208 protein-coding genes and 8 pseudogenes (2 of these 216 only partly in view) are annotated in these 230,686 nt (G+C 66.2%); 112 read left to right on the top strand and 104 right to left on the bottom strand.

Features of this window, described 5'->3' with window-relative positions; genetic code table 11:
* Positions 1-205 carry the 5' end (the start) of a sigma-70 family RNA polymerase sigma factor gene (locus G6N43_RS01580; protein ID WP_083151877.1) on the bottom strand. It extends 425 nt beyond the left edge of the window, so the window shows 205 of its 630 coding nt (coding positions 1-205); its start codon is at positions 203-205; its stop codon lies off the left edge, out of view.
* A gap of 91 nt (positions 206-296) precedes the next feature.
* Here G6N43_RS01580 and G6N43_RS01575 point away from each other — a divergent pair, with 91 nt between their 5' ends.
* Entirely contained in the window at positions 297-899 is a 603-nt protein-coding gene (locus G6N43_RS01575; protein WP_234810094.1) for a YdcF family protein, read from the top strand.
* A 4-nt stretch (positions 900-903) separates the two neighbouring features.
* Here G6N43_RS01575 and G6N43_RS01570 read toward each other — a convergent pair whose 3' ends face one another.
* From G6N43_RS01570 to G6N43_RS01560, 3 genes are all read right to left on the bottom strand, one after another.
* A complete protein-coding gene (locus G6N43_RS01570) occupies positions 904-3,063 on the bottom strand; it encodes an elongation factor G-like protein EF-G2 (protein ID WP_083151880.1) in 2,160 nt (719 codons plus the stop codon).
* Between the two features lie 147 nt (positions 3,064-3,210).
* Positions 3,211-3,630 (bottom strand): TIGR03668 family PPOX class F420-dependent oxidoreductase, encoded by a 420-nt coding sequence (locus tag G6N43_RS01565; protein WP_083151883.1) that lies wholly within the window; start codon positions 3,628-3,630, stop codon positions 3,211-3,213.
* Between the two features lie 10 nt (positions 3,631-3,640).
* Positions 3,641-4,099, bottom strand: coding sequence for a MarR family winged helix-turn-helix transcriptional regulator (locus tag G6N43_RS01560; protein ID WP_197745400.1), 459 nt, complete (start codon positions 4,097-4,099; stop codon positions 3,641-3,643).
* An 83-nt stretch (positions 4,100-4,182) separates the two neighbouring features.
* On the opposite strand from G6N43_RS01560, the gene G6N43_RS01555 reads away from it, so the two are divergent.
* The 3 genes from G6N43_RS01555 to G6N43_RS01545 all read left to right on the top strand — a co-directional run bounded on the left by G6N43_RS01555 (position 4,183) and on the right by G6N43_RS01545 (position 5,875).
* Positions 4,183-4,830 (top strand): FMN-dependent NADH-azoreductase, encoded by a 648-nt coding sequence (locus G6N43_RS01555; protein WP_083152042.1) that lies wholly within the window; start codon positions 4,183-4,185, stop codon positions 4,828-4,830.
* Positions 4,831-4,904: 74 nt separating this feature from the next.
* Positions 4,905-5,510 carry a TetR/AcrR family transcriptional regulator gene (locus tag G6N43_RS01550; RefSeq protein WP_234810095.1) on the top strand — a complete coding sequence of 202 codons (606 nt, stop codon included), beginning with the start codon at positions 4,905-4,907 and terminating at the stop codon, positions 5,508-5,510.
* 107 nt (positions 5,511-5,617) lie between these two features.
* Positions 5,618-5,875, top strand: coding sequence for a hypothetical protein (locus G6N43_RS01545; RefSeq protein WP_083151889.1), 258 nt, complete (start codon positions 5,618-5,620; stop codon positions 5,873-5,875).
* A gap of 50 nt (positions 5,876-5,925) precedes the next feature.
* Here G6N43_RS01545 and G6N43_RS01540 read toward each other — a convergent pair whose 3' ends face one another.
* A complete protein-coding gene (locus G6N43_RS01540; protein ID WP_234810096.1) occupies positions 5,926-6,516 on the bottom strand; it encodes a hypothetical protein in 591 nt (196 codons plus the stop codon).
* Positions 6,517-6,698: 182 nt separating this feature from the next.
* Between G6N43_RS01540 and G6N43_RS01535 the strand changes: the two genes are divergently transcribed.
* The 4 genes from G6N43_RS01535 to G6N43_RS01520 are packed head-to-tail and all read left to right on the top strand — an operon-like array spanning position 6,699 to position 10,510.
* Positions 6,699-7,829 carry an ABC transporter substrate-binding protein gene (locus G6N43_RS01535; protein ID WP_083151895.1) on the top strand — a complete coding sequence of 377 codons (1,131 nt, stop codon included), beginning with the start codon at positions 6,699-6,701 and terminating at the stop codon, positions 7,827-7,829.
* Between the two features lies 1 nt (position 7,830).
* On the top strand, positions 7,831-8,694 hold the full coding sequence (locus G6N43_RS01530) for an ABC transporter permease (protein ID WP_083151898.1): 864 nt from the start codon (positions 7,831-7,833) through the stop codon (positions 8,692-8,694).
* On the top strand, positions 8,691-9,464 hold the full coding sequence (locus G6N43_RS01525) for an ABC transporter permease (protein WP_083151901.1): 774 nt from the start codon (positions 8,691-8,693) through the stop codon (positions 9,462-9,464). Before G6N43_RS01530 ends, G6N43_RS01525 begins: the two co-directional genes overlap by 4 nt.
* The gene (locus G6N43_RS01520) at positions 9,461-10,510 is read left to right on the top strand and encodes an ABC transporter ATP-binding protein (protein ID WP_083151904.1); all 1,050 of its coding nucleotides are present in this window, start codon (positions 9,461-9,463) and stop codon (positions 10,508-10,510) included. The genes G6N43_RS01525 and G6N43_RS01520 overlap by 4 nt, the downstream gene beginning before the upstream one ends.
* A gap of 7 nt (positions 10,511-10,517) precedes the next feature.
* Here G6N43_RS01520 and pyrE read toward each other — a convergent pair whose 3' ends face one another.
* The 7 genes from pyrE to G6N43_RS01485 all read right to left on the bottom strand — a co-directional run bounded on the left by pyrE (position 10,518) and on the right by G6N43_RS01485 (position 16,928).
* The gene (gene pyrE / locus G6N43_RS01515) at positions 10,518-11,096 is read right to left on the bottom strand and encodes an orotate phosphoribosyltransferase (RefSeq protein ID WP_083151907.1); all 579 of its coding nucleotides are present in this window, start codon (positions 11,094-11,096) and stop codon (positions 10,518-10,520) included.
* Positions 11,097-11,110: 14 nt separating this feature from the next.
* Entirely contained in the window at positions 11,111-11,911 is an 801-nt protein-coding gene (locus tag G6N43_RS01510) for a HugZ family pyridoxamine 5'-phosphate oxidase (protein ID WP_083151910.1), read from the bottom strand.
* Positions 11,912-11,924: 13 nt separating this feature from the next.
* Positions 11,925-12,269: a YbaB/EbfC family nucleoid-associated protein gene (locus tag G6N43_RS01505; protein ID WP_110810384.1), complete on the bottom strand. Its 345-nt coding sequence runs from the start codon at positions 12,267-12,269 to the stop codon at positions 11,925-11,927.
* Positions 12,266-13,789: a PPE domain-containing protein gene (locus G6N43_RS01500; RefSeq protein WP_234810097.1), complete on the bottom strand. Its 1,524-nt coding sequence runs from the start codon at positions 13,787-13,789 to the stop codon at positions 12,266-12,268. The genes G6N43_RS01505 and G6N43_RS01500 overlap by 4 nt, the downstream gene beginning before the upstream one ends.
* Before the next feature lie 2 nt (positions 13,790-13,791).
* The gene (gene eccE, locus G6N43_RS01495) at positions 13,792-15,189 is read right to left on the bottom strand and encodes a type VII secretion protein EccE (protein WP_083151912.1); all 1,398 of its coding nucleotides are present in this window, start codon (positions 15,187-15,189) and stop codon (positions 13,792-13,794) included.
* The gene (gene mycP, locus G6N43_RS01490; protein WP_083151915.1) at positions 15,186-16,532 is read right to left on the bottom strand and encodes a type VII secretion-associated serine protease mycosin; all 1,347 of its coding nucleotides are present in this window, start codon (positions 16,530-16,532) and stop codon (positions 15,186-15,188) included. The genes eccE and mycP overlap by 4 nt, the downstream gene beginning before the upstream one ends.
* Before the next feature lie 138 nt (positions 16,533-16,670).
* The gene (locus G6N43_RS01485; protein WP_083151918.1) at positions 16,671-16,928 is read right to left on the bottom strand and encodes an HPr family phosphocarrier protein; all 258 of its coding nucleotides are present in this window, start codon (positions 16,926-16,928) and stop codon (positions 16,671-16,673) included.
* Between the two features lie 97 nt (positions 16,929-17,025).
* On the opposite strand from G6N43_RS01485, the gene G6N43_RS01480 reads away from it, so the two are divergent.
* On the top strand, positions 17,026-18,708 hold the full coding sequence (locus G6N43_RS01480; RefSeq protein ID WP_234810098.1) for a phosphoenolpyruvate--protein phosphotransferase: 1,683 nt from the start codon (positions 17,026-17,028) through the stop codon (positions 18,706-18,708).
* A 91-nt stretch (positions 18,709-18,799) separates the two neighbouring features.
* Complete coding sequence (locus G6N43_RS01475; protein WP_083151923.1) at positions 18,800-19,768, top strand: pirin family protein; 969 nt, start codon at positions 18,800-18,802, stop codon at positions 19,766-19,768.
* On the opposite strand, the gene G6N43_RS01470 is transcribed toward G6N43_RS01475, so the two are convergent.
* From G6N43_RS01470 to G6N43_RS01460, 3 genes are read right to left on the bottom strand one after another with little or no spacing between them, the layout of a single operon-like run.
* A complete protein-coding gene (locus tag G6N43_RS01470; RefSeq protein ID WP_083151926.1) occupies positions 19,749-21,914 on the bottom strand; it encodes an FUSC family protein in 2,166 nt (721 codons plus the stop codon). The two genes, G6N43_RS01475 and G6N43_RS01470, sit on opposite strands and share 20 nt — an antisense overlap.
* Before the next feature lies 1 nt (position 21,915).
* On the bottom strand, positions 21,916-22,440 hold the full coding sequence (locus G6N43_RS01465; RefSeq protein WP_083151928.1) for a hypothetical protein: 525 nt from the start codon (positions 22,438-22,440) through the stop codon (positions 21,916-21,918).
* Positions 22,433-22,999: a TetR/AcrR family transcriptional regulator gene (locus G6N43_RS01460; RefSeq protein WP_083151931.1), complete on the bottom strand. Its 567-nt coding sequence runs from the start codon at positions 22,997-22,999 to the stop codon at positions 22,433-22,435. Before G6N43_RS01460 ends, G6N43_RS01465 begins: the two co-directional genes overlap by 8 nt.
* A gap of 145 nt (positions 23,000-23,144) precedes the next feature.
* Between G6N43_RS01460 and G6N43_RS01455 the strand changes: the two genes are divergently transcribed.
* The 8 genes from G6N43_RS01455 (at position 23,145) to G6N43_RS01420 (ending at position 30,207) form a co-directional block, all read left to right on the top strand.
* Positions 23,145-23,783, top strand: coding sequence for a TetR/AcrR family transcriptional regulator (locus tag G6N43_RS01455; RefSeq protein WP_234810099.1), 639 nt, complete (start codon positions 23,145-23,147; stop codon positions 23,781-23,783).
* 85 nt (positions 23,784-23,868) lie between these two features.
* On the top strand, positions 23,869-24,807 hold the full coding sequence (locus tag G6N43_RS01450) for an SAM-dependent methyltransferase (protein WP_083151937.1): 939 nt from the start codon (positions 23,869-23,871) through the stop codon (positions 24,805-24,807).
* 103 nt (positions 24,808-24,910) lie between these two features.
* A complete protein-coding gene (locus G6N43_RS01445; RefSeq protein ID WP_083151940.1) occupies positions 24,911-26,323 on the top strand; it encodes an aldehyde dehydrogenase family protein in 1,413 nt (470 codons plus the stop codon).
* A gap of 76 nt (positions 26,324-26,399) precedes the next feature.
* The gene (locus G6N43_RS01440; protein ID WP_083151943.1) at positions 26,400-27,263 is read left to right on the top strand and encodes an SDR family NAD(P)-dependent oxidoreductase; all 864 of its coding nucleotides are present in this window, start codon (positions 26,400-26,402) and stop codon (positions 27,261-27,263) included.
* Positions 27,264-27,268: 5 nt separating this feature from the next.
* Positions 27,269-28,237 carry an NADPH:quinone oxidoreductase family protein gene (locus tag G6N43_RS01435; protein WP_083151945.1) on the top strand — a complete coding sequence of 323 codons (969 nt, stop codon included), beginning with the start codon at positions 27,269-27,271 and terminating at the stop codon, positions 28,235-28,237.
* Positions 28,237-28,941, top strand: coding sequence for a haloacid dehalogenase type II (locus tag G6N43_RS01430; RefSeq protein WP_083151948.1), 705 nt, complete (start codon positions 28,237-28,239; stop codon positions 28,939-28,941). The genes G6N43_RS01435 and G6N43_RS01430 overlap by 1 nt, the downstream gene beginning before the upstream one ends.
* Before the next feature lie 22 nt (positions 28,942-28,963).
* Complete coding sequence (locus G6N43_RS01425; RefSeq protein ID WP_083151951.1) at positions 28,964-29,704, top strand: methyltransferase domain-containing protein; 741 nt, start codon at positions 28,964-28,966, stop codon at positions 29,702-29,704.
* A gap of 17 nt (positions 29,705-29,721) precedes the next feature.
* Positions 29,722-30,207: a DUF456 domain-containing protein gene (locus G6N43_RS01420; RefSeq protein ID WP_083151954.1), complete on the top strand. Its 486-nt coding sequence runs from the start codon at positions 29,722-29,724 to the stop codon at positions 30,205-30,207.
* A gap of 3 nt (positions 30,208-30,210) precedes the next feature.
* Here the strand turns inward: G6N43_RS01420 and G6N43_RS01415 are convergent, their stop codons facing one another.
* Positions 30,211-31,008 carry a tyrosine-protein phosphatase gene (locus tag G6N43_RS01415; RefSeq protein ID WP_083151957.1) on the bottom strand — a complete coding sequence of 266 codons (798 nt, stop codon included), beginning with the start codon at positions 31,006-31,008 and terminating at the stop codon, positions 30,211-30,213.
* Positions 31,005-32,249, bottom strand: a complete 1,245-nt coding sequence (locus G6N43_RS01410) for an acyl-CoA dehydrogenase family protein (RefSeq protein ID WP_110810385.1) — start codon at positions 32,247-32,249, stop codon at positions 31,005-31,007. The genes G6N43_RS01415 and G6N43_RS01410 overlap by 4 nt, the downstream gene beginning before the upstream one ends.
* Before the next feature lie 65 nt (positions 32,250-32,314).
* Between G6N43_RS01410 and G6N43_RS01405 the strand changes: the two genes are divergently transcribed.
* Positions 32,315-32,776, top strand: a complete 462-nt coding sequence (locus tag G6N43_RS01405) for a nuclear transport factor 2 family protein (protein WP_083151963.1) — start codon at positions 32,315-32,317, stop codon at positions 32,774-32,776.
* 3 nt (positions 32,777-32,779) lie between these two features.
* Here G6N43_RS01405 and G6N43_RS01400 read toward each other — a convergent pair whose 3' ends face one another.
* Positions 32,780-33,028, bottom strand: a complete 249-nt coding sequence (locus G6N43_RS01400) for a hypothetical protein (RefSeq protein WP_083151966.1) — start codon at positions 33,026-33,028, stop codon at positions 32,780-32,782.
* 147 nt (positions 33,029-33,175) lie between these two features.
* A complete protein-coding gene (locus G6N43_RS01395) occupies positions 33,176-33,421 on the bottom strand; it encodes a hypothetical protein (RefSeq protein ID WP_083151969.1) in 246 nt (81 codons plus the stop codon).
* A gap of 198 nt (positions 33,422-33,619) precedes the next feature.
* On the opposite strand from G6N43_RS01395, the gene G6N43_RS01390 reads away from it, so the two are divergent.
* The 4 genes from G6N43_RS01390 (at position 33,620) to G6N43_RS01375 (ending at position 37,091) form a co-directional block, all read left to right on the top strand.
* Entirely contained in the window at positions 33,620-34,171 is a 552-nt protein-coding gene (locus G6N43_RS01390; RefSeq protein ID WP_083152050.1) for a YaeQ family protein, read from the top strand.
* 186 nt (positions 34,172-34,357) lie between these two features.
* Positions 34,358-34,954 (top strand): response regulator, encoded by a 597-nt coding sequence (locus G6N43_RS01385; RefSeq protein WP_234810103.1) that lies wholly within the window; start codon positions 34,358-34,360, stop codon positions 34,952-34,954.
* A 2-nt stretch (positions 34,955-34,956) separates the two neighbouring features.
* Positions 34,957-36,141 (top strand): sensor histidine kinase, encoded by a 1,185-nt coding sequence (locus G6N43_RS01380; protein ID WP_083151975.1) that lies wholly within the window; start codon positions 34,957-34,959, stop codon positions 36,139-36,141.
* Between the two features lie 50 nt (positions 36,142-36,191).
* A complete protein-coding gene (locus G6N43_RS01375; protein WP_083151978.1) occupies positions 36,192-37,091 on the top strand; it encodes an alpha/beta fold hydrolase in 900 nt (299 codons plus the stop codon).
* Positions 37,092-37,175: 84 nt separating this feature from the next.
* On the opposite strand, the gene G6N43_RS01370 is transcribed toward G6N43_RS01375, so the two are convergent.
* From G6N43_RS01370 to G6N43_RS01330, 9 genes are all read right to left on the bottom strand, one after another.
* A complete protein-coding gene (locus G6N43_RS01370) occupies positions 37,176-38,318 on the bottom strand; it encodes an acyl-CoA dehydrogenase family protein (protein ID WP_083151981.1) in 1,143 nt (380 codons plus the stop codon).
* Positions 38,319-38,400: 82 nt separating this feature from the next.
* Positions 38,401-39,294, bottom strand: coding sequence for a DUF4436 domain-containing protein (locus tag G6N43_RS01365; RefSeq protein WP_179967951.1), 894 nt, complete (start codon positions 39,292-39,294; stop codon positions 38,401-38,403).
* A gap of 91 nt (positions 39,295-39,385) precedes the next feature.
* On the bottom strand, positions 39,386-40,984 hold the full coding sequence (locus tag G6N43_RS01360) for a benzoate-CoA ligase family protein (RefSeq protein WP_083151984.1): 1,599 nt from the start codon (positions 40,982-40,984) through the stop codon (positions 39,386-39,388).
* Positions 40,985-41,221: 237 nt separating this feature from the next.
* Positions 41,222-42,643, bottom strand: a complete 1,422-nt coding sequence (gene boxB, locus G6N43_RS01355; protein WP_083151987.1) for a benzoyl-CoA 2,3-epoxidase subunit BoxB — start codon at positions 42,641-42,643, stop codon at positions 41,222-41,224.
* A gap of 5 nt (positions 42,644-42,648) precedes the next feature.
* Complete coding sequence (boxC, locus tag G6N43_RS01350) at positions 42,649-44,370, bottom strand: 2,3-epoxybenzoyl-CoA dihydrolase (RefSeq protein ID WP_083152056.1); 1,722 nt, start codon at positions 44,368-44,370, stop codon at positions 42,649-42,651.
* A 212-nt stretch (positions 44,371-44,582) separates the two neighbouring features.
* Positions 44,583-45,407, bottom strand: coding sequence for a PaaX family transcriptional regulator (locus G6N43_RS01345; protein ID WP_220100598.1), 825 nt, complete (start codon positions 45,405-45,407; stop codon positions 44,583-44,585).
* Positions 45,408-45,554: 147 nt separating this feature from the next.
* Complete coding sequence (locus G6N43_RS01340; RefSeq protein WP_133056555.1) at positions 45,555-45,743, bottom strand: hypothetical protein; 189 nt, start codon at positions 45,741-45,743, stop codon at positions 45,555-45,557.
* 69 nt (positions 45,744-45,812) lie between these two features.
* A complete protein-coding gene (gene pntB, locus G6N43_RS01335) occupies positions 45,813-47,252 on the bottom strand; it encodes a Re/Si-specific NAD(P)(+) transhydrogenase subunit beta (RefSeq protein ID WP_083151990.1) in 1,440 nt (479 codons plus the stop codon).
* A gap of 3 nt (positions 47,253-47,255) precedes the next feature.
* The gene (locus G6N43_RS01330) at positions 47,256-48,776 is read right to left on the bottom strand and encodes a Re/Si-specific NAD(P)(+) transhydrogenase subunit alpha (RefSeq protein ID WP_083151993.1); all 1,521 of its coding nucleotides are present in this window, start codon (positions 48,774-48,776) and stop codon (positions 47,256-47,258) included.
* A gap of 104 nt (positions 48,777-48,880) precedes the next feature.
* On the opposite strand from G6N43_RS01330, the gene G6N43_RS01325 reads away from it, so the two are divergent.
* The gene (locus G6N43_RS01325) at positions 48,881-49,597 is read left to right on the top strand and encodes a DUF3159 domain-containing protein (RefSeq protein ID WP_308206452.1); all 717 of its coding nucleotides are present in this window, start codon (positions 48,881-48,883) and stop codon (positions 49,595-49,597) included.
* Here G6N43_RS01325 and G6N43_RS30475 read toward each other — a convergent pair.
* A pseudogene (locus tag G6N43_RS30475) lies at positions 49,582-49,692 on the bottom strand (CAP domain-containing protein); the annotation flags it as partial. The gene G6N43_RS01325 and the pseudogene G6N43_RS30475 overlap by 16 nt on opposite strands.
* A gap of 141 nt (positions 49,693-49,833) precedes the next feature.
* Between G6N43_RS30475 and G6N43_RS01320 the strand changes: the two are divergent.
* The 3 genes from G6N43_RS01320 to G6N43_RS01310 all read left to right on the top strand — a co-directional run bounded on the left by G6N43_RS01320 (position 49,834) and on the right by G6N43_RS01310 (position 53,213).
* Positions 49,834-50,493 (top strand): TetR/AcrR family transcriptional regulator, encoded by a 660-nt coding sequence (locus tag G6N43_RS01320; protein ID WP_083151996.1) that lies wholly within the window; start codon positions 49,834-49,836, stop codon positions 50,491-50,493.
* A 33-nt stretch (positions 50,494-50,526) separates the two neighbouring features.
* Entirely contained in the window at positions 50,527-52,293 is a 1,767-nt protein-coding gene (locus G6N43_RS01315) for an acyl-CoA dehydrogenase (RefSeq protein ID WP_083151999.1), read from the top strand.
* A gap of 65 nt (positions 52,294-52,358) precedes the next feature.
* On the top strand, positions 52,359-53,213 hold the full coding sequence (locus G6N43_RS01310; RefSeq protein ID WP_083152001.1) for a mechanosensitive ion channel family protein: 855 nt from the start codon (positions 52,359-52,361) through the stop codon (positions 53,211-53,213).
* Here the strand turns inward: G6N43_RS01310 and G6N43_RS01305 are convergent.
* Positions 53,200-54,309 carry an alcohol dehydrogenase catalytic domain-containing protein gene (locus G6N43_RS01305; protein WP_179967950.1) on the bottom strand — a complete coding sequence of 370 codons (1,110 nt, stop codon included), beginning with the start codon at positions 54,307-54,309 and terminating at the stop codon, positions 53,200-53,202. The two genes, G6N43_RS01310 and G6N43_RS01305, sit on opposite strands and share 14 nt — an antisense overlap.
* Positions 54,310-54,363: 54 nt before the next feature.
* On the opposite strand from G6N43_RS01305, the gene G6N43_RS01300 reads away from it, so the two are divergent.
* The 4 genes from G6N43_RS01300 (at position 54,364) to G6N43_RS01285 (ending at position 57,118) form a co-directional block, all read left to right on the top strand.
* The gene (locus G6N43_RS01300; protein ID WP_083153129.1) at positions 54,364-55,404 is read left to right on the top strand and encodes an alpha/beta fold hydrolase; all 1,041 of its coding nucleotides are present in this window, start codon (positions 54,364-54,366) and stop codon (positions 55,402-55,404) included.
* An 80-nt stretch (positions 55,405-55,484) separates the two neighbouring features.
* Complete coding sequence (locus G6N43_RS01295; RefSeq protein ID WP_234810132.1) at positions 55,485-56,177, top strand: class I SAM-dependent methyltransferase; 693 nt, start codon at positions 55,485-55,487, stop codon at positions 56,175-56,177.
* Positions 56,178-56,199: 22 nt separating this feature from the next.
* Entirely contained in the window at positions 56,200-56,655 is a 456-nt protein-coding gene (locus tag G6N43_RS01290; protein ID WP_083153124.1) for an acyl-CoA thioesterase, read from the top strand.
* A 16-nt stretch (positions 56,656-56,671) separates the two neighbouring features.
* Positions 56,672-57,118: an SRPBCC family protein gene (locus tag G6N43_RS01285; RefSeq protein WP_083153121.1), complete on the top strand. Its 447-nt coding sequence runs from the start codon at positions 56,672-56,674 to the stop codon at positions 57,116-57,118.
* A gap of 2 nt (positions 57,119-57,120) precedes the next feature.
* Here G6N43_RS01285 and G6N43_RS01280 read toward each other — a convergent pair whose 3' ends face one another.
* Positions 57,121-57,813 carry a GntR family transcriptional regulator gene (locus G6N43_RS01280; protein ID WP_083153119.1) on the bottom strand — a complete coding sequence of 231 codons (693 nt, stop codon included), beginning with the start codon at positions 57,811-57,813 and terminating at the stop codon, positions 57,121-57,123.
* Between the two features lie 128 nt (positions 57,814-57,941).
* On the opposite strand from G6N43_RS01280, the gene fadD5 reads away from it, so the two are divergent.
* From fadD5 to G6N43_RS01195, 17 genes are all read left to right on the top strand, one after another.
* Positions 57,942-59,585, top strand: a complete 1,644-nt coding sequence (gene fadD5, locus G6N43_RS01275) for a fatty-acid--CoA ligase FadD5 (protein WP_083153116.1) — start codon at positions 57,942-57,944, stop codon at positions 59,583-59,585.
* Positions 59,586-59,797: 212 nt separating this feature from the next.
* Positions 59,798-60,595, top strand: a complete 798-nt coding sequence (locus G6N43_RS01270) for an MlaE family ABC transporter permease (protein ID WP_083153113.1) — start codon at positions 59,798-59,800, stop codon at positions 60,593-60,595.
* A 1-nt stretch (position 60,596) separates the two neighbouring features.
* Entirely contained in the window at positions 60,597-61,466 is an 870-nt protein-coding gene (locus G6N43_RS01265) for an MlaE family ABC transporter permease (RefSeq protein WP_083153110.1), read from the top strand.
* 4 nt (positions 61,467-61,470) lie between these two features.
* Positions 61,471-62,682 (top strand): MCE family protein, encoded by a 1,212-nt coding sequence (locus tag G6N43_RS01260; RefSeq protein WP_083153108.1) that lies wholly within the window; start codon positions 61,471-61,473, stop codon positions 62,680-62,682.
* The gene (locus G6N43_RS01255; protein ID WP_083153105.1) at positions 62,679-63,710 is read left to right on the top strand and encodes a virulence factor Mce family protein; all 1,032 of its coding nucleotides are present in this window, start codon (positions 62,679-62,681) and stop codon (positions 63,708-63,710) included. The genes G6N43_RS01260 and G6N43_RS01255 overlap by 4 nt, the downstream gene beginning before the upstream one ends.
* On the top strand, positions 63,707-65,278 hold the full coding sequence (locus tag G6N43_RS01250; protein WP_083153103.1) for a virulence factor Mce family protein: 1,572 nt from the start codon (positions 63,707-63,709) through the stop codon (positions 65,276-65,278). Before G6N43_RS01255 ends, G6N43_RS01250 begins: the two co-directional genes overlap by 4 nt.
* A gap of 13 nt (positions 65,279-65,291) precedes the next feature.
* A complete protein-coding gene (locus G6N43_RS01245) occupies positions 65,292-66,941 on the top strand; it encodes a virulence factor Mce family protein (RefSeq protein ID WP_083153101.1) in 1,650 nt (549 codons plus the stop codon).
* Positions 66,941-68,101, top strand: a complete 1,161-nt coding sequence (locus G6N43_RS01240; protein WP_083153098.1) for a virulence factor Mce family protein — start codon at positions 66,941-66,943, stop codon at positions 68,099-68,101. Before G6N43_RS01245 ends, G6N43_RS01240 begins: the two co-directional genes overlap by 1 nt.
* A gap of 3 nt (positions 68,102-68,104) precedes the next feature.
* Positions 68,105-69,670 carry an MCE family protein gene (locus G6N43_RS01235; protein ID WP_083153095.1) on the top strand — a complete coding sequence of 522 codons (1,566 nt, stop codon included), beginning with the start codon at positions 68,105-68,107 and terminating at the stop codon, positions 69,668-69,670.
* A complete protein-coding gene (locus G6N43_RS01230) occupies positions 69,640-70,284 on the top strand; it encodes an Rv1363c family protein (RefSeq protein ID WP_083153093.1) in 645 nt (214 codons plus the stop codon). Before G6N43_RS01235 ends, G6N43_RS01230 begins: the two co-directional genes overlap by 31 nt.
* A complete protein-coding gene (locus G6N43_RS01225; RefSeq protein WP_083153091.1) occupies positions 70,281-71,255 on the top strand; it encodes an RDD family protein in 975 nt (324 codons plus the stop codon). The genes G6N43_RS01230 and G6N43_RS01225 overlap by 4 nt, the downstream gene beginning before the upstream one ends.
* The gene (locus G6N43_RS01220; protein WP_083153089.1) at positions 71,252-71,803 is read left to right on the top strand and encodes an Rv1363c family protein; all 552 of its coding nucleotides are present in this window, start codon (positions 71,252-71,254) and stop codon (positions 71,801-71,803) included. The genes G6N43_RS01225 and G6N43_RS01220 overlap by 4 nt, the downstream gene beginning before the upstream one ends.
* Positions 71,770-72,651: a mammalian cell entry protein gene (locus G6N43_RS01215; protein WP_083153087.1), complete on the top strand. Its 882-nt coding sequence runs from the start codon at positions 71,770-71,772 to the stop codon at positions 72,649-72,651. Before G6N43_RS01220 ends, G6N43_RS01215 begins: the two co-directional genes overlap by 34 nt.
* 19 nt (positions 72,652-72,670) lie before the next feature.
* Positions 72,671-73,351 carry a YoaK family protein gene (locus tag G6N43_RS01210; RefSeq protein WP_083153085.1) on the top strand — a complete coding sequence of 227 codons (681 nt, stop codon included), beginning with the start codon at positions 72,671-72,673 and terminating at the stop codon, positions 73,349-73,351.
* A gap of 9 nt (positions 73,352-73,360) precedes the next feature.
* Positions 73,361-74,191 carry an SDR family oxidoreductase gene (locus tag G6N43_RS01205; protein WP_083153082.1) on the top strand — a complete coding sequence of 277 codons (831 nt, stop codon included), beginning with the start codon at positions 73,361-73,363 and terminating at the stop codon, positions 74,189-74,191.
* A 1-nt stretch (position 74,192) separates the two neighbouring features.
* On the top strand, positions 74,193-74,966 hold the full coding sequence (locus G6N43_RS01200) for a fructosamine kinase family protein (protein WP_083153079.1): 774 nt from the start codon (positions 74,193-74,195) through the stop codon (positions 74,964-74,966).
* A 229-nt stretch (positions 74,967-75,195) separates the two neighbouring features.
* The gene (locus G6N43_RS01195) at positions 75,196-77,646 is read left to right on the top strand and encodes a PE-PPE domain-containing protein (protein WP_083153076.1); all 2,451 of its coding nucleotides are present in this window, start codon (positions 75,196-75,198) and stop codon (positions 77,644-77,646) included.
* Here G6N43_RS01195 and G6N43_RS01190 read toward each other — a convergent pair.
* Positions 77,643-78,722 (bottom strand): phosphodiester glycosidase family protein, encoded by a 1,080-nt coding sequence (locus tag G6N43_RS01190; RefSeq protein ID WP_083153073.1) that lies wholly within the window; start codon positions 78,720-78,722, stop codon positions 77,643-77,645. The genes G6N43_RS01195 and G6N43_RS01190 overlap by 4 nt on opposite strands.
* Positions 78,723-78,888: 166 nt before the next feature.
* Between G6N43_RS01190 and G6N43_RS01185 the strand changes: the two genes are divergently transcribed.
* Together G6N43_RS01185 and G6N43_RS01180 are read left to right on the top strand one after the other, a co-directional pair.
* The gene (locus tag G6N43_RS01185) at positions 78,889-79,338 is read left to right on the top strand and encodes an SRPBCC family protein (protein WP_083153071.1); all 450 of its coding nucleotides are present in this window, start codon (positions 78,889-78,891) and stop codon (positions 79,336-79,338) included.
* Positions 79,335-79,613, top strand: a complete 279-nt coding sequence (locus G6N43_RS01180; protein ID WP_083153068.1) for a GlsB/YeaQ/YmgE family stress response membrane protein — start codon at positions 79,335-79,337, stop codon at positions 79,611-79,613. The genes G6N43_RS01185 and G6N43_RS01180 overlap by 4 nt, the downstream gene beginning before the upstream one ends.
* A gap of 56 nt (positions 79,614-79,669) precedes the next feature.
* Here the strand turns inward: G6N43_RS01180 and G6N43_RS01175 are convergent, their stop codons facing one another.
* On the bottom strand, positions 79,670-80,431 hold the full coding sequence (locus tag G6N43_RS01175; RefSeq protein WP_083153065.1) for a pirin family protein: 762 nt from the start codon (positions 80,429-80,431) through the stop codon (positions 79,670-79,672).
* A gap of 67 nt (positions 80,432-80,498) precedes the next feature.
* On the opposite strand from G6N43_RS01175, the gene G6N43_RS01170 reads away from it, so the two are divergent.
* Positions 80,499-80,942, top strand: coding sequence for a MarR family winged helix-turn-helix transcriptional regulator (locus G6N43_RS01170; RefSeq protein ID WP_083153063.1), 444 nt, complete (start codon positions 80,499-80,501; stop codon positions 80,940-80,942).
* Positions 80,943-80,955: 13 nt separating this feature from the next.
* Here the strand turns inward: G6N43_RS01170 and G6N43_RS01165 are convergent, their stop codons facing one another.
* Entirely contained in the window at positions 80,956-81,951 is a 996-nt protein-coding gene (locus G6N43_RS01165; RefSeq protein WP_407664864.1) for a sigma-70 family RNA polymerase sigma factor, read from the bottom strand.
* 71 nt (positions 81,952-82,022) lie between these two features.
* On the opposite strand from G6N43_RS01165, the gene G6N43_RS01160 reads away from it, so the two are divergent.
* Genes G6N43_RS01160 through G6N43_RS01140 form a run of 5 tightly spaced genes read left to right on the top strand, consistent with a single transcriptional unit; the run spans position 82,023 to position 85,800 of the window.
* Positions 82,023-82,862, top strand: coding sequence for an alpha/beta hydrolase (locus G6N43_RS01160; protein ID WP_083153061.1), 840 nt, complete (start codon positions 82,023-82,025; stop codon positions 82,860-82,862).
* A 26-nt stretch (positions 82,863-82,888) separates the two neighbouring features.
* Positions 82,889-83,848 carry an alpha/beta hydrolase family protein gene (locus G6N43_RS01155; RefSeq protein WP_407664863.1) on the top strand — a complete coding sequence of 320 codons (960 nt, stop codon included), beginning with the start codon at positions 82,889-82,891 and terminating at the stop codon, positions 83,846-83,848.
* Between the two features lie 38 nt (positions 83,849-83,886).
* Positions 83,887-84,636, top strand: a complete 750-nt coding sequence (locus G6N43_RS01150; RefSeq protein ID WP_083153059.1) for a DUF2786 domain-containing protein — start codon at positions 83,887-83,889, stop codon at positions 84,634-84,636.
* Positions 84,633-85,127 (top strand): TIGR04338 family metallohydrolase, encoded by a 495-nt coding sequence (locus G6N43_RS01145; protein WP_083153058.1) that lies wholly within the window; start codon positions 84,633-84,635, stop codon positions 85,125-85,127. Before G6N43_RS01150 ends, G6N43_RS01145 begins: the two co-directional genes overlap by 4 nt.
* A complete protein-coding gene (locus tag G6N43_RS01140; protein WP_110810433.1) occupies positions 85,105-85,800 on the top strand; it encodes an O-methyltransferase in 696 nt (231 codons plus the stop codon). Before G6N43_RS01145 ends, G6N43_RS01140 begins: the two co-directional genes overlap by 23 nt.
* Here G6N43_RS01140 and G6N43_RS01135 read toward each other — a convergent pair.
* Positions 85,793-86,470 carry an IclR family transcriptional regulator gene (locus G6N43_RS01135; RefSeq protein ID WP_083153056.1) on the bottom strand — a complete coding sequence of 226 codons (678 nt, stop codon included), beginning with the start codon at positions 86,468-86,470 and terminating at the stop codon, positions 85,793-85,795. The two genes, G6N43_RS01140 and G6N43_RS01135, sit on opposite strands and share 8 nt — an antisense overlap.
* Before the next feature lie 65 nt (positions 86,471-86,535).
* Between G6N43_RS01135 and G6N43_RS01130 the strand changes: the two genes are divergently transcribed.
* Positions 86,536-87,873 carry an FAD-binding oxidoreductase gene (locus G6N43_RS01130; protein ID WP_083153055.1) on the top strand — a complete coding sequence of 446 codons (1,338 nt, stop codon included), beginning with the start codon at positions 86,536-86,538 and terminating at the stop codon, positions 87,871-87,873.
* Positions 87,873-88,652: a DAPG hydrolase family protein gene (locus G6N43_RS01125; protein WP_083153054.1), complete on the top strand. Its 780-nt coding sequence runs from the start codon at positions 87,873-87,875 to the stop codon at positions 88,650-88,652. Before G6N43_RS01130 ends, G6N43_RS01125 begins: the two co-directional genes overlap by 1 nt.
* A gap of 7 nt (positions 88,653-88,659) precedes the next feature.
* Here the strand turns inward: G6N43_RS01125 and ilvD are convergent, their stop codons facing one another.
* On the bottom strand, positions 88,660-90,366 hold the full coding sequence (gene ilvD, locus G6N43_RS01120) for a dihydroxy-acid dehydratase (RefSeq protein ID WP_083153053.1): 1,707 nt from the start codon (positions 90,364-90,366) through the stop codon (positions 88,660-88,662).
* Positions 90,367-90,446: 80 nt separating this feature from the next.
* On the opposite strand from ilvD, the gene G6N43_RS01115 reads away from it, so the two are divergent.
* The 3 genes from G6N43_RS01115 to G6N43_RS01105 all read left to right on the top strand — a co-directional run bounded on the left by G6N43_RS01115 (position 90,447) and on the right by G6N43_RS01105 (position 92,584).
* Positions 90,447-91,100 (top strand): DUF305 domain-containing protein, encoded by a 654-nt coding sequence (locus tag G6N43_RS01115; protein ID WP_083153052.1) that lies wholly within the window; start codon positions 90,447-90,449, stop codon positions 91,098-91,100.
* Positions 91,100-91,399 (top strand): copper-sensing transcriptional repressor RicR, encoded by a 300-nt coding sequence (ricR, locus tag G6N43_RS01110; RefSeq protein WP_083153051.1) that lies wholly within the window; start codon positions 91,100-91,102, stop codon positions 91,397-91,399. The genes G6N43_RS01115 and ricR overlap by 1 nt, the downstream gene beginning before the upstream one ends.
* 150 nt (positions 91,400-91,549) lie before the next feature.
* Complete coding sequence (locus G6N43_RS01105; protein ID WP_083153050.1) at positions 91,550-92,584, top strand: L,D-transpeptidase; 1,035 nt, start codon at positions 91,550-91,552, stop codon at positions 92,582-92,584.
* 61 nt (positions 92,585-92,645) lie between these two features.
* Here the strand turns inward: G6N43_RS01105 and G6N43_RS01100 are convergent, their stop codons facing one another.
* The gene (locus G6N43_RS01100) at positions 92,646-94,661 is read right to left on the bottom strand and encodes a M13 family metallopeptidase (RefSeq protein ID WP_083153049.1); all 2,016 of its coding nucleotides are present in this window, start codon (positions 94,659-94,661) and stop codon (positions 92,646-92,648) included.
* A gap of 65 nt (positions 94,662-94,726) precedes the next feature.
* Here G6N43_RS01100 and G6N43_RS01095 point away from each other — a divergent pair, with 65 nt between their 5' ends.
* Positions 94,727-95,320 carry a hypothetical protein gene (locus tag G6N43_RS01095; protein ID WP_083153174.1) on the top strand — a complete coding sequence of 198 codons (594 nt, stop codon included), beginning with the start codon at positions 94,727-94,729 and terminating at the stop codon, positions 95,318-95,320.
* Positions 95,317-96,006, top strand: a complete 690-nt coding sequence (locus tag G6N43_RS01090; protein ID WP_083153048.1) for a hypothetical protein — start codon at positions 95,317-95,319, stop codon at positions 96,004-96,006. The genes G6N43_RS01095 and G6N43_RS01090 overlap by 4 nt, the downstream gene beginning before the upstream one ends.
* Positions 96,007-96,061: 55 nt before the next feature.
* Here the strand turns inward: G6N43_RS01090 and G6N43_RS01085 are convergent, their stop codons facing one another.
* Genes G6N43_RS01085 through G6N43_RS01070 form a run of 4 tightly spaced genes read right to left on the bottom strand, consistent with a single transcriptional unit; the run spans position 96,062 to position 100,229 of the window.
* Positions 96,062-96,460 carry a CoA-binding protein gene (locus G6N43_RS01085; RefSeq protein WP_083153047.1) on the bottom strand — a complete coding sequence of 133 codons (399 nt, stop codon included), beginning with the start codon at positions 96,458-96,460 and terminating at the stop codon, positions 96,062-96,064.
* Positions 96,461-96,466: 6 nt separating this feature from the next.
* On the bottom strand, positions 96,467-96,835 hold the full coding sequence (locus G6N43_RS01080) for a DsrE family protein (RefSeq protein ID WP_083153046.1): 369 nt from the start codon (positions 96,833-96,835) through the stop codon (positions 96,467-96,469).
* 17 nt (positions 96,836-96,852) lie between these two features.
* Positions 96,853-97,335, bottom strand: coding sequence for a helix-turn-helix domain-containing protein (locus G6N43_RS01075; RefSeq protein WP_083153045.1), 483 nt, complete (start codon positions 97,333-97,335; stop codon positions 96,853-96,855).
* A complete protein-coding gene (locus G6N43_RS01070) occupies positions 97,332-100,229 on the bottom strand; it encodes an MMPL family transporter (RefSeq protein WP_083153044.1) in 2,898 nt (965 codons plus the stop codon). Before G6N43_RS01070 ends, G6N43_RS01075 begins: the two co-directional genes overlap by 4 nt.
* Before the next feature lie 332 nt (positions 100,230-100,561).
* On the opposite strand from G6N43_RS01070, the gene G6N43_RS01065 reads away from it, so the two are divergent.
* The 4 genes from G6N43_RS01065 to G6N43_RS01050 all read left to right on the top strand — a co-directional run bounded on the left by G6N43_RS01065 (position 100,562) and on the right by G6N43_RS01050 (position 103,736).
* Positions 100,562-101,089, top strand: a complete 528-nt coding sequence (locus tag G6N43_RS01065) for a hemophore (protein WP_083153043.1) — start codon at positions 100,562-100,564, stop codon at positions 101,087-101,089.
* Positions 101,090-101,258: 169 nt separating this feature from the next.
* Positions 101,259-101,639 (top strand): heme-binding protein, encoded by a 381-nt coding sequence (locus G6N43_RS01060; protein WP_083153042.1) that lies wholly within the window; start codon positions 101,259-101,261, stop codon positions 101,637-101,639.
* Positions 101,640-101,670: 31 nt separating this feature from the next.
* Positions 101,671-102,369 (top strand): response regulator transcription factor, encoded by a 699-nt coding sequence (locus G6N43_RS01055; protein WP_083153041.1) that lies wholly within the window; start codon positions 101,671-101,673, stop codon positions 102,367-102,369.
* Positions 102,370-102,392: 23 nt separating this feature from the next.
* Positions 102,393-103,736: a HAMP domain-containing sensor histidine kinase gene (locus tag G6N43_RS01050; RefSeq protein WP_083153040.1), complete on the top strand. Its 1,344-nt coding sequence runs from the start codon at positions 102,393-102,395 to the stop codon at positions 103,734-103,736.
* Here the strand turns inward: G6N43_RS01050 and G6N43_RS01045 are convergent.
* From G6N43_RS01045 to G6N43_RS01035, 3 genes are read right to left on the bottom strand one after another with little or no spacing between them, the layout of a single operon-like run.
* A complete protein-coding gene (locus G6N43_RS01045; protein WP_083153039.1) occupies positions 103,692-104,057 on the bottom strand; it encodes a DUF3054 domain-containing protein in 366 nt (121 codons plus the stop codon). The genes G6N43_RS01050 and G6N43_RS01045 overlap by 45 nt on opposite strands.
* On the bottom strand, positions 104,047-105,288 hold the full coding sequence (locus tag G6N43_RS01040; RefSeq protein WP_083153038.1) for a M23 family metallopeptidase: 1,242 nt from the start codon (positions 105,286-105,288) through the stop codon (positions 104,047-104,049). Before G6N43_RS01040 ends, G6N43_RS01045 begins: the two co-directional genes overlap by 11 nt.
* 18 nt (positions 105,289-105,306) lie before the next feature.
* Positions 105,307-106,416, bottom strand: coding sequence for a lysylphosphatidylglycerol synthase transmembrane domain-containing protein (locus G6N43_RS01035; protein ID WP_083153037.1), 1,110 nt, complete (start codon positions 106,414-106,416; stop codon positions 105,307-105,309).
* A gap of 76 nt (positions 106,417-106,492) precedes the next feature.
* Between G6N43_RS01035 and G6N43_RS01030 the strand changes: the two genes are divergently transcribed.
* Complete coding sequence (locus G6N43_RS01030; RefSeq protein WP_083153036.1) at positions 106,493-107,635, top strand: AI-2E family transporter; 1,143 nt, start codon at positions 106,493-106,495, stop codon at positions 107,633-107,635.
* 93 nt (positions 107,636-107,728) lie between these two features.
* A complete protein-coding gene (locus G6N43_RS01025) occupies positions 107,729-108,571 on the top strand; it encodes a type IV toxin-antitoxin system AbiEi family antitoxin (protein WP_083153171.1) in 843 nt (280 codons plus the stop codon).
* A 63-nt stretch (positions 108,572-108,634) separates the two neighbouring features.
* Here the strand turns inward: G6N43_RS01025 and G6N43_RS01020 are convergent, their stop codons facing one another.
* The 3 genes from G6N43_RS01020 to trmB are packed head-to-tail and all read right to left on the bottom strand — an operon-like array spanning position 108,635 to position 113,425.
* Positions 108,635-111,937, bottom strand: coding sequence for an MMPL family transporter (locus G6N43_RS01020; RefSeq protein WP_083153035.1), 3,303 nt, complete (start codon positions 111,935-111,937; stop codon positions 108,635-108,637).
* A gap of 40 nt (positions 111,938-111,977) precedes the next feature.
* Positions 111,978-112,652 (bottom strand): NYN domain-containing protein, encoded by a 675-nt coding sequence (locus tag G6N43_RS01015; protein WP_234810136.1) that lies wholly within the window; start codon positions 112,650-112,652, stop codon positions 111,978-111,980.
* 26 nt (positions 112,653-112,678) lie between these two features.
* Complete coding sequence (gene trmB / locus G6N43_RS01010; protein ID WP_083153033.1) at positions 112,679-113,425, bottom strand: tRNA (guanosine(46)-N7)-methyltransferase TrmB; 747 nt, start codon at positions 113,423-113,425, stop codon at positions 112,679-112,681.
* 131 nt (positions 113,426-113,556) lie between these two features.
* Here trmB and G6N43_RS01005 point away from each other — a divergent pair, with 131 nt between their 5' ends.
* The 5 genes from G6N43_RS01005 (at position 113,557) to G6N43_RS00985 (ending at position 120,521) form a co-directional block, all read left to right on the top strand.
* Positions 113,557-114,543: a hypothetical protein gene (locus G6N43_RS01005; RefSeq protein WP_234810131.1), complete on the top strand. Its 987-nt coding sequence runs from the start codon at positions 113,557-113,559 to the stop codon at positions 114,541-114,543.
* A complete protein-coding gene (locus G6N43_RS01000; RefSeq protein ID WP_234810130.1) occupies positions 114,540-115,964 on the top strand; it encodes a hypothetical protein in 1,425 nt (474 codons plus the stop codon). Before G6N43_RS01005 ends, G6N43_RS01000 begins: the two co-directional genes overlap by 4 nt.
* A 188-nt stretch (positions 115,965-116,152) precedes the next feature.
* A complete protein-coding gene (locus tag G6N43_RS00995; RefSeq protein WP_083153031.1) occupies positions 116,153-117,976 on the top strand; it encodes a phosphoenolpyruvate carboxykinase (GTP) in 1,824 nt (607 codons plus the stop codon).
* Between the two features lie 140 nt (positions 117,977-118,116).
* Positions 118,117-119,637, top strand: a complete 1,521-nt coding sequence (gene fadD4 / locus G6N43_RS00990) for a fatty-acid--CoA ligase FadD4 (protein WP_083153030.1) — start codon at positions 118,117-118,119, stop codon at positions 119,635-119,637.
* Complete coding sequence (locus tag G6N43_RS00985; RefSeq protein ID WP_083153029.1) at positions 119,634-120,521, top strand: enoyl-CoA hydratase/isomerase family protein; 888 nt, start codon at positions 119,634-119,636, stop codon at positions 120,519-120,521. Before fadD4 ends, G6N43_RS00985 begins: the two co-directional genes overlap by 4 nt.
* A gap of 53 nt (positions 120,522-120,574) precedes the next feature.
* On the opposite strand, the gene G6N43_RS00980 is transcribed toward G6N43_RS00985, so the two are convergent.
* On the bottom strand, positions 120,575-121,300 hold the full coding sequence (locus G6N43_RS00980) for a GntR family transcriptional regulator (protein WP_083153028.1): 726 nt from the start codon (positions 121,298-121,300) through the stop codon (positions 120,575-120,577).
* The gene (locus G6N43_RS00975) at positions 121,300-122,490 is read right to left on the bottom strand and encodes an acyl-CoA dehydrogenase family protein (RefSeq protein ID WP_083153027.1); all 1,191 of its coding nucleotides are present in this window, start codon (positions 122,488-122,490) and stop codon (positions 121,300-121,302) included. Before G6N43_RS00975 ends, G6N43_RS00980 begins: the two co-directional genes overlap by 1 nt.
* A 38-nt stretch (positions 122,491-122,528) precedes the next feature.
* On the opposite strand from G6N43_RS00975, the gene G6N43_RS00970 reads away from it, so the two are divergent.
* From G6N43_RS00970 to G6N43_RS00960, 3 genes are read left to right on the top strand one after another with little or no spacing between them, the layout of a single operon-like run.
* On the top strand, positions 122,529-123,503 hold the full coding sequence (locus tag G6N43_RS00970) for a MaoC family dehydratase (RefSeq protein WP_083153165.1): 975 nt from the start codon (positions 122,529-122,531) through the stop codon (positions 123,501-123,503).
* 13 nt (positions 123,504-123,516) lie between these two features.
* Positions 123,517-124,632, top strand: coding sequence for a CoA transferase (locus tag G6N43_RS00965; protein WP_083153026.1), 1,116 nt, complete (start codon positions 123,517-123,519; stop codon positions 124,630-124,632).
* A complete protein-coding gene (locus G6N43_RS00960; RefSeq protein WP_083153025.1) occupies positions 124,626-125,927 on the top strand; it encodes an amidohydrolase family protein in 1,302 nt (433 codons plus the stop codon). Before G6N43_RS00965 ends, G6N43_RS00960 begins: the two co-directional genes overlap by 7 nt.
* Here G6N43_RS00960 and G6N43_RS00955 read toward each other — a convergent pair.
* The 3 genes from G6N43_RS00955 to G6N43_RS00945 all read right to left on the bottom strand — a co-directional run bounded on the left by G6N43_RS00955 (position 125,924) and on the right by G6N43_RS00945 (position 129,586).
* Complete coding sequence (locus tag G6N43_RS00955) at positions 125,924-126,835, bottom strand: alpha/beta hydrolase (RefSeq protein ID WP_083153024.1); 912 nt, start codon at positions 126,833-126,835, stop codon at positions 125,924-125,926. The two genes, G6N43_RS00960 and G6N43_RS00955, sit on opposite strands and share 4 nt — an antisense overlap.
* Before the next feature lie 28 nt (positions 126,836-126,863).
* Positions 126,864-127,355, bottom strand: a complete 492-nt coding sequence (locus G6N43_RS00950; RefSeq protein ID WP_083153023.1) for an Rv2253/PknI dimerization domain-containing protein — start codon at positions 127,353-127,355, stop codon at positions 126,864-126,866.
* Positions 127,356-127,417: 62 nt separating this feature from the next.
* Positions 127,418-129,586, bottom strand: coding sequence for an acyl-CoA dehydrogenase family protein (locus G6N43_RS00945; RefSeq protein ID WP_083153022.1), 2,169 nt, complete (start codon positions 129,584-129,586; stop codon positions 127,418-127,420).
* A 176-nt stretch (positions 129,587-129,762) separates the two neighbouring features.
* On the opposite strand from G6N43_RS00945, the gene G6N43_RS00940 reads away from it, so the two are divergent.
* Positions 129,763-130,986, top strand: a complete 1,224-nt coding sequence (locus tag G6N43_RS00940; protein WP_083153021.1) for an alpha/beta hydrolase — start codon at positions 129,763-129,765, stop codon at positions 130,984-130,986.
* Positions 130,987-131,011: 25 nt separating this feature from the next.
* Positions 131,012-132,430 (top strand): WS/DGAT/MGAT family O-acyltransferase, encoded by a 1,419-nt coding sequence (locus tag G6N43_RS00935; protein WP_083153020.1) that lies wholly within the window; start codon positions 131,012-131,014, stop codon positions 132,428-132,430.
* A gap of 52 nt (positions 132,431-132,482) precedes the next feature.
* On the opposite strand, the gene G6N43_RS00930 is transcribed toward G6N43_RS00935, so the two are convergent.
* Positions 132,483-133,754: an alpha/beta hydrolase gene (locus tag G6N43_RS00930; RefSeq protein ID WP_083153162.1), complete on the bottom strand. Its 1,272-nt coding sequence runs from the start codon at positions 133,752-133,754 to the stop codon at positions 132,483-132,485.
* 43 nt (positions 133,755-133,797) lie between these two features.
* A complete protein-coding gene (locus G6N43_RS00925; protein ID WP_234810135.1) occupies positions 133,798-134,541 on the bottom strand; it encodes a lysophospholipid acyltransferase family protein in 744 nt (247 codons plus the stop codon).
* A 169-nt stretch (positions 134,542-134,710) separates the two neighbouring features.
* Here G6N43_RS00925 and G6N43_RS00920 point away from each other — a divergent pair, with 169 nt between their 5' ends.
* Together G6N43_RS00920 and G6N43_RS00915 are read left to right on the top strand one after the other, a co-directional pair.
* Positions 134,711-135,916 (top strand): serine/threonine-protein kinase, encoded by a 1,206-nt coding sequence (locus G6N43_RS00920; RefSeq protein WP_083153018.1) that lies wholly within the window; start codon positions 134,711-134,713, stop codon positions 135,914-135,916.
* 35 nt (positions 135,917-135,951) lie between these two features.
* On the top strand, positions 135,952-136,734 hold the full coding sequence (locus G6N43_RS00915; RefSeq protein ID WP_083153017.1) for a crotonase/enoyl-CoA hydratase family protein: 783 nt from the start codon (positions 135,952-135,954) through the stop codon (positions 136,732-136,734).
* Between the two features lie 86 nt (positions 136,735-136,820).
* On the opposite strand, the gene G6N43_RS00910 is transcribed toward G6N43_RS00915, so the two are convergent.
* Positions 136,821-137,834 carry an acyl-CoA dehydrogenase family protein gene (locus G6N43_RS00910; RefSeq protein WP_083153016.1) on the bottom strand — a complete coding sequence of 338 codons (1,014 nt, stop codon included), beginning with the start codon at positions 137,832-137,834 and terminating at the stop codon, positions 136,821-136,823.
* The gene (locus tag G6N43_RS00905) at positions 137,831-138,985 is read right to left on the bottom strand and encodes an acyl-CoA dehydrogenase family protein (RefSeq protein ID WP_083153015.1); all 1,155 of its coding nucleotides are present in this window, start codon (positions 138,983-138,985) and stop codon (positions 137,831-137,833) included. Before G6N43_RS00905 ends, G6N43_RS00910 begins: the two co-directional genes overlap by 4 nt.
* A gap of 126 nt (positions 138,986-139,111) precedes the next feature.
* Between G6N43_RS00905 and G6N43_RS00900 the strand changes: the two genes are divergently transcribed.
* On the top strand, positions 139,112-139,648 hold the full coding sequence (locus G6N43_RS00900; protein ID WP_083153014.1) for a dihydrofolate reductase family protein: 537 nt from the start codon (positions 139,112-139,114) through the stop codon (positions 139,646-139,648).
* On the opposite strand, the gene G6N43_RS00895 is transcribed toward G6N43_RS00900, so the two are convergent.
* The 3 genes from G6N43_RS00895 to G6N43_RS00885 form a co-directional block, all read right to left on the bottom strand.
* Complete coding sequence (locus tag G6N43_RS00895; protein ID WP_083153159.1) at positions 139,630-140,217, bottom strand: TetR/AcrR family transcriptional regulator; 588 nt, start codon at positions 140,215-140,217, stop codon at positions 139,630-139,632. The two genes, G6N43_RS00900 and G6N43_RS00895, sit on opposite strands and share 19 nt — an antisense overlap.
* Positions 140,218-140,598: 381 nt before the next feature.
* Positions 140,599-142,074, bottom strand: coding sequence for an aldehyde dehydrogenase (locus tag G6N43_RS00890; protein ID WP_083153013.1), 1,476 nt, complete (start codon positions 142,072-142,074; stop codon positions 140,599-140,601).
* Positions 142,075-142,088: 14 nt separating this feature from the next.
* Positions 142,089-142,883, bottom strand: coding sequence for a class I SAM-dependent methyltransferase (locus tag G6N43_RS00885; protein WP_083153012.1), 795 nt, complete (start codon positions 142,881-142,883; stop codon positions 142,089-142,091).
* A 34-nt stretch (positions 142,884-142,917) separates the two neighbouring features.
* Between G6N43_RS00885 and G6N43_RS00880 the strand changes: the two genes are divergently transcribed.
* Complete coding sequence (locus G6N43_RS00880) at positions 142,918-144,078, top strand: glycosyltransferase family 4 protein (RefSeq protein WP_083153156.1); 1,161 nt, start codon at positions 142,918-142,920, stop codon at positions 144,076-144,078.
* Here G6N43_RS00880 and G6N43_RS00875 read toward each other — a convergent pair.
* Together G6N43_RS00875 and G6N43_RS00870 are read right to left on the bottom strand one after the other, a co-directional pair.
* Entirely contained in the window at positions 144,062-145,693 is a 1,632-nt protein-coding gene (locus G6N43_RS00875) for an MmpA family trehalose lipid delivery protein (RefSeq protein ID WP_083153011.1), read from the bottom strand. The two genes, G6N43_RS00880 and G6N43_RS00875, sit on opposite strands and share 17 nt — an antisense overlap.
* Before the next feature lie 32 nt (positions 145,694-145,725).
* Positions 145,726-146,922, bottom strand: a complete 1,197-nt coding sequence (locus G6N43_RS00870) for a cell envelope lipid trafficking protein PgfA (protein ID WP_083153010.1) — start codon at positions 146,920-146,922, stop codon at positions 145,726-145,728.
* A 230-nt stretch (positions 146,923-147,152) separates the two neighbouring features.
* Here G6N43_RS00870 and G6N43_RS00865 point away from each other — a divergent pair, with 230 nt between their 5' ends.
* Positions 147,153-148,274: an acyltransferase family protein gene (locus G6N43_RS00865; protein ID WP_234810134.1), complete on the top strand. Its 1,122-nt coding sequence runs from the start codon at positions 147,153-147,155 to the stop codon at positions 148,272-148,274.
* Here the strand turns inward: G6N43_RS00865 and G6N43_RS00860 are convergent.
* Genes G6N43_RS00860 through G6N43_RS00845 form a run of 4 tightly spaced genes read right to left on the bottom strand, consistent with a single transcriptional unit; the run spans position 148,271 to position 155,179 of the window.
* Positions 148,271-149,743: an AMP-binding protein gene (locus G6N43_RS00860; RefSeq protein ID WP_083153008.1), complete on the bottom strand. Its 1,473-nt coding sequence runs from the start codon at positions 149,741-149,743 to the stop codon at positions 148,271-148,273. The genes G6N43_RS00865 and G6N43_RS00860 overlap by 4 nt on opposite strands.
* 1 nt (position 149,744) lies before the next feature.
* On the bottom strand, positions 149,745-150,716 hold the full coding sequence (locus G6N43_RS00855) for a phosphotriesterase family protein (RefSeq protein ID WP_083153007.1): 972 nt from the start codon (positions 150,714-150,716) through the stop codon (positions 149,745-149,747).
* Positions 150,717-150,726: 10 nt separating this feature from the next.
* A complete protein-coding gene (locus G6N43_RS00850; RefSeq protein ID WP_163657926.1) occupies positions 150,727-154,962 on the bottom strand; it encodes an alpha-(1->3)-arabinofuranosyltransferase in 4,236 nt (1,411 codons plus the stop codon).
* A 43-nt stretch (positions 154,963-155,005) separates the two neighbouring features.
* Complete coding sequence (locus G6N43_RS00845) at positions 155,006-155,179, bottom strand: DUF2613 domain-containing protein (protein ID WP_066810839.1); 174 nt, start codon at positions 155,177-155,179, stop codon at positions 155,006-155,008.
* Positions 155,180-155,207: 28 nt separating this feature from the next.
* Here G6N43_RS00845 and G6N43_RS00840 point away from each other — a divergent pair, with 28 nt between their 5' ends.
* The 3 genes from G6N43_RS00840 to G6N43_RS00830 are packed head-to-tail and all read left to right on the top strand — an operon-like array spanning position 155,208 to position 157,361.
* On the top strand, positions 155,208-155,501 hold the full coding sequence (locus tag G6N43_RS00840; RefSeq protein WP_083153005.1) for a hypothetical protein: 294 nt from the start codon (positions 155,208-155,210) through the stop codon (positions 155,499-155,501).
* Positions 155,502-155,512: 11 nt separating this feature from the next.
* Complete coding sequence (locus tag G6N43_RS00835; protein WP_083153004.1) at positions 155,513-156,688, top strand: glycoside hydrolase family 3 N-terminal domain-containing protein; 1,176 nt, start codon at positions 155,513-155,515, stop codon at positions 156,686-156,688.
* A 52-nt stretch (positions 156,689-156,740) separates the two neighbouring features.
* Positions 156,741-157,361 (top strand): TetR/AcrR family transcriptional regulator, encoded by a 621-nt coding sequence (locus G6N43_RS00830; protein WP_083153003.1) that lies wholly within the window; start codon positions 156,741-156,743, stop codon positions 157,359-157,361.
* Here G6N43_RS00830 and G6N43_RS00825 read toward each other — a convergent pair.
* Both G6N43_RS00825 and G6N43_RS00820 read right to left on the bottom strand, forming a co-directional pair.
* Positions 157,358-158,200, bottom strand: a complete 843-nt coding sequence (locus G6N43_RS00825) for a MaoC/PaaZ C-terminal domain-containing protein (protein ID WP_179967949.1) — start codon at positions 158,198-158,200, stop codon at positions 157,358-157,360. The genes G6N43_RS00830 and G6N43_RS00825 overlap by 4 nt on opposite strands.
* A 1-nt stretch (position 158,201) precedes the next feature.
* Positions 158,202-159,557: a 3-oxoacyl-ACP reductase gene (locus G6N43_RS00820; RefSeq protein WP_083153001.1), complete on the bottom strand. Its 1,356-nt coding sequence runs from the start codon at positions 159,555-159,557 to the stop codon at positions 158,202-158,204.
* Between the two features lie 47 nt (positions 159,558-159,604).
* On the opposite strand from G6N43_RS00820, the gene G6N43_RS00815 reads away from it, so the two are divergent.
* Entirely contained in the window at positions 159,605-160,903 is a 1,299-nt protein-coding gene (locus G6N43_RS00815) for an acetyl-CoA C-acetyltransferase (RefSeq protein ID WP_083153153.1), read from the top strand.
* 217 nt (positions 160,904-161,120) lie between these two features.
* On the opposite strand, the gene G6N43_RS00810 is transcribed toward G6N43_RS00815, so the two are convergent.
* On the bottom strand, positions 161,121-162,239 hold the full coding sequence (locus G6N43_RS00810; RefSeq protein ID WP_083153000.1) for a TDT family transporter: 1,119 nt from the start codon (positions 162,237-162,239) through the stop codon (positions 161,121-161,123).
* A gap of 498 nt (positions 162,240-162,737) precedes the next feature.
* Here G6N43_RS00810 and G6N43_RS00805 point away from each other — a divergent pair, with 498 nt between their 5' ends.
* Positions 162,738-163,013 carry a DUF2510 domain-containing protein gene (locus G6N43_RS00805; protein WP_083153150.1) on the top strand — a complete coding sequence of 92 codons (276 nt, stop codon included), beginning with the start codon at positions 162,738-162,740 and terminating at the stop codon, positions 163,011-163,013.
* Between the two features lie 62 nt (positions 163,014-163,075).
* Here G6N43_RS00805 and G6N43_RS00800 read toward each other — a convergent pair whose 3' ends face one another.
* Positions 163,076-164,911, bottom strand: coding sequence for an acyl-CoA dehydrogenase (locus G6N43_RS00800; protein WP_083152999.1), 1,836 nt, complete (start codon positions 164,909-164,911; stop codon positions 163,076-163,078).
* A 271-nt stretch (positions 164,912-165,182) separates the two neighbouring features.
* Here G6N43_RS00800 and G6N43_RS00795 point away from each other — a divergent pair, with 271 nt between their 5' ends.
* Together G6N43_RS00795 and G6N43_RS00790 are read left to right on the top strand one after the other, a co-directional pair.
* Positions 165,183-166,232, top strand: coding sequence for an NAD(P)H-dependent amine dehydrogenase family protein (locus tag G6N43_RS00795; protein WP_234810128.1), 1,050 nt, complete (start codon positions 165,183-165,185; stop codon positions 166,230-166,232).
* A 38-nt stretch (positions 166,233-166,270) separates the two neighbouring features.
* Positions 166,271-166,756, top strand: coding sequence for a flavin reductase family protein (locus tag G6N43_RS00790; protein WP_083153147.1), 486 nt, complete (start codon positions 166,271-166,273; stop codon positions 166,754-166,756).
* A 12-nt stretch (positions 166,757-166,768) separates the two neighbouring features.
* Here the strand turns inward: G6N43_RS00790 and G6N43_RS30360 are convergent, their stop codons facing one another.
* From G6N43_RS30360 to G6N43_RS00770, 5 genes are all read right to left on the bottom strand, one after another.
* Positions 166,769-166,930, bottom strand: coding sequence for a hypothetical protein (locus G6N43_RS30360; protein WP_110810432.1), 162 nt, complete (start codon positions 166,928-166,930; stop codon positions 166,769-166,771).
* A 90-nt stretch (positions 166,931-167,020) separates the two neighbouring features.
* Positions 167,021-167,770 (bottom strand): succinate dehydrogenase/fumarate reductase iron-sulfur subunit, encoded by a 750-nt coding sequence (locus G6N43_RS00785; protein ID WP_083152997.1) that lies wholly within the window; start codon positions 167,768-167,770, stop codon positions 167,021-167,023.
* Positions 167,771-167,779: 9 nt separating this feature from the next.
* Positions 167,780-169,693 (bottom strand): fumarate reductase/succinate dehydrogenase flavoprotein subunit, encoded by a 1,914-nt coding sequence (locus G6N43_RS00780; protein WP_083152996.1) that lies wholly within the window; start codon positions 169,691-169,693, stop codon positions 167,780-167,782.
* A gap of 32 nt (positions 169,694-169,725) precedes the next feature.
* Positions 169,726-170,565 (bottom strand): succinate dehydrogenase subunit SdhC, encoded by an 840-nt coding sequence (locus G6N43_RS00775; protein WP_083152995.1) that lies wholly within the window; start codon positions 170,563-170,565, stop codon positions 169,726-169,728.
* 46 nt (positions 170,566-170,611) lie between these two features.
* Positions 170,612-170,905: an Rv0250c family protein gene (locus G6N43_RS00770; protein ID WP_083152994.1), complete on the bottom strand. Its 294-nt coding sequence runs from the start codon at positions 170,903-170,905 to the stop codon at positions 170,612-170,614.
* Positions 170,906-171,014: 109 nt separating this feature from the next.
* Here G6N43_RS00770 and G6N43_RS00765 point away from each other — a divergent pair, with 109 nt between their 5' ends.
* Positions 171,015-171,773 (top strand): isocitrate lyase/PEP mutase family protein, encoded by a 759-nt coding sequence (locus G6N43_RS00765; RefSeq protein WP_083152993.1) that lies wholly within the window; start codon positions 171,015-171,017, stop codon positions 171,771-171,773.
* 342 nt (positions 171,774-172,115) lie between these two features.
* On the opposite strand, the gene G6N43_RS00760 is transcribed toward G6N43_RS00765, so the two are convergent.
* On the bottom strand, positions 172,116-172,523 hold the full coding sequence (locus G6N43_RS00760; RefSeq protein WP_083153144.1) for an Hsp20/alpha crystallin family protein: 408 nt from the start codon (positions 172,521-172,523) through the stop codon (positions 172,116-172,118).
* Between the two features lie 204 nt (positions 172,524-172,727).
* Between G6N43_RS00760 and nirB the strand changes: the two genes are divergently transcribed.
* Both nirB and nirD read left to right on the top strand, forming a co-directional pair.
* Complete coding sequence (gene nirB / locus G6N43_RS00755; protein ID WP_083153142.1) at positions 172,728-175,277, top strand: nitrite reductase large subunit NirB; 2,550 nt, start codon at positions 172,728-172,730, stop codon at positions 175,275-175,277.
* Positions 175,274-175,618: a nitrite reductase small subunit NirD gene (nirD, locus tag G6N43_RS00750; RefSeq protein ID WP_083152992.1), complete on the top strand. Its 345-nt coding sequence runs from the start codon at positions 175,274-175,276 to the stop codon at positions 175,616-175,618. The genes nirB and nirD overlap by 4 nt, the downstream gene beginning before the upstream one ends.
* Before the next feature lie 11 nt (positions 175,619-175,629).
* Here the strand turns inward: nirD and G6N43_RS00745 are convergent, their stop codons facing one another.
* The 13 genes from G6N43_RS00745 to lysE all read right to left on the bottom strand — a co-directional run bounded on the left by G6N43_RS00745 (position 175,630) and on the right by lysE (position 186,066).
* On the bottom strand, positions 175,630-176,412 hold the full coding sequence (locus G6N43_RS00745) for a superoxide dismutase family protein (protein ID WP_165761879.1): 783 nt from the start codon (positions 176,410-176,412) through the stop codon (positions 175,630-175,632).
* Between the two features lie 156 nt (positions 176,413-176,568).
* Entirely contained in the window at positions 176,569-177,261 is a 693-nt protein-coding gene (locus G6N43_RS00740) for a sirohydrochlorin chelatase (protein ID WP_083152991.1), read from the bottom strand.
* Complete coding sequence (locus tag G6N43_RS00735) at positions 177,258-178,406, bottom strand: uroporphyrinogen-III synthase (protein WP_083152990.1); 1,149 nt, start codon at positions 178,404-178,406, stop codon at positions 177,258-177,260. Before G6N43_RS00735 ends, G6N43_RS00740 begins: the two co-directional genes overlap by 4 nt.
* Positions 178,407-178,592: 186 nt before the next feature.
* Positions 178,593-179,159, bottom strand: a complete 567-nt coding sequence (locus G6N43_RS00730) for a GNAT family N-acetyltransferase (RefSeq protein ID WP_083152989.1) — start codon at positions 179,157-179,159, stop codon at positions 178,593-178,595.
* A 51-nt stretch (positions 179,160-179,210) separates the two neighbouring features.
* Entirely contained in the window at positions 179,211-180,122 is a 912-nt protein-coding gene (locus G6N43_RS00725) for a 5-oxoprolinase/urea amidolyase family protein (RefSeq protein WP_083152988.1), read from the bottom strand.
* Positions 180,119-180,805 carry a 5-oxoprolinase subunit B family protein gene (locus tag G6N43_RS00720; protein ID WP_083152987.1) on the bottom strand — a complete coding sequence of 229 codons (687 nt, stop codon included), beginning with the start codon at positions 180,803-180,805 and terminating at the stop codon, positions 180,119-180,121. Before G6N43_RS00720 ends, G6N43_RS00725 begins: the two co-directional genes overlap by 4 nt.
* Before the next feature lie 85 nt (positions 180,806-180,890).
* Positions 180,891-181,595, bottom strand: a complete 705-nt coding sequence (locus G6N43_RS00715; RefSeq protein WP_083152986.1) for a queuosine precursor transporter — start codon at positions 181,593-181,595, stop codon at positions 180,891-180,893.
* A gap of 12 nt (positions 181,596-181,607) precedes the next feature.
* Positions 181,608-182,507 (bottom strand): ABC transporter substrate-binding protein, encoded by a 900-nt coding sequence (locus tag G6N43_RS00710; protein WP_083152985.1) that lies wholly within the window; start codon positions 182,505-182,507, stop codon positions 181,608-181,610.
* 13 nt (positions 182,508-182,520) lie between these two features.
* Complete coding sequence (locus G6N43_RS00705) at positions 182,521-183,636, bottom strand: YeiH family protein (protein ID WP_083152984.1); 1,116 nt, start codon at positions 183,634-183,636, stop codon at positions 182,521-182,523.
* Between the two features lie 140 nt (positions 183,637-183,776).
* The gene (locus G6N43_RS00700; RefSeq protein ID WP_083152983.1) at positions 183,777-184,076 is read right to left on the bottom strand and encodes an EF-Tu/IF-2/RF-3 family GTPase; all 300 of its coding nucleotides are present in this window, start codon (positions 184,074-184,076) and stop codon (positions 183,777-183,779) included.
* On the bottom strand, positions 184,076-184,870 hold the full coding sequence (locus G6N43_RS00695; RefSeq protein ID WP_083152982.1) for an SDR family oxidoreductase: 795 nt from the start codon (positions 184,868-184,870) through the stop codon (positions 184,076-184,078). Before G6N43_RS00695 ends, G6N43_RS00700 begins: the two co-directional genes overlap by 1 nt.
* A complete protein-coding gene (locus G6N43_RS00690; RefSeq protein WP_083152981.1) occupies positions 184,867-185,454 on the bottom strand; it encodes an acyl-CoA-like ligand-binding transcription factor in 588 nt (195 codons plus the stop codon). Before G6N43_RS00690 ends, G6N43_RS00695 begins: the two co-directional genes overlap by 4 nt.
* 12 nt (positions 185,455-185,466) lie before the next feature.
* Positions 185,467-186,066 (bottom strand): L-lysine exporter, encoded by a 600-nt coding sequence (gene lysE / locus G6N43_RS00685; protein WP_083152980.1) that lies wholly within the window; start codon positions 186,064-186,066, stop codon positions 185,467-185,469.
* Between the two features lie 347 nt (positions 186,067-186,413).
* On the opposite strand from lysE, the gene G6N43_RS00680 reads away from it, so the two are divergent.
* Genes G6N43_RS00680 through G6N43_RS00665 form a run of 4 tightly spaced genes read left to right on the top strand, consistent with a single transcriptional unit; the run spans position 186,414 to position 191,729 of the window.
* Positions 186,414-187,190, top strand: coding sequence for a TnsA-like heteromeric transposase endonuclease subunit (locus tag G6N43_RS00680; RefSeq protein ID WP_234810127.1), 777 nt, complete (start codon positions 186,414-186,416; stop codon positions 187,188-187,190).
* The gene (locus G6N43_RS00675) at positions 187,187-189,355 is read left to right on the top strand and encodes a TnsB C-terminal domain-containing protein (protein ID WP_083152979.1); all 2,169 of its coding nucleotides are present in this window, start codon (positions 187,187-187,189) and stop codon (positions 189,353-189,355) included. Before G6N43_RS00680 ends, G6N43_RS00675 begins: the two co-directional genes overlap by 4 nt.
* Entirely contained in the window at positions 189,352-190,530 is a 1,179-nt protein-coding gene (locus G6N43_RS00670) for an ATP-binding protein (RefSeq protein WP_083152978.1), read from the top strand. The genes G6N43_RS00675 and G6N43_RS00670 overlap by 4 nt, the downstream gene beginning before the upstream one ends.
* Entirely contained in the window at positions 190,527-191,729 is a 1,203-nt protein-coding gene (locus G6N43_RS00665) for a TniQ family protein (protein WP_083152977.1), read from the top strand. The genes G6N43_RS00670 and G6N43_RS00665 overlap by 4 nt, the downstream gene beginning before the upstream one ends.
* Positions 191,730-192,201: 472 nt before the next feature.
* On the opposite strand, the gene G6N43_RS00660 is transcribed toward G6N43_RS00665, so the two are convergent.
* The 3 genes from G6N43_RS00660 to G6N43_RS00650 all read right to left on the bottom strand — a co-directional run bounded on the left by G6N43_RS00660 (position 192,202) and on the right by G6N43_RS00650 (position 193,864).
* Positions 192,202-192,741, bottom strand: coding sequence for a TetR/AcrR family transcriptional regulator (locus G6N43_RS00660; RefSeq protein ID WP_083153134.1), 540 nt, complete (start codon positions 192,739-192,741; stop codon positions 192,202-192,204).
* 155 nt (positions 192,742-192,896) lie between these two features.
* Positions 192,897-193,514 carry a spirocyclase AveC family protein gene (locus G6N43_RS00655; RefSeq protein WP_083152976.1) on the bottom strand — a complete coding sequence of 206 codons (618 nt, stop codon included), beginning with the start codon at positions 193,512-193,514 and terminating at the stop codon, positions 192,897-192,899.
* Positions 193,481-193,864: a hypothetical protein gene (locus G6N43_RS00650; protein WP_163657923.1), complete on the bottom strand. Its 384-nt coding sequence runs from the start codon at positions 193,862-193,864 to the stop codon at positions 193,481-193,483. Before G6N43_RS00650 ends, G6N43_RS00655 begins: the two co-directional genes overlap by 34 nt.
* A 492-nt stretch (positions 193,865-194,356) precedes the next feature.
* Between G6N43_RS00650 and G6N43_RS00645 the strand changes: the two genes are divergently transcribed.
* Together G6N43_RS00645 and G6N43_RS00640 are read left to right on the top strand one after the other, a co-directional pair.
* Positions 194,357-195,364: an Lrp/AsnC family transcriptional regulator gene (locus tag G6N43_RS00645; protein WP_083152975.1), complete on the top strand. Its 1,008-nt coding sequence runs from the start codon at positions 194,357-194,359 to the stop codon at positions 195,362-195,364.
* A 385-nt stretch (positions 195,365-195,749) separates the two neighbouring features.
* Complete coding sequence (locus tag G6N43_RS00640) at positions 195,750-197,372, top strand: phytoene desaturase family protein (RefSeq protein ID WP_163657921.1); 1,623 nt, start codon at positions 195,750-195,752, stop codon at positions 197,370-197,372.
* 423 nt (positions 197,373-197,795) lie between these two features.
* On the opposite strand, the gene G6N43_RS00635 is transcribed toward G6N43_RS00640, so the two are convergent.
* The 6 genes from G6N43_RS00635 to G6N43_RS00610 all read right to left on the bottom strand — a co-directional run bounded on the left by G6N43_RS00635 (position 197,796) and on the right by G6N43_RS00610 (position 205,039).
* Positions 197,796-198,992, bottom strand: a complete 1,197-nt coding sequence (locus tag G6N43_RS00635) for a cytochrome P450 (RefSeq protein ID WP_163657920.1) — start codon at positions 198,990-198,992, stop codon at positions 197,796-197,798.
* Between the two features lie 41 nt (positions 198,993-199,033).
* On the bottom strand, positions 199,034-200,722 hold the full coding sequence (locus tag G6N43_RS00630) for an acyl-CoA synthetase (RefSeq protein ID WP_083152972.1): 1,689 nt from the start codon (positions 200,720-200,722) through the stop codon (positions 199,034-199,036).
* Complete coding sequence (locus G6N43_RS00625) at positions 200,719-201,570, bottom strand: SDR family NAD(P)-dependent oxidoreductase (RefSeq protein WP_083152971.1); 852 nt, start codon at positions 201,568-201,570, stop codon at positions 200,719-200,721. The genes G6N43_RS00630 and G6N43_RS00625 overlap by 4 nt, the downstream gene beginning before the upstream one ends.
* A gap of 387 nt (positions 201,571-201,957) precedes the next feature.
* Positions 201,958-203,073 (bottom strand): acyl-CoA dehydrogenase family protein, encoded by a 1,116-nt coding sequence (locus G6N43_RS00620; RefSeq protein WP_083152970.1) that lies wholly within the window; start codon positions 203,071-203,073, stop codon positions 201,958-201,960.
* 9 nt (positions 203,074-203,082) lie between these two features.
* A complete protein-coding gene (locus G6N43_RS00615) occupies positions 203,083-204,333 on the bottom strand; it encodes an acyl-CoA dehydrogenase family protein (RefSeq protein ID WP_083153131.1) in 1,251 nt (416 codons plus the stop codon).
* A complete protein-coding gene (locus tag G6N43_RS00610) occupies positions 204,269-205,039 on the bottom strand; it encodes an enoyl-CoA hydratase/isomerase family protein (protein WP_083152969.1) in 771 nt (256 codons plus the stop codon). The genes G6N43_RS00615 and G6N43_RS00610 overlap by 65 nt, the downstream gene beginning before the upstream one ends.
* Before the next feature lie 458 nt (positions 205,040-205,497).
* On the opposite strand from G6N43_RS00610, the gene G6N43_RS00605 reads away from it, so the two are divergent.
* Positions 205,498-206,562 carry a thiolase family protein gene (locus G6N43_RS00605; protein WP_456094029.1) on the top strand — a complete coding sequence of 355 codons (1,065 nt, stop codon included), beginning with the start codon at positions 205,498-205,500 and terminating at the stop codon, positions 206,560-206,562.
* Entirely contained in the window at positions 206,559-206,981 is a 423-nt protein-coding gene (locus G6N43_RS00600; RefSeq protein ID WP_083152967.1) for a Zn-ribbon domain-containing OB-fold protein, read from the top strand. Before G6N43_RS00605 ends, G6N43_RS00600 begins: the two co-directional genes overlap by 4 nt.
* Positions 206,982-206,985: 4 nt before the next feature.
* Here the strand turns inward: G6N43_RS00600 and G6N43_RS00595 are convergent, their stop codons facing one another.
* Entirely contained in the window at positions 206,986-207,783 is a 798-nt protein-coding gene (locus tag G6N43_RS00595; RefSeq protein WP_197745399.1) for an SDR family NAD(P)-dependent oxidoreductase, read from the bottom strand.
* Positions 207,784-208,044: 261 nt separating this feature from the next.
* On the opposite strand from G6N43_RS00595, the gene G6N43_RS00590 reads away from it, so the two are divergent.
* Positions 208,045-209,034, top strand: a complete 990-nt coding sequence (locus G6N43_RS00590) for an Lrp/AsnC family transcriptional regulator (RefSeq protein WP_083152965.1) — start codon at positions 208,045-208,047, stop codon at positions 209,032-209,034.
* Here the strand turns inward: G6N43_RS00590 and G6N43_RS00585 are convergent.
* On the bottom strand, positions 209,010-210,668 hold the full coding sequence (locus tag G6N43_RS00585; RefSeq protein WP_207569319.1) for an AMP-binding protein: 1,659 nt from the start codon (positions 210,666-210,668) through the stop codon (positions 209,010-209,012). The two genes, G6N43_RS00590 and G6N43_RS00585, sit on opposite strands and share 25 nt — an antisense overlap.
* 352 nt (positions 210,669-211,020) lie before the next feature.
* On the opposite strand from G6N43_RS00585, the gene G6N43_RS00580 reads away from it, so the two are divergent.
* The 7 genes and pseudogenes from G6N43_RS00580 to G6N43_RS00550 all read left to right on the top strand — a co-directional run bounded on the left by G6N43_RS00580 (position 211,021) and on the right by G6N43_RS00550 (position 219,837).
* Positions 211,021-212,106, top strand: a complete 1,086-nt coding sequence (locus G6N43_RS00580) for an aminoglycoside phosphotransferase family protein (RefSeq protein WP_165761878.1) — start codon at positions 211,021-211,023, stop codon at positions 212,104-212,106.
* A 142-nt stretch (positions 212,107-212,248) separates the two neighbouring features.
* Positions 212,249-213,688: an aldehyde dehydrogenase gene (locus G6N43_RS00575; protein WP_083152962.1), complete on the top strand. Its 1,440-nt coding sequence runs from the start codon at positions 212,249-212,251 to the stop codon at positions 213,686-213,688.
* Positions 213,689-214,168: 480 nt separating this feature from the next.
* Positions 214,169-215,519: pseudogene (locus G6N43_RS00570) on the top strand (IS21/IS408/IS1162 family transposase).
* Positions 215,516-216,369 (top strand): annotated as a pseudogene (gene istB / locus G6N43_RS00565) (IS21-like element helper ATPase IstB). The pseudogenes G6N43_RS00570 and istB (G6N43_RS00565) overlap by 4 nt, the downstream one beginning before the upstream one ends.
* Positions 216,370-216,571: 202 nt before the next feature.
* Positions 216,572-217,870 carry a cytochrome P450 gene (locus tag G6N43_RS00560; RefSeq protein WP_220100597.1) on the top strand — a complete coding sequence of 433 codons (1,299 nt, stop codon included), beginning with the start codon at positions 216,572-216,574 and terminating at the stop codon, positions 217,868-217,870.
* Positions 217,870-218,079, top strand: coding sequence for a ferredoxin (locus G6N43_RS00555; RefSeq protein WP_083157875.1), 210 nt, complete (start codon positions 217,870-217,872; stop codon positions 218,077-218,079). Before G6N43_RS00560 ends, G6N43_RS00555 begins: the two co-directional genes overlap by 1 nt.
* A 24-nt stretch (positions 218,080-218,103) precedes the next feature.
* A complete protein-coding gene (locus tag G6N43_RS00550) occupies positions 218,104-219,837 on the top strand; it encodes an N-acyl-D-amino-acid deacylase family protein (RefSeq protein WP_110810592.1) in 1,734 nt (577 codons plus the stop codon).
* A gap of 835 nt (positions 219,838-220,672) precedes the next feature.
* Here the strand turns inward: G6N43_RS00550 and istB (G6N43_RS00545) are convergent.
* The 5 genes and pseudogenes from istB (G6N43_RS00545) to G6N43_RS30990 form a co-directional block, all read right to left on the bottom strand.
* Positions 220,673-221,484 (bottom strand): annotated as a pseudogene (gene istB / locus G6N43_RS00545) (IS21-like element helper ATPase IstB).
* A pseudogene (gene istA / locus G6N43_RS00540) lies at positions 221,481-222,996 on the bottom strand (IS21 family transposase). The pseudogenes istB (G6N43_RS00545) and istA overlap by 4 nt, the downstream one beginning before the upstream one ends.
* 163 nt (positions 222,997-223,159) lie before the next feature.
* Positions 223,160-223,285 (bottom strand): annotated as a pseudogene (locus tag G6N43_RS00535) (helix-turn-helix domain-containing protein); the annotation flags it as partial.
* 59 nt (positions 223,286-223,344) lie between these two features.
* A complete protein-coding gene (locus tag G6N43_RS00530; RefSeq protein WP_234810354.1) occupies positions 223,345-225,261 on the bottom strand; it encodes a 3'-5' exonuclease in 1,917 nt (638 codons plus the stop codon).
* A gap of 153 nt (positions 225,262-225,414) precedes the next feature.
* Positions 225,415-225,510: pseudogene (locus tag G6N43_RS30990) on the bottom strand (DUF4236 domain-containing protein); the annotation flags it as partial.
* Between the two features lie 1,222 nt (positions 225,511-226,732).
* On the opposite strand from G6N43_RS30990, the gene G6N43_RS00525 reads away from it, so the two are divergent.
* Entirely contained in the window at positions 226,733-229,318 is a 2,586-nt protein-coding gene (locus G6N43_RS00525) for an AAA family ATPase (RefSeq protein WP_234810355.1), read from the top strand.
* 440 nt (positions 229,319-229,758) lie between these two features.
* Positions 229,759-230,686: pseudogene (locus G6N43_RS00520) on the top strand (IS256 family transposase) (it continues 302 nt past the right edge of the window).

Here is a 230,686-nt window from a genome sequence, read left to right as displayed (position 1 = left end):
GGAAACCGGCGTACGCCTTCGCCGCCGTCTCCTGCAACAGGTCCTCGGCGTCGGCGTGATCGTGGGTCAGCTTCAGCGCGTGGCGATAGAACTCGTTAATCAGTGGAATCGCGTCCCGCTCGAAGCGGGCGGTGAGCAACGCATCGTTTTCAGGCACGTATGGGACTTTTCCGTTCCGGCCGTGCGATGTCTGCACCGGTGGCATCCATCTCGGGTACCGGCAACCGAGGTATCGACTACCGGCTAGCCCCCATAAATCAGCGTCAGACCAGCATCAGCGCTGGCATCATGATGGCGTGGCCGCGCGCCATCGGTGGGGCCGCCTGGCCCGAGGCACCGTGATTGTCCTGGCGGTACTGCTGGCCATTGTCATCGGCCTGGCCGCCGACATCGTCGCGTTCAGCCGTCAGTCCGACGCCGCTCATGCGGACGCCGCCGTCGTCCTCGGCGCGGCCGTCGCCGACGGTGGGCCGACGCCGGTGTTCGCGGAGCGACTGAGGCACGCCGCCGGGCTGTTCAAAGCCGGACAGGTCGATTGGATCGTCGTGACGGGCGGTGTCGGACACGGCGATTCGGTCGCCGAAGCCGACGCCGGCCGCGACTGGTTGATCAGAGCCGGTGTCCCCGCGGACCGAATCCTCGTCGAGTCACGGTCGCGCACCACGCGGCAGAACCTGCTCTTCACCCAGCCGGTGCTCGCCGAACACGGCCTGGGCCGAGTGCTGATCGTCAGCGATCCGCTGCACATGCGTCGCGCCATGCGGATGGCCGCGGATCTAGGGCTGGACGCGCACCCGTCGCCGACGCGAACCAGCGGCTTCAAAACCCTGGGCACGCAGGTGCCGATGCTGCTGCGCGAGCTGTATTTCAGCCTGCAGTACCACCTGACGCTCCAGTAGTCCGCTATACGAGGGCGCGCACCTTGGCTGCGGCCTGTTCGGGCATCGGCTCGTAGCGGGCGAAGTGCCGGGTGAAGGATCCCGCGCCATGTGCCAGCGAGCGCAGGTCGATCGCGTAGCGGGTCAGTTCCACCTCGGGAATCTCGGCGTGCACGACCGTGCGGTCCTCGCCGACCTTGTCGGTGCCGAGCACGCGGCCACGCCTGCCCGCGAGGTCGCTCATCACCGCTCCGACGAAATCGTCGGGCACGACGACCTGGACGTCGTCGACGGGTTCCAACAGGGTGATCTTGGTCGCCGCCGCCGCCTCGCGTAGCGCCAACCCGCCGGCCATCTGGAACGCGAAGTCGGACGAGTCGACGCTGTGCGCCTTGCCGTCGAACAGTGTCACCCGGATGTTGACCACCGGATAACCCGCGGCGACGCCCTTCTCCATCTGCGCGCGGACGCCCTTCTCGACGCTGGGGATGAAGTTGCGTGGGACCGCGCCGCCGACCACCTTGTCGACGAACTCGAATCCGGCGCCTTCCGGCAGCGGTTCGACCTCGATATCGCACACCGCGAACTGTCCGTGTCCGCCCGACTGCTTGACGTGTCGCCCATGGCCTTTGGCCTTGCCCGCGAACGTCTCTCGCAGTGGCACCCGCAGTTCGACAGCGTCGACGGAAACGCCGTAGCGCCGCGACAGGGCATCGAGCACCACACCGGCGTGGGCCTCACCCATGGTCCACAGCACGATCTGATGCGTCTCGGGATTCTGCTCGATGCGCAGCGTCGGGTCCTCTGCCGCGAGCCGCTGTAGGCCGACCGCGAGCTTGTCCTCGTCGGTCTTGGCGTGCGGTTCCACCGCCATCGGCAGCAGCGGTTCGGGCATCGTCCACGGCTTGAGCACCAGCGGTTGCGACTTGTCGGACAGGGTGTCGCCGGTCTCCGCGCGCGACAACCGGCCGATGGCGCAGATGTCACCCGCCACCACCGACGGCGCCGGCCGCTGTTGCTTGCCGAGCGGGAACGACAGGGTGCCGATGCGCTCGTCCTCGTCATGATCGGCGTGGACCGCCGCGTTGCCGTCGCCGTTGGATCCGAAGAACGACGAGAAGTGGCCGGACACATGGACCGTCGCGTCTGGCGTGATGGTCCCGGAGAACACCCGCACCAGGCTGACACGCCCCACGTACGGGTCCGACGTGGTCTTGACGACCTCGGCGAGCAGCGGTCCGGACGCATCGCACGGCAGGCTCTCCCGGGACTTGCCCTGCTGGGTGAACACCTCGGGGAGTGGGTGTTCGGGAGGTGACGGGAACGCGCTGGTGATGATCTCCAGCAGTTCGAGGGTGCCGACGCCGGTCGTGCTGCACACCGGGATCACCGGGAAGAACGATGCGCGTGCGACGGCCTTCTCGAGGTCGTCGATCAGCACCGACTGGTCGATCTCCTCACCGCCGAGGTAGCGCTCCATCAGCGTCTCGTCCTCGGACTCCTCGATGATTCCCTCGATCAGGCTGCCCCGCATCTCCTCGATCGTGTCCGCGTAGGACGCGTCGGGCTCGTGGGATCCGGTGCGCTTGCCGTTGGCGTACTCGTAGTGGGTCTGGGAGAGCAGGCCGATGAGTCCGGTGCATGGTGAGTCGGCGGGCAGGTACAGCGGCAGCACCTTGTCGCCGAACGCCTGCTGCGCCGCGGCCAACGCGTTCTCGTAGTTTGCGCGGGCGTGGTCGAGCTTGGTGATCAGCACCGCGCGGGGCATGCCGACCTGGCTGCACTCCAGCCATAGCGACTTGGTCGGCTCGTCGACCTCCTCATTGGCCGCGACGACGAACAGTGCGCAGTCGGCGGCGCGCAGCCCGGCCCGGAGTTCGCCGACGAAATCGGCGTAGCCGGGCGTATCGATCAGGTTGACCTTGACCCCGTCGTGTTGAAGCGACGCGAGCGCGAGGCCGACCGAGCGCTGCTGCGCGATCTCCGCCTCGTCGCAATCGCAGACGGTGGTCCCGTCGACGACCGATCCCGGTCTGTTGAGAACTCCGGCGGCGACCAGCAGCGCCTCGACGAGTGTGGTTTTGCCGCCACCCGATGGGCCCACCAGCACCACGTTGCGGATGGCGGCCGGACTGTCCGCGGTGGGGGCGGCTCCGGCCTGGGAAGTTGTCGTCTTGTCAGCCATGACGGTTCCCTCTCCCGGGAAGCGACGGTGCTTCCCATCGGATCTGCTAATCCACAATTCTCCGAACGAACACCGAGCACAAGGGATTCGCACAATCCGCGAAACTTACGGCCGGATCAATGCGCCTGGACGTTTAAGCAGCCGACGTCAGGCCTGCCAGGACGCCCACCGGTCCACCGTGACGGTGACGACCGGTCCGTCGAGCGCAATGCGTTGGTACTGAACGTATTTGCTGCGCAGCAGTGCGTAGCCGGCGGCCATCTCGTCACCGCTGTAGTGGATCTGCGCCACGCCGTCGGCGCGCACCCACCACAGCTGGGTCCAGTCGTCCTCGTAGTGGTCGACGAGCATGCTCACCCGCGGGTTGGCCTCGATGTTGGCCAGCCGCTGCAGCCGTTGGGTGGTCTTACGTTTGGCGTCGACAGCGGTGTATACGACGGGCTGTTCGCGGTTGGTGTTCACCGCGAACACCACGGGCACGACGTGCGGTGCACCATCGGGCCCGACCGTGGCGAGCATCGCGATGCGCGATTGCGCGAACGCGGCCGCGGCGTCGGAGTCGGCCATGAATCCGAGACTAATCCGGCGTCTCGAGGCACTGCTGCGCGGCGGGCAGCGCCTCGGTGCAGCTGCCCCCGCTCGCGCGGGCGAGCAGGAGGTAGAGCTCATGCTGCTCGGCCTCGGTCAGCGGCGCCAGCACGCGCGCTTCCACAACCGACAGCACCTTCTCGACCTCGGCCAGCTTGCGGGTGCCCGCGCGTGTGAGGGCGACCGTGTGCCTGCGCCGGTCTTCGGCTGAGCGCCTGCGCTCGACGAGGCCGTCGGCTTCGAGTTCGTTCAGCAGTGCGACGACGTTCGTCGGGTCGACCCCCAGCATGGCGGGCAGGTCGGACTGATTCTGCTCGCCGTGGTCCCGCAACAGCGTCAGGGCGACGATGTGCCGCGCGCGCAGACCGAACGAATCGAGCTCCGGCTCGGCCTCGAGCTTCATCCGTCGCGCCAGGTGGACCAGCAGCGGGGCGGACAGTTCGGGCACCTGTTCAGCCTACGGGAATACACCAACGACTAGTTTGGTATAGATAGTTTGTACTACGCAAATTATCTATGGGAGAAGAACTGATGGCACACCTGCTCCACATCGACTCTTCGTTTCTGGGTGACCAGTCGGTGAGCCGCCGCCTCACCGCCCGCGCTGTTGAGCGGTGGCGCAACGCTCATCCCGGCGGCACCGTCACCTATCGAGACCTGGCGACCGAACCGATCCCGCATCTCGACGGCGTCACGGGCATGGCGCGGGTGTTGCCCGCCAAGGCGCTCTCGCCGGCCCAGCGGGACTCGATGGCGTTGACGGTCCAGCTGATCGACGAGATCAAGCAGGCCGACACGATCGTGCTGGGTCTGCCGCTCTACAACTTCGGCCCGCCGAGCACAGTAAAGGCATGGGTGGACCACATCGTTGCGCCCGGCCTCTCGTTCGACGTCGAATCCGAGACCGGCCTACTCGGCAACAGCGAGTTCATCGTGCTCGAAAGCCGCGGCGGCGGCTACGGCCCCGGGACGCCCCGCGAGGGTTGGGATCATGCCGAATCATGGCTGCCTCATGCCGTGTCGATGACAGGGCTGTCGCCGCGCTTCATCATCGCCGAGCTGACGATGGCGAACTCCAAACCGGCCATGGCGGAACTCAAACCCCTTGCGGCGGAGAGCCTCAGCCGTGCGCTCGCGGCCATCGACGCGCTCTGGGCCGCGGACGAGAACGCTGCCTGAACACCTGGTTGGTATGCGCTGAGAAAAGTACGTTCGTGCGTGTGACGGCCCGCGGGTGGCCGATAGTGATACGCGTGAGTCCGAGCACGGCCGCGGGTGCGCAGCGCAGCCCAGGGCGTCCGCGCAGCGAGCAGTCGCGCGTCGCGGTGCTGCGCGCCACCTCCCAGCTGTTGCAGGAGGTGGGCCTGCGTGCGATGACGACCGAGCAGATCTCGCACCGTAGCGGCGCCAGCAAGGCGACCATCTACAAGTGGTGGCCCAACAAATACGCGGTCGCCGGCGAAGCATTCCTGACCGAGATGATGGCGGAGGCGCCCGATCCGAACACCGGCTCGGCGGCCGAGGATTTCCGCCGGGTGATCCGTGGTCTCGCGCACTTCTATACCGGCGCTAGCGGCCGGGTCTTCGCGCAACTGGTCGGCGAGGCGCAAAGTGATTCGCAGCTCAAGAAGGAGCTGTACCAGCACCTGGCCGAGCCGCGTCGAACGCTGATGAAGACGATCTGGGCGCGCGGAGTGGAACGTGGCGAATTGCGCCCCGACCTCGACCAGGACGCCGCGCTCGACCAGCTGATCGGCCCGATGCTCTACCGCCTCCTGCTTGGCCATGCCCCGCTCGACGACGCATCGGCCGTTGCCCTCGTGGACGGTGCGATGCGCGGGTTCGCCGTGGATGACTGACCGCTTGTGACACAACGCACCGCCGGGTCGTGGACTGATTCGGCCGGGTCGCCGCGTTCCACTCATTGAAACTGAACGTTCAGTTTCGAAATGTGGAGGAGGATGCAATGAAGAGTCGTTTCATTGCGACGGCGGCTCTGGCCGCTGCTGCGAGTGCAATCGGGCTCGCCCCGATCGCCGCGGCCGCACCGATGGGCCCCCAGACGGTCAACACCGGTGGTGCGACGGTCGTCCAATCGCCGGGTAACGCGCAGGTGACTGTCGCGCCGAGCGACGCCGCACTACAGGCCGGGCAGCTTCAATACCCGTTCTTCGGATACGGGCTACCGGCGCTCGCGTTTCATCACGGCGGCCATGGTCGCTGACCATCGAAGTGCTGAGGCGGGAGGCGAAAGTCTCCCGCCTCTCGCGTATATCAGCGCGGCCGCGGCGCGACGCTGATGGGCGAGCGCGTCACCGGAGTTCGCGTGACCCCGATCTCGGGCTCCTTTGTGGTACGCGTCGACGGAGTCTGCGGCCGCAGGGTCTGCGCCGGAGGCGGCGCGATCGGTTCGGCCGATTCCTCCGGCGGCGGCGGTGGGGGCGGTGGCGGCTCCGACGGCGACGGCGACGGCCGACGGCTGGTCGCGGGTTCGGTGGACGCCGCAGACGTCGGCGCCGTCGAGTCAACCGACGTCGTCTCCTCCTCTGCGCTCACCGGAGCGCGGACGATCAACACAACCGCCGAGACCACCAGCGCCGCCGCGGCGGTGCCCGCAGCGACCCAGGCGATCAGCGCCTGCCTACGCCGATACCACGGCGGCGGGGCGGGTTCGAAGTACCAGGTGCTCGAGTCGAACGCGTCGAAGGCTCCGTTGCGGACCGGCGGTGCCGCGCCGCTATCGTCGGGCGCTTCCGGTTCCAGCAGCGCGCCGTCCCCCAAATCCGTCTCAGCTGTTTGCGCCGGGGCTTCGGGCAGGTCGCCGATCAGGTAGTCGAAGTCCCCCGGGGCTTCGCGTTCGGCCACATCCCGATGTTATCGCTGTTAGCTGCGTGTATGCGCGTTGATCAAAGTCCCGCGAACATGCACCCGCCGGCGGCGCGACCACGGTAGGGTCGAGCGCCGCGTATGCAAACGTTTCCCGCTACGACGCAGAGCCGTCACCATCGCGCCACTGCGCCGCCAATTGCCCATCGGAAGGTTCGGCAATGAAGTCCTCACGTCTTGTGGCGGCCGCGGCCGCGTCGGTCCTGCTGTTCGCCGGCCTCATCGGTTGTGCACCTCCGGAGAAAGACAAGCCCGAAGAGCAGACGCAGTCCGGTGTCAACGCCCGTGAGGCGACCTCAGCGGAGGACTTCGGCGGCCTGTCCGGACTCGAGGAGGCGGCCAAGAAAGAGGGCGAGCTGAATGTCATTGCCCTGCCACCGGATTGGGCCAACTACGGCGCGATCATCAAGGCATTCGAGGACAAGTACGGCATCAAGGTGAATTCGGCGCAGCCCGATGCCGCGAGCCAGGATGAGATCAACGCCGCGAACCAACAGCGGGGCCGCAGCTCCGCGCCAGACGTCTTCGACCTCGGTCAGTCGGTCGCGCTCGCCAACACCGCGATGTTCGCGCCCTACAAGGTGGCGGTGTGGGACGACATCCCGGCGGCGTACAAGGACTCGAACGGCGCCTGGGTCAACGACTACGGCGGCTACATGTCGATCGGCTTCGACTCCGCCAAGGTGCCACCCGTCACCTCGGTCGACGATCTGCTCAAGCCCGAGTACAAGGGCAAGGTGGCGCTCAACGGCGATCCGACCCAGGCCGGTGCGGCGTTCTCCGGAGTGTTGATGGTCGCGCTGTCGCAGGGCGGGTCCGCCGACGACATCGCGCCGGGGGTGGAGTTCTTCCGCAAGCTCAGCGAGGCGGGCAACTTCCTGCCGGTCGACCCGACCCCGGCGACCATCGAGTCCGGCCAGACCCCGGTGGTCATCGACTGGAACTACCTCAACGCGGCCGAGACCAAGAAGCTGCCGTCGTGGCAGGTGCTGGTTCCGCCGGATCACGCGGTCGCGGGTTATTACTACCAGGCGATCAACAAGGACGCGCCCCATCCGGCCGCCGCGCGGCTGTGGGAGGAGTTCCTGTTCAGCGACGAGGGCCAGAACCTGTACGCCGCGGGCGGTGTGCGCCCGGTGCGCGCCGACAACATGCTGGCCGACGGCAAGCTCGACAAATCCGTCGCGTCCGCGATTCCGGTCATCGACGGTCCGGCCACGGTGCCCAGCCCCGAGCAGACCGAAAAGGCGACCGCGTACCTCGCGGACCACTGGGCCGAAGCGATCGGCTGACGTGCCGGGCGGAACCCTTCGACCCAAACGACTCACAGAAGCTCTGCCGCTGCTGCCGTTCCTCGCTGTCGTCACGGTGTTTCTCGTGATTCCGACGGTGACGGTGATCGTCAACGCGTTCTTCGTCGACGGCGCGTTCTCGCTCGAACGCATCGGCGCGCTCTTCTCGTCCACCGCGCTGTCGGCACTGGGCTCCAGCGTCGTGCTCTCGGCGAGCACCGCGGTCATCGGCGCGGTGCTCGGCGCTGTGCTGGGGTGGCTGATCGTGAGCAGTTCACCGACCTCGATGGTGCGTCGGGCAGTGATCTCGCTGTGCAGCGTGCTGGCCCAGTTCGGCGGTGTGGCACTGGCATTCGCGTTCCTGGCGACCGTGGGCCTCAACGGCGTGCTGACGCTGTGGGTGCAGCAGGCGTTCGGCTGGAACCTGGCCGGCTCGGGCTGGCTCTACAGCCTGACCGGCCTGATCGTCGTATACACATACTTCCAGATCCCTCTGATGGTGATCGTGTTCGTGCCGGCGTTGGAAGGTCTGCGTGCGCAGTGGCGCGAGGCGGCGATCAGCCTCGGCGCATCCCGGTGGCAGTACTTCCGCGAGGTGGCGGTGCCGCTGTTGACGCCTGCGTTCCTCGGGTCGGCACTGTTGTTGTTCGCCAATGCGTTCGCCGCGTACGCGACGGCCGCGGCGTTGGTGAGCCAGGGCAGCCCGATCGTCCCGCTGCTGATCCGGTCGGCTTTGACCAGTGAGGTCGTTCTCGGCCAGTCGGGCTTCGCGTATGCGCTCGCGCTCGAGATGATCGTCATCGTCGCCGTGGTGATGATCGCCTACAACCTGTTGGTTCGTCGCACCGCAAGGTGGTTGCGATGAAACGTGCGGTGCGCGGGGCGCTTTGGGTGATCTTCGGGTTGTTCTTCCTGTTCCCGCTGTACGCGATGGCCGACTTCTCGACCCGCAACCTCATCGCCGGTGGCCGCACGTGGCAGGCGTGGGCCAACCTCGTCACCGACGACGCCCTGTATCAGGCGATCGTCATCTCACTGCTACTCGCCGTGCTCACGGTCGTCGCGATGTTGGTGATACTGGTGCCGACGATGATCTGGGTGCGGCTGCGCGCGCCGTGGGCGAAGGGTGCTGTGGAGTTCTTGTGCCTGCTGCCGTTGACGATTCCGGCGTTGGTGATCGTCGTCGGCCTGCGCAACGTGTATCTCTGGGTGACGTACTTTCTCGGCGAGTCCGCGCTGACGCTGACGTTCGTCTACGTGGTGCTGGTGTTGCCCTTCGCATATCGCGCACTCGACGCGGCCCTGTCGTCCATCGACCTGCAGACCCTCACCGAAGCAGCGCGCTCGCTGGGTGCCGGTTGGACGACGACGATTCTGCGAATCGTGGTGCCCAACATCTGGTCTGGGATTCTCTCTGCGGCGTTCATCTCGATCGCGGTGGTGCTCGGCGAGTACACGATCGCGTCGCTGTCCGGATACGAGACGCTGCAGGTGCAGATCGTGGCGATCGGTAAGACTGACGGCCCCACGTCGGTGGCCGCCTCGTTGGCGGTGTTGTTGTTCGGTTTCGCCCTGCTCCTCGTGCTGTCGCTCGTGACGCGAGGGCGCAGGCGCGTCCAAGGAGTGACTGCATGAACGCGAGCGCCCAAGACACGTCCGTCGACCTGACCGAACTCACCCGCGTCTATGGCGACGTCAAAGCCCTCGATGGCCTCACCCTGCACATCGATGCGGGCGAACTCGTTGCGCTGCTTGGACCGTCGGGTTGCGGGAAGACCACCGCGCTGCGCATTCTCGCGGGTCTGGACGAGGCCACATCGGGCACGGTGTCGGTCGGCGGGCGTGACGTCAGCCGGGTACCCGCCAACAAGCGCGATATGGGCATGGTGTTCCAGGCCTACAGCCTCTTTCCGCATCTGACCGTGCTCGACAACGTCGCATTCGGGCTCAAAATGCGCGGTAAAGCCAAGCGGGAGAGGACTTCTCGGGCCGCTGAGATGCTGGACCTGGTCGGACTGGCGGCGCACAAGGACAAGTACGCCAACGAGCTCTCCGGCGGTCAGCAGCAGCGGGTCGCGCTGGCGCGCGCGCTGGCCATCCAGCCGCGGGTGCTGCTGCTCGACGAGCCGCTCTCGGCGTTGGACGCGAAGGTGCGCGCACAACTGCGCGACGAGATCCGCCGCGTACAACTCGAAGTCGGCATCACGACGCTGTTCGTCACCCACGATCAGGAGGAGGCGCTTGCCGTCGCCGACCGGGTCGGTGTGATGAACCAGGGCCGGCTGGAACAGCTGGCGGCGCCCGCAGATCTGTACGCCAACCCGGCGACTCCGTTCGTAGCGGAATTCGTCGGACTGAACAACAAAGTGCCCGTTGAGGTTTCGGGAGGTCGCGCGCAGCTGCTCGGCACTGCGGTGCCGACCCTGCCCGGGTCCATCCCGTCGGGCCGGGGCCTGGCGATGGTGCGCCCCGAGGCCGTCACCGTCACCGCCGACCCCACGGGCACAGCAACGGTCAGCTCGATCGCGTTCCTGGGCCCGATCTCGCGGGTCTACGTCACCATGCCCGACGGTTCGGTGCTCAGCGCACAGCTGTCCGGTTCGGCGGCCAGAGCGTTGGCCCCGGGCGATCGCGTCACCGTCGGTGTGGAGCCGGGCGAGGTCCTGGTGGTCGCCGCCTGAACGAGGGTCAGACGTCCTTGACGGGTTCGATGCCGAGATCGCGGTAGGTGACCAGGGCGGCGAACGGCACGTTGCGCTTCGCGAAGCGCTTGGCGGCCGCATCGCCGCGGTCGACCATCGGGATCACGCCGACGACCTCGGCACCCGCGGCCACCACGCGCTCGAAGGCGATCTCGGTGGAGCCGCCGGTGCTGATCACATCGTCGACCAGCATCACGCGGGTGCCGGGCTGCAAGCGCGTGCCTTCGATCCATTGCTCGCGTCCGCGCTGCTTCTGTTCCTTGCGCACGGAGAACCAGGCCTTGCCGGTCACCATCGCGACTCCGATGGCGATCGAATCGGCGCCCATGGTGAGTCCGCCGACCGCGTCGAACTCGATTCCTTTCGCGGCGGCGAGATCGGCGATCGCGCGGCTGACGATCGTCAGGCGTTCGCCGTTGTCGATGGCGTACTTGCCGTCGATGTAGTCGTGGCTGAGCTGACCGCTGGCCAGCTTGAACGGTTCGGCGCGATGCTCGTAGCCGCGGCCACGGATCAGCTCGAAGGCCTTCTGCCAGGTTTCCGGGCGCTCGTTCGCATCTGCCATACCGCGATGGTATTTCAGCCCTGCCGCGCCCGATGCGCCAGCTCGACCGTGGCCGAACGCAATTGGTCGATCGAGTCGATCGGGGCGGCGTAACCGATCCGGGTGTAGGCGATACCACGGTCGGTCACGACCCGCAGATCCAGTCCGTAGCGGTCGGCGCCGGTGCACGTCGCCGCCGTGGTGTCGGGGTACCCGCCGAGTACCTTGGCCATCGCGGTGAGCGAGTCCGCGTGGTCGGCGTTCAGATGGGCGATCGCCGTCGCCGCATGCGGTGTCACGGGATCCGGCGACGCGGCGGAGTACGCCTCGCCGGTGGTGGACTCCATGCGGCCATAGCCGCCGACCCAGCGCACGCGCTGAACCCGCAGCACCCACAGGGTGAAGTCGCTGTAGTCGATGTAGTACTTGGCGGCCGCGACCGCGTTCAGGTGCGCTTCGCGGGCGGCGGCGAGTTCGTCGCCCGAGGGCGCTTCCACCACGCCGGCGAGGGTGACGCGACCACTGGCCAGCGGATCGGACTCCGAGCTCGGGGCGACGATCGCGATGCTGGCCCTCGGATCGTGTGCGAGGTTCCGACCGTGCTCGGCCAGATTGGACACGCACAGCACCGGTGCGCCGCCGAGCAGACCGTAGGTCACGAACGACGCCCACGGGTCTCCTGCGTCGGTCAGCGTGGCGAGGGTGCCGGTGTTGGTGGAGTGCGCGATCGTGCGGGCTTCCTCCGCCGCCGACGGGCGGGAGGCGTTGGCTATCGGTGACAGTGGGGGAGGGACCGAGGGGGCATCGCCCGGGTCCCCGTGATCGCGGGACGGCACGCTCGAACGATACTCACGCCGATTCGTCGGACTCGAGGTCCGCGGTGATATCCGCGACGGCGGCGTCGATGCGTTCCTTGTCGAGTTCGCTCGACTCGTTCGCGGCGGCCGTCGCGTTCTGCAGGGCCTCATTGAGGCGATGTTCGACGGTCGCCGCACCCAGCCGCAGCAGACCGTCCTCGATGAACGCCCCCGTCAGGTGCTGATGCCCGTCGAGGGTCACCTCGACCGTCTCGTCTTCGTCGGTGGCCGGGAACGTGTCGCTGGCCATCTTGTGCAACTGCTCGTCCATCAGCGACTGCAGCCGCGCGGCCTGCTGCAGTACAGCGGCCACGTCGGGATGCATGTCGTCGGTCACGAGGGATCCTTGCCGCCCTGCCCGCCGTGGACGTCCTTGCGGCGCCGATTGCCGACGACGGCCTCGGTCCACGGCCGGTCCTCGGTGTAGAGATCCTCATCGGGGGACAGGCGCGGATCGCGTCGCTTCTCCTTGCCCTGGACTCCGCCCTGGGCGCTGTGCATGGGTGCCATACCGCCGCCCATCATCGCACCGCCTGCCGCCCCGCCCGCGCTTACGGGTGCAGGACCGGCCCTGACCGGTACGGGTGGGCCGGGTGCGACTGTCTCGGCGGTGACCGCGGCAGACAGCGGCGCCGCCCCCATTCCGCCGCCTCCGGTCCCGCCACGCACCCCGCCACCGGCGGCTGCTGGGCGCAGCCTCGGATCGGTGGGTGCCTTCGGTAGCGCCGTTGGGGGCCCTTTCGGTGGCCCACCGTTTGGGGAGGGCGCACCGCCACCTGATGGCGATCCCGCGCCCGAGGGGGAGCCACCGCCGGACGGGGATCCGCCGCCGCCCTGCCCGGAACCCGGCCGCGACTGTGAAGGTGGGGTCGGGGTCCCCAGCGATTCGGCCATCTTCTGGGCCATCGCCGCGGGATCTCCCGTGGGGGCGTTCCCGTTGCCACCGCCGCGCACGGTCGTCGGTCCGCCATATTCCGTGACCGGGGGGTCGGCGGGGCGCACCGGTGCGAACGTCGCGCTGCCCGCGTAATCCTGGCGCACCTCGTCGGATTGGGTCTGCAGCTGCTGCATCCGCTCGCGGATCTTCTCGATCTCTTTCTGCACCCGGACGCCGCCGTGGGGCCCGGTCACGCTGGCGAGCTGCATCATCCGCTGTTCCAGTGCGACGTACTCCTGGTGGATCGGATCGTGTGTGCTCTTCGCCTTGTCGTGCGCCGCAACAATTTTCGCGGCTGCTTCGGCAAGGTCGTACCACGCCTCGGACAGCTGGGTCAGCCAGCCGCCGAACGCGGTCATCCGCGCATACGCGGCGTCGGCGGCGTCGCCTTCCCAGTTACCCGGCGGTGGCTTCGGCGTGTTGTCCTCGACGCGTTTGGATGCGACGCCCCAGTGCAGCATCGCGGTCTTCAACGAGGTTCCACTGTCGGGTGCGCTGAGGTCGGCCTGCGTCTGGTTGACGTTGCTGTATCCGCCGGCATCCAGCAGACGCATCGTGCTGACCGGACCGGGAAGCTGCGGCGGCGGCGTGGAGGGGTTGGGGATGGTGATGGCGTCGACGGCCGCGACGCGATCGGGATTCGCGATCGCCCTGCCGTAGTCGTCGTCGATCTTCTGGTAAGCGGCCGCGGCGATTTCGAGCATTTCCGCGATACGCCGGTTCTCGATCTCGGCCCACCGCTCGAACTCCGTCAGCGACCGCGCGTTGTCGTTGAGGTTGGCGACCGCGTCTTTCGTGGCAGGCAGGGCATCGGGCGGTGTCACCGTGATTTCGGAGGGCGCGTGCCAGTTCTGGCCCTTCATCTCGGTGGCCTGGCCGGTGAGCGCACCGGGTTCGACCCGTTGTACGTCGCCCGCCACCGCTACACCGCCAGCGCCATCTGATAGCGGCTTTCCTCCCGCGGGTTGATCAACCGGATCGGCAGCTGTCGGTGTCGTGGCGTGTCGATGTAGTTGTCGCGCAACACGACTCGTCCGATGCCGGGATGCGGACCGAGGTAGGTGGTCGCGTTCGGCCATGCGACCTTGGCCTCCGGCCCGACCTGAGCGTTGACGGCGCCGGCGAACTCGGCGAACTGCGGCAGCAGGGTGACGACCGCGCCCGCGGCCGCCGATCGGGCAACGAACTGGGTGAACAACCGCGCGTCGCCGAGGTTGATGCTCACATCGACGTCGTCGAACGGCATGTACACCGGATAACGGTCCGCGGTCTCGCCGACCAGGACCCCCGCGGATCCGATCGGCAGTTCGTAGTGCCGGTCGCTGACGGGACTGATGCCGTGCAACGCCGCCCGCTGACCGCCGAACAGGCAGGAAAACCCGCGCGGCGTCGAGGGATTCGCGAGCGTGGTCAACAACACGGTCGTGGTCGGGGCCTCGCCCGGCCGAATGCGAACCCGGGTGATGGTGTGGTCGGCGCGCGCCGACCACCACACGTCGGGCCCGCCCGGAGCGGTGTAGGCCGCGGTGAAGGTGCTGCGCCCCTTGATCGCCGACCACGTCTCACGCTCGAAGCTGATCTCGGTGGCCCTGTCGAAGTCGTCGAAGCTGCGGACGGGCCTGGCGTCAACACCGTTGCCGGCCAACTGATCTGCCATGCGGGTCGTGGATGCGACCAGATACCGGGCCAGTCCCGAGACGCCCGACTCGCGTCGCTGCGCGGACTTGCGGGTCTGCTCGGGGTCGGCCCTGACGACGACCCAGGTCCGCCGGTTGGCAGGCGCAGGATACGGCCCGACCACCTGCTCGTAGAGCGCCACCAGGCTCGCGGGCGCGGTCTTGCCCACCCGATAACCCGCCGAGACCACGTCGCACTCGAGATCCGAACAGTGTGCGGCCACCAGACGCTCGACGAGTTTGGTATCGACGACGTCGTCGGTGAAGGCCGCGCCGTTGACGATGACCGTCGGCGTGAACGGTCGCGGTACGAGCTCCATGGCCGCGACCAGATAACCGTCCTGCCAGCGGACGGCGACGTGATCCCCCGGCATGACCGTGGCACCGACGGCGGGTTCGGACGGCCGGTCGGGTGCGCTGCGGTGGCGTCGCCGCCAGCCGAACACCGCCGCCACCCACCCGGTGAGCCGTCGACCGCGAATGGTCAGCACCGCGGTCAGGGCGATGGTCACGGCCAGGGTGATGCCCAGCCAGAGCAGATCGAGCTCGATGAACAGCAGGAGGGTTGCGGGGATCAGCGCGGCCGCCCATACGGCGTGGCCGGTGGTGAAGCGCAACCCGAACAGCGACGTGATGCGGCTCATCGGCGCCTCAGGGCGCGACCGGCCAAGGCGCCGAGCCCGAGGGCCAGCGCCAGGGCGGCCCCGCTGACGACGACCGCGGTGATCGGTCCCCGGTCCGGGGGCGGAATGTACACCGGCGGCGGAACTTCCTTGACCTGATAGGGAACTCGCTCCGGTCCGTCGGGCACATCCCACGTCAGCGCCGCCACCGGATCGATGACTCCGGCACCGACGTAGTTGTCGACGCCACCGCCGGGATGCCGCGCGGTGGCGGTGATCCGGTTGATGAGCTGGGCGGGCGTCAACTGGGGGAAGCGCTGTTTGAGCAGTGCAGCAAGCCCGGACACGTAGGCGGCTGCGAACGAGGTGCCACTGATCGGGATCGGACCGTCCTGACCCTGCAGCGCGTTGACCGGTTTCCCGTCGTAGCCGAGCGCCACCATGTTCTCCGCAGGCGCCGCGGCCCCGACCCACGGTCCGGACATCGAGAAGGTGCTCGGCTGGCCGTTGGGCGCGATCCCGCCGACGGTCAGCACCAGTGGGGAGTACCAGGCCGGGCTGACGATCGTCTGTACCTGCTGCCAGCCCCTCGGGTCGGCGGGTATCGCCGGGTCGGGCGGCGGGTTCTGGGAGCAGTCCTGGCCGGTGTTGCCCGCCGCGACGATGACGACGGCGCCCTTGACGTTGACCGCGTAATTGATCGCGGCGCCGAGGCCCGATTCGTTGATCGGCCGGGTCACCTTGTAGCAGGCGGCCTCGCTGATGTTGATGACCTGCGCGCCGAGGTTGGCGGCGTGCACGACCGCGCGGGCCAGGCTGCGCAGTGACCCCGCGGTCTGCGTCGAGTTGGGGTCGTTGGGATCGGTGCGGGCGCCGACCGGTTGGAAGGCCTCCGACGTCTGCCGCAACGACAGGATGCGGGCGTCGGGCGCCACCCCGATGAAGCCGTCCGTCGGCGCGGGCCGCCCCGCGATGATCGACGCGGTCAGCGTGCCGTGAGAGTCGCAGTCGGACATGCCGTTTCCGGCTTGGTCGACGAAATCGCCGCCCGGTTCGGCCGGCACCCGCGGTGAGCCGTTGACCCCGGTGTCGATGACGGCGACGGTGATCCCCGCACCCGTCGCGAACGTCTGTGCCTCAGCGAGTTGCAGGTAGCCGTTCGCCCAGGGCTTGTCGGCGAAGTTCGCGTCGGGAAACGCCGTCGGCGTCGAGCAGACGCGGCGCTGTTCGGTGGGTTGATCGGGTCCGGTCTCGTCCGGCGGCATGGCCACCGGGTCGATCGCCGGCGGCTCGACAGCCGCTGCTGGAGGCGCGCTGAACACCGCCAGCAACAACACGACCAGCAGCACACCAGGGCGGTGCACTCGCTATGCACCTCCCCCGATAGTCGCCGGGGCCGCGATGGACAGATATGCCCACAGCAAACCCCCGGCGTTCCCCCACATCCAGCCAATCCTAAGGGGGGTGCGAGGGGGTCAGGTCCGCAATTTGCCGGACCCGGCCTAGGCGTCGAGGTCCTGCGCGACCAATCCGGCCACGGTGGCCAGCACGTTGGCGTCGTCGCAGGTGACGGTCACTTCTGCCCCGTTCTCCGCGCCCAGCGTCATGATCATCAGGGCCGAGCCTGCGTCGACGGGCTCACCGCCGTCGAGGGAAAGCGTGACGGGGACGCCGGCCTTCACCACCTCCTCGGCGATGATGGCCGCGGGGCGGGCGTGCAGACCGATGGCGGAGCCGACGATGACGGTCTTGGTGGGCATGGTGCTCCTGGGTCGTGGGATCGCCAATACGAACCTTATGGCGGAATCCTCTCGACATTGCCCGCCCAATTGGCCGTTTGGGCGAAAGATTCAGTGCATGAGCACTGTGCTGCGCGGTGTGCCGGTCGTCCCCGGTGTCGCATACGCACCGGTGATACGGCCCGGTCGGCTGCCCTCGCTCGAGGACGAGTGGACGGGTGAGGTGCCCGAATCTGACCGCGCAGCCGAGGTCGCCCGGTTCACGGCGGCCGCGGCCGCGGTCGCGTCACGGTTGCGGCACCGCGCGGGTCTCGCGTCGGGCGCTGCCGCGGAGGTGCTGTCGGCCACCGCGACCCTCGCGCAGGACCGCGCCTGGCTCGGCGCCGCGGAGAAGCGGATCAACGCGGGTGCTCCCGCCGTCCGCGCGGTGGTCGGCGCGGTCGAACAGTTCGCCGACATGTTCACCCAGATGGGCGGGCTGATGGCTGAACGCGTGACCGACCTCAACGACATCCGCGACCGGGTGCTCGCCGAACTCCTGGGGCTGCCCGAACCCGGTGTCCCGGCGCCCGACGTGCCATCGATCCTGTGCGCCGACGACCTCGCCCCCGCCGACACCGCCGGACTCGACCCGACGCGTGTCGTCGCGCTGGCCACGACGATCGGCGGACCCACCAGCCACACCGCGATCATCGCGCGCCAGCTCGGTATCCCGTGTGTGGTCGCCGTCGAGGGGCTCGACGCCGTCGGCGCCGAAACGATGGTGCTCGTCGACGGCACGGCCGGAACCGTCGCCGTCACCCCCGATCCCGTGGCTGCAGGTGAGGCGGTCGCCGCGGCGAAGCGCGATGCCGAGCGTGCCGCGCGCTGGACCGGTCCCGGCGCAACGTCCGACGGGCATGCGGTCGCGATCCTCGCCAACGTGGCCGACGGTGCCGCCGCTCGGTCCGCGCGCCAGACGGCGGCGGAGGGCGTCGGCCTGTTCCGCACCGAACTGTGCTTCCTGAACCGCGACACCGAACCTGGCATCGAGGAACAGGCCGATGTCTACGCCGAGGTGCTCGAGGCCTTCGCCGGGCGCAAGGTGGTCATCAGGACACTCGACGCGGGGTCGGACAAACCGCTGAAGTTCGCGGGGCATGCCGAGGAGGCCAACCCCGCGCTCGGGGTGCGAGGCATTCGCATCGCGGTGGGCAACCCGGGGTTGTTGAGCAGACAGCTGGAGGGCATCGCGGCCGCGGGCGAGCGGACCGGCAACCCGCCGTGGGTGATGGCGCCGATGATCGCGACGGCTGAGGAAGCCGAACACTTTGCGGCACAGGCGCGTTCGTACGGACTGACGCCGGGGGTGATGATCGAGGTGCCTGCGGCGGCGCTGCGTGCCGAGCAGATCCTGCGGCATGTCGACTTCCTGTCGATTGGCACCAATGATCTCGCCCAGTACACGATGGCCGCCGATCGCATGTCGGCCGACCTCGCCGCGCTCACCGACCCGTGGCAGCCGGCAGTGCTGTCGTTGGTGGCGATGACGGCGTGCGCGGGCGCCGCCGCGGGTAAGCCGGTCGGCGTCTGCGGTGAGGCCGCGGCGGACCCGCTGTTGGCATGCGTGCTCGTAGGGCTCGGCGTGACGTCGTTGTCGGCGGCGGCCGCTGCCGTGCAGGGTGTCGGCGCGCGGCTTGCGGAGGTGTCGCTGGCGCGGTGCCGTGAGGCGGCCGACGCCGTGCTCGCCGCGGGCACTGCGGCGGACGCGCGGTCCGCGGCCCTGGCCATTCTTTCGGCGAGCAGACGCGTGCACCCCTAGAAATGCCGCAATTTGGGGGTTTTCACGTCTGTTCGCGGTATCGAAGCAGCATCGTGGAAATAAATCGGACTGCGGTCCGGTTATCCGTGGCATGCCTGCTATCAGCGCCAACACCCTGACACTGCCGCGAATCGCCGCGGCCGACCCCGCCGACACCGAGCGACCGGTCCGCTCCATCACCACCGGCCCGCGCGGCTATGAAGGTGAGGGCTTTCCCGTCGTGCGTGCGTTCGCCGGAGTCAGCACCGCCGACCTCGACCCGTTCATCCACATGGACCAGATGGGCGAGGTCGAATACGAACCCGGCGAGCCGAGGGGCACCGACTGGCATCCCCACCGTGGCTTCGAGACCGTCACGTACATGCTCGACGGGCGCTTCGCCCACCAGGACTCCCACGGTGGCGGCGGCTTGATCACCGACGGCGCCACACAGTGGATGACGGCGGGATCGGGGATCCTGCACATCGAGACGCCGCCCGCCGAACTGGTCGAGAGCGGCGGGCTGTTCCACGGGATCCAGCTCTGGGTGAACTTGCCGCGCAAGGACAAGTTCGCGACCCCGCGATACCAGGCCATCGAGGGTGAGCAGGTCAAGCTGCTGTCCTCCGACGACGGTGGGTCGCTGGTCCGGCTGATCGCCGGCGGCGTCGCCGGGCATCGAGGCCCGGGCGCCACGCACACGCCGATCACCTTGGCGCACGCGACGATTGAGCCCGATGCCCGGCTGAATCTGCCATGGAACCGCGACTTCAACGCGCTCGTCTACGTGTTGTCCGGGCGCGGGACGGTCGGCCCCGTCGGCCACCCGATTCACCAGGGACAGTTGGCAGTGCTCGGCCCCGGCGACCGGATCACCGTCAGCGCAGACGCATCACAGGATTCACACCGGCGAGCGCTCGACGTTCTGTTGTTGGGCGGTAAGCCCATCCGCGAGCCCGTGGTTCACTACGGACCGTTCGTGATGAACACGAAAGCCGAACTGATCCAGGCCCTGGAGGACTACAACGCAGGCAAGTTCGGCGCGATCCCGCCCGATGCTCTCATGCCCCACCGCGTTTGACGGCGACATCGTACTCGTGCCTGGAATCGCTTCTCGGATAGAGCAATTCCAGTTCGCCGATGTGGGCCGCGGCTGTGACCAACGGCAGGGCCGCCGCGACGGCCAACCCGTCGTCCGTGGCCTCGGCGCGCAACGCGATCGTGAAGTCATCGCTGATCGGTTGCAAGGCGAGCACCCGCGAGCGTCCAGCAAGGACCTCACACACCGCCTGGGTATGTGCCTCCAGCACAGCGCGGGTCCGTACGTAGACGCCGTGTGGCGGCGGGACGACATCGGCGATCTGTTCGGCCGCGGCGCGTAGGCGGGCTGCCCGGTTGGCCCGCCGGACCACGGGCGCCCGGACGTCGGCGGCGCCGCTGCTCTCCGAAAGATATTGGCGCACAGCATCATCGACTGTGCGTGACGCTTCCAGGGTGTCGTGGCTGAGTGCGATCACCCGGTTGGTGGCCTCCTCGGAGGCCCCTCGCGTGACGCGTAGGACCGCGGCGGTGAGAAATTCGGCGCCGACGGCGAAGGCGTCGTCGATGACCTTCGACAGCCGCGTGCGCACCCCGCGCGGCCACAGCAGCAGTGACACCACGACGGCGACGAGCGCGCCGATGATGACGTCCTGTATGCGGATCAGCCCCACGCTCCAACCGGTCGGGGCGATGAGGTTGAAGATGATCAGCACCATCATCGTGAACGCGACCTGGCCGGCGATGAACGACGCGACCTCCGGCACGAACGCCGAACCGAACGCCACCAGCGGCAGCAGCATCCACATGACGACCGGATCGACGCCGACGAGCTCGATGACGACGACACCGAGCAGGAAGCCGATCGCGGTACCCGCGACCGCGCGCAGCACCCGCGTCCCGGTCGTAAGCGCGCTGCTGCGTAGCACGGACATCGCACCGAGCACCACCCAGAAACCGTTCTGCAGCGGGAAAAGGTGGGTGACGGCGACGGCCGCCGCCAGCCCGAGCCCGGTACGCACGCTGTTGCGTAACACCACCGCTCTGGTGGCCAGCAGCCCCTTGGTGATCGTCGCGACCGCGGTCGTTTCCGGCATCACCCAATCGGCGACCCCGGTAGGCGGCAGCCGTCGACCGAGGACGCGGGCCCACACCGGACGCGCGTCGGCCTCGGCCGCGTTGCGGATGATGCGGCCTGTCACGCCGACCGTGGCCGAAAAGGTGCGGCGCCCCAATAACTTCCGTGCGACCTCCACCGCCGCGGCATCGTGCGGTGCCTCGAGTATCTCGACGATGTCCTCGCGGTAGCGACCCTGCGCGATGGATCTCAGTTCGGCCAGTGCCGAGTTGAGGTCCGCTCCGCGGGAGGCCCGTGCCGACGGCTCGGGGATGCTGAGCACCGCAGCGCAATCCCGCAGCACCCGGATCAGCGGAGTCTTCAGGTCGCCCAGCATGTGCCCGGTGTCGTCGGTGATCCGGTCAGAAAGGAAGCCGAGGTCGTCGACCACCCGCACGAGCGCCCGGCTGCCCGCGGTGAGCGCGACCGGGCGGTAGTCGGCGCCGAGGAAGCTCTCCCACAGCGCATTCATCGCACGCGTCGCGTCCTTGGCGGTTCCCGTGCCGTCGAGCGCGTCGGCCAGCCGCGTGCACACCTGCGTCGCCTGCCGGCGCAGTTCGTCGTGATGGCGTGGCGGAAAGAGGAACAACGCCGCGGGCACGCACACCGCCAACGCGATCGCCCAGCCGAGCAGCCGCTCGGAGATCGGCCCGACCGGTGTGCAGGCAGGCAGCACGAATGTCAGCAGAGTGGCGCGCTGGCCGGAGGCGATGATCTCGCTGAACACGCCCGAGAACGTCACCACCACACCGAGGACGAACATCACCGCGACGCTGATTGCGGGGTGGGGCGACACCAGCGTGCCGAGGGTGATCAGCACCGCGCCGTTGATCCCCAGGCCGCAGTAGGCGAGCGCGCGGGAGGCGCGGTTTCCCGGGAAGTCCACCAGGATCAGCAGGGACACGGAGCCGAAGATCGCCAAAAGTGGTGTCTGCGAACCACTTCCGACAGCGAACCCGACTGCGGCCGCGACGGGAACCACTATCGCCGCTCGGGCGGCGCGCCGCAGCGCGTCGAACTCGGGATCGCGCTTGCGGAGCAGGTCAACCACGCGGCGCCGCAAGCTCGTCATGTCAGTGCGCGATCATCTTGATGACGACGACTATCAACCCCACTCCCACGAGTCCGGCGACCGCGAGCACCCGCTGCCACCACGGTAACCGAGTCTTGCGCACCGCCAGCACTGCGATGAGGCCGAGTTCACCGATCAGCGTCCAGATCGCGATCCACATCGCGGTGTCGGTGTCGAGGATGCCGAACACCGCGACCACCAACACGATCAGCGGGGGAACGGCCGCCGCCACGATCTGGCCTGACGTCTGCACGATCCGCACGGCTTCGCGCCGTTGTGGTGCCTTGCCGAACACCGCGAGGTGGGCCACCCAGTGCGAGAGTAGGCTCGCCGCCCACAGACCGCCGGTGGCTACGGCGATGTCGAGAATCCGTGCCCACGCGCTGGTGTCCTCGTCGCTGTAGCGCGCCAGTATCGCCAAGGTCGCCAGACAGGAGATCGCCCCGTAGAGACGCTCGCGTAGCAGCGCGACAACGTGGTGGACCTCGTCTGGTGAATCGTCGACTGCGTTGCCTGCGTCAGTCACTGCCGGGCACCGAGGCAAACCCGTCCGTGTCGAGCGCGACCCCCAGCCGTTCGGCGATCCACTGCAACGCCACGGTGTCGTGGGGCAGCGTCGACTGCTCGTAACCGACCAGGAGGTACACCGCCCATCGTGCGAAGACCTCGGCTCGCCGCGTGTTCTGCAGAATCTCGTGTGCCGACTCGTAGACGATGTCGAAGCGTTGTTGGTCCACGGCGGCCTGGATGGCGTGAACCTGCGGATCTACCGAACTCCACACCCGGATCGCCGCCTCGGCGCCGTGCGGAAGCCGCAATCCCTCGTAAACCAGGATGTCTATGCGGCGGCGTGGATCCGGCTCGCTGCGCACCGCCTCAACCATCTGCACGGTCCGCTCCTGCACCCAGTAATCGACCAGGTCCTTGGTGTAGGCGGGCCAATTGGTGAAGTAGTGATAGAAGGAACCGGTGGTGACACCGAGGCGGTTACACACCTCGGCGAGTTTGAGCCCCCCATAGCCGAGATCGGACAGCACATCGAGCCCAGTCTCGAAGTAGGCCTCTCGAGAAACGACGCTGGCCATGGCACGGGACAGTACTTCGGACCCCCTCGAATCTCTACGTCGCGTCCGTCTGGCATATGGCCGAAAATTTGCTGGCAGGCCGCGTGGAGGTACCGGACAGGTGATACCCCTTAGGCCCACAAGTGGGCTGTGGCACAATTTGACCGTGCCGCAACATATCGCGAGTAGGGGTCCGGGTCGCCCACCCGCAGCTAAGGCAGCGGAAACGCGGGAGCGCATCATACGAGCCGCGAGAGAAGTCTTCAGCGAACTCGGATACGACGCGGCGACGTTTCAGGCGATCGCCATCCGCGCCGGTCTGACACGTCCGGCGATCAACCACTACTTCGCAAGTAAGCGGGTGTTGTGGGGCCAGGTCGTCGAACAAATCGACGCGCAGGTAGTTAGCGCCGGCAAAGCGCGCGCGGAGGAAGTGACGGGGCTGCTCGACCGGCTGGGGGCGTTCTTCAGCGCGGCGATGCAGACCAATTCCGAAGACCGTTCGGCGGCAGCATTTCTCGTCACCTCGGTCCTGGAGTCTCAGCGCCACCCCGAACTGATCAGCGACGAGCACGATTCGCTGCGGACGTCACGCGAGTTCATCACCTGGGCGGTCAACGAGGCGATCGCGAACGGCGAACTCACCACCGACACGAACGTCACCGAGCTCGTGGAGCTGCTCGTGGCGATGATCTGGGGAATGGGTTTCTACGCCGGTTTCGTCGGCGGTCACGAAGACCTCGCCGGGGTGGTCCACAACTTCCAGAAGCTGCTGGCGTCCACACTCTGGAACCTGCGCCCCTAGCCGACAACCGTCGTCGCATAGCTCGCCTAAGCGAAATCGCTAGCATGGCGATCGGTATGACCGATCGGAACGAGGGGGCTCACCAATGAGCTCATTGCGTACGCATGACGACAGCTGGGACATCGCGACCAGCGTCGGCTCGACGGCCGTCATGGTGGCCGCGGCCCGCGCCGCCGAGACCGCCAAGCCCGACCCGCTGATCCGCGATCCGTATGCCGAGGTGCTGGTCGCCGGCGTCGGGCCGGGAATCTGGGATTTCGTGCGCAGCGACGAGTTCGCCGCCAAAGTCGCCGAGGCCGACGCCGAGGTCGCCGCAGTCCTCGCGCACATGGGCAACTACCAGGCCGTGCGGACCCACTTCTTCGACGCCTTCTTCGCCGACGCGATGGCGGCGGGCATCCGGCAGGTCGTGATCCTCGCGTCCGGCCTCGATTCACGCGCGTACCGCCTGCCGTGGACTGAGGGGACCGTCGTCTACGAGATCGACCAGCCCAAGGTGCTCGAATACAAGGCGGAAAGGATGGCCGAGCACGGTGCGCAACCGTCGGCCGAGCGCCACGCCGTGGCCATCGACCTCCGCCAGGACTGGCCCGCCGCCCTGCGTGCCGGCGGCTTCGACGCCGACAAGCCGACCGCGTGGCTGGCCGAGGGGCTGTTGATGTATCTGCCCGCCGAGGCCCAGGACAGGTTGTTCGAACACATCACCGCGCTGAGCGCCCCCGGTAGTCGGGTGGCGGCCGAGGCCGTCGGCACGCGGTCCGACGAGAGACGTGCGGAGTTCCGGAAGAAGTTCGTGCGCATCGCCGCGCAGTTCGGCATCGAGAATGCGCCCGATGTCGCTGATCTGATGTACAACGATCCGGACCGGGCCGACGTCGCGCAGTGGCTCAACGAGCATGGCTGGCAGTCGTCGGCGGTCAGCTCTGCCGACGAGATGCGCAGGCTCGACCGCTGGGTGCTGCCGCCGGAGGATTCCGACCGTGACCAGTTCTCGGCGTTCGTCACCGCCGAGAAGTCGGACTGACCGCCCGAACGGGCGAGTAGAGGGGCAGGAAGTTGCCCCTTCAGGACGGGCCAACCGGTTGGTTAGGATCGGGTAATCCTCGGGTCAGGAAGGACACCCACCCATGACCACAGAATCCGTCGCGCCCGAAACCACCGCGGCAAACACCCCAGACATCCCCGGCACTGTGCGCAGGCTGCGCGAGACGTTCGCGTCCGGCCGCACGCGCAGCGTCGAATGGCGTAAACAACAGCTCCAAGCCATCGCGAGGCTGATGAGCGAGAACGAGGGCGCCATCATGGAGGCCCTCGACAAGGACCTCGGGCGCAGCCCGTTCGAGGCGTACCTCGCTGACATCGCCAGCACCGTGGGTGAGGCGAAGGACGCCGCCAAGAACGTCAAGAAGTGGATGCGTCGCCGCTACCGGCTGCTGGAGATGTCGCAGCTGCCCGGCCGCGGCTGGGTCGAGTACGAGCCGTACGGCACCGTGCTGATCATCGGCGCGTGGAACTTCCCGTTTGTGCTGACGCTCGGTCCCGCCGTCGGCGCCATCGCGGCGGGCAACACCGTCGTGCTCAAGCCGTCCGAGGTGTGCCCGGCATCGTCGGCCCTGATGGCCGAGCTCGTGCCGCGCTATCTCGACAACGATGCGATCGCCGTGATCGAGGGCGACGGCGCAGTCAGCCAGGAGCTCATCGCCCAGGGCTTCGACCACATCTGCTTCACCGGCGGCACCGAGATCGGCCGCAAGGTGTACGAGGCGGCTGCACCGCATCTGACGCCGGTCACCCTCGAACTGGGCGGCAAGAGCCCGGTCATCGTGGCCGCGGATGCGGACATCGAGGTGGCTGCCAAGCGCATCGCGTGGACCAAGCTGATCAACTCCGGCCAGATCTGCATCGCGCCCGACTACGTGCTCGCCGACGCCAAGATCCGCGACCAGCTCGTCGATGGGATCAAGAAGGCCGTGACGACTTTCGAGGCCGAGAACAAGATCGGCGGAAAGCGCATCGTCAACGAGCGCCACTTCGCCCGACTCACCGGGTCGCTGGCCGCGACCAAGGGCAACGTCGTCGTCGGCGGTGGTTCCGATGCCTCCAACATCACGATCGAGCCCACCGTCGTGGTGGACCCCGATCCGGCTGAGCCGCTGATGACCGATGAGATCTTCGGCCCGATCCTGCCGGTGATGACGGTCCAATCCCTCGACGACGCAATCAGTTTCGTCAACTCGCGACCCAAGCCGCTGGCCGCCTACCTGTTCACCAAGACCAAGAGCATCCGCGAGCGGGTCATCAAGGAGGTCACGGCGGGCGGCATGGTGGTCAACCATCTGCTCTTCCAGTTCTCGACGAACAAGCTGCCGTTCGGCGGGGTCGGTCCTTCGGGTACGGGCGCCTATCACGGCAAGTACGGCTTCGAGCAGTTCAGCCACAAGAAGACCGTGATGACCAAGCCGACCCGACCCGACTTGGGCGCCATGATCTACCCCCCGTATACAGAGAAGGCTCTCAAGCTCGCCAAGCGGCTCTTTTAATTTCGATTTCGGCGTGATTGGTAACGCTCAGCGTGACTGAACACGCCGAAATCCCAACTGTCTAGGAAGGAAACCCATGCCAGGAGTGCAGGACCGCGTCGTCGTCGTCACCGGGGCCGGAGGCGGACTCGGACGCGAGTACGCGTTGACGCTCGCCAAGGAGGGCGCCAGCGTCGTCGTCAACGACCTCGGTGGGGCCCGTGACGGCACCGGCGCCGGCCACAACATGGCCGACGAGGTGGTCAAGGAGATCAAGGACGCCGGTGGCCGCGCGGTCGCCAACTATGACTCGGTCGCGGAGCCCGAGGGCGCCGAGAACATCATCAAGACCGCCATCGACGAGTTCGGCAAGGTCGACGGCGTCGTGAGCAACGCGGGCATCCTGCGCGACGGCACCTTCCACAAGATGACGTTCGAGAACTGGGATGCCGTGCTCAAGGTTCACCTGTACGGCGGCTACAACGTGATCCGCGCGGCCTGGCCGCACTTCCGCGAGAACAGCTTCGGCCGCGTCGTGGTGGCCACCTCGACCAGCGGCCTGTTCGGCAACTTCGGTCAGGCCAACTACGGCGCCGCGAAGCTCGGTCTGGTCGGCCTGATCAACACGCTCGCCCAGGAGGGCGCGAAGTACAACATCAAGACCAACGCCGTCGCACCCGTCGCGGCCACCCGGATGACGCAGGACATCCTGCCGCCGGAGGTCTTCGAGAAGCTGACGCCGGAATACGTTGCGCCGGTGGTGACCTACCTGATGACCGAGGAAGTGCCGGACACCGCGTCGGTGTTCATCGTCGGCGGCGGCAAGGTGCAGCGCACCGCGCTGTTCCAGAACGAGGGCATCACGTTCACCGACGTGCCTTCGGTCGAGGATATCGCCGCCAAGTGGGGCGAGATCACCGATCTGTCCGCGGCGAAGCGCGCCACGTTCTCGCTCGGCTGACACGAGTGAAAGCGCTTGTCGCGCAGGAGCTTTCCGGACCAGCTGGGTTGGCTTACACCGACGTCGATGACGTCGTCGGCAATGACGATGTAGTCATCGTCGACGTTCGCGCCGCCGGTGTGAGCTTCCCGGACCTGCTGCTTTTGCGGGGTGAATACCAGCTGCGGTTGGAGCCACCGTTCATCCCCGGCATGGAGGCCGCGGGGGTGGTGGTGTCGGCGCCGTACGAATCGGAGTTCAAGCCGGGCCAGCGCGTCACCGCGCTGACGATGATGGGTGGCTGGGCGGAGCGCGTTGCGGTGCCGCCCGCCAACCTTCGATCGACGCCTTACGAACTCGACGACGCGGAAGCCGTCGCGCTGCTCGGCAACTACCAGACGATGTACTTCGCGCTCGCCCGCCGCGCCGCGCTGCGGGCCGGTGAGACCGTCCTCGTCCTCGGCTCGGCGGGTGGCGTCGGCACCGCGGCCATTCAGATTGCGAAGGCGTTGGGCGCCACCGTGATTGCGATGGTGCACCGTCCGCAGGGCACCGAGTTCGTGAAGTCGCTGGGCGCCGACGTTGTCCTCCCGCTGACCGACGGCTGGCTGCAGGCCGTCAAGGACCACACCGGCGGGCGCGGTGTGGACGTGGTCGTCGATCCCGTCGGCGGCGACGTGTTCGACGACGCGATCCGCGCGCTGGCGACCGAGGGACGGCTGCTCGTCCTCGGCTTCGCGTCCGGTGGCGGCATCCCGAACGTGAAGGTGAACAGGCTGCTGCTGCGCAATGTCTCGGTCATCGGGGTGGGCTACGGCGAGTTCATCAACCGCACTCCCGGCGCTCAGTCGCTCTTCGAATTCGGTGTCGGTGAACTGGTGAAGGCCGGCCTGCGTCCGCCTCCGCCGATGCGCTTCCCCCTGTCGAAGGGCGCCGAGGCGCTGCAGACCCTGGCCGACGGCGGCGTGTTCGGCAAGGTAGTGCTGGAGCCGTAATGGGTGCGCGAGCGCTGGCGTTCGACGTGTTCGGCACCGTCGTCGACTGGCGCTCGAGCGTCATCGCCGAACTCGAGGCCTTCGGCAAAAGCCATGGGGTAGAACAGGATTGGGCGACATTCGCCGACAACTGGCGCAAGGGCTACCTGCCTGCGATGGACCGGGTGCGTCGCGGTGAGCTGCCGTGGACGAGGATCGACGACCTGCACCGCATGATCCTCGAGGAGCTGCTGCGCGACGCGGGCATCACGGAGGTCAGCGATGCGGACGTCGACCGGTTGAACCGTGCCTGGCATCGACTCGACCCGTGGCCGGACACCGTCGAGGGGCTCACCCGACTCAAGGAACGGTTCGTCATCACGACGCTGTCGAACGGCAACGTCTCGCTGCTGACGAACATGGCCAAGCGGGCGGGGCTGCCGTGGGACTGCGTGATCTCGGCCGAGCTGTTCCGCCACTACAAGCCCGACCCGGAGGCCTACCTTGGGTGCGCGGACCTGCTCGGCGTGCGACCCGACGAGCTGATGCTCGTCGCGGCCCATCCCGGCGACCTGCGCGCCGCGCAACACGTCGGTCTGATGGCTGCCTACGTCGCCCGCCCGCTGGAGTACGGACCCAATCAGCGAGCGCATCAGGTCACCGACGGTGAATTCGACGTAACAGCAACGGATTTTCTGGATCTCGCCGACCAGCTCGGCGTTTGATGACCCGGCGTAGCGTGGGATCGTGACCGATCAACACCTCCCGCCGGCCCTGCGCCGGGCCCTGGACCTGCTCGCCGATCCGCCGGCGAATCCCGACGTCAGCATGGGGTATCTGGATCTGCTGGGCGACCGGCCGACCACCGACGACGACCCGCCGCGCAACACCGGATTCATCCAGGCGGTGTGGGCGTCGGGTCCCGGGTCGTTCTTCTACGACAACGCGCAGGCCTTGGCGCGCAGATTCATGGGCGCATGGCAGCTGCCCGTCGAATGGTTGAGCATTCCGCCCGGCGGCGTGGCTCTGGACGTCGGCAGCGGCCCGGGAAACATCACCGCACAATTGGCGCGTGCCGCGGGGCCCGACGGCCTCGGGCTGGGCGTCGACATCTCCGAACCGATGCTGGCCCGCGCGGTCGCGGCCCAGGCGGGACCGAATGTCGGCTTCCTGCGCGCCGACGCGCAACAGCTGCCGCTTCGCGACGAGACCGTCGACGCGGCGGTCTCGCTGGCCGTGCTGCAGTTGATCCCGAATCCGGCGCAGACCCTGTCCGAGATCGTGCGGGTGCTGCGGCCGGGCGGGCGGATGGCCGTCATGGTGCCGACCGCGGGCGTGGCCAGCCCGCTGTTCCGGGCGCTGCCCGCCACCGGGGCGCGCGTCTTCGCCGAGGACGAGATCGGCGACATCCTCGAGGACCTCGGCATGGCCGGCGTCAGGGCGAAGACCGTCGGCACCTTCCAATGGGTGCGGGCGCGGCGGCCGTGACCCACTAACCTCGTGTGGTGGGTACCGCCGGCATCATCTCAGTGGCGCTCGCCATCGCCGTCGGCATCGTCGGCATCGTGGTGCCCTTGCTGCCGGGCACACTGCTGGTGTTCGCCGCGATCGCGGTGTGGGCGGTCGTCGAGAACAACGTCACCGGCTGGGTGACGCTGGGGGTCGTGGCCGCGCTGCTCGGCGTGACCGCCTTGATCAAGTACACCTGGCCGGTGAAACGGATGCGGGCCGCCGATGTGCGCCCGCTGAGCCTGGTGGCGGGCGGGGCGCTCGGCATCATCGGTTTCTTCGTGATCCCGGTCGTCGGCCTGGTGATCGGCTTTGTGCTGGGCGTCTATCTGGCCGAGGTGGCCACCCGCGGGGACCAGCGACAGGCCTGGGCGTCGACCAAGCACGCCGTGAAGGGTGTGGCGCTGTCGATGGGTGTCGAGCTGGCCGGCGCGCTGCTTGCGACCGTCGCGTGGATAGTCGGGGTGTATCTGACCCCGTAGTGGTTAGGCCAACAGCGCGTCACGCAGTCGCGTGACGTCTTCGGGGGTCACCCCCGCCGCTTCGAGGTAGGGCTGGATGCCGCCGTAGGTGTCGACGATGGTCCGCCGCGACGCCTCCAGATACTCGGGCTGCACCCCGAGTACCGCGTCGGTCAGCCGGGCCTCGACGAAGGTGACCTCCTCGTCGGTCTCGATGCGTTCGCGGACCGACTTGAGGATCTGCTCCCGCAGCCGCGGCACCGCCGCATTGCTGCGCAGGAAGTCGGCGGTCACCACATCGGGATCGACGCCGACGGCCTCGAGGACCGTCGCGACGGTGAACCCCGTCCTGTCTTTACCGGCGAAGCAGTGCGTGATCACCGGGCGGCCCGCCCCGATCAGCGAAATGACTTGCCGCACTGCACGTTGCGCGCCGGCCAGCGTCGGGAACCGCTGGTACTCCTCGGTCATGAACCGCGACGCGGCCTCGGTGATGTCCTCGTTGTCGGGCTTCTCGGTCATCATCTTCTGGAACGCCGTCTCGTGCGGAGCGGCGCCGTTGACGGTGGTGACCTCGTGGAAATGCAGGTGGTGCACCTCGACGCCGGCGGGTATGGCGCCCGTGCCGTGACGCTCCACCTCGCGAGCTGACCGCAGGTCGGCCACGTCGGTGATGCCGAGGTCCAGCAGCGCGGTCCGCCCCGCGTCGTCCAACCCGCTCAACTCACTGGAGCGGAAGAACCGGCCTGGCCGGATGCCGGTCTCCTCAGCGATGTCGCGGAAGTTCCACGCCCCCGACAGGGCATCCGGATTCGGGGTCACAGAGCGGACCTTGGCGTCACCGCCGCGGCGAAAGCGCCTTTCTCGCGGCCCAGTTCGGCGCGCGCGATGGTTCGCATGTGTACCTCGTCCGGGCCGTCGAACAGGCGCATCGCGCGGTGCCAGCCGTACATCCGGGCCAGGATGGTGTCATCGCTGACGCCGGCGCCGCCGTGCACCTGGATCGCGCGGTCGATGACGTTGCACGCCATCTGTGGTGCGACCGACTTGATCTGGGCGACCAGCACCTGGGCTTCCTTGCTCTTGTTGCCGTGCTGGTCGATCACCCACGCCGCCTTGTGACACAGCAACCGGGCCTGCTCGATCTCGTTGCGGGACTGCGCAACCTGCTGCTGCACCACGCCCTGGTCGGCCAACGGCTTGCCAAACGCGATGCGGGTGTTGACACGTTCGATCATCAACGCCAACGCACGCTCGGCCACGCCGATGGCACGCATGCAGTGGTGGATGCGGCCAGGTCCGAGGCGGGCCTGCGCGATCGCGAACCCGCTGCCCTCCTCGTGCAACAGGTTCGTGACGGGCACCCGCACGTTGTCGAAGACGATCTCGCAGTGCCCGTGCTGGTCCTGCCAACCGAACACCGGCAGCGAACGCTGGATGTCGACGCCAGGGGTGTCAACGGGCACCAGGATCATCGACTGCTGCTGGTGGCTGGCCGCATCCGGGTTGGTGCGGCCCATCACGATGAGGATCTTGCAGCGGGGGTCGGCGGCGCCGGTGATCCACCACTTGCGGCCGTTGATGACGTACTCGCCGCCGTCGCGCAGCATGGTCGTCTGGATGTTGCGAGCGTCGCTGGAGGCCACCGCGGGCTCCGTCATGGCGAACGCGCTGCGGATCTCACCGTTGAGCAGCGGTTCGAGCCACTGCTTGCGCTGCTCCTCGTTCGCGAACAGATGCAACGTCTCCATGTTGCCGGTGTCGGGTGCCGCGCAGTTGGTCACCTCGGGCGCGATCTCCATGCTCCAGCCGGTCAGCTCGGCCAGCGGGGCGTACTCGAGGTTGGTCAGGCCCGACTCGGCGGGCAGGAAGAGGTTCCACAGGCCCCGCTCCTTGGCCAGCTTCTTGAGGTCTTCGATGACCGGCGGGACGGTGTGGTCGTCGGGACCCTTCTCCTGCCGGTAAGCGTGGTACTCGTGCTCGGCCGGGAAGACGAATTCGATCATGAATTCGGAGAGCCGCTTGTGGTAGTCCTGACCCTTGGCCGACATCGCGAAGTCCATGGCAGTCACGATATGACACCCGTAAAAACGGGAATCGCGGCAGTCCATGACACGTATAACTGGGCATGACCGAAAGCCGCCCGCCGTACCCGCCGTTCACCGCCGAGACAGCCATCCAGAAGGTCCAAGCCGCCGAAGATGCGTGGAACACCCGCGACCCCGAGCGCGTCAGCCTGGCGTACACAGTGGATTCGCAATGGCGCAACCGTGACGTACACGTCGTGGGCCGAGCGCAGATCGTCGCGTTCCTGACGCAGAAGTGGCAGCGCGAGTTGGACTACGTGCTGCGCAAGAGCCTGTGGGATTTCCACGACAACCGCATCGCCGTGCGGTTCCAGTACGAATGCCACGACGCCGACGGCCAGTGGTACCGCAGCTATGGCAACGAGTTGTGGGAGTTCAACGCCGAGGGCCTGATGTCGCGGCGGGAGGCGAGCATCAACGACGTGAAAATCGAAGCGTCACAGCGGCGGTACTTCGGGCCGCGGCCGGAGTCGGAATACGGGGTGGAGATTCCTCTTTGGTGAAGGCTATTCGCCGGTCCCCAGGTCGATGATGAACCCGGTGCCGGCGTTGTAGCCGCGGTGGCGGGGGATCACGATGACGGGGGGATGGGCGATGGTGTTCGGGGTGGCGACCAGGCCCGGCCGAGGCTCGGGCTGATAGGAGTAGGTGCCTGCATTGGCCATCCCCGCCAGGCCCAGCGCGGCTCCGCCGAGAATGCCCGCGGTGACGGCGGGGAGTGCGATGTAGCGGGCGAAGCTGCGGCTGATGGTCATCTGAGCGTTCCTGTCGTTTAGGTCTTATGTGTTTTGGCGTTGAACCAACTATCGCCTGCGGTGGCGGCGAAGTCTGTCGGCTGATCGCTCTCTGACCTGGGGGATTCCGCTGTCCCCCGATCAGGGGACAGCGGAATCCCGGGGCGGTCAGCGGAGTTGGCCCGGCTCGAGCATGATCACGCGCTCGATGCCGTCGTGGTGCATGCCGGCCACGGCCGACGGGGCGGGGTGAGCCTTCACAACCGGTGGGGCAGGAATCGACGGACGCGGTGGCGTGTAGGTCCCCGCGCTCGCGGTGCCGGCCAACCCGAGCGCGGCTCCGCCGATGATCCCGGCCGAGACGACGGGCAGCGCGAAGAAGCGCGCGACGCGGCGAGTGGTGATGCTGTTCATCTGAATTCTCCTGTGTCACTTGATGTTTGGTACTTCTTGCCGGAGGTTTCCGGCGATGACACAAGCCTGCGACGTCGGCGCCGTGCTGTCTGTCGCGCAAAAGAACGGCACGCCGGATGAATCGCGTGTAGTCCATTCGGATGAAGGATCTCGACGCTTTACGTAGCTGTGGGCACGGCCGACCAGGGATACTGTGTCGTGGCTCTTTCGGCGACGGTCTTCAAGGTTGAACTCGGCGTCTCCGATGTCGACCACGGTTACTACGCCGATCACATGTTGACTGTGGCCCGTCATCCCAGTGAGACCGATGAGCGGATGGTGGTGCGGCTGTTGGCGTTTGGGCTGCGCGCGCATCGACTCGACGACGTCGACGGTGAGTTGGCGTTCGGGCCGGGACTGTCCACCCCCGGCGTACCGGACCTGCGCCTGGCTGACTACACGGGCCGGATCCTGGAGTGGATCACCGTCGGCCAGCCCGATGCACGCGTCCTGGGCAAGGCGGTCAGCCAGGCTGACCGGGTGCTGCTGTACCCCTTCTCATCCGGAGTGGCCACGTGGTGGCGCAACGCGGGACCCAGACTGGCGGGGCTGCCGAATTTGTCTGTGCTGCAGATTCCGCACCTGCCGGTGCAGCGGCTGGCCCAGGCGGTCGACCGGCGGGTCGCGGCACGGGTGATGGTGATGGAGGGTCAGGTCACGATGGGCCTGGGCGACGTCGACGTCAGCTTCACACCCGAGCCGCTGAAGTGAACACAGGAGCCGGAGAGGCGGTCAAAGCCGACCGTCGATCCGCTCCGGGGTCACCCGCACCACCGTCATTTCGGAGTGTCGAGGCGCTTTCGGCGGCATCCGCCAGGCTGCTGTGCGAAGCTTTGAGCTGTGTCGACAGGCCTGACCAGGGACAAAGTCCGGGTAGTGGTCGGCGATGATCACCCGATGTTTCGCGACGGTGTGGTGCGCGCGCTCGTTTCCAGCGGGTCGATCGAGGTGGTTGCCGAGGCCGATGACGGATTGTCGGCACTCGAGGCCATCCGCACGCATCTGCCAGAGGTAGCCCTTCTCGACTACCGAATGCCGGGCATGGACGGCGCCGAGGTCGCTGCGGCCGTCCAGCGCGATGAACTGCCGACGCGAGTGCTCCTGGTGTCCGCGCACGACGAGTCGGCGATCGTCTTCCGCGCGCTACAGGAGGGTGCCGCGGGATTCCTGCCCAAGGAGTCGAGCCGCTCTGAACTCGTGAACGCTGTCCTGGACTGCGCCAAGGGCCGCGATGTCGTGGCGCCCAGTCTGGCCGCGGGGCTGGCCGGCGAGATCCGCAAGCGTGCCGAACCCGAAGGCCCGGCGCTGAGCCCGCGTGAACGCGAGGTGCTGAAGCTGATCGCCGCGGGCAGCAGCATCCCCGCGATGGCCAAGGAGCTGTTTCTTGCGCCGTCCACCGTCAAGACCCACGTGCAACGCCTCTACGAGAAACTCGGCGTGAACGACCGGGCCGCCGCGGTTGCCGAAGCGATGCGCCGCAAGCTGCTGGACTAGCCGTGCTGGACCGCGTCGCCGGCTATTTCGCGAGGGAGCCTGTCCGCGTCACCGCGTTTCTGCGGCTGCCGCTCATCGCTCTGATCGCGCTGCTGGTGTGGACGTGGGAGGTCGACCACTGGCTGCCGGGCGTCTACGAAGTGGTGCTGGGCTTCTACGGCGCAGCCGCCGTGGTGTGGCTGATCGTCGTGTTGCAGGGCCCCGTGCCACGCTGGGCGGACTGGACCTCGACCGCCATCGACGTCCTGGTCGTGGTGGTGTTGTGTCTGGTGTCCGGCGGGGCGACCGCAGCGTTGCTGCCGGTGTTCTTCCTGCTGCCGATCGCGGTGGCCTTCCAGGACCGACCCATGCTCACCGCGATCCTGGGCACCGGCACCGCCCTCGGCTATCTAGCGGTGTGGATCGTGTACTCCAAGCGCGATGACCACGTCGGTCTGCCCGACATCGTCTACACGCACGTCGGCTTCCTGCTGTGGGCCGCAGCCGCCACCACCGCGCTGTGTCTGGTGCTGGTATGGCGGCGCGCGCGCGTCGCCAAGCTCCAGCACATCCGCCTGCAACTGGTGTCCGAGGCGATGCAGGCCGACGAGCGGCACAACCGGGAAGTCGCCGAGCACTTGCACGACGGACCGCTGCAGACCCTGCTGGCGGCGCGCCTCGACCTTGACGAGATCCGCGAACGCAATGACGATCCAGCACTCGAAGCGGTGCATGCCGCACTGCAGGAGACCGCCGCGCAGTTGCGCTCGACGGTCACCGAACTGCATCCTCAGGTGCTCGCCCAGCTCGGTCTTACGCCGGCGGTGCGAGAACTACTGCGGCAGTTCGAGGCTCGCGGCGACTACACGGTGGAGGCTGACCTCGAGGACGTCGGCAAGGTCGAGTCCCAGCAGCTGATGTACCGGGCCGCCAGGGAATTACTGGCCAACATCCACAAGCACGCGCGCGCGACGACTGTGCGGATGGGTCTGTCGCGGCGGGGCAACCGGATCGTGTTGACCGTCAGCGACAACGGGAAAGGCTTCGACCCGGCGAACGTCGAGGGTTATGTCGCCGACGGGCACATCGGCCTGGGGTCGTTGCTGGCGCGGTTCGATGGGCTGGGCGGATCGATGGAGATCAACTCCGTGCCCGGTCACGGAACGCAGGTGACAGCAACCTCGCCCCCGGAGCCGGTCAGCGAGTGAGGGTGAAAAATCATTGAGGACAACGGGGTAGAGGGAGTAGCGTCCGGCCGATGAAGTGGCGGATGATCATGATCGCCACTGTCATCGTCGTCGCGGCGCTGGCAGTGAACGCGTTCGTGGTTACGAGAGCCACGCGTTCGGCGGAGGCGTTCGACGGTGGCCGGGTGCTCCAGCTCGACGGCCCGGACCTGAACGTCAAGGAGTATGGCCCTCCCGGTGACCGCGCCGTCGTGCTGCTGCACGGGTATTCGGCCTCGGTGGAGTGGTGGAACCGCGTCACCGCGGCCCTGCTCGATCGCCGGGTCATCGCGATCGACCTCGTCGGGCACGGTGGTTCGGAGGCCCCCGCGGATGCCGCGCAGTACGGCATCGACGGGCAGGCGGAAGCGGTGCGACGGGCGCTGGATGCGCTCGGCGTCGAACATGCGATTCTGGTGGGCCATTCGATGGGCGGGCTGGTGGCGATCGCGCTCGCCGAACTGGATCCAGAACATGTTGAGCGTGTGGCGGTTTCCGACACTCCCGCCGCTGAGGACCTGGTGGACAAGCCCGCGCTCGCGGGTCTGGCGTGCGCTCCGCTCATCGGGCCTGCTGTGGACTTATTGCGGTCGTTGGATCCGGTCACCGACAGCTCGCTGCAGACGGGATTCGCCGATGACTACCCGGTGCCGGCGTTTGCGCATCGATCGCTGAAACAGCTGACGCACAAAGGCGTTTGCGAGTCGGGCAACCAGGGCGAGGAGCGCGATGCGGCCGACCGACTGGCGGGTCTCGGGAAGCCGGTGCTCGTCGTGTGGGGTGAGCGCGACGTGCTGGCACCGACCGCCGCCAACGTCGAGCGTTACCGCAGGGCGGGCCTGACCCCGAAGGTCATCCCCGGCTCGGGGCACAGCCCGATGGTCGAGGCGCCGGGCGCGTTCATCAACGCCATCACGGAATTCATCCAATAGTTTTTCCGGCGAGCAGACGCCAACACCCCCATTTTGGGGCCGATTTGGGGGTTTTCACGCCTGCTCGCGGGAGGGGTGAGCGGGTTAAGAGGTGACCAATCCGCGCGCGATGACCAGACGCTGAATCTGGTTGGTGCCCTCGAAGATCTGCATTATCTTCGCCTCGCGCATGTAGCGCTCGACACGGAAGTCACGTGTATAACCGACACCACCGAACACCTGCACGGCGTCGGTGGTGACCTTCATCGCGGCGTCCGTCGCCACCAGCTTGGCGACGCTGGCCTGCTCGGAGTAAGGCCGGCCCGCATCGCGGCGGCGTGCGGCATCGAGGTACGTCGCACGCGCGGTGGTCACGGCCGCGGCCATGTCGGCCAGCAGGAAGCCGAGCCCCTGATGGTCGATGATCTTGCGGCCGAACGTCGTTCGTTCGTTGGCGTAGCGGACGGCCTCGTCCAGTGCGGCCTGCGCCAACCCGGTGGCGACTGCGGCGATACCGAGCCGGCCGGAATCCAAAGCGCTGAAGGCGATCTGCAACCCCTGCCCCTCATCGCCGATGCGGCGATCGGATCCGATGCGGGCGTTGTCGTAGAACGCCGCCGTGGTCGGTACGGCGTGCAACCCCATCTTCTCCTCGGGCTTGCCGAAGCTCAGCCCCGGCAGATCGCCGGGCACCAGGAAGCAACTGATACCCCGCGAGCCCTCACCGGTGCGGGCGAACAAGGTGTAGAAGTCGGCGACACCGCCGTGGGTGATCCACGATTTCGACCCGTTCAGCACGTAATCGTCGCCCTCGGGTTTCGCCGCACACCTCAGCGCCGCGGCGTCCGAGCCCGCCTGCGGCTCCGAAAGGCTGTAGGCCCCGATCTGCTCGCCAGAGAGCATGCCGGGCAGCCACCGTTTGCGCTGTTCGTCGGTGCCGAACATCAGCAGCGGGTGTGACGACAGGCTGTGCACGCTGACCGCGACCGCCACGGCCGCCCACCGCGCCGCGATCTCCTCGAGCACCTGCAGGTAGACCTCGAAGGGCTGACCGCCCCCGCCCCACTCCTCGGGTTGCGGCAGACTCAAAAGACCGGCTGCGCCGAGCGCGGGGAACACGCCGTCCGGGTATGTTTCGGCCTTTTCGTGTGCGTCGACGACCGGGTCGAGCACCTTGTCGGCGATCTCCCGGGTCAGCGCGATCAGGTTTTCGGCGTCCTCGCTGGGCAGCAGCCGATCGACAGCCATCCGATGCCTCCCATGGTTGTGCGGATCGAAGTAACCATAGGCTTGGCCCGCATGGACCAGACGGGCGGTTCGACTGTGCCAGTCAGTTGCACCGGCGGTGCCAGGCGACGAAATACACGACCATGGCTGCGGTCAGCGCGACGAGGACCCACAACACGAGGATCTGATCGATCCACGCGCCGGGTGGGGGAGCGCCGGGCATGAAGCTCCGTATCGGAATGATCGCGAACAACGATGCGGCATACCACGTCCCGAACGGCGGCATGAACTGCTTCCGCCCGCGAATCATCTCGATCGACAGGAAGAGCGCGATCGCGGGCAGGGTTACCAGCACCAGGCACAAGCCGACATCGAAGGCGAGCGGGCCACGCGCGCGGCTCAAATGGATTGTCTGGTAATCGCCTTCACCGGAGGACTGGGTGGACGGTCCGCTGCGCGTGGTGCTGATGTCCCAGCTGTTGAGGTTGCCGGTCACTTCCACCCGGGCGGGTTGGAACTTGCGATCGTCACCGGAACCGACGATCACATCCGCCCGCACCGGACCGATTGTGTAGTCGTCGAAGGGCCAACTCTCGGGGTCACCGTAGGTTTCGAGTGTCGTGCTGATCTCTTGGGGCAAGCTCCCCGCGGGCGTTTCGAGGTCGCCGCCGATGCTGACCTCATCCACGAACAGGCGCACCGCGACGTTGGTGTTCACCACGTTGAGAGCCGGGTTCATGTATTTGTCGGCGGGGTAGACCATGACGTCCACGTCCAACTGGGTTTCCACCGTGCGGAGTTCTTCGAGGTCGACGACCACGACCGTGTCACCGCTCTCGCCGATGTCCGGTGGGGGTAACGACTCGGCCGGACCGGCGACGTAGTGGTAGCCGGCCAGCGCCGCGGCGTACACGACGATGATGATGAGCACCGTGCCGAAACTGGCCAGCCGTCCCCGCACGTCAGAGTTTGGCTTCGGCGGGGCGTCTACCGGCACGCTGGGGATCGTAATTCGATACTGCGCCCAAATCGGGGCGGCGTGCCGATACGAAATGCCCAGTGTGAGGGGAGGCCGTCGCCATGGTCCGCTAGGCCGTGACCACGTCTTCTTTCAAGACGTCGACGACCTGTTCGCGGAGCACATTGCGGCGAATCTTGCCGGTCGCGGTCTTGGGTAACTCCTCCATGACGACCACCGCACGTGGGCGCTTGAAGGCCGCGAGTTCTTCGCGACACCAGTCGACCAACTCGTCGGCCACCACGGACTGACCTGGCTGCGGGACCACGCATGCGACCGGTTTCTCGAGTCCTGCGGCGTCGGGCGCGGCAACCACGACCGCCTCCGCAACGTCAGGATGCTTCAGCAACCGCTCCTCGACCTCGGCTGGTGACACCCACATGCCGCCTGCCTTGAGAATGTCACCCGTACGTCCCAGACAGCTATATGAGCCGTCGTGGTTGCGAACGTAGGCGTCACCGGTTCGTAGCCATTCACCCTGAAACACTTGACGTGTCGTCGATGCGCGGCACCAGTAGCCGGTTGCGATGGAGGATCCGCGGAGGAACAGGGTGCCCGGTTGCCCGGGTGCATCGATAACGACGCCGTCTTCGTCACGCAGGTCGACGTGATACCCGGGCACAGGCACACCTGACGAGCCGGGGACAACCTTGCCGGGTCTGTTCGACAAATAGATGTGCAGTGCCTCCGTCGACCCGATTCCATCGAGGACCTCGAGTCCGAAGCGCCGGAGCAGGCGTTCGTAGAGCGGTGCCGGGAGCGCTTCACCCGCTGAAATACCTTGGCGCACAGTGGAGAAGGTGTCGTCAGGAATGTCGGACGACAACATCGACGAGTAAAAGGTGGGCACAGCGAAGAACAACGTTGGCCGTGCGGCTCGGATGCGCTCGGCGATGCCGGCCGGCGTGGGCCGTCCGCGCTCGAGAATGGTGGTCGCCCCCACCGACAGCGGGAAGAAGCAGGAATTGCCGATTCCGTATGCAAAGAACAGTTTCGCCACGGACAGGAACCGGTCCTGAGGCTGAATGCCGAGCACACCGACTCCGTAGCTTTCGGCAACCAACCGAATGCTTTCGTGACGATGCATCGCCGCCTTCGGCGTGCCCGTCGTGCCGGAGGTGTACAGCCACAGTGCTGGTGAGTCAGGCCAGGTGTCATAGGGCTTCGATGTCGGTCCGGCGCTGGTGAGCACATCCCATTGGTGTACGGCGACGCCTTGCGGCATATCAGAAGATGCGATCCCGTCGAACACGACGTCGGTGATCTCTGGCGCGGACGCTACGGCTGCCGACACCGCTGTGGCGAATTCCGTCGATGCGCACAGCACTTTCGCGCGCGAATCCACGAGCAGCTTGCCGAGTTCGACGCCCGTCAGCATCGTCGATACCGGCGCAGGCACGGCGCCCAGATACATGGCCGCGAGGATCGCGGTGAGCAGTTCGATGTCGTCGGCCATACACAGCACGACCCGCTCTTCGGGGCGCACACCCAGCCGCTGCAGACCGCCTGCGACATGGTGCACCGCGTCCGCGAGCTCTTCGTAAGTGAGGGTTCGCTTCGACGCGACAACCGCCGTCTGGGCGCCATGGCCTTGCCGTACATGGCGATCGACCAGGTAGTCCGCCGCGTTGAATAGAGCGTTCGATGGTGGCACCGACGATGTGTCCATCAATAACTCCCATCGGTTGCGCAACAGAACCGATCGCCGTCGATTGCGCACCGAGCACCGCTGCGGCGTAGAGGTCGGCTGGCAACGGACCTGGCGGTGGGCGCTGAAGCTTGTGCCGGGTAGCTGTTCAGCACCAGGAATATACTACGCAGCCCTCAATTACGTACAGATTTTTGTCAAATATTTACCTCGGGTGATAGCGACTGCGACGCACACTTCCGTGGCCGTTCTCGGGTGTCAGGTCAGGTAGACGTATTCGTAGTCGAAGGCCTTGCCGTTGATTCCCTGGACAGGCGGCGCCATCCAACTGGCGATCTTGCCGGGCTCGTAGACAGGCTGCATCAGCGATCGCACGAACGTCAGGTCGTTTTCGGTGGGCAGCCACTTGGCCTCGCGCTGCTTCCAGGTCTCCGCGTCGAGGATGTCGCCTGTCGGGCTGATGTGGCTGTCGGAATAGATCCCGACCGCGCGATTGAATCCGACATAGGGAAGCGTGAATTGGTAGTCGATCTCATTGTCGCCCAGGATCTTGTTCCACCGCTTGACCCCGCTTTGGCAGTCTCCGATGTATTCGCTTCGCAGGTCGAGGTTCAGTGCCAGCAGCGCAGAGAGCTGTTCTCTACTCGAGGTGCCGTCGGCGTTAGGGGATTCCAGGATTGCGGTGTCATTGACCAGTTGGTGGTCGTCGTTGCGCCGCTCCTCCTGCCAGCGGCCCTTCAGGCCCGCCGTGAAGTAATTCGCGGCGTTGGTGGAGGTTTCGCTGCCGAACAGATCGAGGGACACGCTGTAGTGGAAGTTGATGTACTTCTGGATGATCTCCAACGGAATACCGCCGTAGGCAGCGATGTCGAGCGTGTCATGCTCGCGAATCAGTTCGGCGCTGCGGGTTACGACGCGATCGATTCCGGTGGTGCCCACCATCATGTGGTGGGCTTCTTCTTTGAGCATGAACTCGCAGGTGCGTGACAGCGGATCGAACGCACTTTCCTTCAGTGTGCCCAGCTGATACTTACCGTCGCGGTCGGTGAAGTAGGTGAACATGTAGAACGCGAGCCAGTCGGCGGTCTTCTCGTTGAAGGCGCCGAGGATGCGCGGGGAGTCCGGGCTCCCAGAGTTGCGGTACAGCAAAGCCTCTGCCTCGTCGCGACCTTCCTTGCCGAAGTAGGCGTGCAGCAGGTACACCATCGCCCATAGGTGGCGTCCCTCTTCGACGTTGACCTGGAACAGGTTTCGCAGGTCATACAGGGATGGGGCAGTGAGGCCCAGTAGCCGCTGCTGCTCGACGGAGGCCGGTTCGGTGTCGCCCTGCACGACGATGAGTCGCTGCAGATCGGCACGGTGCTCGCCCGGAACCTGCTGCCATACCGGCTCGCCCTTGTTCTCGCCGAAGGCGATGCGTCGGTCAGGTTTGGGTTCGGCCAGGAAGATGCCCCAGCGATAATCGGGGACGTTGACGTGGTCGAAGTGCGCCCATCCCTCGCGGCCGACGGTGACCGCCGTGCGCAGGTACACGCCATGCGTTTTCAGAGTTGGGCCCATCTCGCCCCACCAGTTCAGGAACTTCGGCTGCCACCCCTCGAGCGCGCGCTGCAGCCGACGATCCGAGGAAAGGTCGACGTTGTTGGGGATCTTGTCCTCGTAGTTGATCGATATCGCCATGGCGCTCAGACCCGCTTCCTGTCGAAGTTCGCCGATTTACCGGTACCGTATCGCCGTAACGCTCCTTCTTCTCCGGATGCGTTGGGGCGGACGAAGATCCAGTTCTGCCAGGCAGACAGCCGGCCGAAGATCTTGGTCTCGACGGTCTCTGGTCCGACGAAGCGATGATTGGCCTCCATGCCGGTGCATGCGTCCGGCGACAACGCCGCGCGACCCTCGATCACAAGGCGGATCTCGTCCTCCCAGTCGATGTCGTCGGGCGCATCGGTGACCAGACCCAATTCGTCGGCCTGAGAAGGAGTCAGCAGGTCGCTGACCTCGTTGTCCCGTAACCGGTTCAAGTGATCGTCGTGTCCGTAGAACCGTGACTCCAGGCGCGAGATGCCGTTGCCCATCGGGAACAGGCCGAAGTTGGCGGCCGTCAGTCGCAGCTGCGCCCGCTCGTCGCTGTCCTCATCGTCCAGCGGAGGCCCATCGAGGATGTACTGCCGATCACAGGCCAATGCCAGTTCAGTCAGCATCCCGGAAAAGCAGCTGCCAGGCAGGATCTCGGCGATCAGGCTTCGACTGGTCACGTCCAGACGCTTGAGGACCCGCTTGTAGTACAGCAGGATCTCGTTGGCCAGCCAGTGCTCATCGGCATTGTCCAGCAGCAAGCGCTCGTAGCCGTCGACCACGGCGAGATCGCCTGCCGTGCGGATGATCCAGGTGCCGACGGCGGTCTCGTTGGTACGCAGACGAAGAATCAGGTCGTCGAGTTCACGGGTCACCGCCAGCGGCCAGAAGTCGGCACCCTGCGCGGCCGCCGCGTCCATGTCGGCCGGTGCCGGAGCCTGCGGCGCGTGCACGGTGATCGTCACCGCCGCGTTCGCACGGTCGAACTCGGCCGTCACAAAGTCATAGGCGATGCCGTCGGCGCTGATACTGCGCTTCAGCGGCGTCAGCTCGACGCCCTGGCCGTTCGACGGGCGCGACGAGCGGGAAGCCAACTCGGCGGCGCGCAGACGCGCAGACTGCTCGAACTGCCGCGGCGCAGCGAGCTCGTCAACCAACCCCCACTCCAGCGCGGTCTTGCCACGCAAACCGTCGGAGCGGGTCGCGAACACGTCCGCGCGATCCTTGCGCACCCACCGCTTGTCGACGACCCTCGTCAATCCGCCCGTGCCGGGCAGCACGCCAAGCAGCGGCACCTCGGGCAGCGAAACGGCCGATGAGTTGTCGTCGACAAGCAGAATGTGGTCGCAGGCCAACGCCAACTCATATCCGCCACCGGCACAGGAGCCGTTGACCGCCGCGAGGTAGATCTGGCCGGAATGCGCTGAGGCGTCCTCCATTCCGTTGCGGGTCTCGTTGGTGAACTTGCAGAAGTTCACCTTCCACGCATGCGAAGAAGCGGCCAGCATACGAATGTTCGCGCCCGCGCAGAACACCTTCTCCTTACCGCTGGTGACCACGACCGCCTTGATCTCCGGGTGCTCGAATCGCAGCCGCTGAGTGGCGTCATACAACTCGATGTCAACGCCCAGGTCGTAGGAATTCAGTTTCAGCTCGTAGCCGGGGACCATTCCGCCGTCCTCGGCGACGTCGAGAACCAGCCAGGCCACCTCACCGTCGAGGCGAAGCCTCCAGTGCCGGTACTGGTCGGGGTGGGTGTCGAACGACACCTCGGGCGACGAGGAGGTATCGGCGGGACCGGCCTCTGTCCTGACGGCGGTAGCGACTGACATGGATTCCTCCTCGGGGATCAGCAGCAGCGGGCCCACCGAAAAAGTACTACATATTGATAACGAAACACAATATTAGTGTCAAATATGTGGTGATGTGAAAGCTGCCGGGTGGTTGAGGAGTTCACCGTCAAAACCGCATCGGCCACTGTCCGCCGGCAGCCAGTCCGGCACCGTTGGCTGACCGCCGCGATCGTGCGTCGTTGGGCCCCCGGTTAATCCGCGTCAGCGGCGAGCTGACTCCATCTGCGCCGCGCCGGTTCCTGCCAGGCGGTGTGTTTGGATTCGAACAGCGATTTCGCCGCGGTCCCGCTCCAGTGCGGGGGCAGCAGCAACCGCGGCAACTGTGGATCCAGAAAAGGGAACCGACGCCATTCATGAACCAGGCGCAACTGGGCAACCAAGACGTCGTCGGCCGATCGTGGCTCCAAGTCAGAGAATTCCTCGATGAAGTCCTCGTAATGGCGCTCGACGTCCGCAAGGTCCCACGCCGCGGACACCATGTCGTTTTGGCTACCCAGGGCGCCGTACTCGGCCACGAACGACAATGCCTTGTCACCCAACTCGAGACCCTCGAAGATTGCCTTGGCCGCGGCCGCGGCGGATGTGTGTGGCGAGATCCACACGCCAGGCAATGGTGATCCAAATCCTGCCCAGCTCAACTGCGTTCGCACCTTGTGGCGTAGGGCGCGCATCGACTCAGGGATGGAGATCAAGACCACCAGCCATCGGCCGTCCCACGACGCTCCTTCGGACCCGAACGAATAGATTCGGTGCGCGCCCTCCTCCAGCAGCCCGCGACCGGCGTCGGTCAGTGACCACCGCACGCGCCTTCCGATGCGATCGGACGTCAACCATCCTTCTGCGGCGGTTCGCGCCAGCGCCTGGCGGGCCGATCCCTCTTCAATTCCCACCAGCCCGAGCGCACGTACCAGTGTCGATGTCCAGACCCGCTGACCGAACGGCAAGACGAATTCACCGAGGGTGGTCATCAGCAGCGAACGTGCACTGCCCTCCGCCACCTCGCGACGCCTGCTCACCGCAGGTTTTGCTCCCTGCGGCTCGCCGCCATTGCCCGGCGCTTTCGCCACGTTGCGCCTCCGCTCATCTTCGCCCGCTCAGTACATCGAGTGTCTCATCAACCGCCGGCGCTACGTCTCGCTCATCCGCTGGCGGTTCGTACGCGCTCATGGGTTCGACTTTCCCGCGTCCTCGAACAGCACCGCCGGGGCGAGAAGATCGACCCGCGGATGGGCTGACCTAGGCCCGTTGAGGGCGATCTTGGGGAGCCGCAACGCCTTTGACGAACTGGCGAGCATTCCATCGACTACACCGTCGACGGTCGATGAAGGCGCCGCGAGGTCGGTGACGGCCAAGACCGCACCGTAACGCAGGGCGCCCGGCCAAGCCTGCGAGAGTCCAGCCGAAGACCGCTCGCTAGTTATCTAGTGCGAGACCGTTTCGGAGAGCGCGGCGTTGATCGCGTCCACCCGGTCCTTCGCGTCACCGAACAGCATCTGGGTGTTCTGACGGAAGAACAACGGGTTCTGCACACCGGCGTAACCCGACGCCATGGACCGCTTGAACACGATGACATTGTTCGCGTTCCACACCGTGAGCACGGGCATGCCCGCGATCGGGCTGCCGGGGTCCTCGGAGGCCGCCGGGTTGACGGTGTCGTTGGCGCCGATGACGAGTACGACGTCGGTGTCGTCGAAGTCGTCGTTGATCTCGTCCATCTCCAGCACGATGTCGTAGGGCACCTTCGCCTCGGCCAGCAGCACGTTCATGTGGCCGGGCAGGCGTCCCGCGACGGGGTGGATGCCGAACCGGACGTTGACGCCGCGCTCGCGCAGCTTGCGCGTCAGGTCGGCGACACCGTACTGGGCCTGCGCGACGGCCATGCCGTAGCCCGGCGTGATGATCACCGAACTGGCCGACTCGAGCAGTTCGGCCGCCCCGTCGGCGGTGATCTCGCGGTGCTCGCCGTAGTCCTTGTCATCGGCGGGCCCGGCCTCGATCCCGAAGCCGCCTGCGATCACCGAGATGAACGAGCGGTTCATCGCCTTGCACATGATGTAGGACAGGTACGCACCCGACGAGCCGACGAGCGCGCCGGTGACGATGAGCAGGTCGTTGGACAGCAGGAAGCCCGAAGCCGCTGCGGCCCAACCGGAATAGCTGTTGAGCATCGACACCACCACCGGCATGTCGCCGCCGCCGATCGAGGCGACCAGGTGCCAGCCCAGCAGCAGCGCCAGCCCGGTGACCACCGCAAGCAGCCACAGCTGCGGGTCGATCACGAACCAGACGGTGAGCGCGGCGAAAACGACGAGCGCGCCGACGTTGAGGAAGTTCTTGCCGGGCAGCATCATCGGCGCGGACTTGATGCGGGCCGACAGCTTCAGGTTGGCGACGATCGAACCGGTGAACGTCACCGCACCGATGAACACGCCGATGACGACCTCGGCCGAATGGATGCCGAGCATGCCCTCCTGCGCGAGCTGCGCGGCCTCTGCTCCGGCCAGTTCGCCCTCCACATGCAGATAGCCGTTCCAGCCGACCAGCACGGCGGCCAGGCCGACGAAGCTGTGCAGCAGCGCGATCAGCTCGGGCATCCCGGTCATCTCGACGACCTTGGCCCGCCAGAGACCTATCGCGGCCCCGACGACCATGGCGCCGATGAGCAGCGCGAGACCAAGCGGTTCGATGTGGCGCGCCAAGGCAAGCGCGATCGTCGCGAGCAGCGCAACGGTCATCCCGGCGATACCGAAGGTGTTTCCGGCCCTTGATGTCTCGTGCTTGGACAGGCCGGCGAGCGCCAGGATGAACAGCATCGCCGCGACGACGTAGGCGGCGGTGGCGACGGTGGTGACGGAGAACATGATCTAGCTCCTCGTGAACATCGCCAGCATGCGGCGGGTCACCGCGAAGCCACCGAAGACGTTGATGCTGGCGAGCAGGATCGCCGCCGTTGCCAGCGCGGTGATGGCGGCATTCCCGTGGCCGATCTGCAACAGCGCGCCGACGACGATGATGCCGGAGATCGCGTTGGTCACCGACATCAACGGGGTGTGCAGCGCGTGGTGCACGTTGCCGATCACGTAGTAACCGATCACGATCGCCAACGCGAACACGGTCAGGTGGACCTGCAGTGCGGCGGGCGAGAGGGCGATGAGCGCGAACAGCACCGCTGCGGCGGTGAAGGTCAGTCCCAGTCGGCGCCCGATGGTCATCGGTTGTTTCGCCGGCTTGACCTCGACCGGCGCGGCAGCGGCCGCGGGCGCCGCGGACACCTGCACCGGTGGCGGCGGCCACGTGGTCTCGCCGTCGCGGACGACGGTCACCGACCGCTGGACGACGTCGTCGAAGTCCAGGGTCAGCTGCCCGTCCTTCTCCGGGGTGAGCAGCTTGAGCAGGTTGACCAGGTTGGTGCCGTAGAGCTGCGAGGCGGTGGCGGGCAGGCGCCCCGCCAGATCGGTGTAGCCGATGATCGTCACCCCGTTGGCGGTCACGACCGCCTCGTCCTTGACCGTGCCCTCGACGTTGCCGCCGTTGGCGGCGGCCATGTCGACGATCACGCTGCCCGGCTTCATCGACGCGACCATCTCGGCGGTGATGATCCGCGGTGCGGGCTTACCCGGGATCAGCGCCGTCGTGATGATGATGTCGACGTCCTTGCACTGGTCGGCGTACAGCTGTGCCTCGCGGGCCTTGTAGTCCTCGCCCATCTCCTTGGCGTAACCGGTCGCCGACACCTCTGCCGCGGCCGGATCCACCGCCAGGTACTCACCGCCGAGCGACGCGACCTGATCGGCGACCTCCGGCCGCGGGTCGGTGGCTTTCACGATCGCGCCGAGGCTGCCCGCCGCGCCGATGGCGGCCAACCCGGCCACCCCCGCGCCGACCACCAGCACCTTGGCCGGGGGCACCTTGCCCGCCGCGGTCACCTGCCCGGTGAAGAACCGGCCGAAGCTGTGTGCGGCCTCGACGACCGCCCGGTATCCGGCGATGTTCGCCATCGACGACAGCACGTCCAGCGACTGCGCGCGCGAGATCCGCGGAACGGCGTCCATCGCCAGCGCAGTGATGGGGCGGGCGGACAGCTTTTCCAGCAGCTCCGGATTCAGCGCCGGGGAGATCAGGCTGATCAGCGTCGCGCCGTCCTTGAGAAGTGCGATCTCTGCGTCGGTGGGTGCGTTGACCTTGAGGACGATGTCGGCGGACCAGGCATCACCGATCTCCGCCCCTGCGTCTTCGTAGGCGGTGTCGGCGAAACTGGAGGCAGCGCCTGCACCCGACTCGATGACGACGGTGTAGCCCAGTTTCAGGAGCGCACCGACGGTCTGCGGGGTGGCGGCCACCCGCGTTTCACCCGCCTGGGATTCGCGCGGTATCCCGATGATCATCCGGAAAGTCTCCCATCCACCTCTTCACGTCCGGCGTGCCCCTCCGGCGGTAAGCGATGCGCTTACCCCCGCATCCAGCCGCCCGCCCGAGGCGGGGCCCACCAATGGAAACGTCTTCGACCCCGCCGATGCTTGCCTCGCACCCCGGCCTCGACGCCCTGTTACACGTAAAGTACGACGGAATGAAGGCGATGGCCGAATCTCGTGCGCCGGGAGCGGGGCTCTTGGTTCGCGCCGGTGGGGTGCGCGGTCTGGTGTACACGGCGGCGCCGGTGACCACCTTCGCGGTGACGAACTCGTTTGCCGGCCTCAGCCCGGCGATCATCGCCGCCGTCGGCGTCGCATCTGTCATCCTGGCGTGGCAGCTGCTGCGCCGAGAGTCCGCCCGGCCCTCGCTGTTCGGGTTCGCCGGGGTGACGTTGTGCGCGGCGTTCGCTTTTATCACCGGCAGGGCCAAGGACTTCTATCTGCCGGGGATCTGGATGTACCTCGGGCTGGCGATCGCCTTCACCGTGTCGCTGGTGATCCGCAGGCCGCTCGTCGGTGTGGTGTGGGCGTGGTTGACGGGCCGCGACGGCAGCTGGCGTCGCATGCCGCGGGTGCGGTCGGCGTTCGACATCGCCACAGCCGTGATGGCCACGGCGTCCTGGGCGCGGTTTCTGGTGCAGAACTACCTGTACGGTACGGATCAGGAGGGATTGCTCGCGACGGCACGCATCGCGATGGGCTGGCCGATCTTTCTCGTCACCTCATCGGTGATCTACGTCGCCGTCCGAGTGGCGATCAGGGCGCTACCGCGCGTGGCTCACACCGGGGGATAGGCGGGCGGCGGATAGACACCGCGAAGAATCCAGGCGAACCAGTTGATGCCGTATTCCAGCTCGTCGCTCGCGTCATAATCCGGGTTGGGATCCACGTCATCACCTCTCGCGTCGCGGCTGGTTCCTGCCGAGTCTAGACCCGCCGACCCGGTGGCAACAGCCTCACCGCATAAACTAGCCAACCAGTTGATTGATACCCCCCGGACGCGCTCCGGGCCTGCACAGAGTGAGCCGCCATGAACGCCTCGTCACCGGGAGCACCCAGCAATGGGATGTCGCGGCGCGAAGAGCTGCTGGCCGTCGCCACCAAGCTGTTCGCCGCCAGGGGTTATCACGGCACCCGCATGGATGACGTCGCCGACGCCGTCGGCCTGAACAAGGCCACCGTCTATCACTACTACGCAAGTAAGTCGCTGATCCTCTACGACATCTACAAGGGTGCCGCCGACTTCACGGTGGACGCGCTGCACGACGATCCGACGGCGTCTGCCCGGGAGACCATCTACCACTTCACCCGCCGGCTGCTGGTGGGCATCGCCAGCGATATCGAGCGCGCGGCGGTGTACTTCCAGGAGGGCCCGTACATCACGGAGTGGTTCACCGAGGAGCAGGTCGCCTACATCCGGGAGAAAGAGGCCCAGGTCTACGAGCATGTGCGCGACGTGATCGACCGCGGTATCGCCAGCGGGGAGTTCTACGACTGCGACAGCCATGTGCTCGCGCTCGGCTACATCGGGATGACGCTGGGTTCCTACCGCTGGCTGCGGCCGCACGGTCGGCGCACCGCGGAGGAGATCGCCGTCGAGTTCAGCACCGCGCTGTTGCGCGGGCTGATCAAGGACGAAGCGGTGCGCGAATCGCAGCCGTTGGGCGTCAACATCAGCGTGGTCAACTAACCGCCAGGGCACCGTCTCGGCGAGGATGGGTGAATGAAGTCCAATCTGCTGTCGCGCCAAGATCTCGACTTCCTGCTCTACGAATGGCTGCGGGTCGACGAGCTCACGAAGCGGGATCGCTTCTCCGAGCATTCCCGCGAGACGTTCGACGACGTACTTGACCTGTGCGAGCAACTCGCGACGCGGTACTTCGCACCGCACAACAAGAAGAGCGACGCCAACGAGCCCACCTTCGACGGTGAGAGGGTCACCGTCATCGGTGAGGTGAAGGAGGCGTTGGACGCCTTTGCCGAGGCCGATCTGCTCGGTATGTCGATGGACGCCGAGTTCGGCGGGGCCCAGCTACCCGTGACCGTCTCGCAGGCCGGGTTCGCGTGGTTCTACGCCGCCAACATCGCGACATCGGGATACGCGATGTTGACCGTCGCCAACGCGAATCTGATCTCGAAGTTCGGCACCGCCGAACAGGTCGACAAGTTTCTGCGGCCGATGCTGGCGGGCCGGTTCTCGGGGACCATGGCGCTGTCGGAGACGCAGGCCGGATCGTCGTTGGCGGACATCCTCACCCGGGCCGAACCGCAGCCGGACGGGACGTACCGGCTGTTCGGCTCCAAGATGTGGATCTCCGGTGCCGAACACGAACTCACCGAGAACATCGTCAACCTCGTGCTGGCCAAGATCCCCGGCGGACCGCCGGGCACCAAGGGCATCTCGTTGTTCATCGTGCCCAAATACCTTGTCAACGACGACGGTTCGCTCGGCGAGCGGAACAAGGTCGCCATCGCCGGGCTGAATCACAAGATGGGCCAGCGCGGAATCACCAATACCGTGCTGAACTTCGACGGCGCCGTCGGTTATCTCGTCGGCGAACCGCATCAGGGCATCAGGTACATGTTCACGATGATGAACGAGGCGCGCCTCGGCGTCGGCATGGGTGCGGTGGCGCTGGGTTACACCGGATACCTCAAGTCGTTGCAGTACGCACGCGAACGGCCGCAGGGCCGTCCACTCACGGCGAAGGATCCGACCACACCGCAGGTGCCGATCATCGAGCACGCCGACGTCAAGCGAATGCTGTTGGCGCAGAAGGCGTATGTCGAGGGTGGCTTGGGGCTGCTGCTGTACTGCGCCAAACTCGTCGACCTGCAGCACAGCGCGGAGAGCGACGAAGAGCGCGACGCGGTGACGCTGTTGCTCGACATCCTGACACCGATCGGCAAGAGCTGGCCGTCGCAATGGTGTACGGAGGCCAACAGCCTGGCCATCCAGGTCCACGGCGGCTACGGCTACACCCGGGAATACGACGTCGAACAGCACTACCGGGACAACCGGCTCAACCCCATCCACGAAGGCACCCACGGCATTCAGAGCCTGGATCTGTTGGGCCGCAAGGTGACCCAGCGTGGCGGCGTGAGCCTGGCGGCGCTGGGTGCGGCCATTGCGGCGACGGTCGAAGCCGCGACGGCCGAGGGCGGTGACGCCGCCGAACTGGCCGAAAGTCTCAGCGCGACATGGCAACGGCTGGTCGACGTGACGACCGCGATGTTCGCGTCCGGCGACATCGAGGCCGCGCTCGCCAACAGCGTGGTGTACCTCGAGGCGTTCGGCCACATCGTCGTCGCGTGGATCTGGCTGGAGCAGGTGGTGGCTTGCACCGGTCGCACCGGAGATTTCTACGACGGCAAACGCCAGGCGGCGCGGTACTTCTTCCGCAGCGAACTGCCCAAGACCGGACCGCAGCTCGATCTGCTGGCGGCGCTGGACCGCACGACGCTGGAAATGCGCGACGCCTGGTTCTGAGCCACCGTGCGCCGGTTCACATACGTGTTTGATCATGCGGGGCGAACGGGAAGCCGGTCCCCGTTATGCCTCCAACACTTGAATCTCTCACGGACTGGCTGCTGACCAAGGGCGTGCACATTGCCGCTGTGCTGCTCTTCGCAATGATCGCCACCAGGCTGATCCGGTTCATCGCGCGTCGCCTCAGCAAGCGACTCGACCGCGGGGACACCAACGATGCGGTGCTGCGTCCGGAAAGTGTGAAACACCGGCGAGCCGTCGCCTCAGTGATTTCGTCGGTGGCGATCGCGGTGCTGTACATCGTGGTCGGCATCGACATCGCCAACCAGCTCGGCCTGCCGATCGGGTCGCTGGTCGCGCCCGCCGCCGTACTCGGTGCCGCGTTCGGTTTCGGCGCCCAGCGCATCGTGCAGGACCTGCTCAGCGGCTTCTTCCTCATCACCGAGAAGCAGTACGGATTCGGTGACCTCGTCGCACTGACCGTCACCGCGGGCGGCGAGGCACGTGGCACGGTGGAGGACGTCACCCTGCGCGTCACCAAACTGCGGACCAGCGACGGTGAGGTGTTCACCGTGCCCAACGGACAGATCGTCAAATCGCTCAACCTGTCCAAGGATTGGGCCCGCGCGGTGGTCGACGTCCCCGTGCCCACCTCGACGGACCTCAACGTCGCGAACGACGCATTGCGCGAGGTGTCGACGGCCGCCATGCGCGACCACCGCCTTGCCGATCTGCTGCTCGACGAGCCGCAGCTGATGGGTGTCGAAAGCATCGAGAAGGACACCGTGAACCTGCGGGTGGTGGCGCGCACGCTGCCCGGTAAGCAGTTCGAGGTGAGCCGTCGGCTGCGTGCGCTCATCGTCTCGGCGCTGCGGCGCGCGGGCGTCGCGAACGCCGAAGCCGCGGCTAGTCGAAACTGATGATCTGACGCACGGCCTTGCCGTCGGCGAGCTGATCCATACCGGTGTTGATGTCATCGAGCCCGATCGTCGACGACACCAGCGACTCGACCGGCAGCCGGCCCGCGCGCCACAGGCCGACGAAGTGCGGGATCTCCCGCGACGGCACGGCTGAGCCGAGGTAGCTGCCGATCAGCGAACGGCCCTCAGCCACAAACCCCAACGGCGACAGGTTGATTCGCGCGTCGGGCCGGGGGAGCCCGACGCAGACGGTACGGCCGCCCGCGGCGGTCAGGTCGACGGCCGTCTCCACCGCCTTCGGATGGCCGACGGCCTCGATCACGACGGCTGCCTTGATCCCGGCCTCACGCGCCTCGTCCGGGGTGTAGGCCGCATGCGCACCCATGGTGCGCGCCAGCTCGAGTTTGGTAGTCAGCTGGTCGACGCCGATGACACGGACGTCGTCCCGCGCGAGAGCGGTGAGCACCGCCGCCATGCCGACGCCGCCGAGTCCGACGACGATCACGGTGTCGCCTTGACGCGGTCGTCCCGCGTTGATCACCGCACCGCCGCCGGTCAGCACGGCGCATCCGAGCAGCGCCGCGACCTGGGCAGGCACGTCGGCGGGTACCGGAACGACCGAGCGCCGGTCGACGACGGTGTGGGTGGCGAAACCCGAGACGCCGAGGTGGTGATGGATCGGCTGTCCGTCGCGCGAGAGTCGGCGATCACCGCCCATCAGCGTGCCCGCCGCATTGGCAGCGCTGCCGGCGACGCAGGGCGTCAGCCCGTTGGTCGCGCACGCCTCGCACTGGCCGCACCTGGGCAGGAAGGTCATCACCAGTCGCTGACCGGGGTGTACGTCGGAGACCCCGGGTCCGGCCTCCTCGACGACCCCTGCCGCTTCGTGCCCGAGCAGCATCGGCACCGGACGGACACGGCTGCCGTCGACGACCGACAGGTCGGAATGACACATGCCTGCCGCCTCGATCCGGACGAGGAGTTCATTCGCGCCGGGTGGTGCCAGGTCGAGGTCGTCCACGGCGATCGGCCGCGATTCGCCGTATGGGCGGTCCAGTCCGATCTGTTCGAGTACGGCGCCGCGGATTCTCATCACTACAGCCTGCCCGTTACCATGCCGAAGCCGACAGTCCCCACTTACGCTGCGGAGATGCTGGCTCGCTCCGAGATCCGGTTTCTGCCCGTCGGTGGACGCCGGGTGGCCTACGAGGTGCGCGGTAGCGGTCCGCCGTTGGTGGCTCCGGCGTGGTGGGTGAGTCATCTCGAACTCGACTGGCAGGACGCCGACTTTCGGCGCTTCTGGGAGGGCATCGCCGACGGATACACCTTGATCCGGTACGACCGGCTCGGGGTCGGCATGTCGGACCGCACGCTGCACGATTCCGATCTGACGCTCGACAGCGAGGTCGCGGTGCTGCGCGCGCTCATCGACGAACTCGGGCTCGAGCGCGTTTCGCTCATCGGCGGCTCGTCGGGGAGTTGCACCGCAGTCGCGTTCGCCGCAGCGTTCCCCGAACGCGTCCAACGGATTGTCCTCTACGGGTCGTATGCAGATGGAACGGTACTGACGCCGCCCGGAGTGGGCGACGCGATATTGGCTGCGATACAAGCACATTGGGGCCTGGGGGCCCGTCTTCTCGGGGATATCTTCCTCGGCGGGGCTACCGCCGACGAGCAGGAGCGGTTCGGCCGGTTGCAGCGTGAGTCGGCGACGGCCAACACCGCCGCGGCGGTGTTGGCTCTCGTCTATCGGCTCGACGTTCGTGATCAGCTGCCGCTCGTCCGCTCGCCAACCTTGGTGGTGCACCGGCGCGAAGATCGTGCCGTGCCCTACCGGCTCGGACGCGAGGTCGCGGCCGCGATTCCGGGCGCGACATTCATCCCGCTGACGGGAAGCGCGCACTTCCCGTGGCACGGTGACGCCGATGCCGTCGTCCGCGCGTGCCGCGAGATGCTGGCACCGGGACAGGCGCCACCGCAGCAGGTGGGCGACGACGAGCAGGTCCTGTCGGTCCGTGAGCGCGAAATTCTGGCGTGCATCGCGCGCGGTCTCAACGATCGCGAGATCGCCGAGCAGCTGGTGCTCAGCCCGCACACCGTGCACCGCCACGTCGCCAACATCCGCCGCAAGCTGGGGCGCACCTCGCGAACCGCCGCCGTAGCAGAGGCTGCGCGGCTCGGACTGCTGTGAGATAGCCGAAAGCGGCCATCGGCAGAAAATGGCCGTATTCGGCGATGCGGGCGCGACGTCGTCACTCCTACGTTTGCGCCATGACTGAAATCGCTGACATCAAGCCGGGTGTCGAATTGCCGAAGCCACCGTCCGCCGCGTGGTTGCAGGTTTTCGCCGCCGTCTATGACCCCCTGCTGTGGCTGGGTGAACTCCGGGGTATGCGCCGCCGGCGCAGAGAGTTGCTTGCCGACGCCTACGGCCGCGTCGTCGAGATCGGGGCCGGCACGGGGCTGAACCTCGCGCACTATCCGGAGGCGGTCACCGATTTGCTGCTCACCGAACCCGAGCCGGGGATGCGCAAGAAGCTGTCGCGCCGACTGCATCGAAACAGTTGTCTCACAGGCGTTGTCGACGCTCAGGCCGAACGGCTGCCGTTCGCGGCCGAGTCCGTGGACACCGTCGTGTCGACGCTTTGCCTATGCACGGTGGACGATCCCGATCGTGCGTTGCGTGAAATCGCCCGCCTACTTCGACCCGGCGGGCAGTTGCTGTTCATCGAGCACGTGCGTGCGAACTCGCGTCGACTGGCGGCGTTTCAGGACAAACTCGCCGAACCGTGGCGCCACTTCGCGGGCGGCTGCCGCTGCAACCGCGACACCGTCGAGCGCATGCGCGCCCACGGTTTCACCGTCGAGGTCCGCGAGGCCGTGTGGCGTGGCATGCCCTCCGTCGTCCACCCACTCGTCATCGGGCGTGCGACAAGAGGGGAGAGCGTGAACGCAGACTGCTAGGTGGGACTGCCAGACTGCTCGCATGAGCAGTAGCGAGCGATCGCTCACCAGCGCCGACTTTCCCGTGCACTGGCCGGTGACCACCCGATGGACCGACAACGACATGTTCGGCCACCTCAACAACGCGGTGTACTACGAGCTGTTCGACACCGCGATCAACGGGTGGATCAACACCACATGCGACATCGACCCGCTCACCGTGCCGTGGCTTGGCGTTGTCGCGGAGTCGGGGTGCCGGTACTTCGCCGAACTGCGTTTCCCTGCAACGCTTTTCGTTGGTGTGGCGGTCACCCGGTTGGGCAACAGCAGCGTGACGTACCGGTTGGGGTTGTGGCAGGACGCTGCGGCCGGTAAGGCCGATGCACCGGCGGCCGCGGTCGGACACTGGGTGCACGTGTACGTCGACCGGGTCGGCCGCAGACCGGTGCCGGTACCGGAGGTGATCCGCTCCCTGCTCGAAAAGGCGCGTGTCGAGTAGCCGATATGCTCGGGCGATGCCGTTCGTCAGCAAGACCGTCGAGGTCGCCGCCCCCGCCGAGGCGATCATGGGGATCGTCGCCGACTTCGAGTCGTATCCGCTGTGGAACGAGGAGATCAAGGGCAGCTGGGTGCTGGCGCGCTACGACGACGGCCGGCCCAGCCAACTGCGTCTCGATGTCGTCGTCCAGGGGCAGTCGGGGACGTTCATCACCGCGGTGTACTACCCCGGCGAGAACCAGATCCAGACGGTGCTACAGCAGGGCGACTTCTTCGAGAAGCAGGAGCAGAAGTTCTCGGTGGTCCCGATCGGGGCGACGTCGCTGCTCACCGTCGACTTGGACGTCGAGACCAAGCTGTCGATCCCGAGCCAGCTGGTCAAGAAGGCGATCGGTGACACGCTCGACTATCTGGCGGGCAATCTGAAGGCCCGCGCCGAGGAACTCTCAACCGGCGAATCCTGACGTCAGCCCCACAGCTTCGTCTCATTGAGCAGGGCGATCAGCCGCTGCGCGCCATCGGTGAACTCGCCACCGGTCAGCCTGACGACGGTGTCCACATCGCCGCGGCGCAGCGCAGCGATCGTCTCGCGGTGCGCGGCCACGGCGGCGACGCCCCACTCAGGATTCGCCGCATAGATCTGTCCCGGCAGGTAGCGCGCGACATGCAACAGGAAAAACGCGAGCTTGATGCGGCCCGTGGACCTGTTGAACGCCCGGTGGAATGCGAACTCCGCCACGGCGATCTCTTCGGGGTCGTGCCGTTCGACCGCGGCGGCCAGCTCCTCGTTGAGCCTCTCCAGCTCGTCGATCTCCGCCTCGGTGATCCGCTCGGCGGCGCTGGCCGCCAACTCCTGGGCGATGGTGGCCTGCAACCAGAAGATGTCGTCGATGTCGTCACGGGTCAGCGGGAGGACCAGGTGCCCCCGATGGGGTTCGAGCGCCACCATGCCCTCGCCGCGCAGGGTGCGCAGTGCCTCGCGGACCGGCGTGATGCTGACGCCGAGGGCCGCGGCGGTCTCGTCCAACCGGATGAACGTGCCGGGCCGCAGGACACCGGTCATGATGTCGGCGCGCAGCCGCGCAGCCACCTCGTCGGACAGCTGTTCGCGCCGCACCGCGCGCCGGGGCCGGGGCCGGGGTCTGGAGGGTGCGTTCACGGGATTCTCCGGTCATTTTGGCGTGGGGTTGTACCCGAGCCGCCGAGGCCATACTGTGACCGGGGCAACACAATGTTTGATCAAATATCAATTTCACGCAACCCAAGGATCAGAAGGAGTCGTCGCCGTTGGCTTCCCCGTTAGCGCCGGACCCGACTGAGCAGCCGTATCTCGCACGCCGACAGAACTGGACCAACCAGCTCGCCCGGCACTCGCTGATGCAGCCCAACGACACGGCGTTGCGATTCCTCGGCCACACCACGACCTGGCGTGAACTCGATGACCGCGTCAGCGTCCTTGCCGGTGCACTGAGCCGACGCGGGGTCGCCTTCGGCGACCGCGTCCTGATCCTGATGCTCAACCGCACCGAGTTCATCGAGTCGTTCCTGGCCGTCAACAAGCTCGGGGCCATCGCCGTGCCGGTCAACTTCCGGATGACCCCACCCGAGATCGCCTTCCTGGTCAGCGACTGTCAGGCGAAGGTCGTCATCACCGAAGCGGTGCTCGCCAACGTGGCGGCCGCGGTGCGCGACATCGATGCGACGCTGACAACCGTCATCGTCGCCGGCGGCACCACCGACGACGCCTTCGTCGGTTACGACGACCTGATCGCCGAGGAGGGCGTTCCGGCCCCGCTCGTGGACATCCCCAACGAGTCGCCCGCGCTGATCATGTACACGTCGGGGACCACCGGTAGGCCCAAGGGGGCGGTGCTCACCCACACCAACCTCACCGGCCAGACGATGACGATGCTGTTCAGCAACGGCGCCGACCTGAACAACGACGTCGGCTTCATCGGCGTGCCGCTCTTCCACATTGCCGGCATCGGCGGCATGCTGCCCGGACTGATGCTCGGCCGCCCGACGGTCCTCTATCCGTTGGGGGCGTTCGACCCCGCTGAGTTGCTCGACGTCCTCGAGACCGAAGGGGTGACGGGCATCTTCCTGGTGCCCGCGCAGTGGCAGGCGGTGGTCGCCGAGCAGCGCGCGCGTCCGCGGAACCTGAAGTTGCGCATGTTGTCCTGGGGTGCCGCACCGGCCTCAGATACGTTGCTGCGCAGCATGTCTGAGACGTTCCCCGGCGCGCAGATCCTCGCCGCCTTCGGCCAGACGGAGATGTCTCCGGTGACGTGCATGCTGTTGGGTGACGACGCGATCCGCAAACTCGGTTCGGTCGGCAGGGTGATTCCCACGGTGGCCGCGCGCGTCGTCGACGAGAACATGAACGACGTCGAGATCGGCCAGGTCGGTGAAATCGTCTATCGCGCGCCGACGCTGATGGCCGGCTACTGGAACAACGCCGAAGCCACCGCGGAGGCCTTCGCAGGCGGCTGGTTCCACTCCGGCGACCTCGTTCGTCAGGACGAGGACGGCTACATCTGGGTGGTCGACCGCAAGAAGGACATGATCATCTCCGGCGGCGAGAACATCTACTGCGCGGAGGTCGAGAACGTCCTTGCCGCACACCCCGCGATCGCCGAGGTGGCGGTGATCGGCCGGCCGGACGACAAGTGGGGAGAAGTGCCGGTGGCGGTGGTTGCGGTGGGCGCCGACCACAAAATCGAACTCGCCGATCTCGATGAATTCCTCACCGAACGCCTTGCGCGGTACAAGCATCCGAAGGCTCTCGAGGTCGTCGATGCGCTACCCCGTAACCCCGCTGGCAAAGTCCTCAAAACCGAGTTGCGGGTGCGCTTCGGGGGCGGCAAGACGGTTGACGCGGGCGAAAGCACCACCCCACCGACGGTTTCTGCTGGCGCACAAGAGATTTAGGGAATCGGGGTGGGTTTGCTAACGGTTGAGGGCTCAATCTCTCGGATGCGGTCCATTGCGGCGTTTGCATCGGGTACAGTCCTGTGGTCTGTCTTACTACCGACGAGTAGGGAGACGCTGGTCACAGTCAGCGGGTTGGGGCAAGGAGGCCGCGTGCGACAGGGGCAGCCGTCGCGCCACCATGGCCGCGGTTTCGTCGTGGGAGCGCACCGATGACGACGTCGACCGACATCGTCGGCTATGTACGCGACCAGGTGCGGCCAGGGCTCACCGCGGTCGGCGGATTCGTGCGGATGTGCGTCCTCACGGGCAAAGCTCTCTTCAAGCCGCCGTTCCAGTGGCGCGAGTTCATTCTGCAGAGCTGGTTCTTGATGCGGGTGGCGTTCCTGCCGACGCTGGCGGTGTCGATCCCGCTGACCGTGCTCCTCATCTTCACGCTGAACATCCTTCTCACCGAGTTCGGCGCGGCCGACATCTCCGGTGCCGGTGCCGCACTGGGCGCCGTCACTCAGCTCGGCCCCCTGGTGACCGTGTTGGTGGTGGCCGGCGCGGGCTCCACCGCAATCTGCGCCGACCTGGGTGCCCGCACCATCCGTGAGGAGATCGACGCGCTCGAGGTGCTCGGCATCGACCCGATCCAGCGTCTGGTCGTCCCCCGCGTGGTCGCCTCCACGTTCGTCGCACTGTTGCTCAACGGCGCGGTGATCACCATCGGCCTCGTCGGCGGCTTCATCTTCGGCGTCTACCTCCAGAACGTCTCCGCAGGCGCCTACGTCGCCACCCTCACCCTCGTCACCGGGCTGCCCGAAGTGCTGATCTCGGTCGTGAAGGCCATGACCTTCGGCCTGATCGCCGGGCTGGTCGGCTGCTATCGCGGGCTCACGGTCGCGGGCGGTGCGAAAGGCGTCGGCACCGCGGTCAACGAGACCCTGGTGCTGTGCGTGATTGCCCTGTTCGCGGTCAACGTGGTGCTGACCACGATCGGTGTCCGATTCGGAACGGGGAGCTGACGTGAGCACGACCCAGGTCCTGCGTTCTCGGTTTCCGCGGGGGTTCTCCCGCGGGGCGGATGTCATCACCGCTCCGGCCCGGTTCCTCGACAGCGTCGGCCACGTCGCGTGGTTCGTCGTCACCGCGATCGGGTCCATCGGTCACGCGCTGCGCTACTACCGCAGGGAAACCCTGCGGCTGATCGCCGAGATCGGCATGGGCACCGGTGCGATGGCTGTCATCGGCGGCACCGTGGCGATCGTCGGTTTCGTGACGCTGTCCGGTTCATCCCTCGTCGCCATCCAGGGCTTCGCATCGCTGGGCAACATCGGCGTCGAGGCGTTCACCGGATTCTTCGCCGCGCTGATCAACGTGCGCATCGCTGCACCCGTCGTCGCGGGACAGGCGCTGGCCGCCACCGTCGGCGCCGGTGCCACCGCAGAGTTGGGCGCCATGCGGATCAGCGAGGAGATCGACGCGCTGGAGGTAATGGGCATCAAGTCCATCTCCTACCTGGTGTCCACCCGCATCATGGCCGGCTTCATCGTGATCATCCCGCTGTACGCGATGGCGATCATCATGAGCTTCCTGTCGGCCCAGGTCACCACGACGTTCTTCTACGGACAGTCGATCGGCACCTACGAGCACTACTTCCGCACGTTCCTGCGCCCCGATGACGTCATGTGGTCGTTCGTTCAGGCGATCATCATCTCGGTCATCGTGATGCTCAACCATTGCTATTACGGCTATTTCGCCAGCGGCGGACCGGTGGGCGTCGGCGAGGCCGTCGGCCGGTCGATGCGCGCATCCCTTGTCGCGATCGTGTGTGTGGTCCTGTTCGCGTCGTTGGCGCTCTATGGCGTCGACCCGAACTTCAACTTGACGGTGTAGCGCCATGACCGCGCCGCTGAACTCGCCCCGCACCCCGCCGTACAAGCTGGCGGGACTGGTGTTGTCGCTCTTGACGATCGCCGCACTGGTGCTGGTGTATTTCCAGTTCCGCGGGGACTTCATGCCGCGCGAACAGCTGACGATGATGTCGGCGCGGGCGGGCCTGTCGATGGATCCCGGCGCGAAAGTCACCTTCAACGGCGTGGAGATCGGCCGGGTGGCCACGATCAACGCGGTGGATGTCGACGGTGAGCCGCGGGCGAAGATCGTCCTCGACGTAGATCCCAAATACATCAAGCTGATTCCGAAGAACGTGCAGGCCGACATCAGTGCGACGACGGTGTTCGGCAACAAGTACATCTCGTTCACCTCGCCGAAAGATCCATCACCGCAGCGGATTACACCATCCGACGTGATCGACGTGACATCGGTGACCACCGAGTTCAACACCCTGTTCGAGACGGTGGTGTCGCTGGCGCAGCAGGTGGATCCGATCAAGCTGAATCAGACGCTGTCCGCCACTGCCGAGGCGCTCGACGGCCTGGGTGACCGTTTCGGCCAGTCGATCATCAACGGCAACGAGATCCTGTCCGACATCAATCCGCGGATGCCCCAGATCCGGCGCGACAACCAGTTGCTCGCCGATCTCGGTGACGTGTACGCCGACGCCTCACCGGATCTGTTCGACGGCCTACAGAACGCGGTGACCACCGCCCGCACGCTCAACCAGCAGCAGGGCAACATCGACCAGGCGCTGATGGCCGCGGTCGGCTTCGGCAACACCGGCGCCGACGTCTTCGAGCGCGGCGGTCCGTATCTGGTTCGCGGCGCCGCGGATCTGATCCGCCCGTCGGAGATCCTCGACGAGTACAGCCCGGCGCTGTTCTGCACGATCCGCAACTTCCACGACGTCGAACCGAAGGTGGCCGCCTCGCTCGGCGGCAACGGTTACTCGCTGCGGACGCTGACGGGACTCATGGGCGCGGGCAACCCCTACGTCTACCCGGACAACCTGCCGCGGGTGAACGCCAGGGGCGGTCCCGAGGGCAAGCCCGGTTGCTGGCAGCCGATCACGCGTGACCTGTGGCCGGCCCCCTACCTCGTGATGGATACCGGCGTCTCGATCGCGCCGTACAACCACTTCGAGTTGGGCCAGCCGATCCTGATCGAGTACGTCTGGGGTCGCCAGGTGGGGGAGAACACGATCAACCCATGAAAATCACCGGTACAGCCATCAAGCTCGGCGCCTTCTCCCTGGTGCTGTTGCTGTTCACCGCGATCATCATCGTGGTGTTCGGCCAGGTGCGTTTCGACCGCACCACCGGGTACTCCGCGGTGTTCTCGAACGCCAGCGGGCTTAGGGAAGGGCAGTTCGTCCGCGCGTCGGGTGTGGAAGTGGGCAAGGTCTCCAAGGTCGAGCTCATCAACAACGGATCGCAGGTCCGGGTCGACTTCAACGTCGACCGCTCGCTGCCGCTCTATGAGGGCACCACCGCGTCGATCCGCTACCTCAACCTCATCGGCGATCGGTATATGGAGCTCAAGCGGGGCGAGAGCGACCGGCGGCTGCCCGCCGGCGGCACCATCCCGATCGACCGCACCGAGCCCGCACTGGATCTCGACGCGCTGATCGGCGGATTCCGCCCGGTGTTCCGGGCCCTCGATCCGGACAAGGTCAACACCATCGCCCAGTCGATCATCACGGTGTTCCAGGGGCAGGGCGGCACGATCAACGACATCCTCGACCAGACCGCGTCACTGACGTCGGCGCTGGCGGACCGCGACCAGGCGATCGGAGAGGTGATCAAGAACCTCAACACCGTGCTCGATACGACGGTCAAGCATCAGCAGCAGTTCGACGAGACGGTGCAGGACTTCCAGGCGCTGATCACGGGGCTGAACGACCGCCGCGATCCCATCGCCACGTCGGTGGCCGAAATCAGCGATGCCGCAGGGACAATCGCGGATCTGCTGGCGGACAACCGCCCGGTGCTGCAGAGCACGGTCAGCAATCTCGAGGCCGTTCAGCAGCCGCTGGTCGACCAGAAGGACAAGCTCAACGACATCCTCACCAGGCTCCCCACGGCGTTCAAGATCATCGGGCGCGCGGGTGGTATCTACGGTGACTTCTTCAACTTCTATTCCTGCGACATCTCGATCCGGATGAACGGTCTGCAGCCCGGTGGTCCGGTGCGGACGGTGAAACTCTTCAGCCAGCCGTCGGGTAGGTGCACGCCGCAATGAGAACTCTGGAGGGATCGAACCGCGTCCGTAACGGGCTGATGGGCATTCTTGTCCTCATCCTCGTGATCGGTGTCGGGCAGAGCTTCGCCAGCGTGCCGATGCTGTTCGCGACACCCACCTACTACGCGGAGTTCTCCGACACCGGTGGCCTCCTCAACGGTGACAAGGTGCGCATAGCGGGCGTGGACGTCGGCCTGGTGCGCAGCGCGGAGATCGTCGGCGACAAGGTCAGGATCGGCTTCTCGCTCGGCGGCACGCAGATCGGGACCGAGAGCCGGGCGGCCATCCGTACCGACACCATCCTCGGCCGCCGCAACATCGAGATCGAGCCGCGCGGGTCAACATCGTTGCGAGCCAACGGGACTCTGCCGCTCGGTCAGACCACCACGCCGTACCAGATCTACGATGCGTTCTTCGACGTGACCGAGGCGTCGTCGAACTGGGACACCGAGACCGTGAAGCGATCGCTGAACGTGCTGTCGGAGACCATCGACCAGACCTATCCGCACCTGAGCGCCGCACTCGACGGCGTGGCGCGGTTCTCCGAGACCATCGGTAAGCGCGACGACCAGATCAAGCAACTGTTGGCCAACGCCAACCAGATCGCAGGCATCCTCGGTAACCGCGGCGAACAGATCAACAAGCTGTTGGTCAACGCCCAGCAGCTGCTGGCCGCCATCAACGAACGGCAGTACGCCGTCAGCATGCTGCTCGAACGCGTCGGCGCATTCTCCGAGCAGATCGAGGGTTTCATCAACGACAACCCGAATCTGAACCGGGTGCTCGAACAACTGCGCGTGATCAGCGACGTCCTCTCCGCGCGCCGCTATGACCTGATGGACACCCTCACCACGGTCGCCAGCTTCGTGGCGTCGCTCGGTGAGGCGGTCGCCTCCGGCCCCTACTTCAAGGTCATGCTGGTCAACCTTTTGCCCGGCCAGATACTGCAACCCTTCGTCGATGCCGCGTTCAAGAAGCGCGGTATCGATCCCGAAAAGTTCTGGGGCGACGCGGGTCTGCCCGCCTGGCGCTTCCCGGATCCGAACGGGACCCGGTTCCCGAACGGTGCTCCGGCGCCTGGGCCCGCCGTGCTGGAAGGCACGCCGGAACATCCGGGACCCGGTGTGCTGAAGGGCTCGCCGTGCTCGTACACGCCGCCGCCCGACGGCATCCCGACCGCGGCCAACCCGCTGCCGTGCGCGAATCTGTCGATCGGACCGTTCGGTGGTCCCGCCTACGGGCCGCCCGACGTGGTCACGTCCGACCCCAACGCGCACGGACCGCAGCCGTCGCCGGGTGTGCCCGCGGCCGCGATCCCGGGCCAGATCTCGCCGGATATGCCCGGGGTGCCCGCGGCGCTGCCGCCTGCCCCGCCCGGCGCCCGCACGGTTCCGGTGGGTCCGCAGCCTCCGCTGCCGCCGGACTTCACGCCGGGGATCGCCCCGCTGCCACCGGCCTTGACCGGGCCGCCGCCACCGCCGGGGCCGGGACCGGACGCAGGGCCCGCCGGCACACCGCCATTGCCAGGGAACCCGCCGTTCCTTCCACCACTTTCGCAGGGACAGTAGGGGGGTGTAACCGATGTCAACGATCTTCAACGTTCGAAACCTGAAGCTGCCGCACGTTTCTCGTGCCGCGGTCATCATCGGCACCCTCGTGGTGATCCTCGGCCTGGTGGCCGTTTTCGTGGGCTGGAACCTGTACAAGAAGCTGACCACCAACACCGTCGTCGCTTATTTCAGCGAGACGCTGGCCCTGTACCCCGGCGACAAGATCCAGATCATGGGTGTCAAGGTCGGGACGATCGACTCGATTGAGCCGGCCGGCGACAAGATGAAGGTCACCTTCAGCTACGACAACAAGTTCAAGGTGCCCGCCAACGCTACCGCGTCGATCCTGAACCCGAGCCTGGTCGCGTCCCGCGTCATCCAGTTGTCACCGCCGTACACGGGCGGACCGGTGATGGAGGACAACGCGGTCATCCCGATCGACCGCACGCAGATCCCAGTGGAGTACGACCAGCTCCGCGACTCCATCAACCGCATCCTGCAGGACCTGGGGCCGACTCCCGAACAGCCCAAGGGCCCGTTCGGCGACATCATCGAATCGGCCGCCGACGGATTCGCGGGTAAGGGTGAGGAGCTCAACCGGACGCTGAACGGGCTCTCCGAGGCACTGTTCACACTCAACGAGGGCCGGGGCGACTTCTTCGGTGTGGTCAAGAGTTTGGCGCTGTTCGTCAACGCGCTCTACAAGAGCGATCAGCAGTTCGTCGCGCTGAACAACGATCTCGCGACATTCACCAGTGCGTTCACCAACACCAACCGCGAGGTCGCCAACGCGCTGCAGGATCTCAACTCGCTGCTGTCGACCACGCGGCAGTTCCTCGACGAGAACGCCGAGGTGTTGACGCACGACATCAACAACCTGGCGGACACCACCAACGCGATCCTGCAGCCCGAGTCGAAGGACGGGCTGGAGACCGCACTGCACGTGTTCCCCACGCTGGGCGCCAACCTGATGAACATCATCTCGCCGGTCACCGGTGGCGTGATGGGCATCCCGGTCATCAACAACTTCGCCAACCCGATTCAGTTCATCTGCAGTTCGATTCAGGCAGGTAGCCGGTTGGGCTATCAGGAGTCGGCCGAGATGTGCGCGCAGTACCTCGCCCCGATCCTGGATGCAATCAAGTTCAACTTCCCGCCCTTCGGTGTCAACCAGTTCACCTCGGCGATGACGCTGCCCAAGCAGGTCGCGTACTCCGAGCCCAGGCTGCAGCCGCCGCCGGGCTACAAGGACACGACCGTGCCCGGCATCTGGTCGCGCGACACGTTGTTCTCCCACGGCAACCACGAGCAGGGTTGGGTGGCCGCACCCGGTATGCAGGGCATCGAGGTGCAGCCGTTCACCGCGAACATGATGTTCCCGGAGTGCCTCGCCGAGCTGATGGGCGGTCCGGACTGCGTGATCCCGCCTGCGCCGCCCACCTTCGGCGGTCCGCATCAGGCCGGCCCACCGAACGCGTACACGGAGAACACCCCGCTGCCGCCACCGTGGTACCCGCAGCCGGGACCGCCGCCGGGCCCCGCTCCCGGTGTGATCCCGGGTGACCCGGGCAGTGCGGCGCTGACAGGTCCGATCCCCGCTCCGGGGCCCGGCCCCGGACCCGCACCGGCGGCACCCGCCGCCGTACCCGCCGGACCACCGCTACCCGCTGAGGCAGGCTGATGATGACCGGTCGCAGATGGAGTCGAATCGCGCTACGCACCGTCGCGCTCGCCGCGGTCGCGCTGGTGCTCAGTTCGTGCGGTGTGTGGCCATGGCGGGGCATCTCCAATGTGGAGCTGCCCGGCGGTCCTGGCACCGGTTCGCAGCGGATGACCGTCTACGTCCAGATGCCGGATACGTTGGCGCTCAACGTCAACAGCCGTGTCCGGGTCGCCGATGTGTTCGTTGGACGGGTCCGGTCGATCGAGCTGAAGAACTGGGTGGCGACGCTGACCCTGGACATGGAACCCAACCTCGGGTTGCCGTCCAACGCGCTGGCCAGGATCGGCCAGACCAGCCTGTTGGGCAGTCAGCACGTCGAGCTGGAGCCGCCGCCTGATCCGTCGGATCAACCGCTGCGCAACGGCGACACCATTCCGTTGAAGAACAGCTCGGCGTTCCCGAGCACCGAGCGGGTGCTGGCGAGCATCGCCACCATCCTGCGTGGCGGCGGGGTGCAGAACCTCGAGACGATCCAGACCGAGATCTTTAATGTGCTCAACGGGCGGGCCGACCAGATCCGGGAGTTCCTCAACAAGCTCGACACGTTCACCGACGAGCTGAACAAGCAGACCGAGGACATCACCCGCGCCATCGACTCCACCAACCGGCTGTTGTCGATCGTGGCGCAGCGCAACGACACGCTGGATCAGGTGCTGACCGAGTTCCCGCCGCTGATCAAGCATTTCGCCGACACCCGCGACCTGTTCGCCGACGCCGTCGAGGCGCTCGGCCGCATCAGCCTCGCCGCGGACAACGCGTTGGCGCCCGCGAGCGACAACCTGCACACCAACCTGCAGAACCTGCAGCGGCCACTGAAGCAGCTGGGCCGGGCGTCGCCGTACGTCATCGGCGCGCTGAAACTGCTTCTCACCGCACCGTTCTCGATCGAGAACGTGCCGAAGGTGGTGCGTGGTGACTACCTCAACGCCTCGCTGACGGTCGACCTGACGCTGTCCGCACTCGACAACACCATCCTGTCGGGAACGGGAGTCTCGGGCATGCTGCGGGCACTCGAGCAGGCTTGGGGACGCGATCCGGCGACCATGATCCCGGATGTTCGCTTCACGCCGAACCCGCACAACGTTCCGGGCGGACCGCTTGTGGAAAGGGGTGAGTGAGCAGTGTTGACCAGATTGATCAAGGTCCAGTTGGTGCTGTTCACCATCCTGACGCTCATCGCGGTCGTGGTGCTGGGTTGGTACTACCTGCGCCTGCCCAGCCTCGTCGGCATCGGGCAGTACGAACTGCACGCCGAACTGCCGCGTTCCGGTGGCCTGTACGCGACGGCCAACGTGACGTACCGCGGCACCCAGATTGGAAAGGTCACCAGCGTCGTGCCCACCGAGCGGGGTGCGCGCGCGACGATGAGCATCGACAACCGGTACAAGATCCCCGCGGATGCGACGGCGAACGTGCATTCGGTGTCGGCCATCGGCGAGCAGTACCTGGACCTGGTGTCGACCGGTAACCCCGGTCAGTACCTGAGTCCCGGCTCGACCATCACCGAGAGCACCGTGCCGAGCGAGGTCGGTCCCGCGCTGGACGCGGCCAACAAGGGACTCGCCGTGCTGCCCAAGGAGAAGATCGACGCCCTGCTCACCGAAACCTCCAATGCCGTAGGCGGTTTGGGCCCGGCGCTGCAACGACTTGTCGACTCCACCACCAACCTCGCGGAGGGCTTCAGGGACAACCTGCCGCAAGTCAACGACATCATCGCCAACTCGGCGCCGATCCTGGACAGCCAGGTGCAGTCCGGCGACAACATCGCGCAGTGGTCGCGCGATCTGAACATCATCGCTTCGCAGTCGGCCGAGCAGGATGCCGCGCTGCGCAGCGGTCTCGAGCAGGCGGCGCCCACGGCGGACCAGGTGAATGCGGTGTTCAGCGGTGTGCGGGACTCGTTGCCGCAGACGCTCGCCAACCTGTCGATCGTCATCGACATGCTCAAGCGCTATAACAAGGGTCTGGAGCAGACGCTGGTGATCCTGCCGCAGGGCGCGGCGGCCGCGCAGGCGGGTGTGCTGTTCGAGGACCTCGGTCAGCTGCCACTCGCGCTCTCCATCAACCAGCCGCCGCCGTGCCTCACCGGGTTCCTGCCCGCATCCGAATGGCGTTCGCCGGCCGACACGAGCATGGCGCCGCTGCCCAAGAACACCTACTGCAAGATCCCGAAGGACTACCAGGGCAACGTCGTTCGCGGCGCGCGCAACTATCCGTGCGTCGACGTGCCGGGTAAGCGGGCGGCCACCCCGATGGAATGCCGCAGCAACGAACCGTATGTTCCGCTCGGCACCAACCCGTGGTACGGCGACCCGAACCAGATCCTGTCCTGTCCGGCGCCAGGTGCGCGCTGCGACCAGGGGGTAAACCCCGGACGGGGTGTCATCCCGGCGCCAACGGTCAACAACGGTGTGAACCCGGCGCCCGCCGACCAGCTGCCTCCGCCGCAGTCCACGGCGCCGATCAGTGACCCGCTCAGCCCTCCTGGCCAGGGCACCGTCACGTGCAGTGGACAGCAACCCAACCCGTGCATCTACACTCCGGCACCAGGGCCTCCCGGCTCCACGGCCGTCTACAGCCCGGCTAGCGGGCAGGTGGTTGGACCTGATGGCGTCAGGTACAACGTCAGCAATTCAAGTAACCCAGGAGACGACGGATGGAAGGAGATGCTGGCACCCGCCAGCTGAACCCCACCGATGCTGATCAGGCGCCCGACGAGTCGTTAGCAGTATCTACAGAGCAAGAAAACACCGAACCAGAAGAGCCAACCGCAGAAGCCCAGCCGGCCGACACCCGCCGCCCGTCACGGCTCGGGCGCGGCTGGGTCGGCGGGATATGTGCCGGCCTGTTGGTCCTGGCCGCCGCAGGCGGGGTCGGGGGTTATCTCGCGCTGAAGGCGAACCAGCAGAGCGAGGACAACGCGCTCAAGGAAGCGGCGGCCCTGCAGGCGGCCAGGGACTGCGTAGCGGCCACCCATGCGCCCGATGTCACCGCGATGACCGCCGCACAGTCGAAGATCATCGAATGCTCGACGGGTGACTTCGGCGCACAGGCCAGCCTGTACAGCGGTGTCCTGGTGGACGCCTACCAGGCAGCGAACGTCAAGGTGCAGGTGTCCGATATGCGGGCCGCCGTCGAACGACACAACGACGACGGATCGTTCGACGTCATGGTCGCGGTGCGGGTGAAGGTGACCAACTCCGAGGCCGCCGACCAGGAGCAGGGCTACCGCCTGCGGCTGCGGATGGCGCCCGACGAGGGCACCTACAAAATCGCGAAGCTGGACCAGGTCACCTCGTGACCGCTGTACTGGACACCGTGGACGACAAACCCGACACGCAGGTGACACCGGAAACGCCGTTGGCGACCTGGTGGGCCCGGGCGGGTGCGTTCGCCATCGATGTGCTGCTTGGCGTCGCGGTGATCGCGACCATGGCGGTGTCGGCGTGGAGCGCACCGTGGCGGGGCTGGCTGTGGTGGGTCTTCGTGGGCACCGCCGCGCTGACCATCGTGGCGATGGCGGTCAACCGGCTGCTGCTTCCCACGATCACCGGATGGAGCCTGGGCAGAGCGCTTTTCGGTATTGCGGTGCGTACGCGCGACGGTGCCGCGCCGGGGGTGCTTCGGCTGGTCGGACGCGATCTGGCACACCTGCTGGACACCGTGGCTTTATTCATCGGGTGGCTCTGGCCGCTGTGGGATGGCCGCCGCCGGACGTTCGCCGATCTGCTGCTCCGCACCGAGGTGCACGCCGTCGAGCGCACACAACGCGACATGCGCAGACCGACCGGGGCGGTGCTGGTCGCGGCAACGGTGGTGTGCGCGTTGGCCGTGGGACTGAGCTATCTGATGGTGTATCGGCCGGAGCGGGCGGTCGATGTCGCGCGCCGGCAGATCGCCGAGCAGGGCCCCAGGATCGTCGAGCAGATGCTGAGCTACACCAAAGACACCCTGCCGCAGGACTTTTCACGCGCACAAACGCTGACCACCGACGCTTACCGGGATCAGTTGATCGCACAGCAGCAGGCGGTGCTTCAGGCCGGTGCCACGTCGAACGAGTACTGGGCCGTCAGCAGCGCGGTGTTGTCGGCGTCGGCGAACCAGGCGGAGATGTTGGTCGCGTTGCAGGGGCAGCGCGGTACCGATCCGAAGGATCTGAAGTTCATCACGGCGACGTTGCGCGTCAACTTCGAGAAGTCCGGCGACGGCCGGTGGAAGGTCGCCAACCTCACCGTGTTGAAGAAGCCCCTCATGAATGGGGGTGGCCAATGAGTCCACGGCGCAAGATCGAGTCCGACGAGCCCGATTTCTTCGAGGTGAAGCCGAAGCCACCGCGCCGGTGGGGCCTGCCGGTACTCGCCGCGGTCGTGTCGGTGTTGATCGCGGCATTGCTGACCGCAGGCACGCTGATATTCGTCAGTCACCGCGACGACATCCGCACCAGAGCCAACGACGCCCAGGTCCTGGATTACGTCCAGGCGTTCATGACGTCGTACACCAGCTTGGATCCGTTCAACGCCAACGCATATGCGGATCGGATCCTCACGGAGGGCACCGGCGACTTCGCAAAGATGTTCAAGGAGAAGCAGAACGAGATCCTGATACAAGTTGCGCAGGCCGAGCCGACGACGGGCACCGTGGTGGCCGCGGGTGTCCAGCGGTGGAATGACGACGGCAGCGCCGACGTGCTGGTGGCGACGAAGGTCACCTCCAAGTCGCCCGACGGGAAGTCGACGATCGAAAGCGGAAACCGCTGGGTCGCAACGGCAATCAAGGAAGGACAGCAGTGGAAGATCAGCCAGCTGATCCAGGTGATCTGACCACCGACGCCGAGGCGACGGACACCCAATCGCCGGCCGCACCCCGCGGTCGGAGGTTTTCGCTGCGGCGTCGACCGAAAGCCGCTGAGCCCGAACCGGTTTCCGAAGAATCGTCGGAGGAGACCACCCCGGCACCGCCCAAGCCGGTCGGCAAATCGCGGCGCACTCGCAGGGGGCAGGCGCCGGTTACCGCCGAAACCGTTGAACCCGAACAAGCCGAACCGGATGAGCCGGCCCAGGCCGAGGAACCGGAAGAACCCGTCGAATCCGAGGAACCCGACGCCACCGAGGATTCCGAGCCGGCCGACGACCGCATCCTGGTGCCGCATCGCCCCGCAGGCAAACGGCTGATCATCGCCGCCACCGCCGCGGCGGTCCTGTTCGTCGCCGCCGCCGGCTTCGCGGGTGCGACGCTGCAGCCGTACCTGGCCCAGCGTGCGGCAGTCGACACGAAGCTCGACGTCGCCCGCACGGCGGCCAGCGCGATCTCCACGTTGTGGACCTACACTCCCGACAACATGGAGCAGCTGCCGGACCGCGCCGAAGTGTTCCTGGGCGGCGATTTCGCCAACGAGTACCGCAAGTACATCGACGCGATCGTCGCCCCCAACAAGCAGGCGCAAGTCACCAACACCACCCAGGTGATGGGAGCGGCGGTGGAGTCGTTGTCCGCCGACGAGGCCACCGCGATCGTGTACACCAACTCGGTGGCCACCAGCCCGGTGACCAAGAACATCCCCTCGCTGCGCTACCTCTCGTACCGGCTGACGATGCAGCGTAAAGACGCAAAGTGGTTGATCACCAAGATGTCCACCGTGACGTCGTTCGATCTCACGCCGCAGTTGTAGGTCGGAGCATTCACCGAACGTGGCCGTCGAATCACCGGTCTCCCCACGCCTGACCTACCTCGCCCTACTGTTACTGACCTTCGCGACCGGCCTCGTCGACGCGGTCAGCGTGCTAAAGCTCGGCCACGTGTTCGTCGCGAACATGACGGGCAACGCCATCTTCCTCGGGTTCTGGCTGGCCCCCTCCACGGTGGTCGACGTGACCGCCGCGTTCGTCGCGGTCGCCTCCTTCGTGACGGGCGCGGTGCTCGGCGGTCGACTGGCTCGGCATCTCGATCGCGAGGTACACCACTGGCTCGGCGTCGCCCTCTCCCTCGAGGTCCTATTGCTTGTGTCGCTGGCGATCCTTGCCGGCACGGGGGTCATCGACTACCACGATCGCTCGAAGCTGTTCCTGATCGCGGGGCTTGCGGTGACGTTCGGGATCCAGAACTCCACGGCGCGCCAGTTCGGCATCCAGGAGCTGTCCACCACCGTCCTGACGACGACGATCTCCGGCATCGGGTTCGACAGTCGGCTGGCCGGGGGCACCGGTGAGCGCGAGAAGCTGCGTTTCAGCGTCATCTTCGCGATCCTGTCCGGTGCCGCCGTCGGCGCGACGCTGACCCGGTTCGCCGTCGCGCCCGTGATCGGACTGGCCGCCGCCGTCGTGGCTTGCAGCGCGGCCATCTTCTGGTTCGGTGCGCGGCGGGCGCACTAGTCTCCACCTATGCCATCTGTACTCGTCACGGGCGCATCACGCGGTATCGGCAAGGGCATCGTCGAACATCTGGCCGCGCGCGGCTGGGACGTCATCGCCGGGGTCCGCAGCCGGGAGGACGCCGACGCGGTCACCAAACTCGACCCCCAACGGGTGTCGTCGGTGATCCTCGACGTCACCTCGTCCGATGACATCGCCGCCTTGGAGGCGTCGCTACCCGAGCGCCTCGACGCGGTCGTCAACAACGCGGGCATCGCCGTCGGCGGTGCGATGGAGACGCTGAGCTCCGACGAGTGGCGAAAGCAGCTGGAGGTCAACGTCATCGGCCAACTCGCTGTCACTCGTGCGGTGCTGCCTCGGCTCCGCAAGTCCCGCGGCCGCATCGTGTTCATCTCCAGCGTCAACGGGCGAATGTCGATGCCTCTGGTCGGTGCGTACGCGGCGAGCAAATTCGCGTTGGAGGCCGCCGCCGACGCGCTGCGAATGGAATTGGCCCCCTGGAAGATCCGCGTCGTTGTGGTCGAGCCGGCGCAAACCGACACCGACATGTGGCGCACCGCCGACGACATGGTGGCGGAGCTGGAAGCGGGCCTGACACCCGAGCACAGGAGCCTCTACGCCAAGCACATCACGGGATTCAGGAAGACGATCCCGATGTCGCAGCGCATCGCCGTCCCCACCGAAAAGGTGTCCGTCGTCGTCGAGGAGGCGCTCACCGCCCGTCGGCCCCGCGCCCGCTACATCGTCGGACTCGCTCCGAAGGCGCAGGTGGCATTGATGACCGCGCTACCAACGAAACTGCGCGACCTCACGCTACGGAAGGTGACCGGCCAACCCTAGGATGCCGACCTTCGTCAAACACAACCCGAACGCGCCCGCGGGCTTCTTCGCCTGCGAAGCTGCTGGGCTGCAGTGGCTTTCGTCAGCCGAGGGCGGGGTGCCGTGTGCCCGTGTCATCGGATACGACGACACCAGTCTGACGTTGGAACGGCTCGAATCCGCTCGGCCCGACCGCGACGCCGCATACGAGTTCGGCCGCCGGTTGGCTCGTACGCATGACGAGGGCGCGGGTGCCTTCGGCGCGCCACCGGACGGCTGGAGCGGACCCGGCTTCTTCGGGCCGCTGCATCATCCGCTCCCGATGTCGATGACCGGATTCGACACCTGGGGGATGTTCTACGCCCGCGAGCGGCTGGCGCCGATGGCGGCCCGCGCCGCCGCGATTCTGGAGCCCTCGGCGCGCGACGTGGTCCAGGCGGTGATCGACCGGTGTGACCGCGGTGACTTCGACGTCGACGGCGATCACCCCGCCCGATTGCACGGCGACCTGTGGAGCGGCAACGTCATGTGGACGCCCGGAGGCGTCACACTCATCGACCCCGCAGCGCACGGCGGACACCGGGAGACCGACCTGGCGATGCTGGCGCTGTTCGGCTGCCCGTTTCTGGACGCGGTCCTCGAGGGCTATCAGCGACAGCGCCCCCTCGCCGAAGGCTGGCAGGACAGGGTCCCGCTGCATCAGCTGTATCCGCTGCTTGCGCACGTCGTGTTGTTCGGAAAGGGATACGCCGGTCAGGCCGCGACGGCCGCAACGCACGTATTGCGGGCAAAGTGATACGTTGCTGAACTCGCAGCTCGCGGCGTTTTATGAAGGAATCAGCACAGGCCCAACAGATTCCGTGAGCAAGAATTTTCGGAAACGTTAGCCAGAAAATTACGTTCCTGTTACGGTGCCCTCCGGAGGTTCAAGATCACGGGGGTCGAAGGCTGGTTAGATGCCAGGCAAGCACCGCAAAGTGCGCCGCTCGCGCAAGAGTCGGGTCGTACGTACTTCGCAGCGTGTCGTGGCAATCGGGGCGGCTACCGCGACCGCAGCGGCGCTGACCGTCGGGATTCCCGCAGAACCGAAGACCGACGTGACCGCCAGGATCAAGCGGAACATCGGCCTGACGTCGACGGTCAATCCGTGGCAGTTCTCGGATCTGACCTTCTACGATGCGGCGTCCTACGACGTCTTCCAGACCAACGTCGACCTACTCATCCGCGGCATCGTCGAGAGCAACAACCGCGCCGCGGCGCTGCAGGAAGCGGGGATCGATCTCCCGAGCATCGTTAAGGACGTGCTGGCGAGCCCGAACCTCATGCTCAGCTCGGCCCTCGGAGAGGTGCTGAGCCAGATCCCCGTCGACCTCGGCCAGGCGCTGGGCGGGGTTTACGGGGACGCCACCCCGGTCGTGCTCCAGGCCCTGGAAGAGCTGTATCCCGAGACAGGCGGAATCAGTGACCTGCTCAGTCTCTTGACCCTGGTCGGTCTCGATCTCAGCGATCCGCTCAATCTCGCCGAGCGCGATATTCCCGGGCTCGACGTCGTCACCGCGGGGCCGGTCTTCACGCTGCTGAAGATGCTCGGGGTCGACCTCGGGTGGGTCCCCGAACTACCCAACAGCGTCGCCGCCGAGATCAACAGCACCGGCTACCTCCAGGTCGGCGCCGACGGCCTGCTCAGCACCGTCGTACAGCGGTTGACGGAAACACAGCCTGACAACCCGCTGATCGGCCAACTCCAAGGTGTCATCGACAACCTGCCGATCGACGCCCCGGCCGCAACCCAGGTGCGCGTGCCCGTCGCGATGGGTGTCGGGCTCGGTGCCTTCGCGATCGCGACCGGATACGACAAGGTCGTCGCCGACCTGCCCAACCAACCCGGCGGTCTCAACTACACCGGCGATAATGCCGCGCAGGGCAGCGTGACGGTGCTGCCGATGCTGCTGCTGTTCAATCCGGCCCGACCCAACGGCGGCGCGCTGGCGCGCTTCTACCCGATGTTCGACTCGGCGGACATCGACGTCGTCAATCCGAGAACCGAGATCACGACCAGCGGCACCGCGACCATCATCCCGATGCTGATCGACGTCGGGGTTGCCTACCATCCGATGTCCGACCTCGCGGCGTGGGCGAACCCATTCTCGCTGGCGAACAACGCCATGGCGGGACTGTTTCCGACATACATGCTGCGTGGCCTCGACTTCGACGCCGTTCAGGAACAGATCGACGCGCAGATCGCCGAGGCGGCGGCCAGCGCCGCCGAGGGAAATCCGTTGGCGCTGAACCTGTATGTGACGATCCCGCCCGTCACGTTGCCGCTGCTCGAGCCGCTTTACCTGCTATCGGATGCCGTACACATGATGGGCGGTCCGCAGCTCAACTTCTTCACCAGATTGGCCAACGCGCTCGCCCCGGCACTGACCAGCCTGGTCAACCTGGGGTACACGGACGTGTTTTACAACCCCGTGACCGGTGCGTTTGAAAGATCGTACGCCGACGCCGGCACACCCGTGCCTTTCGGGACCCGCCCCACTTTCGACCTGGGGTTTGTCATCGGGGTGGTGCTCACCCAATTGGTCGTGGGCTTCTGGCGTGAGTTCCTCAGCGGGAACCCGACGCCACCCACACCGAATGTGCTTGCCACACTTCAAGACTTCCTCTCCGGCAACCTGTTCCGCGCCGTGGCAGGTGGACTGAGCTCGATTGTGGTGGCCCCGCCGGCCGACGAAGATCCTGAAGCGTCTGAGAATGCGCTGCTGAGCGCGGAATCGACGGAAGAGGGCGTCGCCGACGAAACATTCACCGCAGCAACTTTTTTCAGCACAGAGGCACTGTCGAGTGGTGAGGAACTCGAAGACGAAGCTGTAGTCGAGGAACTCGCTGTTGGCGAGGACGTTGTCGAGGAAAGCGTCGACGGGGCGGCTGATCACGAGGTGGAGGTCGCCGACGAGATCGACGCTGGCGAAGACACGGTCGCTTCGGAAGACGATCCCGAAAAGGATCCCGACGAGGCGGATTCCGACGAGCAGGCCGTCAGCCAGAATAGTGGCAACCTCGACGACACGTCCGGCTCGTATACGCCCCGGCACGCCGAGCCCGAGGACACCGTTGATTCGTATACGCCCCGGCACGCCAAGCCCGATGACACATCGGGCTCGTACTCACCGAGGCACGCCAAGCCCGACGACACGTCTGGCTCGTCCTCACCTCGACATGCCAAGCCTGACGATACGTCCGCCTCGTCCACACCCCGGCGCGAAAGGACCGAGTCGGCAGGTCCCGGCGGGTCGATCATTCGCGACACCGCGAACGCGTTCCGTCCCGGCAGGAGCACCACGAAGCCGTCTGGCGGCGGACGCCACGCGGCCGCCGACGACACCGACACCGGTACCAGCAGCGCCACCAACACCGAGGGCGGCGCCGGTAACGCTTCCGCGTCCGACGCCGGCGCGTCGGACAGTGCCGACTAGTTGAACGCCAGCCAGCTGGGCAACGCGCGCTCGCGGGAGTCGCACAACACCTGACGGGTGTCGCAATTCCCGTCCGGCACACCGGCACCCGCCCACATGCCACCGGTGTCGCGGCGCAGCACGATCGACGACGAACCGCCACCGTCAAGCAGCACCGCGGTGTCGCTGCCGAGGCCGCGGAACAGATCCTGGATCTGATCCGGGGTATAGCTTCCGCCCTGGAAGACGTACATCTCGTCCTTGCCCTTGCTGTACGCGAGGGCGGTACGCGCAGCGCTCGGACCGCCGTCGTTGAGCTGACCGGTGTCTCCCGGGGACAACAGCCCGATCCCTGCGACGGCGACGAACCGGGTGCCCTTGTCGATGAGGTCCTGAATGACAGGGGAGGCGGCGTCATAGTCGTCCGGGCTCTTCGGCGGTACCACAAACGGGGCGCCCGCCACGGGAATTATCATGGTGGACAACGCTTTCCAGTGTTCGTTGCCACCTGAGAGGCCCTGTTTGCCCGCGTACGCGAGGGTGCCCGTCACGGCGGTGTTGGCGCGGCCCTGTCCGCGGGTGTTGTCGACGTAGGCGCCCAGCGGTGAGCTACACCCGGTCGACTTCCAGGACCCGCCCCTCTGCGGACGAATATCGAAGAAGTTGGCGTTGACGGCGATGGTCGGTTGACCCAGCGCCTGCCAGGCCTGCAGTGGTGAGAAGATCTCGGACGCCTGCAGTAATCCTTCGCGGGTACGTGCGCGCGGATCGCGTTCGCAGCGGGACTGGTATCCCCTGTGCGAGTCGACAAGGAGTCGCGGGGCCAGTCGCTGCGAGGCCGACTTGATGACCATCAGTCGACCGCCGTTGCTCAGCTCGTACCAGTTGCCGCTCGCGTCGAGCATCGGTGCGGGGTGACCGCTGCCGAAGTTGTAGACGAGGTACGAACCCCGAGTGTTCGCGATGGCGCCGGCGAGCAGATCACGGCCGCTCGCGGCCTCCGCGGTCGGGGCGGCGGTTGTCGACAGCGCAGCGAACGACATCAGCGCGGCGGCCCATGCCGCGCAGCGCCGAAATACCGTGACTGGACTAGACATGGGCCCCCTTCGACACAGCGAACTGAAACCACATTAACCTCGCCAGCAACACTGTCAACTTTCGTAACAAGTCCATGACGATCGGGTTTCGGCCGGCGAACGCGCTGCGGGCAACGTCGGCGAATCTGCTCGGGTTACAAAGGCGCGAAGCGGGTAATCGCAACGCATGCCCACCGTGTCGCGAACCTTCTCGGTCAGCCCACCACCACACCACGTGATCGGCTACCTGAAGGATTTCGCCAACGCCGTCGAATGGGATCCGGGCACCCACACCTGCACTCGCATCGACAGCGGTGTCATCAGGGAAGGCGCGTCGTGGCGCAACGTCTCGAAGATCTTCGGCGTCACCACCGAACTGACCTACACCCTCGACAGCGTGTCCGACAACTGCATCGTCTTCGTCGGGAAGAACAAGTCGGCCACCTCGGTGGAGAGGATCTACATCGACGCCGCGAACACCGGTTCGGTGATCACCTACCGCAACGAACTCGAAATGCACGGCTTGCTGGCGCTTTTCAGCCCGGTCATGAAGGTGGCCTTCGAGAAGCTGGCCAATGACACAGAGAAACAGTTGACGTCGGTACTCAACCGACTACCTATAGAGGAGAAAAGATGATCGGCACCATTCTCAGCGCGATCGTTGTTGGTTTGATCGTGGGCGCACTCGCTCGGCTCATCATGCCGGGCAAGCAGTCGATCGGCGTGATCATGACGATCGTCCTCGGCGCTGTCGGGTCATTCCTCGGAACGTGGCTGACCTACCAGTTCGGGTACTCGAACTCCAACGGCGGGTGGGAGGTCATCCCATTCCTCGTCGGCGTCGTCATCGCGATCGTGCTGATCGCCATCTACGTCGGCATCACCGGTAAGCGCGATCACCCGGTCCGCTAGCGCGGCGGCGAACGCAGCCGGTACATGCCACACCGGCGAGGCAAGGCCCAATCCGGTTACGCCGCAGCCAAACCCGCATGCATCTCCCACACGAGAATTTCAGCGGGTGCGCTGGCGGTGACCCGCTGGCCGCCGGACGCGGTGAAGCGTACGGCGTCGCCCTCGTGCAGCGCCCCGGCGCCCTCGAGCATCACCTCACCGCGGGGGACGAACAGGTGCAGATACGGTGCCGACGGCAACTCGACTGTGTCGCCAGCCTGCAGCCGCGCGCCGTGCAGGGCCGCGTACTTGTTGCGGATGCTGATCGCGGCCTGGTCGCGGTGGGCCGGCATCCCGGAGGCGATGGTCACCAGGCCGCCGCGCAGCAGCTCATGGTCGATCTCGAGCTGCTGGTATCCGGGATCGACGCCGGATTCGTCGGGGACCACCCACATCTGCACGAAATGCACGGGTTCCGTGTGGGATTGGCCGCCTGTCAACGTCCAGGAGTCGTTCTTCTCGGAATGCAGGATGCCCCGCCCCGCCGACATCCGTTGCGCCAGGCCGGGATAGATCACGCCGGAGTTCCCGGTCGAATCCTGATGGACGAGTGAACCGCGCAGCACCCAGGTGACGATCTCCATGTCGCGATGGGGGTGAGTATCGAACCCCGTGCCGGGTTTCACGATGTCGTCGTTGTTGACCAGCAGCAGGCCGTGGTGGGTGTTGCCGGGGTCGTAATGGTCGCCGAACGAAAACGAGTGTTTGGAGTCGAGCCAGTCGATTCTGGTCTTCGCGCGATCGTCGGCGCGGCGAATGTCTACTGTCGGGGCGGTCATCGCGATCCTCTCGCTCGGGGCCCAGCCTAGGGGTGGCCGCTGGACAGGACAACATGCATGATGTGTCATGTATTCCGTGTGGTTGACCGGGGAACAGCAGGAGATCTGGCGCAACTATCTCGCCATGACCAGCCGGTTGCAGACGACGATGCACCGCCAGCTCCAGCAGGACTGTGAGCTCTCGCTGGCGGACTACGACGTGCTGGTGGCCTTGACCGAGCGCGGTCCACTGCGGATCAACGAACTAGGCGACGCGCTGGCCTGGGAGCAGAGCCGACTGTCGCATCAGCTGCGTCGGATGCGCGGGCGCGGCCTCGTGGAGCGACATGGGAGTGACGACGACCGGCGCGGCGCCACGGTCGAGATCACCGATGGCGGTCGTGCCGCCCTGGAGTTGGCCGCGCCGGGACACGTCGAGTTGGTTCGCAGCGCGGTTTTCGACGGCATACCCGCCGCGCAGTTGCGGGCATTCGGCGCGGTGGCGCAGCAGGTCGCCGAGAGGCTGGCCTGATACGCGCGTCGACTCACAGCCTGTCGGGCAGTCCCCATTTCTCGAACGACGTCATGTGGAACGCGACGACGTGGGAGATGCCATCGGCGGTCACGGCCAGCACGTGCATCTGGAAAGGCTCGTGTACTCCGGTTTCCGGGTTGCGCATGTACAACGCTCCCGCGGGCTGACCGTTGGCCACCGTTGGGATCAAGCGCATATCGCCGGGACCCTCGGCGGGGCAGTGCGTCTTCGACAGCAGGACGATGTTGTGCGGCCCCTGGTACCAGCCGTCGAACGGCGGCATTTCCCACACTGCGTCCTCGGTGAACAGCTCCACGAGCTTGTCCATGTCGTAGTTCTCGAACGCGGCGATGTAGCGCTTCAGCAGATCCTGGGCCTCTTCGGACTCCGGGGCCTCGAGACGGTCGTCCTCGCTGGGGTTGATGGTGTCGAGTTGCGCGCGCGCCCGCTGCAGCAGGCTGTTCACCGCGGCCGTCGACGTGCCGATGGCGTCGGCGACCTCAGCGGCCTTCCACTGCAGCACCTCGCGCAACACGAGCACCGCGCGTTGCCGCGGGGACAGGTGCTGAATCGCCGCGACGAACGCGAGCCGCACCGATTCGCGTGAACCGACGATGTCGGACGGGTCGGTCGAATCGTCGGGGATCGGCTCCAGCCACGGCACCTCCTCGCGCGCGACGATGTCGTCGATGGGATCCGAACTCGGCGCACCGAGGCCGGTCGGCAGCGGCCGCCGCTGACGGCTGTCCAACGCCGTCAGGCACGTATTGGTCGCGATCCGGTACAGCCAGGTGCGCACCGACGATTTGCCCTGGAAACCCTTGTACGACTTCCACGCCCGCAAGTACGTTTCCTGCACCAGATCCTCGGCGTCGTGCAGCGACCCCGTCATCCGATAGCAGTGCGCGAGCAGCTCCCGGCGATATCGCTGGGCGTCCGCCAGGAAGGCGTCATCGGCGCTACCAGTTGTTGAGCCGTCGTCCAGATTTCGAGCCAGGACTGTCATCTCGCCGAGCTTAATGAGTGGGGGTGACAACCGACACCGGCGTTTCTGTCGGTGCCCGTTACTCTCCCTTCGTGGCAACTACCCGCAGCGAACGCAGCTTCGACGGCATCGGAGGGGTCCGCATCGTCTACGACGTGTGGACCCCGGAGGTGGCGCCGCGCGGCGTCGTCGTGCTCTGCCACGGATACGCCGAGCACGCGCGCCGCTATGACCACGTGGCTCAGCGATTCGGGGAGGCGGGGTTGATCACCTACGCGCTGGACCTCCGCGGCCATGGCCGGTCCGGCGGCAAACGGGTGTACCTGCGCAAAATCGACGAGTACACCGGCGATTTCCACACCCTGGTCGGCATCGCCACCGCCGATCATCCCGACCTGCCGCGGATCGTGCTCGGCCACAGCATGGGCGGCGGTGTCGTTTTCGCGTACGGCGTCGAGCATCCCGACGACTACACGGCGATGGTGCTGTCCGGCCCGGCGGTCTACGCCCAGGACGCGGTGTCGTCGTTCATGATCACCATCGCCAAGGTGCTGGGAAGCATCCTGCCCGGCCTGCCCGTCGAAAAGCTCCCGACCGACGCGGTGTCCCGCGATCCAGAGGTGGTCGCCGCCTACGAAGCCGACCCGCTGGTGCACCACGGCAAGCTGCCTGCGGGCATCGGCAAGGCGCTCATCAAGGTCGGCGAGACCATGCCGCAGCGCGCCGGTGCGCTGACCGCGCCACTGCTGGTCGTGCACGGTGAGCAGGACAAGCTGATCCCGGTCGAAGGCAGTCGCCACCTCCTGGAGTGCGTCGGGTCCAAGGACGCCCACCTCAAGGTGTATCCCGAGCTGTACCACGAGGTGTTCAACGAGCCCGAGAAGGCATTGGTGCTCGACGACGTCACCTCGTGGATCGAGGCCAAGCTTTGAAAACCATTGCTGGCATTCTTCTTTCGTTGATACTAGCCCTGGCGGCGTGCGGGTCGTCGGAGGAAGCGCCCCGCTGGGTCGACGAGGACGTGACGTTCACCGCTGACGGCCTCACCATCCACGGCACCTATCGCCACGAGCGGGACGGGAAGCCCGGGCCTGCGGCGCTGCTGATCTCCGAGAGCGGCAACACCGACCGCAACGGCGACAACGCCGTGGCGGGCCCGGTGGGCAACATGCGTCAACTCGCCGAACTGTTGTCGGACAAGGGCGTTGCCAGCCTGCGCTACGACAAGGTCGGTACGGGGAAAACGGGTCTCGGCCCTTACGCGCAGCGCCCCATGGACGTCGTCAGCTCCGTCTACACGTCCGGCGCCAAGGCCGCGGCGCGGTTCCTCGCCGACCAGCCCGCGACCGAGGCGGACCGCATCTCCGTCTACGCAGTGGGAGAAGGCGCCGTGCATGCGTTGGCGCTGGCGACCGACACCGGCGCCGACGCACCGAAGATCCACTCGCTGGGCCTTTTTCAGCCGCTGCCGGGCCGATACCTGGACATCATCACCAATCGGGTGCGTGCCAGCGCGTCCCCGGAGGCACTCAACACCTGGCTGGCCGCCGTCGAGCAGGTCCGCACCAAGGGCACCGTGGCGGAGAACCTCCCGGAGGGGCTCGGGGCGCTGCTCAACCAGGGCAACGTCAAGGCGGTCATCGAGGCCGACAAGATCGATCCGCTCACCCTGGCCGCCAAGGTGCCTGCCGGCACGCCCGTGTTGTTGACGTGCTCGGACGCGGACGCCCAGGCGACGTGCACGTCGGTCAAACCGCTTGTCGACGCGCTCCAACACACCGCGCTGACAGTCGTCGAACTGCAGGGTGTCAACCACGTGCTGCGCGACGACCCCACCGACAACGTCGCCAATTACGCCAAGCAGGACCCACTTTCTCCACAACTCGTCAGTGCGATCGACGCCTTTGTCGGCAAGTAGTCCTAATCTGGCGCCCATGAGTGACACGGGGATCGCGGATGACTGACGACAGGATGCTGGCGCGCATCGCCGCGCTGCTGCGCCAGGCCGAGGGGACCGACAACACGCATGAGGCCGACGCGTTCATGGCCGCCGCTCAGCGGTTGGCCACGGCGACGTCGATCGACCTGGCGGTCGCGCGGTCCCATTCGTCCAACCGCACCAAGGCGCAGGTACCGGTGCAGCGCACCATCACGATCGGCAATGCGGGGACGCGCGGGCTGCGCACGTACGTGCAGCTGTTCACGGTGATCGCGATGGCCAACGACGTGAAATGTGATGTCGCGTCGAACTCGACGTTCGTCTACGCGTACGGCTTCGGTGAGGACATCGACGCCAGCCACGCGCTCTATGCCAGCCTGGTGACGCAGATGGTGCGGGCGTCGGAGGCCTACATCGCGTCGGGCGCCCACCGTCCGACGCCCACCATCACCGCACGCATCAACTTCCAGCTCGCGTTCGGCGCACGGATCGGCAAGCGGCTGGCCGAGGCGCGCGAAGAGGCCCAGCGTGAGGCGACCAACGGGCGCGACAGCAGACCGGGCACCGCTATCGCGCTGCGGAACAAGGACATCGAGCTGAGGGACTTCTACCGGCAGACCTCAGAAGCGCGGGGCACATGGCGGGCCACCAGTGCGACGGCGGGGTACTCGTCGGCGGCGCGGCGCGCGGGGGATCGCGCCGGCCGCCGGGCCCGGCTGGGAACCAGCCCCGAGCTGGGTGGTGCACGCTCGGCCCTGGAGCGGTGAGCGTCAGGGACTCCCAGCGGTCGAAGGTCTACGCCGCAGAGGAATTCGTCCGCACGCTGTTCGACCGGGCCGCCGAGCACGGCAACCGGATGGTCGACTTCTTCGGCACGCAGTTGACGCTGCCGCCGGAGGGCCGCTTCGCGTCGACGGAGTCGGTGCAACGCTACGTCGACGACGTGCTCGGCATGGCGGTGGTGCGCGAGTCGTGGCCCGGCAGGGGACCGCTGACCGTGCGCGCCCGGCGCGGGGTCACTGCGGCGCACTACGAACGCGACGACGACGGCGCGGGTATCGCCGTCCCGGAGGGACGCACCACCTGGGCGTTGCGCGAGCTGGTGGTGCTCCACGAGATCGCCCACCACCTCTGCGCCGCCGAGCCGCCCCACGGCCCCGACTTCGTTGCCACGTTCTGTGAACTCGCCGGAGCGGTCATGGGCCCGGAAGTCGCCCATGTGCTGCGCGTGGTCTATGCGAAAGAGGGTGTGCGATAACGTGTCCCGTGTGGAGGGGCCAGACCCGAAGGAGCTCGATCAGCTCTTCAGCCGCCTATTGCATACCGAGGACGAGGCGCTGACGGCGGCACGGGCGGCGGCCGACGCGGCGGGTATGCCGCCCATCGAGGTGTCGGCGCAACACGGAAGGCTGCTGTATCTGCTTGCGAAGGCGACGCATGCCACCCGCATCTTGGAGATCGGCACGCTGGCCGGCTACAGCACCATCAACCTCGCCCGCGCCGTCGGCGCCGACGGTCGGGTGGTGACGCTGGAGTTCGAACCGAAGCACGCCGAGGTGGCCCGCCAGAGCCTGGCGCGCGCCGGCGTCGACGGCCGCGTCGAGGTGATCGTCGGGGCCGCACTGGACACCCTGCCGACCCTGGCCGAGCGCGGCGAGATCTTCGACCTGGCGTTCATCGACGCCGACAAGGAGAACAACGTCGCCTACGTCGAGTGGGCGATCAAGCTGGGCCACCCCGGCTCGATCATCGTGGTGGACAACATCGCTCGGTTCGGCCGCGTCCTCGAGCCGGCGCCCGATGACCATCAGGCCCGTGCGGTACGCGACATGTTGGAAATGATGGGTGCGCATCCGCGGCTGGATACCGCGGCGATCCAGACGGTGGGCACCAAGGGTTGGGACGGGTTCGCGGTCGCGATGGTCAGATGACGAGCGCTTGAGCGGATTCGCGCAGCGCGTCGACGATCCCAGCCTCGTTCGCGGTGAACCGCTCGCTGGGCGCTGGCACCGAGATCGCGACGATGTGACCGCCGACCGTCCTGGCGGCCACACCCGCCGCCGAGATGCCGGCGGTGTGCTCGTCTCGATCGAAGGCGATAGCGCTGAGGTTCGCCGCCGGGTCGTTCAGCAGCTGCCGCGCGGCCTTGCCGTTGGCGGTCGTCTCGAGCGGGAACCGCATGCCGACCGCCGACACCGCCCGGAGCCGGTGGGTGGACTGGACCTGGTCGATGAAGAGCATCTGCCGACCGCGTAGCACCGACAGATCCACCGTCTCACCCGTCGCGCGGGCCAGCCGGTCCAGCGTCGGCCGGAACTGCATCGTGAGGCTCGCATCGTCGGCGCCGCCGAGCGCGAGCAGCCGTTCGCCGAGGCTGATGCGGCCGTCGTCGTCGATGGATGCGAACCCGATCTCGACGAGCCCGACCAGCAGCCGGCGCACCGTCGACTTGGCCAGGCCGAGCCGGCCGCCCAGGTCGACGAGCCGAAGCTGCCCAGGTGAGGCGGCGATTTCGTCGAGGGCGGCTGCGGCGCGACGCAGCACCTGAATACCGTCGGAACGTGCGGAATGAGTTGTCCGATTCTGGTCCGCACGCGTCATTCCCTCACTATATTGATCCACAATCCGGACCACAAAGATTCGGATAGCGAATCTAGGAGGTCGCGGTGACGCTTCCAGAGGGGCGATCTTTCGTTCGGGGCGACGACGGTTACGAGGCTGCCCGGCGCTCCACGGTGTGGAACCAGCGGGTGCCGGACCGGTATCCCGCGGTGATCGTGCAGGCCCGCGACGACGACGACATCGTGGCCGCACTCGCCTACGCGAAGGCCAACGATCTTCAGGTCGGCATCCGGTCGGGCGGCCACAGCTGGGCCGCCAACCATCTGCGCGACGGCGGTCTGCTGCTCGACATGCACGGGTTCGACCGGGCGACCATCGACAAGGACAAGATGGTCGCCGTGGCGGGCCCCGGCAAGGGCGGCAGCATCCTCGCGGCCGAACTCGACGCCGAGGGCTTGTTCTTCCCCGCCGGACACTGCAAGGGCGTGTGCATCGGCGGGTATCTTCTGCAGGGCGGTTACGGCTGGAACAGCCGGGTCTACGGGCCGGCGTGCGAGAGCGTGATCGGTCTCGACGTGATCACCGCCGACGGCGAGAAGCTCTACATCGACGCCGAGAACCACCCCGACCTGTACTGGTCGGCGCGCGGTGCGGGACCAGGCTTCTTCGCGGTCGTCACCGCCTTTCACCTCAAGCTGTATGCCAAGCCCGCCGTGTGCGGCATGAGCCTGTACGTCTACCCGTTCGACTGTGCCGACGAGGTGTTCACCTGGGCGCGTGCGATCAGCGCGGACGTCGACCGGAGGGTGGAACTGCAGATCCTCGCCACCAGGAGCGTGCCGGACATCGGGATGGACAGTCCCGCGATCCTGCTCGCCTCGCCGGTGTTCGCCGACACCGAGCAGGAGGCCGAGGAAGCGCTCGCACTGCTGGGCACCTGCCCGGCCATTGACAAGGCCCTTACCAAAATTCCTTATGCCCCAACGGATCTGCCGACGTGGTACACCGCAGTGATGGGCAACTACCTGGAAGATCACCGTTACTCCGCGGACAACATGTGGACGTCGGCGCCGGCGGAGGACCTGATGCCGGGAATCCACCGCATCCTGGACACCATGCCGCCGCACCCGGCGCACTTCCTGTGGCTCAACTGGGGACCGTCGCCGGCCCGCCAGGACATGGCCTACAGCGTCGAAGCCGAGATCTATCTCGCGCTCTACGGGGGCTGGATGGACGAGGCCGACGACGACAAGTACGCGGACTGGCCGCGGGCCAACATGGCCGCGATGGCGCACCTGGCCGACGGAATCCAGTTGGCCGACGAGAATCTCGGCCAGCGGCCTGCGCGGTTCGCCACCGATGAGGCGATGGCGCGGCTCGACAGGGTCCGCGCCGCATACGATCCCGACGGTCGCTTCTACCCGTGGATGGGGCGGGTGTGATGAGCGCGTATCTGGGCTACCGCGATGGCGATGCCGACACCCCGTGGGGCAAGTACTTCAATCCCGAGATGGCCGAGCTGCCACGGCATGTGGTGGTCGCGCTGGAGCACGGCCCGCAGGCCGATCAGACGCTGCTCGGATTCGATTCTGCGGGAACGATTCTCGATGAGGACTACCATCAGACCGAGAACGGCTACGGCCAGCTGCGTGGCGGCGGCTTCCAGGTGTCGGTGCGCACCGACATGCCAGGCGTCACCCCGGCGATGTGGGACTGGTGGTTCGGTTGGCACGGCAGCGATTCGCGGCGCTACAAGCTGTGGCATCCCCGTGCGCACGCGTCGGCGCGCTGGAGTGACGGCGGCCCCGACGGCAGTTGGGTGGGGCGCACCTCGTTGATCGAGGAGTACCTCGGGTCGGCGTACGCCAAGGCCGCGATCCAATTCGTCGAACCACAGGTGATCGGCCTCGATCCCGCCCGCCTCGGCGGCGACGTCGCGGTGTGCGCTCGGCTGGGATCATCGGAGGTTCCGGTCGACATTGGTTGGTTCGTCCACCACGTGCGGGCCACCGCGGACGGCGCCGAGATGCGGTCGCGGTTCTGGATGGGCGGGCCGTACATCGGCCTGCGGAAGGGAAATGTTCTGACCGACACGGTGATTCGGCCCATCGCCGCGCACCAGCTGCCGGACCCGCGAGATCTGCTCGTGCACTGCGCGCAGGAGATGAACCATCTCGCCGGCTTCCTGCCGCAGGTGTATGCCGAGTTCTCGGCTGGCTGACGCGGCGTTAGCCGCAGACGGCGCCGCCGGCCGCCGAGCCCACCAGCTTGGTGTACTTGGCCAGCACACCGGTGGTGTAGCGCGGCGGTAGGGGTTCGAATCCCACCTTGCGCGAATCGAATTCGGCCGGATCGACCAGCACGTCCAGGGTGCCTTTGGCGACGTCGAGACGGATGCGGTCGCCGTCCCGCAGGAACGCGATCGGCCCACCGTCGACCGCCTCGGGTGCGATGTGTCCGACGCACAGGCCGGTGGTGCCGCCGGAGAAGCGGCCGTCGGTCATGAGCAGCACGTCCTTGCCGAGACCCGCACCCTTGATGGCGCCGGTGATGGCCAGCATCTCCCGCATGCCGGGACCGCCCTTGGGGCCCTCGTAGCGGATGACGACGACGTCGCCCGCGGTGATGGTGCCGTCCTCGAGAGCGTCCAGGGCAGCCCGCTCGCGCTCGAAAACCCTTGCGGTGCCTTCGAACACGTCGGAGTCGAAGCCTGCCGACTTCACCACCGCGCCTTCCGGCGCCAGGGACCCGTGCAGGATTGTGATGCCGCCGGTGGGGTGGATCGGGTTGGACAGCGCCCGTAGCACCTTGCCGTCCGGGTCGGGCGGCGCGATGTGCGCGAGGTTCTGCGCCATGGTCTGGCCGGTGACGGTCAGGACGTCGCCGTGCAACAGCCCGGCATCGAGCAGCGCCTTCATCACGACCGGCACGCCGCCGATGCGGTCGACGTCGGTCATCACGTGCGAGCCGAACGGTTTGACGTCGGCCAGGTGCGGAACCTTGCTGCCGATGCGGGTGAAGTCGTCGAGCGACAGTTTCACGTTCGCCTCGTGGGCGATCGCCAGCAGGTGCAGCACTGCGTTGGTCGAGCCGCCGAACGCCATCACCACCGCGATCGCGTTCTCGAACGCTTCCTTGACCAGGATGTCGCGCGCGGTGATGCCGCGGCGAAGCAGTTCCACGACGGCCTCGCCGCTGCGCCGGGCGAACCCGTCCCGGCGGCGGTCGGTGGCCGGGGGAGCTGCGCTGCCGGGCAGCGACATGCCCAGCGCCTCGGCCGCACTGGCCATGGTGTTGGCGGTGTACATGCCGCCGCACGCACCCTCACCGGGACAGATAGCCCGTTCGATCGCGTCGACGTCCTCGCGCGACATCAGGCCCCGGGCGCACGCACCGACGGCCTCGAAGGCGTCGATGATCGTCACTTCCTTCTCGCTGCCGTCCGACAGCTTGGCGATGCCGGGCAGGATCGACCCGGCATAGAGGAAGACGCTCGCCAGGTCGAGACGGGCGGCCGCCATCAGCATGCCGGGCAGCGACTTGTCGCAGCCGGCGAGCAGCACCGAACCGTCCAGGCGCTCGGCCTGCATCACGGTCTCGACGCTGTCGGCGATGACCTCGCGGCTGACCAGCGAGAAGTGCATGCCCTCGTGGCCCATCGAGATGCCGTCGGACACCGAGATGGTGCCGAACTCCAGCGGGTATCCGCCCGCGGCGTGCACCCCGTCCTTGACGGCCTTGGCCAACCGGTCCAGCGACAGGTTGCACGGGGTGATCTCGTTCCACGACGACCCGACGCCGATCTGCGGTTTGGCGAAGTCGGCGTCCTCCATGCCTACCGCCCGCAGCATCCCGCGGGCGGCGGCCTTCTCGAGGCCGTCGGTGACGTCGCGGCTGCGAGGCTTGATATCGGGACTGGCGGAGTCTGAGGGCATGGCTGCCAGTATGCCCCCGGGTGTTTCACCCGGCCAAACCGATATTTATACCCCTCTGGGGTATCCGGTATGGTGGCGTCATGCCGTATCGCGCCACTCGTACCGCCGCCCTCGTCCCGGCAATCGTGCTAGCCCTCTGCGCCGCGCTGTTCCTCGCCGCGTGCTCGAGCTCCGAGGAGAAGACCGATGCGGGCACGACTCACGAGTCCACCGTCAGCATGGAGCCTGCCGGCTTCAACACCGACGACCGTGCGTTCGCGACCGACATGATTCCGCACCACGAACAGGCGATCGAGTTGTCGGCCCTGGTGCCCGAGCGTTCCACCAACCCCGAACTCATCGCCCTGGCCAACCAGATCACCGCCGCACAGCAGCCCGAGATCAACGCCTTGCGGGTGTTCCTCGTGCAGTGGGACGAAAATCCCGAAGACAATGCCGACGGTTCCGATGGTGCCGACGGTTCCGCCTCGCACGGCGCCGGCGGTCACCACGGCCAGATGCAGGGCATGGTCGACGACGCCACGATGGCCAAACTCCAGTCGCTGTCCGGCCCGGAGTTCGACGAGCTGTGGTTGCAGTCGATGATCAGCCACCACCAGGGGGCCATCGAGATGGCCAAGGCCGAGGTGGCCAACGGCCTGAACGTGGACGTCAAGCGCATGGCGCAGTCCATCATCGATTCGCAGCAGGCGGAGATCACCCAGATGAACCAGATGCTGAAAGGCGGGCAGTGATGGCTGATGAGAAGGCCGAGCCTGGTTACTCGCCGCAGAAGGACAACTACGCGAAGCGGCTACGCAGGATCGAAGGTCAGGTTCGCGGCATCGCGAAGATGATCGACGAGGACAAGTACTGCATCGACGTGCTGACCCAGATCAGCGCTGTCAACAGCGCACTGCAGTCCGTCGCGCTGGGCCTGCTCGACGAGCACCTCGGGCACTGCGTCAGCCAGGCCGTCGCCGAGGGCGGCACGGAGGCGGAGGCCAAGCTCGCCGAGGCATCGGCCGCGATTGCCCGGCTGGTGCGTTCCTAGCCGTAACGCTCGGATCCCACGGCGCGATTAACACAGCAGGTCAGCAGCCTGTGCGGCGCTGTGGTCAGGGGTTTCGCGGCATTCCGATCGCAAAATTCACACCGAGCGCTGTGCCACACTGGACGAAGTTGTGCGACTGGGAGGTCATGTATGCGGCAGCCGATGACAAGGCGCCTTATCACCGCTGTGATGGCGGCCGGGCTGGTCGGCGGGATGGTGCTGAGCACCCCGTCAGCGCTGGCTCAGCCGGATGTTCCACCACCGCCACCCGCTCCGGTCGACCCGGCCGCTGCGGTGGCTCCGCCCGCGGTCCCGGCGGCCTTTCCGCCGCCCGCTCCGCCTGGGCCGCCCGCGCCACCCCCGCTCGGTGCGCCTCTGCCACCCCCGCCGCCACCGCTGTTCGGGGAGCCCCAGCCGATGGCCATCCCGGAGGGAACGCCCGCCGGGCAGAACCCGACGCCGTTCATCGGGGAGCCGCCGTTCCTGCCGCCGTCGTTCAATCCGACCAACGGCGCCAAGGTCGGCGCGGCCAAGCCGATCTACATCAATTTCCAGCGGCCCATCGCCAACCGGCAGATGGCCCAGGACGCCGTGCACATCACGTCCGTGCCGCCTGTTCCCGGCAGGTTCTACTGGACGAGCGACACTCAGCTACGGTGGCGTCCGCAGGACTTCTGGCCGGCAGGCACCACCGTCTACATCGACGCCGCGGGGACCAAGTCGAGTTTCACCGTCCCCGAGCAGCTGGTCGCTACGATCGACGATTCGACGCATCAGATGGAAGTCGTGCGTAACGGCGAGTTGGTGAAGACCATCCCGGTGTCGATGGGGATGTCGGCGGGCGGGCATACCACGCCCAACGGCACCTACTACGTGCTCGAGAAGTTCCCCCACATCGTCATGGACTCGTCGACGTACGGCGTTCCGGTGAATTCGGAGTACGGCTACAAGACCGATGTGGACCTCGCAGTCCGGATCGATAACAGCGGCAACTTCGTGCACAGCGCGCCATGGTCGGTGGCCGATCAGGGCGTACGGAACGTCAGCCACGGCTGTATCAACATCAGCCCTGCGAACGCGAAGTGGTTCTACGACAACTTCGGCAGCGGCGACCCGATCGTCATCAAGAACTCGAAGGGCTGGTACAACCAACCCGACGGCGCCTCAGACTGGCAGATGTTCTAACCGCGAGAAGACGCGAAATCCCCCAATTTCCTCTGAAATTGGGGGATTTCGCGTCTGTTCGTCAGTTCCAGATGCGGACCCGTTGTTGCGGGTCGAGGTACAGCGCGTCCGACTCGTCGACCCCGAAGGCCTCGTAGAACGCGTCCATATTGCGGACGACGCCGTTGCACCGGAACTCCGGCGGCGAGTGCGGGTCCGTCGCGAGCCGGCGAATGGCCTCGGCGTCACGGGATTTCGTGCGCCACACCTGCGCCCAGCCGAAAAAGACCCGCTGCTCACCGGTCAGGCCGTCGATCACCGGTGCGGGCTCACCCTTGAGCGACAGCCGGTAGGCCAGCAGCGCGATCGAGAGGCCACCCAGGTCGCCGATGTTCTCGCCGACGGTGAACGCACCGTTCACGTGGTGGCCGTTGCTCAGCGCGCGCGGCACGTATGAGTCGTACTGCTCGATCAAAGCCTTTGTCCGCTTACCGAACTCGGCGCGGTCCTCGTCGGTCCACCAGTCCACCAGATTGCCGTCGCCGTCGTACTTCGCGCCCTGGTCGTCGAATCCGTGCCCGATCTCGTGGCCGATCACCGCTCCGATTCCGCCGTAGTTGGCGGCGTCGTCGGCGTCGGCGTCGAAGAACGGCGGCTGCAGAATCGCAGCGGGGAAGACGATCTCGTTCATCCCCGGGTTGTAGTAGGCGTTGACCGTCTGCGGGGTCATGAACCACTCGTCGCGGTCGACGGGACCGCCGAGCTTGGCCACCTCGCGGTCGTACTCCACCGCGCAGCCACGCAGATAGTTGCCGTAGAGATCGTCACGCTCGATCACCAGCGCCGAGTAGTCGCGCCACTTCGCGGGATACCCGATCTTGGGCGTGAACTTGTCGAGCTTGGCCAGCGCGCGTTCACGCGTCTGGGGGGTCATCCATTCCAGCGAGTTGATGCTGACGCGGTAGGCCTCGCGCAGGTTGGCCACGAGTTCGTCCATCCGGGCCTTGGCCTGCGGCGGGAAATGCCGCTCGACGTAGAGCCGTCCGACGGCGTCGCCCATCAGCCCCTCGACCAGTGACACGGCGCGCTTCCACCGCTCGCGGATCTCCTCGGTGCCCGAGAGCCTGCGACCGTAGAACTCGAAGTTCTCGGCCACCAGGTCGTCGGTCAGCAGGAACGCGCGCGCCTTGATAACGCGCCACCGCAGCCACGACTTCCAGTCCTCGATGTCCTCGGCGGCCCACGCGGCCGCGAACGCCGTCAGATAATCGGGCTGGCGGACAACGACTTCGGCCACTTTCTCCGGTGTGAGTCCCAGCGCCGTCACCCACGCGGTCCAGTCGAAGCCGGGCGCCTCCTCGGGCAGCTCGGCGAAGGTCCTCAGGTTGTAGGTCAGGTCGGCGTCGCGGCGCTTGACCACGTCCCAGTGCGCTGCGGCCAGCTTGGTCTCCAGCGCGACGATGCACTCCGCCGTCGCCTGCCATTCGTTCGGTTGGCTCTCCTCGCCGTAGACGAGGCCGAACATCGCCGCGATGTGCCGCGGATAGGCGGCGAGGATCTCGGCGTGCTGCTCGTCGCGGTAGTACGACTCATCGGGCAGGCCGAGACCGGATTGGGTCAGGTGCACCAGATAGCGCGTCGAGTTCTTGGAGTCGGTGTCGACATAGATTCCCGTCGCGCCGCCGACGTCGGTGCGCTGCAACGCGCCGAGCACAGCGGCCAGCGCCTCGGGCGTGGCGGCGGCGTCGATGGCGGCCAGCTCGTCCAGCAGCGGCTGCACGCCCCGCGCGGCCACCGCCTGCTCGTCCATGAAGCTGGCGTACAGATCGCCGATGCGCTGCTCATCGGTGCCTTTCGCCGCGCCGGACGACGCGGCCTCGATGATCAGATCGCGGACCTGCTCCTCGGCGCGGTCGTACAGCGCGCGGAAGGCGCCGTCGGTGGCCCGGTCGCCGGGCATCTCGTATTCGGCCAGCCAGCGGCCGTTCACATGGCCGAAGAGGTCGTCTTGTGGGCGGGCGTCAGAGTCGACGTAGCTGAGGTCGATACCGGATCTGATGGTCGCTGCGGCTGCGTCGTGCGTCGTTTCTACCGTCACCCCACCAGGGTGCCAGACAGGTTGTGGGAGCCGCGCGGCACAGCGCGCCAGGTACCCTCACGCGCATGCCCGACGACGTGCAGGACGACGCGCCTGACGACGCTGGTCCCGCGATTTCCGGCTACGGCATCGGCTCTGCGGTGCTCGGTGTGATCGCCGTCGCAGCGATCGTGCTCGCCGCCCTGATCTGGACGCAACACCGCGACGACGCCGAGGAGCTGCGCTACCGCACCCGCGCGATGCAGGCCGCCGCCGACTGGACCAGCGTGCTCATCAACATGAACAAGGACACCGTCGACGCCAGCCTGGCCCGACTCCACGAGGGCACGGTCGGACAGCTGAACGCCGACTTCGACGCCGCGGTCAAGCCGTACCGCGAGTTGGTCCAGAAGTTGCAGTCGCGCACCACCGGCCAGGTCGATTCGGTGGCCATCGAATACGTCCACCACCGACCGCCGAACTCGCAGGAACCGTCGTCGCCACCGGCGCCCGAAATGGCCGAGTTCGCGTCGCGCACCGACACCGTGATGGTCGTGGCGACGTCGATCAGCGAGAACGCCGGCCGGGACAAGCCCCAGACGGTGCGCTGGACCCTGCGCCTCGACGTGTCCGACATCGACGGCAGGCTGATGATCTCGCGGCTGGAGCCGATCCGATGAGATACGCCTGGCGCATTCTGGCGTTCGACGTGTTGCCGCCGCTGGCCGCGATCGCCGCGCTCCTCTACATCGGCGTCGCGCTCGAATGGCCGTTGTGGTGGGTGTCGGTGTGTTCGGTGCTGTGCCTGCTCATCGTCGAAGCCGTCGTGGTCAACGCGGTGCTGGCGCGCCGGGACGGGGTCAGCGTCGGCACCGACGACGACGGGCCGCGGCTGCGGCTGGCGGTGGTCGGGGTCGCGACGGCGGCGCTGGCGGCCGCGGTGATCGTCGGCTACCTGGACTGGTCGGTGCCCGACCGCAACCTGCGCAACGACACCGCCGAAGTCGTCGGCATCGCGACCCGTGTGGCGGAGGCGTCGGCGACGTTCACCCCGCAGGACCCGACCGCGTCGATCGATCGCGCCGCAGCGCAGATGTCACCGGAGAGCGCGGAGGCGTTCAAGAAGGAATTCGACTCCGTCGCAAAGGATTTGGCGAGTCGAAACATCACGGCTCACGCCAGCACCGTGTCCGCGGGTGTCGAGGCGATCGGACCGGCCGCCGCCAGCGTGGCCGTGATCATGCATGGGACGCAGAATTCGCCGGGGCGTCCGCCGGACACCGCGGTGCTTGCGCTGCGGGTTCAGCTGTCCAAGCAGGACGGCCGCTGGCTGGTCGACGACGTGTCGCCCATCCATTCCCGGTGACTCCCTGCGATTTGTGTGCATTCGAGAGCGCTCAGCGCTCCTAAACGCACACAAATCACCGGGAAAGCAGGTTCGCGTGGTCGACCTTCAGGCAGCGGTCCATCACGACCTGCAGTCCCGCCGCCGCACCGTCGCGCGCGATGTCGTCGTCCCACAGACCCTGTTGCAGCCAAAGCGTTTTCGCGCCGATGGCGATCGTGTCGTTCAGCACGGAGCGCAGATGCTCGCGGCGGCGGAAGACGTCGACCATGTCGGGGACGACGGGCAGGTCCGCTAGCGACGGGTAGACCGGGGTGCCGTCGATCTCGCTGACCGTCGGGTTCACCAGATATAGCGTGTAGTCGCTGGCCGCCCTCAGGTACTGCCAGACGCCGTGGCTCGGGCGCATGGGGTCGTTCGAAACCCCCACGATCGCCACGCTTTTGGTATCCCGAAGGATGCGTTCGAGGTCCACCGGCGGCTAGTAACTGAACGTCGTCGCGCCGTCGCCGATCCACTCCCAGAGCTGGACCGTCCCGCCGGGCTCGGCACCGCTGATGAAGTTGTCCGCGTCGAGTTGCTTGGACTTGATGCAGATCGGGCAGACCAGATACCGCCCGCCCGCCTTCGCGTAGCGTTCCAACAACTCCTCCAGCGGCGGACATCCGTCGCACGCGGTGCCGACGGCCACTCCCGGCACGGCCAGCCGGACGGCCTCTTTGGTCAAGAACATCAGCGTCGGACGACCGCTTTCGGCGGCACCGACGGCGACCAGGAACGCGACGGTGACTTTCTCGGGGTCTTCAAGTCCGGTGGTGAGGCTGATCGCGGCTTTGTTGTTGCTGTTCATGCCGCCAGCCTAGGGGCTCAGGCCCGGTCGTCGCGGCGCGTCGAGCGCATCTTCGCGAAGCGGTCCGCGAGCCTGCGCATGCGCACCATCAACGACGCGGATGGACTGGTCTCACCGCTGAGGTACGTCGCGAATTCGTCGTTCGGCACACCGATCCGCGACGCGAACTCCTGCTGGCCCAGACCGGACTTCGCGAGCAGCGCCTGGATCTGCCGTGCCACCTCGGCGCGCTCGTTGGCTTCCAGATGCTCGCGGGTGCGATTGAGGACCTCGGCGAGCGCTTTGGAAACGCCGTACGGCTTGGCGGTGCGCAGCACCTCCTCGACCTGGCGCGCGGTGCGGCCGAACGGGTCGCGTTTGAGCGCCGCCACGATGCGCTGCCAGACAGCGAGGTCGTCGGTCTCCAGGGCGGCGCGGATAGCGGCGGTGGGCCAGAACTCGACCGGTCGGTCGTCGGCCGGACGGCGCTGGGTATCCCGAACGTCGGGAGTCACCGTCACCTCGCCTCCTCCAGCATCGCCACCGCCACGGCCAGACACCGTTCCTTCACCTTGGCCCAATCGGCCTCCGCTTGTGGACCCGACATGCGGGTGTCGTGCTCGTCTGACGGTTGCGGGTCGGCCAGCCGGCGCACCAACTGGGTGGCCACCCATTGTTTCCTCGGATCCTGTCCAGAGTAGTACCGGTCGATTCCCGTCAGCACCGACGCGGCCGTCCGAGTTTCCATGGCCTCGACCAGTTCGGCGAACTCCGCGTAGTCCTTGGTGCTGTTCCGGCACATAATGAGGTAGCCCTGCAGTCGCAGCGTCTCCGCACCCGTGGGGATCTGCAGGCGGTCGCCGGTCGGCAGTTGCACATTGGTGGTCTCGACCGGGCTGCGGCGTTCCATCGGCGCCTGCTCGAGTTCCGACGCCGCCTGCAGAGCCTCCAGCGCCACCGACAGCCGGCCCCGCCACATCGTCACCGGGTGCACCGGCAGCTCCTCGGTCAGCAGAGCTCCGCCGTTGCGGCCGGGGCGGTGCGTGCCGTTGATGCGGTTGGCGCTGCGCAGCTGCGTCGCCGGCTGACAGCCGCTGAACGCCAGCGGATCAGCAACGGTAACAGCCTGGGGCGCAAGGATTTTCAGCTTCGCCGCCGACTTGACGACCGTCCGCAGCTCCGAACCGGTCGGCCCGAGAGACGACAGGTCGTCCGGGATGATGATGAGGTCGGGGACGTCGACCTTGGGCAGCGGCTTCTCGAAGTCGACCGACGGCAGGATACGGTCCAGCCAGCGCGGCAGCCACCAGTTCCATTCGTCGAACATCGCCATCAGCGCCGGCACCAACACCAGGCGCACCACCGTGGCGTCGACCGCGATCGCCACCGCGCACGCCACGCCGAGCTGCGCGACGAGCGGCATGCCCGCGAACGCGAACCCGATGAACACCGCGATCATGATCAGCGCGGCGCTCGTGATCGTGCGGGCGCTGGTGCTGACCCCGTACGCGACGGCGTCGCGGGTGTTACCGGTCTGCAGGAACCGCTCCCGGATGCGAGTCAGCAGGAAGATCTCGTAGTCCATCGACAGGCCGAACGTCATCGCCAGCACCAGCGGCGGGATGGTGCTGTCCAGCGACGAGATCGGCTTGAAGCCCAGCGCCTCCAGCCAGCCCCACTGGAAGACCACGACGAGGCTGCCGTAGGCGGCCGCCACCGAAAGGACGGTCATCAACACGCCCTTGAATGCCAGGAACACCGAGCGAATCGCGATCAGCAGCATCACGAACGCGATCAGCGCGACGAAGGCGAACACCAGCGGCTGTGTGGCCGACACTTGATCGTCGAAGTCCTTGATCAGTGCGGTCGGCCCGCCGACATCGATACGGGCGTCGCCGAGTCCGGGGGTGGCGGGAAGTTCTTTGCGCAGCCAGTCGACGGTGTCGCGCGCACCCATGTCCTCGGGGTCCACCGACAGCACCGCCGACAGCAGCGCGTGGCGGTAGTCCTCGCCGAACACCGGCGGCGCCACCGAGACGACGTTGGGGCCCTGGGCAATTCGCTGTCGGATGGCGTCCAGCAGCGGTGCCTTCGCCGGGGCCGATGCGGCGTTGCCGTCAGGGAAGCTGACCAGCACCCGCACCGGACCGAGCGCACCGGGGCCCAGCGCCTCAGCCGCCGCGTTCACCCCGCCGCGGATCTCGTGGGTGGGGTCGAACTGCCGCTGCATGCTGTTGCCGAGCACCATCGAGAACGCGGGCGCGGCCAGCACCAGCAACAGCGCCGACGCCCCGAGCGCCGCCAGCCACGGCCGCCGCATCACCCAGCCCGTCCAGCGCGTCCAGAACCGCGACTGGGTGGTCTCCGGGCGGCGCGACCAATGCAGGTACGACGAACGCTTGGCCGCCGCCTTCCCGAATGTCGCGAGTACGGCGGGCGTCAGCGTCGTCGAGGTCAGCACCGCCAGCGTCACCGCCAGGATCGCGCCGGTGGCCATCGAAACCAGCACCGGCGTCTGGATCAGATAGATCCCGGTCACCGAGGCGACCACCGTGAGGCCGGAGAGCACGACCGCAAGGCCGGAGGTGGCCATCGCGGCGTCGGCGGCCTGGTCGGGATCGCGGCCCGACCGCAGTTCCTCACGGAAGCGCATGAGGATGAACAGCGAGTAGTCGATGGCCAGCGCGATGCCGAACATCGACACCGTCGACGTCACGAACACCGACATCGTGGTGTACATCGACAGCAGATAGACCAGCCCCATCGTCACGACGACGGTGCAGATCCCGAGAACCAGAGGCATCGCCGCGGCGGCCAGTGACCCGAACACCGCGAGCAGGACGATCAGGACGATCGGCAGGTTCCACTGCTCGGCCTGTGCGATGTCGTGTTTGGTGGCCTGCGTCGCGGCGGCGCCGAGAGCGCCCTGACCGATGACGTAGAGCTTGACCCTGCCGTTCTCGATCTCGCCGGGGTCCTCGCCGTTGACGCCGACCTTCTGGCGCAGTTGCTTCGCGACGTCCACGGCGCCGGTGTTGTTGAAGTCCAGCTGCAGGGTGATGACGTACGGGCGGTCGGGCTGCGGCGCCGGTTGTTGGGGATTGGGCACGATCCTGACGCTGGGCACCTCGGACGCGGCGCGCTCCAGATACGCCACGGCGTCGTTCATATCGTCGAAGGACGCGTCGGCGCGCGGTGCGGCCACGAGGGCCAGTGGCGACGCCCCCTGGTCCGGGAAGTTGTCCTCGAGCTCACGTTGGACGCGCAGCGACTGGGAGCCCTCGACCTCGAACCCGCCGCCGGTGAGGTGACTCGATTGAGTCACCGCGAGGTAGATCGATGGCACCAGGAGAAGCAGCCACACAGCGAACACCGCCCAGCGATATCTGCGCAGGGTGCTGCTCAAGCGCATCATGAACTGCTGGATGTCGAACTCCCCGCTTTCTCCCCGGAGTCGCGCTGCCGGCCGGATTTCGGCCCGGCGTAGCTAGCGTGAGCGTACAACAGCGTGTGCTATGGCGAGGATCCGCAAGAATCCTGCCAGCAACGCCTTAAGCAGCTCTAACCCACTCCTTCAGCTAGCGCGCCCCACCTGGCAGCTTCCTGCTGAATTGGTGAGCCCAACGCCGCGGGTGGCAATATGTGGATCGGCCGTATCGGCCACTTTTGATGTCGGGGATCGATTGCCGCCGATTGGCGAGCGTTTGCGGTGCGCCCAGACGTTCGCAAACCGTAAGGAGACCCGTCATGAAATCGATCGCCGCCCTGCTCGCCACGTTCGCCGCGATCGCGGTGTCGTCGGCGACTGCGATGCAGTCAGCAACCGCGGCGCCGGACCCGTGTGCGGCCAGTGAGGTCGCCAAGACGATCGGCTCGGTCGCCACCTCCATGGGCGATTACCTGGATTCGCACCCGCAGACCAATCAGGCCTTGACGGCGATCGCCAGACAACAGCCCGGCCCGCAGTCGATCGCCGCGGCCAAGACGTACTTCGACGCTAACCCGCAAGCCGCCAAGGACATGCAGCAGCTGCAGCAGCCGCTGGCGACGCTGTCCAGCCGGTGCAAGTTGCCGCTGACCTTGCCGCAGTTAATGGGTCTGATGCAGGCCGCGCAGCAGGGCACCGGGGCGGCGGCGAGTTTGCCAAGCGCAGCGGTAGGCGGGCCCACGCCCGGTCAAGTGGAAGCCGCGACACCGGCGCAAACGTCGGCGGTGTCGCCGGTTTCGCAGGGCATGGCGCCGCTACCCACGACTGCAATCGCGGGCTTGCCGTAGTCAAGATCGACCGGCAGCCTTCGCTGTGGCTGCAATGAGCTGCGATTTCGGAGTTTCTCGCGACTCGTTGGCCCCAAGGCAGGAAAGTCTGTGAACATTCTGCTTAGCTTTTGGTGTCGGTAACCGCCCACGGTTACGGCCTCTACCACTTCCGAAGAAGGAGCTGTCCATGTTGCTCTCGCCCCGTACTGCCCGACGTGCGGTAGCTGGCGCGGTGGGAACCGGCGCGCTCGCCGGTGCGATCATGTTCGGCGCGATGCCCTCGGCAATGGCGCAACCCGCCCCGCCCAACTGCACCGCGGCGGACCTGGCTGGTGTGGCTGCGGGTGTCTCGGCAGCGACGTCTGCCTACCTCTTCACCCATCCTGATGTGAACTTTTTCTTCACGAGCCTCGAGGGTCAGCCCCGCGACCAGATTCAGGATGACGTCAAGGCCTACCTCGACGCCAACCCGCAAGCCAAGGCCGATCTGACCGGGATCCGTCAGCCGCTTGTCGACCTCAAGAACCGCTGCGGCGACACCAACGGCGACGGCGTCGCGGACAGTTAAGCCTCCGTTCGGGGGTGCGCATGAGCCGTCGATGGGGGACGGCTCTGGCCGCACTGTGCTCATGGTCGACGACGACCCGGACGTCAGAACCTCCGTTGCGCGCGGACTGCGCCATTCGGGCTTCGACGTTCGGGTCGCCGCGACCGGTAAAGAGGCCCTGCGGCTGCTGTCGAACGAGTCGCACGACGCACTCGTGCTCGACGTCCAGATGCCCGAGCTCGACGGGGTTGCCGTCGTCACCGCGTTGCGGGCACTTGGCAACGAGATTCCGATCTGCGTGCTGTCCGCAAGGGATACGGTCAACGACCGCATCGCCGGATTGGAAGCGGGCGCGGACGACTACCTGACGAAACCGTTCGATCTGGGCGAGTTAGTCGCGCGGCTGCACGCCCTGCTGCGTCGGGCCGGGCATTCCGATCAGCAGTCAGACACGACGACGGTCGGACCGTTGACCATCGACGCTGCGCGGCGACTGGTGTTCGCCGGCGGTGAGCGCGTCAATCTGACCAAGCGCGAATTCGACCTGCTCGCCGTGCTGGCCGAGAACGCGGGTGTGGTGCTGAGCCGCCAGCGCCTGCTGGAGTTGGTGTGGGGCTACGACTTCGACGTCGACACCAATGTGGCCGACGTGTTCATCTCCTACCTACGCCGCAAGCTCGAACGCGACGGCCTGCCGCGGGTGATCCACACCGTCCGGGGGATCGGGTACGTCCTGCGGGACGAGCCCTAGACCGAACCGCCTAGCCTTAGCGCGTGAAAGTTCCGCGGTTTCTGCGATCCGCATCGCTACGCACCCGGGTCGCTGTCGCATCGGCGGCGGCCGCGGCCGCGGTCGTCGCGGTGTTCACGATCGCGACCTCGGTGGTGTTGGCGAATAACGATGAGGCGCAACTGGATCGCCGCCTCGACGCGATCGTCGACGCCAGCATGTACCCCGAGCAGCTGCAGGATCCCCGGCGCGGAGTGTTGACGACGGGAAGGTCGACATCCACCAGCCAGGTGGTGTTCCAGCGCGGCTTCCAGTTGCCACCACTGCCGCCGGGTACCGAGACCGTCGAAGTCAACGGCGTCGAGTACCGGGTGCGAACCCTGCCCGTCGACGAATCCGACGGCGTGATGATGTCGATCGGCATCCGCGCCGACAGCATCTTGTTGAACCGCGCGCGAATCCCGATCTACAGCGCGGCGGGTGTACTCACCGTGCTGATCGCCGCGCTGCTGGGCTGGCTGCTCGCGGGTCCGGCGATACGACCGTTGCGCAGGCTCACCGAGCACACCAAGCAACTGAGCAAGGGCAGTGAACGGATGCCCGAGGTGCGCGGCGTACGTGAGGCAGAGGACCTCTCCGAGGCGATGTCGGAAATGCTGAGCCGGCTGGCCGCCGCGCAGCGGGCGACCACCAACTCGCTGCAGGCCGCTCAAGATTTCGCCGCCAACGCCGCCCACGAGCTGCGCACCCCCCTCACAGCGATGCGCGCCGATCTGGACACGTTGCGGATCCACGACCTGCCCGCCGAGGAGCGCCAGGAGGTGGTGGCGGACCTGTCGAGGGCCCAGCGACGGGTCGAGGCCATCATCACCGCGCTCGGCCAACTGGCATCAGGTCAGCTGGCGCAGGCCGAGGACCGCGAACCCATCGATATCGCCGACATGCTGGACCGGGTCGCCAGGGAGAACATGCGCATCAACGCGGGCGTCGAGATCGTCGTCGAGGCAGAGGACCTCGACGCTATCTGGGGCTGGCCGAGCGGTCTGCGCCTGGCCGTCGACAACCTGGTGCGCAACGCGATCACCCATGGGCAGGCGACCCGCATCGTGCTCGAAGCACGACGGGCCGGCGACATGATCGTCATCATCGTGGACGACAACGGGCGAGGTCTGCCCGCTGAGGAGCACAAGACGGTGCTGGGCCGGTTCTCCCGCGGCAGCACCGCCGCGCCGGGCGGCTCCGGACTCGGCCTCGCGCTGGTGGCCCAACAGGCCACCCTGCATCGCGGCGACATCGAACTGTCCGACGGCCCGCTGGGCGGCCTGCGAGCGACCTTGACGGTGTCAGCCTCGGGTGAGCAGTCGGGCCCCGACGCGCCATCCCAGTAGGAGCACGGCGGTCGAAACCGACGCCACGACAATGAAACTCGGTGCCACTCCGGCAGACGTCAGCCATCGCAGCAGCATCCCCACGACGACGGTGCACACCCAGACCGTCACGCCGGTCGGCACCAGTGCGGCCGGGCGCCGCCACGCCAGACTCGCCAGCCAACCGACCAGCGTGCCGACCAGAAACGGCCACACTGTTTCGGCGATGCCGGATACGGTCAGCCCTTCGGCATGGCTACGCCTGCCGATGGTGCAGAACACGATGACGCAGACGACATCGGTGAGGAAGGCGGTCAATGCCGGTCGGGCTTCAGTCGGCATAGGTCATCACATCGAGATTCATTGGCATGACGTCCTTCTCGTCGCGCGCGGCAAAGCCTGGTTGCAGTGGCACAGGCTGGTCGTCGGGAAGTTCCTCGAGTTCATCCAGCGTGATGCCGATGCGTGAGTCGAGCCGAAACTCGGTGTACACGAAGGGAAGTCCGTCGGAGCGCAGCGGATCGGCGGTGCTCATCACGTGGAAGTGCAGATGTGGCGAACTTGAGTTGCCGGTGTTGCCGACGGCGCCGATCACCTGCCCGGCGCTCAGCCGGGCACCGGGTGTGACGGCGACCGTGCCGGTCTTCAGGTGGGCGTACAGCGCGAAGTTGCCTCCGCCGAGATCCTGGACGATGTGGTTGCCCGGGTACTGATCGAGTGACAGCCCAGCCGGAACCTTGCCGGGAATCTGTTCGGGCAGTCCGTCGACCACAGCCACGACCAGGCCGTCGGCGACGGCGCGAACGTCGCTGCCGAAGGCCGGGTAGCTCTCGAGTTTGGTTGGGTCTCCGTGCGATTCGCGGCCGTCGGAGTCCAGCTGTACGTAGTCGATCGCGAATCGCTCAGCTGCCCAGAGTTGGCCGTCGATCGGATTGAGCGCCATCCGGTGTGGGCCCATATCGCAGCACCCGCTGCCGTCCAACCAGTTCGGCCCCGTTAACGGCGGCGAGATGACAACGGGCACACGCTTTGTGACCTCGACCGGCGCGATATTGATGGTCATGGTCGCCGGAAACAGCGGCGGCTTGGGGTCGGGCAGCGACAGTCCGATCGCATGCACGAGACGGGCAGGCACCGTGGCGTCCTCGTCGAGCGCGAGGTCCAGCCACACGACGGCGCTCTGGGCGGGCCCGATTTTCGTTGTCGGCGTTTTGGTTCCGATGATGCGGGTCGAATCGGCGAGCTGGTCGCCGGAGAGTTTGAGCAGCGACACGTCGCGATCGAGCACCACCAGCGAGGTGAGCGTCATCTCCTGGGCGAGCACGTTGGTCAACTGAACCTCGTAGGCGAGGTGGGTCTTGCCGTCGGTCGCCGGAACGGGGACTGGTGCGGCTAGTACGCGGCCGACCAACGGGGTCGCCACCGGCGGCAGCGGGCCGCGTATGGGTCCTGAGCCGGTCGGCGGGGACGGCGAGGCTGTGGATGCAGCGGGTGGCTCGGACGAGGTTGCGCAGCCGGCGACGACGAGCACCACGGCGGCCGACCATGCGGCGACGGTGGTCCGGGATCCCATGAGCCGGTTCGCGATCCGCTACGGATCGGGCTCGGGACGCGCGTCGGAATCGGCGGCGGGCCTGCGCGATTCTTCGGTGCTCACGCCCGTCGCCGCGTCGGGATCGACGTCGACCTCGGTGCGGAACATGAAGAAGAACACCACCCAGCCGAGCGCCGCGATGAAGATCCAGCTGATCAACCGGTAGATGAGCATCGCGGAAATCGCCGAGGCCAACGTCATTCCGCTGGACACCAAACCGGGCACCAGCACCGCCTCGACCACCAACAACCCGCCGGGCATCAGCGGGATCGAGCCGACGGCGCGGGCGGCGACGTAGGCGACGACCACACCGAGCAGTGACGGTCTACCGCTCGCGGCGAAGCACGCGAACAACAGCGTCGCGACACCGGTGACGAGCGTCATCATCGACCACACGAACGCGACGCCCATCTGGCGGCGGGACAGCTTCACCGATTCGAGTTGAGCCAGGGTCTCCCGCCATTTGGCCAGCCCGTTGTCCGACGGCTTGGCTCGCAGATAGTTGACCCAGGACAGCACGCGGACACCGACGCCGTCGAGCAGATCCGGCCGTGACGCCACGGTCTGGGCCAGCACGATCAGCATGATGAACCCGGCGAGGGTGAAGATCAGCGAGAACGGGTTGTGTTTGGCGCCAAGGAAGAATGCACTGCCCAGTCCGAGCAGTGCGAGGCTGATGACCTGCAGGGCACCCGACATCACCAGCTGCCACGAGGCCACGACGGGGGTGGCGCCCCACATTCGTTGCTGGCGGTAGATGAACGTCGCCGACAGCACGGGACCGCCGGGCAGCGTGGTGCTCAACGAGTTTCCGCCGTAGAACGCCGCCTGCGAGCGCCACTGGTGCACCGTCACACCCGCCGATCGCAGCAGCTTGCGCTGGATGTCTCCAAAGAAGTGCATCGACGACATCGCCGCAACCATGGCGGCGACGACCCACCACCAGTTCGCCGAGTACAGGCTGCGCCACGCGTCGGCGAGCTGATCGCGCACCAGGGTCAGTTCGAACGACAGCACGACGACCGCGACCGCGATGATCACCCACCGCAGCCACCAATACTTGCCGCGCGCGGCGCGGGCCTCGCGCGCAGGCGCGTCGTGCGACACGCACTACAGGGTAAAGCGTGGGAGGCGGTTTCCCGAGATACCTGGACTCCGCGAGGCGGGCCGTTACGCTGGCTGAATGCCCGCCGGTCTAAGTGATGCTGACCAGGCGGTCAGCCCGCTGGTTCGCAAGGCCGCCGCCTGGTCGTGGCGGCTGTTGGTCATCTTCGCCGCGATCTTTGCGTTGCTCTGGCTGATCAAGGAGCTCGAGCTGATCGTGGTTCCGGTCGCCCTGGCGACCATGGTCGCGGCGCTGTTGCTGCCGGCGGTGGACTTCCTCGATCGCCTCGGCACGCCGCGCGGCCTCGCGGTGGCGCTCATGTTGCTGTCCGGCTTCGCGGTGGTCGGCGGCATCCTCACGTTCGTGATCAGCCAGTTCATCGAGGGCGTGCCCGCGCTGGCCGAACAGGTCGGCCACAGCATCGAAGGCTTTGGAAACTGGTTGGCGGACAGCCCCCTTCAGGTCGGCCATGAACAGATTCAGCAGATCCGCGAGAGCGCGCTCGAGGCGCTGCGCAACAACCAGGAGAAGGTGACCAGCGGGGCGCTGTCGACGGCGAGCACCCTCACTGAGATCGTCACCGGTGCGCTGCTCGTGCTGTTCACGCTGATCTTCCTGCTGCACGGCGGGCGCAACATCTTCGGTTTCGTCACCAAGATCTTCCCCGACACCGTGCAGCCGCGCGTCCGCGAAGCCGGCCGGGCGGGGTTCCGCTCACTGATCGGTTATGTGCGCGCGACGTTCCTGGTGGCGCTGGTCGACGCGGTGGGGATCGGCGCCGGCCTGGCCATCATGGGCATCCCGTTGGCGCTTCCGTTGGCGTCGCTGGTGTTTCTGGGCGCGTTCATCCCGCTCGTCGGTGCGGTGATCGCGGGATTTCTCGCCGTCGTCGTCGCGCTGATCGCGAAGGGCTGGATCTTCGCGCTCATCACCCTGGGCCTGATCGTCGCGGTCCAGCAGCTGGAGGGTCACGTGCTGCAGCCGCTGGTGATGGGGCGCGCCGTTTCGATCCACCCGTTGGCTGTGGTGCTGGCGATCGCGGCGGGTGGCGTCACGGCAGGCATCGTCGGCGCCCTGCTTGCTGTGCCCGCGGTGGCGTTCTTCAACAGCGCGGCCAGGGTGCTGCTCGCCAACGATCCCGCTGCAGAGGAGGCCGCGCAGGCGACCGCGGACGATCCCGTCATCGTGGCTGAAGCCGACGACGTCACCGATACCGACTAGCGCCGGTTGTAACCGCACGGCGGGAATTCGGCCGCGATCGCACCATGGCGTTACACCCACCGCGGTGTCGGCGCTCAGATGCAGAATCCGGCCATGGATCAACCCTTTCTGGGTACCGAAGCGATCGCGAGTGGAAAACTCACGCGGCACACGCTGAGGCGAGACTTCGTCGCGCTTCATCGCGACGTGTACATCCGCAAGGACGTGCGGATCACGCCCGCCGTCCGAGCCCGGGCAGCGTGGCTGAGGTCCAGACGGCGGGGAATCCTCGCCGGGCTCTCGGCGTCGTCGCTTCACGGCGCCCGCTGGATTGACCCGCACCTGCCCGCCGCGATCATCGACACCAATCGCAGGCGCACTCCCGGAGTCATCGCATGGGCGGACAGCGTCGAGGACGACGAGGTCTGCGTTATCGGCGGTATGCGGGTGACGACTCCTGCGAGAACCGCTCTCGACCTCGCGTGCCGGCTTCCCGTCGACTCAGCCGTCGCGGCGATCGACGCGCTCGCTCGCGCGACCCGCCTCAAGATGGCCGACGTCGAGCTGCTGGCCGATCGGTATCGCGGACGCCACGGCATCCGGAAAGCACGCTCGGTATTCGATCTCGTGGATCCGGGGGCGGAGTCGCCGCGCGAAACGTGGCTGCGTCTGCTGCTCATTCGGAACGGGTTCCCGCGGCCGACAACGCAGATCCCCGTCTACGACGCCTACGGTGCGCTGGTCGCCGAACTCGACATGGGTTGGGAGGACATCAAAGTGGCGGCCGAGTACGAGGGCGATCACCACCGAACCGACCCGGACGCTTTCAACAAGGGCATCAGGCGACATGACGAACTGACCGAACTCGGCTGGATCGACGTACGCGTCACCAAGCGGGACACCGAAGGTGCCGTCATCGGTCGGGTCGTTGCCGCCTTTGCGCGCCGCCGGTTGTAACCACATGGCGAGAATTCGGCCGCAATCGCGCCATGGCGTTACACCCGGCGATAACGAGACGGACTACATCCGGCCTTCGCGGCGCAGCAGATCCGCCGCGCTCACGCCGCCGCCCCCGCCGCGCCGCTTCGGCTGGTCGGCTTCCTCAGGCGTGTTGAGCTTGTCGGTGGCGGTCTCGGGATCCTGCGGACGTTGAGCGGGAATCGCCGTCGTCGCGTCGTCGTCGGCCTGCGCCGGGATGGCCGTCGTCGGTTCGTTGCCCGGCTCGGGCTGCGTCAGCTGCCGCCGGCCGCTCTCGGTCTGTTCCGGCATCGCGCGGGTCGACTCGGTCGACGGCGTGCGCGTCGGCGGCGGTGTGGGCGGAGTCGGCGGTTTGGCGGGTGTGCCGGTACCGCGCAATTCGCCGAGCCACGACTCGATCTCGCGGTCTTCGCGTTGCGGCCGCGGAGCAGGGGGAGTGGTTGCGGCGCGGGTGGCCGCCGCGGCATTGCTCACGACGTTGCGCACCGCGTTCTTGGCGGTCGTCAGACGCGTCGTCTGCGGTTCGTCGTCGGACGGGCGTCCGGTCGGCATACGCGTCGTGCCGGTGCTCGACGGCGCGTTCGTCCGTGGAGTCACGGTGCGGCCGGCACCGGGACGGGTGGCGCCTTCGGCGGCTGGATGCGTGGGGTCGAGCGGTGGACGCGGCCGGGTCGTCGGGGGAGGACGCAGGGGCGCGCCCGCGCCGACCAGCGCCTCGGGGTGCTCGGCGGCCTCACGCACCGCGGGCCGCTTGCGCTCGTCGGGCAGTTCGGTCTCGCCGAGACCGAGGCGTTCCTGGATGCGTTTCATCCATCGCGGCGCCCACCAGCAGTCGTCCCCGAGCAGCTTCATGATGGCCGGCACGAGGAACATTCGGACGATGGTCGCGTCCAGCAGCAGCGCGATCAGCAAGCCGAACGCCAGGTACTTCATCATCACCAGGTCGGAGAACACGAACGCGCCCGCGACGACCGCGAGCACCAGTGCGGCACCCGTGATCAGGCGGCCGGTGGTGGCCGTGCCGATGCGGATCGCCTCGGCCGTGGACATACCGCGCTCGCGTGCCTCCACCATGCGGGAGACCAGGAACACCTCGTAGTCGGTCGACAGACCCCAGATCACCGCGATGATGAGGCCGATCATCGGCGCCATCAGCGGCTGCGGCGTGTAGTTCATCAGCCCTGAGCCGTGGCCTTCGACGAACATCCACGTCAGCACGCCCATGGTCGAGCCGAGCGTCAGCGCGCTCATCACCGCCGCCTTGATCGGCAGCACCACGGAGCCGAACGCCAAGAACATCAGGATCGTGGTGGTGACGATGAGGATGGTCACCATCAACGGCAGCCTGTCGAACAAACTGTGAATGCTGTCCTGCTCCAAAGCCGGTGTGCCACCGACGGATATCGTCAGGCCGCGCGGCGGGGCGATCGACCGCAGCTCGCCGACCTTCTTGGCGGCGTCGTTGCGATCGATGAGGCCGTTCTGGATGACGCGGACGGAGGGGTCGCTCGACTCTCCGCCACGCGGTTGCCACATCTTCGAGACGTCACCGTCGGGCTCGATGAAGCCGGGGATGGTGAGGGCCTTGTTGCGGATCTCGGCGACCTGCTGGTCGGTCACCGGTTGACCGTCGGTGTTCTCGATGACCAGCGTCAGCGGCTCGGTGCGGAACCCGGGGAAGGTCTTGTCGAAGTTCTCCTGCGCGATGCGGACCGCGTTGTCGGGCGGCAGGTACTTCTCGCTGATGCCGCCCAGGGCCAACTGGCCGAGCGGAATGATCAGCACGATCATGGCGATCGCGATGGGCGCGGCGAAGGCGATCGGACGCTTCATCACGACGTTGACGAGCTTGCCCCAGAAGCCCTTCTCCACCTCGGCGCGCGTCTTGGTCTTCTGCGTCTTCTCCGCCAGCCAGTTGAGCCACCACACGATCGGCGTACGAGCGAGCGGGATGTAGCGCGCGAGGACGACGCCGGCGACGACGACGGCCACGAAGATCACGATGCCCAACAGCACCCAGTACAGCCCGGTTCCCAGGCTCTCCTTCGCCGAAACGATGGCCAGCGCCAGACCACCCAGCAGCGTGATGTAGCCGAGCGTCAGACCGATGACTGTGTACTGCGCACCCTGTTCCCCGGTCTGCCTGATGCGTTTGCGCGCAAGGTGTCCCAGCGCGATGCCGACCGGCGGGACCAGCAGGCCCGCGGGAATCGAGGCCAGCGCGAAGGTGTTGGTGCGCGGGTTGTTCGGGTCGGACACGATCGGGTCCGGCTCTGCGAACTTCAGCAGCCAGCGCACGCCGAGGTCGTCGACTCGGGGACCGAGGATGGCCAGCGCGGCGGGCAGGACGGTGATCGACAGGATCGCAGCGAGCATGACCGACGCGATGATCGCGTAGGTGATCGACTTGAGGAAGCCCTGCGGGAACAGCAGCAGCGGCACCGACGACGCCACGAGGATGACCGCCGAAAACATGATGGTGCGGCCCGACGTCATCACGGAGCGGCGCACGGCGGCTTCGGTGTCGTAACCCTCCGCGAGCTCTTCGCGGAACCGGCTCACCATGAAGAGGCCGTAGTCCACCGCGATGCCGAGCCCCATCAGGGTGACGACCGGCTGGGCGAAGAAGTGCACCGGCATGATCTCGGCGAGCAACCGCATGATGCCCAGCGCCCCGGCGATGGTGAGGCCGCCGATCAGACCGGGAAGGGCCGCCGCGATCACACCGCCGAACACAAAGAACAGCACCACGCACACCAGCGGGATGGCGGCGACCTCGGCACGCTTCTGGTCCTCGCCGATGGTGCCGGTGAGCTCGCTGGCGAGCGGGTTGAGGCCGGCGAGCTGGATGTTGCCGCCGTTGACCTTCTGCAGGTCGGGCTGGATGGCCTGGTAGTTCTTCAGGATCGTGTCGTCGTCGTCACCCTTTAGCGGGACGCTGACGAACGTCTCCGACATATCCGCGGTCTTCATCTGCTGGACCGTCGGATCCTCGCTGTTGGGCGCTCGTAGCCAGCCGACCCAGCCGACCATCTGGTCCTCGTGGTCGGCCACGAGTTGATTGAGCTCGTCGGTGGTCTTCTTCATCCACGCCGGGTCGTCCACCTTCTTGCCGTCGGGCGGAGTGAGGATCGCCACGATATGGCTGGTCCGGTCTCGTCCGTACGCCTTGTCAGCGACGACGGACGCGTGCACGGACTGGCTGCCCTCGTCGTAGAAGCCGCTCTGAGTGACGTGTTGACCGAGGCTGATGCCGTAGATGCCGCCGGACACGCAGAGTGCAACCATGACGCCGATGACGGTGTACCGGTACCGGTACACCATCCGACCCCACCAGGCGAACACCTAAAGCTCCTTACTCATTCTGCGGCGACCTGCGCGCAGTTCAATTGTTGACGCGCGAGGTCAATAGCGATGACAGCGGCCGGAACGGCTGCAGCCAAGCACCCTGCTCGGGCAGCGAATCCAGGCCGATTCGCGGTAGTGGCTCCCGGAAGACACCGGGGATGTCCTCCAAGTCGACGAACACCAAGGTATCCGACGCTAGCGCCCAGCTCGCATGTTCGCGAAATCCGAGCACCCGCACGGGTATGCCGTCGCGGGCGATTTCCTCCAGGGGCTGCTTGAACGCCTGCCCGTCGGCGGAAGCCACCAACACGCCGGCCAATCCCTCACTCCTGCGGAGCGCGATGTGGTTGAGCATGTCGCTGTCGACGTCGCTGTCCTCGTCGATCTTCGGTTTTGCGAAGACCGCGAACCCGACGTTACGCAATGCCTCCACCCAGGGTCGAACCACATCGGCGCTACCAGGGGCGATGTTGGTGAAGACGGTGGCCTCGGGCTCCAGCGAGACATCCGGACGGGTGGCCGACAGTTCGGCGGTCTGGGCCAGCAGCCAGCGGCCCAGTGCGTCGAACCGGGGCCGGTGCGCCGCGGTCGGGCGGCCGCCGAGGATCGAGCCAAGGCCCATGTCGAGGTTGGGAGCGTCCCAGACCAGCAGCACTCGCGACGTGCCTTCGACCGGCGCCGTCGGGTCCGCCTGGGCCGGCGTGACCTCTATCTCCTGTCCGATGTCTTCTGCGACGCTCACGGTGCCTTCTCCCAGAGCAGTTCAGTCACGTCGGGGCCGGCGAGGGCCTTGCGCTCGTACTTCGTCGTCGGCCGATCGGTCGAGATGGGCAACTCGTCGCCGATGCTGACGCGGCGCAACCGCGACTCGGCGTCCCCCACGGCGGCGATGTGCTCGGCGTATCCCGCATGGTCGGTCGCGGCGTGCAGCACACCGCCTGGCCGCAACCGGTCGGCGATCAGCGCCACGGTCGCCGGTTGCAGCAGACGACGCTTGTGATGGCGGGCTTTGGGCCACGGGTCGGGGAAGAACACCCGCACCCCGGTCAGCGAGTCCGACGCGAACATGTGCTCGAGCACGTCGACGCCGTCGCCGCGGATCAGGCGGATGTTGGTGACGTGCTCACGGTCGATACCGGACAGCAGCTGGGCCAGCCCGCGGCGGTAGACCTCCACCGCGACCACGTCGATGTCGGGCTCGGCCTGCGCCATCGCCAGCGTCGAGGTGCCCGCTCCGCAGCCGATCTCCAGCACGATGGGCGCGCTGCGCCCGAACCACGAGTCCGTGTCCAGCAGCGGAGCCGGCCCGTCGCCGTCCCGCGCATGCATGCCCAACTCCGGCCAGAGCCGCTCCCACGTCGCCTGCTGCGCACCGCTGAGCGTGGTGCGGCGGGTTCGGAAGCTGGTTACCCGGGGATGCCGATGCGACGCGGGTGGTGCCCCTGCATCCGCGCTTCCCGAAAGCATCCGTCCATCGTCGCTCATCAAGGGTCGAGTCCCCGCATCGTGTTACAGATTGATACCCAACAGTTGCCTTTTCCTGCTACCGCCTGCCGTTATCCCAAGGGCTCCCATCTGCCGCTATCGCCACCTCCAGCGCAGTGCCAACATCGTGGGTGGGGAACGGGAGGGGCCACCAGATCTTCGTCGACGTATTGACGCGCTTCGCCGAGCAGAGCCGCAATCCTCGGCTGTCGCCGATCGTGCGCCGTGTCGGTGCGCCGGTGCGCGTCGCCGTATGCGGCCGCCGCGGTGTCGGGCGCGCGACGGTGGCCGATGCCCTCGCAGGCGCGGGCATCGCGGTGACGGCCGACGAATCCGAGGCCGACGTCACCGCCCTGGTGATCGCCGAGACGCTCAAGCCCGAGGATCGGGTTGCCGCGGGCCGCTCGCAGCTGACCCTGCTGAACAAAGCGGACCTGATGGCGTTCGGCGCCGGCGGACCGATGGCGCTGGCACAGCGCCGCGCGGCGACGATCCAGGCGTCGACGGGTACTCCGACGGTGCCGATGATCGGCCTGCTCGCCGTCGCCGAACTGGACGACGATCTGATCGCCGCGCTGCGAACACTTGTGGCCGCTCCTGCGGATCTCACCTCCGTCGACGCCTTCGTGGACCGCGAACATCCGCTGCCGGCAGCGGTGCGACAGCGGCTGATCGACACCCTGGATCGCTTCGGCATCGCCCACGCGGTGTTGGCGATCGACGGCGGCGCCGACACCGCGGCGGTGCGCGCGCTGTTGCGCCGGTTGAGCCTTCTCGACGCGGTGGTGGCACAGCTGAACGCGGCCGCCGCGCCGGAGCGGTATCGGCGAGTACGTATGGCGATCACCGAATTACGCACGCTCGCAACACGATTCAGCGACCAGCAGCTCGCCGAGTTCCTGGTGAGCGATACGACGGTGCTCGCGGTGATGGGCGCGGCCGTCGACGTGGTGGAAGCCGACGGTATGCGGGTCGACCGCAGCGACGGGCCCGCGGCGCATCGCAGGCGCGCGGTGTTCTGGCGGCGTTACGGCGACGGCCCGGTCGGGGCGATGCACCGCGGCTGCGCGGCCGACATATGCCGGGGCTCGCTGCTGCTGTACGGGCGGCAGCGGTGACCGGGGAGAGCGCGGCGGACGCCCTGGTGGCAGCGATCGAACCGGGCCTGCGTTCGCCCGGTGTCGAAAGTCGGGACGCGGTGCTGGTGGTCGGCCCCTGGCTGGCAGGCACCACGAGCCTGATCACGGCGTTGCGCGACCGGATACCCGACCAGACGTTCGTCGAGGCCGACGAACTGAGCCCCAAACACGCGCCGGTCGCAGTGGTGTTCACGGTGTCGGCGATCGCACCGCTGACGGAATCCGATTGCGCCCTGATCGATTCGGCCACGAAGTACACCGATCTGGTGATCGGGGTGGTGTCGAAGATCGACGCGCACCGCAACTGGCGCGACGTGCTCGCCGAGGACTCTCAGTTGTTGACGCAGCGCGCACCGCGCTACGCCCACGTGCGATGGGTCGGAGCGGCCGCGGCGCCCGATCTCGGCGGGCCCCGCGTCGACGAGCTCGTCGACCTGCTGCGGCGGCGATTGTCGGACCCCGACGTCGCCCGCCGGAATCGGTTACGGGCGTGGGAAACCCGGCTGGAGGGCGTGATCGTGCACTACCTGGCCGACGCCGACGGGGTCGACCGCGGGGCCCGGGTCAACGCTCTGCATACCAAGCGCGACGACATCCTGCGTCGGCGCCGACTGGCGAGGAGCGAGCGTGGCATCGCGCTGCGCAGTCGACTCAAGCAGGCGCATGTGCAGCTCTCGCATGACGCCCGAAACCGCGCGACGTCGATGCGCGGTGAGCTGGCCGAGGAGGCGGCGCAGGTGACGCGACGCGGGGTCGGTGTCTTCGAGTCCCAGGTACGGACTCGGCTGGGCGCGGTCGTCGAGGACGTGGACGAAGGCATCACCGCAGCGCTGGCGGACGTGGCGAGCGACCTGGATCTGCCGCCGCCCCCGGTGGCCGGCCCGCCGTCGATGCAGGAGATCGTCGGCCCGCCGTTGAAGTCCCGCAGGCAGGAAACGCAGCTGATGATGATCCTCGGCGCCGGCTTCGGGCTCGGGATGGCGCTGGTGGTGACCCGCCTGTTCGCCGGGCTCGCTCCGGGTATGGCGGCCGCGGGGCTGGTGGTGGGCGGCGCGGTGGGGTTGGCGATGACCGTCTGGGTGGTGGGCATTCGCGGGCTGCTGCGTGACCGGGCGGTGCTCGATCGCTGGGTGACCGACGTGGTCAATGTGGTGCGGTCGGCGCTGGAGGAGCGGGTCGCGACCCGGGTGCTCGTCGCGGAGACGGCGCTGGCCTCGGAGTCCGCGCATCGCGACGAGGTCGAGAGCGCCACCGCCGCCGACCGGGTCGCCGCGATCGACACTGAACTGCGTGAGCATGCGGTGCAGACGGCCACGGCGGCGAAGCAGCGGGATCGCAGGCTCCCGTCGCTGCAGCGCGCGTTGGATGCCGTCCGCTCCGAGTTGTACGGGATCAGCTGAATCCCTGAACCGATGAGATGGGCTTTCTGAATCGTTCCTGTGAGTGATTGGACACGTCCCGAATTACCACGGCTATCTCACCCGCGTTAACCTCTCTATTACAGGGACGGCTGGGTTGTGCAGCCTTTTGGCTGGCTGTCGCGCTCCAGGTCCTGAGTCCTGGCAGAAAACGTATACAGGAGATTTTGATGACCGCAGCGACCATTCCAGGTCTGGACACCGCACCGACGAAGCACAAGGGGCTGCTCGCCTGGGTCCAGGAGGTCGCCGAGCTCACGCAGCCGGAACGCGTCGTGTTCGCCGACGGGTCTGAGGAGGAGGCCGCGCGGCTCTCCGAGCAGCTGGTCGAGGCGGGCACCTTCACGAAGCTCAACGACGAGAAGAAGCCGAACTCCTACCTGGCCCTTTCCGACCCCTCCGATGTGGCACGCGTGGAGTCGCGCACCTTCATCTGTTCGGAGCGCGAGATCGACGCAGGCCCCACGAACAACTGGATGGACCCGGCCGAGATGCGCCGGATCATGACCGACCTGTACCGCGGCAGCATGCGCGGCCGCACCCTCTATGTGGTGCCGTTCTGCATGGGCCCGCTCGGTGCCGAGGATCCCAAGCTGGGCGTGCAGATCACCGACTCGGAGTACGTCGTCGTCTCGATGCGCACGATGACCCGGATGGGCAAGGCTGCGCTGGACAAGCTGGGTGACGACGGCTTCTTCGTCAAGGCGCTGCACTCGATCGGCGCGCCGCTGGAGCCCGGCCAGAAGGACGTGCCGTGGCCCTGCAACGAGACCAAGTACATCACCCACTTCCCGGAGAGCCGCGAGATCTGGAGCTTCGGCTCGGGTTACGGCGGTAACGCGCTGCTGGGCAAGAAGTGCTACTCGCTGCGTATCGCCTCGGCGATGGCGCACGACGAGGGCTGGCTCGCCGAGCACATGCTGATCCTCAAGCTGATCAGCCCGGAGAACAAGGCGTACTTCGTCGCGGCGGCGTTCCCGTCGGCGTGCGGTAAGACCAACCTCGCGATGCTGCAGCCCACGATCCCGGGTTGGCGCGCCGAGACCATCGGCGACGACATCGCGTGGATGCGGTTCGGCAAGGACGGCCGCCTGTACGCGGTCAACCCGGAGTTCGGCTTCTTCGGTGTCGCCCCTGGCACCAACTGGTCGTCGAACCCGAACGCGATGAAAACCATCTCGGCCGGCAACACAGTCTTCACCAACGTCGCGCTGACCGACGACGGCGACGTGTGGTGGGAGGGCCTCGAGGGCGACCCGCAGCACCTCATCGACTGGAAGGGCCGCGATTGGACGCCCGACTCGGACGAGAAGGCCGCACACCCGAACTCGCGCTACTGCACCCCGATGTCGCAGTGCCCGACGTTGGCGCCCGAGTGGGACGACCCGCAGGGTGTGCCGATCTCGGCGATCCTGTTCGGTGCCCGCCGCAAGACCACGGTGCCGCTGGTGACGCAGGCCCGCGACTGGCAGCACGGCGTGTTCATCGGCGCCACCATGGGCAGCGAGCAGACCGCCGCCGCCGAGGGCAAGGTCGGCACCGTGCGTCGCGACCCGATGGCGATGCTGCCGTTCCTCGGCTACAACGTCGGCGACTACTTCGCCCACTGGATCGACATCGGCAAGCAGTCCGACGAGTCGAAGATGCCGAAGATCTTCTTCGTCAACTGGTTCCGCCGCGGTGACGACGGCCGCTTCCTGTGGCCCGGCTTCGGCGAGAACAGCCGCGTGATGAAGTGGATCATCGACCGCATCGAGGGCAAGGCCAACGGCCGCACCACGCCGATCGGCATCGTCCCGACCGCCGCGGATCTCGACCTGTCCGGCCTGGAGGTGGACCCCGCCGACGTGGACGCCGCGCTCGAGGTCAATGCCGACGAGTGGCGGCAGGAGATCCCGCTGATCGAGGAGTGGTTCGAGTTCGTCGGCGAGAAGCTGCCGACCGGCATCAAGGACGAGTTCGACGCGCTGAAGCACCGCCTCGAAGCGGAGTAACGCACCCTTCTTTCCGTGAGCAGACGCGAACACCCCCGAAATGGAGTGATTTCGGGGGTGTTCGCGTCTGCTCGCGGGGGTGCCGGGGCAAATTAGACCCACTTGACACCTGTCAAGATCGCGCGTCGTAGAGTCTGCGCATGCAGATTCGTGAGCATGCGGAAGCCACCCCCGACAAACCCGCCGTCATCATCCATCCGGCCGGGACCGTCGTCACGTTCAAGGAGCTGGAGGAGCGGGCCAATCGGTTGGCCCATCACTTCCGTCACGCCGGGCTGGTCGAGGGTGACACCGTCGCCATCCTCATGGAGAACAACGAGCACCTGCACGCGGCGATGTGGGGGGCCCGCCGCTGCGGTCTCTATTACACCGTGGTCAGCACCCACCTCACCCCCGCCGAGGTGGCTTACATCATCGACAACAGCGGTGCGAAGGCCGTGATCGGATCGCGCGGGACCCGCAAGATCCTTGAGGGCCTCGCCGAGCTCGACGTGCTTCCGGACCTGCTGATGATCGCCGACGACGATCTCGACGGCTGGCAGCGTTACCCCGAATGCGTAGCGGAGTATCCGAGTACACCCATCGACGACGAGCTCGAGGGCGATCTGCTCCAGTACTCGTCGGGAACCACCGGCCGTCCCAAGGGAATTCGTCGCGAGCTCCCGCATGTCAAACCCGCCGATAACCCGAACATCCTCTCCGCGTTGCTGATGGCGATTCGGATGGACTCGAACTCTGTCTATCTGAGCCCCGCGCCGCTCTACCACACCGCACCGTGCCTCTGGTCGATGAGCGCCCAGGCGATGGGTGTGACGACGGTGATCATGTCCAAGTTCGAGCCCGAATCCGCCCTGGACGCAATCCAGCGCTACAAGGTGACCAGCGGGCAGTTCGTGCCGGCGATGTTCGTGCGGATGCTGAAACTGCCTCAGGAACTGCGTGATTCGTACGACGTGTCCAGCCTGAACCGGGTCGTGCATGCGGCGGCGCCGTGCCCGGTCGACATCAAGAAGCAGATGATCGACTGGTGGGGTCCGGTCGTCGATGAGTATTACTCGTCGTCGGAGGGTGCGGGCATCACATTCATCAGCGCCGAGGAATGGCTGAAACGGCCTGGCTCTGTTGGCAAACCGTTGCTCGGTGTGGCGCACGTGCTCGACGACGACAGCAACGAACTGCCGGCAGGCGAGGCCGGGCAGATCTACTTCGACCTGGGTGTCGTGCCCTTCGTCTACCACAAGGATCCGGAGAAGACCGCCGCCTCACGCGACAAGCATGGCTGGGTGACGGTCGGTGACGTCGGTTATCTCGACGAGGACGGTTATCTGTTCCTCACCGACCGCAAGCACCACATGATCATCTCCGGCGGCGTCAACATCTATCCGCAGGAGGCGGAGAACATGTTGATCACCCACCCGAAGGTGCTCGATGCCGCCGTGTTCGGCATTCCCGACGACGAGATGGGCCAGCGCGTCAAGGGTGTCGTCCAGACCGTCGATCCCGCCGATGCCACTGAGGAGTTCAGCGAGGAACTCCTGGCGTGGCTGCGAGACCGGCTGGCGCACTACAAGTGCCCGAAGTCGATCTCCTTCGAGGCGCAGATGCCGCGAACCGAAACCGGCAAGATGTTCAAGCAGGAGCTGATAAAGAAGTACTCGTGACGCAAGTCGCCGAACTCACCGCGGGCGTGGTCGTCGCCATCGGATCTGCCTCCGACGACGCGCTTTTCACGCTCACCGAGGGGGACAGCGACGACCGCCGCGTCGTGACCGTGCCGTCGGTGTCCGACGCCCTCGACGAGCTCGAGGCGCGGTGCCAGCGGTGGCCGATCTCCGCGGCGGTCTGCGCCGATGTGCTGCGCGCCCTCGATGTCGACGCGCCCGCGTTCGCAGGCGTCATCACGGAATCGCTGGCCTATTCGACGCTGCAGTCGGGGCCGGAGTTCGCTCGCTGGCTCGAGGAGCGCGGACCCGCGCGGCCGATGGACATCCCGGATCCGGTGCAGGCCGAGCGCGTCGGTGACACCCTCTACGTGCGGTTCAACCGGGCGCAGCGGCACAACGCGTTCTCGACGGACGCGCGTGCGGCTCTGCTTGAAGCGCTCGAGGTTGCGCGGCTGGATACGTCGGTGACCGATGTCGTGTTGTCCGGCAACGGCCCCTCGTTCTGCAGCGGCGGTGACCTGGCCGAGTTCGGCACCTTCGCCGACCCGGCCAGCGCTCATCTGGCCCGCACCCGGCACAGCCCCGCGTTGGTGCTCGACGAGCTGACCGCTCGACTGGGCCCGCGCTGCCGCGCGGAGGTCCACGGTCAGGTGCTTGGCAGCGGACTGGAGATGGCCGCCTTCTGCGGTCGGGTGCAATCGCGCCCGGACGCCGTCTTCGGCCTCCCGGAGTTGGCTCTCGGTTTGATTCCCGGCGCGGGCGGCACCGTCAGCGTCACCCGGCGCATCGGTCGTTGGCGCACCGCCTATCTGGTGCTGAGCGGTAAGACGATCGACCCGCAGACGGCGCTGCGATGGGGCCTGGTCGACGAAATTTTGTGATTTCGGCGTGCTGGGTCACCCTGAGCGAGACTAAGCACGCCGAAATCGCTAATTTAGTTGCGGCGCAGCGTTACTCGGTAGGTGTACTGCTCCGGAAGAAAATGGCTGACCGACAGCTCGACGGGCTGTCCCGTGGTGTCGGTGTAGAGCCGGTCCACTCTCAGCATCGGGTGACCGGGTTCGCATGACACCGCCCTCCCAACCGCACTGTCGGCGGGGGTGACCGTAATCGACTGTGCCGCTTCGGCAATCGGCGACTCCAGGTGTGGCTCGAGCACGCCGATCACGGTCTGCGTGCCGACCGCACCGTCCTGCAGTTCCGGCGACGACAGCACGGCCTGTGCGACGGCCGGCGCGAGGTGCACGGTCGTCATCACGAACGGGACGCCGTCGTGCAGCCGACGGAACACCACGGAGTAGACGATGTCGTCATCAAGCCGAAGTCGGCTGGCGGCGTCCAGATCGACGCGTCTGCGCAGCCCGGAGAGCACCTCCATCGTCGTGTCGTCGGACAGGCTCATCAGGTCTTCGATCGAGCCGAGCTGACGTAGGTACCGCCGTCCCGTCTCGCTGGCGTAGGTGCCGCGCCCCGGCACGCGGTACACCGTGCCATCGGCGACCAGATCCTGAAACGCGCGCCGCACCGTCTGCCGCGAAAGTCCATATTGCTCAACTAGTTCCGACTCGGTGGGCAACCGCTTACCGTCGCTGTAGCGACCCGATGCAATGTCGTCGCGCAGCTGTTCGCGCAGCGTCTGGTACGCGGGCGCGTTGCGCATCAGATCCCGCCGCGGGCGACCAGCTGAGCGGCGATCACGTTGCGCTGAATCTCGTTAGTGCCCTCGCCGACGATCATCAGCGGCGCGTCGCGGAAGTAGCGCTCGACGTCGTACTCGGTGGAATAGCCGTAGCCGCCGTGGATTCGGACCGCGTTCAGCGCGATCTCCATCGCCACCTCGGAGGCGAACAGCTTCGCCATCCCGGCTTCCATGTCCGCCCGTGCACCACTGTCATAGCGTTCGGCGGCGTACCGAGTCAGCTGCCGTGCAGCTGTGAGCTTGGTCGCCATGTCGGCCAGGTAGTTGCCGATGGACTGGTGCTTCCAGATCGGCTGGCCGAAACTCTCCCGCTCCTGCGCATACTTCAAGGCGTCTTCCAATGCCGCCGTGGCGACGCCGAGCGCGCGGGAGGCAACCTGAATCCGGCCGGTCTCAAGACCTTTCATCATGTGCGCGAAGCCCTTGCCCGGTTCGCCGCCGAGTATCGCCGTCGTGGGCGTGCGATAGTCGGCGAAGGTCAGCTCGCAGGCCTCGACTCCCTTGTAGCCGAGTTTGGGCAGATCCTTCGACACCGACAACCCCGGGCTGGGGCTGAGTTCGAGGCCCGGCACGGCTTCGCCCTGTTCGACGAGCACCACCGAAATGCCTTTGTGCTTCGGCGTCGCGGCCGGATCGGTCTTGCAGAGCAGAGCGATCAGACCCGACCGGCGGGCGTTGCTGATCCACGTCTTCGACCCGTTGATCACCAGATCGCTACCGTCGACCGCGGCGACCGTCGACATGTTCTGAAGATCCGAGCCGCCGCCGGGCTCGGTGAGCGCCATCGTCGCGCGGAGTTCACCGGTCGCCATCGGCGGCAGGTATTTCTGCTTCTGCTCCTCGGTGCCGAACAGGGTCAGCAGCTTCGCGACGACGGTGTGCCCGCCCATCGCGCCGGCCAGGCTCATCCAGCCGCGCGCCAGCTCCTGCGTGACCTCCACGTAGCACGGCGTCGACACGGGCGTCCCGCCGTAGGACTCGGGAATCGCCAGGCCGTAGATGCCGATGCGTTTCATCTGCTCGATCCACGCCTCGGGGTATTCGTTGGCGTGTTCGACGTCGCGCACCGTGGGCTTCACGTCGCGGTCGATGAACGCCCGCACCGTGTCCACCAGCAGGGTTTCTTCTTCGGTCAACATATGTACGGCCATATTGACACTTTGTGCGGCCGAATGCCAGAGTGGCTGCCGTGAGCGGCCCCTATTTCGACGATCTGCACGTCGGCCAGGTCTTTGACGCGGCACCCTCGATGACCCTCACGGCCGGGGCCGCCGCAGTCCACCAGTCGATCCTCGGCGATCGACTGCGCCTCGCCCTCGACGGTGAGCTGGCTGCCGCCGTCACCGGCGCCTCGGCGCCGCTGGCCCACCCGGCCCTCGTGTGCGATGTGGCGATCGGCCAGTCGACGCTCGTGACGCAGCGGGTCAAGGCCAACTTGTTCTACCGCGGCCTGAAGTTCCACCGGTTCCCGGTGATCGGCGACACGCTGTTCACCCGCACCGAGGTGGTCGGGCTGAAGCAGAACTCGGCGAAGCCGGGCCGCGCCCCGACGGGTCTTGCGGCGCTGCGGATGACCACCGTCGACGACGTCGGGCGGTTGATCCTCGACTTCCACCGCTGCGCAATGCTTCCGCTGAGCGACGACGCGGTCGAGACGGGGCACGCCGACGATCTGTCCGCGATCGGCACCGAAGAGGCATCGGTTCCCGATCCGACCGCCGACTGGAACGCCGACGCCTACCGTGCCAAGGTCCCAGGTGCCCACTTCGACGCAGGTCTCGCGGGCGCGGTGCTGCACAGCACCGCCGACGTCGTCAGCAGTGCGCCGGAGCTCGCCCGGCTGACACTGAACATCGCTGCTACGCACCATGATTGGCGCAGTGGCGGTCAGCGGTTGGTTTACGGCGGGCACACCATCGGTCTGGCGCTGGCGCAGGCCACACGACTGTTGCCCAACCTCGTCACCGTGCTGGGCTGGCAGTCCTGCGACCACACCGGCCCCGTGCACGAGGGTGACACCCTCTACAGCGAGTTGCATGTCGAGGGCGCGGTGCCGCTGCCCGAAGGCCGTGGCGGGGTGCTGAAGTTGCGGTCGGTGGTGTCTGCCGTGGGGGAGCCTGACCGGCAGGTATTGGACTGGCGCTTTACTGCTCTTCAGTTCTGAGCACAATGGGCGTGTGACGTCGTTGGTCGTCCCCGCCGCCGTGTTGTCGCGGGCCCGCGACGTCGCCAACGACTTTCGAGCGCTGACCGGTACCGCGGTCGACGCCGACGTGATCATCGCGGGCCGGGCCGGATTACTTGGACACGTGCCGCAGGGCCGGATCTCGGCGGGTGGAGCGTCCCGCCTCATGCGAAGCCGCGACGGCTGGTGTGCGTTGACGCTATCGCGTCCCGACGATGTCGACACGGTGCCCGCGCTGCTCGAAACCGAGGCCGTCGGGGATGACCCGTGGCCGGCGGTGGAAAGCTGGGTCGCCGAACGGTCCTCCTCCGATGTCACCGACCGCGGCCGTCTGCTCGGCCTCCCGGTGGCCGCGCTCGGCGAAACTCCTGCAGCCCCACCGCATATCGTGCCCTACGGGACGGCGACGACGGAGCGCGATCTGACGGGCCTTCTGGTCGCAGACCTCTCCGCGATGTGGGCGGGGCCGCTATGCGGACAGCTGCTGGCGCGTGCGGGCGCGACCGTCGTGAAGGTCGAAAGCCCAGCCCGCCCCGACGGCACCCGCGCGGGTCCGCTGGCCTTCTTCGACTGGATGAACGCCGGAAAGCTCTCGTATGCCGTGGATTTCGATCATCCGAGGGCGATACAGGCACTGCTTGCCACGGCCGACGTGGTGATCGAGTCCTCGCGTCCGGCGGCGCTGATCCGCCGCGGCCTCGGGCCGGCGTCCATCGCTCCGCGCGACGGTCGAGTCTGGCTACGCATCACAGGCCACGGCACACAGGGGCAGCGGGCCGACTGGGTGGCGTTCGGCGACGATGCGGCCGTATCGGGAGGCCTGGTTCACGGCAGCGACGACGATCGGTCATTCTGCGGTGACGCGATCGCCGACCCGTTGACGGGCCTCGAGGCAGCGGTCGAAGTGGCCCGATCGTTGAGCCGCGGCGGCGGCGCGCTCATCGAGATGTCGATGGCGGCGGTGGCCGCCACGTATTCCGCCCTGCCCCGCGCTGAGGAAATCAACTGCACCGCAACACCACCACCATCGGCAGCGGCATCCGCGCTCGGCGCAGACAACGCCGTCGTCGAACAGCTGATCGCCGAGAAGCGCGTCGCTCCATGCTGATTCAGCGCGCGACACTAATCGACGGCGACACTGTGGACATCCGCGTCGAAGAACGAATCGTCGCCGTCGAGCCCAGGCTGACACCGCTGCCGGCCGAGGAGGTCTACGACGCGGCCAACGGGACCGTCATTCCCGGTCTGCACGATCACCACGTCCATCTCCGTTCAGCGGCCGCGGCGTTGACATCTGTGCGAGTGGGCCCCGCCGAGGTGCACACCCGGGCCGACCTGGTCCGGGTGCTCGCGAATGCCGACGTCGGCAGCGACGGGTGGATCCGCGCGGTCGGCTATCACGAGGCGGTGGCCGGACCGCTGGACCGCAGCGTGCTGGACGACGTGTCGCCTGCGGTGCCGGTCAGAGTCCAGCACCGCAGCGGTGTGTTATGGACCCTGAACTCGGCCGGCCTGGCCCGCGTGGGGCTCCCCGATCATCCTGACGGCCGCCTGCGAAGCGCCGATCACAGTTGGTCGGATACGTTGGAGCGCAACGAGAGTGGTCTCGCCGAGGTCAGCAGGCGCCTCAGCGCCTATGGGGTCACGGGGGTGACCGACGCGACACCCGACCTCACCGTCGGCGACGTCGTCAAACTCATGGACGCTCACCGTCGCGGGGAGCTGCACCAGCGTGTGCACTGCCTGGCCCCCGGCAAACGGATCCTGCACGACACCGATCTCGACCTGTCCGGCCTCACCGCGTGGGTCGCCGAGCGCCATCGCGAAGACGCACCGGTCGCGGTGCACTGTGTGACGGCCGCGCAGCTGGTCATCACGCTGGCCGCACTGCGATCGGCCGGCCCACATCCGAAGGACCGCATCGAGCACGCCGCGGTGGTTCCCGACGACAGCATCGCCGACCTCGTCGGCGTCGGCGCGACCGTCGTCACCCAGCCCAACTTCGTCGCCGAGCGAGGGGAGCAGTATCTCGAGGACGTGCCCGCCGCCGAGCATCACGAACTGTGGCGGGTCGCCGGCCTTAAAGCGGCCGGCGTGCCCGTTGCGCTCTCCACCGATATGCCCTTCGGCGACGACGACCCATGGAAGGCGATGCGCGCCGCCGTATTTCGCACCACCGGCGCCGGCACAGTGCTGGGAGCCGCCGAACGCGTCGCGGCGCGTGACGCCCTGCGGATGTTCTTCGGCGCGCCGGATGCGCCAGCTACGCCACGCCGGATCGCACCGGGCGAGCCCGGTGACCTGTGCATCCTCACCGCGCCTGCCGAGGAGGCGCTTGCCGAACTCGACGCGGGCATGGTGGCAGCAACAGTCGTCGCCGGGAACCTAGTCCACGGAGGCTAGGCTGCCGCGAGGGTCAGCAGCCGCTGAAGCGTGGCGCACTGACTTTCGAAGAACGACTGCGACACGTGCGCTTTCGGGGCGATCCCGTCGAAACCGTGGAATGCGCCCTTCACCACCTCGACGTCGCACGGTACACCCGCGGCCTTCAACCGCTCCGCGTACGCGAGATCCTCGTCATGGAACAGATCATGCGTTCCGACACCCATCCACGCCGGGGGTAACCCGCTGAGATCTGTGCGCCGCGCGGGCACCGCAACCTCGGGGTCGGCGTCGCCGAGGTAGGCCGACCACCCGAACTTGTTGAGCGACTGATTCCACAGCCGTAGACCGGGATGGTCCAGCCCGTGGCCGACGGTGCGGTCGTCGAGCATCGGGTAGACCAACAGCTGGGCGGCCAACGCGACCTCGCCGCGATCCCGAGCGAGGAGCGCCAGTGCGGCTGCGAGGCCGCCGCCCGCGCTGGCACCACCGATGGCGATGCGGCTGGGATCGACCGATGGCAACGCCGCCAGCCAGGTCAACGCGTTGTAACAGTCCTCCAGCGGAACCGGATAAGAGTGCTCGGGCGCCAGCCCGTAGTCGACGGATGCGACTGTCGCACCGAGGCGTTGGGCGTAGCGACGGCACAGCGCGACGTCCTGGCCCGGATGACCGATCACATAACCACCGCCGTGAATCCACAACAGCGCCGGTCCGGCACCTGTGACCCCGGCGGGCCGGTACAACCACACCCGGACTCCCGATGGCAGGGTCAGCGCTTCGACGTCCTTGGGTGCCTTGCGCCACATCCGGCGGGTCACCAGTCGGAGGACCGGCAGCGTCACCGGAGTGAACGCCTGCTTGGGGGCCAGCCGCGCGGCTCGGCGCAGATCTGGATGGAAGTCAGCAGTACGGGAAGTGCGCGGCACCTGACAAGTATGTATCAGCCGTCGGACTTCACGCGGGGACGACGGACAGCGGTGCGACGACCGTGCCGGGGACGCGAGGGCTGCCGCATCCAGGCGTGCCGACGGTCGTACTGCGTTTCCCGGCGAGCGTCCCGTTCACTTTCGGCTCCAGCGTGATCGTCATGGTTGCCGGGGCAGGGTCGCCGCCGCACGTCCACTGGAGTGGTTGCGCGGACTCCCACCTGCTGCCGGTCCAGTGGAAGTCGAAGGGGACGCCGCGGGCGGAAAGGCTGGAGTGTGCGATGCAGCCGCCTGCGGTGCAGGTCGTGGTGAAAGACACCTCGCTGGCAAACGGAATCGCGGGCAGAGGGGCGCCGTTGAACGTCTGCCGGTCAAGAGCCGTGGTCATGATGTACGGCCCGTTGAGCGGCACCATCGGCACCGCGGTCCCATCAGCCGGGTCGGGGCTGGCCGATGCTGTTGCGGGAGCCGTCACGAGCGCTGCGACGAGGCCTCCGACGAGGGCCCATTTCTCGACCATGCCCCTCAGTGTGCGCGTGGGGCAGGGGTCGAGGAATCGGGTGTTTCCCTATCTTTTCGCGTCTACTTCAGCAAAGGGTCGCGCGGCAGGCCGAGGATCCGTTCGGCGATTGTGTTGCGGGTGATCTCCGAGGTGCCTCCGGCGATCGTCATGGCCCGGTTGCCGAGGTATGCCAGCGTCAGCATCGGGGTCTGTCCGACGATGGCCGCCGACCCCGCCAGTTCCAGGCCCAGCTCGGTCATCCGCTGTCCGGCCTCGGCCAGCAGCAGCTTGGTGACGTTGCCTTCGGGGCCGGGTTCGGATCCGGCGATCGCCCGCGTCACCCGCCGCAGGTTCAGCAGCCGCAGCGTGTGCGACTCGGCGATGACCTCACCCGCGCGACGCACGTAGTACGCGGCCGTCTGGGCGGGGGCGTTGTCGAGCAGCTTGATCAGATCGTCAGCGGTGAACGCGCTGGCACCGCCCGATCCGCCGCCGATGGAGACACGCTCGTTGCCGAGCGTCGCGCGCGCCACCAGCCAGCCCTTGTTGACGTCGCCCACCACGTCCTCGTCGGGAACGAAGACATCGTCGAAGAAGACCTCGTTGAAGTGCGCGTGACCGGTCAGCCCCTTGAGCGGATTCACCGTCACCCCAGGGGCTTTCATGTCGATGGCCATCATCGTCACGCCGGCGTGCTTCGGGGCGTCGGGATCGGTCCGCACAGTCGCCAGCCCCCACTGGCACTGGTGCGCCAGGCTGGTCCACACCTTCTGCCCGGTGACCCGCCAGCCGCCGTCGACCTTCTTGGCCGACGTCCGCACCGCGGCGGCGTCCGAGCCGGCGTTGGGTTCGGAGAACAGCTGGCACCACATCACCTCGCCGCGCAGCACCGGTTCCACCCAGCGCTCACGCTGGTCGTCGGTGCCGGCCTGGGAGATCGTCAGCGTCACCCAGCCGGTGATGCCCAGGTCCGGTCGGTCGACCCCGCTGAACTCCTCCTCGATGACCAACTGCTCGAGCACGTCGGCGGCGCGGCCCCACGGCTTCGGCCAGTGCGGCACCAGATAGCCGGAGTCGACGAGGAAGTCGCGCTGCTTGTCGGCGGGCAGCCCGCGCAGCGTCGCGACGGCCTCGCGCGCCTGTTCCCGGTACTTCTCAGCTTCCTCGGGAAGGGTGAACGAGGCGCCGTGCGCCTGGCCGCTGCGCTGACCCTCGACGACGTCGAGCAGGGGATCGCCGGCCTCGGCCAGGATCGCGGCGAGGGTGCGGGCGCGGCGCAGGTACAGGTGCGAGTCGTGCTCCCAGGTGAAGCCGATCCCGCCGTGCAGCTGAATGTTGTTCTGCGCGTTCAAGACCTGGGTCCGAATGGAGTGTGATGCGGCCACCGCGGCGGCGAACCACGCGGTGTCCAAGTCGTCGGCACGCGCCGCGTCCCAGGTCGCCGCCGTCGTCGCCTCGGCGTTGACGAGCATGTTGGCGGCATGGTGCTTGACCGCCTGGAAGGTGCCGATGGTGCGGCCGAACTGCTCGCGCACCTTGGCGTAGTCGACGGCCATCTCCAGCGCTGCCCAGCTGACGCCGACGGCTTCGGCCGACGCCAGGATCCGAAACACGGTGCGTGCCCTGCGGGCGGCGCCGCGCAGGACCCGGTCCTCGGTGACCGTCACGTCGCGCAACGCGACGGACCCGATGCTTCGAGTCGGGTCCAGCGACTCCAGCGCCGTCACCGTGACGCCGTCGGCGCCGCCGTCGACCACCACCACGTCGTCGCCGGCGACGACCACCAGGACGTCAGCGTCCGGCGCCCCGAGGACGGCGGGGCTCTCACCGGTCACCACCAGGTCGGAGCCGACCTTCACGCTGCCCGAAAGGGCAAGCGCGCCGACGGTGCTGCCGTCGGCCAGTCCCGGAAGTAGTTGGGCGCGAAGGGAATCCGATGCACAGCGATCGATGACCACGGCGGCGGCGACGCTCGGCAGGAACGGGCCGGGGCTCAACTCGTGGCCCTGAGCTTCGAGCACGATCGCCAGCTCGGACAGCCCGAAGCCCGAGCCACCGTACTCCTCGGCGATCGCAAGCCCGGTCCACCCCTGCTCGGCGGCCGCCGACCAGAGCTCGGCCGGATGCGAGGATCCGCCGTCCAGGGCCGCCCGGGCGGCGGCGCGGCTCTTCAGCCGGTTGAGCTGGCCGAACGCGGCATCGGCGAGGTCTGTGTGCTCTTCGGTGATGGCTAGGGATGACTTGCTCACGGTGGAAGTCCTCATTCACGGATCGGTTTACATTCGACGCCTATAACGTCACGCTATCCCGTCGGCGCAGCTCAGCGCATACGTGATCCGGCTCACAAAAATTCCTGTAGCCGCAATCAGTAGACATCTGCCGAATGTTGTCGTTTGGAATCTCTGCAGCGGGGTACAGTCGCGCAATGTCGCCACGACCGGAAACCCGGTATCCAGGCCCGACGATGTGGACACGCGCGCGGTGGTTGCTGAAGGCGGGTCCCGCGGACTACATGCTGGCGATGAGCGTTGCGTCGGCGTCCCTTCCCGTCGTTGGTAAACACCTTGAGCCCCTTGGCGCCGCCACCGCGATGAGCGTGTGGGGATACCGGCATCTTCCCGACTTTCTGGGCGCGACGGCGAAGTCGTGGCTTAGCCCGGGCAACGCCGAGCTGAGGCGTTCCGAACGCGACAGCACCAACGCCGTCTCGCAGGCCGCACTGCGCGGAATCGTCAACGCCAAGGATCTCGACATTGAGTGGCCCGCACCGGAAAGCGCACCGCCGCTGTGGAAGTTGCGCGAGCACCGGCGCAACGTTCACCGCACCTCCGTGCAGTACGGCCCCCGCCCGTCTCAGCTGCTCGACGTGTGGCGCCGCGAGGATCTGCCCGTCGAACCGGCACCCGTGCTGGTCTTCGTGCCCGGCGGCGCGTGGGTGCACGGCAGTCGGCTGCTGCAGGGCTACGCGCTCATGTCGCACCTGGCCGAACTCGGCTGGGTGTGCCTGTCCATCGACTACCGGGTGGCGCCGCACCACACGTGGCCGTCGCACATCACCGACGTCAAGACGGCGATCGCCTGGGCGCGCGCCAACGTCGACAAGTTCGGTGGTGACCGCAACTTCGTGACGATCGCAGGCACCTCGGCGGGTGGCCACCTGGCCGCGCTCGCCGGTCTCACCGCCAACGATCCCGAAATGCAGAGCGAACTGCCGGAGGGCTCGGACACCTCGGTGGACGCGGTCGTGGGCATCTACGGCCGCTACGACTGGGAGGATCGCTCGACCGCGGAGCGCGCGCGGTTCGTGGACTTCCTCGAACGAGTCGTGGTGAAGCGCAAGATCGCCAAGCATCCCGACATCTACCGCAAGGCGTCGCCGATCGCCCGCGTCCACGCAGAAGCGCCGCCGTTCCTCGTCGTGCACGGCACCGGTGACAGCGTTATCCCCGTCGCACAGGCCCGCAGCTTCGTCGAGCGGTTGCGCGCGGTATCGCACTCGGTGGTGGGCTATGTGGAACTGCCCGGCGCGGGACACGCATTCGACATGATCGACGGTGCCCGCACCGGCTCGGCGTCGACCGCAATCGGATTGTTCCTCAACCAAATTCACCGAAGCCGCACGCTGATCGGGGCGAAGCAGGTTATATAGACTCCTCCGGGCAGGGGGTAGCTCTATGAAGAGGCTCAGCGGGTGGGATGCTGTCCTGCTCTACAGCGAGACGCCGACCGTGCACATGCACACCCTCAAGCTTGCGGTGATCGATCTCTCCGAGCTGAAGGGCCGCCCCTTCGGCATCGACGACTTCCGGAAGGTCATCCACAGCAGGCTCTACAAGCTCGAGCCGTTCTGCTATCAGCTCATCGACATCCCGTTCAAGTTCCACCACCCGATGTGGCGGGAGAACTGCGAGGTCGATCTCGAATACCACGTCCGCCCTTACCGAGTGGACAGCCCCGGCGGGCGCCGCGAGCTCGACGAGGCCGTCGGCCGCATCGCCAGCACCCCGCTGGACCGCAGCCGGCCGCTGTGGGAGATGTACTTCATCGAGGGATTGGCCAACGGCCGCATCGCGGTGTTGGGCAAGATCCACCACGCCCTCGCCGACGGGGTCGCGTCGGCCAATCTGCTGGCCCGCGGGATGGACCTGCAACAGACTCCGCACGCCGACCGCGACTCCTATGCCTGCGAACCCCCACCGACCAAGGGCGAACTGCTGCGCACGGCGTTCGCCGACCACATGCGGCATATCGGCCGGCTGCCCGGCGTCATGGCCTACACCGCGAAGGGGCTGCGACGGGTGCGGCAGAGCTCGCGCAAGCTGTCGCCGGAGCTGACCCGACCGTTCACCCCGCCGCCGTCGTTCATGAACCACCGCGTCGACGCGCAGCGCAAGTTCGCGACTACCACGCTCGCACTGGCCGACGTGAAGGAGACCGCGAAACATCTGAACGTCACCATCAACGACATGGTGCTCGCGATCTCGGCGGGCGCCCTGCGGCAGCTGTCGCTCAAGTACGACGGCAAGGCCGACCATCCGCTATTGGCCTCTGTCCCAGTGAGTTTCGACTTCTCCGAGGACCGTATCTCCGGCAACCGCTTCAGCGGCGTGATGATGGTGGTGCCGATCGAACTCGAGGATCCGCTGGAGCGGGTGCAGGCCGTACACGACGCCGCGGTGAACGCCAAGGAAACCCATCAACTGATGGGCCCGGAACTCGTCAGCAGGTGGTCGGCCTACTTCCCGCCGGCGCCGGCCGAGCGGCTGTTCCACTGGCTGGCGGACAAGGACGGCCAGAACAAGGTCCTCAACATTCCGATCTCGAATGTGCCCGGACCGCGACAGCCCGGCCGCGTCGGCGGCGCGTTGGTCACCGAGATCTACTCGGTCGGCCCACTCACCACGGGCAGCGGGCTCAACATCACGGTGTGGAGTTACGTCGACCAGCTCAACGTCTCCGTGCTGTCCGACGGCGCCACGCTGACGGATCCGCATGAACTGACCGACGCGATGGTCGACGCCTTCGTCGAAATACGTCGTGCCGCAGGACTTTCCGAGAAGCTGACGGTCATCGAATCAGCGATGGCCCCCTAGCCGGGTTTTCCGGCGAGCAGACGCAAAGTGCTCAGTTATCTCGGCGTTCGCGTCAGTTTGCGACTGCTCGCCGTTCCTTGGCCGCCGTGTGCTTGGCGTGCACCCAGGACAGGAACACCTCGACGGCCTGCGCCGTGTAGTGCGCGCGGGGCGAGCCGTAGTAGAAGTCGAACGCGTGCTGGGCGTGCGGGATCTCCGCATAGGCGACCGTGGACGTCGACACCTCGCGAAGCGCCTCCGCGAACTCGCGGCCCTCTCCGACCGGGATGATCGAGTCGTCCTGGCCGTGCAGGATGAAAAACGGTGGCGCATCAGGGCGTAACCGCTTGATGGACGATGCGTCGAGGAAGACCTGACGGTTCTCTTTGAACGGCTTCTTCACCACGAACCTCTGCAGGAAGGCGATGAACTCCCTGCGGCCGGACCCCGACACGGTGAACCAGTCGTAACGACCGTAGATCGGCACCGCCGCAGCGACCGAGGTGTCGGCGTCCTCGAATCCCGGCTGCCACACCGGATCGTTGGGCGTCAGCGCGGCCAGCGATGACAGATGTCCGCCCGCCGACCCTCCGGTGATCGCGACGAAGTCGGGGTCGCCACCGTAGTCGGCGATGTTCTCCTTGATCCACGCCAGCGCACGCTTGACGTCGACGATGTGGTCGGGCCAGGTGTTCTTCGGGCTCACCCGGTAGTCGATCGAAAGACACACCCAGCCGCGCTCGGCCAGATGGCTCAGCATGGCGTAGGACTGCGGCCGGCGCATGCCGATGGCCCACGCGCCGCCGGGCACCTGCAGCAGCACCGGCGCCTTCGCGTCGCGCGGTAGATCGGCGCGACGCCAGATGTCGGCCCGGTTCGCCCGGCCGTGCGGGCCGTATTGCACGGTGCCCGCCTTCTCGACGTACCGCCTGCGCACCAGGTCGGTGGGCCACACTCCGACCTGCGGGAGCCGCCGCCGCACCGGCTGTGACCGGCTGGCGATCTCCTCGTAGTCCGCACCCAGCGCGTCACGCAGCGGCTTTTCGAAGTACGGCCGTGACGAGACGTTGCGACGATGGATCAACCACAGCAGAGCCCACGCAATCGCGGTCAGCCCCAAGGCGATTCGTCCCCGCAGCCCACGGAAGTCGCCGCGCAGTCCGCGGCGCAGCGCGTCGAGCATCGAGGCGCCCATGTACACCGGCGACATCTCCGACGTCGGCCAGCCGAACGCGAACACCGGAATCGTGATGTAACCCTCGCGGCCGAGGGGCCGCACACCGTTGGCGGCGTTGACGAGCTCTGCGACCGCGCGCAGCAACGGGTAGCGACGACGCCTACTCATGAAGACCTTGATAACCGACGCCCGATGCGATTCAAAAACCGGGTCAGCCCAGCACCGGCAGTCGGCGTTCGCCGGCCAGCTCATCCAGCGCCCGCTGCATCACCCGCCGCACGTGCGCGTCGATCTCGTCGATGTCGGGGTCGTCGCCGAATTCGGACGCGAGGTCGATCGGCGGCAACACCTTCATGACGATCTTGGACGGCAGCGGGATGTTAGGCGGAACCACCAGCGACAACCCGAATGGGAAGCCGAACGAGACAGGCATGATCTTGGTCCGTGCCAGGCGGGCGATCGGCCCGAGGCGCTCGGCCAGCCAGGTCCCGCGGCTGAGGAAGATCTGCGTCTCCTGGCCGCCGATCCCGACCGCAGGCACGATCGGCACCCCGGCGTTCAGTGCGGCCTTCACATAGCCGGTGCGGCCGCCGAAGTCGACGACGTTCTCGGCGAACGTCGGGCGGTACACGTCGTAGTCACCGCCGGGGAACACCACGACCAGCCCGCCGGAGCGCAGGGCCTCGTCGGCATTGGCGTGGTTGGCGGTGATGTAGCCGATCTTCTTGAAGAAGTCACCCGTCGGGCCGACCGACAGTATGTCGTGGCTCAGCGTGTAGAGCGGACGGTCGTAACCGTGGTGCTCGTAGAAGTCGGCAGCCAGGATCGGGACGTCCATCGGCAACAAGCCGCCCGAGTGGTTGCAGACCAGCAGGGCGCCGCCGGATGGCAGGTTCTCCAGCCCCCGCACCTCTGACCGGAAGTACCTCTTGAGGAAGGGCCGCATCACGCCCATGACACGTCGGGTCAGGCCCGGATCCCACTTGGTGAGCTCCGACGGTTCGGTATCGGTCACGGGCTGTCCCCTAGCGTAAAAATTGAAACGTGTTCTAGTTTAGCTTCCGGCCCAGAGTGCCCCCCACGCCAGGGTTTGACCGAGGGTCTGCCGGGCTACGTTATCGGCCATGAGCGGCCGCGAACCACTTGCGGGCCGATACGAGTTGCGAGGGCTGCTGGGTACCGGCGGGATGGCCGAGGTCCACGACGGCTGGGACACGCGGCTGAACAGGGCCGTGGCGATCAAGCTGCTCTATCCGGGCTTGAGCGCGGACGCCGACACCAGGCGCCGATTCGAGGACGAGGCCAGGGCCGCCGCCTCGCTCAGCCACCCCAACATCGTGGCGGTGCACGACTGCGGCGAGCACCACGGTGCCCCGTTCATCGTGATGGAGCGGCTGCCCGGCCGCACGCTCGGTGACGAGATCGCGATGGGGCCGATGGCGCAGCACCGGGTGCGGGCGATGCTCACGGACGTCCTGGGGGCGCTCGCCACCGCTCATGCGGCGGGAGTGGTGCACCGCGACATCAAGCCCGGAAACGTCCTGCTCGCCCAGGACGGCGTCACCATGAAGGTGGCCGACTTCGGTATCGCCAAGACCGCCGGATCCGCTCACACTGCGACGGGGCAGCTCATCGGGACGATGGCGTACATGAGTCCCGAACGCGTCGCCGGTGCGCCCGCCTCGGTCGCCGACGACCTCTACGCCGTGGGCGTGATGGCCCACGAAGCGCTGAGCGGGCGCCGCCCCTTCCCGCAGGAGAACCCCGCATCGCTGGTCCGCGCCATCCTCGACGATCCGCCGCCGCCGATCGAGGTGGTGCGTCCGGACGTCGACGCCGGCTTGGCGGCGGTGATCAACCGCGCGATGTCCCGCAACGGGACGCGCTTCCGCAGTGCGCTCGAGATGCGGGCTGCCCTCACAGGAGCCCCGAGGCCGTCGACCAAAGTGCTCGCACAGCCGCTGCCTCCGGCGGGCGGTGGATACCCGGCTCCGTCGGCCAACTACTTCGTCGCGGGACCTGCGCGGCCGCCGATGAGCCGGCGAAGAAAACTGCTTCTCGCGGCGGCAGCGCTCGCCGCGCTGCTCGTCGTCGTGTTCGCAATGGCGCTCGATACGTCGTCGTCGACGCAGGCTCCGCAGCCGGTCAGCAGTACCACCGCCGTGTCACCGCCGCCGCCTCCGCTCAGTTCCCCGCCGCCGTCACCGGCTCCCCCGCCAGTCGTCGAAGAGCCGCCGGGACCGCCCAAGAAGAAACCCGGCAACGGCAACAACGGCAACGGTCCCGGCCCTGGCAACGGACACGGCCCTGGCAACGGAAAGAAGCGCTGACGTCACCGGACTGGACAGCATCGGCGACCGTTACGATCAGCCGCGTGACTGACAACAACGAACCAGCAGTCCTGGTCGAGCAGCGCGACCGGATCCTGATCATCACCATCAACCGGCCGCAGGCCCGCAACGCCGTCAATGCGGAGGTGAGCCAGGGGCTCGCCGAAGCGATGGACCGACTCGACGGCGACGCCGGGCTGTCGGTGGGCATCGTCACCGGTGCCGGCGGCTCGTTCAGCGCGGGTATGGACCTCAAGGCCTTCGCGCGTGGCGAGAACGTGGCCATCGGTGGACGCGGCCTCGGCTTCACCGAGAAGCCGCCGGCCAAACCCCTGATCGCGGCCGTCGAGGGCTACTGCCTCGCGGGTGGCTGCGAGCTGGCGCTGGCCACCGATCTGATCGTGGCGTCGAAGGAGTCCGCGTTCGGCATCCCAGAGGTAAAACGCGGTTTGGTGGCGGGCGGCGGCGGTCTGCTGCGGTTGCCGCAGCGGATCCCGTATGGCCTCGCGATGGAGCTCGCCCTGACGGGTGAGAGCTTGTCCGCTCAGCGTGCCCACGACCTCGGAATGGTCAACGTTCTCGCCGAACCCGGCAAGGCGTTGGAGGCGGCGATCGCGTTCGCGGAGAAGATCACCGCCAATGGTCCGCTCGCGGTGGCGGCGACCAAGCGGATCATCGTTGAGTCCCGCGACTGGAACTCCCAGGAGATGTGGAAGAAGCAGGTCGAGATCTTCGGCCCCGTCTTCATGTCGAACGACGCCAAGGAAGGTGCGATCGCGTTCGCCGAGAAGCGTCCGCCGAAGTGGACGGGCACCTGAGCGCCGCCCCTTGACTGACGTGGCGGCGTATTTCGCGCGCATCGACCTGGCCGACTTCGGCGACGGCTCCGCTCTCGAGGCGCGCGTCAGCGAGGTTCTGGACAGCTGATGACGACTTGCCAGGGGTCGTCGGCGGCAAGCGCGGTCCGGCCCAGTCGTCGCGCGTACTCGACGGTGGTGCCGAAGTCGTCGATCCAACCACGCGCCCGCATCGTGAACAGCCACAGCCGATGCTCGACGGTCACCCCGATCGCGCCGTGCAACTGGTGCGCGATCGTGGTCACCGATCCGACGGCGCGACCGGCGGCCACCTTCGCCACCGTCACCGCGTATTCGGTTGCCGCGCTGTCGAACCCGTAATCGGCAGCGGCGGCGATGGCCAACTCCGTCGCGGCCCGGGCGCGTTCGATCTCGCCGGCCATCGCGGCGAGCGAGTGTTGCACCGCCTGGAACTTCGCCAGCGGGCGGCCGAACTGAACCCGCTCGCTGGTGTGCGCCACGGTGAGGTCACGTGCGGCGTCCAGGGCGCCGATGACCTGAACGCACCGTGCCCACGCACCACGCCTAGCCAGCTCGTCGGCGAGCTCCAAATTTAGTACGGCGGTGTCCGCGAGCTCGAAGTCGAACGTGCCGCGCGGTTCGCCCGCGAGGGTGTGCGACACCGCTGTCGGCTCATCGGTGAGCAAGCAGACATGAAGGGCTTCAGCGGTTTTCGCGGCCAGTACGACGGCCGCCGCGTTCGGCCACGGCACATCGTGCGCGGTGCCGGTGAGGACGCCGTCGCGTAATTCGGCGTCGGCGAGAGCCACCGTCAACGGGCCGCTCTCCGGCACCGCTACACCGGCCTTTCCCGCGAGCCACGTTGCCAGCAGGTCGGTTTCGGCGATCGGCACCGCCGCGGCGTGCCGGGCCAGCCCCCGCAACACGGTGGCCGCCTCGGCAAACCCGGCGTCCTGGGTGGAGATCAACCGGCTCAGCCCGGTCTCCTCGAGATTGGCCCATAGCTGCTCGTCGAACGTGTCGGGAAACGGCGGCCGCCCGAGTCTGGCCTCGAACGAGCGCTGGCCCAGATCCGCGACGAGTTCCTCCAGTTCGTTCACCGGACCCCCATCCCGCGCGCCACGACACCGCGCAGCACTTCGTTGGTACCGCCCCGCAGGGTGAACAGCGGCGAATGCTGTCGGGCGGTGGCCAGCAACTCGGCCAGCCGCCGGGCCTCGGGTGTCCGACGGTCGAGCCGGTCCAAGAGGTCGGCGACCAACTCGACGGAGTCCTGTTCGAACCGGGTGCCGAGGTCCTTCACCAGCGCGGCCCTGGTCGCCGCGTCCTCGCCGGCCGCCAGCGCGCGGGCCACCGAGATCGACAGCTGTCGCAGCGAGATCATGCGCGCGAAGAGCTCACCGACCGCAGCGGCGGTGCCGTCGTCGACATCGGCCGGAAGGGCGCGGATCGCGTCGAGAATCAGGGTGACCGTGGACAGGATGCGTTCGGGTCCGCTGCGCTCGAAGCCCAGCTCGGACGTGACCTGCCGCCAGCCGTCCCCGATGTTGCCCAGCACGTCCTTGTCGACGACGAACACCTCGTCGAACGTCACCTCGTTGAAGTGATGCTCGCCGCCGATCTGCACGATCGGGTCGATGGTGATTCCGGGCGAGTCCAGCGGGATGAAGAACTGGCTGAATCCGGCATGGCGATGTTCGGGGTCCAGCGGACTGGTGCGGGCCAGCACGACGATCCGCTGCGCGAGATGCGCGCCGCTGGTCCACACCTTGGTGCCGCTGAGGGTCCAGCCCCCGTCGACCCGGGTTGCGCGGGTCTTGACCGCGGCCAGGTCGGAGCCGGCGCCGTGCTCGCTCATCCCGATCGCGGCGTGCAGCCGGCCTTTGGCGATCACCGGCAGGAATTCCCTGCGCTGCTCCTCGCTTCCGTACGACAGCAGCGACGGAGCGAACTGGCGATCGGAGAACCAGTGCGCGGCGACCGGCGCGCCGTGCGCCAGCAGCTCCTCGGTCACCACGTAGCGGTGCAGGTGACTCAACCCGCGTCCGCCGTATTCGGTCGGAATGGTCAGGCCGACGAAGCCCGCATCCCCCAGCCGGGCGGAGAATTCGGCGTCCCACCTGGCCAGCCACGAGTCGATGGCGGGTTCCCAGCCGAACTCTGCGCGATCAGCGGCGAGAAACTCCCGGATGGCCGTCCGAATCTCGGCCAGCTCCGGGTCATTGGCACACAGCGCGTCGAAGTCACTCACTGGCCATGACACTAGTGACCACCGCCGCAGCAGGATTTGGCATGTCCCTCTCAGAGGTCGCCGACCATACTCGGACAGCGTGAGCGGCGATCCGCTGGAATGGATGAGAAACCGCGAAGGGGAGACATGACGACCGTCTACTACACCGCGTCCAGCCTGGACGGCTACATCGTCGACGGGGCCGATAGTCTGGACTGGCTGACCTCGCGTGCCATCGACCAGTCCGGCCCGTTCGGCTACAACGAGTTCATCAAATCCGTTGGGGCACTGGTGATGGGATCGGCGACCTACGAGTGGATCGTGCGCAACCAGCCGGGTGCGTGGCCCTACGAGCAGCCGTCGTGGGTGATGACCCACCGCCCCCACATCATCGTCGAGGGACATCCCGTGCAGACCTTCGACGGCGATGTCCGCGAACTGCATCCGAGGTTGACAGCGGACGCGGCAGGCAGGGATGTGTGGGTGGTCGGCGGGGGTGACGTCGCGGCGCAGTTCGCCTCGGCGGATCTCGTCGACGAGATGATCGTCAGCTACGCGCCGTGCTCATTGGGTGGCGGGTCGAGAGTGCTGCCGATCCGCTCGGAGTGGGTGTTGGCCGACGCAGCGGTCAACGGTGAGTTCGTGTGCGCGCGGTGGCAAAAGGCTCAGCCGGCTGAAGTCTGATTACCCGCGGTCGGTAGACCGTAGCGCTGCACGAATTCCCTTGACTTGATCAGGAACTCGAGCTGGGTGGCGACATCGCGCAGTGGGTCGACACTGCGCGTCGAGCGGCACAGCACAACCGCTCCTTCCAGCGAGGCGATGCACATGACGGCCAACGAGGCGGCGTCGGCGTCGGAGAAGCCGTCGGACACGAATGCCCGGGTGAGCGCGTCACGCCAGTGGCTGAAGATGTTGCCCGCGACGGAGGTCAGCTGCGGCTCGTCGTCGGAGCCGATCGCGGCGGCCACGACCGGGCAGCCTGCGGCGAAGTTGCTCTCGACAAGCTGTTCTTCCCAGTAGACGACGAACTTCCTGACCAGGTACATCCCGCCGTTGCGGGCGGCGTTGTCGATGACGTCGGTGATCTCCTCACCGGCGTAGCTCAGCGCCTCGGCGAGGATCTGGTTCCTGCCCTCGGGGAAGTGGTGATAGACCGAGCCGCGCGGTGCGCCGCTGCGCGCCAGCACTTCGTCGATCGTGACTCCGGCGGCGCCGCGCTCGCGCAGCACCTCGGCGGCGCTGACCAACATGGCGGCGCGGGTCGAGCCGCGCTTGGTGGATTTGGTCGTGGGGGACAGAACAACCTCCAACGGTGGCGATCAGGCGACGCGGGTCTGCTGCAGCTGCGAGTGCCGCCAACTGAAAACGCGCGGACTGAAGCGGAAGGACGGCCGCCGCACTTCGTGGACGAATCGGCGGCCAGCGAAGTTGACCTCAACGACCCACATGTCGCACCCCTCTGGCTATGACGGGAATCATAGAACAGATAACACACGGCAACGACAAATGTATTCCGCATCACAGCGGCTACCGGAATAGCCGCAGGTAAACCCATACTCCGCCGCTGAAGAGGTCTCGACCAGCGGCGAGAGCTGGCACCGAAATTATGCTCTAGTGCATAGTTTGGGCCGTCAGTCCTCCGGCGTGTAGCCGAACGGCAGGAGGACGCTCTTGGGCTCCACGTACGCCTCGATGCCCTCGGTCCCGTTCTCGCGACCGATACCCGAATTCTTGTACCCGCCGAACGGCGCGCAGGGATCGAACGCGTACATGTTCACCGCGTAGGTGCCGGTCCGGATCTTGCCTGCGATCTCGACCGCCTTCTTGTTGTCGGTTGTCCACACGCTGCCCGCCAGGCCGTACACCGAGTCGTTGGCGATGCGGACGGCGTCCTCTTCGGTGTCGTAGGGGATGATCGCCAGCACCGGCCCGAAGATCTCCTCCTGGGCGATGGTCATCGAGTTGTCGACGTCGGCGAACACCGTCGGCTGCACAAACCAGCCGCTGTCCAGTCCCTCGGGACGCCCGCCGCCGGTGACGAGGCGGGCGCCTTCCTCGATCCCCTTCTTGATGTAACCCTCGACGCGCTCACGCTGCTTCTCGGAGATCAGCGGACCGATCGCGGCATTCGGATCATCGGGAAGGCCGACGGGCATGGCGGAGATGAAGTTGGCGACCTTCTCGACGACCTCGTCGTAGCGTGAGCGCGGCGCCAGGATGCGCGTCTGCGCGACGCACGCCTGACCGCTGTTCATCACGCCCGAGAATCCGAGCATCGGAATGGTGGAGTCCAGATCGGCATCCTCGAGGATGATCGCCGCGGACTTGCCGCCCAATTCGAGGGTGCACGGCTTCAGCTTCTCGGCGGCGATCTTGGCGATCTCCTTACCAACCGCGGAGCTACCGGTGAAGGTGAACTTGTCCAACTCGGGGTTGGCCGTCAGTGCGCGACCGGTGTCGGGGCCACCCGGCACGATCGAAAGGACGCCCTCGGGAAGGCCCGCCTCGGCGAAGATCTCCGCCATCGCGAACACCGAAAGCGGCGTCTCCGCAGCCGGTTTGAGGACGACGGTGCAGCCGGCGAGGAAGGCCGGGCCCAGCTTGTTGGCCGCCAGGAAGAACGGCACGTTCCACGCGGTGACGGCGCCGACGACGCCGATGGGCTCGCGCACCACCAGCGTCTGGCCGTAGACACCGTCGCGGATCTCGCGCCAGTGGAACTTGTCGGCGGCGCCGGCGTAGAACTGGAACGCCGACATCGCGGCGCCGTACTGCATCATGTCGACGATCGTCTGCGGCTGGCCGGTCTCGGCGGCGAGCAGATACTTCAGCTCGTCCGCACGGTCCTCCATACCCTTGATGGCGGCGGCGAGGATGGCCGCGCGCTCCTGCGGCTTCATGTGCGGCCACGGGCCCTCGTCGAACGCCTTGCGAGCGGCTGCGCACGCGGCGTTGACGTCGGCGTCCACGGCCAGCGGCACCTTGCCCACCAGCTCGCCGGTGGCGGGGGAGTGCACCTCGATGACCTCCGAGGAGGCGGGCTCGACCCACTTGCCGCCGATGAACAGCTTGTCCCACTCAGTCTTGAAAGCCACCGTCTGTGTCATGACCGTCACACTACCTACGAACCCGCGAAAGTAGAACCTGTTGCAGTCGGCGGTCTCAGCACCAGCACCAGGTTGCTGACCGCGAACTCGCGCAGCACCGGCACCCGGATCATCCACCAGGCCCATCGTGGGTGGTAACGAGGAAATGCGGCGACCAGTGCGCCGGTGGCGGCGGCCCACTGCAGCCCGTCGGCGACCGAGACCGCGAACAGTGACGAGCCGTAGTTGTTCTTCGGTGGATGACCATGCTTTCGGGTGTACCGCCTGGCGGCCCGTCGTCCGCCGAGGTAGTGCCACAGCCCGGTCTCGTGTCCGCCGAAGGGACCCAGCCACACCGTGTACGACAGGATCACGAGTCCGCCCGGCTTGGTGACCCGCAACATCTCGTTGCCCAACCGCCATGGTTGCACCACATGCTCGGCGACGTTGGAGGACAGGCAGACGTCGACGCTGTCGTCGGCGAACGGCAAGGCGGTGCCCGACGCTCGCACGTAGGTGGCGGTGCCGTCGTTCACCGCAGGTCCGGCGTGCATCTCGGCCGGGTCGGGTTCGACTCCGATGTAGGCGAATCCTGCGCGCGTGAACGCCGCGGCGAAGTATCCCGGCCCGCCGCCGACGTCGAGCAGGGTGCGCCCGGCAGGCGCGGACCCTTGCTCAGCCCGCCACAGGTCGGTGACCAGTGCCGCGGTGTCGCCTGCGAGCGCCCCGTAGAACCGGGCCGGGTCGGGCTGTTCGAAGCGGAACTCCCGCAGCAGCCGCACCGACCGCGAGAGTGTCGCCCGAGGGGCGAAGAGGTCGGTGACTGGCACAGCGGAACATTAGCCAGCGGCTAGGGTGAACGGGATGTCCGACCAAGGTGTTCGCTCAGTGCTGCTGTTGTGCTGGCGCGATACCGGTCACCCTCAAGGTGGCGGCAGCGAGACCTACCTGCAGCGCATCGGCGCGCAGCTGGCCGCATCCGGCGTCCGGGTCACCCTGCGGACCGCGCGCTATCCGGGCGCACCGCGCCGCGAGGTCGTCGACGGTGTGCGGGTCAGCCGAGGCGGCGGCCACTACTCGATCTACATCTGGGCGGGGCTGTCCATGGTGCTCGCCCGTATCGGGCTGGGTCCGTTGCGCAAGGTCCGCCCCGACGTCGTCATCGACTCGCAGAACGGCATTCCGTTCCTTGCGCGGCTGGCCTACGGTCGACGCGTCGCGGTGCTCGTACACCATTGCCACCGTGAGCAGTGGCCCGTCGCCGGTCCGTTGATGGGACGGTTCGGCTGGTTCGTCGAGTCCCGGTTGTCGCCGTGGCTGCACCGCCGCAATCAGTACGTCACGGTGTCACTGCCGTCGGCGCGAGATCTGGCCACCCTCGGGGTGAATCCCGGACGAATCGCCGTCGTGCGCAACGGTCTTGACGAGGCGCCTGCCGCCACCCTGACCGCACCGCGGTCGGCGACTCCGCGTGTCGTGGTGCTGTCCCGCCTGGTGCCGCACAAGCAGATCGAGGACGCACTGGAGGCGGTCGCCCGACTCCGCACGCGCATTCCGGACCTGCACCTCGACATCCTCGGCGGCGGCTGGTGGCGACAACGCCTGGTCGAGCACGCCGAGCTGCTCGGCATCTCCGATGCCGTGACGTTCCACGGCCACGTCGACGACGAGACCAAACACCATGTCCTGCAGCGGTCTTGGGTTCACGTGCTGCCGTCGCGCAAGGAAGGCTGGGCGTTGGCGGTGATCGAGGCCGGCCAGCACGGCGTGCCCACCATCGGCTACCGGTCCTCGGGCGGGCTGACCGATTCGATCGTCGACGGGGTCACCGGCCTGTTGGTCGACGATCTCGATGGTCTGGTCGACGGGCTCGCGCGTCTGCTGACCGATCCCGTGTTACGCGACCAGCTCGGCGCCAAGGCCGCGGTCCGCAGCGGCGAATTCTCTTGGCGGCAAAGCACCGACGCGATGCGCACTGTGCTGGAGGCCGTGCACCGGGGAACGCCGGTCAGCGGCGTCGTCTAGCCCAGATTCCGCGGTACATCAGCGCGACCAATCCGGCAGCGACCAGCGCCAGCCACACCAGGTGAGCGGCGAGCACGATGCCGCGACTCGGTGCCGGGGGAAGGTCGCCGGCCACCGTGTAGAGGGTCAGGTCATCGTCGTGGTAGGCGAGGGGCAGCGCCAAAGTATCTGCGGCACCGCCGGATTCGATGACGACCCACCCGACCCCGGCGTCGGCCAGTTGTTGGCGATCGGCACCGCTCAACAATATCTGCTGGACCGCGCGGGCGTGTTCACCCTCGCCGGGCACGGTGCGGCCGCCGACCGTCAGATCACCCGTGGACAGCACGTCGGCGCGCACCCACCGCGGCAGCGGGTCGAGCACCGGCGCGTCCCCCGCCCAGTCGAAGCGCCGCATGCTGTCGACGGGAAGTACGGCGACCGGACGCGGATCGGCGTTGATCATCGCCGCCACCGCAGTCCAGCCCTGCGGGTAGGTCACCGCGGTCACATTGCCGCCCACACCCCACGCGAGATCGGGCAACGTGGCGATCAGCGCCGCGCAGCAGATCAGTGCCGTGGCCGCCGCCGGAAGCTTCTGCTGCACAACGACAACCGCTGCCGCACCGGCCAGCGCATAGCCCGGCATCGCCAGCGCCACCCACTTCTGCGCATCGCGTAACACGCCGAGCCCCGGCAGCGCCCGAACCATCGCCTCCACGGCCGCCAAGCCGGGGCCCGTCGCCATCACCGCAGGCACCACGACCGCGAGAGCGGCAAGGCACAGCAGCGGTACGGCTCCGGGTCGGCGGATCGCCACCGGCAGGCCCACCACGACGATTCCAAGCAGGACGAGCGCCGAGACGACAGCGAAAAGCGTGGTACGAGAAGCGGGTACGGCTTCGCCGTTCCATATCCCGCCGAGGCTCGCGAGCGTCCCGAGGGTTCCAAGACCGGGTTCGGCCCGCACCGCGAACGCCGCGACCCCATCGGCCTGTGACGGGGCCAGCGACCGCGCGACGACCGCCGCCGTCAGCCACGGCAGTGCCGCGGCCAGTGCGGTGCCCAGCGCCACGGCTGCGCAGCGCCACCGCTGCCATCCCGCACCCGGCGCGAAGACACCCGCCACCGCGACGCTCGCGGCCAGCATCAGCCCCGTCGGCGTCAGCCCCGCAAGGGCCATCCAGAACACCAGCGCGCCCACCTCTGGCCAGCCCGGCCGCGACTCGCGCAGCCGTAGCATCGCGGCGGCCACCCACGGCAGGGATCCGTAGCCGACGAGCAGGCTCCAGTGCCCCTGCAGAAGCCGTTCTGCGACATAGGGATTCCAGACGGCGAGCGTCACGGCCACACATTGTCCGGCCACACCTGCGTCCGGCAGCACCGTCGCCACCAGACGCGCCGCGCCCCAGCCGGCGAGCCACAGCCCGAGGGCCAACAGCACCTTGACCACCACACCGCCGTCGAGCACCGTCGACGCCAGAGCCACCGCGAAGTCCTGCGGCAGTGCGCGCGGCGCGGCCTCCGACAGACCCAGCGCCGCATCCGAGAGGTACGAGCGCGGCGTGGACACCGCGTCGCGCAACAGCAGATAACCCGGCGCGATCAGCGGCGCCGTCACGACCAGGGACAGCACCAGCGCATAGGCGGGCGCTGTGAACCGCGCGATCAGACCGGTCTGTCCGGCGGCAGATCGGTCGGTTTCTGCGCGGGCAGCTTCTCGGTCTTGGCCTCCGCGCCCGGCACCTTCATCCCCTGGGTGTCGAAGAAGCTGTGGTCGGCCTCGTCGAGTCCCGGATCGATCAGTGTGGACTCCGCCCTCAAGGCGAACGATCCCAGCAACGCGCCGCCCACCAGGGACACCAGGCCCAAGGCGGTGAAGGAGATCGGCAGGATGCGGCCCCACAGGCCCACCCGGTCACGCTCATCCCTGGCGCTGGCGACCTGGGACTCGACGGTCTCCTCGGTGAAGGCGACCTTGAAGTCGACGAAGGTCACCTCGGGTTTCAGCGGCTCCCGCGCGTAGTAGTGATAGCCGTGATCCTCCCTCTTGACGATGGTCCCGGAGACCGGATCCACCCAGAACGTGCGCTGCGCGGCGTAGTAGCGCGCCATGGTGATCCGCTCTTCGGGCTCGCCGGGGACACCCCACATCGCCGCGGTCGCGGTGACCTCGGCGTCGGCGTCGTCGTCGAACAGAGACGAATACTTGACCGGCTCGACCAGCTTGCCTTCGGCGTCGTATCCGATGTTCTGACTGAAACGGTAGGTGGTCAGCCCGTTGACATCCTCCTCGCCGTCGTAATTGGCGTCGAACGCCTTCTGCGCGATCGGGTCGAAGACCGGATAGGTCCGCTTCTCGGTGTCGAACGGGAACCGGTAGGTCAGCCCGTCGTGCGGCAGCGCGATGTTGGTGGGCGGCTGGTCATCCTCGATGGCCCGCGGCTTCTGGACCGCGCCACCGGGATTGCTCTCACTCGACACCGCCTCGGCCGTCTGCCGGTTGACCGTGACGGTGTCGACCAACGCGAGCAACAGCCCGTCGTCCTTCTGTTTGTCGGTGCGGCGCAACGTGCTGCCGACCTGGAGGGTGACCACGTCGGCGTTCGACGGGGCCTCCACCGAGATCTGCTCCTGCTGCACCAGCGGCACGTCGCGGTCGACGACGAACTTCTCATGGTTGAGCGAGGCGGGGTCGAACGCCGTGCCGGTGCCATCGCTGACCAGCGTCATGTCGAGGTTCAGCGGGATCTTGGAGATCTTGGAATGGGTATAGGTGGACAGCAACAGGGCAGCGATCAACAAGCCAGCACCCAGCCCCATGATTCCGCAAGCCGCAATGCGGAGCGCCACTGCGCGGTTCAAACCGTGCCTCCTTCACCTGCGGTAGTCCCGCAAACCCGTTCGACCCTAACAGCACAAGTTAAGGTCGATGTTTACTCCGAGCCCTTCCAGCCGTGGCCGCCCGAGTACCCGTATTCAGCGGCTTTCCCTCCACCCGGCACACTGATGGCGTGACGGAATCCCGCGCCGCGACGGCCAGTGCCGAGAGCGCTGTCGGCGGAACGCGTGGCTTCCTGCCCGCCGTCGAGGGGATGCGCGCCTGCGCGGCGGTCGGCGTCGTCGTGACCCACGTGGCCTTTCAGACCGGCCACACCGGTGGGATCACGGGCCGTTTCTTCGGCAGGTTCGACCTCGCGGTCGCCGTTTTCTTCGCGCTGTCGGGCTTCCTGCTGTGGCGCGGTCACGCCGCTGCGGCCCGCGGCATGCGACCCAGCCCGCCGACGGGTCACTACCTGCGGTCCCGGATCGTGCGCATCATGCCCGGCTACCTGGTCGCGGTCGTCGTCATCCTGTCGCTGCTGCCGGAGGCGAAGGCCGATCTCACCGTGTGGCTGGCCAACCTGACGCTGACCCAGATCTATGTGCCGTTGACGCTGACGGCCGGGCTCACCCAGATGTGGAGCCTGTCGGTCGAGGTCGCCTTCTATCTGGCGCTGCCGTTCCTGGCTCTGCTGGTGCGGCTTGTGCCGGTGCGCGCCCGGATACCGGTGATCGCGGCGGCGGGGCTGGTCAGCTTCGCCTGGGCTGTACTGGTCGAGGCAGTCCCGTTCGACGCCCCCTTCGGTGTCAACCCGCTCAACTGGCCGCCGGCGTTCTTCTCCTGGTTCGCCGCCGGGATGCTGCTCGCCGAGTTGACGGTCACGCCGGTGGGGTGGCCGCACCGGTTGGCGCGGCGGCGGGTGCTGATGGCGGGTATCGCGGTCGTGGCGTTCGCGGTCGCGGCGTCGCCGCTGGCCGGGCCCGAGGGACTGACGCCCGGGACGGTCAGCCAGTTCACGGTGAAGATCGCGATGGGGGCCGTGGTCGCCGGGGCTCTGCTCGCCCCGCTGGTGCTGGACCGCCCCGACACCCCGCACCGCCTGCTGGGCAGCCCGACGATGGTGACTCTCGGTCGATGGTCCTATGGCTTGTTCGTCTGGCACCTCGCGGCGCTGGCGATGGTGTTCCCGGTGATCGGCGAGTTCGCGTTCAACGGGCACATGCCCGTGGTGCTGGTGCTGACGGTGGTGTTCGGGTTCGCGATCGCGGCGGTCAGCTACGCGCTGATCGAGTCACCGTGCCGAAACGCCCTGCGGCGCTGGGAGAGGCGCCATGACCCGGAGCCGTTGGACAGCTCGGTCACCGACGAACCCGAACCTGCCGTTGCGCGTTAGTTGGATTGCGCGGCCCGCCGCCGGATCACCTCGTCGCGGACCGCGCTCCGCCGCGCCTTCCCCGCATCGTCGCGCAACGGCGTATCGCTGAACTCCACCGAACGCGGGATCTTGTAGGAGGCCAGCCGGTCGGTCAGGAACTCGATCACCGCGGCCTCGTCGAGCCCCTCTGCCTGAACGATGGCGTGCGGCACCTGGCCGAGATCCTCGTGTGGCACGCCAACGACCAAGCAGGACAGCACATTCGGGTGCGCCGACAGGGCCGACTCGATCTCGGCGGGGTAGACGTTGCGGCCGCCTACGGTGAACATGTCCACACGGCGATCGTTGAGATACAGGAAGCCGTCCTCGTCGAAGTACCCCAGATCGCCAAGCGAGTCCCAGCCGTCACGCTGTTTCGCGGTGGCGCCGATGTACCGGTAGGTCGGCGCGCTGCCCGGTGCCGGTCGCATGTAGATCTCACCGCTGACGCCGGGCGGGCATTCGTTGCCGTCGTCGTCGAGCACCTTCATCTCGCCCGCGACCACCACGCCGACTGAACCGGGATGGGTCAGCCACTGTTCGCCGGAGATGAAGGTCAGTGCCTGTAATTCGGTGCCGCCGTACAGCTCCCACACCGCGTCGGGGCCGAGGATGTCGATCCAGCCCTGCTTGACCGCGGGTGGACAGTGCGCCGCCACGTGCCACAGCCGTCGGATCGAGGACAGGTCGTAGGTGTCCGGCGCCGCCCGGTACGCCGGCAGCAGGCGCTGCATCACCGTCGGCACTGTCGTCAGGAACGTGACCCGGTACTCGGTGACCAGGCGCAGGAACTCGTGCGGGTCGAACCGAGGCATCACCACAAGGTGATGGCCCTGCACGAGTCCGATCGCCATCGTCGTGAAGCCGGTGTTGTGGGTCAGCGGTACCGACAGCAGGTTGACATCACCGTCCGCCGAACCCATTGCGTAGCCGGCCAATGGTGAGAAGCGACTGTCGATCCCCGCGTCGATGAGCTTGGGTCGTCCAGTGCTGCCACCGGAGGCCATGGCCTTGAACACGGGGGAGACGACCTCGGGAAGCGGATCGTCGGACAGTCGGGTGTCCGGCGTGAAATCCGCTGCCACGCTGGGTGATACCCCGGTAGGGTCGTCGCGGCCGACGATGAGCTTCGGTGCCCGCAGCTCCAGCAGAGCGGATAACTCCGCGTCGGGCATCCGGGCCGAGAGTGGCTGGGGAATCGCGCCGACCTTCCAGATGGCGAGCGCGGCCTGGACGAACTCGATGGAGTTGGGCAGCAGGGTGACGACGTAATCGCCGTGCCCGACACCGAGTTCGGCGTAGGCCCGCGCGAGCCGGTTGGTCGACCTGTCGAGCTCGGCGCGCGTGAGCGTGCGCCCTTCGCACGTGACCGCGGGCGCGTCGGGTTCCGCTTCGGCGAGGCGGGAGACCTGGGTGGGGATGGGAGGGATGGCTGACGGGTCAGTCATCTCAGTAGGCGCCCTGGGCTTCGAAGATCTTGCGGGGGTTGTCGACGAGCATCGTGGTGAGCTGTTCGTCGGTGACACCGCGCGCCTTCAGCGCCGGGATGACGTCGTTGTGGATGTGCAGGTAGTTCCAGTTCGGCATCATCACCGACACGATGTCCTCCGGCAGCCAGTCCATCAGGCACGACGCGTCGTGCGAGAGCACCATCTTGTCGGCGTGGCCGCGCTCGCACATCTGCGCGACGGTGTTGACCCGGTCCTCGAACCCGAGGAAGACGTCGACGCCGAAGCGGTCCATGCCGATGTACGAGCCCGCGCCGATGAGCTCCTCGAGATAGCCGAGGTCGGTGGTGTCGCCGGAGTGGCCGATGACGACCCGGCTCAGATCCACGCCCTCCTCGGCGAAGATCGCCTGCTGTTCCAGGCCGCGGCGCGTCGCCGCGTGGGTGTGCGTCGAGATCGGCACGCCCGTGCGCCGGTGTGCCTGCGCGACCGCCCGCAACACCCGCTCGACCCCGGGCGTCACCCCGGGTTCGTCAGTGGCGCACTTGAGGATCGCCGCCTTGATGTCCGTGCCCGCGATGCCCTTCTCGATGTCGTTGATGAACATGTCGACCATCGGCTCGCCCAGCGGCGTTTCGGGCCCGCTGAAGTGGAAGTACATCGGCACGTCGTTGTAGGTGTAGACGCCCGTGGCCACCACGATGTTGATGTCGGTCTGCTCGGCGATCTTGGCGATACGCGGGATATAGCGGCCGAGCCCGATGACGGTGAGGTCCACGATGGTGTCGACGCCCCGGGCCTTGAGCTCGTTGAGCCGGGTGACCGCATCGGCCTGGCGTTGGGCCTCGTCACCCCACACCTCGGGGTAGTTGGCATGGATTTCGGGTGACAGCACGAACACGTGCTCGTGCATCAACGTGACCCCGAGGTCGGTCGTCGCGATCGGTCCTCGGGCGGTATTCAGCTGCGGCACAGAGCCGATGCTAGAGGTCGTTGGAGCCCTCGGTGGTCAAACGACGACGATCGGCGGGCACGACGGAAGCGGCCAGCATCGCCACCGAAATCAGAGCAAGCAACTGCACCCCCACGGAATGACCGACATAGCCGTCGACCGAACGCCACGGGTTCTGGCTGAGCACGGCTCCCGCCAGAATCAGCCCGCCGGCGGTCGTGGTGACCGTGACGGCGTCGCAAAGTCTTTCGCGGTTGCGCAGCAGATGCCGCACACCGAGGGCGAGGCTGACGACGATGACGCCCGCCACCCCCGAGATCGCGCCGCCGACCACGAGGACCGCGGCGCTCACCGGCCACCGGCCCGGCCGCCACACGCGTACGGGCGCATCCTCTGCGTCGCGGCGGCGCACCGGCCAGAAGGCCAGCAGCGCGAGCACCGGCAGCAGCGCGAGGCCGCCGATCAACCCGGCGCGGTAGAGCGCGTTGGATTCGAAGGCCAGCGTGACGGGTCCTCCGGTGCCCGGCGGCAGCACCCAGCCCTGCTGCCAGCCGTTGACCGTGACCGCCGTCAGCCGGGAGCCGTCGGGGCCGTGTGCGATCCAGCCGGGGTTGACGCTTTCGGGAACCACCAGCACCCGTGACGCCTCCGACGATGCGACCGTCACCTCTCGGTGATCGGTGCTCCACGTGTCGACCTGCGCGGGAACCGTTGCCGCCGAACGTATCCGGTCGGCCAGGGGCCCGTCGAGCTGAACCCCGTCGGTGACGAACGCCGCGCCGGGGCTGATCAGCAGCTCCTGCTGGCCGGCGGGCAGCAGGATCGGTCCGGATTGGCACGGCCGCGCGGCGACGGGTTCATTGTCGAGCAGCGCCCCGACGGTCGTGGTCAGGGAGGTCTGCACGAACTGGCCGGCGACGCCGATGATCGGGCCACGCCCACAGGGCAATTCGATGGTCCGGTCGCGGTTGCGTGCTGCGTCGGCCGCAGCGATCGGGGCGCCGCGCGGGTCTAGAGCCGTCACCTCGGCGAGGCCGGGAGGCTTCAGCTGATCGAACCCGAGCGCGGTGCGGTCGATGATGTCGTCCCAGTCCAGCAGCGAAACCTTCACGGTGTCCGTGACGCGGGGCTTGAGGTCGAAGGTCTGAGGTCCGGCGTCGGCGGCCAGTCGACGCACCTGAGGTCCGTCGCCGAGGTCGATCGCGACCAGCGTCGGATGTGCGGGCAGTTCAGACGAACTTGGCGTCAGCTGGACGGCGGCGACCTCGCGCCGGGCCGGCAGCGTCAGGGTCAGGGTGGGCGGCGTCTTGTGCTGGACGACGCTCTGTCGCGCGGTCCACGCGGTGTCCGGGTCGCCGTCGGCGGCGGCGTAGGCCGAGCCGAGCACGTCGATCGGGTCCGCGTCTCCGGTGGCGATGACGGTGCCCGGCTCACGGATGAGATCGGCGAGGTTGGGGCCCTGGCGCGGACGCACCCAGACCGTCGGCCTCACCTCCGTCGGTGCCGGTACGGTCAGCGTCCGGCTCAGGTTCACCGGCTCCTCCGCCGACAACGCCATGGTCGCGGCGCAGCGTATGCCGTTCGAGCTCTGCGCGCAGCCGGATCTGCCCAGCAGGTCGGACCCCAGATCCCATTGCGCGACAGCAGTATTCGGCGGTGGCCCCGGTACAGCGACGGTGTGGCGCAGGTTGACCGGATGCGCGAAGCCGTTGGCGTCGTACTGGGTGACGGCGAAATCGGTGATGCCGAACTGAACGCCCGGCGATCCGTCCTCGGTGGCCGCCGCGGTGATTCGCACCCACGGCGACTCCCCGTAGGGCAGTGCGGTGGTCAGCGGCTCACCCGGCTTGTCGACGCGCATCGTGCTGGTGCCGTTCACCGTCGACACCTCGATGCGACGGACCTGTGCGCCGACGGCCGTCGCGCTCGGGGTGATCGTGATGGTGGCGTTGGTGACGGGATGGTCGAAGTCGACCTGCAACCACTGGCCGACGGCCGCCTGCAGCGCGTTGGACACCCAGCTCGTCGATGAGTCGGCGTCGATCGCGGCGGCAGGCCCGGTCGCAGGTGCCACGTTTGGAAGTGCGGTCGAGTCCGCCGCCGAACTCGACACCGACACGCGCCCACCGGACCACTGGCCGTAAACGGTTTCGGCGCCCGGACTCGGATAGTCCATCACGCGGTTGAACGTGTGCCGCGGATCGTCGGGTGTGCGGATCGCCGACGAGTGGTCGTCGACGCGGCCGTAGTCGGTCTCCCGGGCCAGCGGGGTGTCGGTCACGATGATGCCCGTCCCCGGCGGCACGGCCAGACCCGCTCGCTGGGCGTCGGCCGTCAGCAGCATCGGCCCCAGCGGCGGCTGCCCGAGCAGGCGGCGCCGTTCGTCGAGGCGCAGCAGCGCCTCCGGTGCCCCGTCGACGCGGGCCATCGCATCGGTGTCGACGAGGTACGGCGTGACCGGTATCCCGGGCGCGGCGGGGTTGACGCGGTAGATCTCGACGGCGGGATAGCGCGGTCGCAGACCGCTGTCGGTGATGAAACCGGCCAGCGTGCCCGGGCCGACCGGATCGCCGAACTCGGCCACCCGCTCCAGGCCTGGCGAGCCGTCGATCGCGCGGTGCACCAGCAGCGGTCGGGCCGATCGCGACGTCTCGGGGTCCAGATCGTTACGCACGACGACATACGAGATCCCTTGCCGGGCAAGGGTATCTGCGAACCCCGCGGATGGACGCCCCGCCGCGAAGAGGCGCTGCACCGAGTCGAGGGCCCGGATGGTCTCCGGCGGGTTCAGCGGGATCGAGTCCCGCACCCCCCATGCGCTGTCGCCGAGCACCTGCAGGGGTTCGTCGTGGCTGCTGCCCCACACCTGGGTGGCGAACGGGGCGCCCGGCGCTACCAGCACACGTCCGGAGTCGTTGTGTTCGTCGAGCCACGCCGCGGTCTCGTGCCAGTACTGGGGGATCGCATCGAACGCGCCTGGCGGAGTGAGCCGACCGGTCCAGGCCAGTGAGGTGGCCGCCGTCAATGCGACGAGGACGACGACACCGACGGCCACCCGCTTGTCGCGTTCCGGGTGGGCGAAGGCGTCCCGCCAGACGGCGCGTGGCGCGCTGCCCGGTAGCGGGATGCGGCCCAGCAGGTGCGCCAGACCTAAAGCGATCGGTAGCCGCAGCAGCGGTTCGAGTTTGTGGATGTTGCGCAGCGGGGTGCCGTCGGCGTCGAGGAAGGCCTGGACATGAAGGGCCACAGGCGATCCCAGGCCACCCGAATAGCCAAGCGCCAGCACGGTGACGCCGACGAGCAGGATGGTGATGAGCCGTCCGCGCGCGGGCATCGACCGCAAGGCGAGGCCCGCGAGACCTGCCGCGGCCACCAGCGTCGTCGCCAGCACCGCCACCGATCCCGTCACCAATGAGGCGCCCGCCGTGGCGTTCGGTGCGACGAACGGCGTCCAGACGTCGGTGCCGCGCAGCATCTCGGTCAGCGACATCCACCGCGTGGTCACACCCGAGGATTCGATGAAGTCCAGGAACGGCGGACTGATCCGGCCCAGAAGCACGAGCGCGACCACCCACCACGACACCGCGAGCACGATGCACAGCGCCCACCACGCGGTGAAGCGCCACCACAGCTTGTTCGGTCTGTGGCACACCAGCCAGATGGCCGCCAACAGGCACGCGGTCAGTGTCGCGACGGCGTTGACCGCCCCCATCAGTGCGATGGCCACCGCCGACCGCGCCGCGAGTACCCGCACACTGCCCGTACCCCGCAGGGCAAGAATCATCGGCAGCAGCACCCACGGCGCCAGCATCATCGGCAGCGTCTCCGACGAGATCGCCCCGATGGTGGTCAGCACCCGTGGTGACAACGCGAACGCCGCCGCGCCGATGAGCCGGGAGGTGGGGCTGCCGATGCCGAGCGCCTCCGCCACGCGTAGCACGCCCCAGAAGCCGACCACCAGCAGCAGGGCCCACCACAGCCGTTGGGTCACCCACCCGGGCAGGCCGAGCACGTCGCCGGCGAGAAAGAAGGTGCCGTGCGGAAACAGATAGCCGTAGGCCTGGTTCTGTGCCTGCCCGAACGGCAGCTCGCTGTTCCACAGATTGAAGGCGCGAGTCAGAAACCGCAGGGGGTTGGCGGTCAGGTCGAGCTTGGTGTCGGGGGAGATCTGTCCGGGGGACTGGGCGAACGTGAGCACCAGCGCCGCCACGGCGACGACCCACAGCCAGCGCCGTGCGAGCGGCGGGGTGTTGACGGCGGACGGCATGGGCGGTGGGCCCCCAGCCGAAGGCGAGGGGACGACCCGGGGTTTAACTTCTGTCGCCGTACTCAACCCGGTTGAGCACCGATGACGCCGGATCGCCCGCCTGCAGCGGAGGCTTGTTGTCCTGCTGCACCATCAGCGTCACTCCGAATACGGCCGCCGCGCCCAGCAGCAGGCCCACAACGATGCTGGCCGCGGCGGGCACGAGAAACCGATCCATTCGGCCAAAGTAGCAGACAATATTGCGCGTGCCCGCCGCCGAGCGCGTCTTCTGGCGCACCGACACCGCCACCGTGTGGGTGGGCTACGCCGACGGCGGCGAGCTGGTGTTCACCGGATGGGACCGGGTGCACCTCGACGGTTACGAGTATCAGATCACCGTCGCGGCCGATCAGTTCGACAAGATCCGTGCGGCGCTGTCCGCGGAACCGGCCGCCGACGTGCTTGACCTGGTCTGCACCCATGTCGAGGCGATCATGGCGCGGGGTGAGCGGAGCTGGCTCGCCGACCGTGGGATCGAATGCGGCTTCGTTTCCTACTAGGGTCGAGGCCCATGGCTTCAAAAGGCTCAGGGTTGCGTGCGGTTTGCGCCGCCATAGCTCTGTCCGCCCTTGTCTCCGCCTGCTCTATGACGGAGCCGGAGCCGCTGACCCCCGCGATGGCGGCGACGGCCGCTCCGCAAGCCCCGGTGATCATCCCGCCGCCCGCGTGCGGCGACGGCCCGGCCCTGCTGTCGCAGCTGTCGACCCGCGACAAGCTGGCGCAACTGCTGATGGTCGGGGTGCACAATGCGGCCGACGCCCGCGCTGTCGTGGAGGCGCAGCACGTTGGCGGAATCATGATCGGCAGCTGGACCGACCTGTCGATGCTCTCGGACGGATCGCTGATCGAGATCGCGAACGACGCGGTCCCGCTGCCGCTGGCGGTCAGCGTCGACGAGGAGGGCGGTCGGGTGTCGCGGTTGTCCTCGATCATCGGCAGCCAGCCGCCGGCGCGGGTGCTGGCGCAGACGCAGACGCCCGAGCAGGTGTACGCGATCGCGCTGCAGCGCGGCCAGGCGATGCGCAGCAAGGGCATCACGATCGACTTCGCGCCGGTGGTCGACGTCTCCGACGCCCCCGACGACACGGTGATCGGTGACCGGTCCTTCGGAGCCGACCCGGCCGTGGTCACCGACTTCGCCGGCGCTTATGCGCGCGGGCTGCGCGACGCCGGGCTGTTGCCGGTGCTCAAACACTTTCCCGGACACGGGAGCGGTTCGGGCGACTCGCACACCGGCAGCGTCACCGCGCCGCCGATCGCGGACCTGCAGAACCGGGACCTGATTCCGTACCGGACGCTGACCACGCAGCCGCCGGTCGGGGTGATGCTCGGCCACATGCAGGTGCCGGGTCTCACCGGCAACGAGCCGGCCAGTCTCAGCCCGAGCGCGTACGGGCTATTGCGCTCCGGCGGCTACGGCGGCCCGCCCTTCAACGGCCCGGTTTTCACCGATGACCTGTCGTCGATGCAGGCGATCTCCGATCGCCTGGGTGTCCCCGACGCCGCGTTGCGCGGGTTGCAGGCCGGCGCGGACACGGCCCTGTGGGTGACCACCGCGGAGGTGCCCGCCGTGCTGGACAGGCTGGAGGCGGCGGTCGCCGCGGGCGAACTGTCGATGCCCCAGGTGGACGCCTCGGTGCTGCGGATGGCCGCGGTCAAGGGGCCCCATCCGCGCTGCGGGGGCTAGTGGAAAACACGCTGTCGACGCCCGGCGTTCGCCCATTGCTTACTCTTGAGTAATGGCAGGTGGGACGAAGCGGCTGCCCCGCGCGGTACGTGAGCAGCAAATGCTGGACGCCGCCGTGCAGATTTTCTCGGTGAACGGCTATCACGAGACGTCGATGGACGCCATCGCCGCCGAGGCCAAGATCTCCAAGCCGATGCTTTACCTCTACTACGGCTCCAAGGAGGAGCTGTTCGGCGCATGCCTGGACCGTGAGCTGTCCCGCTTCGTCGAGGACGTGCGCGGCAAGATCGACTTCACGCAGAGCCCGAGAGACCTGCTCCGCAACGCTGTCTTGGCGTTCCTCACCTACATCGACGCCAACCGGGCGTCGTGGATGGTCCTCTACAACCAGGCCACCAGCTCACAGGCGTTCGCGCATACCGTGCGCGAGGGCCGAGAGCGGATCATCGAACTCGTCAGCCGGCTGCTGAGGGCGGGCACCCGTAATCCGGAGCCGGACACCGACTTCGACATGATGGCCGTCGCGCTGGTGGGTGCCGGTGAGGCCATCGCCGCCCGGGTGAGCACGGGCGACGCGGGCGTCGACGAGGCCGCCGAATTGCTGATCAACCTGTTCTGGCGCGGCCTGAAGGGCAAGCAGTCCGAGAAGGACGCCGCCGTCACCGCCGGCTAGAGCGCCGTCACCGAACCCGTCAGGTGCGGGTCGCCCTTGGTCGCGTGGCGCAGCGTGAGCTCCCATCCGTCGGTCACGCGATCGACGTAGAGCGCGGCGCGCGCAGGCAGTACGACCGGCTTGGCGAACCGCACCGAGTACTTCACCGCGTCGGGCAGCTGTCCCTCGATGTTCGCCAGTACCGCTGCGGCGGTGAACATTCCGTGTGCGATCACCGTCGGGAAACCGAACAGCTTGGCCGCGATCGGGTTGGTGTGAATCGGGTTGTGGTCACCGCCGACCGAGGCGTAGTGGCGAATCTGTCCCGGCGTGATGCGTAGCACCGCGTTCGGCGGCCCGAGCTTGGGCTGTTTCTTCGGTGGCGGTTTCGGTTCGCCGGACAGACTCGTCTTCTGCTGGTGCAGGAACGTCGTCACCTGGTGCCAGGCCTTCTCATTGCCGACGTTCACATCGGTGACGATGTCGACGAGCAGGCCGCGTCGGTGCTCACGCAGGTTCTCCGCGTGCACCCGAACCCCCACCGTGTCCGTCACCAGGATCGGTCGGTATTGCGTGATGTGGTTCTCGATGTGCACCGAACCCATTGCGGCAAAAGGGAAGTCGAACGCGGTGACCAGCGCCATCACGGTCGGGAAGGTCAGCGTGAACGGGTAGGTCAGCGGCACGGCGTCGCCGAATCGCAGCCCGGTCACGGCCGCGTAGGCCGCCACGTTCGCGCTGTCGATCGGCAGGTCGTCGACGGTGAGCGTGCGGTCCGGCAGCGAGTCGCCGCGGGGCACGAACGGCAGCGCGCCCGCTGCCGCCCGCAGCAGGTTCTTCAAGCCCGACGGTTGCGTCACGCTAAGCCCCCAACATGGCCTGGCCGCACACGCGAATGGTGTTGCCGGTGACGGCATTCGATGCCGGGCTGGCGAAATAGGCGATGGTCTCGGCGACGTCGACCGGCTGACCACCCTGGTACAGCGAGTTGAGTCGGCGGCCGATCTCACGCGTTGCCAGCGGGATGGCCTCGGTCATCTTCGTCTCGATGAATCCGGGCGCGACTGCGTTGACGGTGATACCTGCGTCGGCGTACGCCTCCGACAGTGCGTCGGTCAGCCCGATCATGCCCGCCTTGGTGGCCGCGTAGTTCGTCTGCCCGCGGTTGCCGGCGATACCTGCCATCGAGGACAACCCGACCACTCGGCCCCCCTCCCCGATGCTGCCGTTGCCCACCAGCCCTTCGGTAACCCGGAGCGGGGCAAGCAGATTCACCGCGAGGACCGAATCCCAGCGGGCTTCGTCCATGTTGGCGAGCAGCTTGTCTCGGGTGATGCCCGCATTGTTGACCAGGATGTCGAGCTTCGACCCGTGGTAGTGCTCGTGCAGGTGCTCGGTGATCCGGTCCACCGCGTCGTCGGCGGTCACGTCGAGCATGAGCGCCGTCGCGCCCACCTTCGCGGCGACGTTCCCGAGGTCGTCGTTGGATCCCTCGACATCGACGAGGACGAGGCTGGCGCCGTCACGGGCGAACACCTCGGCGATGGTGGCGCCGATACCGCGCGCGGCGCCGGTGACCAACGCGATCTTGCCGTCGAGCGGCCGGTCCCAGTCCGCGGGCGGTGCCGAGTCGGCAGCCCCGACGCGGAACACCTGGCCGTCGACATAGGCCGACTTGCCCGACAGCAGGAACCGCAGCGTCGACTCGAGCCCGGTCGCCGCCGGCTTCGCATCGGCGCCCAGGTACACCAGGTTGACGGTGGCGCCGCGCCGCATCTCCTTGGCAAGCGAGCGCGTGAACCCCTCGAGCGCGCGCTGCGCTATCCGTTCGGACACGCTGCCGGCGTCCTCGGGCGTGGTCCCGACGACGACGACGCGTGCCGACGGTCCGAGGTTGCGCAGCAGCGGGGTGAAGAATTTGTACAGCCCCTTGAGGGCCACGGGCTCGGTGATGCCGGTGGCGTCGTACACCAGCCCGCCGAACGAATCCGCCCAGCGGCCGCCGAGGTTGTTGGAGACCACGTCGTAGTCCTCGGCCAGCGCGGTCCGCACGGGCTCCACGATGCGTCCCTCGCCGCCGATCAGCAGCGTGCCTGCCAGTGGCGGTTCACCGGGTCGGTAGCGGCGCAACGTCTCGGGCTGCGGGATGCCGAGCTGCTTGGCGAGGAACGATCCGGGCGTCGAATGGACGATTTGCGAATACAGATCGGTAGCCATGGGAACGAACTTACTCCTGAGTAACAAGGGTGGGTACTATGGGTCTCATGGCTAGCAATACCCGCCGACCGGTCGCCATTCTCGGCGGCAACCGAATTCCCTTCGCACGCTCGGACGGTGCATACGCCAACGCCTCCAACCAGGACATGTTCATCGCAGCGCTGGACGGTCTGATCGACCGCTTCAACCTGGCGGGCGAGACGCTGGGCGCGGTGATCGGCGGTGCGGTACTCAAGCACAGCCGCGATTTCAACCTGATGCGCGAATGCGTGCTCGGCAGCTCGCTGTCGCCCTACACGCCTGCGTTCGACATCCAGCAGGCATGCGGCACGGGACTGCAGGCCACCATCGCCGCGGCCGACGGCATCGCGGCGGGCCGCTACGAGGTGGCCGCCGCAGGCGGCGTCGACACCGCTTCGGACGCCCCCATCGCCTTCGGCGACGATCTACGGCGCGTCCTGCTCGGACTGCGACGCTCGAAGTCCAACGTGGACCGACTCAAGCTCGTCGGCAAGCTACCCGCCTCGCTCGGCGTGGAGATTCCGGTGAACAGCGAACCGCGCACCGGTTTGTCGATGGGTGAGCACGCCGCCATCACCGCGAAGAAGATGGGGATCAGACGCGTCGACCAGGACGAGTTGGCCGCTGCCAGCCACCGGAACATGGCCGCCGCCTACGATCGCGGGTTCTTCGACGATCTCGTCACCGGGTTCCTCGGTGTCTACCGGGACAACAACCTGCGCGCCGATTCGTCGCCGGAGAAACTGGCCACCCTCAAGCCGGTCTTCGGGGTGAAGGCCGGCGACGCGACGATGACCGCGGGCAACTCGACACCGCTGACCGACGGGGCTTCAGTGGCGCTGCTCGGGTCCGACGAGTGGGCGGCCGCCCGTGGGATCGAGCCGCTGGCGTATTTCGTCGACGGGGAGACCGCCGCCGTGGATTACGTCAACGGCGACGACGGGCTGCTGATGGCGCCCACCTATGCGGTTCCGCGCCTGCTGGCGCGAAACGGTCTGGGCCTGGGCGACTTCGACTTCTACGAGATTCACGAAGCGTTCGCATCGGTCGTTCTCGCCACGCTGGCGGCGTGGGAGTCCGAGGAGTACTGCAAGGAGCGGCTCGGCCTCGACCAGGCGCTGGGCAGCATCGACCGAAGCAAGCTCAACGTCAATGGGTCCTCGCTGGCGGCAGGCCATCCGTTCGCCGCCACCGGTGGGCGAATCGTCGCGCAGCTGGCGAAGCAACTGGCCGAGAAGAAAAAGGAAACCGGCGCGCCCGTGCGCGGTCTGATCTCGATCTGCGCGGCCGGCGGCCAGGGCGTCGCGGCCATTCTCGAGGCCTAACACCAAGTCGCCGATCGCGTGTAACGGCGCCGAGGGCACCGTCGATACAACGGGTAGCTCCGTGTTGACGTCTGACCCCCCGACCCGACGTCAGCACGGGGCTCTTAACGCTGTTTTCCCCGCCTAGGAGCCGGGCGGCGCATCGCTTTCAACGAAATGCTGAGGTGTACTCGCACTCTCGCTGCATTTCGTCGGTAGCGATGAGATGAATCGCCTGTCAGCTCGGCGGCGGATCCTTCTTGGCCTTGATCGGCCCTGCCGTCGCCGGCGGAGCGAACAGGCCTCCGCCGAGGCTGCCGCGTGCGGTTTTGACGGCGACCAGACCCCACGTTCCCAGCAGTGCGACATAGGCGACCGCGGCGGCCACGCGGAATGCGGGCAGCCCGGTGTGGTTCGCCAGCTGCGTGGTGCCGGTGACGAAGGTGCCGACGGGGAACGTCAGGCTCCACCAGGTCAGCGCGAACGGCATTCCGCGGCGCAGCGTACGGACGGTGAGCTCGGTCGCCAGCACGATCCACAGCACGGCGAAACCCCACACCGGCACCCCGAACAGGACAGCGAACACATTCATGGCACCCGCGAGATCAGGTGGCGCGGCCAGCGCCGCGTTGGCGCCGAGCAGACCCGCGGCGGTGGTGCCCTGACCGAGCGGGCCGAGCACGATCCACAGCGTCGGCACCCGGGTGGTGCCCGACGTTCCATACAACGCGAGCCTGCTCCAGATCATCGAGATGATGATCAATGCCGCGATGAGCGACAGGCCGAACATCGCATAGCAGCCGTAGAGCATCGTGGTTCGGCCGGTGCCCGGAGCCATGTGGGGGATCAGCAGCGCACCCGACGCTGCGGAGACCATCGGCGGCACCACCGGCATCAACCAACCGCCGAACGCCGCGTCCGGCTCGACCTCGAGTTGGGTGAACATGAGGAACGGGATGGTCGCCGCGGTGAACAATCCCCCGATCGTGCCCGTCGTCCACAGCACCCACGCCAGGTCCACGGCGATGCGCTCGTCGATCAGATCCTTGCCGGTGAGCAGCGCTCCGGAGCCGACCGTCAACAGAGCCATCGGCGCGGCCCCATAGAAGTGCGTCATCTGCGGGTTGCGCACATGCCCGCGGGCCACCGTCGGGTGGCGAAACCACTGAATGGACACCGTGACGATCAGCAGCACCAGCAGCACCGCGGCGATCACCCAGACCAGTTGTGAGAACGCATGTAGACCCCGGACCTGCACCGGCAGCGTGACGCCCGCCGTGGCGACGATCCCGGTGCCCATCACCGACGCGAACCAGTTCGGGCCGAAGTGTTGCAGCCGGGCGAGTTCGGTCGTCATCCGCGCAGTATCTGTGGCCACCGCATCGCTGCAAGGGCAGGCTCGCCGCGCAGGCCGGTACTTAAATAATGGGGGCATGGCTATCAGCCTCAGCATCGTCGGCCTGTCCCTAGACCAGGGCATTTCTGCTAACCAGGCAGTCTTGATGGACGAAAATTTCCCCTGGTGTGATAGCAGTCACAAGCGTACGATCAATGCCACGACGGGTTCGGGAGTGACTATTCCGAAGAGCCGGCATAAGGGTTGAAAGCCGGACGCGCGAGACCAATGAGACGCACCTAGATGTCCTCCCGAACCCGCCCTATTTTGTCTAAGGGTCGGTCAGCGCGTCGTCGATAATGTCCGCGTGCCAACGTCGAAATCCGAAACACGCCTCTTCCCCGGACCTTATGACCGTGTCTTCCGCGCCGTATGCGACGCGGCCGCGGCCGAGGGGATGACGGTCGGTTCGGCCGATCCCGGGCGGGCCAGATCTATCTGACCACCAACATGTCGCTCATGTCGTGGGGCGAAAACCTCGGTGTCACGCTCCGGCCGACCGCGGTTGGGGTGGAGGCGACCGTCAGCTCGTCGCTGAAGTTCGGCTTGGTCGACTGGGGCCGCAACAGCGAGAACATCAACAACCTTTTCTTTCGCATCGGCAGCCTGCTGACGGCTCCGGTGGGCGCATGGCACCCGGACCCGTCGGGGCGCCACGAGCTCCGCTGGTGGGACGGCAGCCGATGGACCGAGCAGGTGAGCGACGGCGGACGGCAGAGCGTCTCTCCGCTTTGAGCCGGAACGCAAAACGCCCCCGGGAAGAGTCCGGGGGCGTTTTGGTACGACGCGGCAGAAGGCTAGAAGGCCGCCTCGTCCAGTTCCATCACATCGTTGTCGAGATTCTCGATGATCGCGCGAGTGCTGGTCAGCATCGGCAGGAAGTTCTTCGCGAAGAACGACGCCACGCCGATCTTGCCCTCGTAGAACGCGCGGTCGGCACCGCTGGCGCCCGCGTCGAGCGCCTCGACGGCCACCGCGGCCTGCTTGGCAAGCAGCCAGCCGATCACCAGGTCGCCGACGCTCATCAGGAAGCGCACGGAACCGAGGCCGACCTTGTACAGCTCGGTCGGGTTCTCCTGCGCGGCCATCAGGTAGCCGGTCAGCGAGGCCGCCATGGCCTGCACGTCCTCCAGCGCGGTCGCCAGCAGTGCGCGCTCGGCCTTCAGCCGGCCGTTGCCGGACTCATTCTTGACGAACTGCTCGATCTGCCCGGCCACGTGCGCCAGCGCCACACCCTTGTCGCGGACGATCTTGCGGAAGAAGAAGTCCTGCGCCTGGATGGCGGTGGTGCCCTCGTAGAGCGAGTCGATCTTCGCGTCGCGGATGTACTGCTCGATCGGGTAGTCCTGCAGGAAGCCGGAACCACCGAAGGTCTGCAGGCTCTCCGTCAGCTTGGCGTAGGCCTGCTCGGAGCCGACACCCTTGACGATCGGCAGCATCAGGTCGTTGACCCGCACCGCCAGCTCGGCGTCGACGTCGTGCACGGCCTTGGCTACCGCGGCGTCCTGGTAGGTCGCCGTGTAGAGGTACAGCGCGCGCAGACCCTCGGCGTATGCCTTCTGGGTCATGAGCGAACGACGCACGTCGGGGTGGTGCGTGATGGTGACGCGCGGGGCCGTCTTGTCGGTCATCTGCGTCATGTCGGCGCCCTGCACGCGCTCCTTGGCGTACTCGAGAGCGTTGAGGTAGCCGGTCGACAGGGTCGCGATGGCCTTGGTGCCCACCATCATTCGGGCCTGCTCGATGACGTCGAACATCTGCGCGATGCCGTCATGCACCTCGCCGACGAGCCAACCGACGGCGGGAACGCCGTGCTGGCCTAGCGACAGCTCGCAGGTGGCCGAAACCTTGAGGCCCATCTTGTGCTCGACGTTGGTGACGAACACACCGTTGCGCTCACCGATCTCACCGGTCTCGTGGTCGAAGTGGTACTTCGGCACGAAGAACAGCGACAGACCCTTGGTGCCCGGGCCGGCGCCCTCGGGGCGGGCCAGCACCAGATGCATGATGTTCTCGAACAGGTCGTCAGAGTCGCCCGAGGTGATGAAGCGCTTGACGCCGTCGATGTGCCAGGTGCCGTCGGGCTGCTGCACGGCCTTGGTGCGGCCGGCGCCGACGTCGGAGCCCGCGTCGGGCTCGGTCAGCACCATGGTGGCGCCCCAGCCGCGCTCGGCGGCGAGGGCCGCCCACTTCTTCTGCTCGTCAGTGCCGTTCTTGTAGAAGATCTCGGCCATGCCCGCGCCCATCGCGTACATGTAGGCCGCGGGGTTGGCACCGAGGATGTGCTCGATCAGGGCCCACTGCAGCGAGCGGGGCATCGGCATGCCGCCGAGCTCCTCGAGCACGCCTACCTTGTCCCAGCCGCCCTCGAGCAGGGTGCGCATCGACTTCTTGAAGGACTCGGGCAGAGTCACGGTATGGGTCTTGGGGTCGAACACCGGGGGATTGCGATCCGCGTCGGCAAATGATTCGGCGATGGGGCCGGCAGCGAGCCGCGCCATTTCGCCGAGCATCTCGCGCGCGGTGTCCGCGTCGAGATCGGCGTAGTCGCCGGTACCCAGAACCTTGTCGAGTCCGAAGACCTCGAACAGGTTGAACTCCTGGTCACGAACGTTGCTCTTGTAGTGGCTCACTGTTCCTCCTCGTCGAGAGTGCCACTTGCGGTTGGGTACTTTTGGCTAAGTTACCCACCAGTAACTGGCCGAAACTATACCGCTCAGTAACTTCAACACAAAGTGGTCACGAACAATTTCTAGAAGCTAAGCAACCCGGTGGTTGGTCGGGACCGAAAATACGCAGCTGACGAGCGCTTTTATACCCACTTCTCAGCATTGTGAATCTCATCACGGGCGGCCCGGCTAGGGTGGTCGCGTGCTTCGAGTCGCGGTGTGGGGAACAGGGAATATGGGAGCCACGGCGATCCGCAGCTCAGCAGCGTTTCCCGGGTTGCAGCTGACGGGCGTGATCACGTCCTCGCCGGACAAGTCGGGTAAGGACGCTGCCACGTTCGCCGGATTGGATCAGCCCACCGGGGTCACCGCTACCACCGACGTCGACGCGGCACTCGCCGACTGCGACGCGGTGGCCTACATGGCCTCCGGCGACATCCGCCCCGACGACGCGGTCAACGACATCGAACGCTGTCTGCGCGCCGGCGCCCACGTCGTCACACCGTCGCTGTACTCGCTGTACGACCCCCGCTCGGCACCACCGGAATGGGTCGACCGGTTGACCCGGGCGGCCGAGGCGGGCGGCTCCACGTTGCTCGTCAGCGGCGTGGATCCGGGCTGGGGCAACGATGCGCTCGCCGTCATCGCCGCCGGACTGTGCACGCGGATCCAGTCGATCCACTGCCAGGAGATCTTCGACTACTCGACGTACAACCAGCCCTACGCGGTCAAGGTGTCGTGTGGGTTCGGCGGGCCGATGGGCGAGGTGCCGATGATGCTCCTGCCGTCGGTGCCGACCATGGTGTGGGGCGGCAACGTCCGGCTCATCGGGCGGGGCCTGGGCATGGAGATCGACGAGATCACCGAGGAGGTCGAGCGCCGACCATTGGAGGACTCCGTCGACACCGTGATGGGTCGCTTCGAGAAGGGCACGCAGGGCGCGTTCTGGCTCAAGGTGATCGGAAAGGTCAACGGGCGGGAACGCGTCGTCGTCGACCACATCACCCGCATTCACGAGTCATGTGCACCCGACTGGCCGTATCCCGACCAGGGCGTGGGTGACCACCGGGTGATCGTCCATGGCGATCCCGAGCTGACGATCACCAGCCGCGCCGACCTGCCCGGCGGAACGCGCGCCGACGGCGGCAACACCACCGCCGCCAATCGTCTGCTCGGTGCGCTCGACTGGCTGTTGACCCAGAAGCCCGGGATCTACGACGGCCTCGATGTGCCGCTGCAGAGGTGCCGTCCCCCTGAGGTGGAAGCCCAGCGCTGGGCAGACTGACTCGGTCGAGCCACCCGGTTCGTGTGAAAATGAAGTCGATGAGCAAAAGCGATCTGAGCCCGACGTCACTGCGGGAGGCGTTCGGCCATTTCCCGTCCGGTGTCATCGCGATAGCGGCCGAGGTCGACGGGGTTCGGGTCGGTCTGGCCGCGAGCACCTTCGTGCCGGTGTCGCTCGATCCGCCGTTGGTGTCCTTCTGCGTGCAGAACAGCTCCGAGACGTGGCCGAAGCTGCGCGACCTTCCCCATTTGGGGATCAGCCTGCTCGGCGAATCGCACGACGCCGCCGCGCGCACCCTGGCGGCGAAGACCGGCGACAGGTTCGCCGGCATGGACACCCACTCACGCGAATCCGGCGCGGTGTTCGTCGGCGGTACCAGCGTCTGGTTGGAGAGTTCGATCGAGCAGTTGGTTCCCGCCGGGGATCACACCATCGTCATCCTGCGAGTCAACGAAATCACCGTGCACGACGATGTACCACCGATCGTGTTCCACCGCAGCACATTTCGTCGCTTGGGCGCATAACGCCCGAGCGGGTCACGGGCGAGCGGCCAGCTCCTCGCGATAACCGTTGATGCGCTGTTCGAGTTCTTCGGCGTCGGCGGTGCGGCCCTCCTTGCGGGCCAGCTCCGCGCGGCTGCTGAGTTCACGAATCGCAGTGCGGATGTCGTTGATGCTGTGCGGCTCCCGCAGACTCATATCGTCGCCTTTCTTCGATAATCGGCTGCCTTATATAGAGGCTACCCGCGGTGCCGCCAACCTCAAGCCTGATTCAAGTCCGCCGACTCGTCACCGCCGAAAAAGCTTGCTGCCCAGCCACACCACCGGGTCGTACTTGCGGTCGGCGGCACGTTCCTTCAGCGGGATCAGCGCATTGTCGGTGATCTTGATGTGCTCGGGGCACACCTCGGTGCAGCACTTGGTGATGTTGCAGAAGCCCAGGCCGTTCTCGTCCTGCGCCTGCACCGAACGGTTACCCCGGGTGTCCAGGGGATGCATGTCGAGTTCGGTCTGCCGCATCAGGTACCGCGGTCCCGCGTACGCCTTCTTGTTCTCCTCGTGGTCACGCACCACGTGACAGATGTTCTGGCACAGGAAGCACTCGATGCACTTGCGGAACTCCTGCGATCGGTTCACGTCCTCCTGCATCATCCGGTACTCACCGGGCTGAAGATCCTTCGGCGGGGTGAACGACGGGATCTCCCTGGCCTTCTCGTAGTTGAACGAGACATCGGTGACGAGGTCGCGGATCACCGGGAAGGTGCGCAGCGGGGTGACCGTGATGGTCTCCGTCGGTTCGAACGTCGACATGCGCGTCATGCACATCAGCCGCGGCCGGCCGTTGATCTCGGCCGAGCAGGATCCGCACTTTCCTGCTTTGCAGTTCCACCGCACCGCGAGATCGCCGGTCTGGGTCTGCTGCAGCCGGTGGATGATGTCGAGTACCACCTCGCCCTCGTTGACCTCGACCGAGTAGTCCTGCAGGCCTCCGCCGTTCTGGTCGCCGCGCCAGACCCGCATATTCGCTTGGTAGGTCATCAGGCTCTCCTAACCTTTCCGAGCCGAGTGGTGCTCGAGTTCCTCGGGCGTGAAGTACTTCTCCAGCTCTTCGAGCTCGATGAGCTCGAGCAGGTCTTCGCGCATCGGTACCTGGTCCTCGCGGGTGATGGTGATCTCGGGCACGACCGCATCGCCTTGCGCGCGACATACCAGCAGCGTCTTGCGCCAGTGGGCATCCATGGTCGGATGGTCGTCGCGGGTGTGCCCGCCGCGGCTCTCCGTGCGCTCCAGTGCGGCCCTGGCGATGCACTCGCTGACGATGAGCATGTTGCGCAGGTCGACCGCCAGGTGCCAGCCGGGATTGAAGTGCCGGTCGCCCGCCACCCGGACGCGCTTGTAACGCTCGCGCAGCTCCTGGAGCTTCTCGATCGCCTCGGACACTTCATCGGCCTTGCGGATGATGCCGACCAGGCTGTTCATCGTGTCCTGGAGGTCGAGCTGCAGGGTGTACGGATTCTCCGTCGCATCACCGTCGGACGGACCCTCGAACGGTGAGAGCGCCAGTTTGGCCGCGTCCTCGACGGCTGCCTCGGACACCTTCGGCCGATCGGACAGTGCGCGTACGTAGTCGGCGGCCCCCATTCCCGCCCGCCTGCCGAACACCAGCAGATCGGAGAGGGAGTTGCCGCCGAGGCGGTTCGATCCGTGCATGCCACCCGAGCACTCACCGGCGGCGAACAGCCCCGGTGTCTTGGCGGCGCCGGTGTCGGGGTCGACCTCGACACCGCCCATCACGTAGTGACAGGTGGGTCCGACCTCCATGGGCTCCTTGGTGATGTCCACCTCGGCGAGCTCCATGAACTGGTGATACATCGACGGCAGCCGTCGCTTGATCTCCTCGGCGGGCAGCCGCGAGGCGATGTCGAGGAAGACGCCGCCGTGCGGTGAGTTTCGCCCGGCCTTGACTTCGGAGTTGATGGCGCGCGCCACCTCGTCACGGGGCAGCAGGTCGGGCGTGCGGCGCGCGGAGTCGTTGTCCTTGAGCCACTGGTCGGCTTCCTCGATGGTCTCGGCGTACTGACCCTTGAACACCGGCGGGATGTAGTCGAACATGAACCGCGTGCCGTCGGAGTTCTTCAGCACTCCGCCGTCGCCGCGCACACCCTCGGTCACGAGGATGCCCTTGACGCTCGGCGGCCACACCATGCCGGTCGGGTGGAACTGGACAAACTCCATGTTGATCAGCGTCGCGCCCGCCCGCAGTGCCAGGGCGTGCCCGTCGCCGGTGTACTCCCACGAATTCGACGTCACCTTGTAGGACTTGCCGATGCCACCGGTCGCCAGCACCACCGCCGGCGTCTGGAAGAGGATGAAGTTCCCGCTCTCGCGCCAGTAGCCGAACGCACCCGCGATCCTGTCGCCGTCCTTGACCAGGTCCGTGATGGTGCATTCGTGGAACACCTTGATGCGCGCCTCGTAGTCACCGAACTCGGCCTTGTCCTCCTGCTGCAGCGAGACGACCTTCTGCTGCAGCGTGCGGATGATCTCCAGACCGGTGCGGTCGCCGACGTGGGCGAGCCGCGGATAGGTGTGACCGCCGAAGTTGCGCTGGCTGATCCGCCCGTCCTTGGTGCGGTCGAAGAGCGCGCCGTAGGTCTCCAGCTCCCAGACGCGGTCCGGCGCCTCCTTGGCGTGCAACTCGGCCATGCGCCAGTTGTTCAGGAACTTCCCGCCGCGCATGGTGTCGCGAAAGTGGACCTGCCAGTTGTCCTTCGGGTTCGCATTGCCCATCGCAGCGGCGCAGCCACCCTCGGCCATCACGGTGTGCGCCTTGCCGAACAACGACTTCGTGACGACGGCCACCCGCAGGCCACGTTCCCGGGCCTCGATGACCGCCCGCAGACCCGCGCCGCCGGCTCCGATCACGACCACGTCGTACTCGTGCCGCTCGACATCAACCATTGATAATCCTCACTAAATTGCGAATATGCATGTCAGCCAATAAATCTCAGGTCAGAGATGGTGCCGCTGGCGACCAACATGATGTAGAAGTCGGTCAGCATCAACGTTCCCAACGTGACCCACGCGTACAACTTGTGTCGCGCGTTGAGAACACTCACCTGAGTCCAGAACCAGTACCGGATCGGGTGTTTCGAGAAATGCTTGAGGCGGCCGCCCACGACGTGGCGGCAGGAGTGGCAGGACAGCGTGTAGACCCACAGCATCACCACGTTGCCGACGAGAATGATGTTGCCCAAACCGAATCCGAAACCGCTCGGGGACTGGAAGGCGATGATCGCGTCGTAGGTGTTGATCACCGAGATGATGGCCGCGACGTAGAAGAAGTACCGGTGGGTGTTCTGGATGATCAACGGGAAGCGCGTCTCACCGGTGTATTTCGCATGCGGTTCGGCCACCGCGCATGCGGTCGGCGCCTGCCACACCGACCGGTAGTAGGCCCCGCGGTAGTAGTAGCAGGTGAGACGGAACAGCAGCAGGAACGGCAGCGAGAACGCGGCGTAGGGCAGCCACCAGACGTCGGGCAGGTACTGGCCGAAGTGGCTGGCCTCCGGGATGCAGCCCGACTGTGTCGCCTCGTTCCACTTGACGACACAGGGCGAGTAGAACGGTGTCAGGTAGTGGTAGTCCGCGACGTAATAGTTGTTCTGTAGGAACGCCCGCACCGTCGCGTAGATGACGAACGCGGCGAAGCCCAGATCGACGACCAGTGGCGACTGCCACCACCGGTCGGTGCGGAGGGTGCGCTGCGGGATCTGAGCACGGCTCGGCGAAAAGACGCCGGTCGCCTTGCGGTCGGCGGTGGGTGCGCTCACTGTTACCTCTCGGAGTTGTCGTATCCCAGGTCAGGTGGTGGCTCGCCTAGTGCGTGCCACCCAGACCCTCGTCGTCGACACCGCGCCAGAACTCGGTGTCGTACTGCGTGTCCGGAATCGGGATCCTTTCGCCGCCCTGGTGGTGGACCACACCGCGGGCGAGCTCCAGCTCCTCGGCGTCGATGTCCAGACGGTCGATGTCGTTGAGGATCCGCTCGGCATCGTTCACGATCCGGCGGGTGGCCGGACTGTCGCCGTACCTGGACGCCAACGTGGTGACGCACCGTCGCAGGTTTCCGATTAGCTCGTGAAGTTCGGCGAGTTCGGTAGTGCTGGACAAGTGACCTCCTTGGGCTGAAGGGTGTCAGGCAACACGTTACGACACCCGGCGCTAGTCACATCATGCACCGGGTAGTGAGACAGATCACGCTGAAGCGGAGGTTCGACCAATGCCCGACCAGGTTCTGAAGGAGCGCGCCGACTCCTTACTCGCCCTTCACCAGCCCGGCAACCCGGTGGTGCTGCCGACGGTATGGGATGCCTGGTCGGCCCGGCTGGCGGTCGACGCCGGGTTTGCCGCGCTCACCGTCGGCAGTCACCCGCTGGCCGATTCCGTCGGTAAGAGCGATCAGGAGGGGATGACGTTCGACGACGTCCTGGCCAGGATCAAACAGATCACCGCCGCGGTGGACGTGCCGGTGTCGGTCGACATCGAGTCCGGCTACGGTCAGGCGCCGACACGGCTGATCGAGGGCCTGCTCGAGGCCGGGGCCGTCGGCCTGAACATCGAGGACACCGTGCACAGCGAGGGCGGCCGGCTGCGGTCGTCGGGAGAGCACGCCGAACTCGTCGGCGCGCTGCGCAAGGCCGCCGACGCAACCGGGGTGCACGTGGTGGTCAACGCACGGACGGATCTCTTCCTGCGCCAGGACGGCGACGAGTCCGACCGGGTGGACCGCGCGATCGCGCGGCTCAAAGAGGCGGCGGCCGCGGGCGCTGATTCGCTGTACCCCGTCGGCCGTCACGACCCGGACACGCTGCGGCGCTTGGCCTCCGAGCTTCCGCTGCCCATCAACGCCATCGCGCTGCCCGACCAGGACGACCCGGCGTCGTTCGGGCCACTCGGCGTGGGTCGGATCAGCTTCGGCCCGTTCCTGCAGCGCGCTTTATCTGCGACAACGGCAGAGATTCTGCGGCGCTGGGCTTAGCATTCCGCGTGTGGCGGGCGATGACGAGCCGAACTGGTACGACGAGCAATCGCTCGCCGTGGCGGGTGGCGTGGCGGGGCTGATCCTGCTCGCTATCCTCGCCTATGCGGTGATGCGCACCTCGGATTCGGCCAAGGTGCCCGAGACGGTGTCGATTCCGACGTCGTCGGTCACTCCTCGACGTACACGACGTCCTCGACGACAACCACCACCAGCTACACGGTGCCGAGCGTCGAGACCAGCGAATACAACCCGCCTCCCCTTCCCAGCCCACGACCCGACCAGCCGACAACAGAAAGCCGGTGAAACCCCAAGGGCCCCACCGGCTCTCGTGTCGAGGTGTTATTTGCTCTCGATAGCGATGCGCTGCGGTTCGGCACCCCTGTGGGCACCGGCGACGCGTACCGTGAGTACCCCTGCGTCATAGGACGCCGAGATGGCATCGGTTGCGGCGTTCTCGGGCAGCTTGAACGATCGACGGAACGAGCCGTACCGCACCTCACGCAGCGTGCGGCCGTTCTCCTCGGATGCGTGCTCGTCGCGGCGCTCGCCACGAATCACCAGATGGCCGCGATCGACCTCGACGGTGACGTCCTTGTCCACGTCGACTCCGGGCAGTTCGAGGCGGACGACGGCGTCGTTACCGTCGCGCACGATCTCGGCCGCCGGGGTAAACCCCTCGAACACACCATCCTTGATCCAGCGGTCGATATCCCACGCGGGGCGCGACCACAGTGTCACTTTGCTCATGGTCTGTACTCCTCTGTTGTCGTGACCGGCACCACGCCGGTCCGCCACCCGCTATAACTTGAGTCGACCACGCTCATGTTCCAGCAGGGCGTTCGCTGTCAGCGAACCCGCTCACATCGGGTGACCGACGACGGTGAGCACACCGTGATGGCCGCTTCACACAAGGGCACATTGCGGCAATATCGCGTGCCTAGCCTCTGCGACATGCGTTCTCCAAGGAACGTCGTGGTCGTCGGCCACGGCATGGTCGGTCATCGGTTCGTCGAGGCGTTGCGTTCGCGCGACAGCGCCGGTGAATGGCGGGTGACCGTGCTCGCCGAGGAGGCCGACGCCGCCTATGACCGCGTCGGGCTCACCTCGTACACCGAACACTGGGACCGCGCGCAGCTGGCGCTGCCCGGCAACGCCTATCCCGGCGATGCTCTCGTCGAAACCCGGCTGGGCAGCCCCGTCACCGCCATCGATCGGACCGTCAAGTCCGTCATGACCGCCGCCGGCGATCGAGTCGACTACGACGCGCTGGTGCTGGCCACCGGTTCCTATGCCTTCGTTCCGCCGGTGCCCGGACGCGATCTGCCTGCCTGCCATGTGTATCGCACCCTCGACGACCTCGATGCGATCCGTGCGAGTGCGCAACGCGCGGTCGACGGGGGCACCCCCGTCGGTGTGGTCATCGGCGGAGGCCTGCTGGGCCTGGAGGCCGCCAACGCCCTGCGCTCATTCGGGCTACAGGCGCATGTCGTCGAGATGGCGCCGCGGCTGATGGCACAACAGCTCGACGAGGCCGGCGGTGCCCTGCTGGGCCGAATGATCGGCGATCTGGGGATCACCGTGCACACCGGTGTCGGAACGGAGAATATCGCTCCGGCACAACGCAATCGCCCCGTCCGGCGGTCCGCCGACAACGACTCGGTGCGCGTGACGTTGAGCGATGGGACGTTCATCGACACCGGGGTCGTGGTCTTCGCGGCAGGCGTGCGGCCCCGCGACGAACTCGCTCGTGACGCCGGATTGGCCGTCGCAGAGCGAGGTGGTGTACTCACCGACCTGTCCTGCACCACAACGGATCCCAACATCTATGCCGTCGGCGAGGTCGCGGCGATCGAGGGCCGCTGCTACGGCCTTGTCGGTCCCGGCTACACCAGCGCCGAGGTGGTGGCCGACAGATTGCTCGGCGGTGAGGCGGAATTCCCCGAGGCCGATATGTCGACCAAACTCAAGCTGCTCGGGGTCGACGTGGCCAGCTTCGGCGATGCGATGGGCACCGCCCCGGACTGCCTGGAGGTGGCGATCAACGACGCCGTCAAGCAGACCTACGCCAAGCTGGTGCTCTCCGACGATGCGAAGACGCTGCTTGGCGGCATCCTGGTCGGCGACGCGTCTGCGTACGGGGTGCTGCGGCCGATGGTGGGCGAGCAGCTGCCGGGTGACGCGTTGGCGTTGATCGCGCCGGCCGGATCTGAAGGCGGCGGGGGACTTGGCGTCGGTGCGCTGCCTGCCGCCGCGCAGATCTGCTCGTGCAACAACGTCACCAAGGGCGATCTGACCGAGGCCATCGCGGCTGGCTGCTGCGACGTGGCCGACCTGAAGAAGTGCACGCTGGCGGGCACGTCCTGCGGTTCGTGCGCTCCACTGCTCAAACAGTTGCTGGAGGCCGAGGGTGTCGAGCAGTCCAAGGCACTGTGTGAACACTTCAGCCATTCGCGTGCAGAGCTTTTCGAGATCATCACAGCGACGTCGATTCGGACCTTCTCGGGCCTAATCGAGCGGTTCGGCACCGGAAAGGGTTGCGACATCTGCAAACCCGCCGTGGCATCCATCCTGGCGTCGACGAGCTCGGATCACATCCTCGATGGTGAACAGGCCTCGCTGCAGGACAGCAACGACCACTTCCTGGCCAACATCCAGAAGAACGGCAGTTACTCGATCGTGCCGCGGGTGCCCGGCGGTGACATCACGCCCGAGCAACTGATCCTCATCGGCGAGATCGCAAGGGATTTCGACCTGTACACGAAGATCACCGGAGGGCAGCGCATCGACATGTTCGGTGCCCGCGTCGACCAGCTGCCCGAGATCTGGCGGCGGCTGGTCGAGGGTGGCATGGAGTCGGGCCACGCCTACGGCAAGGCGCTGCGGACGGTGAAGAGCTGTGTGGGCAGCGACTGGTGCCGGTACGGGCAGCAGGATTCGGTGCAGATGGCCATCAACCTCGAGCTGCGGTACCGCGGCCTGCGGGCGCCACACAAGATCAAGATGGGCGTCTCGGGCTGTGCGCGGGAATGCGCCGAGGCGCGCGGCAAGGATGTCGGCGTCATCGCGACCGAGACGGGGTGGAACCTCTACGTCGGCGGCAACGGCGGTATGACGCCCAAACACGCTCAACTGCTGGCGAGCGATCTCGATGACGAGACGCTGGTGCGCTACATCGACCGGTTCCTCATGTTCTACATCCGCACCGCCGACCGGCTGCAGCGCACCGCGCCGTGGGTCGAAAGCCTCGAGGGTGGGCTGGACCATCTGCGCGACGTCATCTGCAACGACTCCCTTGGGCTCGCCGACGAATTCGAGGCGGCGATCGCCCGCCACATCGAGGGCTACGCGTGCGAGTGGAAGGGCGTCCTAGAGGATCCGGAGAAGCTCTCCAGGTTCGTGTCGTTCGTCAACGCACCCGACGTCGCCGATCCCACCGTCGAGTTCACGCAGCGCTCGGGCCGCAAAGTTCCCATCGGATTGCCGAAGGTGCCTCAAAAATGACTCTTGTCAACGATGTCCAGGTATGGACGACTGCATGTGCCTACGACGACCTGATGCCGTGCCGCGGTGTGGGCGTGCTGCTGCCCGGTGGTGTGCAGGCGGCGCTGTTCCGGCTCGACGACGCCTCCCTGTATGCGGTGGGCAACATCGATCCGTTCTCCGGCGCGGCGGTGATCTCGCGCGGAATCGTCGGCGACCGCGGTGGCCGTCCGACCGTGCAGTCGCCGATCAAGAAGCAGGCGTTCGGTCTGGACGACGGGATCTGCCTCGACGACCCCGATGTCGCGCTCCCGGTCTACCCCACCCGAGTCGTGGACGGGGACGTACAGATCGGCGCCTGACCTGGCGCGGATCAACTGCCGTCAGGTCCGGGCAACGGGGGCACGGTGATCTCCGGAATCTCCGGGGGCTGGATCACGGTGACGGTGCTGGTACTCGTGCTGGGAACGACACTGGTAGTCGCCGTCTCGGCTGGCGACGTCGTCTCGGTGACCGTGGCAGGTGGAACTGTGGTGGTCTCGGGTGGAACTGCCGGGGCTGCGGTCGTGGTGACGGTCGATGTCGAGGTCGACACGGATGTGGTCGCCGTGCTCGCCGGACTCAGGACGCCGCAGGCGACTCGTTGCTCGGAGGCTGCGTCCTCGGCGCCCATGCCGGTGCCCTGGTGGAGCACGATTGCCGAGCCGTCGGGGCCCTTGAGTTGATCCTCGGTGAAACTGTCGCTGGTGGCGACGAGCTTGCCCGCCCCGTCCGAGCGCACGAGCAGAGACGGCAGATCCCCGCTCGCGGGCTCGCCGGTATGACCGGGAGCCTGAAAGTGGTCACCCGCAGAGGTGAAATCGCCTTCACACGTGCCGACCGCATGGACGTGCAGACCATGCAGTCCGGGGGAGAGGATGCCCGTACCGACGGTCTCGACCGTCACTGTGGCGTATCCACTGGAGAAGTCGATCGTCACATCGGCGACAGGCTCGCCGTCGGCCGTCTTCAGCTGGGTGGTCAGGGTTTCGGCGCTGGTCGTTAATTCCGATGTGGTCGGCGTCGACGAATCGTCGGCGGGCTGGTTGGCGCAGCCACTCAAAACGGTTACGGGCGCGGCAAATAAAGCGATGGCGGCAGTGACATGCTTGATCATGAGAGCGCGCGTACCCGTCGGTCCGTCGAAACAAACGCCGAAGACACCTGCTCTTTCCGAAGGCAAGGAGTCCGCTAGACCGTGAACAGACGCAAAGTGACCCAAATCGCCGGCGTGTCGGCGCATTTTCTTCTGCTCACGCAGAGGAGTGGACGGCTATACGGCGATCGCCAGCCTGGCGCGCCGGAACCGGCTGACGATCAGTCGCACCATCGCCGAATGCGATCCCAACGGCTCGGTAACCGCATCAGCGCCGCTGCAGCGCAGGCGATCCTGAAACAGCCCGTCCGACAGCAGATATGAGGCCACCACCACCCGGCGCGCACCGCGCCGGCGAAGGCGCGCCACCGCGTCGGCGACGGTGGGTTCCCCGGTTGCGGCGAATGCGAGTTCCACCCGATCGCCGATGACGGCGGATAGCAACGCGGCGACCCGCCTGAGGTCGGTTTGTGCCAGCGGGTTGGATGTTCCCGCCGCAGCGAGAACCACCGAGTCGGCTGGCCGCCAACCACATTCGACGAGCCGGTCTGCCAGTATGCGGCCGAGCTGCGGGCTGGGGCCCAGTGCCTCGGCGATCACGACATCGGGATGCCCGCTCGCCGCTGCGTGCTCGGGAATGTCGGTGTTGACGTGATAGCCGCGGGACAGAAATGCGGGGACCACGACCGCGGGCGTGTCGAGATTGCGAAGCACCTCGCTCGGGGTCGGGCCGAGCACGTCGACGAACGCGACGTGCACACCTGTCCCGAGTGCTACCGACACGCTGTGCGCCAGATCGCCGATGAGCGCGATTCCCGACTGCTTGCGGGTGCCATGCGCCACCAACACGTGTGCGGCGGGAGAACTCATAGTGCGTGTGCCAGTTCCTCGTCGATGGCCAGCCGGTAGCCACGCTTGACGACGGTCGACACGATGTTCTTGTCCCCCAGGGCAGTTCGAAGTCGCAGCACCGCCGTCTCGACGGCATGGGTATCGGTGCCGCTGCCGGGCAGCGCGGAAAGCAGCTTGTTGCGCGACACCACCGCCCCGGGGTGATGCGCCAGCGCCCGAATGGTGGCCATCCCCGCCGGTGACACCGCCTTGACATCGCCGTCGACCATCACGCAGGTGCCGCGGATCTCCAGCAGATGGCCGGCCACCTGCAACCTGCGGGAGCACAGCAGCGGGAGTTCGTCGGTGATGTGTCGGGCCAAGGCGCCCAACCTCATTCGTTCCGGTGCAGACGTCGGCACACCGAGTCGCACCAGCGGGCGCGCCGTGACCGGACCCACGCACATCGCGTGCACGTTGGTGCGTAGCGCGGAAAGGACCTGGTTTTCGATACCCATCTCCATCGCCCGCATTAACACCGACGCGACCGCGGGTGCGGAGGTGAAGCTCACCGCGTCGAACTTTTCCTCCGCGATGTCGGCCACGAGTTGGTCGAAGTCTCCGTTTCGGGGCGCCGGGCGCCATCGGTACACGCGGATCGGCACCACTTCGGCACCGGCCGCGCGCAGTTCGTCGAGAAACTCGGGGAAGGGGTCCCAGTCCTCGGTCGCGCCGTGCAGTTGCACCGCGATGCGCTGCCCGGCGATGCCGCCCTCGACCAGGTAATGCAGCAGTTCGCGCGATGACTCCGAATCAGGTGACCACTCCTCGGGCAGTCCCGCGGCGCGCAACGCACCCGTGGCTTTCGGCCCGCGCGACACGATGCGCGCCTTGCCCAACGCATCGATCAGGTCGCCGGCCAGTCCCCAACCGTCGGCGGCCGCGACCCATCCGCGGAACCCGATGCCGGTGGTCGCGATCACGATGTCCGGCGGTACCTCGATCAGTGCTTCGGTGTTGGCGCGCAGTGCGTCGTCGTCGGGAAGCGGCACCATCGCGATCGCCGCCGCGCTGGTCACGGTGGCGCCGCGGCGCTGCAGCAGCGCGCTCAGTTCTTCGGCGCGGCGGGCGGATGTCACCGCGACCCGAAATCCGGTGAGCGGTGCCCAGTCAGCCTCACTCATGACACCTGTGTATTCAGCTCATGTTTCCAGGTGATTACTTGACCATTGCCTGGACGTGTCGGGGCTCGTCGGCAATCCATAACACCAGGTTATGGACGCTTTATTGCCCCGGAAGTGCACTGCGGTGACCCCGCCGTGAACTTCCCCTCACGCGGTGGTTGCAGCGGGTGTGAGCTTCTGAGTCGGCTACCAGACGTCGCCGTCGCGCCAATCGCAGATGATCTCGGCGGTGGTGTCCAGTGGGGCGTTGTCGGGCAGTGCGATGGGCAAAACAAACAGGCAGTTGTCGTCGTCGGGGGTGCGCGTCACCCCAGCGGGCGCCAGCACAGACGTCGGCCCCTGCCACGGCAACCACCCGCGCCCGAGGTAGATGCGCCTGCCCGCCGGGGATGCGCTCAGCGCGCCGATTTGATACGCGCCGCGCAACACCTGCTCCGCGGCATCCATCACCGCCGTCGCGAGGCCCTGCCCCCGTCTGTCTTCACGCACGGCGACACCTTCGATGTAGCCGCAGCGCAGTGTGACGCCCCGGTACAGCAGGCGCCGCTGCACCACCGCGGCATGTGCGATCAGCGCACCGTGGTCGAAGATCATCGCGTGCATGCCGCCGAGCGAATGCTCCCAGTCGGTGTCGGTGAACTCACCGCCGAACGCTTCGATCACCATCCGGCGTGCGTCGTCGCGAGTCTCGTTGTCGAGATCGGAGGTGTGGATCAAGCGGGCCGTGTGGACGCGAGGAACTTCCTCGCGCACGTGGAATGGACTGTGCGCGTGCACACTGCCGTTCTACCAGGTGACGGCGCGCTATGTAGTGCGTTCGAATGGACGACGGGGTCGCGACCAATGCATCCGGACCGTCTGGCCTGGTCGGATCTGGGCGACCCGGTCGATGTCGTCGTCGGCAACCACGCCGATCACCGGGTACCCGCCGGTGACCGGGTGATCCGGACCGAGGATCACCGGAAAGCCGTTCGGCGGCACTTGAATTGCGCCGCGCGTCGCTCCTTCGCTCGGTAGCTGACGGTCCGGCCAGCGGTACTCCAGCGGCATACCGACCAGCCGCATCCCGACGCGATCGCTCTTGTTGGTGGCCTGCCAGTTGGTGCGGATCAGCACGTCCGGGTCGACGAACCAATCGTCGCGAGGCCCTGGCACCACCATCAGCTCGAGCACGTCCTCTTCGATCGCCGCCACCGGCGCCTGGTCTAACTCGGGGAACTCGTCGTCGCGGTGCTCACCGATCGGCAGCACGTCGCCAGGGGTGAGCGGCAGCGGCCCGATCGCCGACATGACGTCGTACGAACGCGACCCGAGCACCGGTTCGACGTCGATGCCGCCGTGCACCGCCAGGTACGTCCGCAGCCCAGACTGCGGTGCGCCGAGCGTGATCACCTCGCCATCATGGGCGTAGTGAATGCTGTTCGTGCCGAACGGAACCCCGTTCACCGAGGGATTGGTGTCCGCCCCGGTGACCGCGATAGCGACCCCCTCCCTGCCGCCGCCGCGCACCCGCGCCGTCAGCCCGCCGAACATCACCTCGATGGTGGCGAACCCGCCCGGGTTGGCGACCAGCCGATTAGCCAGGGTGTGCGAACGACGGTCGGCCGCACCGGAGCGACTGACCCCCATGTGGGCAAGCCCCGGTCTGCCGAGGTCCTCGATCAGCGACAGCGGTCCCGACTGCAGGATCTCCAGCGTCGCACGCGGCGCGCTCATCGCGACACCGCCACGAACTGCACCCACATACCCGGGATCAACAACGCCGGCTGCTCACGATTGACGTCCCACAGCGGCTCCTGATTCACGGAGGTCTGCCCGATCAACTGCCAGCCGCCGGGGCACTCGCGTGGGTAGACGCCGCTGAATTCACCTGCGAGGCCGACTGATCCCGCGGGGACCTTGGTCCGCGGCTCGGCACGCCGCGGCACCTCGAGCCGGCTGTCGCCACCGACCAGGTAGGCGAACCCAGGGGCGAAACCTCCGAAGCCGACTCGCCACAGGGTTCCGGTGTGCGCCGCGACGACCTGCTCGGCGGTCAACCCCGTCAGCCGGGCGACCTCGTCGAGATCAGGACCGTCATAGACCACCTCGATCGAGACGTCGGCGCGCGGTTCTGCCGTCGAGGCTTCTCTCGACGCGGTCGGGACGTGCAGCTTGCGCAGCCGTTGCCGGGTGGGGGCCCGGTAGACGGCACCGTCGAGCTTGATCAGCACCGTGCGCGACGCCGGAACGATGTCCAGTACACCTGGCAGCCTGGCGTCCTGAATCGCCGACATCCATGCCAGCACCTCGTCGGTGTTGTCGAATTCCAACAGCAGGGCGCGATCGCCGTAGTCGTGGATCACAAGGCGATCCGCGCCGTTTGCGTTGGCGTCCATCAGATCCGCAGTCACGCTCATGGCACCAAATTACCCGCGAGTAGGAAGGGCTACTCCTGCTCTTCGGATGCTCTTTGAACCTTGCCAGAGGTGCCTTAACGAAGCCTCACACGGCGGGCTGATAAGTGGGCTCACGGCGCTTGATGAACGCGATCACCCGGTAGGTCACCGGCAGCACGACGATCTCGACAGCGGTCTTGTACACCCAGCCCAACGCCACGTACGTGAAGAAGTCCCGCCACGTGCTGATGCCGATCGCTCCCGCGGCGATGGCGCAGAACACCAGCGTGTCGGCGAACTCGCCGACGACGGTGGATCCGATCAACCGGGCCCACAGATGCTTCTCCTTCGTGCGGGCCTTGATCCGCACCACCACCCACGCGTTGAGCGTCTGCCCGACGAGAAAACCGGCGAGCCCGGCGATGATCAACTGCGTGAACGGTTTGACGACGGCCTCGAACGCGGCCTGGTTGGTGTAGAAGTCCGCGGGTGGCAGGTAGGCGGTGAGCCAGAAGGTGAACGCCGCGATGGCTTCCATCACGAAGGCTATATAGATGGCGCGCCGGGTGGCCTTGAAGCCGTACACCTCGGAGAGCACGTCGCCGATGACGTACGTCAACGGGAACACGATGAACCCGCCGTCGGTGATCAGCGACCAGTCGCCGATGATCGGTCCGAAGGCGATGCCCTTCGTGGCCGACACATTCGAGATCAGCACCAGCCCGGTGAAGATCGCGACCAACGCCGGATAGTAGGCCGAACCCGTGGTTGCGAAACCTCGGTGCTCGGACTCGGTGCTGGTGGCTGTCACCAGGTCATCTTGTCAGGCGATCACCTCGGCGATGCGGGCCGGCAGCGTCTGGGCCACCACCGGATACGACAGCGGCGAACCGAATGCGATGGCGCCCGCCAGTTCCTTGCCGGTGAAGACGTTTCGACGGCGGCTGATCTCCGGATCGGCCAGCAGGGCCGCCTGTTGTTCGTCACTTTCGGTGGTCCAGATCAGGACGTCGGCCGATTCGACGTTCTCGGCGACGGCAAAACCCATCTCGATGAGGAACTCGCTGCGCCATTCGGGCGACATCACCTTGGGCCCGTCCGGCGTCAGCGCGCCTTCGAGTAGCGCGACCTTCTTGCCGGCGAACTGCGCATTCTCCTTGCCCGCCGCAGCGAACTTCTGATCGACCGCGGCGATGAGGGCCTGCATCTCGTCGTGCTTGAACACCGCTTGGCCGATGGTGGTCGCCTGGACCTTCCACGGCTCGAAGAACGCGTCCTGCCCGGACTGCGCGATCGTCGGGGCGATGGCGGTCAGTTTGTTGTAGGTGTCTTGGTCGAGCCCCGCGTTGGTGGCGACGATCAGGTCGGGTCGCAACGCGGCGATCTGGTCCACCGCGATGCCGTCGACGAGGTTCAGCACCACCGGCTGTGCACCGCCGAGTTTCGGCTGTGCCCAGGGCCATACGCCGAACGGCTCGCCGCCGAACCAGTCGGTCACCGCGATCGGTACGACACCGACGGCGAGCAGATCGTCCTGCTCGGTGAGGCCGGCGCTGACCACCCGTTTGGGGGGCGCTGGGACGCGGGTCTCGCCGAACACGTGCTTGACCGTGACCGAGCCGTCGTTGGCGACCTCGCCCGGCTTCGACCCGCACGCGGCCAACGACGCGACCGCCCCGGCCGTCAACGCCAGGAAACCCCGCCGGGACAACGAAGCAGGCACCCGGCGAGAGTAGCTAACTCACCTGGAAACCGCCGAACAACACCGCGGCCAAGCCCAGCGCGACGACGATGTTAACCACTGTCGCCGAAGCGAACAGCGCAATCGGCCGCCAGCCGGCTTCCTTGAGCCCCTTCAGCGAGAACTCCAGGCCGATCGCGACGAACGCGAAGATCAGGAACCAGGTCCGCAGGTCGTTGACCGTCGTGATCGCCGACTTGTCCCCGCCCCACTGCAGAAACAGTGTGCCGACGATCGATGCGGCGATGAAGCCGAGCACGAATTTGGGGAACCGGTCCCAGAACTGGCGCAGCGAGGGCCGCGCTTGCTCGGCGGACTTGCGCTCCACCTTCAGCGCGAAGTACGCGGTCAACGCGATCGCGACGATCCCGATCAACGCGTTCTGGGTGGTCTTGACGATGGTGGCGATCTGCAGGGCGTCCTCACCGGCGAGGGCGCCCGCGGCGGCGACGGCCGCGGTGGTGTCGATATTGCCGCCGATCCACGCCCCGGCGACGGGCTCGGAAAGGTTGAGAACGTCTGCGAGCCAGGGCAGTAGGAAGATCGACGGCAGCGCAAAGGCGATCACCAGCGACGCGGCGTACGCGAGCTGTTCCTTCTTCGCCTGCACGGCTCCCGCGGCCGCGATGGCGGCGCTGACACCGCAGATCGACACGGCCGACGCCAGCAGTGCACGCAACTTGTCCTCCAGCTTGAGGACTCCGCCGAGCCACCAGGTGAAACCGAACACGATGGTGATCAACAGCAGCGCCTGGATGATCGCCGGTCCCGCCGCGGTGACGAGCACCTTCAGGTTGATGGACGCCCCGAGCAGGACCAGACCCGTTTTGATGAAGAACTCGGTACGAAAGCCCCGCGACAGCGCGTCGCGCAGTGCCAGTTTCGACAGAACGAGGTTACCGATCAGGCCCAAAGCGATTGCGTAGATCGGGAATTCGATGGACTTGGCGACCTTGGCGAACGGGGTGCCCTTGGCCCACTGCGGAACCTCCTGTTCGAGGAATCGGGTCGCCGCGCCCAACGCGATGACGAGCAGCACCCCGGCGACCGCGTAGCCGACCCCGTAGTCGCGGTCCTCGGCGGGGTTCTCGGTGGCGGTCTGCTCCGTCACGGGATCACGCTGCCCGGGATCGCTCCGGCGAGTACAAGAGCCAGCAGGCCCAGGCCGACGATGACGGCGAGCCAATCCTCGTTCATGCGCGGCACCGTATGTCGAGACGCGCGCGAGGTCACCCGTTGCGCTCAGCGCGATTAGATCGGTGGCGCCTCGCCATAGGTAGGGGACGGGGATGAGGAGGAAGATGAGGTCAACACGTCGCCCCGGTTCATATCGGTTCTCTCGATCCCCTTGATCAGCACTCCCACGTTTTCGCCGACGGTCGCCTCGTCCTGCTGTTTGCGAAACTTCTCGATGGCGGAGACCGTGAGGCCTGGACCGCCGTTGATGTGCACGGTGTCGCCGACGCGCAACGTCCCGCTTTCGACTCGGCCGGTTGCGACTACGCCGCGATTGCGGATGGAGAAGACGTCGACGACGGTCATCTTGAACATCAGGAGTGCGCCAATCGCTTGTTGATCAGCCGGGTGAGCCAGCCGGGGGAGAAGTGCGAGCCGGCCGCCAGCACCTTGGTTTGAGCGCCGACCGGGAAATGCACCTGGTGGATGGCGCGACGCAGCTTCGATGGTTCGGTGGCCGCCACGATGGCGTCGGCGATGTCCTGCGCCGTCAGTCGGATACCGAGCGACTCAGTGGTCCCCGTCTTGACGTTGTCGAGCATCCCCGTCTGCACGAACAGCGGCCACATCGCGATCACCCGGATGCCGTGGCGCTCCCATTCGAGGTCCAGTGCCTCGGTGATGCCCCGGACGAAGAACTTGGTCGCGCTGTAGTTGGCGAGTTCGGCCTGGCCGTAGATCGCCGACGCCGACGCGAGGTTGACCACGACGGCGTTCGGCGTGGTCCTCAGGTGGGGAAACGCGGCATACAGCCCGTTCACCACGCCCTTGGCGTTGATGTCGATTTCCTTGTGATGGCCGGCGATGTCCATCTCCTCGAACCTGCCGGCGCGCAGGATTCCCGCGTTGTTGATCATCACGTCGAGCCGGTCCCCTGCGGCTCTTACGAACTCACCGACCCGCTGTGCCATCTCGTCGGCGTCGGTGACGTCGAGGTGGCCGACGATCGCCTCGGTGCCGAGCCCGTCGATCTCGTCGGCGAGCGTCTTGAGCCCCACTTCATCGATGTCATAACCACCGACGGTGAAACCCTTCCTGGCAAAGGCCAGCGCCGTGGCCCTGCCGATGCCGGCTGCGGCACCGGTGATGAAAACGGTCTTGTGGGTCATGTAAACGGCATACCAGCTTCGAGGAGGTCCAGTGTCCGATACATCCGGTCGGCGATGCCGGAGGGATGGCCGTCGAGGGCGGTCAGCATGCTGCCGGTCACTGCACCCACGAATACGCGCACTTCGAGGTCGTCAGTATCACGGCTGGTGCGCCTGGCCTCCGTCTCGGCGAGCCGGCGGGCGGTGCGCTGGTATTCGTCCATCTGTGCGGCCCTCAGTTCCGGCTCCGAGAGGACGATGCGAAGTCGGGCACGCTCGAAGCGCCACTCGGCGGAGGCGAGAGCCGCAAGCGTGATCTCGACCGAGCGCCGAAATGCCTTGAGCGGCGCCATGTCTGCCGGTTGGGCGGCGAGCGCGTCGACGGTGACCATATCCAGGTCGTTGGCGATCAGCACCGACTCCTTGGTGGGGAAGTAGCGGAAGAAGGTGCTCGGCGCTATCTCGGCAGCCACGGCGATCTGTTCGATCGTGGTGTTGGCGTACCCGTTCGCCTGCACGAGCCGCAGCGCCGCACGCCGAATGGTGTCGCGGGTCTGGATCTTCTTTCGGTCGCGCAAACCCACCGCCGACTTGGTCGCCCCCATGGGCGGATTGTCTCAGGACAACGCCAACGACACGCCCAGTCCCGTCATTGTGATGGCAATCAGTCCGTCGAGGCTCCGCCAGGTCAGCGGGGTGGCGAACAGTCCGGAGAGGCGACGCGCCCCGAGGCCGAGGCCGACGAACCAGACCACACTGGCGGTGACCGCCCCGACGCCGAACAGCCATCGCCCGTCGCTGTGCTCGTTGGCCAGCGTGCCCAGCAGGATCACGGTGTCGAGGTAGACGTGCGGATTGAGCCACGTCAGCGCGAGACATGTGACCAGCGCTTCGAGTAGTCGCGCCGGACCCTTTTCCGACGGAGTCAGCGCCGACGGCCGCCAGGCCCGCCGCGCCGCGAGCAGCCCGTAACCGATCAGAAACGCCGCGCCGCCGAACCTTGCGGCGTCGAGCGCGACCGGATGCGCGGCAATCAGTGCACCGATGCCCGCGATGCCCGCGGTGATGAGCACCATGTCGGAGACGGCGCACACCGCCACGACCGCCAGCACGTGCTCGCCGCGGATGCCCTGGCGCAGCACGAAGGCGTTCTGCGCGCCGATCGCGACGATCAGCGTCAGCGAGGCGAGGAAGCCGACGATCAGGGGCGAGTCCACAAGGTTGACGCTAGGGACCTACAGCCCATCAGTACAGCTAAAGATTCTATATACGCATTAGCAATATTAATGTAAGTCAGTCTGATGACGATGCACGTCGGCGGTGCGGTTGTAGGTTCCCATTCTGCGTGGCGGATTCTCATTTGAGATGGCGGATGGTGGCGGATCCGCCATCTAGATGAGAATAAGTATGACTTTTGGCTGAGTTGCTCTGCGCGGATGGGCTTAAGGTCTTGCCGATCGCCTAGCCGAGCGGGCAAGCTGATTGCACGCCACTGTGGCGGAGTATTCCGATGTCTGCGCCGGATTGTCTAGGCTCCGAAGCTACGGTCGCTGGGCGGCCGTGGGTGGGTGAATCCTTGGCTGAAGGTTGGATACGCGACAGGGCTGTCGAGGTAGATGCCGAGTCTGCGACCATCGATTTGCGACCTTCGAAAGGCGAGATTGAACGTTCGTCGGTAGCGGGCGTGTCGCAGGCCGCGTTGTTAACCGCGAGGCCGTGGCGGACCTTTCGATGGTACGAGGGGCAGCGCCACTATTCGGGCAGTTATTGGGCGGCAACGGAAGCCAACCATGTCATCTATGAGTCGCGTTTGGAACTGTCGGCGTTGGTAATGGCGGATTTCGATCGCGCGGTGTGCAAGATCGTCGCCCAGCCATTTCTGCTGCAGGCAGTGGTGAACGGTCATCGTCGTCGCCACATTCCGGACTATTTGCTGCGCACAACAACGGGTTTGGTAGTGGTCGATGTTGTTCGAGCGCGGCGCCTTGCGGAGGACCCGGCAGCTGGAGAGCTGTGTGCGTGGACCCATGAGGTAATAGGCTCAACAGGTTGGGAGTATCGGGTGTATAGCGAGCCGCCCACCGTCCTGATGCGAAACGTCGGATTCCTTTCCGGTTATCGGCGCTCGCGCTACATCTCACGAGATGCTTTGCGGGAAATCATTTTTCGTCGCAGAGCTATGGTCGGCCTACGAATCGATGACGCGCTGCGGGCAATTGGTAGAGCGGGCCCTGGGCCGCTGATGCGTAGTGCGCTGCTGCATACTCTTTGGAATCAAGAGTTCTCCGTGGACCTGCAAGGTCCGTTGCGTTCTTCCACTGTCTTGGGTGCGCCGCGATGACGCGGGCTTCGACACCGATTAGGACCGGAACTCGGTTCATGTATGAGGGTATGGCCCTCGAGATCGTAGAGATGCACGTCACGGGTGAGTCGTTGGAAGTTCTCGCCAAAGCGCTACGCGGCGAGACGATCAGGCGCCTGTCCATGTGTGAACTGCTGGAATGCGACCGCAGCTTGATCCTGCCCGACAATGATGAGGTTGCGCTGGATGCAATGGAAGCGCCTAGTGTGACCTTGTCAGCCGTACCTGCCGCTGTCCGGCAGCAAGCTTGTGAACGTGCAGCGCACGTACGAGAGGTGTTGACCGGTTTCCGCTCCGGCTCCGTAGCGATGGCGTTGGCGTGGGAGCCCAAACCTGAGTACTGCTCCAAAATTCCGTTGGCGGAGCGCTACCACGCAAAGGTGCGCGAGCTACGCGCTGCCGGAGAGCGCGTGGCCTATCGCACCATCGAACGGTGGGTGCAGCAATACCGTGCACACGGAGAGGCAGGGTTGGTCTCGCAACGCGCGGTTCAGCCCGGTATTGGCGGACGGCAGGATCCGCGGTGGCGGGAGACGGCTCTTGAGGTCATGAGTGAGTATGTAGATCTGTCGAAGCCCAATGAGGACTTGGTGATTCGTCGCACCCGTGCTCGGTTGGAGGCGCGGTTCGGTGTCGGTGCCGTGAAGATGCCGTCGCGGAGCACCGCTTACCGGATTCTGGGCGAGCTCGAAGAGCAGCACCCGCTGTTTAAGTACAGCACGAAACGCAACCGTGACGTCGCGACACGGTCGAGGGAGGTGTACGGCAAGCTGGCTCCGACCCGGCCGGGGGAGTACGTGCTGATGGACACGACGCGTCTGGACGTGTTCGCGATGGATCAGAACACTTTGAGGTGGATCAATGCCGAGCTGACGGTGGTGATGGATTGGTACAGCCGCTGCATTACCGGATTGCGGCTGACCCCGGTCTCAACGAAGTCGATCGATGCGGCTGCGGCACTGTACGAGACGTTTCGGCCGCGCCCGGCGGGGCGGGACTGGCCCGCGAAGGCAATGTGGCCTCCGCGGGGCATGCCGCGCTCGGTCCTTGTGGAACAGCAAGTGCTGGACGCGAATAGCGTTTTGGCGGCAACCCCGGCCGTGGTGCCCGACACGTTGGTAGTCGATCACGGCAGGATCTATGTCAGTGCGCATCTCAACAGCGTGTGTCAGCGTCTGGGGATCTCGATACAGCCGGCCCGGTTGCGCCGACCTCGTGATAAGGGGCCAGTGGAGCGGTTCTTCAATACGCTGCGAGTGGGCCTGCTGCAGGAACTGCCCGGCTACAAGGGTCAAGACATCTTCGCCCGCGGGGTGTCGCCGGAACAGGATCGCTGGTTCTATCTCGATGAACTAGAGGCGATCATCCGCGAATGGATCGCAGTGATCTATCACCACACTTCTCACGAGAGTCTGACTGGTATCGGTGTGCCTGGCCTGCACATGACCCCGGCGGAAATGTTCGTCCACGGGGTGGCGCGCGCCGGCTACCTCGAGGTACCGCGCGACCCAGATCTGGCCTATGAGTTCCTACCGGTGGCGTGGCGCACCATCCAGCATTACGGCATCGAAATGGACGGGCGAATCTATAAGGGCGGCATCATTGCTGGGCGAGCGAAGGAGAAAAGCCCGTACCCGGAAGGGAAGTGGCCGATCGCCTACAACGTCGATGACATTAGAACGGTGTACTTCCGTGATGGCCGCACGCGGGCCTGGCATCGGCTGGTGTGGGAGCACGCCGACATGCTCGATGCTCCGATGAGTGAGGAAATTCTGCGGTTTGAGCGGGCGTTGGCCAAGGCGCAGAACCGGTATGTCGACGATCCCTTGGCTATCGCCTGCTTCCTGGAGCGCCGAAAGCTGACCGTCGGCAACTCGATAGCCGAGCGGCGCAGGGTATTGCGGGTGGGCCGCGAACAGTCATCGCTCGTTGCTGATCTCACCCCGTCGCCGAGCTCTGAATTAAATTCGGTGACAACAGCCTTGGATCGCCAAACCGGGCAGCGTGGCCTTGACGCCGGAGCCGCCGACGGCCGTGCTGATGACCTCGACGACGAAGCCGAGCTGCTCGATGAACTCGACGATGCTGATGAACCGCCGTTAGAGCATGGCAGCTTCTACGACGGTGTATTGGAGGTGCAATGACAGAACAAGCCCCTCCGCGGTCGACGCAGACAGCCGCCGTGCGAGCACGCGGCAGATCGGACAACCGAAACCCGCGTGAATACCTGGACAACCTGACCTTGGCGCGCAAAGAGGGATGGCGCGCAATGGTTGAGGCACCGCCGCTCATCAGGCCAGAACCGTTGTCCAACAGACGACTTCGGCAACTAGGTCGGGCGGCCAAAGAAGACTACAACGATCAGCGGCGCCGTTGGCACGCTCAGATGGGCACGGTCATGACCGCCGAATGCCAATCGGTGCTGGAGCAACTCGAAGACTTCGTGGCGTGCAACTGCCAGACCGGTGAGGACGCCAAACCCCTGATCGCGCTCAGCGGCCTGCCCGGCTTGGGAAAAAGCACAGTAGCGCGGGTCTTCGGAAAGCGCCTACACCTGCGACACATCGAGCGCTACGGAGCGACCACCCGCGCGGGCGACGAGCGGTGGCCGGTGTGCCGGATCGGTATGACCGCCTCCACCGGAACCCGCGAATTCAACGCCGCGTTGTGCGATTTCTATGCCCATCCCGGCGTGTCTCGGGCCAGCGCACAGCAGCTTCTGCGATGCGCGCTCGATGATGTGTGGTCGTGTGAGACACGGCTGCTGATCATCGACGACCTGCACTTCTTGCGGGGCCGCCATGAGCGGATGACCGACCTGAGTAACCAGTTCAAATACATCGCCAACGAATTCCCACTGACTGTGCTTCTGATCGGTATCGGGCTGCACGAACGCAACGCGCTCCTCGATGACCGCAACGCCTATCGCGACCACGAGATGGAGCAGCTGCTGCGCTGCACGACGCCGGTGGACATGTCACCGTTTGGCGTCGATACCGAGACGCAGCGGCGGCGGTGGCGCGACGTGCTGCTCACCCTGGAACAACGACTGCTGTTGACCCAGAAGTATCCAGGCATGCTGGCCGATGACCTATCCGATCAGCTGTTCGTGCGCAGCACCGGTCACATCGGATCGCTGATGGCGCTGATCAGGCTGGCCTGCCAAAAAGCCATGCGCACCGGCACCGAGAAACTCACCGCCGACCTGATCGACACGTGCCGCATCGACAGCGCCGCCGAACTAGGCCGCCGCGAGCTGCAAGCAGCGTTTCGCACCGGCCGAAAAACTACACGCCTGCGAACAGCGCCGCCACCATGACCACGGTCCGCGCTCTGCCGCTGGCCACCGCACCCGTGCCGGGCGAAGCGCTGGATTCCTGGCTGCAAGCCACGGCAGTGCGCCACGGCATCGCACTCACTGATCTATACCAGCATCTGGGCCTGGACACGATCAGAGATCTGCGCGATTGCATCAGCACTGTCGCTGTCACGAATGACACCGCGCAAAGAATCAGCGCCGCAACCGGTGTCACGCCGACACAGATTCAGGCGATGACACTGGCCCGCTATCTGCCGGCGGTGACCCGCCGCCCGGATGCGGCACCAACGTTTACGGCCGTCACGCCGGGCCACCACGGAGACGGGTGGCGCTTCTGCCCGCACTGCCTGGCCGCCAGCGGGGGAGCATGGCTGCTGCGGTGGCGCTTGCTGTGGAGTTTCGCCTGCCTGCAGCATCACTGCCTGCTCTCGGAGCGCTGCCCACGATGCGGCCGACGACAACGGGCGCCGCAACCTATCGACGCGGTGCCGCCGCGCCCCGTTCACTGTGCCTACCCGGATCCAACGTCCACGGGGCGACGCCGACCGCGCTGCGACGCCGACTTGGCCGACACCGCCGTCATTGCCTTGTCGCCTGCCCACCCCGCAATGCTTGCCCAACGCGTCCTGGACAGTCTGCTCGCTGGTGAACTGGGCCTTTTCGGGCTCTACGCCGACCATCCCACCGCAGTGCCCGACGTCCTGGGGGATATCCGCCTTCTCGGACGCGGCATCCTTTCGGCCACCAAAGGCTCCTACCTCGACGACCTGTTGTTACCGGCCGACCTCGCCACACGATACCGAAAGCAGTTGCAACACAACATCGTTGCCGGCGCAATGGGAGGCATCGCCACATCGGTGATCGAAAGTGCGGCCGCAGCGACCGCCGCGATCACGCTGCTCGATAAGTCCGATCTGCAGTCCGCCGCGGCGCCACTGGCCGCGCTGCCCGACGATGTCTCGCGCTTCGTGCTGCAGCTGGCAGGGCCAATAGAACGCCTCGCCGTGATAAACCGGGAAGTACTGGCACTGGCCCCCGAAGTGGTTGGTATTCACAGCCAGAACCTGGGCGAGCGGATCAGAGACTGCAGAGACTCATCGAGGTTAGCGAGCACCGCGTCGGCGATCTGTTGGTGGCCTGCGATGTGGAGTCACCAGTGCTGCGGACCAGATTGTCAATCAATCGCTCGATCTGGGTGATCAACACGTCGTACTACGCGGTGTACCACGGATTATCGTGGACACTCGTTGCCTGTGGGAGGTGCGGAAACAATCGCGTCGAATATCGCTTGGGGCCAATTGACCATGTGCCCAACACCTGCAAGCACGTCCAACCTAGCGCCGAGGGCGCCGGCAACCACATCAGAGTGCCATCGCGGTGAAATGCGATCATCTGTGCCCCAAAGCACTGTGACGGCAAGGGGCGCGACGTTGGGCAGGCCTTGTTCTACCGAGTAGACGGCCATGACGTCGAGCAGCGGCCCGACGTGCCGCGGCATCTCAATGCGCAGCCGACGCGTCATCTCGACGACGTCACCGCGTGCGTTGGATCCGGTCAAGCGTTTGGCGAGGAATCTGCCGACCGGGTCTATACGAATGAGATCGCCGCCGCGTCAGTGGGGCGGATACTCAGGCGATAAGTCGACCGCCCATCTTGACCCGAGAGCGGGAATCAACCCGCCGACGCGCCGCGCAGAAACATCTCAGCCAGTACCTCGTGTGGTTCATGCCCGGGTGGGAGCACCCCTGGTGTCAGTAGCGCGTGAGCCAAGGCGATAAACGCCGCCGCCAGCCACTCGGGGCTGACGTCGTTTCGCAACACGCGCTTGGATTGCCATGTCGTCATCAGCGCGGAGAGTCCGATCGGATCCGGCCCGGCCGCCGCCACGTCTGGTGTACCGATCAGAAACGAGTACCTATTGCCGAATTGCGCAGTGTCGGCCGCAAGACGATAGACCGCGCGCTCGTCGGGGTATAGCTCTGCCGCGCGCTCGACGACCACGCGGCCTTCAGTAACAGCGCGCGCGGCCACCGCAGCAATCAGGTGCTCGCGCGAGGGGAAGTGTCGGTACACGGTGGCGCGGTGCACGCCCGCCACTTGCGCGAGACGCTCCAGCGAGGCCGCTGGGTCGGCCCCGAGCGTGCTCACCGCGGCGGCGAGAATGCGCTCGTTCGCCACGCGCGCGTCGGCGCGGCGGGGACGAGAAGACATGTGCTCATTCTCGCTTAACCCGACGGCCGTCTTGACCGCGGGCGCAACTGTTTTAACTCCCTGGACGCGAATCATTAGGCAGAAGGCAGGTTTCAGGCCGTCGCGGGCCGGCCCCGATGCGGATTGCGGCCACGCCCGTCTGCGCAAGAATTCCGCTAAGGCACCGGAAAGTACGACGGAAAAACGTTCGGCGGTGCTGTACGCATGGCAGCGAAAATATTGAATGGCACGAAATACAAAAGGATGTAGGTGACTTCGGCGAAGGCGAAGATGGCTAAGAACCGCACAAACGTGGCGGGCCGCCGCTGCGTGCCTACCAAGGGCAAGCCACGTTCAACGAAGGACAACCCATCCTTGTCGCGATACCACCTGAGGGCAGTCAGCGTGGTCCAGGCAAGTGAAAACAGAACGGGGTTGTAGACGGGCCAAGCATGGACGGTCCCATCCCAAAGAGTCAGTGGTTCATAAGGACTGATGTTGGCGATGGCGCCAAGCCGAAGGTAAACATTTTCCGAAACCCCGCTAATAAGCATGTTGGACACAAACACCAACCCGAACGCACGAGCCGGTCCCCAAGTCGGGTGCTTATCCCTCACGTAATCCAATAGTCGACAGCCAGAGCGAACGGCCAGAAAGAAGGCCCACGTGTAGGCACCAAACACGAATGCGATTGGAACAGCCCATAGCTGGGGCTCGGCGCTGTTCCATCCGGGAATGAAACCGCCCCACGATCCGACATTCAACTGGTGTGCGTTGTACTGAAACGCAAACACCCAGTAGTTGTCGAGAACATCCCAGAGGTTGAGGCAAGGGCTGCGATGACAAACAGTCCGTCAAACCCAAGAGGCCGACGTTGGATCAATGGGCGAAGTACGACAAACCAGAAGATCGCGACGAAAGCCGCGAACTGACCCCACTCAAGCGCATGGATGAGCATCAGTTTCGTTGCGGGCATCGGATCGTCGCCGGGCGGGACGGACGACACGCCGCCCACAAACCATTTCCCGAGCACGTAAAACGCAAGAAGTAGCGAAGCGCCACCGAGAATCGGCCACGCTATCGTCAGGCGCTGCATCGTCAACGGGCGAAGTTGAGATTTAGGTTCGGACACTGGATCCGACATGCTCAGCCTCCCCGGCGAGGGCTCCTAAGTGCGACATCACTGTCGCACTTAGGAGCGCGCGAGTCAAGGGATCGCTGTCGCCCCCGCCCGGATGAGCCGCGGGCGCCGGAATCGATCCAATGTATGAATAGCGCGAAGCCCAAACGCGAATCCTCATACGCCGCCTGTCGGATGCGCCTCCTCCCGATCAGGCGCACACGCTCCACCTGGCTTGAAGACATAGACAACCCGGGCCGCTTATGCGCACGTCCGAATTGTGACCAGCCGTACTGGTAGTGCTGGAAGGACAGATCCGCTTGCGGCAGAGGGCGCCTCGGCCAAGGCGCTCAGGCACAGACGTGGACCCGCGAATCTCCGAATCGCTCGCGGAGGCGTGGGCACTCTCGCAACAGAACGCGCAACAACACGACTCCAACCTGCGCATCAGCGGTTGTCCGGTTGCGTACAGTGAGGCCCGGATAGATCTCACGTCGATGACAACCGGGAAAATGAGTGGCCACTGCACAAGGACCTAGCGCCAAGCGCGGCGTGCAGGCGGATCGAGAGTTCATCGGGACGCCATTCGAACTCGACGAGCTAGACCTCGCCTTAATCGACGAACTGAGGCAGGACGGCCGTGCCGGAAATCGGGCACTCGCCGCTCGGCTCGGCGTAAACGAGGTGACCATCGCCGCGCGGCTTCGCCGGATGGAGGAGGCGGAGGTGATGCGTGTCGTCGCAATCACCGACATCCGCTTGTTCGGACACCGCGAGTTCGCCTTCGCCATGATCAAGGTAGTCGGCAGATCGGTGAATCCTGTCGCCGCAGACCTGGCGAGGCTGCCGGAAACAATCGGCGTGACCGTTTGCACCGGCCGCTACGACATTGTCGTGGGGCTGTTGGGCCGCGACCGTCGTCATCTCGCCGAGTTGTTCGGAACCGTCCTCCCGAAAATTAAGGGGACAGGGAGGGTTTTCGGCAACATAGCCCTTGACGTGGTCAAGTACGACTCGAAATGGGCGCTGTTCGGGGTGGACTCGGGCAGCATGCCCGAGACCCAACCGAACGACACCGTTGACCAGATGGACCTGGCCATCATCGCGGAGCTCCAGCAGAATGCTCGACGCAGTAACCGGCAGATCGCCGCGGACCTAGGTGTCTCCGAGGGCACGGTTCGTATACGAATCAAACAGATGTTGGCTGACCGTGTTTTTCGCATCCAGGCGGTGTCGGACGTCGTTGCGTCTGGCGTCGGCGCGCATGCTTACATTTTCGTCGAATGTGTTCCAGGCAAGGTCGACAACGTGGCGAAGGCACTTGCCCGCCGAGATGACGTTGCACAGCTCACTCGAGTCCTCGGCCACTTCGACCTCGTGGCCGTACTTCACGCGGCCGACCGGTCAACATTGATCGACAGCATTCACGACAAGATTTCGCTCATTCCCGGGGTACATCGGATGGAGATCCTCGATGGCGTCGCCACGCTGAAGCACACCTATGCCTGGACGTGGATTGTGTAACCACGTGAGCGTCGCTCGCTGCGATGATGAGGTCATTGCATGATTCGTGTCATATCCGCTCACTTTCGCCAACTCCCTCGTCCGTGGACGCCACGACCGATTGCGCCATCCTCCGTCCGCCGGACGTGCGCGGCGAGGCGCGCTGCCCAGCGGACAAGAACTTGCAGCAACGCGCAGGCCGAAAGCGGGTCTGCTGGTGGCTCCATACAAATTGCCTGCAGCAATGCCCATGCGCAGTAAGGTAGCGAACATTCTACGCATAATTGACTCTTTGCTCGTGGAAGACTTAAGGTAACGTAAGACCAGGCGCGCAGGCGAGCGTCGCCGGATGGTCGTTTACCCCGACGTTCGATCCGCAGCAGCGACGAGAGGTGCGTCGACTTTAATGCACGCAATTGACGGCCAAGCGCACGACGTGATCATCGTGGGTGGTGGCCACAACGGGCTCGTGGCAGGCTGCTATCTCGCAAAGGCCGGCCTTCGGGTGTTGCTGCTGGAGCAGCGAGACTGGCTCGGGGGTATGGCCGCCTCGCGCGCGTTCGTCCCAGAGGCTCCCGACCACATTCTCAGTCCCGGCGCCTGGGAGAACGTCTACTTCCGCGCCGGTGGTGTGGGTCGAGAACTCGATCTCGGGCGGTACGGCCACCGCGATCTGGACGCTGCAGGCTGGGCGTGGCTGGGTGATCAAGGAGAGTCTCTCGTTGTGCAACCTGATCTGCGCGGGACCGTGGACGACATCCGGCGGTTCTCCAGGCGGGATGCCGAAACGTACGCCGATCTCATCGGTGCAGCGGTCAAGATCCTCAAGATTCAGGACGCGTACGGCTTGTCGCATCCCAAGCGCCCGAGCCGCGCGACACTGATTGCGGCGATGCGTGCGGTGGCGGGTGGCAGCCGGGCGCGGGCGCTGCTGTCGTCGGCACTGACCACCACTGCCGCAGACGGCATCGACTCGCTCTTCGAATCTGAAGCGGTGAGGGGGATCTTCGCCGGAACCGGCGCGATTCTCGCCCCGCTAACGGTCGACGGAAGTGCAATCGCTGTGCTGGCTCCCGCCATGATCCACCATCAGGGTGCGGCACGTCCGGTCGGCGGAATCGGTGGTTTGGTGGCCGCCCTGGAGCGGTGCTTCGTCGCTCACGGTGGTGGTGTCCGGCTGGGCAGTGAGGTGGCCGCCATCCGGATGGGTAAGCGTGGGGGCATAGTCGAGTTGTCCGACGGCACCGTACATTCGGCTGACAGCGCCGTCATTGCTGCCTGCCCGGTCCATCGCGTGCCCGCAATGGTGGGTGACGCCATGGGCGCTGAGATCGCCGAGCGAATCCGACGGGCTCCGGCCAACTCGACCGGCCTCGGCACGTTCACCATCAATGCGGCGCTGTCGACCCGCCTCGATCTGCCCCACCACCAGCCTAAGCGAACGGACGGGGTCGACCTTCGCAAGCCCGCCCTCTACATGGGCTCGCTCGAAGAAGTCGTCGCTGCCGGCGAGCAGTCCGCGCGCGGCGAGGTGCCTGATCGGACGACGTTCTGTCTCGGCATCCTGTCGGCCGTCGACGGAAGCCAGGCCCCCGAGGGGCAGGATGTCGTGCAGCTGTACGCCCCCGCCCCCGTGAAACCCGTTGGGGGTTGGGACAAATGGCGCGCCGAAGCACAGCGTAGGCTCGAGGACAAGGTGGCATCCGCCGCACCGAATTTCTCGCGCTCCAAGATCGGCGCTTTCGTCGAGACCGCTGAGGATCTCGCCGAGCGCACCGGCGCCGAGAATGGCTGCATCTACCACATCGACAACGTCCCCACCAGGATGGGTGGGCTGCGCCCCGCGCCTGGGGTAGGTGCTTATCGCACGCCGATTCCGGGTCTGTACCTGGCGTCGGCCAGCTGCCATCCCGGCGGTGGCGTGTCGGGTCTACCGGGGAAGCATTGCGCTGGCGAAGTTCTGAAAGACGCCGGAGTTGTTCAGGGTGGCGTGGTGACGCGGATTCGGGCGGCCGTTCAGCGGCGGTGAGGCACCGGAGCGGTGATCAGCGCAATGTGCGCAACCTTCTCGCTGTGGTCCCCACGCCGGCGGTGGCTCGATGTCGCCCGAATTCACGGCATACCCGGTGTGGTTGTCTGCACAAGCGCCCGAACCCCGCGTCGCGCTCGATACCTTTGGGTCTGTCAGATCGGCGCGGGCCGCACCAAATCAGGTTCGGCCGAGTCGGCGACAAGTTGTTTGACGAGTCGTGATCATTCGTACTCGCGCGGCAGATCGCCTAGCGGGTAGGTCGTGTGGCATGGGTCATCTGGGCGTGACTTTCCATCCCGGCGTTGACGTCGACGCGAATGACTCGGTCTGCAGATGCCGTGCCGTTTGCCACGTGTCTTCCTTCTGGGCGCAGCAATCTCGGGGTCCTGGGCGAGGGACGGGCGACACCAAGACCGTCCACTAACGCACTTCGTAGCCTAATTTGAAGGACCGCACCGCACTGACGAAGATGTTGGGCTCGATCTCGGGTTCAGTCAGCGGTGTCAAAGCAGTGATGCGGCGAACCAGTTCTTCGAGCAGGACCTTGAGCTGCAGTCTAGCGAGGTGGGCGCCTAGACAGAAGTGCACGCCTGAGCCAAATGCCAGATGCGGGTTCGGGTGTCGCGATGTATCAAACTGGAATGCGTCTGCGAAAACGGCCTCGTCGCGGTTCGCCGATCGATACAGCAATACTATTCGGTCACCGGGTTCGACCGGGACTGCGCCGATGCTGGTCGATGTCGTCACGGTTCTAAAGAAATTGTTGATCGGTGTGACCCATCGGATCAACTCTTCGACGGCGGAAGGAATCATCCCAGGTTCTCCCGCAAGCCGTTCCCACTGCTGGGGATGGTCGCAGAGAGCGCGGAGGCCCCTACTGATCACCGTCCGCGTGGTTTCTGCTGCGCCCGAGACAAATAGTCCTGTCTCATCGAAGATAGCCGCTCGCGTCATGTCGCTGGTTGCCCACACCGACAGCACGTCGTCAAGGGGACACTCCCGACGTCGCGGTACCAAATTGTCGAGAGCTTCCCCTATCTCGAAGGTCGCTTCAATGAGGTCGTGTGCGACATTGTAGTCGTGAGGAAGTGAATCGATCCGCATCAAACGCTCTGACCACGAACGAATTTCGGGCCATGAATCCTCTTCGAAACCAAGCAGCTTTGTGGTCAGTCGAGCGGGCAAAGGTGCGGCAAGTTCGCTTACGATGTCGGCGGAGTCCTTGGTCATCATGGCATGGAGAAGATCCCGCACGGTTTCACGGATTACCGGCTCCCACGATTGCACCGCTCTGGGTGTGAAGCGATCGCGTACCAGGCCTCGTAGTCGACTGTGTTCGGGGTCATCTTGCGCAATCATGTTCTTCTCGCGCAGTGATTGCCACGACCGATATCCGAGTCCGTTGACGAAACGCGTCGGATGGCGCTCGATGTGAAGGATAGATGCGTGGTCCAGGACGCCGAGCACGCCAGTCGCTTCGTCGTGGTAAACCGGTCCGTTGGCGCGCCACCGGCGAAAAGTGTTGTCCATTCCCGTGATATCTGCGTAGAAGTACGGGTCTAACAGGCCCGCCGGGGGTGGAGCGCCCTCCGCCGACTGCATGGCCGCCCGGCTCATTGTCTCAAGTGTGGCCTGGGATGGTCCTCGGGAGGGGCAGGTCATGTGGAGACTCCTGGTTGGGTAGCAGACCCCGCCTTGGGGTCGAGCGCGACTTCCGGATCGGTGGAATTGCGCAACACTTCGCGCGCCCAGACGTAGTCGGGTTTCCCGGCCGCGGTACGTCGGATTGCGTCAACCAGTACCAGCCTTCGGGGAAGCTTGTAGGCGGCCAGCTGATGCCTTAAGTCATCTCGCAACGTATCCAATGCGGGCGCAGGTGCGGTTCGCGATACGGCGACTGCAGCTACTTGTTGGCCAAACCGTTCATGAGGCATACCAACCACCACCGCGTCGGCTATGGCGGGATGTGCCATCAATACGCCCTCCACTTCGTGCGGGTATACCTTCTCGCCTCCAGTGTTGATGCACATGGACCCGCGACCGAGAAGTGTGATGGTGCCGTCGACCTCTAGCACCGCTCGATCGCCGGGAATGGCCCAGCGCGTGCCGTCGGGTCCGATCGGGAATGTCGCGGCGGTCTTCGCCGGATCGTTCCAATAGGCCAACGGGATCCTGCCGGTACGGGCGAGTCGGCCGGCTCGCCCCGTCCCAGGGGACATCGGTCTGAGCTCGTCGTCGACGACCGTGGTGCCCGCGCCCACGCGGAACTTGGCGGCACCGTTTTCTCCATTTCCGATCGCTACGCCGTTAGCGCCGGTCTCCGAAGAACCGAAGCCGTCCAGGACGACGACATCGGGAAGCGATCTTTTCAACTCTCGTTTGACGATTGGTGAAAGCGTCGCTCCGCCGGAAGAGATGAATCGGAGCGTGGACAGATCCCAGCTATGCGACTGTTTCGACAAAGTGTCAGCGAAGGGGCGCGCCATGCCATCGCCAATGAGCACTAATAGCTCCGGTCCCTCGATGGCGGCTAGTTCGGCCACACCAGCCGGATCGTATTTGTGCTGAGTCCACAGGATGGCTCCGCGGCCGGACAACAAGGGAGTCAGAGTGTTCCATTGACCGTTGCCGTGCATCAGCGGCGAGGTGACTAACCAGGGGCGCGGTTCACCGACCAGGTGTTTGACGATTTCGCCAGGGCGTTGAATCGGTTCACCGCCAGGATGACCGCCTTGTAGTGCGGCGAAAAAGATGTCTTCCGAGCGCCACAGAACGCCCTTAGGCATTCCGGTCGTGCCGCCGGTGTACAGCAAGTAGTGATCGTCAGAGCTTCGGGGCATTATGGACGCTGCCGGGTCTGCGGACGCCAGCGATTCTTCATAGGCGACACCTGCCCCGCCGACAGGGGCACTGCCCGCATCCTCGATGACGACGAGGTGACGCAGCGCGGGTAGTTCAGCCCACAGCCGATCGATCGTCGGGACGAAACTTCGTTCTGCGATGACAGCTACGGCCTGCGAATCTGACAGGAGATGGCGGATCTCGGAGTCGACGTAGCGGTAGTTGACGTTGACCGGCACCGCTCGGATCTTGAAGCAAGCCAACATGGATTCGACCCATTCGGCGCGGTTCCACGCCAAAATCGCGACGTGCTGCCCAGGTTGGACGTTCACTTCCAACAAGTGGGCGCCGAGCCGGCCGGCTCGGTCGTCGAGTTGCTGATACGTCAACCGCGATGAGCCGGCTACCAAGGCCTGCCGCTGCGGAATAGCCTGTGCGACAAGCTCGAAGAGGCTCGCCAGGTTGTACTGCGAGCAGGCGGCGATCTCGTTTTCGGTCTTGATCATGTGCTGCCGCCTTTCTGCATACGCTCGGCCTCGGCGTCGGCGAAATGCCGGCCGATGACGTGATACAGGTCCGGTCCGCGACGAAGGCTGTGCCCGCCGTCGACACCGAAGACCTGACCGGTTATCCAGGCAGACGCATCGCTGGCCAGGAAAAGCACGGCCTCTGCGATGTCGTGCGAGGTACCCAGCCGCGATAGGGGCATTTGATTGAGGTAGTCCGCTCGTGTGGGAATGTCATCATGGAACGGCTGTGTGGCGTCTGTTGGAACGAGGCCTGGCCGGATTGCGTTGACGCGGACGCCGAACCTGCCCATTTCGTCGGCCGCGTTTCGTGTCAACATCTCCACAGCGGCTTTTGCGATGGAGTACGGCGCCAAATACGGGTGGGTCAGCACACCGGCAATGGACGAGATGACGACAATCGATCCGCCACGGCACCGTGCCATCTCGGGAGCGCTGTGTTTGACGGTCAGAAAGGCGCCCGTCAAGTTAACGGCCAGTGTGTCGTTCCAGGCTTGCACATCGGTGAGGACCAGCGGTCCTGGCGATCCGCCGCCGCCTGCGTTAGCGACAACCACTCGCAAACCGGCCGGTGCTGCGGCGGCATACTCGACCGCGGCGGCTACCTGAGCTTCATCGGTAACGTCGGCGCGGATGAAACGCGTGGATCCGCCGATCTCCTTCACTCCCGCGCGCAGCTTGTCCTCATCTCGCCCGCAAATAGTGACTGTTGCTCCGGCCGCCGCCAATGCGGCGGCGCAGGCTCGGCCCAATCCGGATCCGCCTCCTGTGACCAAGGCGCCGTAGTCACGCAGAGTCGCCGGTCTCGCGGCGACGGCAGGGTTCATTTTGGTCGTCTCTTTCAACTTCAGTAATCACATTCCTCTACCGTGATGGCGCGGACGTCGCCATCCTCATGGGCGGGCTTGAGCGCGTATCTCGCTGGAGCCCGATACAACGCATATTCTCAGTTCTGGCACTACCCATACCGAATATGCATAGATCACGGGCCATAGCGCTAAGTAAACTGCATTTCACGCCGTTCGATCAACTCGCAAAGTGTTAGGGCTGATCAGAGCGGATGCGTAGTTCGCCGAAGGGGCCAAGCCGACCGGGGTCAGTGATGGCCGGCGGTCCGGCGGACTCGACTCACGGTCGCGCCATGAGGTGATGCTCGACCGAGCCACCGAGTGAGGAAAATCAGATGCGATCGTGGCGGGCAACGGTGAGCTTATCTACTGCTCTTGCCCCGTCGCACCAACCACTTGAAGATGGTAATCGGCTGGGCCGAACATCGCGTCGATGGCGAGGATGCGTTTCAGATGGTGCCCCACGGCTATCTCATCCGTCATCCCGACACCGCCATGGATTTGAACCGCGGACTCAGCGAATCCGCGCCCGAGGCGGCCCACCTGAGCTTTCAAAACACTGAAGTCCCTAGAGGACGCACGGCCAACGTCTGCAAGTGCGGTGGTGTAGAGCAGAGTTGAACGTGCCTTGACGTAGGCAAGGCTCATATCTGCGAGCTTGTGGGCAATCGCTTGAAAGCTGGCGATCGGGACGCCGAACTGCTCGCGGGTCCGCGCGTACACCGTCGTTGCTTCCAACAGTGCACCCATCGCGCCCACCGCCTCAGCGGCGACGGCGAGTATAGCGTCGTTAACGACGTTCTGAATTGACTGTTCGGCGTTGTCATCTATTAGGGCTTGCGAGGGAATACGAGCATCGTTGAAGCAGATGTTGGCGGCGGGCCGACCGTCAATCGTCCGCAGCGGCGTGATCTCAACGCCATCCACCGGGGGTTCGACAACCACGAGCGCGAGACGATTCGCACCCGATCGCGCGGTCACGACAAGAATGTCCGCGTCGGCGCCATCGATGACAAGACGTTTCTCTCCGCTGATCGAAATGCAATCACCGTCTAAGCGAGCGGTGGTTTCGATGGTGTCGACGCTCGCCGTGCCGTGTCCCTCCTCGTGAGCGAGCGCGGCGCGTGACTCCGCAGTGATGATTCGGCCCAGCCACGACAACGCTATGGAATTCTTTTCCGCCCGGGCGAGCGCGCGGCCAGCGAGCAGTACGGAAGAGAAGTACGGCTCCACGACGAGGTAGCGTCCGAGAAGTTCAGCAACCGCGACGATGTCGGAGGGGGTCCCGTTGAGGCCACCTGAGACTTCCGGCAAGGGCATCGCAAAGAGTCCCATCGTTTCAAGCCGACGCCATACGTCCTCGGACATCCCCGCAGGGGAGCGCAGAATCGTCTGGCGCTGCTCGAAGCGGTAATCGCGCTCGAGATAGCGAGCGACGGTGTCGCGCATCATCACTTGCTCGGCAGAAAAGGTGAAGTCCATGGAAATCCTTCAGGCTGACGGCAGGCTGCGGGCCAGCAGGTCTCGTTGAATCTCGTTCGTGCCGGCGTAAATAGAGGTGGCCCGTGTGTTCAGGTAATACGGCATGGCGACCGAATCGAAGGCGCTTGTCGATGCCCGTGCGGATTCCTCGGTGAGGGAATCCAGCTGTAGCGGTATGGCTTCCAGCCCTGCCACTCTGACCATGAAAGTCGACATACGTTGGGCCAACTCGGAACTCATTATCTTCACCAGTGACGGAGTCGCCGGCCCGGAGGCCATCGGATGAGAGCTGTTTACCAACATCTCGAAGGCTTCGTACGCGACGAGGTCAGCCTCCAGTTCCCCGAGGTCGCGTTGAAACACGCGATCCTCGGCGAACGTGCAACCGTGAGGAGACCTCGTGACGCCCGCGGCCTCGACCACGTGCCGCAGTCTGCGACGCATTGCCGGGCCTTGCATCGCCCCGCCACGTTCATGGCGCAGCAATTGCTTGGCTACTGCCCACCCGTCGTTCTCGGCGCCGACTCGCCCCGACTGGGGCACCCGCACGTCACTGAAGAAGACTTCGCATTGTTCGGGCTGACCGTCGAGGCCGGTAATCGGGCGAACGCTCATTCCTGGATAGTCGACCCTGTCGAGCAAGAGGAATGTGATGCCGTGCTGCTTCTTGCCCTGGTGGCTGGTGCGCACCAGCATGAACATGCGGTTGGCTCGGTGAGCGAGTGTGGCCCAGATCTTCTGGCCGTTGATGATGTAATCGTCTCCGTCGGGGACGGCCGAGCAGGCGAGCGATGCGAGGTCCGACCCGGAGTTCGGCTCGGAGTATCCCTGGGTCCAATAGTCTTCGCCGGACAGTATTCCCGGCAAGTACCGCTTCTTCTGCTCTTCGGTACCCGCTTCGATCAGGAGGGGCCCAACCATCTGAAGACCGTTGGGAAGTAATGGTGGCAGGTCTCGAGTGCAATACTCCTCGGCGAAGACGAGGCGCTGTTCGATGGACCATCCTGTGCCGCCGTGCTCAACCGGCCATGCTGGGGCCGACCAACCCTTCGTGTGGAGGATGCGATGCCACTGCATAACCTCGTCGAAAGGTGCGAAGGCACTGGTCACCTTTCGACCGGCCTCCCGTATGGCCGGTGTCGAAGCGGTGTCGAAAAACTCGGCGACTTCGCGGCGGAACGCCTCGAGATCTGGATCAAACGCGGCGGGTATCACGTCGACTTCCCTTCCCACGACCAGTGAAAGCTGCGATTCTGGCATGCATGTCCGGTCCGACCCCCTCGGTCTGTAGCACCTCCCACTGCAGTCCGGAGTCCAGCGTGTATCCATCGGTTGCTTCCAGCAAGCGCTTGTTGGCTCGATGGCTGAAAGGGGAGTGGGCCGCGATTCGCGTTGCCAGCGTTGCGATTTCGGAGTCGAAGCTGGCATAGGGCACAACGTACTCACACAGCCCGATGCGCTCCGCTTCGCTAACGTCGATCGTGTCACAGGTGAACATGAGCCGCTTGGCTGCAGCTCTCCCGATGCGTCGCGGTAGGCGTTGACTCATCCCCCATACTGGTGTCAACGCCCATTTGGCATGGGTGTCACCGAACTGTGCATTGTCGGCGGCGATGATGAAGTCGCATGCTAGGGCGACCTCGAGCGCGCCGGTATAACAGTGCCCGTGGACTGCGGCGATCACCGGCTTGGGTAGCTTTTCCAAGCGGCGCAGGATTTGGCTGTGCCAGCCCGCGGTTGGCGTCGCTTCTCCTTCGGCGAGATCGTTGAGATCGTGGCCCGCAGAAAAGCACTTACCGGCACCTCGCAGCACCACACACCGTATCGAGTTGTCTCGATACAGCGCGTCGACATGGTCTGCCAGCTCGCCGAACAATTCCACGGTCAGCGCATTCAGTTTGTCAGGCCGGTTGAGCCACAACGTCGTCCAGCCGTCGTCATCGTCTCGGCGGATCAAAGAACCCATCCCACTCTCCTTTTGCCTGGACCCGCCACACCAGCCGGCCACGGGCGGCCAGGGTCACTCATCGCCCTAGTTCAACCGCGCGACGGCAACGAGTCCGCCCAAAGGGACCGCCATGCCAACGTACGTAGCATATTGGAGGTAGGCTACGCAAAGTCGACTTTAGTAGGGACAACAAGGCCGTACTGCGTACTAGCCCGGTCGCCGGTTCACGTAGGCCGCTGCGGCCTATCTCCCAGTTGACACTGGACCGCCCGGTCTACGCAAATCCGGGAATATGCTACGTTCGATACCGTTTTTGCGTCATCAAAAGAGGCAGGGGTTGTGACGTGGGAGGTGGGGCTCGTAGCGCCGCGATCGTCGGACTGGGGATGACCGAGTTGGGCAAGGTCTACGGACGATCGGCCACGAAGTTGGCCGCCGAGGCGGTCCAGCGTGCTATCGCAGACGCTGGAATGTCTATGAGCGAGATCGACGGTCTGCTCGTGTCGCCAGGCGTGACAAATGACATCAGCATCGGGCTTGCAGCTGTCCTGGGCCTGCACGAGTTGTCAGTGCTCAACGAAGTCAGGGCTTTCGGCGCGACTGCCTGCGTGATGATTGCTCAAGCCGCCCAGGCGATAGCAGCCGGTGACGCCACTGCGGTGACGTGCGTCTTCGCCGACACGCCGCTGAAGCCGCGAGAGAACGCAGGAACCTCGTGGGTACACGCGGCAAGTAAGGGGCGCATGGAAAGAGCTAGCCGAGGATTTGCTGGCTGGTCGCTGGTGTCAGGCGCGGTCAGCCCTAACATCCTGTACGCATTGTGCGCCCAGCGGCACATGCAACGTTATGGCACAACGTCATCGCATTTGGGCGCAATCGCGGTGGCACAGCGGGCTTGGGCGAGTCGCAATCCGCTGGCGCAGCTACGCGAGCCCATTGCCCTGGACGATCATCAGGCCTCACGCTGGATCGCCGAACCTCTGCACTTACTTGACTGTTGCTTAGTCAGCAACGGTGCGATCGCCGTGGTGGTGACCTCGGCCGACAGAGCGGCCGCTCTAGCGCAACCTGCGGTGCACGTGTGGGGTTATGGGCAGGCTCATGAACCACGGCGGATGCACGCCGGTTCGGAATGGGGGCTTGTGACACCCGCTGTTCGCTCCGGCCGGCAGGCCATGGGCATGGCCGGCATCACGGCCGCTGACGTCGATGTTGCCGAGCTCTACGATTGCTACACATATACCGTGCTGGTCTCGCTCGAGGATTACGGGTTCTGCGCGAAGGGTGAAGGCGGCGATTTCGTCTCGGACGGCCGGCTGGCCCCGGGCGGCGAGCTCGCCTGCAATACCGGAGGCGGGCAGCTCTCCTCCTACTATATGTGGGGTTTCACTCCGCTGTCCGAGGCCATCATCCAAGCCCGGAACGCCGGCGGCGATCGTCAAGCTGAGCGCAATGACGTCGTGCTCGTAAGCGGTAACGGAGGCATTCTCGAACACCATTCGACCTTGGTGCTCAGTCCGCACCAGAGGCTCGCCGCGTGAACGCCTACCCGACGGTTAAGCGCGATGATGCGTCGGCTGGCTTCTTCGATGCCGCTCGCCGCAAGCAGCTGCAGATGGTTCGCAGCCCGTCTGGGGTGATACTGGGTCCCCAGGCAATCATCGACCCCGACGATCCGCTCGCAGTATTGGAGCCGGTGATCGTGTCGGGTGAAGGGACGTTGGTCAGCTGGGTCGTCGTGCATAAGGCGCCTCGTCCGGCGTTGGCCGATTCGGTGCCCTATATCAGTGCCCTCGTCGAATTGACCGAAGGACCCTGGCTGATTGTTCGCTTGATCGGGACTACTGAGCACCTGACCGCAGGTATGAAGGTCCGTGTCCGATACGAGCCGACCGGCTCCGATGAGGATCCCGGAGAAGTCGTGCCCGTGTTCGAGCCGGTGGAAGTCAGTGCCGAGTGATGAGTCAGTGGCCGGACATACCGCCGTCTACGGCGAGCGTCGCTGCCGTGATGTAGCTCGAGGCGGGGGAGGCGAGGAACAACATCGCCGCGTCTATCTCGCGGTGGCTGGCCATGCGCGGTGTCGCCGCCGGACTCAGCGCCCGGTTCAAAGCATCCTGACTCATCTCCGCGGTCATCTCCGTCTTGACGAATCCGGGCGCCAGTGCATTGACCCGAATGCCGTTTCGGCTAGTCCATTGGTGAGCGAGATCGCGCGTCAAACCGATCATTCCGGCCTTACTGGCTGAGTATGCGGCCTGGGGCAGGTGCGACGGCACCAGGCCGTAGACACTGGCGATGTTGACGATGCTGCTGCCCGGACCCATGAGCCGAGCGCAGGCGGTTGCCATCTGATAGGCACCGATGAGATTGACCTCGATGACTCGGCGGAACTCGGCTACGTCCTGCTTAAGCGCAGGCCCGACCTCGTTCGTCCCGGCGTTGTTGATAAGAATGTCCAATCGTCCGAACTCGGCGATGGTTCGGTCAGCAGCCGATGCGCACGCTTCCGGGTCACAAACATCCATCTGGATCGTGATCGCCCTCCGCCCGTATTCGCGAACCCCGGACGCGGTTCGCTCGAGGTCGTCAGCCCGACGAGCGGCAAGCGCTACGTCGGCTCCTGCCTCGGCTAATGTCGTCGCGAAACCCACTCCGAGGCCCGAACTGGCACCGGTAATCAACGCCACCCGCCCGTCCAGCCGGAACAGGCTCAGCACCGAGCCGGTCATTTCCGGCAGGCTGGACGGCGCATCAACCATCGATCCCTCCGTATCAGTCTTCGCTCGACAGGACGCACGCGCAATACACGGTTTTTGCCCTCGCAAATCCTGCCTTGTAGCGATCCCACCATACTAGTCAGCTGTATCTTCAGAACGTAGCCGCCCCGGATGCAGCTATTGCGAGGGCAGCATCAGGGCGATGTCGACCGAGAGGACATCGATATGGCGGGAGCTTCGGCAGCCGCGCTACGTGCATGCCTGCGGTGCTGTCTTTCGGCTGGGGTCGGGTAGCGTTCTGCCATGGTGCGCCGCCCGCGACAGCATCTCGATGACGTAGATCGCTTACTGTGCGAGGCGCTGATGAGCGAGCCCCGCATAACTGTGCGCAGCCTCGCCGCGCGGGTGGGGGTTACCGACGAAACTGTCACCGCTCGGCTGCGAAGGCTGCGCGAGACCAACGTATTGGCGACGACGGTTATGATCGACTCGCAGCTGGCAGGGTACGGTGCCGGTGCGATCGTTCGCATCAAGGCACCTCAGACGGGCATTGATACCCTGACGAAGCGTTTTCTGGCTCTGCCGTCAATCCAGTTCGTCGCTGCCGCCATGGGCGCATGCGATCTCGTGGTGGCGATACTCGGAGTCCACTTGGCTGATATCCGCGCCGTCCTGCAGTCTGCTCTTGGCGGCGTCGACAACGTGCGGTTGCTCGGAGTCGACGTCGTGACCGGTGCACTGGCTTACGATATGCACAGTCTCACATTGCCGATCCAGGCATGGTCACCCGAGGATCTGCCTGCGCCGCGCCCGGCACTCGACGAACTCGATTGCGCCCTGATTTCGCAGTTGGCGGTCGCCGGCCACGAATCCAATAGGGAGATTGCGCGCAGGCTCGGCATGAGTGATGCGACCGTGCGAAGCCGCATTCGGAGATTGGAGCAGGCCGGCTTAATGCGGCTGGTGGCGGGTGTCGATCCGGTCGGCGCTGGCGAGCGGCAGCTGTTCGCCATGGTGTTCGTCGTTATTGATGACGATAGAGCAGTGAGGCCGCTTGTCGGGCGGAGGCTGGTGACCACCTGCATGCAGACGGTAGGGCTGGCCGATCTGGTGCTGCAGATCGGCGGCAGAGCTGTGCACGAGCTCAGCGATTTCGTCTCGGAGTTGTCCGCTGTCGACGGTGTGCGAGACGTGGCGATCGCGTACCTCACCGAGGTTGGACTGCACCGGAATCACCTGGCCCGCCTCGACGTGTCGTCGCCAGGCGTTCAGAGCGATGGAACCTCGCTCTGAAGGAACAGCTGGCGCGCGAGGTTGTAGTCCGCTTTCCCAGAAGGAGTGCGCGGTACGCGGGCGACGCGGCGGATCTCGCGCGGCGCCTTGTACCTCGACAAGCGGTCGCGGACACCGCCGATGACCGCCTCGTCAGGCGGAGGTTCGGCACCAGGTGTGAACTCGACGATCGCCACAACACGTTGGCCGAGCAGTTCGTCTTCAACGCCGAACACCAAACTGTCGGCCACGGAGGGATGAGCTTTGATCGCCTGTTCGACCTCTTCGGGATACACCTTCTCGCCCCCGGTGTTGATGCAGGCATTGCCTCGCCCCAGCAGTCGCACCGAGCCATCGGCGTCCACCGTCGCCATGTCGCCGGGCAGGGAATGCCGCACGCCGTCTATCACCGGGAAGGCTCGCGCACTGCGCTCGGGGTCCTTGTAGTAGCCGCGCGGAACCATCGTGTCCGCTATGGCGACGGTGCCGACCTCGCCGGACCCTGGCGTTACCTCACTGCCGTCCTGTCGTACAACGCGCACACCAGGATTTGGAACAAACCGGGCGGCGCCGGGACTGAGGCCGCGCCTCGCGACTGAACGACCCATCGATCCCTCGCTGGAACCGAGCATGTCAAGCACGGTCAGCTCGGGGAGATGCTCGATTAGGCGGTCCTTGACACCGTCGGACAGCATCGCCCCGCTCGATACGATCACCTGAAGGCTGCTCAGTTCCAACGGATCGAGGCCGGGAGGATAGGCATCTAGCGCGTCGACGATCGGCCGTCCGAAAGCGTCGCCAACGATAACGGCCACCGCGACGCGCTGTTCGGCGACGGTGTGCAGAAAAGCCTTTCCGTCGAAGCTGCGGTTCGGCAGGAGCACGACCGGGGCACCGAAGAGGTGCGGCGTCATTGCCGCGATCCACATTCCTGCGCCGTGCATCAGTGGTGGACACGCGAGAGTCGCGTTCGCGTAGTGCCGCTCAGCCGTCACAAGGGCATGCGGTGCGGTCACAATCGGATCGGTGGCCGAGCTTTGCGCGTACAAAGTAGCCCCACCGTTGAGAAACGTGCGGGTCATGTCGCCGATGTCATACATCACCCCCTTGGGTAACCCTGTGGTGCCGCCGGTATAGAGCATGTAGAGGTCGTCCTCGAAGCGCGCGATCACAGGTTGGGGTGCCGCGCCAGCCAGGGCTGACTCGTAAGTGAGTGCACCGGGCACCGACGGGGCGTGTTGGGCGGTGCTGTCATCGACCTCGGTGTCGTTCACCTCGAGGAGGAGGCGCAGATCGGGAAGCCGCGCGATCGCCGGTCGGACCCGTTCGGCCAGGCTCGAGTGATAGACCAGCACCTCCGCGTCGGCATTCTCGAGCAACTGCACGAGTTCGCCGGGGCAATAGCGGTAGTTGACATTGACCGGCACCGCACGCGCCTTGAGCGCGCCGAACTGGGTTTCGAGGTATTCAGGGCAATTGTGGAGCAGTATGGCGACCTTCGCCTCGGTCCCGACACCGCGTTGCTCAAGCAACCCGGCAAAGCGGGCCGCGCGGCGCTCGTAGTCACGCCAGCTGAGCAGGCGATCGCCTTGGATCACAGCAGGTGCGTCGGGCCTGGCAAGCGCGATCGACTCCCAGATGTCGGCAAAGTGCATGCGCACGGCGATCCCCACTTCGTGATCGAGGTCCGCCGCGTATTGACCCCAGCGGCAACGCGACGGTGGTCCTCTTCAAAATCGGAATTTATGATAGCGCGATACGGACTATGCTCTAGTATCGGTGCGTGATTCTGTTTGGAAGCCGATCGACTCGTCGAGGACTCACTGGTTCTCGATCATGACGAGGACGAGTACTGGTCGGGCCGAAAGTGGCCACCCAGTGCCGCCGACGATTGGCGGTCCACCCTCAGCCGGGCGCGGACTACAGATTCTGGGTTCGCTGGCGCCGATGGCGGCGTGCACGGTTGTGGATGGCTTGCGAAGAACGCCGGTATCGGCAGACGCGGCCGTGCCTGGCCGCGTCGAGCAGATCACTCCGGCGTGGCTCAACCGCGTGCTGCAGCCGAAGCTCGGTGGGAGGCGGATCGAATCGGTCTCAATCGAACGTCACTCAGCAGGCACGTCGGTTCGCGCGCGAATGCACCTGCGTTACAGCGCAATCACTGAATCCGACGATTTGCCGGCCACGCTCTTCATCAAGAGCGCCCCTACGTTCGTCACTCGAATCGGTAACGGACTCTCAGGCACCGCCCCCACCGAAGCCGGGTTCTACAACGAGTTGCGCTTCAAGCTCGAGCTTGAGGCGCCGTACGGCTATTACAGCGCATTCGAACGCTACTCATGCCGCACAGTGCACCTTCTCGAAGACCTGGCGGCTACCCGTGCTGCAACCTTCTGTACCCCGACGACATGCATCTCGCGCGAACAGGCCGACGAGATCGTCGGGCAACTCGCTCGGCTGCATGCCGCAGGCGCCAACCTTGATGTGGTCACCCGGCAGAAGCCGGCGTGGTTGCGAACATACCCAACATGGTGGCACGAGGCCGGCTCAATCTCGATGGTTCGCAAGTATCATCTGCGGGGCCAACGCCGTGCAGACGAATTGGGGCTGACACCACGCCGGCTGGTCGGGCGCGGTGAACTTTTATGGTCGAAATTCGAAGCATCTGTCGACGCACATGCACGGTTGCCCCGCACCCTTCTCCACGGTGACACCCATCTCGGAAATTGGTACATCACGGGTGACGGCAACATGGGACTCTGCGATTGGCAATGTGTGTCAGTAGGACACTGGTCGCGCGACCTGTCATACGCGCTGTCGTCGGCGCTGACCATCGAGCAGCGGCGGGATTGGGAAGGCGCGCTGATCGACACTTATCTCGAGCAGTTTTCCGGGCTGGGCGGTGCAGCGCCCTCACGCGAGCATGCTTGGGGTTTGTACCGCAGCCAGCTGCCCGGGGCACTGGCGATGTGGACGACCACGCTCAACCCTCCGAAGTTCATGCCGCACATGCAACCCGCCGAGGTGTCGGCAGAGATGTTGCGACGCATCCTGACCGCCATCGACGACCATGACGTGCTCGAGCTTCGGTAAGCGGAACGAGCGAAAGACGATGTGGATCAAGGCCGCTTATCCGCTCCACGAGCTCGATGAAGCAGAGCAGGCGAGTTTACGCGGAGACGCCATCACACCCGTTCTCATGGCCTGATGCAGAAACGTTTCGAAAGGATTCAATGTGAAATACCAGTACACCGATCTGTACCTGGACGGCCAGTGGCACAAACCGTCTGACGCTGAACCCATTCCGGTCATCTCACCCATCACCGAACAACAAATTTGTGAGGTACCGAAGGCAGCCACCGGCGACGTCGACGCTGCCGTGACAGCAGCCACGCGTGCACTGAATGCATCTGACTGGCGAGATATCGGCGCCGAAGGACGTTCCGCCATCTTGATGCGCCTGGCCGACGAACTGGAAGCCAACGCCGCCGAACGTGCGTCGCTAACGTCAGCGCAGAACGGGATGCCGATCGTGATCGCCGGCCCCGCGGAGGGCGCTGGCCCGGTCGGCATTCTGCGCTACTACGCCGCCCTGGCAGCCCAGTCACCGGTGGAGGAGCGGCGTCCCCGGCTCGTTGGTGACGGAGAAACCGTGGTAAGGCGCGAGCCAGTGGGCGTCGTGGCCGCTATCGTTCCGTGGAACTACCCGCAAGCGTTGACGATGTTCAAGTTGGCACCGGCGCTCGCAGCGGGCTGCACCGTGGTACTCAAACCGGCGCCCGAAACCACCGTGGATGCGCTTGAACTGGCTGCGGCAGTTCAGCGGGCCGGGCTGCCGCCGGGCGTGGTCAACGTCGTCACCGGAGGCGCGGAGATCGGGGAGTATCTGGTCTCGCATCCCGGTGTTCAAAAGGTCGCATTCACCGGTTCGACGGCTGCCGGGCGCGCCATCGGTGAAATTTGCGGACGGCTGTTGAGGCCGGCGACGCTCGAACTCGGTGGCAAGTCGGCAGCGATCGTGCTTGACGACGCAGATGTTGCGGCCACAGCGGCCGGGCTGGCCACCGTCTCCATGCTCAACAACGGCCAAACGTGCCATCTTTCGACCCGGATACTCGCGCCGCGGTCGCGTTATGGCGAGGTGGTAGACGCGGTCGCCGCGATGGCGTCATCGTTAACCGTCGGAGATCCATTCGACCCAACGACCTTCATCGGGCCCCTGGTATCTCGACGGCAACGTGACCGCGTGGAGTCCTACATCGAAATGGGCAAGGCGGGCGGCGCGACGTTGGTCGCCGGCGGCAGTCGGCCGGAACAAGCCGCCGGATGGTTCGTCAGGCCAACGGTTTTCAGTGATGTCGACAATTCGAGCCGGATAGCAAGAGAAGAGATCTTCGGTCCTGTGCTGGCCGTGATCCCCTATGACGATGTGGATCAAGCCGTCAGCATCGCCAACGATTCCGATTACGGGCTCGGCGGCAGTGTCTGGACGTCTGACAAGGAGAAGGGCCTCGACATCGCGCGGCGCGTGGAGACGGGCAGCATCGGGGTCAACTTCTACGACCTCGACCTGGGTGCGCCCTTCGGCGGCTTCAAAGGCAGCGGGGTGGGCCGCGAGCTCGGTCCTGAGGGATTAGCGGCCTATTACGAGCTCAAGTCGATATACCTGCAGTAATAGGGCTGCGGGTTTTCCCGGCCAGAACGCAAGCATCGCCAACGTCACCTCCGGAGTTCCTCCGCGGTTGCTGGCTTGCATCCAGCCTGCTGATCACCGGCTGCGCTGCGTGACCTGCTATCGCTATACGTTCCGTTCAGTAGCCCTCGGGCATGTTCATCGACGGCACCGCCACGTAGGTGTACTCGCCTTCCTCAAATTGGATGCTCGCGCATGAATCCTTGTGAGAGCCGTTTCCTGCGCAACAGATGAGGGCCATGCTCTACGAATAGTGGTAGATGAGCTATTGAGCGCGCCCACTTCGCGTAATATAGTCGCAGGCGAGCATCTCGCTGATCGACGTTGACCGCGCTCGCTGAAATTCCCCACTGACGCTCATCGAAATTCCCCATCCGTGTGGCTCCGCCGAGAAGGGCGGGCCTCCCTCGAAGCTGCTGGTGTCTGACGCCAGTAGTTCCATCGAAGGAGGCCCGCTTTCTCATGCTCACATGGGAGGACGACTTGGAAGTACATGCCCTACGCCGTCGTGGCTGGTCGATCTCAGCGATCGCCCGCCACACCGGCTTCGACCGCAAGACGGTCCGCAAATATCTCAACGGTGACGGCGAACCGGGGGTTCGGGCCCGCTCCGTACCCGATCCGTTCGATCCGTTCGTCGATTACGTCGCCGCGAGGTTGACCGAGGACCCGCACCTGTGGGCGCGTACCCTGCTCGACGAGCTCGAGCAGCTGGGGTTCGGCCTGTCGTATCAGAGCTTGACGCGCAATATCCGGGCCCGCAATCTACGCCCGGTGTGAGGCGTGCCGCACGGCCACGCAGCGTCCGAACGCGGTGATCCCGCACGAGCCCGGTGATGAAACCCAATGGGACTGGCTGGAATTGCCCGATCCGCCGCAATCCTGGGGATGGGGCAAGACCGCGCATCTGCTGGTGGGCTCGCTGGCGCATTCGGGCAAGTGGCGCGCAGCGCTGGCACCCTCGGAAGACCAGCCGCACCTGGTCGCCGGCCTCGACCGGGTGACCCGAGGCCTGGGCGGCGTCACACGGGTGTGGCGCTTCGACCGGATGGCCACGGTATGTGACCCCGGCTCGGGTCGGGTGACCGCGTCGTTCGCCGGAGTCGCCAAGCACTACGGGGTGGCGGTGGCGATCTGCCCGCCTCGGCGCGGCAACCGTAAGGGTGTGGTGGAGAAGGTCAATCACACTGCCGCACAACGCTGGTGGCGCACCCTGGCTGACGAGGCCACCGTGGAGGCGGCTCAGGTCAGCGTGGACCGCTTCGCGCGGGTGCGCGGCGACACCCGGCTGCGGGCCACCGCCGAGGGCCGGTCCTCGGTCGCTGTGGTGGCCACCACCGAGCCGCTGGCGCCTACACCAGCCGTGCCGTACCCGGTGATCGTGTCGGAGACCCGCACCGCGTCACGGCAAGCGTTGGTGTCCTACCGCGGTAACCGTTACTCGGTGCCCCCGGAACTGGCGGCGGCTCAGGTCGTGGTCAGCCATCCTGTCGGTGGCCAGTTCTGCGACATCGCCACCGCCAGCGGGATCGTTATCGCCCGACACCAGATGCCCGCCGACGGGCTCGGTGTCATGGTGCGAGACAGCGGCCATGTCATCGCTCTCGACACCGCCGCGATGGCCACCGCCACCACCGGACGACCGCACCGCCGCAAAGAACGCATCCCACCCGGCCCAGCAGCCAAAGTCGCTGCCGCACAACTACTGCGGCTCGATGCCGAAACAGTCCAAGCATCACCTCCATCAACCGATTCCACCGTCATCGACCTGTCCGCCTACGAGCGGGCCGCCCAGAACAGGACCATCCAATGACCCCCACCCCACGCACCCCGAAAACCACCACGACCACCGCCGAGGAAGCACCGTCGACAGCCGCAAGCCGCTATCAACAACTGCGCTCGCATCTGGCCGAGCTCAAACTAGCCGCCGCAGCCGAAGCCTTACCCGCCGTCTTGGACCAGGCCAGCGCCGAAGGACTCTCGCTCACCGTTGCCTTGGAGCGACTACTGGCCGTCGAAGTCGAGGCCAGCACCGCGCGCCGGCTGGCGGGCCGGTTGCGGTTCGCCTGCCTGCCCACCCGGCCACCCTCGCCGATTTCGATGTCGATGCCGCCGCCGGGATCGACCGCAAGCTCATCGATGAGTTGGGCACCTGTCGCTACCTGGAATCAGCGACCAACATCCTGCTCATCGGCCCACCAGGCACCGGCAAGACGCACCTCAGCGTGGGACTTGCCCGAGCCGCAGCCCACGCCGGCTACCGGACCTACTTCACCACCGCCGCGGATCTGGCCGCCCGTTGCCACCGCGCCGCGATCGAAGGACGCTGGGCCACCACCATGCGGTTCTACGCCGGCCCAACACTGCTGGTGATCGACGAACTGGGCTACCTGCCGCTACCAGCCGAGGCCGCCTCAGCGTTGTTTCAGGTTGTCTCCCAACGCTATTTGAAGACCAGCATCGTCATCACCACCAACCGCGGGGTGGGTGCATGGGGCGACATCCTCGGCGACACCACCGTCGCCGCCGCCATGCTCGACCGCCTACTGCACCGCTCGGTGGTCATCAACCTCGACGGCGAGTCCTACCGACTACGCGACCACCAAGCAGCCGCCGAAACCCTGCGCCGAACCACCACCGGCAACCGCCAACAACTACACTGAGCGCTGCTCACAGGTGAGGAATTTCGGCGAGCACACCTGAGGACTTTCGATGAGCGCGATCAACGCCGTACAACGAGGTAGGTGTAGGAAACCCTTGGCAGTCACTGAGCCCCCTGACTCTCGTCGCGCCCCTGGCGCCATCCGGTCACGCACGACGGGGCATGATCGTGCGCCTGGGCCGGGAACCGTTCGTCTTGCCCTTATGGCAGCCCGGGCACGAGATCCGTTTCAACTGCTCAGCGATTGCGTTGCGCGATACGGCGACATCTATTCGTTGCCTCTGGGGCCCGGCGGCACCACCGTCATCAACGATCCGGAGTTCGTCGGTAGTTGGCTGCTGGACTACAACCGCTATCACAAGGGAGTGATGTCGCGAGCGTTGGTGCCGGCGCTGGGCGAGAGCATCCCGGTGGCCGATGGCGAGCCGTGGCAGCGCAACCGTAAGGCGCTCAACCCAGCTTTCTCACGCCGAAATCTCAACGGGCTGGCCAAGATACTGCGAGACGCCGTAGATGACGTCTTGGTCCGCTGGGAAGCCCTGGCCGATTCGGGTCAGGAGGTAGACCTTTATCGCGAGCTGTCCATTCTCACGATGACGGCCATCCAGCGATCGATGTTCTCCTCGTCAATCTCCGATGACGACGTACCGGAACTCATCGACCACTTCCGGGTTCTGACCGATTATATGGGCGGCTTGATGCTCACCTTCTGGGCGCCGTCGTGGGTTCCCGTTCCTCATTCGCGCGCGGGCGCGCAGGCCTTCAAGGCGATCCGTGCGCGTATCGAGGAAGCGATCGCTGATCGCCGAGCCAATCCGACCGAGGCCGGTGACGTGCTCAACGCTCTTCTCAATATCGGTGCAGCTGATGGCGATCCGCTGGAGCATGAGAATCTGGTGGACCAACTCTTGGGTCTATGGTTTGGCGGCTTCGACACGACGGCGTCAGCGCTGGCGTGGACTGTGGCTATGCTCTCGCGGAATCCGGAAGCGACAGAGGCGTTGCAAGCCGAGGCGGACCAGTACGTCGGAGACTTCGACTCGTTCAACGACTTGACCAAATTGCCCTTTGCCCGAGCCGCTTTCGACGAGGCGCAACGCATACAGGGAGCACTGCTGCTCACCCGGCAGGCGCTGGCGGACGATGAGATCGCCGGTTACAGCATTCCGGCCGGCAGCCAGGTCGGCGTGAGTGCCTACACCCTCAATCGGCATCCCGCGTTGTGGGATCGACCGGATCGATACGACCCGATGCGTTGGCTCGATAAGCGCAAGGACAACCAACATCGGTTCCAGTTCGTGATGTTTGGGGGCGGCCCCCGACACTGTATCGGTGTCGGACTGGCATACCTTGAAGCGCAGTTTGTGTTGACGAAGATCGCCCAGCGTTTCGAGCTCCGGCCCCGACCCGGGTGGACACCGCGACACCAGTTCCACCTCAGCGTCGGATTGAAAGGCGGGTTGCCTGCTCGAATCCGACACCGCCATAAGGCAAGTAGCTGATGAAACGCATCGCCATCGACGAGAACCTCTGTCAGGGATCGAGAGTTTGCGCCGGAATCGATGAATCGGCGGTTGATTTCGACGGTGACGGCGTCGCTCTGGTGGTAACCGTTGCCGTCCTCGCAGACGAGGTGGCAGAGCGGATGGAGTCCGCCTGCCCGAGCATGGCGATCACGATCATGGACTCTTCGTCGAATCCGTCGGCATAGCCCAGAGAATCTAAAGGAGAGATAGTGACGAACAACGGAACCACTTACGACGTAATCATCAAAGGCGGCACACTCATCGACGGGACGAATACGCCCCGCAAAATCACCGACATCGCGATCCGCGACGGCAAGATCGCACGGATCGGCGGGCTGGGCAGCGCCACCGCCACACGCATCGTCAACGCGGCGGGCCGAATCGTCGCCCCTGGCGTCATCGACGTGCATACCCACTACGACGCCGCAATCTTCTGGGACCCCTATTGCACCCCGTCTGGCTACCACGGCATGACGACCGCTGTGGTGTCTAACTGCGGGTTCGGATTCTCCCCCTGCAAGCAGGACAAGGCGGTGCAGGAACGCTATATGGGCATGATGGAAACCACCGAGCAAATCCCGACCGCGGCGTTGCGCGAGGCGTTGCCGTTCACATGGGAATCATTCCCCGAATGGTTTGAGGTCGTCAGGGGTTTGAGCAAGGGCGTCAACGTGGCGAGCTACATACCGCTGAACTCGTTGATGATGTTCGTCATGGGTTCTCCGGAAGACGCCCGTGACCGGCTCCCTACCGAGGCGGAGCTGTCCGAGATGAAGCGTCTGCTCCGGGAAGCGTTGGAAGCTGGTGCAATTGGCTTTGCGTTCTCGAAGTTGAACGAGTTCAACTCGCACAAAGATCACGGGGCGCCAATGCCAACGGACGCCGCCGACGAGTCGACAGCATATGCCCTGGCCGAAGTCCTGCGCGAGATGGACTACGGCATCATTCAGGCGTTGGTCGATCTGCCGATGGCGATCGACAACAACCACATTGCCGAGAAGCTCGCGCGGATCTCCGGGCGCCCGGTCATTCAGAACATCTTAGTGCCGTTCGACCATATTCCCGGCGAGGTCGATCGCGTGCTGAACTGGCTCGATCACTGCGAAGCTGAAGGGCTCGATTGTTATTCGCAAGCACTGGCGTTCCGGGCTTGGAATGAGAGCCGGCTGCTCGACTGGAACAGCTGGGATGTCGTACCGGAATTCGCCCGATTCTCCGAACTCGGCGAGGATATCGACGCCCGTGTCACATTGGCGACCGACCGGTCCTGGCGAGAAGCGATCAAGGCGAAGTATTCAGTCGATCTCATGACTTCCGCCGGCGGCTTGTTCGAACTGCTGAAACTGATCCGCCTGCCAGACATGACGGATCCGAGGGTCGGTAAGACCTTCGCCGAAATCGCGCAGGAATCAGGCAAACACGTCGTCGATGCGTTCTTCGACATCGTCGTCGAGTCACGCTGCGACATGGATTTCCGCACGGTGCAATCGATGAGCCAGGATCCTGCACTCTTCGAGAAGATGTACAAGCATCCGCGCGTGATCGCCGGCACATCCGACGGTGGTGCGCACATCCGTTTCTTCAGTGGAGGAAACTTCTCCACCGATCTGTTGAAATGGCTTGCGCTAGAGGAGAAACGATTCACCCTCGAAGAGCTGCATCACAAGTTCAGCATGCTGCCGTCGCGCATCCTGAACTTGACCGATAGGGGGGTGCTGCTGCCGGGATTTGCCGCTGACCTGATGATCTACGATCCCAACGAGCTCGGATACCCCGACAAGTACGAGGTCCTTCGTGACCTGCCTGGCGGGGAGTTCCGCAGGGTGATACCAGCTTTCGGTATCGATCTCGTTATGGTCAATGGCGAGGTCACGTTCGAATCTGGCATGAAGTCCACCGGCTCGACGCCGGGACGCGTGCTCATCTCGGCAGCAAGCAGCTGATCTGGCCATGCTTTGGGATGCGTTTATCGGCCCGCAGCGTCGGGCGGACCACTCAGCGACACTAGCGGAAGTGGTCAATAGGGCAGTCAACCAGCTGTTCGAGCTTCTCGACCACAGGCCACTCGACGACGTGAAAACGCTTACTTCGCCGCCGTGGTGGTGCCCATCAGCCGCTATCCACAACTCGGTGATGGGACCATCTCCAGCTGGTGCAGGCACTTTCCGCCACCGGATCCCGCGCGGCGGATCTGTGGATAGACGCCGATGACCGAATAGTCGACGGCTGCGTCCGGCGGACCGCGCCGGAGGATTATGTACTGGGAGCACCCATTGATGGGCTTACCTCGCCTCAAGCGCGCCAATTGGCGGCACAACTGCTCAACGCCGTCGATGAGCTCGATGATCGGAACATCGATCCCCACCTCCGGAGGGCGGCAGCCAGTAGGCACGGATCTGACTACGGTTTGGACATTTTCCGAGTGAGGAGAACGCAGCCGATTCCGAAGTGGGGCGTGTAGCCGCCAGCAAGAGTCGGTCGTCTTCATGCCAGCAATCGGCAACGCGTGTGCCGATCGATACCACTATTGCCTCGCCAAATCACTACAGGGAAGGTGTCCACCGGTCAAATGCGTAATGAAACTCGGGTTGATTCGGAAGACGCGGCGGACGCTTTGTCTTTGAGCAACTACTCGGTGATCGTCATCGGAGCTGGTACGGCCGGCGCGGTGATTGCGGAGCGTCTCAGCCAAGATACAGACGTCGTAGTCACTGTCAATGGCCAACTCGATGTCCCCGCTGGTGGCCGGATAAAAGTCCCCACCCCGTGCGGTGATTCCTAGGTTGTGGTGGCGTTCTCCTTTCGGTGTTGGGCGTCTTTCATGCGGTAGGACTGGCCGTCGGTGATGACGACGGTGGCGTGGTGCAGGAGCCGGTCGAGGATGCTGACCGCGGTGGTCTGCTCGGGCAGGAACCGTCCCCATTGTTCGAAGGGCCAGTGCGACCCGATGGCCAAGGAGCGGCGTTCGTAGGCGCCGGCGACGAGCCGGAACAACAGCTGGGTGCCGGTGTCATCCAGTGGTGCGAAGCCGAGCTCGTCGAGAATGATGAGGTCGACTCGCAGCAGCGATTCGATGATCTTGCCGACGGTGTTGTCGGCCATCCCGCGGTAGAGCGTCTCCACGAGGTCGGCGGCGGCGAAGTAACGCACCTTGAGGCCGGCGTGGATCGCCGCGGTCCCCAACCCGATCAACGTGTGGCTCTTGCCGGTCCCGGCGGGGCCGATGATCGCCAGGTTCCGTTGTGCGCGTATCCATTCCAGACTTGACAGGTAGTCGAACACCTTCGGTTGGATCGACGATGTGGCCACATCGAAGCTCTCCAATGTCTTGGGCACGGGGAACGCGGCGGCCTTGAGCCGGTTGACGACGTTGGAAGCATCCCGAGCGGCCAGCTCGGTCTCCACCAGGGTCCGCAGCACCTCTTCAGGGTCCAGCGTTGGGTCTTGGCGGTGATCAACACCTCCGGTGCCGTCCGCCGGATCGCCGCCAGCTTCAACCGCCGCAGCCCGGCATCCAGATCGGCATCCAATGGTGGAACCGACGGGGGTGCAATGGTTTTGGTATCGGTCAACGGTGCTGTCTTGGTCACGACATCACCTCACCGTCAGCGACGGGTGCGACCCGGTAGGCCTCCAGAGACCGGGTCGGGGCGACCGGCAGGTCCAGGATCAACGCATCCCCGGCTTCGCGTGGCTGCGGGGCGCCGGTGCCGGCGGCCAGGATGGAGCGCACGTCGGCGGCGCGGAACCGCCGGAACGCCACCGCCCGGTGCAGTGCCGCCACCAATTGCCGCTCACCGTGGGCGGCGCCCAGGGCGAGCAGGATCTCCAGCTCCGAGGCCAGTCGGGTGTTGCCGATCGCCGCAGCGCCGACCAGGAACGCCTGCGCGTCTTCACCGAGGTCGCAGAACTGCTTCTCCACGGTGGTCTTGGGCCGTGGTCCGCGGTTCGGTGCCGGCCGCGGTCCGTCGTAATGCTCGTCGAGGATTGAGGCGCCACCGGGTGCGATGAGTTCGTGTTCGGCCACGACCACCCCGGTGGCCGGCTCGAGCAGGCACACCGCGCCGTGATCGACCACGACGGCCACGCTGGTCCCGATCAGCCGGGTCGGTACCGAGTAGCGGGCCGACCCGTATCGCACACGACAACCGGTCGACCTTACGGAGCACCGAGGGTGCACCGATCTGCAAGCGTAGCGATGGGAGTGGTTGTAGCAGTTCACGTTCGGTTACCAGTCGGTCGTCGGGGATCGCTTGGATCTCCGAATGCGCCGTGGCGTTGACCTCGGCGCACCAGGCGGCCGCGGCGGCATTGGCCGACCGGAGGTCGACCGCCACACCGTCGACGGCGGCCTGGGTCAGCAGCGGCACGGCCAGGTCGCGTTGGGCGTAGCCGCACAGGTTCTCCACAATGCCCTTGGACTGCGGGTCGCCTGCATGGCAGAAGTCCGGCGCGAACCCGTAGTGCGTCGCGAAGCGGACGTAGCCCGGGGTCGGGACGACCACGTTCGCGACCACCCCGCCCTTGAGGCAGGCCATCCGGTCGGCCAGCACCCGCGCCGGAACGCCGCCGATGACGCCCATGGCTTCGGCGATCAACGCCAGCGTGGTGGAGGCTTTCTGGTCGGTGGCGAACCGCACGAAGCGCCACCGGGAGAACGCCAGCACCGCGCAGAACAAGAACAGCCCCGGCGCGGCCTGGGCCCAATCGATCACCAGATACTCTCCCGGCGCCCACACTGCCGGGCGGCGGCCACGGTGATTGTTACTGCGCCACAACGCTTTCGTCTCAGCGACCAGGCGCCGGAAATTACGCGGCGAGCCCTGGTAGCCGGCGGTGCGGGCGATCGGCAGCAGCCGTTTGGCCGAGATCCGACCCTGGGACTTCTCGACACGTTCAGCGACCAGATCGGCCACCGCATCGTAGTTGTGGACACGCTCGGCTCGCGGCACCGGCAGCACGCCGGCCTGGTCGGCCTCGAACTTGGCCACGACACGTCTGACGGTCTTATGGGTGGTGCCGCACGCATCGGCGGCAGCCCGGTACGACCCGAGCTGTTGATAGGCAGAAATAATGTCCATGCGGTCCTTCGCAGACTTCAATGGAACTCCCCGGTGGTGGTGGCGATTGGTTGGCGCCTTCACCGTCACCATCGGGGCCCGCAGTTCCTGATCGACACGACGAACACGAGGTGGGGACTTTTATCTGGCCACCAACGGGGACCTCCACTTGGCCACCAGTGGGGACTTTTTCATGGCCACGGACAGTGTGGACGCATTTGCGGGAGATGCCCATCGCCGCGGCGATATGGGCCTGCGGCCACCCTTGCTGGTGGCGCTGCACGATCAGCATTCGGCCGTGCAGCGTGGTGCGGGCATTACGGTGGGACACGAGAACCTCCGGGGTGGTGATGGGCCTTCGACAAGCCACACCTCACCCGGAGGTTCTCCTCACATCAAGCCAACACGCCTGCTACCAACGTCATGACCGAGAACAGCTAGCGCTGACCAGTCCGCGTCCTTGGTCTCGGGATAAGTCGCTTCCCATGCCTTTTGGTGAAGTTCGCGGAGTTGTGGACCGGTAAGCCTGGTCAGTCGGGCTTGGCGGGTGAGCGCGGCGGCTTCCTCGTATGTGAGGCGTCCGTCGTCGACCGCTTCGGTGAGCAGTGCGGTGTAGTTGTCGATCTGGGTGGGGTCACCGGTGCGTGGCGCAGGCGATTGCGGGAATGAGTCGAGCAGTTCGGCGACTGAGCATCGTGTGAGCGGCACTGGCCGGCAACTGACGGGGCATTGCTCGGATGTTCGTCCAGCGGCCGCTGGCGGGCTCTGGGTGAGATAGAGCGGTTTCCGTGCGCTGCGTAGCAGCCACAGTAGAACCTCGCGCACCGCGCGGGCGTCGCCGAGGGCGGTGTGACGTTGGTCAGACCAGCTTCCGGTGGCGGTTTTGTACATCGCAGTGAGGCTGAATGCGCGGCCGTCGAGTTGCCGGCGCGAACTCTGAAGTGTGCATAGGCCAATGTATTTGGGCAATGGTAGGCCTGCTCGAGCGGCCTGGGTCGTGAGGATGCGGTGTTCGAAGTCGAGGTTGTGGGCGACGACGACGGTCCCGTCCATGAAGGCGAACGCTTCCTGCAGGGCTTGTGCGGTGGTGGGTGCATCGACCAGGTCGTCGTCATCGATGCCGTGAATGGCTCGTGCCTCGGCATGGGACCCGGGATTGTTTACTAGTGTTGCGAACTCGTCGATCACCGTGCCGTCCGAAGTGAACTTGACCAGGCCGATCTCCACGATCCGAGCAGTGTCCGGATCCAAGCCGGTCGTTTCCAGATCGATGGCGGTGAACGTGACAGCGCTGGCCGGATGCGGTGTCGGGTTGCGGGTGAGATCGGCGCGAACACACTCAACTTTTCCGGCTGTGGGTGGAGTGGGCGGCGGCGTTGTCGGTGCTGCGGCGACCTTCTGCAGCCGCGGCGGGACCAGTGGCTGCGCTGGAACGACCTTGCGATGTTTCGGCACGGAATGGCGAGGTGTCGGCTGTGGTGTGGCGGCCAGTGCCAGAGCGGGGGAGCTCATAATCACCCGCGCCACGGGTGCGGCTGCGTCTTTCCGTGAGACCTGCAGGTGCCATTGCAGACCGTGGCCGCTGGCGAAATCCAATGTTTCGTAGCGCATTATTGGCAGCACACGATTGTTCTTGTAGCGGCGGTCGGGGCCGCCTTTGACGTTGACGTACTGCCATGTCTGGCCTACCTGGATGGCATCTCCGGGTGTGGCGCCATCTTCGATGAACCGTGTGTCATTGGCATACACGTTTAGGTGGGCGTAGGCCAGATCGCTGAAGTGGTTGCCTTCGCGCACGAGGATGCGGTCCGGAAGAAAGTACAGCGCCGCCTTACCGGCGGTGATGGCGGGAACAGCGATGTTCGTCGTCAACTGCTTGGGGCCTTCGGTGGTCGCGGCGGCGTTGACCCGGTTGATCAGTCGACTGGCGCCAGAATTGGTCTTGAATTGGTAGGTAGTTGCGATGTTGCCCGATTGCAGAACGCGCCAGATCTTCTGCGAGCCAGTCAGCCACGGCCAGGTGCGCACGAGCGAGTCGAACCAGGTGAAGTGCTCATCCTCGACGTCGTAGAAAAGCACCACTGTCTTGCGGGCCCGGTCGTTGAGGATCAGCCAAACGCAGACGGGTGCCAGCGCGGCCCAGATGATGAGACCGTAGGGCAGGGTCAGCAGTCCGAGCAGGATCGCTGCGCCGGTGGCCCACCACCCCCAGGCAATACGAGCCGCTGCAGTATTGAGCTGATCGACGACATCTCCACCGCCAGTGGGTATTAGTTCCAGCGCCGTGCTGCCGGTGACGTCTTCCATGACGACGGCGCTGGGGCGGAAGCCGGACGGTGACAGGTATGGCTGTGTCGGATGCCCTCCCGATGGTTTGGGGCGGCCGCCCAAGGTAGCGTGGTAGTACACCCCGCTGCGGCCCATGTGCACGTAATTCCCGCGCGGTCCCGTTCCGACCCGGAAACCAGGAATCCCGACACTGACGCCGACGCCGGACTTGCTGAGATTGAATCTGAATGGCCCAGCACTCAGACTTTTGCGAATGTAGAAACCCACCGAATCCCCTTATAGATGAACCCCGTCGATGATCGTGTCATACCCGGCCGACGGGGAGGGGACGTTCGAGCGCAGAATCAAAAAATGTTTGCCCGTCCCGCGTCATGACGGTGTCAGGCGACATCCCCGCAAACATGCAGCTGCGCAGATCGGACGTGAACGCCCATACCGGCCGAGCTCCCGCCACCGGGTATTACGTACAAGAGGGCCGATTAGCGGACTTAACGGACAGAGCGCATGATTGTCGGCGTGTCGGGGAGGGTCGCGTACGCCGGGATCGACCTCGCACCTGAGAAATCATCTTTACGCATACGCGCCGTCGACAGCCATGCCTGGTGCGGGTGCTAGCACCCAAGAGGTCGGCCGCGGATAGCTTGTGTCTCTACCATCTCCTGTCGGTGCGGGCCGATACCCTCGGCGCCATGAGCTGGATTGATCCCCGTGGGTGGCCCCGCAATATGTACACCGGAGTCGGCGGCGGACTATACACAGGCGTAGGGGGTGGCCTGTACACCGGGATCGGCGGTGGGGCCTACACCGGGGTCGGCGGTGGGGCCTACACAGGAGTCGGCGGTGGGGCCTACACCGGAGTCGGCGGTGGCTTGTATACCGGGGTTGGCGGAGGTTGCTACACGGGAGTGGGCGGCGGCTTGTACACAGGTGTGGGAGGCGGGCTCTACACCGGGCCGGGCGGCGGTCTATACACCGGACCTGGTGGAGGGGCATACGCAGGCCCGGAAACTAACCCGCCTCGCAGAAACTGGCCACCGATTCCGCTGCTGCTTCGCTATCTTGATCAAATTGGCTATCGGGATCAAGCTCGGTTGATCCGACAGGTCTACGGCATGTGATCATTGCCTGTTGCGGTACGCCCGCCAGGTTTGGCCACATGCTTTGCGGGTGGTCGGCGTTAACAGGTTGATCGCCGAGGCGAAATTCATCCACCGTGAACGTCGAAGCCTTTGAGGGATAGGGCCTTTCCTGTTTATTCGCGCTGGACAACGTCGCTATCGCGACCAGGCATCAATGCGGTCTGTTGACCATGATTCACACGGACTGACATCGGCGGCTCGCCATCCATCCGGCGTCGCCCGAGGCCTGGCAGACGACGATGTTGGGAGAGCGGGGTGTGCCGGCGTGACGCGTGGCTGTACGTCCGCCGCTGTGGACAGTCGCGAGCGAACCCAGTTGCTGACAGCGGTCAACGGTAGAATTGAACACCGTGTCTGACGACGAAGTCGCCGGTCAGGGCGGCGCCAGCGGCGACGCTGATCCGCGCGCCATGCTGGCCCATTTCGCCAACGACCACGACGAGTGGTTGCGCCTAATCGTGCGGCACGTGCTCGAAACCGGTGAAGCGTTGGACACTGCAGGGATCGATGAGGTGTACCGCATCTTTCGGCAGGAGAAGGCGCTCGACCCGCGCACCGAACCGGCGATACCGCCGCTGACGCTCGGATTCAGTAATCTGGAAACGGTCGAACCGCTGATCATCGACAAGCTGTACGACGTGACCGGCGTTAACGCGCTCGTTGCAGGCGCGGTCATTGAGCCGCACGAGGCCCTGACCATCCTGTTCGGCGAGAACGGCACCGGCAAGACTGGCTACTCGCGAATCTTCAAGGCCCTCGCCGCCAGCCGCACAGCCGACGACGTGATACTCGGAAACATCGACGCCCCATCGGCCCAATCGCAGTCAGCGACCGTGAATTACCGCCTCGGGGATCACGCCAACACCTTGACGTGGACGGGTGAACGAGGCGTCGCCCCGTTCACCCGCATGTCGATCTTCGACAGCCCGTGTGTGAACTTCCACGTTGACGATGATCTGGAATACACTTATGTCCCTGCAGCACTGGCTCTCTTCAATCACGTGATTGCGGGCCTGAAAGACGTCCAAGCGCGGATCGACGAGGCGACCACACAGCTCAGATCAGGTGCACAGACGCTGCGTGACCGATTCCCTAGAGACTCCAGCGCCTATCCGCTCATCGAAACCCTCGGCGCAGCAACCGATCTCACCATGCTCCGGGACATGGCCGATTCCGAGTCTGACGTCGGGCAGCGAATCGACGTGCTGCATCAGGCGGTCGCCGCCCTCGAAGCCAACACCATCAGCGCGCAGATCACCAGCATCGCGCACTTGGTCCGCGTCCTCGCGGAAGCCAAAGCCGCGGTAACCAGCCTGATTGCCTTCGACGCTGCCAAGTACAACGAGCTGTTGCTGAAGCGCACTGAATTGCGCAGTGACTACCAGCATTTCCGTGACGAGCTCTTCAGCGCTGCTGGTCTACCCGCGCCCCCAGAGGAAACGTGGCAGGGTTTCATCGCGGCCGGCGAAAACTATCGCCTACACCTCATCGAGGTCGGCGCCCATGATCCCGACCACTGCTTGTACTGTCGCCAGCCGCTCACCGACGTAGCACGTAGCCTGATAGCCAAATACGGTGACTACCTCGCTGACAAGATCAGAGCTGACATCAGTGCAACCGATCAAGCTATCGCTGCGGCAACTTTCGGGTTGCGCGAGGCAGCGACGTCGGACATCGCATCGTTCCTCGCCGAACACGCAGACAGCGACGCGAGCAGACCGTCGTTTTACGACGCGATCGACGAGACACACGCGCTCCTCACAGCGCTTCAGCGGTCCATCAACGCAGCAGAGCCCATTACGCTCGACGCAGAACACCTGGCGCGTCTCGCCACCGCCATCGACGAGGCCGACGACGAGGCCCAGCATCGGCACGCAACGCTCAAGGCGCAGGCCCAAGACCGCGTAACGGCCTTGGCGCAGAAGAAGAAGGAACGCGATGAGCTCATCGCCGCAGCGGAACTCGCCCGATCATGGTCGACAATCGAGCGCCAGGTCAACGACGCGAAAGAAGCCGAGCGGCTCGCGATCCTGGCCAAGGACATCCCCACTTTGAGCCGCGCTGTGACCTCCCTAGCCAAGACGGCCAGTGACCAGTTGATCAATCAGAACTTTGACGCGCTCTTTCACGAGGAGTGCGCGGCGCTTAGAGCCCCCCAGCTGACGGTGGATTTCATCGGACGCCAGGGTAAAGCCCAGCGCCGCAAGATGATCGGCGGCAAGATCAAACCGTCCAAGGTGCTCTCGGAGGGCGAGCAAAAGGTGCTGGCGATGGCTGATTTCCTCGCCGAGGCTAGATTGGCCGGCATCACCGCCCCAATCATTTTCGACGACCCCGTCTCCAGCCTTGACCACCGACGGATACGTGAAGTTGCTGAGCGCATCGCAAGCCTTGCCGAAAACCACCAGGTCATCGTGTTTACTCACGACATCTTGCTGGCCACGAACCTACTCGCTCTGTTCGAGAAGTCGAAGCGGTGCGCATACTTCCAAGTCACCGACGAAGCGGGCAAGGGCGAGGTCGCCCACGCGACCGGCCCGCGCTGGGACACGGTGAAGAGCCTGACCAAGCGAATCAATGACGCCATCGCCGCAGCACATAAGGAGACCGGCGAGGCGCGCGCGGCGCTCGTGTGGACGGGCTATGACTGGATACGCTCCTGGTGCGAGGTATTCACCGAACAGGAATTGTTACAGGGTGTCACCCAGCGGTACCAGCCGAACGTGCGCATGACCGTGCTGCCGCAGATCAAGCCAAAGGCGCTGGGTGACGCAATTGCCACCGTCACGAGAATCTTCGAAGACGCCTGCCGGTATATCGATGGCCATTCCCAGCCTCTCGCCGCCCAGTATGTGAGCCCCACTCTCGGCGGCCTCGAGCAGCACTGGCAGGAACTGCAGGATGCCAGAAAGCTCTATCTGGATGCGCCGACGTAACCCGGTGGGCCGACCGAGCCTGAGTACGACGTGTCGGTGCAGGTTGAAATAGCCTTGGTCCAAGCCTGCACAACCGTCTGGTTCTAGGATCCGCCACGATAATGAGAAAAACGCCTCCGCCATTTCGATGAGAATTCTGCGTACCCGCAGGTAGAAATGCCGACATCCGCCACACAGTTTGAGAACCTACAGCGGTGTAGATTGCCATTCTCGATGGCGGCTTGCCATTTGAGATGGCGGCAGTTGGCGGATCCGCCATCTGTATGGCAAATCATATGACTTTTGAGTGTCCGAGCGTCGGGTAAGTCCCCTGGTGTGGTGGGGTTTCGGGAGCTGAGGCCGATGGTGCTGGGTGTGTCGTTGCCGGTGTTGGGGTGGGCCATCGCGTAGTGGTCAGTGAGTTACCTACCAAGTGACTCAACAGGAAGACACACGACGCGATGACCCAGGATCATTCTGCCCTGCTTGCCCAGCTCGACGCGCTCAAGTCCGCTGATGCGAGCGCAGTGTTTGCCGAATTGATCCGCGCCGGCCTGCAGCAGCTCATCGAGGCCGAGGCCACCGCCACGATCGGCGCGGGCCGCTATCAGCGCAGTGACGAACGCACGGTGCACCGCAACGGGCACCGCCCGAAGACAGTGTCGACCACCTCAGGCGATATTGAGGTGCAGATCCCCAAGCTGCGGGCTGGGTCGTTCTTCCCGTCGCTGTTGGAGCGGCGCCGCCGTATCGACAAGGCGTTACGCGGTGATCATGGAGGCCTACGTGCACGGCGTGTCGACCCGCAGTGTCGATGACCTGGTCGCGGCGATGGGCGTCGCGGCGGGGTCTCAAGTCGGAGGTCTCACGGATCTGCGCGGGCCTGGATAAGGAGATCGAGGCGTTTCGGACCCGCAGCTTGACCCACACGCAGTTCCCGTACGTGTTCTGCGACGCGACGTTCTGCAAGGTGCGTATCGGGGCGCACGTCGTCTCTCAGGCCCTGGTGGTGGCTACCGGGGTCTCCCTCGAGGGCACCCGTGAAGTGCTGGGCACTGCGGTCGGTGACAGTGAGTCCTTCGAGTTCTGGCGAGTTTCTGGCGTCGCTGAAAGCCCGCGGCCTGACTGGGGTGCATCTGGTGATCTCCGACGCCCATGCCGGGCTCAAAGCCGCGGTGGCGCAGCAGTTCACCGGTTCATCGTGGCAGCGGTGCCGGGTACATTTCATGCGTAACCTGCACACCGCGGTCGCCGCCAAACACGCGCCGGCGGTGACTGCGGCGGTCAAGACGATCTTCGCCCACACCGACCCCGCCGAGGTCGCCGCCCAGTGGGACCGCGTCGCCGACACCCTGGCCCCTAGCTTCCCGAAAGTCGCGGCCATGCTCG

The organism is Mycolicibacterium moriokaense (assembly GCF_010726085.1).
Classification (GTDB): Bacteria; Actinomycetota; Actinomycetes; order Mycobacteriales; family Mycobacteriaceae; genus Mycobacterium; species Mycobacterium moriokaense.
The sequence above is the reverse complement of the archived record's forward strand: the minus strand, read 5'-3'. Positions and strand labels throughout refer to the sequence as shown.

Coding starts and splice junctions, on each gene's coding strand:
- G6N43_RS01545 (WP_083151889.1), top strand. CDS start 5,618: ATGAAGAGTCGTTTCATTGCGACGGCGGCTCTGGCCGCTGCTGCGAGT.
- G6N43_RS00735 (WP_083152990.1), bottom strand. CDS start 178,406: ATGAGTGAGGCTGACTGGGCACCGCTCACCGGATTTCGGGTCGCGGTG.
- G6N43_RS01450 (WP_083151937.1), top strand. CDS start 23,869: ATGAGCTCATTGCGTACGCATGACGACAGCTGGGACATCGCGACCAGC.
- G6N43_RS00930 (WP_083153162.1), bottom strand. CDS start 133,754: ATGAGTAGGCGTCGTCGCTACCCGTTGCTGCGCGCGGTCGCAGAGCTC.
- nirD (WP_083152992.1), top strand. CDS start 175,274: ATGACTCTTGTCAACGATGTCCAGGTATGGACGACTGCATGTGCCTAC.
- G6N43_RS00950 (WP_083153023.1), bottom strand. CDS start 127,355: ATGGTCGAGAAATGGGCCCTCGTCGGAGGCCTCGTCGCAGCGCTCGTG.
- G6N43_RS01325 (WP_308206452.1), top strand. CDS start 48,881: ATGGAAACGTCTTCGACCCCGCCGATGCTTGCCTCGCACCCCGGCCTC.
- G6N43_RS00765 (WP_083152993.1), top strand. CDS start 171,015: ATGCCCGACCAGGTTCTGAAGGAGCGCGCCGACTCCTTACTCGCCCTT.
- G6N43_RS00925 (WP_234810135.1), bottom strand. CDS start 134,541: ATGGGCGTGATGCGGCCCTTCCTCAAGAGGTACTTCCGGTCAGAGGTG.
- G6N43_RS01190 (WP_083153073.1), bottom strand. CDS start 78,722: ATGTCTAGTCCAGTCACGGTATTTCGGCGCTGCGCGGCATGGGCCGCC.
- G6N43_RS00635 (WP_163657920.1), bottom strand. CDS start 198,992: ATGAGCCGGGCGGCCATGCAGTCGGCGGAGGGCGCTCCACCCCCGGCG.
- G6N43_RS01295 (WP_234810132.1), top strand. CDS start 55,485: ATGACTGAAATCGCTGACATCAAGCCGGGTGTCGAATTGCCGAAGCCA.
- G6N43_RS01310 (WP_083152001.1), top strand. CDS start 52,359: ATGCCTCCAACACTTGAATCTCTCACGGACTGGCTGCTGACCAAGGGC.
- G6N43_RS01030 (WP_083153036.1), top strand. CDS start 106,493: ATGCCCGCCGGTCTAAGTGATGCTGACCAGGCGGTCAGCCCGCTGGTT.
- G6N43_RS00810 (WP_083153000.1), bottom strand. CDS start 162,239: ATGACGACCGAACTCGCCCGGCTGCAACACTTCGGCCCGAACTGGTTC.
- G6N43_RS01290 (WP_083153124.1), top strand. CDS start 56,200: ATGAGCAGTAGCGAGCGATCGCTCACCAGCGCCGACTTTCCCGTGCAC.
- G6N43_RS00630 (WP_083152972.1), bottom strand. CDS start 200,722: ATGATCAAGACCGAAAACGAGATCGCCGCCTGCTCGCAGTACAACCTG.
- G6N43_RS01470 (WP_083151926.1), bottom strand. CDS start 21,914: ATGACGAGCTTGCGGCGCCGCGTGGTTGACCTGCTCCGCAAGCGCGAT.
- eccE (WP_083151912.1), bottom strand. CDS start 15,189: ATGAGCCGCATCACGTCGCTGTTCGGGTTGCGCTTCACCACCGGCCAC.
- G6N43_RS00920 (WP_083153018.1), top strand. CDS start 134,711: ATGAGCGGCCGCGAACCACTTGCGGGCCGATACGAGTTGCGAGGGCTG.
- G6N43_RS00670 (WP_083152978.1), top strand. CDS start 189,352: ATGACAGAACAAGCCCCTCCGCGGTCGACGCAGACAGCCGCCGTGCGA.
- G6N43_RS00900 (WP_083153014.1), top strand. CDS start 139,112: ATGACGACCGTCTACTACACCGCGTCCAGCCTGGACGGCTACATCGTC.
- boxC (WP_083152056.1), bottom strand. CDS start 44,370: ATGTCAGTCGCTACCGCCGTCAGGACAGAGGCCGGTCCCGCCGATACC.
- G6N43_RS00940 (WP_083153021.1), top strand. CDS start 129,763: ATGTCGCCACGACCGGAAACCCGGTATCCAGGCCCGACGATGTGGACA.
- G6N43_RS00865 (WP_234810134.1), top strand. CDS start 147,153: ATGCGCGCCTGCGCGGCGGTCGGCGTCGTCGTGACCCACGTGGCCTTT.
- G6N43_RS00935 (WP_083153020.1), top strand. CDS start 131,012: ATGAAGAGGCTCAGCGGGTGGGATGCTGTCCTGCTCTACAGCGAGACG.
- G6N43_RS00860 (WP_083153008.1), bottom strand. CDS start 149,743: ATGACTGACCCGTCAGCCATCCCTCCCATCCCCACCCAGGTCTCCCGC.
- G6N43_RS00740 (WP_083152991.1), bottom strand. CDS start 177,261: ATGAGTTCTCCCGCCGCACACGTGTTGGTGGCGCATGGCACCCGCAAG.
- G6N43_RS01370 (WP_083151981.1), bottom strand. CDS start 38,318: ATGGCTGTCGATCGGCTGCTGCCCAGCGAGGACGCCGAAAACCTGATC.
- G6N43_RS01485 (WP_083151918.1), bottom strand. CDS start 16,928: ATGCCCACCAAGACCGTCATCGTCGGCTCCGCCATCGGTCTGCACGCC.
- G6N43_RS01555 (WP_083152042.1), top strand. CDS start 4,183: ATGGCACACCTGCTCCACATCGACTCTTCGTTTCTGGGTGACCAGTCG.
- G6N43_RS01165 (WP_407664864.1), bottom strand. CDS start 81,951: ATGACAGTCCTGGCTCGAAATCTGGACGACGGCTCAACAACTGGTAGC.
- G6N43_RS00745 (WP_165761879.1), bottom strand. CDS start 176,412: ATGATCAAGCATGTCACTGCCGCCATCGCTTTATTTGCCGCGCCCGTA.
- G6N43_RS00640 (WP_163657921.1), top strand. CDS start 195,750: ATGCACGCAATTGACGGCCAAGCGCACGACGTGATCATCGTGGGTGGT.
- G6N43_RS00590 (WP_083152965.1), top strand. CDS start 208,045: ATGGTGCGCCGCCCGCGACAGCATCTCGATGACGTAGATCGCTTACTG.
- G6N43_RS01255 (WP_083153105.1), top strand. CDS start 62,679: ATGAAAATCACCGGTACAGCCATCAAGCTCGGCGCCTTCTCCCTGGTG.
- G6N43_RS00805 (WP_083153150.1), top strand. CDS start 162,738: ATGTCGTGGGGCGAAAACCTCGGTGTCACGCTCCGGCCGACCGCGGTT.
- G6N43_RS01270 (WP_083153113.1), top strand. CDS start 59,798: ATGACGACGTCGACCGACATCGTCGGCTATGTACGCGACCAGGTGCGG.
- G6N43_RS00595 (WP_197745399.1), bottom strand. CDS start 207,783: ATGGTTGATGCGCCGTCCAGCCTGCCGGAAATGACCGGCTCGGTGCTG.
- G6N43_RS01520 (WP_083151904.1), top strand. CDS start 9,461: ATGAACGCGAGCGCCCAAGACACGTCCGTCGACCTGACCGAACTCACC.
- G6N43_RS00980 (WP_083153028.1), bottom strand. CDS start 121,300: ATGCGCAACGCGCCCGCGTACCAGACGCTGCGCGAACAGCTGCGCGAC.
- G6N43_RS01445 (WP_083151940.1), top strand. CDS start 24,911: ATGACCACAGAATCCGTCGCGCCCGAAACCACCGCGGCAAACACCCCA.
- G6N43_RS01070 (WP_083153044.1), bottom strand. CDS start 100,229: ATGATGCGCTTGAGCAGCACCCTGCGCAGATATCGCTGGGCGGTGTTC.
- G6N43_RS01410 (WP_110810385.1), bottom strand. CDS start 32,249: ATGGACTTCGCGATGTCGGCCAAGGGTCAGGACTACCACAAGCGGCTC.
- G6N43_RS00835 (WP_083153004.1), top strand. CDS start 155,513: ATGGCTTCAAAAGGCTCAGGGTTGCGTGCGGTTTGCGCCGCCATAGCT.
- G6N43_RS00555 (WP_083157875.1), top strand. CDS start 217,870: ATGAAACGCATCGCCATCGACGAGAACCTCTGTCAGGGATCGAGAGTT.
- fadD4 (WP_083153030.1), top strand. CDS start 118,117: ATGCAGATTCGTGAGCATGCGGAAGCCACCCCCGACAAACCCGCCGTC.
- G6N43_RS01565 (WP_083151883.1), bottom strand. CDS start 3,630: ATGGCCGACTCCGACGCCGCGGCCGCGTTCGCGCAATCGCGCATCGCG.
- G6N43_RS01140 (WP_110810433.1), top strand. CDS start 85,105: ATGCGAAAGAGGGTGTGCGATAACGTGTCCCGTGTGGAGGGGCCAGAC.
- G6N43_RS01060 (WP_083153042.1), top strand. CDS start 101,259: ATGTTGCTCTCGCCCCGTACTGCCCGACGTGCGGTAGCTGGCGCGGTG.
- G6N43_RS01245 (WP_083153101.1), top strand. CDS start 65,292: ATGTCAACGATCTTCAACGTTCGAAACCTGAAGCTGCCGCACGTTTCT.
- G6N43_RS01260 (WP_083153108.1), top strand. CDS start 61,471: ATGACCGCGCCGCTGAACTCGCCCCGCACCCCGCCGTACAAGCTGGCG.
- G6N43_RS00585 (WP_207569319.1), bottom strand. CDS start 210,668: ATGCACTTTGCCGACATCTGGGAGTCGATCGCGCTTGCCAGGCCCGAC.
- G6N43_RS01330 (WP_083151993.1), bottom strand. CDS start 48,776: ATGATCATCGGGATACCGCGCGAATCCCAGGCGGGTGAAACGCGGGTG.
- G6N43_RS01045 (WP_083153039.1), bottom strand. CDS start 104,057: ATGCCGACTGAAGCCCGACCGGCATTGACCGCCTTCCTCACCGATGTC.
- G6N43_RS01095 (WP_083153174.1), top strand. CDS start 94,727: ATGCCCGACGACGTGCAGGACGACGCGCCTGACGACGCTGGTCCCGCG.
- G6N43_RS01315 (WP_083151999.1), top strand. CDS start 50,527: ATGAAGTCCAATCTGCTGTCGCGCCAAGATCTCGACTTCCTGCTCTAC.
- G6N43_RS00995 (WP_083153031.1), top strand. CDS start 116,153: ATGACCGCAGCGACCATTCCAGGTCTGGACACCGCACCGACGAAGCAC.
- G6N43_RS00560 (WP_220100597.1), top strand. CDS start 216,572: ATGGCAGCCCGGGCACGAGATCCGTTTCAACTGCTCAGCGATTGCGTT.
- G6N43_RS01135 (WP_083153056.1), bottom strand. CDS start 86,470: ATGACGCGTGCGGACCAGAATCGGACAACTCATTCCGCACGTTCCGAC.
- G6N43_RS01570 (WP_083151880.1), bottom strand. CDS start 3,063: ATGGCTGACAAGACGACAACTTCCCAGGCCGGAGCCGCCCCCACCGCG.
- G6N43_RS01105 (WP_083153050.1), top strand. CDS start 91,550: ATGCGGCAGCCGATGACAAGGCGCCTTATCACCGCTGTGATGGCGGCC.
- G6N43_RS01430 (WP_083151948.1), top strand. CDS start 28,237: ATGGGTGCGCGAGCGCTGGCGTTCGACGTGTTCGGCACCGTCGTCGAC.
- G6N43_RS01285 (WP_083153121.1), top strand. CDS start 56,672: ATGCCGTTCGTCAGCAAGACCGTCGAGGTCGCCGCCCCCGCCGAGGCG.
- G6N43_RS00760 (WP_083153144.1), bottom strand. CDS start 172,523: ATGAGCAAAGTGACACTGTGGTCGCGCCCCGCGTGGGATATCGACCGC.
- G6N43_RS01220 (WP_083153089.1), top strand. CDS start 71,252: ATGAGTCCACGGCGCAAGATCGAGTCCGACGAGCCCGATTTCTTCGAG.
- G6N43_RS00845 (WP_066810839.1), bottom strand. CDS start 155,179: ATGGATCGGTTTCTCGTGCCCGCCGCGGCCAGCATCGTTGTGGGCCTG.
- G6N43_RS01300 (WP_083153129.1), top strand. CDS start 54,364: ATGCTGGCTCGCTCCGAGATCCGGTTTCTGCCCGTCGGTGGACGCCGG.
- G6N43_RS01360 (WP_083151984.1), bottom strand. CDS start 40,984: ATGGACACATCGTCGGTGCCACCATCGAACGCTCTATTCAACGCGGCG.
- G6N43_RS01375 (WP_083151978.1), top strand. CDS start 36,192: ATGAAGTGGCGGATGATCATGATCGCCACTGTCATCGTCGTCGCGGCG.
- G6N43_RS01480 (WP_234810098.1), top strand. CDS start 17,026: ATGAGCACTGTGCTGCGCGGTGTGCCGGTCGTCCCCGGTGTCGCATAC.
- G6N43_RS30360 (WP_110810432.1), bottom strand. CDS start 166,930: ATGAGTCTGCGGGAGCCGCACAGCATCAACGACATCCGCACTGCGATT.
- G6N43_RS01440 (WP_083151943.1), top strand. CDS start 26,400: ATGCCAGGAGTGCAGGACCGCGTCGTCGTCGTCACCGGGGCCGGAGGC.
- G6N43_RS01200 (WP_083153079.1), top strand. CDS start 74,193: ATGCCGACCTTCGTCAAACACAACCCGAACGCGCCCGCGGGCTTCTTC.
- G6N43_RS01055 (WP_083153041.1), top strand. CDS start 101,671: ATGGGGGACGGCTCTGGCCGCACTGTGCTCATGGTCGACGACGACCCG.
- G6N43_RS01395 (WP_083151969.1), bottom strand. CDS start 33,421: ATGAACAGCATCACCACTCGCCGCGTCGCGCGCTTCTTCGCGCTGCCC.
- G6N43_RS01205 (WP_083153082.1), top strand. CDS start 73,361: ATGCCATCTGTACTCGTCACGGGCGCATCACGCGGTATCGGCAAGGGC.
- G6N43_RS01400 (WP_083151966.1), bottom strand. CDS start 33,028: ATGACCATCAGCCGCAGCTTCGCCCGCTACATCGCACTCCCCGCCGTC.
- G6N43_RS00790 (WP_083153147.1), top strand. CDS start 166,271: ATGAGCAAAAGCGATCTGAGCCCGACGTCACTGCGGGAGGCGTTCGGC.
- G6N43_RS00620 (WP_083152970.1), bottom strand. CDS start 203,073: ATGGACTTCACCTTTTCTGCCGAGCAAGTGATGATGCGCGACACCGTC.
- pyrE (WP_083151907.1), bottom strand. CDS start 11,096: ATGGCAGATGCGAACGAGCGCCCGGAAACCTGGCAGAAGGCCTTCGAG.
- G6N43_RS01025 (WP_083153171.1), top strand. CDS start 107,729: ATGGATCAACCCTTTCTGGGTACCGAAGCGATCGCGAGTGGAAAACTC.
- G6N43_RS00975 (WP_083153027.1), bottom strand. CDS start 122,490: ATGGCCGTACATATGTTGACCGAAGAAGAAACCCTGCTGGTGGACACG.
- nirB (WP_083153142.1), top strand. CDS start 172,728: ATGCGTTCTCCAAGGAACGTCGTGGTCGTCGGCCACGGCATGGTCGGT.
- G6N43_RS01115 (WP_083153052.1), top strand. CDS start 90,447: ATGCCGTATCGCGCCACTCGTACCGCCGCCCTCGTCCCGGCAATCGTG.
- boxB (WP_083151987.1), bottom strand. CDS start 42,643: ATGGCGATATCGATCAACTACGAGGACAAGATCCCCAACAACGTCGAC.
- G6N43_RS01385 (WP_234810103.1), top strand. CDS start 34,358: ATGTTTCGCGACGGTGTGGTGCGCGCGCTCGTTTCCAGCGGGTCGATC.
- G6N43_RS00785 (WP_083152997.1), bottom strand. CDS start 167,770: ATGACCTACCAAGCGAATATGCGGGTCTGGCGCGGCGACCAGAACGGC.
- G6N43_RS00675 (WP_083152979.1), top strand. CDS start 187,187: ATGACGCGGGCTTCGACACCGATTAGGACCGGAACTCGGTTCATGTAT.
- G6N43_RS01125 (WP_083153054.1), top strand. CDS start 87,873: ATGAGCGCGTATCTGGGCTACCGCGATGGCGATGCCGACACCCCGTGG.
- G6N43_RS00850 (WP_163657926.1), bottom strand. CDS start 154,962: ATGCCGTCCGCCGTCAACACCCCGCCGCTCGCACGGCGCTGGCTGTGG.
- G6N43_RS00830 (WP_083153003.1), top strand. CDS start 156,741: ATGGCAGGTGGGACGAAGCGGCTGCCCCGCGCGGTACGTGAGCAGCAA.
- G6N43_RS00960 (WP_083153025.1), top strand. CDS start 124,626: ATGCTGATTCAGCGCGCGACACTAATCGACGGCGACACTGTGGACATC.
- G6N43_RS01320 (WP_083151996.1), top strand. CDS start 49,834: ATGAACGCCTCGTCACCGGGAGCACCCAGCAATGGGATGTCGCGGCGC.
- trmB (WP_083153033.1), bottom strand. CDS start 113,425: ATGAGCGACGATGGACGGATGCTTTCGGGAAGCGCGGATGCAGGGGCA.
- G6N43_RS01525 (WP_083151901.1), top strand. CDS start 8,691: ATGAAACGTGCGGTGCGCGGGGCGCTTTGGGTGATCTTCGGGTTGTTC.
- G6N43_RS00605 (WP_456094029.1), top strand. CDS start 205,498: ATGAGCGAGATCGACGGTCTGCTCGTGTCGCCAGGCGTGACAAATGAC.
- G6N43_RS01080 (WP_083153046.1), bottom strand. CDS start 96,835: ATGAACAGCAACAACAAAGCCGCGATCAGCCTCACCACCGGACTTGAA.
- G6N43_RS00895 (WP_083153159.1), bottom strand. CDS start 140,217: ATGTTGGTCAGCGCCGCCGAGGTGCTGCGCGAGCGCGGCGCCGCCGGA.
- G6N43_RS00890 (WP_083153013.1), bottom strand. CDS start 142,074: ATGACACAGACGGTGGCTTTCAAGACTGAGTGGGACAAGCTGTTCATC.
- G6N43_RS01475 (WP_083151923.1), top strand. CDS start 18,800: ATGCCTGCTATCAGCGCCAACACCCTGACACTGCCGCGAATCGCCGCG.
- pntB (WP_083151990.1), bottom strand. CDS start 47,252: ATGTTCTCCGTCACCACCGTCGCCACCGCCGCCTACGTCGTCGCGGCG.
- G6N43_RS00530 (WP_234810354.1), bottom strand. CDS start 225,261: ATGGAAGACGTCACCGGCAGCACGGCGCTGGAACTAATACCCACTGGC.
- G6N43_RS00795 (WP_234810128.1), top strand. CDS start 165,183: ATGGGAGCCACGGCGATCCGCAGCTCAGCAGCGTTTCCCGGGTTGCAG.
- G6N43_RS00625 (WP_083152971.1), bottom strand. CDS start 201,570: ATGAACCCTGCCGTCGCCGCGAGACCGGCGACTCTGCGTGACTACGGC.
- G6N43_RS00660 (WP_083153134.1), bottom strand. CDS start 192,741: ATGTCTTCTCGTCCCCGCCGCGCCGACGCGCGCGTGGCGAACGAGCGC.
- G6N43_RS01040 (WP_083153038.1), bottom strand. CDS start 105,288: ATGGGATCCCGGACCACCGTCGCCGCATGGTCGGCCGCCGTGGTGCTC.
- ricR (WP_083153051.1), top strand. CDS start 91,100: ATGGCTGATGAGAAGGCCGAGCCTGGTTACTCGCCGCAGAAGGACAAC.
- G6N43_RS00815 (WP_083153153.1), top strand. CDS start 159,605: ATGGCTAGCAATACCCGCCGACCGGTCGCCATTCTCGGCGGCAACCGA.
- G6N43_RS01240 (WP_083153098.1), top strand. CDS start 66,941: ATGATGACCGGTCGCAGATGGAGTCGAATCGCGCTACGCACCGTCGCG.
- G6N43_RS00690 (WP_083152981.1), bottom strand. CDS start 185,454: ATGGGGGCGACCAAGTCGGCGGTGGGTTTGCGCGACCGAAAGAAGATC.
- G6N43_RS01250 (WP_083153103.1), top strand. CDS start 63,707: ATGAGAACTCTGGAGGGATCGAACCGCGTCCGTAACGGGCTGATGGGC.
- G6N43_RS00700 (WP_083152983.1), bottom strand. CDS start 184,076: ATGTTCAAGATGACCGTCGTCGACGTCTTCTCCATCCGCAATCGCGGC.
- G6N43_RS01535 (WP_083151895.1), top strand. CDS start 6,699: ATGAAGTCCTCACGTCTTGTGGCGGCCGCGGCCGCGTCGGTCCTGCTG.
- G6N43_RS01065 (WP_083153043.1), top strand. CDS start 100,562: ATGAAATCGATCGCCGCCCTGCTCGCCACGTTCGCCGCGATCGCGGTG.
- G6N43_RS01170 (WP_083153063.1), top strand. CDS start 80,499: ATGTATTCCGTGTGGTTGACCGGGGAACAGCAGGAGATCTGGCGCAAC.
- G6N43_RS00725 (WP_083152988.1), bottom strand. CDS start 180,122: ATGAGCGCGCCGCGTGCGACGCTGGAGATCCTGCAGTCGGGACCGCTG.
- G6N43_RS00650 (WP_163657923.1), bottom strand. CDS start 193,864: ATGTCGGATCCAGTGTCCGAACCTAAATCTCAACTTCGCCCGTTGACG.
- G6N43_RS01090 (WP_083153048.1), top strand. CDS start 95,317: ATGAGATACGCCTGGCGCATTCTGGCGTTCGACGTGTTGCCGCCGCTG.
- G6N43_RS00820 (WP_083153001.1), bottom strand. CDS start 159,557: ATGGCTACCGATCTGTATTCGCAAATCGTCCATTCGACGCCCGGATCG.
- G6N43_RS00610 (WP_083152969.1), bottom strand. CDS start 205,039: ATGGGTTCTTTGATCCGCCGAGACGATGACGACGGCTGGACGACGTTG.
- G6N43_RS00695 (WP_083152982.1), bottom strand. CDS start 184,870: ATGACCCACAAGACCGTTTTCATCACCGGTGCCGCAGCCGGCATCGGC.
- G6N43_RS01460 (WP_083151931.1), bottom strand. CDS start 22,999: ATGGCCAGCGTCGTTTCTCGAGAGGCCTACTTCGAGACTGGGCTCGAT.
- G6N43_RS00780 (WP_083152996.1), bottom strand. CDS start 169,693: ATGGTTGATGTCGAGCGGCACGAGTACGACGTGGTCGTGATCGGAGCC.
- G6N43_RS01150 (WP_083153059.1), top strand. CDS start 83,887: ATGACTGACGACAGGATGCTGGCGCGCATCGCCGCGCTGCTGCGCCAG.
- G6N43_RS01175 (WP_083153065.1), bottom strand. CDS start 80,431: ATGACCGCCCCGACAGTAGACATTCGCCGCGCCGACGATCGCGCGAAG.
- G6N43_RS00880 (WP_083153156.1), top strand. CDS start 142,918: ATGTCCGACCAAGGTGTTCGCTCAGTGCTGCTGTTGTGCTGGCGCGAT.
- G6N43_RS01405 (WP_083151963.1), top strand. CDS start 32,315: ATGACCGAAAGCCGCCCGCCGTACCCGCCGTTCACCGCCGAGACAGCC.
- G6N43_RS01180 (WP_083153068.1), top strand. CDS start 79,335: ATGATCGGCACCATTCTCAGCGCGATCGTTGTTGGTTTGATCGTGGGC.
- G6N43_RS01230 (WP_083153093.1), top strand. CDS start 69,640: ATGGAAGGAGATGCTGGCACCCGCCAGCTGAACCCCACCGATGCTGAT.
- G6N43_RS01185 (WP_083153071.1), top strand. CDS start 78,889: ATGCCCACCGTGTCGCGAACCTTCTCGGTCAGCCCACCACCACACCAC.
- G6N43_RS00665 (WP_083152977.1), top strand. CDS start 190,527: ATGACCACGGTCCGCGCTCTGCCGCTGGCCACCGCACCCGTGCCGGGC.
- ilvD (WP_083153053.1), bottom strand. CDS start 90,366: ATGCCCTCAGACTCCGCCAGTCCCGATATCAAGCCTCGCAGCCGCGAC.
- G6N43_RS00720 (WP_083152987.1), bottom strand. CDS start 180,805: ATGAGCGTGACTGCGGATCTGATGGACGCCAACGCAAACGGCGCGGAT.
- G6N43_RS00615 (WP_083153131.1), bottom strand. CDS start 204,333: ATGCCAGAATCGCAGCTTTCACTGGTCGTGGGAAGGGAAGTCGACGTG.